Origin of the sequence: Candidatus Accumulibacter aalborgensis, from assembly GCF_900089955.1 — a bacterium.
Taxonomy (GTDB): domain Bacteria; phylum Pseudomonadota; class Gammaproteobacteria; order Burkholderiales; family Rhodocyclaceae; genus Accumulibacter; species Accumulibacter aalborgensis.
Window position 1 is genome coordinate 1 of the sequence record NZ_FLQX01000094.1, and the last position, 204871, is coordinate 204871.

207 protein-coding genes, 5 tRNA genes and 2 pseudogenes are annotated in these 204871 nt (G+C 62.6%); 82 read left to right on the top strand and 132 right to left on the bottom strand.

Annotated elements, in window-relative coordinates:
- Positions 1-120: 120 nt before the first annotated feature.
- The 3 genes from ACCAA_RS05420 (at position 121) to ACCAA_RS05430 (ending at position 418) form a co-directional block, all read left to right on the top strand.
- A tRNA-Pro gene (locus tag ACCAA_RS05420) sits at positions 121-197 on the top strand.
- A 60-nt stretch (positions 198-257) separates the two neighbouring features.
- Positions 258-334 (top strand) — tRNA-Arg (locus ACCAA_RS05425).
- Positions 335-342: 8 nt separating this feature from the next.
- Positions 343-418: transfer RNA gene (locus ACCAA_RS05430), tRNA-His, on the top strand.
- An 81-nt stretch (positions 419-499) separates the two neighbouring features.
- Here ACCAA_RS05430 and ACCAA_RS22720 read toward each other — a convergent pair.
- Positions 500-661, bottom strand: a pseudogene (locus ACCAA_RS22720) (methyl-accepting chemotaxis protein); the annotation flags it as partial.
- A gap of 738 nt (positions 662-1399) precedes the next feature.
- On the opposite strand from ACCAA_RS22720, the gene ACCAA_RS05440 reads away from it, so the two are divergent.
- Positions 1400-1747, top strand: coding sequence for a hypothetical protein (locus ACCAA_RS05440; RefSeq protein ID WP_186406213.1), 348 nt, complete (start codon positions 1400-1402; stop codon positions 1745-1747).
- A 42-nt stretch (positions 1748-1789) separates the two neighbouring features.
- Here ACCAA_RS05440 and ACCAA_RS05445 read toward each other — a convergent pair whose 3' ends face one another.
- On the bottom strand, positions 1790-2689 hold the full coding sequence (locus ACCAA_RS05445) for a FecR family protein (RefSeq protein WP_186406214.1): 900 nt from the start codon (positions 2687-2689) through the stop codon (positions 1790-1792).
- 148 nt (positions 2690-2837) lie between these two features.
- Here ACCAA_RS05445 and ACCAA_RS05450 point away from each other — a divergent pair, with 148 nt between their 5' ends.
- The 6 genes from ACCAA_RS05450 to holA all read left to right on the top strand — a co-directional run bounded on the left by ACCAA_RS05450 (position 2838) and on the right by holA (position 9288).
- Positions 2838-3398, top strand: coding sequence for a sigma-70 family RNA polymerase sigma factor (locus ACCAA_RS05450; protein WP_245754455.1), 561 nt, complete (start codon positions 2838-2840; stop codon positions 3396-3398).
- A complete protein-coding gene (locus ACCAA_RS05455) occupies positions 3395-4015 on the top strand; it encodes a hypothetical protein (RefSeq protein WP_186406216.1) in 621 nt (206 codons plus the stop codon). The genes ACCAA_RS05450 and ACCAA_RS05455 overlap by 4 nt, the downstream gene beginning before the upstream one ends.
- 189 nt (positions 4016-4204) lie before the next feature.
- A complete protein-coding gene (locus ACCAA_RS05460; protein WP_186406217.1) occupies positions 4205-4999 on the top strand; it encodes a hypothetical protein in 795 nt (264 codons plus the stop codon).
- A gap of 81 nt (positions 5000-5080) precedes the next feature.
- On the top strand, positions 5081-7717 hold the full coding sequence (gene leuS, locus ACCAA_RS05465) for a leucine--tRNA ligase (RefSeq protein WP_186406407.1): 2637 nt from the start codon (positions 5081-5083) through the stop codon (positions 7715-7717).
- 31 nt (positions 7718-7748) lie between these two features.
- A complete protein-coding gene (locus ACCAA_RS05470; RefSeq protein ID WP_186406218.1) occupies positions 7749-8264 on the top strand; it encodes an LPS-assembly lipoprotein LptE in 516 nt (171 codons plus the stop codon).
- A gap of 19 nt (positions 8265-8283) precedes the next feature.
- Positions 8284-9288 (top strand): DNA polymerase III subunit delta, encoded by a 1005-nt coding sequence (gene holA, locus ACCAA_RS05475; RefSeq protein WP_186406219.1) that lies wholly within the window; start codon positions 8284-8286, stop codon positions 9286-9288.
- A 20-nt stretch (positions 9289-9308) separates the two neighbouring features.
- On the opposite strand, the gene ACCAA_RS05480 is transcribed toward holA, so the two are convergent.
- A complete protein-coding gene (locus ACCAA_RS05480) occupies positions 9309-9566 on the bottom strand; it encodes a hypothetical protein (RefSeq protein WP_186406220.1) in 258 nt (85 codons plus the stop codon).
- Positions 9567-9702: 136 nt separating this feature from the next.
- Between ACCAA_RS05480 and ACCAA_RS05485 the strand changes: the two genes are divergently transcribed.
- The 4 genes from ACCAA_RS05485 to xerD are packed head-to-tail and all read left to right on the top strand — an operon-like array spanning position 9703 to position 13010.
- A complete protein-coding gene (locus tag ACCAA_RS05485) occupies positions 9703-10959 on the top strand; it encodes a glutamate-5-semialdehyde dehydrogenase (RefSeq protein WP_186406221.1) in 1257 nt (418 codons plus the stop codon).
- Between the two features lie 57 nt (positions 10960-11016).
- A complete protein-coding gene (locus tag ACCAA_RS05490; RefSeq protein ID WP_186406222.1) occupies positions 11017-11589 on the top strand; it encodes a chalcone isomerase family protein in 573 nt (190 codons plus the stop codon).
- Between the two features lie 19 nt (positions 11590-11608).
- Positions 11609-12088, top strand: coding sequence for a methylated-DNA--[protein]-cysteine S-methyltransferase (locus tag ACCAA_RS05495; protein ID WP_186406223.1), 480 nt, complete (start codon positions 11609-11611; stop codon positions 12086-12088).
- Entirely contained in the window at positions 12075-13010 is a 936-nt protein-coding gene (gene xerD / locus ACCAA_RS05500) for a site-specific tyrosine recombinase XerD (protein WP_186406224.1), read from the top strand. The genes ACCAA_RS05495 and xerD overlap by 14 nt, the downstream gene beginning before the upstream one ends.
- A 150-nt stretch (positions 13011-13160) precedes the next feature.
- Here xerD and cobC read toward each other — a convergent pair whose 3' ends face one another.
- The gene (gene cobC, locus ACCAA_RS05505) at positions 13161-13715 is read right to left on the bottom strand and encodes an alpha-ribazole phosphatase family protein (RefSeq protein WP_186406225.1); all 555 of its coding nucleotides are present in this window, start codon (positions 13713-13715) and stop codon (positions 13161-13163) included.
- A complete protein-coding gene (locus ACCAA_RS05510) occupies positions 13700-14452 on the bottom strand; it encodes an adenosylcobinamide-GDP ribazoletransferase (protein WP_186406226.1) in 753 nt (250 codons plus the stop codon). The genes cobC and ACCAA_RS05510 overlap by 16 nt, the downstream gene beginning before the upstream one ends.
- A gap of 182 nt (positions 14453-14634) precedes the next feature.
- On the opposite strand from ACCAA_RS05510, the gene ACCAA_RS05515 reads away from it, so the two are divergent.
- A complete protein-coding gene (locus tag ACCAA_RS05515; protein WP_186406227.1) occupies positions 14635-15297 on the top strand; it encodes an MT-A70 family methyltransferase in 663 nt (220 codons plus the stop codon).
- 175 nt (positions 15298-15472) lie between these two features.
- Here ACCAA_RS05515 and ACCAA_RS05520 read toward each other — a convergent pair whose 3' ends face one another.
- Positions 15473-16279 (bottom strand): alkaline phytoceramidase, encoded by an 807-nt coding sequence (locus ACCAA_RS05520; protein WP_186406228.1) that lies wholly within the window; start codon positions 16277-16279, stop codon positions 15473-15475.
- A gap of 106 nt (positions 16280-16385) precedes the next feature.
- Here ACCAA_RS05520 and ACCAA_RS05525 point away from each other — a divergent pair, with 106 nt between their 5' ends.
- Positions 16386-16763 (top strand): SEFIR domain-containing protein, encoded by a 378-nt coding sequence (locus ACCAA_RS05525; protein WP_186406229.1) that lies wholly within the window; start codon positions 16386-16388, stop codon positions 16761-16763.
- On the opposite strand, the gene ACCAA_RS05530 is transcribed toward ACCAA_RS05525, so the two are convergent.
- Positions 16746-18812 (bottom strand): nSTAND1 domain-containing NTPase, encoded by a 2067-nt coding sequence (locus tag ACCAA_RS05530; RefSeq protein WP_342674034.1) that lies wholly within the window; start codon positions 18810-18812, stop codon positions 16746-16748. The genes ACCAA_RS05525 and ACCAA_RS05530 overlap by 18 nt on opposite strands.
- Before the next feature lie 447 nt (positions 18813-19259).
- Here ACCAA_RS05530 and ACCAA_RS05535 point away from each other — a divergent pair, with 447 nt between their 5' ends.
- On the top strand, positions 19260-21416 hold the full coding sequence (locus tag ACCAA_RS05535) for a hypothetical protein (protein WP_186406231.1): 2157 nt from the start codon (positions 19260-19262) through the stop codon (positions 21414-21416).
- Here ACCAA_RS05535 and truB read toward each other — a convergent pair.
- The 12 genes from truB to ACCAA_RS05595 form a co-directional block, all read right to left on the bottom strand.
- Positions 21396-22325, bottom strand: coding sequence for a tRNA pseudouridine(55) synthase TruB (gene truB / locus ACCAA_RS05540; protein ID WP_245754456.1), 930 nt, complete (start codon positions 22323-22325; stop codon positions 21396-21398). The genes ACCAA_RS05535 and truB overlap by 21 nt on opposite strands.
- Positions 22326-22778 carry a 30S ribosome-binding factor RbfA gene (rbfA, locus tag ACCAA_RS05545; RefSeq protein ID WP_186406232.1) on the bottom strand — a complete coding sequence of 151 codons (453 nt, stop codon included), beginning with the start codon at positions 22776-22778 and terminating at the stop codon, positions 22326-22328.
- Entirely contained in the window at positions 22779-25688 is a 2910-nt protein-coding gene (infB, locus tag ACCAA_RS05550) for a translation initiation factor IF-2 (RefSeq protein ID WP_186406233.1), read from the bottom strand. It lies immediately after the preceding gene.
- 19 nt (positions 25689-25707) lie between these two features.
- The gene (gene nusA, locus ACCAA_RS05555) at positions 25708-27180 is read right to left on the bottom strand and encodes a transcription termination factor NusA (RefSeq protein ID WP_186406234.1); all 1473 of its coding nucleotides are present in this window, start codon (positions 27178-27180) and stop codon (positions 25708-25710) included.
- A gap of 14 nt (positions 27181-27194) precedes the next feature.
- Positions 27195-27662: a ribosome maturation factor RimP gene (gene rimP, locus ACCAA_RS05560; protein WP_186406235.1), complete on the bottom strand. Its 468-nt coding sequence runs from the start codon at positions 27660-27662 to the stop codon at positions 27195-27197.
- A 131-nt stretch (positions 27663-27793) separates the two neighbouring features.
- A complete protein-coding gene (gene rluB / locus ACCAA_RS05565; RefSeq protein ID WP_186406236.1) occupies positions 27794-28762 on the bottom strand; it encodes a 23S rRNA pseudouridine(2605) synthase RluB in 969 nt (322 codons plus the stop codon).
- Positions 28749-29339, bottom strand: a complete 591-nt coding sequence (gene scpB / locus ACCAA_RS05570; protein WP_186406237.1) for an SMC-Scp complex subunit ScpB — start codon at positions 29337-29339, stop codon at positions 28749-28751. Before scpB ends, rluB begins: the two co-directional genes overlap by 14 nt.
- The gene (locus ACCAA_RS05575; protein ID WP_186406238.1) at positions 29302-30183 is read right to left on the bottom strand and encodes a segregation and condensation protein A; all 882 of its coding nucleotides are present in this window, start codon (positions 30181-30183) and stop codon (positions 29302-29304) included. Before ACCAA_RS05575 ends, scpB begins: the two co-directional genes overlap by 38 nt.
- Before the next feature lie 124 nt (positions 30184-30307).
- Entirely contained in the window at positions 30308-31318 is a 1011-nt protein-coding gene (gene trpS / locus ACCAA_RS05580) for a tryptophan--tRNA ligase (RefSeq protein WP_186406239.1), read from the bottom strand.
- 17 nt (positions 31319-31335) lie between these two features.
- Positions 31336-31989, bottom strand: a complete 654-nt coding sequence (locus ACCAA_RS05585; protein ID WP_186406240.1) for a site-2 protease family protein — start codon at positions 31987-31989, stop codon at positions 31336-31338.
- An 18-nt stretch (positions 31990-32007) separates the two neighbouring features.
- Entirely contained in the window at positions 32008-32634 is a 627-nt protein-coding gene (locus tag ACCAA_RS05590; RefSeq protein ID WP_186406241.1) for an L-threonylcarbamoyladenylate synthase, read from the bottom strand.
- A gap of 15 nt (positions 32635-32649) precedes the next feature.
- Positions 32650-33480, bottom strand: coding sequence for a 3',5'-nucleoside bisphosphate phosphatase (locus ACCAA_RS05595; protein ID WP_186406409.1), 831 nt, complete (start codon positions 33478-33480; stop codon positions 32650-32652).
- Positions 33481-33655: 175 nt separating this feature from the next.
- Here ACCAA_RS05595 and ACCAA_RS05600 point away from each other — a divergent pair, with 175 nt between their 5' ends.
- Positions 33656-34570 carry a recombination-associated protein RdgC gene (locus ACCAA_RS05600; RefSeq protein WP_186406242.1) on the top strand — a complete coding sequence of 305 codons (915 nt, stop codon included), beginning with the start codon at positions 33656-33658 and terminating at the stop codon, positions 34568-34570.
- Positions 34571-34732: 162 nt separating this feature from the next.
- Here ACCAA_RS05600 and ACCAA_RS05605 read toward each other — a convergent pair whose 3' ends face one another.
- Positions 34733-35779, bottom strand: coding sequence for a WD40 repeat domain-containing protein (locus tag ACCAA_RS05605; RefSeq protein WP_186406243.1), 1047 nt, complete (start codon positions 35777-35779; stop codon positions 34733-34735).
- A gap of 150 nt (positions 35780-35929) precedes the next feature.
- On the opposite strand from ACCAA_RS05605, the gene ACCAA_RS05610 reads away from it, so the two are divergent.
- The 4 genes from ACCAA_RS05610 (at position 35930) to ACCAA_RS05625 (ending at position 38266) form a co-directional block, all read left to right on the top strand.
- The gene (locus ACCAA_RS05610) at positions 35930-36175 is read left to right on the top strand and encodes a hypothetical protein (protein WP_186406244.1); all 246 of its coding nucleotides are present in this window, start codon (positions 35930-35932) and stop codon (positions 36173-36175) included.
- A 6-nt stretch (positions 36176-36181) separates the two neighbouring features.
- Complete coding sequence (gene crcB, locus ACCAA_RS05615) at positions 36182-36565, top strand: fluoride efflux transporter CrcB (protein WP_245754457.1); 384 nt, start codon at positions 36182-36184, stop codon at positions 36563-36565.
- Positions 36566-36641: 76 nt separating this feature from the next.
- On the top strand, positions 36642-36995 hold the full coding sequence (locus tag ACCAA_RS05620; protein WP_186406246.1) for a DUF190 domain-containing protein: 354 nt from the start codon (positions 36642-36644) through the stop codon (positions 36993-36995).
- Between the two features lie 95 nt (positions 36996-37090).
- The gene (locus ACCAA_RS05625) at positions 37091-38266 is read left to right on the top strand and encodes an MFS transporter (protein WP_186406410.1); all 1176 of its coding nucleotides are present in this window, start codon (positions 37091-37093) and stop codon (positions 38264-38266) included.
- A gap of 15 nt (positions 38267-38281) precedes the next feature.
- Here ACCAA_RS05625 and ACCAA_RS05630 read toward each other — a convergent pair whose 3' ends face one another.
- From ACCAA_RS05630 to ACCAA_RS05650, 5 genes are all read right to left on the bottom strand, one after another.
- Positions 38282-39238, bottom strand: coding sequence for a DMT family transporter (locus ACCAA_RS05630; RefSeq protein WP_186406247.1), 957 nt, complete (start codon positions 39236-39238; stop codon positions 38282-38284).
- Positions 39239-39268: 30 nt separating this feature from the next.
- Positions 39269-39721 (bottom strand): ubiquinone anaerobic biosynthesis accessory factor UbiT, encoded by a 453-nt coding sequence (gene ubiT, locus ACCAA_RS05635; RefSeq protein ID WP_186406248.1) that lies wholly within the window; start codon positions 39719-39721, stop codon positions 39269-39271.
- Positions 39718-40641, bottom strand: coding sequence for a U32 family peptidase (locus ACCAA_RS05640; protein ID WP_186406249.1), 924 nt, complete (start codon positions 40639-40641; stop codon positions 39718-39720). The genes ubiT and ACCAA_RS05640 overlap by 4 nt, the downstream gene beginning before the upstream one ends.
- 14 nt (positions 40642-40655) lie before the next feature.
- Complete coding sequence (gene ubiU, locus ACCAA_RS05645; RefSeq protein ID WP_186406250.1) at positions 40656-41681, bottom strand: ubiquinone anaerobic biosynthesis protein UbiU; 1026 nt, start codon at positions 41679-41681, stop codon at positions 40656-40658.
- A gap of 64 nt (positions 41682-41745) precedes the next feature.
- A complete protein-coding gene (locus ACCAA_RS05650) occupies positions 41746-42366 on the bottom strand; it encodes a helical backbone metal receptor (RefSeq protein ID WP_186406251.1) in 621 nt (206 codons plus the stop codon).
- Between the two features lie 39 nt (positions 42367-42405).
- Between ACCAA_RS05650 and ACCAA_RS05655 the strand changes: the two genes are divergently transcribed.
- On the top strand, positions 42406-43134 hold the full coding sequence (locus tag ACCAA_RS05655) for an SDR family NAD(P)-dependent oxidoreductase (RefSeq protein WP_186406252.1): 729 nt from the start codon (positions 42406-42408) through the stop codon (positions 43132-43134).
- 34 nt (positions 43135-43168) lie between these two features.
- On the opposite strand, the gene ACCAA_RS05660 is transcribed toward ACCAA_RS05655, so the two are convergent.
- The 4 genes from ACCAA_RS05660 to argS form a co-directional block, all read right to left on the bottom strand.
- Positions 43169-43939 carry an SDR family oxidoreductase gene (locus tag ACCAA_RS05660; protein ID WP_245754458.1) on the bottom strand — a complete coding sequence of 257 codons (771 nt, stop codon included), beginning with the start codon at positions 43937-43939 and terminating at the stop codon, positions 43169-43171.
- A gap of 223 nt (positions 43940-44162) precedes the next feature.
- On the bottom strand, positions 44163-44810 hold the full coding sequence (locus tag ACCAA_RS05665) for a thiol:disulfide interchange protein DsbA/DsbL (protein ID WP_186406253.1): 648 nt from the start codon (positions 44808-44810) through the stop codon (positions 44163-44165).
- 16 nt (positions 44811-44826) lie between these two features.
- Entirely contained in the window at positions 44827-45678 is an 852-nt protein-coding gene (locus tag ACCAA_RS05670) for an SPOR domain-containing protein (protein ID WP_186406254.1), read from the bottom strand.
- Positions 45679-45698: 20 nt separating this feature from the next.
- A complete protein-coding gene (argS, locus tag ACCAA_RS05675) occupies positions 45699-47465 on the bottom strand; it encodes an arginine--tRNA ligase (protein WP_186406255.1) in 1767 nt (588 codons plus the stop codon).
- A gap of 148 nt (positions 47466-47613) precedes the next feature.
- On the opposite strand from argS, the gene ubiB reads away from it, so the two are divergent.
- Positions 47614-49146 (top strand): ubiquinone biosynthesis regulatory protein kinase UbiB, encoded by a 1533-nt coding sequence (gene ubiB / locus ACCAA_RS05680; protein ID WP_186406256.1) that lies wholly within the window; start codon positions 47614-47616, stop codon positions 49144-49146.
- Positions 49147-49231: 85 nt separating this feature from the next.
- Here the strand turns inward: ubiB and ACCAA_RS05685 are convergent, their stop codons facing one another.
- From ACCAA_RS05685 to ACCAA_RS05755, 15 genes are all read right to left on the bottom strand, one after another.
- A complete protein-coding gene (locus tag ACCAA_RS05685) occupies positions 49232-50026 on the bottom strand; it encodes an RpnC/YadD family protein (RefSeq protein ID WP_186406257.1) in 795 nt (264 codons plus the stop codon).
- Between the two features lie 58 nt (positions 50027-50084).
- Positions 50085-51440, bottom strand: a complete 1356-nt coding sequence (locus ACCAA_RS05690) for an ATP-binding protein (protein ID WP_245754459.1) — start codon at positions 51438-51440, stop codon at positions 50085-50087.
- 20 nt (positions 51441-51460) lie between these two features.
- On the bottom strand, positions 51461-52123 hold the full coding sequence (locus tag ACCAA_RS05695) for a response regulator (RefSeq protein WP_186406259.1): 663 nt from the start codon (positions 52121-52123) through the stop codon (positions 51461-51463).
- 21 nt (positions 52124-52144) lie between these two features.
- Positions 52145-52768: a Maf family protein gene (locus ACCAA_RS05700; RefSeq protein WP_186406260.1), complete on the bottom strand. Its 624-nt coding sequence runs from the start codon at positions 52766-52768 to the stop codon at positions 52145-52147.
- The gene (gene rlmH, locus ACCAA_RS05705) at positions 52769-53239 is read right to left on the bottom strand and encodes a 23S rRNA (pseudouridine(1915)-N(3))-methyltransferase RlmH (RefSeq protein WP_186406261.1); all 471 of its coding nucleotides are present in this window, start codon (positions 53237-53239) and stop codon (positions 52769-52771) included. It lies immediately after the preceding gene.
- Complete coding sequence (gene rsfS / locus ACCAA_RS05710) at positions 53236-53613, bottom strand: ribosome silencing factor (protein WP_186406412.1); 378 nt, start codon at positions 53611-53613, stop codon at positions 53236-53238. Before rsfS ends, rlmH begins: the two co-directional genes overlap by 4 nt.
- Before the next feature lie 10 nt (positions 53614-53623).
- Complete coding sequence (nadD, locus tag ACCAA_RS05715) at positions 53624-54313, bottom strand: nicotinate-nucleotide adenylyltransferase (RefSeq protein WP_186406262.1); 690 nt, start codon at positions 54311-54313, stop codon at positions 53624-53626.
- Positions 54306-55082, bottom strand: coding sequence for a BPSS1780 family membrane protein (locus ACCAA_RS05720; RefSeq protein ID WP_186406263.1), 777 nt, complete (start codon positions 55080-55082; stop codon positions 54306-54308). Before ACCAA_RS05720 ends, nadD begins: the two co-directional genes overlap by 8 nt.
- A gap of 30 nt (positions 55083-55112) precedes the next feature.
- Entirely contained in the window at positions 55113-55850 is a 738-nt protein-coding gene (locus ACCAA_RS05725; protein ID WP_245754460.1) for a BPSS1780 family membrane protein, read from the bottom strand.
- A 65-nt stretch (positions 55851-55915) separates the two neighbouring features.
- A complete protein-coding gene (locus ACCAA_RS05730) occupies positions 55916-56896 on the bottom strand; it encodes a homoserine kinase (RefSeq protein ID WP_186406265.1) in 981 nt (326 codons plus the stop codon).
- Between the two features lie 52 nt (positions 56897-56948).
- Positions 56949-57308 carry a DUF2782 domain-containing protein gene (locus ACCAA_RS05735; protein ID WP_186406266.1) on the bottom strand — a complete coding sequence of 120 codons (360 nt, stop codon included), beginning with the start codon at positions 57306-57308 and terminating at the stop codon, positions 56949-56951.
- 92 nt (positions 57309-57400) lie between these two features.
- Entirely contained in the window at positions 57401-57886 is a 486-nt protein-coding gene (ahbB, locus tag ACCAA_RS05740) for a siroheme decarboxylase subunit beta (RefSeq protein WP_186406267.1), read from the bottom strand.
- A complete protein-coding gene (locus ACCAA_RS05745) occupies positions 57883-58380 on the bottom strand; it encodes an Lrp/AsnC family transcriptional regulator (RefSeq protein WP_186406268.1) in 498 nt (165 codons plus the stop codon). The genes ahbB (ACCAA_RS05740) and ACCAA_RS05745 overlap by 4 nt, the downstream gene beginning before the upstream one ends.
- The gene (gene ahbB, locus ACCAA_RS05750; RefSeq protein WP_186406413.1) at positions 58373-59353 is read right to left on the bottom strand and encodes a siroheme decarboxylase subunit beta; all 981 of its coding nucleotides are present in this window, start codon (positions 59351-59353) and stop codon (positions 58373-58375) included. Before ahbB (ACCAA_RS05750) ends, ACCAA_RS05745 begins: the two co-directional genes overlap by 8 nt.
- A 5-nt stretch (positions 59354-59358) precedes the next feature.
- On the bottom strand, positions 59359-60528 hold the full coding sequence (locus ACCAA_RS05755; RefSeq protein ID WP_186406414.1) for a cytochrome D1 domain-containing protein: 1170 nt from the start codon (positions 60526-60528) through the stop codon (positions 59359-59361).
- A gap of 268 nt (positions 60529-60796) precedes the next feature.
- Between ACCAA_RS05755 and ACCAA_RS05760 the strand changes: the two genes are divergently transcribed.
- Complete coding sequence (locus tag ACCAA_RS05760) at positions 60797-61291, top strand: hypothetical protein (protein ID WP_245754468.1); 495 nt, start codon at positions 60797-60799, stop codon at positions 61289-61291.
- A gap of 48 nt (positions 61292-61339) precedes the next feature.
- Complete coding sequence (locus ACCAA_RS05765) at positions 61340-63259, top strand: GGDEF domain-containing response regulator (protein ID WP_186406269.1); 1920 nt, start codon at positions 61340-61342, stop codon at positions 63257-63259.
- Positions 63260-63269: 10 nt separating this feature from the next.
- Here ACCAA_RS05765 and fghA read toward each other — a convergent pair whose 3' ends face one another.
- The 22 genes from fghA to ylqF form a co-directional block, all read right to left on the bottom strand.
- On the bottom strand, positions 63270-64127 hold the full coding sequence (gene fghA / locus ACCAA_RS05770) for an S-formylglutathione hydrolase (protein WP_186406270.1): 858 nt from the start codon (positions 64125-64127) through the stop codon (positions 63270-63272).
- Positions 64128-64133: 6 nt separating this feature from the next.
- Positions 64134-65246, bottom strand: a complete 1113-nt coding sequence (locus ACCAA_RS05775) for an S-(hydroxymethyl)glutathione dehydrogenase/class III alcohol dehydrogenase (protein ID WP_186406271.1) — start codon at positions 65244-65246, stop codon at positions 64134-64136.
- Between the two features lie 115 nt (positions 65247-65361).
- Complete coding sequence (locus tag ACCAA_RS05780) at positions 65362-65823, bottom strand: DUF1178 family protein (RefSeq protein WP_186406272.1); 462 nt, start codon at positions 65821-65823, stop codon at positions 65362-65364.
- Between the two features lie 33 nt (positions 65824-65856).
- Positions 65857-65943 (bottom strand) — tRNA-Leu (locus ACCAA_RS05785).
- Positions 65944-65955: 12 nt separating this feature from the next.
- A complete protein-coding gene (locus tag ACCAA_RS05790) occupies positions 65956-66219 on the bottom strand; it encodes a CCDC90 family protein (RefSeq protein WP_245754461.1) in 264 nt (87 codons plus the stop codon).
- A 277-nt stretch (positions 66220-66496) separates the two neighbouring features.
- Positions 66497-66572 (bottom strand) — tRNA-Gly (locus ACCAA_RS05795).
- 674 nt (positions 66573-67246) lie between these two features.
- Entirely contained in the window at positions 67247-67411 is a 165-nt protein-coding gene (locus ACCAA_RS05800) for a hypothetical protein (RefSeq protein WP_186406274.1), read from the bottom strand.
- A complete protein-coding gene (locus ACCAA_RS05805; RefSeq protein ID WP_245754462.1) occupies positions 67408-68514 on the bottom strand; it encodes a mechanosensitive ion channel family protein in 1107 nt (368 codons plus the stop codon). The genes ACCAA_RS05800 and ACCAA_RS05805 overlap by 4 nt, the downstream gene beginning before the upstream one ends.
- A 33-nt stretch (positions 68515-68547) precedes the next feature.
- Positions 68548-68886: a Na+/H+ antiporter NhaA gene (locus tag ACCAA_RS05810; protein ID WP_342674031.1), complete on the bottom strand. Its 339-nt coding sequence runs from the start codon at positions 68884-68886 to the stop codon at positions 68548-68550.
- Positions 68887-68972: 86 nt separating this feature from the next.
- Positions 68973-69170, bottom strand: a complete 198-nt coding sequence (locus ACCAA_RS05815) for a SlyX family protein (protein ID WP_186406276.1) — start codon at positions 69168-69170, stop codon at positions 68973-68975.
- Between the two features lie 41 nt (positions 69171-69211).
- The gene (locus ACCAA_RS05820; protein ID WP_186406277.1) at positions 69212-70657 is read right to left on the bottom strand and encodes a metallophosphoesterase; all 1446 of its coding nucleotides are present in this window, start codon (positions 70655-70657) and stop codon (positions 69212-69214) included.
- Positions 70654-71268, bottom strand: a complete 615-nt coding sequence (locus tag ACCAA_RS05825; RefSeq protein ID WP_186406278.1) for a serine/threonine protein phosphatase — start codon at positions 71266-71268, stop codon at positions 70654-70656. Before ACCAA_RS05825 ends, ACCAA_RS05820 begins: the two co-directional genes overlap by 4 nt.
- Positions 71269-71339: 71 nt before the next feature.
- Positions 71340-72602: an inorganic phosphate transporter gene (locus ACCAA_RS05830; protein ID WP_186406279.1), complete on the bottom strand. Its 1263-nt coding sequence runs from the start codon at positions 72600-72602 to the stop codon at positions 71340-71342.
- A 101-nt stretch (positions 72603-72703) separates the two neighbouring features.
- On the bottom strand, positions 72704-73387 hold the full coding sequence (locus ACCAA_RS05835; RefSeq protein ID WP_186406280.1) for a TIGR00153 family protein: 684 nt from the start codon (positions 73385-73387) through the stop codon (positions 72704-72706).
- A gap of 204 nt (positions 73388-73591) precedes the next feature.
- Entirely contained in the window at positions 73592-74227 is a 636-nt protein-coding gene (locus tag ACCAA_RS05840; RefSeq protein ID WP_186406281.1) for a DUF47 domain-containing protein, read from the bottom strand.
- Between the two features lie 123 nt (positions 74228-74350).
- Positions 74351-75364 carry an inorganic phosphate transporter gene (locus ACCAA_RS05845; protein WP_186406282.1) on the bottom strand — a complete coding sequence of 338 codons (1014 nt, stop codon included), beginning with the start codon at positions 75362-75364 and terminating at the stop codon, positions 74351-74353.
- A gap of 13 nt (positions 75365-75377) precedes the next feature.
- Positions 75378-76016 (bottom strand): DUF47 domain-containing protein, encoded by a 639-nt coding sequence (locus ACCAA_RS05850; RefSeq protein ID WP_186406283.1) that lies wholly within the window; start codon positions 76014-76016, stop codon positions 75378-75380.
- Between the two features lie 167 nt (positions 76017-76183).
- Positions 76184-76732 (bottom strand): hypothetical protein, encoded by a 549-nt coding sequence (locus ACCAA_RS05855; RefSeq protein ID WP_186406284.1) that lies wholly within the window; start codon positions 76730-76732, stop codon positions 76184-76186.
- Positions 76732-77568 (bottom strand): AAA family ATPase, encoded by an 837-nt coding sequence (locus ACCAA_RS05860; RefSeq protein ID WP_342674032.1) that lies wholly within the window; start codon positions 77566-77568, stop codon positions 76732-76734. Before ACCAA_RS05860 ends, ACCAA_RS05855 begins: the two co-directional genes overlap by 1 nt.
- 292 nt (positions 77569-77860) lie before the next feature.
- On the bottom strand, positions 77861-80575 hold the full coding sequence (locus ACCAA_RS05865; RefSeq protein WP_186406285.1) for a winged helix-turn-helix domain-containing protein: 2715 nt from the start codon (positions 80573-80575) through the stop codon (positions 77861-77863).
- 8 nt (positions 80576-80583) lie between these two features.
- A complete protein-coding gene (locus ACCAA_RS05870; RefSeq protein WP_186406286.1) occupies positions 80584-81501 on the bottom strand; it encodes an acyltransferase in 918 nt (305 codons plus the stop codon).
- Complete coding sequence (ylqF, locus tag ACCAA_RS05875) at positions 81494-82378, bottom strand: ribosome biogenesis GTPase YlqF (RefSeq protein ID WP_186406287.1); 885 nt, start codon at positions 82376-82378, stop codon at positions 81494-81496. Before ylqF ends, ACCAA_RS05870 begins: the two co-directional genes overlap by 8 nt.
- 130 nt (positions 82379-82508) lie before the next feature.
- Here ylqF and ACCAA_RS05880 point away from each other — a divergent pair, with 130 nt between their 5' ends.
- Together ACCAA_RS05880 and ACCAA_RS05885 are read left to right on the top strand one after the other, a co-directional pair.
- The gene (locus tag ACCAA_RS05880; protein WP_186406288.1) at positions 82509-83330 is read left to right on the top strand and encodes a class I SAM-dependent methyltransferase; all 822 of its coding nucleotides are present in this window, start codon (positions 82509-82511) and stop codon (positions 83328-83330) included.
- A 12-nt stretch (positions 83331-83342) separates the two neighbouring features.
- A complete protein-coding gene (locus ACCAA_RS05885; protein ID WP_186406289.1) occupies positions 83343-83660 on the top strand; it encodes a hypothetical protein in 318 nt (105 codons plus the stop codon).
- A gap of 1 nt (position 83661) precedes the next feature.
- On the opposite strand, the gene fliE is transcribed toward ACCAA_RS05885, so the two are convergent.
- The 3 genes from fliE to ACCAA_RS05900 all read right to left on the bottom strand — a co-directional run bounded on the left by fliE (position 83662) and on the right by ACCAA_RS05900 (position 86645).
- Positions 83662-83985: a flagellar hook-basal body complex protein FliE gene (gene fliE / locus ACCAA_RS05890; protein WP_186406290.1), complete on the bottom strand. Its 324-nt coding sequence runs from the start codon at positions 83983-83985 to the stop codon at positions 83662-83664.
- Positions 83986-84053: 68 nt separating this feature from the next.
- Positions 84054-85427, bottom strand: coding sequence for a sigma-54-dependent transcriptional regulator (locus ACCAA_RS05895; protein ID WP_186406291.1), 1374 nt, complete (start codon positions 85425-85427; stop codon positions 84054-84056).
- A 15-nt stretch (positions 85428-85442) separates the two neighbouring features.
- Complete coding sequence (locus tag ACCAA_RS05900; RefSeq protein ID WP_186406292.1) at positions 85443-86645, bottom strand: sensor histidine kinase; 1203 nt, start codon at positions 86643-86645, stop codon at positions 85443-85445.
- 125 nt (positions 86646-86770) lie between these two features.
- On the opposite strand from ACCAA_RS05900, the gene fliF reads away from it, so the two are divergent.
- The 13 genes from fliF (at position 86771) to fliR (ending at position 97797) form a co-directional block, all read left to right on the top strand.
- Complete coding sequence (gene fliF / locus ACCAA_RS05905; RefSeq protein ID WP_186406293.1) at positions 86771-88507, top strand: flagellar basal-body MS-ring/collar protein FliF; 1737 nt, start codon at positions 86771-86773, stop codon at positions 88505-88507.
- Positions 88497-89495: a flagellar motor switch protein FliG gene (fliG, locus tag ACCAA_RS05910; protein ID WP_186406294.1), complete on the top strand. Its 999-nt coding sequence runs from the start codon at positions 88497-88499 to the stop codon at positions 89493-89495. Before fliF ends, fliG begins: the two co-directional genes overlap by 11 nt.
- A 13-nt stretch (positions 89496-89508) precedes the next feature.
- Positions 89509-90231 carry a flagellar assembly protein FliH gene (locus ACCAA_RS05915; RefSeq protein ID WP_186406295.1) on the top strand — a complete coding sequence of 241 codons (723 nt, stop codon included), beginning with the start codon at positions 89509-89511 and terminating at the stop codon, positions 90229-90231.
- A 3-nt stretch (positions 90232-90234) separates the two neighbouring features.
- Entirely contained in the window at positions 90235-91647 is a 1413-nt protein-coding gene (fliI, locus tag ACCAA_RS05920; protein WP_186406296.1) for a flagellar protein export ATPase FliI, read from the top strand.
- A gap of 51 nt (positions 91648-91698) precedes the next feature.
- On the top strand, positions 91699-92145 hold the full coding sequence (gene fliJ, locus ACCAA_RS05925) for a flagellar export protein FliJ (RefSeq protein WP_186406297.1): 447 nt from the start codon (positions 91699-91701) through the stop codon (positions 92143-92145).
- 71 nt (positions 92146-92216) lie between these two features.
- Positions 92217-93449 (top strand): flagellar hook-length control protein FliK, encoded by a 1233-nt coding sequence (locus ACCAA_RS05930; protein ID WP_186406298.1) that lies wholly within the window; start codon positions 92217-92219, stop codon positions 93447-93449.
- A gap of 81 nt (positions 93450-93530) precedes the next feature.
- A complete protein-coding gene (locus ACCAA_RS05935) occupies positions 93531-94085 on the top strand; it encodes a flagellar basal body-associated FliL family protein (RefSeq protein WP_186406299.1) in 555 nt (184 codons plus the stop codon).
- A gap of 16 nt (positions 94086-94101) precedes the next feature.
- Complete coding sequence (gene fliM / locus ACCAA_RS05940; RefSeq protein WP_186406300.1) at positions 94102-95106, top strand: flagellar motor switch protein FliM; 1005 nt, start codon at positions 94102-94104, stop codon at positions 95104-95106.
- The gene (fliN, locus tag ACCAA_RS05945; RefSeq protein WP_186406301.1) at positions 95099-95536 is read left to right on the top strand and encodes a flagellar motor switch protein FliN; all 438 of its coding nucleotides are present in this window, start codon (positions 95099-95101) and stop codon (positions 95534-95536) included. Before fliM ends, fliN begins: the two co-directional genes overlap by 8 nt.
- Before the next feature lie 4 nt (positions 95537-95540).
- On the top strand, positions 95541-95978 hold the full coding sequence (gene fliO, locus ACCAA_RS05950; RefSeq protein WP_186406302.1) for a flagellar biosynthetic protein FliO: 438 nt from the start codon (positions 95541-95543) through the stop codon (positions 95976-95978).
- Positions 95968-96741 (top strand): flagellar type III secretion system pore protein FliP, encoded by a 774-nt coding sequence (gene fliP, locus ACCAA_RS05955; protein WP_186406303.1) that lies wholly within the window; start codon positions 95968-95970, stop codon positions 96739-96741. The genes fliO and fliP overlap by 11 nt, the downstream gene beginning before the upstream one ends.
- Positions 96738-97007 (top strand): flagellar biosynthesis protein FliQ, encoded by a 270-nt coding sequence (gene fliQ, locus ACCAA_RS05960; RefSeq protein WP_186406304.1) that lies wholly within the window; start codon positions 96738-96740, stop codon positions 97005-97007. The genes fliP and fliQ overlap by 4 nt, the downstream gene beginning before the upstream one ends.
- A gap of 7 nt (positions 97008-97014) precedes the next feature.
- Complete coding sequence (gene fliR / locus ACCAA_RS05965) at positions 97015-97797, top strand: flagellar biosynthetic protein FliR (RefSeq protein ID WP_186406305.1); 783 nt, start codon at positions 97015-97017, stop codon at positions 97795-97797.
- A gap of 10 nt (positions 97798-97807) precedes the next feature.
- Here fliR and ACCAA_RS05970 read toward each other — a convergent pair whose 3' ends face one another.
- The 12 genes from ACCAA_RS05970 to flgB are packed head-to-tail and all read right to left on the bottom strand — an operon-like array spanning position 97808 to position 109082.
- Positions 97808-98341 (bottom strand): hypothetical protein, encoded by a 534-nt coding sequence (locus ACCAA_RS05970; protein WP_186406306.1) that lies wholly within the window; start codon positions 98339-98341, stop codon positions 97808-97810.
- Positions 98342-98356: 15 nt separating this feature from the next.
- Complete coding sequence (flgL, locus tag ACCAA_RS05975) at positions 98357-99706, bottom strand: flagellar hook-associated protein FlgL (protein WP_186406307.1); 1350 nt, start codon at positions 99704-99706, stop codon at positions 98357-98359.
- A gap of 10 nt (positions 99707-99716) precedes the next feature.
- Positions 99717-101771: a flagellar hook-associated protein FlgK gene (gene flgK / locus ACCAA_RS05980; protein ID WP_186406308.1), complete on the bottom strand. Its 2055-nt coding sequence runs from the start codon at positions 101769-101771 to the stop codon at positions 99717-99719.
- Between the two features lie 47 nt (positions 101772-101818).
- On the bottom strand, positions 101819-102805 hold the full coding sequence (gene flgJ / locus ACCAA_RS05985; protein WP_186406309.1) for a flagellar assembly peptidoglycan hydrolase FlgJ: 987 nt from the start codon (positions 102803-102805) through the stop codon (positions 101819-101821).
- A 32-nt stretch (positions 102806-102837) separates the two neighbouring features.
- On the bottom strand, positions 102838-103974 hold the full coding sequence (locus ACCAA_RS05990) for a flagellar basal body P-ring protein FlgI (RefSeq protein ID WP_186406310.1): 1137 nt from the start codon (positions 103972-103974) through the stop codon (positions 102838-102840).
- A 12-nt stretch (positions 103975-103986) separates the two neighbouring features.
- Entirely contained in the window at positions 103987-104634 is a 648-nt protein-coding gene (locus tag ACCAA_RS05995) for a flagellar basal body L-ring protein FlgH (protein ID WP_245754463.1), read from the bottom strand.
- Positions 104635-104683: 49 nt separating this feature from the next.
- A complete protein-coding gene (gene flgG, locus ACCAA_RS06000; protein WP_186406312.1) occupies positions 104684-105466 on the bottom strand; it encodes a flagellar basal-body rod protein FlgG in 783 nt (260 codons plus the stop codon).
- A 16-nt stretch (positions 105467-105482) separates the two neighbouring features.
- Entirely contained in the window at positions 105483-106232 is a 750-nt protein-coding gene (locus ACCAA_RS06005; RefSeq protein ID WP_186406313.1) for a flagellar basal body rod protein FlgF, read from the bottom strand.
- A gap of 29 nt (positions 106233-106261) precedes the next feature.
- Positions 106262-107542 carry a flagellar hook protein FlgE gene (gene flgE, locus ACCAA_RS06010; RefSeq protein ID WP_186406314.1) on the bottom strand — a complete coding sequence of 427 codons (1281 nt, stop codon included), beginning with the start codon at positions 107540-107542 and terminating at the stop codon, positions 106262-106264.
- 16 nt (positions 107543-107558) lie between these two features.
- On the bottom strand, positions 107559-108245 hold the full coding sequence (locus tag ACCAA_RS06015) for a flagellar hook assembly protein FlgD (RefSeq protein WP_186406315.1): 687 nt from the start codon (positions 108243-108245) through the stop codon (positions 107559-107561).
- Between the two features lie 25 nt (positions 108246-108270).
- On the bottom strand, positions 108271-108675 hold the full coding sequence (gene flgC, locus ACCAA_RS06020) for a flagellar basal body rod protein FlgC (protein WP_186406316.1): 405 nt from the start codon (positions 108673-108675) through the stop codon (positions 108271-108273).
- Positions 108676-108680: 5 nt separating this feature from the next.
- The gene (flgB, locus tag ACCAA_RS06025) at positions 108681-109082 is read right to left on the bottom strand and encodes a flagellar basal body rod protein FlgB (protein WP_186406317.1); all 402 of its coding nucleotides are present in this window, start codon (positions 109080-109082) and stop codon (positions 108681-108683) included.
- Between the two features lie 215 nt (positions 109083-109297).
- On the opposite strand from flgB, the gene flgA reads away from it, so the two are divergent.
- From flgA to ACCAA_RS06040, 3 genes are all read left to right on the top strand, one after another.
- Positions 109298-110002 carry a flagellar basal body P-ring formation chaperone FlgA gene (gene flgA, locus ACCAA_RS06030; protein WP_186406318.1) on the top strand — a complete coding sequence of 235 codons (705 nt, stop codon included), beginning with the start codon at positions 109298-109300 and terminating at the stop codon, positions 110000-110002.
- 91 nt (positions 110003-110093) lie between these two features.
- The gene (flgM, locus tag ACCAA_RS06035; RefSeq protein WP_186406319.1) at positions 110094-110375 is read left to right on the top strand and encodes a flagellar biosynthesis anti-sigma factor FlgM; all 282 of its coding nucleotides are present in this window, start codon (positions 110094-110096) and stop codon (positions 110373-110375) included.
- Positions 110376-110389: 14 nt separating this feature from the next.
- The gene (locus tag ACCAA_RS06040; protein WP_186406320.1) at positions 110390-110866 is read left to right on the top strand and encodes a flagella synthesis protein FlgN; all 477 of its coding nucleotides are present in this window, start codon (positions 110390-110392) and stop codon (positions 110864-110866) included.
- An 11-nt stretch (positions 110867-110877) separates the two neighbouring features.
- Here ACCAA_RS06040 and motD read toward each other — a convergent pair whose 3' ends face one another.
- The 14 genes from motD to fliW form a co-directional block, all read right to left on the bottom strand.
- Complete coding sequence (motD, locus tag ACCAA_RS06045) at positions 110878-111705, bottom strand: flagellar motor protein MotD (RefSeq protein ID WP_186406321.1); 828 nt, start codon at positions 111703-111705, stop codon at positions 110878-110880.
- A gap of 3 nt (positions 111706-111708) precedes the next feature.
- Positions 111709-112449, bottom strand: coding sequence for a flagellar motor protein (locus ACCAA_RS06050; RefSeq protein WP_186406322.1), 741 nt, complete (start codon positions 112447-112449; stop codon positions 111709-111711).
- Positions 112442-113188, bottom strand: coding sequence for an RNA polymerase sigma factor FliA (locus tag ACCAA_RS06055; RefSeq protein ID WP_186406323.1), 747 nt, complete (start codon positions 113186-113188; stop codon positions 112442-112444). Before ACCAA_RS06055 ends, ACCAA_RS06050 begins: the two co-directional genes overlap by 8 nt.
- Positions 113189-113209: 21 nt before the next feature.
- On the bottom strand, positions 113210-114094 hold the full coding sequence (locus tag ACCAA_RS06060; RefSeq protein WP_186406324.1) for a MinD/ParA family ATP-binding protein: 885 nt from the start codon (positions 114092-114094) through the stop codon (positions 113210-113212).
- 1 nt (position 114095) lies between these two features.
- Positions 114096-115424 carry a flagellar biosynthesis GTPase FlhF gene (gene flhF / locus ACCAA_RS06065; protein ID WP_186406325.1) on the bottom strand — a complete coding sequence of 443 codons (1329 nt, stop codon included), beginning with the start codon at positions 115422-115424 and terminating at the stop codon, positions 114096-114098.
- Complete coding sequence (gene flhA / locus ACCAA_RS06070) at positions 115421-117505, bottom strand: flagellar biosynthesis protein FlhA (protein ID WP_186406326.1); 2085 nt, start codon at positions 117503-117505, stop codon at positions 115421-115423. Before flhA ends, flhF begins: the two co-directional genes overlap by 4 nt.
- The gene (gene flhB / locus ACCAA_RS06075) at positions 117498-118637 is read right to left on the bottom strand and encodes a flagellar biosynthesis protein FlhB (protein WP_186406327.1); all 1140 of its coding nucleotides are present in this window, start codon (positions 118635-118637) and stop codon (positions 117498-117500) included. Before flhB ends, flhA begins: the two co-directional genes overlap by 8 nt.
- A 173-nt stretch (positions 118638-118810) precedes the next feature.
- Complete coding sequence (locus tag ACCAA_RS06080; protein ID WP_186406328.1) at positions 118811-120730, bottom strand: chemotaxis protein CheA; 1920 nt, start codon at positions 120728-120730, stop codon at positions 118811-118813.
- A gap of 10 nt (positions 120731-120740) precedes the next feature.
- On the bottom strand, positions 120741-121616 hold the full coding sequence (cheZ, locus tag ACCAA_RS06085) for a protein phosphatase CheZ (RefSeq protein WP_186406329.1): 876 nt from the start codon (positions 121614-121616) through the stop codon (positions 120741-120743).
- A gap of 1 nt (position 121617) precedes the next feature.
- Positions 121618-122007 (bottom strand): chemotaxis response regulator CheY, encoded by a 390-nt coding sequence (gene cheY / locus ACCAA_RS06090; RefSeq protein WP_186406330.1) that lies wholly within the window; start codon positions 122005-122007, stop codon positions 121618-121620.
- A 29-nt stretch (positions 122008-122036) separates the two neighbouring features.
- Entirely contained in the window at positions 122037-122975 is a 939-nt protein-coding gene (locus ACCAA_RS06095) for a chemotaxis protein (protein WP_186406331.1), read from the bottom strand.
- A gap of 26 nt (positions 122976-123001) precedes the next feature.
- Positions 123002-123970 carry a chemotaxis protein gene (locus ACCAA_RS06100; protein WP_186406332.1) on the bottom strand — a complete coding sequence of 323 codons (969 nt, stop codon included), beginning with the start codon at positions 123968-123970 and terminating at the stop codon, positions 123002-123004.
- A 112-nt stretch (positions 123971-124082) separates the two neighbouring features.
- Positions 124083-125780, bottom strand: coding sequence for a methyl-accepting chemotaxis protein (locus ACCAA_RS06105; RefSeq protein ID WP_186406333.1), 1698 nt, complete (start codon positions 125778-125780; stop codon positions 124083-124085).
- Between the two features lie 153 nt (positions 125781-125933).
- The gene (fliW, locus tag ACCAA_RS06110; protein ID WP_186406334.1) at positions 125934-126362 is read right to left on the bottom strand and encodes a flagellar assembly protein FliW; all 429 of its coding nucleotides are present in this window, start codon (positions 126360-126362) and stop codon (positions 125934-125936) included.
- Between the two features lie 172 nt (positions 126363-126534).
- Here fliW and ACCAA_RS06115 point away from each other — a divergent pair, with 172 nt between their 5' ends.
- Both ACCAA_RS06115 and ACCAA_RS06120 read left to right on the top strand, forming a co-directional pair.
- The gene (locus tag ACCAA_RS06115; protein WP_186406418.1) at positions 126535-128856 is read left to right on the top strand and encodes a Tex family protein; all 2322 of its coding nucleotides are present in this window, start codon (positions 126535-126537) and stop codon (positions 128854-128856) included.
- 151 nt (positions 128857-129007) lie between these two features.
- On the top strand, positions 129008-131536 hold the full coding sequence (locus ACCAA_RS06120; RefSeq protein WP_186406335.1) for a DEAD/DEAH box helicase: 2529 nt from the start codon (positions 129008-129010) through the stop codon (positions 131534-131536).
- A 105-nt stretch (positions 131537-131641) separates the two neighbouring features.
- Here the strand turns inward: ACCAA_RS06120 and ACCAA_RS06125 are convergent, their stop codons facing one another.
- From ACCAA_RS06125 to ACCAA_RS06140, 4 genes are all read right to left on the bottom strand, one after another.
- Positions 131642-132760 carry an SDR family oxidoreductase gene (locus ACCAA_RS06125; protein ID WP_186406336.1) on the bottom strand — a complete coding sequence of 373 codons (1119 nt, stop codon included), beginning with the start codon at positions 132758-132760 and terminating at the stop codon, positions 131642-131644.
- The gene (locus ACCAA_RS06130) at positions 132757-134580 is read right to left on the bottom strand and encodes an AMP-dependent synthetase/ligase (RefSeq protein WP_186406337.1); all 1824 of its coding nucleotides are present in this window, start codon (positions 134578-134580) and stop codon (positions 132757-132759) included. The genes ACCAA_RS06125 and ACCAA_RS06130 overlap by 4 nt, the downstream gene beginning before the upstream one ends.
- 49 nt (positions 134581-134629) lie before the next feature.
- Entirely contained in the window at positions 134630-135712 is a 1083-nt protein-coding gene (locus ACCAA_RS06135) for an adenine nucleotide alpha hydrolase family protein (protein ID WP_186406338.1), read from the bottom strand.
- A 145-nt stretch (positions 135713-135857) separates the two neighbouring features.
- Complete coding sequence (locus tag ACCAA_RS06140; RefSeq protein WP_342674033.1) at positions 135858-136226, bottom strand: DUF3301 domain-containing protein; 369 nt, start codon at positions 136224-136226, stop codon at positions 135858-135860.
- A gap of 161 nt (positions 136227-136387) precedes the next feature.
- Here ACCAA_RS06140 and ACCAA_RS06145 point away from each other — a divergent pair, with 161 nt between their 5' ends.
- The 8 genes from ACCAA_RS06145 (at position 136388) to ACCAA_RS06180 (ending at position 143512) form a co-directional block, all read left to right on the top strand.
- A complete protein-coding gene (locus ACCAA_RS06145; RefSeq protein WP_186406340.1) occupies positions 136388-137848 on the top strand; it encodes a TolC family protein in 1461 nt (486 codons plus the stop codon).
- Positions 137845-139032 (top strand): efflux RND transporter periplasmic adaptor subunit, encoded by a 1188-nt coding sequence (locus ACCAA_RS06150; protein WP_186406341.1) that lies wholly within the window; start codon positions 137845-137847, stop codon positions 139030-139032. The genes ACCAA_RS06145 and ACCAA_RS06150 overlap by 4 nt, the downstream gene beginning before the upstream one ends.
- Positions 139032-139754, top strand: coding sequence for an ABC transporter ATP-binding protein (locus ACCAA_RS06155; RefSeq protein ID WP_186406342.1), 723 nt, complete (start codon positions 139032-139034; stop codon positions 139752-139754). Before ACCAA_RS06150 ends, ACCAA_RS06155 begins: the two co-directional genes overlap by 1 nt.
- Positions 139748-140968: an ABC transporter permease gene (locus ACCAA_RS06160; protein WP_186406343.1), complete on the top strand. Its 1221-nt coding sequence runs from the start codon at positions 139748-139750 to the stop codon at positions 140966-140968. Before ACCAA_RS06155 ends, ACCAA_RS06160 begins: the two co-directional genes overlap by 7 nt.
- A 121-nt stretch (positions 140969-141089) precedes the next feature.
- Complete coding sequence (locus ACCAA_RS06165; RefSeq protein WP_186406344.1) at positions 141090-141338, top strand: type II toxin-antitoxin system Phd/YefM family antitoxin; 249 nt, start codon at positions 141090-141092, stop codon at positions 141336-141338.
- The gene (locus ACCAA_RS06170) at positions 141328-141627 is read left to right on the top strand and encodes a type II toxin-antitoxin system RelE family toxin (protein ID WP_186406345.1); all 300 of its coding nucleotides are present in this window, start codon (positions 141328-141330) and stop codon (positions 141625-141627) included. The genes ACCAA_RS06165 and ACCAA_RS06170 overlap by 11 nt, the downstream gene beginning before the upstream one ends.
- 108 nt (positions 141628-141735) lie before the next feature.
- Positions 141736-142257 (top strand): gamma carbonic anhydrase family protein, encoded by a 522-nt coding sequence (locus tag ACCAA_RS06175; protein WP_186406346.1) that lies wholly within the window; start codon positions 141736-141738, stop codon positions 142255-142257.
- Positions 142258-142639: 382 nt separating this feature from the next.
- Positions 142640-143512 carry a PEP-CTERM sorting domain-containing protein gene (locus ACCAA_RS06180; RefSeq protein WP_186406347.1) on the top strand — a complete coding sequence of 291 codons (873 nt, stop codon included), beginning with the start codon at positions 142640-142642 and terminating at the stop codon, positions 143510-143512.
- Positions 143513-143591: 79 nt separating this feature from the next.
- On the opposite strand, the gene ACCAA_RS06185 is transcribed toward ACCAA_RS06180, so the two are convergent.
- The 4 genes from ACCAA_RS06185 to ACCAA_RS06200 all read right to left on the bottom strand — a co-directional run bounded on the left by ACCAA_RS06185 (position 143592) and on the right by ACCAA_RS06200 (position 147154).
- On the bottom strand, positions 143592-144629 hold the full coding sequence (locus ACCAA_RS06185) for a methyltransferase (protein ID WP_245754464.1): 1038 nt from the start codon (positions 144627-144629) through the stop codon (positions 143592-143594).
- Positions 144630-144973: 344 nt separating this feature from the next.
- Positions 144974-146068: a tRNA 2-thiouridine(34) synthase MnmA gene (gene mnmA / locus ACCAA_RS06190; protein ID WP_186406349.1), complete on the bottom strand. Its 1095-nt coding sequence runs from the start codon at positions 146066-146068 to the stop codon at positions 144974-144976.
- Between the two features lie 13 nt (positions 146069-146081).
- Positions 146082-146708, bottom strand: a complete 627-nt coding sequence (locus ACCAA_RS06195; RefSeq protein ID WP_186406350.1) for a hypothetical protein — start codon at positions 146706-146708, stop codon at positions 146082-146084.
- A complete protein-coding gene (locus ACCAA_RS06200) occupies positions 146705-147154 on the bottom strand; it encodes an NUDIX hydrolase (protein ID WP_186406351.1) in 450 nt (149 codons plus the stop codon). Before ACCAA_RS06200 ends, ACCAA_RS06195 begins: the two co-directional genes overlap by 4 nt.
- 106 nt (positions 147155-147260) lie before the next feature.
- On the opposite strand from ACCAA_RS06200, the gene ACCAA_RS06205 reads away from it, so the two are divergent.
- The 6 genes from ACCAA_RS06205 to ACCAA_RS06230 all read left to right on the top strand — a co-directional run bounded on the left by ACCAA_RS06205 (position 147261) and on the right by ACCAA_RS06230 (position 152695).
- Entirely contained in the window at positions 147261-148181 is a 921-nt protein-coding gene (locus ACCAA_RS06205) for a branched-chain amino acid transaminase (protein WP_186406352.1), read from the top strand.
- Between the two features lie 23 nt (positions 148182-148204).
- Positions 148205-148411 carry a zinc-finger domain-containing protein gene (locus ACCAA_RS06210; RefSeq protein WP_186406353.1) on the top strand — a complete coding sequence of 69 codons (207 nt, stop codon included), beginning with the start codon at positions 148205-148207 and terminating at the stop codon, positions 148409-148411.
- A gap of 37 nt (positions 148412-148448) precedes the next feature.
- Positions 148449-149465, top strand: a complete 1017-nt coding sequence (gene waaF, locus ACCAA_RS06215) for a lipopolysaccharide heptosyltransferase II (RefSeq protein ID WP_186406354.1) — start codon at positions 148449-148451, stop codon at positions 149463-149465.
- The gene (locus ACCAA_RS06220) at positions 149462-149911 is read left to right on the top strand and encodes a YybH family protein (RefSeq protein WP_186406355.1); all 450 of its coding nucleotides are present in this window, start codon (positions 149462-149464) and stop codon (positions 149909-149911) included. Before waaF ends, ACCAA_RS06220 begins: the two co-directional genes overlap by 4 nt.
- A 103-nt stretch (positions 149912-150014) precedes the next feature.
- Positions 150015-151394: a phosphomannomutase/phosphoglucomutase gene (locus ACCAA_RS06225; RefSeq protein WP_186406356.1), complete on the top strand. Its 1380-nt coding sequence runs from the start codon at positions 150015-150017 to the stop codon at positions 151392-151394.
- Positions 151395-151441: 47 nt separating this feature from the next.
- Positions 151442-152695, top strand: coding sequence for an EAL and HDOD domain-containing protein (locus tag ACCAA_RS06230; RefSeq protein ID WP_186406357.1), 1254 nt, complete (start codon positions 151442-151444; stop codon positions 152693-152695).
- 7 nt (positions 152696-152702) lie between these two features.
- Here ACCAA_RS06230 and ACCAA_RS06235 read toward each other — a convergent pair whose 3' ends face one another.
- The 12 genes from ACCAA_RS06235 to ACCAA_RS06290 form a co-directional block, all read right to left on the bottom strand.
- Positions 152703-153641 carry a GGDEF domain-containing protein gene (locus tag ACCAA_RS06235; RefSeq protein ID WP_186406358.1) on the bottom strand — a complete coding sequence of 313 codons (939 nt, stop codon included), beginning with the start codon at positions 153639-153641 and terminating at the stop codon, positions 152703-152705.
- 116 nt (positions 153642-153757) lie between these two features.
- Entirely contained in the window at positions 153758-155041 is a 1284-nt protein-coding gene (locus ACCAA_RS06240) for an O-acetylhomoserine aminocarboxypropyltransferase/cysteine synthase family protein (protein WP_186406359.1), read from the bottom strand.
- A gap of 51 nt (positions 155042-155092) precedes the next feature.
- Positions 155093-156205, bottom strand: a complete 1113-nt coding sequence (gene zapE / locus ACCAA_RS06245; protein ID WP_186406360.1) for a cell division protein ZapE — start codon at positions 156203-156205, stop codon at positions 155093-155095.
- Positions 156206-156393: 188 nt separating this feature from the next.
- On the bottom strand, positions 156394-157179 hold the full coding sequence (locus ACCAA_RS06250) for a LamB/YcsF family protein (RefSeq protein ID WP_186406361.1): 786 nt from the start codon (positions 157177-157179) through the stop codon (positions 156394-156396).
- The gene (locus ACCAA_RS06255; RefSeq protein ID WP_186406362.1) at positions 157179-158258 is read right to left on the bottom strand and encodes a 5-oxoprolinase subunit C family protein; all 1080 of its coding nucleotides are present in this window, start codon (positions 158256-158258) and stop codon (positions 157179-157181) included. The genes ACCAA_RS06250 and ACCAA_RS06255 overlap by 1 nt, the downstream gene beginning before the upstream one ends.
- Positions 158255-159025 carry a 5-oxoprolinase subunit PxpB gene (gene pxpB / locus ACCAA_RS06260; RefSeq protein WP_186406363.1) on the bottom strand — a complete coding sequence of 257 codons (771 nt, stop codon included), beginning with the start codon at positions 159023-159025 and terminating at the stop codon, positions 158255-158257. The genes ACCAA_RS06255 and pxpB overlap by 4 nt, the downstream gene beginning before the upstream one ends.
- A gap of 119 nt (positions 159026-159144) precedes the next feature.
- Positions 159145-159588 (bottom strand): 6-carboxytetrahydropterin synthase QueD, encoded by a 444-nt coding sequence (gene queD / locus ACCAA_RS06265; protein ID WP_186406364.1) that lies wholly within the window; start codon positions 159586-159588, stop codon positions 159145-159147.
- Positions 159589-159668: 80 nt separating this feature from the next.
- Complete coding sequence (locus ACCAA_RS06270; RefSeq protein WP_186406365.1) at positions 159669-160106, bottom strand: hypothetical protein; 438 nt, start codon at positions 160104-160106, stop codon at positions 159669-159671.
- A 12-nt stretch (positions 160107-160118) separates the two neighbouring features.
- Positions 160119-160514: a CBS domain-containing protein gene (locus ACCAA_RS06275; RefSeq protein WP_186406366.1), complete on the bottom strand. Its 396-nt coding sequence runs from the start codon at positions 160512-160514 to the stop codon at positions 160119-160121.
- A 74-nt stretch (positions 160515-160588) separates the two neighbouring features.
- The gene (locus ACCAA_RS06280; protein WP_186406367.1) at positions 160589-160936 is read right to left on the bottom strand and encodes a transcriptional regulator; all 348 of its coding nucleotides are present in this window, start codon (positions 160934-160936) and stop codon (positions 160589-160591) included.
- Positions 160933-162432 (bottom strand): DUF1538 domain-containing protein, encoded by a 1500-nt coding sequence (locus tag ACCAA_RS06285; RefSeq protein ID WP_186406368.1) that lies wholly within the window; start codon positions 162430-162432, stop codon positions 160933-160935. Before ACCAA_RS06285 ends, ACCAA_RS06280 begins: the two co-directional genes overlap by 4 nt.
- Before the next feature lie 8 nt (positions 162433-162440).
- Positions 162441-162797: a hypothetical protein gene (locus ACCAA_RS06290; protein ID WP_186406369.1), complete on the bottom strand. Its 357-nt coding sequence runs from the start codon at positions 162795-162797 to the stop codon at positions 162441-162443.
- On the opposite strand from ACCAA_RS06290, the gene ACCAA_RS06295 reads away from it, so the two are divergent.
- The 5 genes from ACCAA_RS06295 to ACCAA_RS06315 are packed head-to-tail and all read left to right on the top strand — an operon-like array spanning position 162769 to position 168480.
- On the top strand, positions 162769-163965 hold the full coding sequence (locus ACCAA_RS06295; protein WP_186406370.1) for a cation:proton antiporter: 1197 nt from the start codon (positions 162769-162771) through the stop codon (positions 163963-163965). The two genes, ACCAA_RS06290 and ACCAA_RS06295, sit on opposite strands and share 29 nt — an antisense overlap.
- A gap of 34 nt (positions 163966-163999) precedes the next feature.
- Positions 164000-164782 (top strand): gamma-glutamyl-gamma-aminobutyrate hydrolase family protein, encoded by a 783-nt coding sequence (locus ACCAA_RS06300; protein ID WP_186406371.1) that lies wholly within the window; start codon positions 164000-164002, stop codon positions 164780-164782.
- A gap of 13 nt (positions 164783-164795) precedes the next feature.
- Positions 164796-166070 (top strand): cation:proton antiporter, encoded by a 1275-nt coding sequence (locus tag ACCAA_RS06305; protein WP_186406372.1) that lies wholly within the window; start codon positions 164796-164798, stop codon positions 166068-166070.
- Positions 166067-167221, top strand: a complete 1155-nt coding sequence (locus tag ACCAA_RS06310; RefSeq protein ID WP_186406373.1) for a YbdK family carboxylate-amine ligase — start codon at positions 166067-166069, stop codon at positions 167219-167221. The genes ACCAA_RS06305 and ACCAA_RS06310 overlap by 4 nt, the downstream gene beginning before the upstream one ends.
- On the top strand, positions 167218-168480 hold the full coding sequence (locus ACCAA_RS06315) for a hypothetical protein (RefSeq protein ID WP_186406374.1): 1263 nt from the start codon (positions 167218-167220) through the stop codon (positions 168478-168480). Before ACCAA_RS06310 ends, ACCAA_RS06315 begins: the two co-directional genes overlap by 4 nt.
- A gap of 81 nt (positions 168481-168561) precedes the next feature.
- Here ACCAA_RS06315 and ACCAA_RS06320 read toward each other — a convergent pair whose 3' ends face one another.
- Positions 168562-169836, bottom strand: a complete 1275-nt coding sequence (locus ACCAA_RS06320; RefSeq protein WP_186406375.1) for a hemolysin family protein — start codon at positions 169834-169836, stop codon at positions 168562-168564.
- Positions 169837-169839: 3 nt separating this feature from the next.
- Complete coding sequence (locus ACCAA_RS06325; protein ID WP_186406376.1) at positions 169840-171345, bottom strand: hemolysin family protein; 1506 nt, start codon at positions 171343-171345, stop codon at positions 169840-169842.
- A 428-nt stretch (positions 171346-171773) separates the two neighbouring features.
- Here ACCAA_RS06325 and ACCAA_RS06330 point away from each other — a divergent pair, with 428 nt between their 5' ends.
- The 11 genes from ACCAA_RS06330 to ACCAA_RS06380 all read left to right on the top strand — a co-directional run bounded on the left by ACCAA_RS06330 (position 171774) and on the right by ACCAA_RS06380 (position 185164).
- Entirely contained in the window at positions 171774-172412 is a 639-nt protein-coding gene (locus tag ACCAA_RS06330) for an ATPase (RefSeq protein WP_186406377.1), read from the top strand.
- A gap of 18 nt (positions 172413-172430) precedes the next feature.
- Entirely contained in the window at positions 172431-173030 is a 600-nt protein-coding gene (locus ACCAA_RS06335) for a DUF2764 family protein (protein WP_186406378.1), read from the top strand.
- On the top strand, positions 173027-174760 hold the full coding sequence (locus tag ACCAA_RS06340) for a V-type ATP synthase subunit A (protein ID WP_186406379.1): 1734 nt from the start codon (positions 173027-173029) through the stop codon (positions 174758-174760). Before ACCAA_RS06335 ends, ACCAA_RS06340 begins: the two co-directional genes overlap by 4 nt.
- The gene (locus ACCAA_RS06345) at positions 174753-176048 is read left to right on the top strand and encodes a V-type ATP synthase subunit B (protein ID WP_186406380.1); all 1296 of its coding nucleotides are present in this window, start codon (positions 174753-174755) and stop codon (positions 176046-176048) included. The genes ACCAA_RS06340 and ACCAA_RS06345 overlap by 8 nt, the downstream gene beginning before the upstream one ends.
- Positions 176049-176084: 36 nt before the next feature.
- Positions 176085-176690 (top strand): V-type ATP synthase subunit D, encoded by a 606-nt coding sequence (locus ACCAA_RS06350; RefSeq protein ID WP_186406381.1) that lies wholly within the window; start codon positions 176085-176087, stop codon positions 176688-176690.
- A gap of 57 nt (positions 176691-176747) precedes the next feature.
- A complete protein-coding gene (locus tag ACCAA_RS06355) occupies positions 176748-178496 on the top strand; it encodes a V-type ATP synthase subunit I (protein WP_186406382.1) in 1749 nt (582 codons plus the stop codon).
- Between the two features lie 83 nt (positions 178497-178579).
- The gene (locus ACCAA_RS06360; RefSeq protein ID WP_186406419.1) at positions 178580-179050 is read left to right on the top strand and encodes a V-type ATP synthase subunit K; all 471 of its coding nucleotides are present in this window, start codon (positions 178580-178582) and stop codon (positions 179048-179050) included.
- A gap of 354 nt (positions 179051-179404) precedes the next feature.
- A complete protein-coding gene (nirB, locus tag ACCAA_RS06365) occupies positions 179405-181834 on the top strand; it encodes a nitrite reductase large subunit NirB (protein ID WP_186406383.1) in 2430 nt (809 codons plus the stop codon).
- 17 nt (positions 181835-181851) lie between these two features.
- A complete protein-coding gene (gene nirD, locus ACCAA_RS06370) occupies positions 181852-182160 on the top strand; it encodes a nitrite reductase small subunit NirD (RefSeq protein WP_186406384.1) in 309 nt (102 codons plus the stop codon).
- A 21-nt stretch (positions 182161-182181) separates the two neighbouring features.
- Positions 182182-183393 carry a nitrate/nitrite transporter gene (locus ACCAA_RS06375; RefSeq protein WP_186406385.1) on the top strand — a complete coding sequence of 404 codons (1212 nt, stop codon included), beginning with the start codon at positions 182182-182184 and terminating at the stop codon, positions 183391-183393.
- A gap of 88 nt (positions 183394-183481) precedes the next feature.
- The gene (locus ACCAA_RS06380) at positions 183482-185164 is read left to right on the top strand and encodes a bifunctional protein-serine/threonine kinase/phosphatase (RefSeq protein WP_186406386.1); all 1683 of its coding nucleotides are present in this window, start codon (positions 183482-183484) and stop codon (positions 185162-185164) included.
- Between the two features lie 327 nt (positions 185165-185491).
- On the opposite strand, the gene ACCAA_RS06385 is transcribed toward ACCAA_RS06380, so the two are convergent.
- On the bottom strand, positions 185492-185923 hold the full coding sequence (locus ACCAA_RS06385) for a putative toxin-antitoxin system toxin component, PIN family (RefSeq protein ID WP_186406387.1): 432 nt from the start codon (positions 185921-185923) through the stop codon (positions 185492-185494).
- A gap of 6 nt (positions 185924-185929) precedes the next feature.
- Positions 185930-186202 (bottom strand): type II toxin-antitoxin system Phd/YefM family antitoxin, encoded by a 273-nt coding sequence (locus tag ACCAA_RS06390; protein ID WP_186406388.1) that lies wholly within the window; start codon positions 186200-186202, stop codon positions 185930-185932.
- A 275-nt stretch (positions 186203-186477) separates the two neighbouring features.
- Between ACCAA_RS06390 and ACCAA_RS06395 the strand changes: the two genes are divergently transcribed.
- The 3 genes from ACCAA_RS06395 to ACCAA_RS06405 all read left to right on the top strand — a co-directional run bounded on the left by ACCAA_RS06395 (position 186478) and on the right by ACCAA_RS06405 (position 189416).
- Entirely contained in the window at positions 186478-186768 is a 291-nt protein-coding gene (locus tag ACCAA_RS06395) for a putative quinol monooxygenase (RefSeq protein WP_186406389.1), read from the top strand.
- Positions 186769-186844: 76 nt separating this feature from the next.
- Complete coding sequence (locus ACCAA_RS06400) at positions 186845-187708, top strand: alpha/beta hydrolase (protein ID WP_186406390.1); 864 nt, start codon at positions 186845-186847, stop codon at positions 187706-187708.
- Between the two features lie 31 nt (positions 187709-187739).
- Positions 187740-189416, top strand: a complete 1677-nt coding sequence (locus ACCAA_RS06405) for a 3-(methylthio)propionyl-CoA ligase (RefSeq protein ID WP_186406391.1) — start codon at positions 187740-187742, stop codon at positions 189414-189416.
- A gap of 121 nt (positions 189417-189537) precedes the next feature.
- On the opposite strand, the gene ACCAA_RS06410 is transcribed toward ACCAA_RS06405, so the two are convergent.
- The 5 genes from ACCAA_RS06410 to ACCAA_RS06430 form a co-directional block, all read right to left on the bottom strand.
- Positions 189538-189900 (bottom strand): cytochrome b5 domain-containing protein, encoded by a 363-nt coding sequence (locus ACCAA_RS06410; protein ID WP_186406392.1) that lies wholly within the window; start codon positions 189898-189900, stop codon positions 189538-189540.
- Positions 189900-191153, bottom strand: a complete 1254-nt coding sequence (locus tag ACCAA_RS06415; protein WP_186406393.1) for a ferric reductase-like transmembrane domain-containing protein — start codon at positions 191151-191153, stop codon at positions 189900-189902. The genes ACCAA_RS06410 and ACCAA_RS06415 overlap by 1 nt, the downstream gene beginning before the upstream one ends.
- A gap of 15 nt (positions 191154-191168) precedes the next feature.
- Complete coding sequence (locus tag ACCAA_RS06420; RefSeq protein ID WP_186406394.1) at positions 191169-191483, bottom strand: hypothetical protein; 315 nt, start codon at positions 191481-191483, stop codon at positions 191169-191171.
- Positions 191484-191639: 156 nt separating this feature from the next.
- Positions 191640-192698 (bottom strand): ACR3 family arsenite efflux transporter, encoded by a 1059-nt coding sequence (gene arsB, locus ACCAA_RS06425; RefSeq protein WP_186406395.1) that lies wholly within the window; start codon positions 192696-192698, stop codon positions 191640-191642.
- Positions 192699-193013 carry an ArsR/SmtB family transcription factor gene (locus ACCAA_RS06430; RefSeq protein WP_186406396.1) on the bottom strand — a complete coding sequence of 105 codons (315 nt, stop codon included), beginning with the start codon at positions 193011-193013 and terminating at the stop codon, positions 192699-192701.
- A 273-nt stretch (positions 193014-193286) separates the two neighbouring features.
- On the opposite strand from ACCAA_RS06430, the gene ACCAA_RS06435 reads away from it, so the two are divergent.
- The gene (locus ACCAA_RS06435; protein ID WP_186406397.1) at positions 193287-194297 is read left to right on the top strand and encodes an ArsJ-associated glyceraldehyde-3-phosphate dehydrogenase; all 1011 of its coding nucleotides are present in this window, start codon (positions 193287-193289) and stop codon (positions 194295-194297) included.
- An 89-nt stretch (positions 194298-194386) separates the two neighbouring features.
- Entirely contained in the window at positions 194387-195685 is a 1299-nt protein-coding gene (gene arsJ, locus ACCAA_RS06440) for an organoarsenical effux MFS transporter ArsJ (protein WP_186406398.1), read from the top strand.
- Positions 195686-195882: 197 nt separating this feature from the next.
- Here arsJ and ACCAA_RS06445 read toward each other — a convergent pair whose 3' ends face one another.
- Entirely contained in the window at positions 195883-196095 is a 213-nt protein-coding gene (locus ACCAA_RS06445; protein WP_186406399.1) for a hypothetical protein, read from the bottom strand.
- A 214-nt stretch (positions 196096-196309) separates the two neighbouring features.
- Between ACCAA_RS06445 and ACCAA_RS21970 the strand changes: the two are divergent.
- Positions 196310-196579: pseudogene (locus ACCAA_RS21970) on the top strand (hypothetical protein); the annotation flags it as partial.
- Positions 196580-196833: 254 nt separating this feature from the next.
- Here the strand turns inward: ACCAA_RS21970 and eno are convergent.
- The 7 genes from eno to ACCAA_RS06485 form a co-directional block, all read right to left on the bottom strand.
- The gene (gene eno, locus ACCAA_RS06455; protein ID WP_245754466.1) at positions 196834-198264 is read right to left on the bottom strand and encodes a phosphopyruvate hydratase; all 1431 of its coding nucleotides are present in this window, start codon (positions 198262-198264) and stop codon (positions 196834-196836) included.
- Positions 198265-198424: 160 nt separating this feature from the next.
- Positions 198425-200653, bottom strand: a complete 2229-nt coding sequence (locus ACCAA_RS06460) for a GNAT family N-acetyltransferase (RefSeq protein WP_186406401.1) — start codon at positions 200651-200653, stop codon at positions 198425-198427.
- Complete coding sequence (locus ACCAA_RS06465; RefSeq protein WP_342674035.1) at positions 200653-201765, bottom strand: DegT/DnrJ/EryC1/StrS family aminotransferase; 1113 nt, start codon at positions 201763-201765, stop codon at positions 200653-200655. Before ACCAA_RS06465 ends, ACCAA_RS06460 begins: the two co-directional genes overlap by 1 nt.
- 157 nt (positions 201766-201922) lie before the next feature.
- The gene (locus ACCAA_RS06470) at positions 201923-202630 is read right to left on the bottom strand and encodes a hypothetical protein (protein WP_186406403.1); all 708 of its coding nucleotides are present in this window, start codon (positions 202628-202630) and stop codon (positions 201923-201925) included.
- A 29-nt stretch (positions 202631-202659) separates the two neighbouring features.
- Entirely contained in the window at positions 202660-203625 is a 966-nt protein-coding gene (locus tag ACCAA_RS06475) for a hydrolase 1, exosortase A system-associated (protein WP_186406404.1), read from the bottom strand.
- Positions 203622-204443, bottom strand: a complete 822-nt coding sequence (locus ACCAA_RS06480) for a hydrolase 2, exosortase A system-associated (RefSeq protein WP_186406405.1) — start codon at positions 204441-204443, stop codon at positions 203622-203624. Before ACCAA_RS06480 ends, ACCAA_RS06475 begins: the two co-directional genes overlap by 4 nt.
- A gap of 12 nt (positions 204444-204455) precedes the next feature.
- Positions 204456-204713, bottom strand: a complete 258-nt coding sequence (locus ACCAA_RS06485; protein WP_186406406.1) for an acyl carrier protein — start codon at positions 204711-204713, stop codon at positions 204456-204458.
- Positions 204714-204871 lie beyond the last annotated feature (158 nt).

Consider the following 204871-nt stretch of genomic DNA (forward strand, 5'->3'; position numbering starts at 1 on the left):
GGCGGCCAAAGCAGGCGTTACCGGCAAACGGGCCCGATTCGACTGGGTCATGCGTCAGGGCTGGACTCCGCCGAGTGTCATTGACCACGGCGCTGCCAGATTGTAGAATGCGTCTCTTCTCGGGGCGTAGCGCAGCCTGGTAGCGCATCTGCTTTGGGAGCAGAGGGTCGTGAGTTCGAATCCCACCGCCCCGACCAGTGGAATCAGCAGCAAGAGGCGGTACCGGCAGGAAACAAGTTTCAAAGTGTCTCGCATTTGCGCCCGTAGCTCAACCGGATAGAGCACCGGCCTTCTAAGCCGGGGGTCGTGAGTTCGAGTCTCGCCGGGCGCGCCAGAGTAATGGCGGTGTTAGCTCAGTTGGTAGAGCACTGGATTGTGATTCCAGTGGTCACGGGTTCGAGCCCCGTACATCGCCCCAAAAAAACCTCACGCCCCGAAGAGCGCTGGCGGCAGACAGTTCAGCGCGCTGCATGTATTCGCTTGTCGCTGCGGGATGCGAAGCAAGCTTACTCACTTCGTCGGCGACGACCGCAAACCCACGCCCCTGCTCGCCGGCCCGAGCCGCTTCAATGGCCGCGTTCAGGGCGGGGAGGTTGGTCTGATCGGCGATCTCGCGAATCACGCCCACAATGCTCGATATTTCGCGGGAGCGTGCGCCCAGTGACTGCATGGAGTCGACGGTTCCCTGAACATCGGCGGCCAGACTTGCCACCACCAAGGCGGTACTGGTGATTTCGTCGCTGCCCTGATTGCAACGGACTCCGGTCTGTTGAACCTTGAGCTTCGCGGTGTCGGACTGTTTGGCCATCACCGCGATGCCACTCGACATTTCTTCCACGGTGGCGACCATGGCGCCCACCGAAGCGCTTTGCTGGTGCACGCTCTCGGCTACGCTGCCGATCGTCGAAGAGAGCTGCGCCGCCGAGCCGCTGACCGCGGCCACCGCGGTCCGGATTTGTCGCACCGTTCCTGCCAGTCTATCTGCGGTGCTATTTTGGGTCGCTATCCGTCGCACCAGGAATCTCGGCTGGCGTGACTTGGCGACTCGCGTTCCCGATGGCGACGAGCGGCCTTTTTTCCGATAGAAGCCAATCAGTGCTCTATCGCACACAGTCAAAAACGCGCGCATGCTAACCTGCAATTAGATCAAGGCACAGGCGATGCTGCGGCGCAACAATCAGGAACTGCTAGTCCTGCCCGGGGAATCACCTCTGCAAAGCCGAACATGGTCCCAACTGGAGCCTCCACCGATGGCCTGAAGACAAAGTAGACGAAAAACCCAACTCTTGACCCAGAGAACCTCTATAATGATGCTGCACTGCAACACGACTGGGCTCACGAGGTTCTCTGTCGAAAAATCACAGTGCCTGGCACCGCCAGAATCTGAGGAGCAAAGAGCATGAAAGCACCGAAAATACTACCGTGGGTCGCGCACCGGACCGGCATCAGCGAAGAACTCGCGCTCAAGCTGTGGCGCCGTGCCGCAGGAGAAGCGGGGGTCATGATCGGTTGTTGCGACAGTTCGGACTATTATCACCTGGCAGTGGAGCGTTTCATCGACTTCGCAGAGGCTGAAGGCAGTCGGACCGTGGTCCACGAAACGGTCGGCACCAAAACCTGCGTTTCCTGGGTGTACCGCCATCAGAACCGGATTTCGAAGCTGAACCTGATCACCGTGCACAACGTCGTCAGACTATGGCAAGCCAACTGGAACGACTTGTTCGGCGTACGCAGACACGCCGCGTGACAGCGCAGTCGCGATACGCCGCCGCGGTGCTGGCGCCCTCGATCAGCGACGCGCAACGAAGGGCGTCGACACGGGCAGCAACTGCGCAATACGTGCCGCCAGTGTCGCTGCGTCGATCTCGGTCGCCAGTTGGGCTATGCGAACCGAATAATGATAGCCACCGCCGGCCACCGCCAGTGGTTTGATGCGCGCCGCGTAACCGGCCGCGCGTGCCTGGTCATACAGCGACAGCGCAGCGGCCTCGCTGTCCAGCGTCGCCAGTTCGACCACCCATCTTCCATCGCGTGATGCCTGCCCACTGCCGATTTGTAGTGCGGTCTGGGTAACCCAAACGGCGACTTGCTGCGCGGTCGCTGACTCGACTGCTGCCGGTGCCGCCCCCGTGTTAGCTCGATAACAGCTTGGCACTTCACTGATCTCTTGCGCCTCGGCCTGCGGGTGCAACACCGTGATGCTGCCTTCGAGCAGGCAGAGCCGGTCTTGTTCCGAATCTGCGCTACCCCACAGATCGGTGCCACGAACCCCCGCGGTGATCGAACCGACACGCAGATTGACGGCACGCTGTTGATGATGGCGGACGGCGGCCGCTGTACTGAAGCGGAGCGCCCCTCGTGGCACGTCGAGCGCGGCTGTAAACACGTGCCGCTCACGGACGCCCAGCGCATTGAGTTCCAGGTGCGTATCGGCGCCCAGGCCAAGCACGCTGCCATCGGCCAGGTCAATCCGCACGCGCGCGTCGGAACCGGTGATCACGCGGTCGTGATTACGCAGGGCAAGCCCTGGCGAGAGTGGCTGGCGAACGCCTTGCCGTTCGACCCAGGCCGGCATCAGCACCTGGTCTACGACCGCGTCGGTCCGTTCGGGAAGGGTCGATGCCTGCGCCAGCAGACTGGACGCCAGCCAGGCAACGCCGAAGAGAGAGGGGATGCGATGCCTGTTCATGGGCGGTCCGGTTTTGCGATGGAGACGAATTCTAACGCCAACAGTGCGCCTGGGGCATCCGCCAGGGACCGGTGTCGGGCTGACTTGCGCTTTCGCGTGCAGCCGCTAGACTGGGAGAATGCGAGGAGAGTGGAGCGACGAGCGCCTGATGCTGGCCTACCGTGCCGGTGACGCAGATGCGTTCACCACGCTCTACCGGCGCTATCGAGGGTCGCTCCATCGCTATCTGACGCAGCACTGCGGTAACGCCGCGCTTGCCGAGGAGCTTTATCAGGATATCTGGATCAAGGTCGTCAACGCCCGCGCGGGCTACGAACCGCTGGCGCGCTTTTCAACGTGGATTTTTCGGATTGCCCACCACCGTCTGGTTGATCACTACCGGAAGCATGCGCCGCTGTTGGCCACGCAGTTGGTCTCGAACGCCATCGACGACGACGCCGACGGGATTGATGAGTTGATCGACAGCCTGCCCGCACCCAGCCATGAAACGCCCCATGCCTTGCTCGAAAGGCGCACTCTTGCTGAGCGGATCAGCCTGGCACTGGCCGAGTTGCCGCCTGCCCAACGCGATGCCTTCCTGCTCGCCGAGGAGGGTGGCCTGACACTGGCAGAGATCGCTGCCGCGACCGACACCGCCCGCGAAACGACGAAGAGCCGACTGCGCTACGCGCTGGCCAAACTCAGACATTCGCTGCAGGATCTGCTATGAACGAGCTGCACCAGGACCAGGACTCGCCGACCGATGCGCAACTTTCCCGGCTCTATCGGCAGCATTGCAGCGCCGAACCGTCACTCGAGGTCGACCGGCGAGTCCTGGCGGCCGCACGGGCTGCACTTGCCGACCGCCCGGTGCACAGCCGCGACGGGTGGACGCGCTGGCGCACGCCGCTGGCTTTGGCGACGACGCTGGCCTTGAGCTTGACGCTCGCCCTGCTCCACGAACCGCCGCCCGGAGAGCTGCCGGCAGAGCGCGGCGGCCAGGCAAAAGGCCAGGTCGCTGCCGAGCAGGCCCTGCCAAAGGTCAGCGACCAGGCGGCGCCGGCGGAAGCGAAGCGCGAAAGCCTGCCCACGGCCCCGGCCGCAATGGGCGCCGCGACCGGCAGCCGCGGCGAAGCGCGTCGCCAGTCGGCTCCTTCACCTCCTGCCCGAGCAGCCGCACCCGAACTGGCAAAATCGCGCGCCGACATGGCCCGCAGTCCGACCACCTGGCTTGAAGAAATCCGTACGCTGCTGCGCGAAGGCAAGGTCGAAGAAGCCGAGCGGCAACTGCGTGAGTTCCGGCGCGCGCATCCGGACCACCCGCTGCCCGACGATTTTCGTCAGTGATCCAACCCCGTTCGCCGGCCGCCTACGTTTACAGGCTTACCTGCTCACTGACCAACGATCATGACTTCTCAAGACACTTCCAATAATGAAAGTCATGTCCGTTCCCCTCACCCCCCTACCCCTCTCCCGCGCGCGGGCGAGGGGAGATTCGTGAGTCGCTCGCGCGACTTTCACGGTAAGGAAACCGTCATGAAAAAAATCGCCGCCCTCTTCGCCGCCCTTTCCGTCGCGGGCTGCATCACCGTCGCCGACGCCGGCGCGCTGGTCGACATCAGCGTCCTGGACCGCAGCAGCGGCCAACAACTGGAAGTCTACCGCCATCGCGGCCGGCTTTACGTCGCCGGCGCGCCTGGCAACCGCTACGCCGTGATCCTGCGCAACAAGAGCGCCGGCCGCCTGCTGACCGTGCTCTCGGTGGACGGCATCAACGCCTTGAGCGGTCAGACCGCAGCCACCTCCCAGTCCGGGTATGTCCTCTCGCCGGCACAGTCGGCCGAAATCAGCGGCTGGCGCAAGAGCATGGACGAAGTGGCCGCCTTCTATTTCACCAGCGTTGCCGACAGCTACGCCGGCCGCACTGACCGACCACAGAATGTCGGGGTCATCGGCGTTGCCGTTTATCGGGAAGCCGAACCGGTGGCCATGCCGGAGGTCGCGATGCAGCCACGTGCTCGCGGCAGCCTGGATGCCGCCGAGGGCGCGTCGTCGCGGGCCGAGGCCAAGGCCGCCGCACCGGCCCAGGACGCGGCGGTGAGCAAAAAGGCGGAAACCCGCCTGGGCACCGGCCACGGCGAACGAATCAGCGCGCCGACTCAATACACCGACTTCCGCCGCGCCAGCGATTCGCCGTCCGAGGTCGTCACCCTCTACTACGACAGTCACGCCAATTTGCTGGCCCAGGGAATCATTCCGCGGCCGAGGCCTCAGCCGAACCCGGCTCCGAACCCGTTTCCCGCCGGCTTCACGCCGGATCCGCCTCGTTGAGCAAGCGCCGTGTGCGTATAATCCGCGATTCAGCCCATTTCCGGATCGTCACTGGCCATGCAGCAAGAGCATCAGCCCGCCATGCAGGAGAAGTATCAACCCGCGGACCTTGAAGTCGCCGCTCAGGAATTCTGGAACCGCAGCGGAGCGGCGCTTGCCGTCGAGGACCCGCTTCGACCCAAGTATTACTGCCTGTCGATGTTCCCCTATCCTTCCGGCAAGCTGCACATGGGGCACGTGCGCAACTACACGATCGGCGACGTCCTCGCGCGCTTCCACCGTATGCTGGGTTACAACGTCCTGCAGCCGATGGGTTGGGACGCTTTCGGCATGCCCGCCGAGAATGCCGCGATCCAGAACAATGTCCCGCCGGCGCAGTGGACCTACGCCAACATCGACTACATGAGGACCCAGCTCAAGCGTTTGGGCTTCGCCATCGACTGGCAGCGCGAGATCGCCACCTGCCGGCCAGAGTACTACCGCTGGGAGCAATGGCTGTTCACCCGCCTCTATGAGCAAGGTTTGATCTACAAACGGCTGGGAACCGTCAACTGGGATCCGGTCGACCAGACCGTGCTCGCCAACGAGCAGGTCATCGACGGCCGCGGCTGGCGTTCAGGTGCGCTCATCGAAAAGCGCGAAATCCCGATGTATTACATGAAGATCACCGCCTACGCGGAAGAACTGTTGGCCGATCTCGACCAGCTCGACGGCTGGCCCGAGCAGGTCAGGGTGATGCAGAAGAACTGGATCGGCAAGAGTACCGGCGTCCGCTTTGCCTTTCCCTATCAACTCGATGGCCAGCCTGGCGAGCTGTGGGTGTTCACCACCCGCGCCGACACCATCATGGGCGTCACCTTTTGTGCCGTGGCGGCCGAGCATGCGTTGGCCGCTTACGCGGCGGCGCGCGACCCACAGATCGCCGCTTTCGTCGAGGAATGCAAGCAGGGCGGCGTCGCCGAAGCCGACCTCGCGACGATGGAGAAAAAAGGGATGCCGACCGGCATCTTCGTCACGCACCCGCTGAGCGGCGAGCAGGTTGAAGTGTGGATCGGCAACTACGTGCTGATGGGCTACGGCGACGGCGCGGTCATGGCGGTGCCGGCACACGACGAGCGCGATTTCGCTTTTGCGAAGAAATACGACTTGCCGATCCGACAGGTGATCGCCGTCGCCGGTGAGCGTTTTTCGCTCGATGGCTGGCAGGAGTGGTACGCCGACAAGCAGCGCGGTTCCTGCGTCAACTCTGGCAAATACGACGGACTCGGCTACGCAACCGCGATCGACGCGATCGCTGCCGACCTGGCGACCAGGCAACTGGGCGAAAAGAAGGTGCAGTTCCGCTTGCGCGACTGGGGAATTTCCCGGCAGCGCTACTGGGGCTGCCCGATCCCGATCATTCACTGTGCCGCCTGCGGCGACGTACCGGTACCTGACCAGGACCTGCCGGTGGTGCTGCCCGAGGACGTGACGATCACCGGGGCTGGCTCGCCGCTCGCCCGCATGCCCGAGTTTTACGACTGCAGTTGCCCGCAATGCGGCCAGCCGGCGCGGCGCGAAACCGACACCATGGACACCTTCGTCGAGTCGTCGTGGTATTTCCTGCGTTACTGTTGCCCGGACAACGATCGCGCGATGGTCGACGAGCGTGTCGCCTACTGGTGCCAGGGCGGCATCGACCAGTATATCGGCGGCATCGAACACGCCATCCTGCATCTGCTCTACTCGCGTTTCTGGACCAAGCTGATGCGCGACCTCGGCCTGTTCGGTGACCAACCGCTCGGCGAACCCTTTGCCAGGCTGCTGACGCAGGGAATGGTCGTCGCGCCGACCTTCTACCGCGAGGACAGCCACGGCAAGAAGCAATGGATCAATCCGGCCGAGGTCGACGCGGTTCATGACGAACGTGGCCGCGCCAGCGGCGCCAGCTTGCGCGCCGATGGCCTGCCGGTTGTCGTCGGCGGCATCGAGAAGATGTCGAAATCGAAGAACAACGGCGTCGATCCGCAGGCGCTGATCGAACAATACGGCGCCGACACGGCAAGGCTGTTCATCATGTTCGCCAGCCCGCCCGACCAGTCGCTCGAGTGGTCCGATGCCGGCGTCGAGGGCGCCTTCCGTTTCCTCAAGAAGGTCTGGCGAATCGTTTTCGAGCACGTCTCGGCTGCCGGCGTGGCGGCGATCGAGGCAGCGGAGCAAGAGCAACGACCGGCAGAATTGAAAGCCTTGCGGCGTCAGTTGCATCAGACGATCGGCAAGGTCGCCGACGACTACGGCCGGCGCAAGCAGTTCAACACCGCCATCGCCGCGGTGATGGAATTGCTCAACACCTATGCCAGGATTGCCGGCAACTCGGCCGACAACTCGGCGGCGCTTCGCGCCGTCCGGCAGGAAACGCTTGAAGCCGTGACGCTGATGCTCTACCCGATCGTTCCGCACGTCTGCGAAGCGCTGTATGCGCTTCTCAAGCCCGGCCATACGGCAGCCAGCGCGGCCTTTCCGAAGCCCGATGCGAGCGCCTTGCAACAGGACGAAATCGAACTGGTGCTGCAAATCAACGGCAAGTTGCGCGGCAGCCTGCGCGTACCGGCGGACGCCGACCGGGCGAGCATTGAGGCCGCCGCGCTGGCCTGCGAGGCGGCGCGCAAGCATCTGGCGGGCGCCGCAGCGAAGAAGCTGGTCGTCGTTCCGGGCCGCCTGGTCAACATCGTCGCCTGACACAGCGAGCAAGGTTTTGAGGAACATGCCGATGCCCTTCGCGCGACCATGCAACGCCTTGCTGGCCCTGGCTCTCGCGCTGCTTGCCGGCTGTGGCTTCCAGTTGCGCGGTGCTTACGCGTTGCCCTACGAGAGCCTTTACCTGGCGATGCCTGACTACTCGGTAGTCGGTGCCAGCCTCAAGCGCGCCATCCGCTCGTCGGCTTCGACACGTGTGGCGCTGACGGCCAGCGATGCGGAAGCCACCTTGCTGCCGGGCGCCGAGTATCGTGACCGCGTCATCCTGTCGGTGTCGGGCACTGGCCGGGTCAGCGAGCTGCGTCTGCGCTACCTCTACAACTACCGGGTAACCGATGCCAAGGGACGCGACCTGGTTCCGCCGGCGACCATCGAACTGGTCCGCGACCTGACCTACGACGACTCCAACATCCTGGCCAAGCAGCAGGAAGAAGCCCTGCTCTGGCGCGACATGGAGAATGACCTGGTGCAGCACTTGATGCGCAAGCTGGCGGCCGTCAAGCCGGTATTCCCAGCCGCCGCCGAGTAGCGGCGAGGCGCAGACGCCGATGCAGCTCAAGGGCGAAAACCTCGCGGCGCATCTCGAAGGCAAGCTGCAGGCGGCCTACCTGGTCCATGGCGACGAACCCCTGTTGGTCATCGAAGCCGCTGACGCCATTCGCGCCGCTGCGCGCCGACGCGGTTTTGACGATCGCGAAGTGCTCACGGCGATCGCCGGATTCAACTGGAATGACCTTTATCACGCTGCCGGCAGCCTGTCGCTGTTCGCTGGCCGCAAGCTGATCGACCTGCGGATTCCCAACGCCAAGCCGGGGCGCGACGGCAGTGCAGCCTTGCAGGAGTACTGCGCGCGCCCGTCGCCGGATGCGCTCCTGCTGGTGACCATGCACGGGGTCGACTGGCGCGACGAAAAGTCCGCCTGGATGAACGCGCTGGCAGCGGCCGGCGCAGTGGTCAAGCTGCTACCGCCGGCGCTTGCCGACCTGTCGACCTGGATTGCCGGCCGCCTTCGCCGCCAGCAGCAAAGCGCCAATACGGAAGGGCTGCGTTTCATTGCCGAGCGCGTCGAAGGAAATCTACTGGCTGCGCACCAGGAAATTCTGAAACTGGGCGTGCTCTACCCGCTCGGTGCCTTGAGCCTCGAACAGATTCGCGACGCGGTGCTCAATGTCGCGCGCTACGACCTCGACGGTCTGCGCGAAGCGATGCTGGCCGGAGACCTCGTGCGCCTGACGCGCACCCTCGATGGTCTGCAGCAGGAGGGCGAAGCACCGCTGCTGGTCCTTTGGGCGATGAGCGAAGAAGTGCGCACGCTGGCCCAGATCCACTTCGGCCTGGCAGGGCGCCAGCCGCTCGATCTGCTGCTCAAGGAGGCGCGCGTCTGGGGTGCGCGGCAGGCGCTGATCAAGGGCGCGCTGAAGAGAGTAGACGGCAAGCGGGCGACAGCCGCCCTGACGCATGCCGCCCGGATCGACAGGATGATCAAGGGATTGGCCAGCGGCGACGTGTGGGACGAGTTCCGCCGGCTCGGCCTGCACATCGCTGCGCTCTGAAGCGGCCGCAGTCGACCGGGTCAGGAACTACGGCCCCCCTCAGGGTCATTGCCTGGTGGAGCGTCAGGCGCCAGGTGCTCCCACGCGCAATGACTGGTTTCCCCGCGTACATCGTTGAGGCCCGAGGAGTTCTTGCTCTGCACCAGGCATTCTCCTGCGGAATCCTCGGCGACGACTACCACACGCAGTTCGTCATCGACCCTGCGCTCACCATCCCAGTAACTGCAGGTGGCGCAGACTTTTACTTCGGCAGGCACAATCAGTTTCTTTTTTTTCATGATAGCTACGGGCCAGTGGCAATCATCCTCAGAGTATGTTCCCTGGCAGTGGTTCCCTTGACCCTTGCGCGCCGGGGATGGCTATAATTGGTTTGTCGCTGGCGCGACTTTCACAGTAAATAAAGAGAGAAGCCTCATGGACATCGAGCAGTACATGCAAAACGTCGGCAAGCACGCGCGCGAAGCGTCTCGCCGCATTGCCCGTGCCGACAGCAACGCCAAGAACAACGCCTTGCGCGCCATCGCCGCCGCCATCCGCCGTGATACCGACGACCTGCTGGCCGCCAATCGGGAAGACCTGGCCGCAGCGCGCGCTGCCGGACTCGAACCGGCAATGCTCGATCGCCTGACGCTGTCGGCGAAGGGCGTTGCGGCGATGGCCGAAGGCGTCGATCAGGTCGCTGCACTGGCCGATCCGGTCGGTGAAATCAGCGACCTGAAATTCCGGCCGAGCGGCATCCAGGTCGGCCGGATGCGCGTTCCCCTGGGTGTGATCGGCATCATCTATGAAGCGCGCCCGAACGTCACCGCCGACGCCGCTGCGCTGTGCCTGAAGTCGGGCAACGCCTCGATCCTGCGCGGCGGTTCCGAGGCCATCCGCAGCAACCGGGCGATTGCTGCCCTGGTGCAGGAAGGACTGGCCACTGCCGGGCTGCCGGCCAACGCTGTGCAGGTCATCGAGACCACCGACCGCGCCGCCGTCGGCCATCTGATCACCCTGCGCGAGTATGTTGACGTGATCGTTCCGCGTGGCGGCAAGGGACTGATCGCGCGCCTCCTGGCCGAGTCGCGCGTGCCCATGATCCAGCATCTCGACGGCAACTGCCATGTCTACCTCGACGACGACGCGGATCCGGAAAAAGCCCTGCAGATCGTCGAAAATTCCAAGACCCAGCGCTATGGCACCTGCAATACCGCCGAGTCACTGCTGCTGGCACGTTCGGTCGTCGCCCAGGTGCTGCCCGCCATCGCCGCGATGCTGACGCAAAAAGGCGTCGAGATTCGCGGCTGTCACGAAACCCTGGCCCTGCTGCCGCACGCCAGAGCAGCGACAGAGGAAGATTACGCCGCCGAGTTCCTGGCGCCGATCATTTCGGTCAAGGTCGTCTCCGGGCTCGACGAAGCGATCGAGCACATCAATCATTACGGTTCGCATCACACCGACGCGATCGTCAGCGAGAATTACACTTCGGTGATGCGTTTTCTGCGCGAAGTGGACTCGGCTTCGGTGATGGTCAACGCCTCAACCCGTTTTGCGGATGGATTCGAGTACGGACTCGGCGCCGAGATCGGCATCTCGACCGACAAGATTCACGCCCGTGGCCCGGTCGGCCTGGAAGGACTGACCAGCCAGAAATGGATCGTTCTCGGCAACGGCGAAGTGCGCGCCTGAGCCTCATCCAAATGGTCACGACTTCTCAACACGCACCCGATAATCAAGGAGACGTACATGAAACACCTGCTGATGGCGGCCGTGGCCGCAGTGTCTTTCAATCTGGCGGCAGCGGTAGAAGTCGCCGGTGTCAAGTTCGACGACAAGGCCCGAGTCGGCAGCAGCGAGCTGCTGGCCAACGGTGCCGGCCTGCGCAAGAAGCTGGTCATCAAGGTCTATGCGATAGCCCTCTACCTGCCCGAGAAACACAGCGACGCCGACGCAGTTCTCGCCGCCAGGGGCGCCAAACGACTTTCGATCAGCCTGCTGCGCGACCTCAGCGCCAAGCAGTTCGTCGATGCGCTCGAAGAGGGAATGGCCAACAACCATTCGGAAGCCGAAATGGTGGCTTTGAAGGATCGCCTGAAGCAGTTTTCGGATACTCTGCTCATCATCGGCGAAGCCAAGAGCGGAACGACCGTGGTCATCGACTGGCTGCCGGAGAGCGGCACACGACTGACTGTCAACGGGCAGGTGAAGGGCAAGGAGATCGCCGGCGAGGATTTCTACAAGGCGCTGCTGAAAATCTGGCTGGGCAACAAGCCGGTCCAGGATGATCTGAAGCAGGCCCTGCTCGGCAAGGCCTCCTGAGCCACAGCGAGTCATGCTCATGAGCACGCACGCCGAAGGCGACTACCAGGCGGTGATCGCCGCGCCGGGTTTCTGCCTCGGCGTGCGCTGCGACGAGGACGAAATCCGCGCCATCCGTTTTCTCGCGCTCACCGCCGCAGTAGCACCGCGGAACGCGCTGGCCGCCGAAGCGGCGCGCCAGCTCAGCGCCTACCTGGCGGACGCCGAATACGTTTTCGCCCTGCCCTTGCGCGCCGCCGGCACACCGTTCCAGCGCCGCGTCTGGCAACAGATCGCGGCCATCCCGACGCACCAGACACGCAGCTACGGCGAAGTGGCCAGGCTACTGCACAACGCGCCGCGGGCAGTCGGCCAGGCCTGCGGCGCGAACCCCTATCCGCTCGTCGTTCCCTGCCACCGCGTGCTGGCCAGCGACGGCGGCCTCGGTGGATTTGCCCGCCAGAACGGGGGTTTTCTGCTCGACGTCAAGCGCTGGCTGCTGGCGCATGAAGGCTGCTGAGGCCAACGCGGCGAACGCGGCGGCCAAGCCAACCGATCTCGCCGAGATCGATGCCTTCTGCGACACGCTGTGGCTTGAAGACGGACTGGCCAAGGCTTCGCTGGCCAGCTATCGCAGCGACCTGCTGCAGCTCGCCACCTGGCTCGGCGAGCATGATCTCGGCTCACTGTGCGGCGTCGACGAAGCGACGCTGATGCGCTTCGTCGCCACGCTCTCGCAGACGCTGCGCGCTTCGTCGCAGGCACGCTACCTGTCGACCCTGCGTCGCTTCTACCGTCATCAACTGGCGAGGGGCCGGCGGAGCAGCGATCCGACACTGAGCATCGCCATGCCGGCGATGCCCTCGCGGCTACCGAAAGTCCTCTCCGAAGTGCAGGTCGAACGTCTGCTGGCGGCACCGCAGACCGACACGCCGCTCGGCGAGCGCGATAGGGCGATGCTGGAAACGCTCTACGCCACCGGCCTGCGCGTTTCCGAACTGGTCGGCCTCAGGCTGCACGAAGTCAGTCTCGACATGGGAGTGGTGCGTGTTTTCGGCAAAGGCGCCAAGGAGCGCCTGGTACCACTGGGCGAGGAAGCACGCGACTGGCTGCGACGCCATCTCGCCGACGGCCGTCCGGCGCTGCTCGCCGGACGTCAGAGCGACGACGTCTTCGTCACCACGCGCGGCTCGGCGATGACCCGGCAGGCTTTCTGGCAATTGATCAAGCGCTACGCGCTGCAGGCCGGAATGGACCCTGCCCGGCTGTCGCCGCATGTGCTGCGGCACGCTTTCGCCACCCACCTGCTCAACCACGGCGCCGACCTGCGCGTCGTCCAGCTCCTGCTCGGTCATTCGGACATCTCGACGACGCAGATCTACACCCACGTCGCCCGCGAACGGCTCAAGCTCCTGCACGCCCAGCACCACCCGCGCGGCTGACAGATCGTTCTTGCCAGCGTCGGTCTCACCGGCTGATAGGGATGGTGCAGGACGCAATAACCAACGGGCATTGCGCCGGACGCTGGCGGTGCAATGCGCTGCGCTTATTGCACCCTACATCGTTGGCCGCACGTCGTTCGCGGTACCGCCTCAGCGGTTGAGATAGTGCAGCACACCAGGCGCGTCGGCTGCGCAGGACTCCAGTTCGACCAGCGTGATACCGCCGAAATCGAGCGCCAGTTGGCTCCACTCGCCGATCGGCAAGCGCAGCCAGTGGCCGAGCAGCGCGCGGATCACGCCGGCGTGCGTGACCAGCGCGCAGCTCGACCCGGACAGGGTCAAGATGCAGTCAACGACGCGCGCCTGCAGCATGGCGGCCGATTCGCCACCCGGCGGGACGAAGTGCAGCACGTCGGCGGCCCAGGCGTCGAGCAGCGTCCGCTCGATACGCTCCCAGTGGCATCCCTCCCAGGCACCGAAGTCGATCTCCATCAGCCGCCGATCGAACTGCGGCTGCGGGTGCAAGGCCTCGGCCATAGCACGGGCACGCCGCGACGGGCTGGCGATCACCGCGATGTCGTCTGGCAGCAGAGCACGCAGACGCTCGACCAACGGCCACGGGTCTTCCGCCTCGACGTCGAGCTGGCCGTAGCAAACGCCGGTCGCCAGCAGCGGCCGCGGGTGGCGGATCAGGAAAAGCTGCATAGCAGCCCGCAGTAGAAAGCGACTTCCGAGAGTTGCTGTGTGGCACCGAGACAATCGCCGGTATAGCCACCGATCCGGCGCTGGAACATCCGGGCCAGCCAGAGCGTCGCGAGCGCGGCCAGAAGGCAGCCGAGCAGCGCCTCGCTGGCTGACAGCAGGAGCAGCGGCAAAACGGCCGTCATCCCGGCAAAGCCAAGTTCCCCCACGCTGATGCGCGTCGCCAGCGGCTTCGCCTTGCCCTCGTCGCGCACGTAGTCGAGGCCACACAACAGCGTCGTCGCCGCGAAGCGGGAGACCGCATGGCCGGCCAGCAGGACGAACGGAATCTCCAGCGGATCGAACTCGATCAGCGCGCAGAAGCGGGCGAGCAGCAGGATGACCAGCGCGATGGCGCCGAAGCTGCCGATTCGCGAGTCCTTCATGATCGTCAGGATCTGCGCCTTCTCCCAGCCGCCGCCGAAGCCGTCGACCATATCGCTCCAGCCGTCCTCGTGAAACGCCCCGGTGACGTAGAGCGAACTGGCCATGGCCGCCAGCACCGCCAGCGTCGTCGGCCAGAGGTACGAGCAGAGGACGAAGACCAGCGCCGCAATCGCGCCGACGATCAGACCCACCGCCGGAAAATAGCGCGTCGCCCGGTCGAGCGCGTCGCTGCTGTGACCAACCCATCTCGGCACCGGCAAGCGCGTGAAGAAACGAAGTGCGCCGAAGAAGTATTCGAGTTCGCGTTTGAGCATCTGTCGACCAGGCGGGTGAGCGAGGTCCCGATGGTATCCCGAGACGCGGGCCGGAAGCCATCGACTGTGCGTGCCCACGGGTAGTGCGCTCGCCAATTGGCCGCCGGAACGGTAAGATGGCGGCTGACCGGAAGAACCGCCATGCCAGAGAGTCAGTCCCTTCACGTGGAAGATCAACAGAGATGAAACCGCATTTTCCCGAGGTGGGTGCCGACCTGCTGGAACGAGTCGGCGATCGGAAGTTTGCCACCGTCCTCGCCGATCCTCCGTGGCAGTTCCAGAACCGGACCGGGAAGATGGCGCCCGAGCACAAGCGCCTGAACCGCTACGCGACGATGACACTGACCGATATTCTCGCCCTCCCCGTAGCGGCAATCGTCGAAAACACGGCGCACCTCTACCTGTGGGTGCCGAACGCGCTGCTGCCGGACGGACTGCGCGTCCTCACCGCCTGGGGATTCGAATACAAGAGCAACATCGTCTGGCACAAAATCCGCAAGGACGGCGGCCCGGACGGGCGCGGCGTCGGCTTCTATTTCCGCAACACCACCGAACTGATCCTCTTCGGCGTCAGAGGAAAAAATGCGCGCACGCTGGCCCCCGGTCGTCGCCAGGTCAATATCATCAAGACCCGCAAGCGAGAGCACTCGCGCAAGCCCGACGAAGCGTACGAGCTGATCGAATCGTGCTCGCCCGGCCCCTTCCTGGAAATGTTCGCCCGCGGCTCGCGCGCCGGCTGGACGACCTGGGGCCACCAGGCCGACGACTATTCTCCCGACTGGCCGACTTACGCCCACCACTCGCAAGCAGAAACCGACGCCGACCGCCTGCTGGCGGAGGGCTGATCACTGGGTCACGCTTTCCGGTAATGAAGAAACCGACCTCGCCATGCTGCGCGCTTATTACGCTGACAAGTCGGCGTGTTACCCGGACAAAGCCGGCGACATCCGTTTCAGATCGTAGGGTTGAAGGAACCCCAACGTAGTCCCTTCCCTGCCCTTCGACGTTGGGGTTCGTTCCTCACCCCAAGCTACGGCCCTTCGCTGCTTCCCATACGCGTTGCACCAGCCGATTGACCAGCACTGCCGCGGCTCCTGTCGCCAGCAGGTGCTTCAGCGTATGGCCGCTGATCCAGCCCAGGATGTCGAACAATTCGTGGTCGTGCAGCTCGGCGGCTTTGGCGGCGACGTAGAGCAACAAGGCCAGGGCGAATGAACGCCGATCCGCCGCGGGTGCCCGATGGATTGCCTGCCACAGGGGAACAAGGATGATCGGCAAGCCCTGCACGAGCAGATAAGGGCGCAGGTCTCCGGCTCCGTGCAGCTCCGTGAAGTACCACCAGACAACGCTGGCGACGGCAACGATCGCCAATACCCCCGTATAAAGCTGACGATCCGATCCGGCATGCGTTTCTGCCCGAACGCCGGCCAGCAAACCCGCGCAGGCCAGTGCAATCGGCAGGCGATCCCAGACCAGGCGGGCGTTATCGGGAGCCAGATGGTAATAGCTCGAACCGGCAGCCGTAAGCGTCAAGGCAATCAGGAACATGCAGTAACCAGGCCAGCCAGCCTGGATGGCCGGCTCCCCACGCTTTGACCACAAGCGCGACAAGCCCCAGAGACCAAGCAGAGCAAAGCCGGCATTCGACAGCACGTCAGCGACGCAGGGCAGACCAAAGGCGGTGCGCTGATCGGCAAATTCGTGATAGTTCGCCAACTGCGCAATCGGCCCATTCGCCAGCATGGCGAGCACTGCGGAGACGGTGATCAGAAGTGGCAGACGGGCAAGCAGACGATTGATGATGCAACTCCGGTGAAGTGCCTCCACACAGCCAGCGAGCAGGACAAAATGAAAACCGCCGACGCAGCCACGTTACCCGCGATAAGTCCTATCATGCGCAACAAGTCTTGCCACTTGCCTGCTCGCCCACCCCATGATCGACCATCCGCCGCGCGTTTTCATCAGCTATGCTCAGGAATCCGGAAGCCATTCCGCCTGGGTGCTGGCGCTCGCCCACAGACTGCGACAAGACGGCGTCGATGCCGTCATCGACCGCTACTTCCCCTGGGTCGAGAAAGGCTGGCGGCCGTGGATGACTGCACAGATCGAACAGTCCGACTGGGTCCTCGTCGTGTGCACCCAGGAGTACCGCCAACGCTTCGACGGCAACGCACCCGCCGGCAGCGGGCGCGGCGTGCGCTGGGAGTCGCAACACATCACGCAGGCGCTCTACGACGACAAGTTCAGCAACAAGCAGTCATCCCCGTGCGGCCGCCGGCCGGCGACGAACGCTTCATCCCGCTGCCGCTGAAAGACTTCCCCAAATTCCGGCTCGATGAGCAATACGACGAACTCTACCGCCTGCTGACTGACCAGCCGGAGACGCTGGCGCCAGCGCTCGGCAAAATGCGCTACCTGCCGCCGTTGTCGGTCCCCGCGCGGGAGCCACCTTCGACGTCTCGGCCTGGCACACAGCCCATCGTGAAGCTCCCAGCCCCGATTTCCACCATCTCCGGCAGCCTCGCCGAATGCGCCGAGCAGCGCCAGCAGCAATCCGAGCTGAGTCCACGCCGCACAGCGGCTCCAGAATACAAAACGCCCTTCGCCGCTGCACCGATCTCTCCGCAGCCGCCGGTAGCGCCAGAGATCTTGCCAGCCGGCGAGATTCCACCAGCGACCAAAGGCGCGCGCTCTTGCGCCACTGTTCGGCCTGAAAGCGGAGTTGCCCGCGGTGCAGCTCGCGATCACGGTTCTGCCCGATGTAATCGTAGAGCGTCGGCCAGTAGCCCAAGCGTTTGCCGGTCTTTTCGTCCTTGCCGCGGGCACGGATCAGCGTCTCATGGATCAGGTCGACGGAGCGTTGCTGCGCTGGCCGGCTCTTTTCCTTCTCCCCCGTCGTGCCCACTTTCGCGCTGTCATTGCTGGCCCGCTCCGCGCTTTCCGGCTGGCGCTGATCCTCGCTGGTGACGACGATCAGCCGCAGCGCGCCACGCTGCTTCTGGTGACTCTGGTCCGGACCCAGCTCGCCGGAGAGCATCTGCACGACGCGCTCACCGGCCTCCGGCACTGCCTCTTCGCGGCTGATGCGCCGGCGCGAATGGCGGCCCTCGTCGTTGATCTGGGTCAGGCGCAAGAGCAGGTCCAGTGCCGCCTGCCGACCCCCCTTGACCTCCGCTCCGATGCGTGCGAGCAACTGGTCAGCCTGGGCAATCAGCATGCCGGCAATGCCTCCTGCCGCACGGTAGTCGTCGCCGCTGAGAAGCGTTCCCTCGCGCTGCTGCCACAGGGTCAACAGCGCGTTCTCGACCAGTGGCAGAGCGCCGCCCATCTCGCCGCAGGCGTCTGCGAGAATCGCGTCGGTCACCTCGCTGACGTTGACCCCGGCGAGCCGCGCCGGTTGCTCGATGACCTCGCGCAGGCCATGCTCGGAGATGGTCGGCAGGAAGTAGCGCTTGCAGTGGCTGTTGTAGATCGCCTGCAGGCTCGGCAACTGCCCGAAGCGATCGAGAAAGTCGGCGCGCACGGTGCCGATCAAAAACAGCGGACATTCGGGGTCCTGCAGGGCGTTCGCGAGTAGCGCGTCGAACTGCCGGCATGATTCACCTTCGGCGAAGGTGAACAGCTCCTCGAACTGGTCGACGATCAGCAGAAACGCCGTCTGCTCTTCCTCTGCGTGCCTGAAATCGCGCAGGTCGAGCGCCAGCGCGCGTTTGTCCGTCTGCAGTCGCTGCCGCCTCGCCAGGGTATCGGGCTGGACCGGCTTCGGGGTGAGTCCATGCTCGACGACTGTGGCGAGGTTGGCCAGCGGGTCCTTGCCCGGCATCATCGGGCCGAGGACCCGCCAGCGCTCGAAGCCGGTGCGCGCCCACAAGGCGCCCTGTTCGATCATCGGCCGCATGCCGGCATTGACCAGCGATGACTTGCCGGTACCGCTGCTGCCCTCGATCTGCAGCCAGCGGCAATAAGCGGCGCCGCCGGCGGTACGCAGGTCTTCGGGGTTGGTCTGCTGCTGGTCACCCAGGTAGCTCACGGCCTCGATGGTTTCCTTGCGCCACCCGAAGAACAGTCGGGCATTCTCGCTGGTGAAGGCGTTGAGGCCCAGGAAGGGGCAGCCGGTGATAATTGGCAGTCTGCCTGGTGGTTCGGCGAGGTCGACCGCGTGCGCTCTGATCGCCTCGATCCAGCCGGCGGGCAGCGTTTCGACAGAGTTCCAGTGGGTCGCCTGGAAGTTGGCGAGAAATGGCGGCAGAGCCTCGGGGCTGGCGTCTGCGAGCAGGATCGGGAGATTGCCAGGCGGTCCTGGTCGTTGTCCGCCGCCAGGTGCCGCCGCAAGGCGACCTGGACCTCGGCGCCCACCCAGCGGCGCAGCAAAGCGGACAGATCAACTGGCCGGCGTTGACCTTGCACAGTCGTTTTCCTTTTCTCTCGTGGCACAGTGGGCACTTCATCAGTGGCTATCTTCTCTGCGTTCAGTTGAAATCCAGCAGTCTAGGGCAACCCGGCCCCTGTCGCCACCGTGAGAGATTGCCCACATCCGCGCGACGGGGGCGTGGCTGGCGGATGGGTGCGCCGGGAGTTCCATTGGGGTGAAGCAGGAACCCCAACCAGTTCCCACCCTTCAATGTTGGGGTTCGTGCCTCACCCCAACCTACAAGCTGAAGCACAGCGCTAATCAGGTTCGTTTTGTAAATCCGTCAGCGTTTGAATATAATATTTCTATATATCAACGGCCTGAATTTTGTTGGTGTCCTTGGGCAGAGCCGCAGCAAGGCTGCGCGCAAGGGTCAGTGCCGAAGCCAACCGGGGGATGATGATGAGATTATCGCAGCTTTCGTCACTGTGTTTTCTCGTGCTGATGGTCGGTGCAAACGTCGCCCTGTCTGCTCCCTCATGGGGAATAGCTTGCGGTGACGGGCGCGTAGACACGGTTCTGGACGACTTCGATTCCACCTGGGATTACTGTTGCAGCGCGCATCAATCGATTCCTCGGCCGACCCTGCGCCCGGTTGCCGGCTGCAATGGCAACGCCATGGCAGTGGACTTCGATCTGCGCAATGTGGCGCCTGTCGGCAGCCCGAATGCCGGGCAGAGCTGGATCGTACTGCAACGGACCCTCTCTCCCCACCGGGATCTGAGCCACTACACGCACCTCCGGCTTGCCTTGCGCGGCTCCAACGTCAATAGCCACGACAGCCTGGAAATCAAGCTCAGGGATACGAACGGTCTTTTCGCCACCACCTTGAGAAGCATGACCGATCTGCCGGTGTGGCGAGCGATCTACATCGATCTTCGCGAATTGAGCGGCAACGGGACGATCAACCTGGCAGACATCGTTGGCCTGGAGATGGCGATCGTTCGCTGCGCTGGCTGCGAAGTGTTCGACAATCCGTCGCTGGGTGGGCCACCGGAAGAGCATGTCGGAACGTTGTTTCTGGACGAGTTTGCGGCTGTCGATCTGAAGCCCGGGGCGGTCAATCGACTGATCGAAACAGGGTTTGAAGCGGTCACGCCAAACCCGACGCTGAGCGCCGACGCCGCCAGTGCCTTGCGCACCCAGGTGGCCCGGAGCGGGGTGGGAATGGATTTGATCCCGACCTGGTTTCCGGAAACGAGCCTCAGTTTCAACAGCTATGCGCAGGCCGAGGCGCTGCTGGTGTTCCTGTACGAGTATGAACGAACGAACGATGTCGCCTTTCGCGATGCGGCGCAAAGGATGGCTGCGAAGCTGCTCAGCCTGCAAATTCCATCGGGCAAAACTCAGTCAGGCGCATGGTTCTCGACTTACCTGTCGCACAACGGCGTGCTGAGCCCTCCGGCTCGCGCGTCGCAGTCGCTTCCCTGCGACGGGAACGAAACGCTGATCCAGGATATCGACACCTGCGAATGGGTCGGCAACGGCGCTTGGGTTCTGATCGCTCTGCGCAAGTTGCAGCTCGGCGGTTTCTACGATAATCCGGACGCGCTCAGCGACGCGGTGAGCCGGGGAGCCGCCTGGCTGCTGGGTCAATTCAGCCGCAACCCGGCTTATCCCAACCTGATTTCACTGGGAACCGAAGGGAACATCTCGGCTTACTTCGGTTTGCTGGCCGCCGGAAAGGCTTACGAAGCCGAGCAGTTGGGCAAGGCCATTTTTCAATTTGGGTGGGATCCCGTCCAGCGCCGCATGAAGCCAGGTGTCCTTCCTGCCGACGCAGCGACGGCGATCGACGTCAGCGGCAGTTGGGGAGTCACCTTTCTTCGCTCGATCGGCCGGGTGCAGGAAGCATTGGACTCCCAAGGGTATGCAGCGTCCACCATGCGCGTGAGTTCGTTCGATGGCTCGATGTACGGTTACGGCGATATCGCGGGGCCCTACACACCGACGGTCGAGTTTTCCGCGCAGGCAGCGTCGGCCGGAATCAAGGACGCGAACCTCGTGATGCAGCAGATCGCTGCGCTGCAGATTCCACCCAACGGAAGCTACCCCGGCGCTTTCCCAGGAGCAGCAGACCACTGGTCTGGCGGTCCCTTGGCGCCGTGGAACACGACGATGGCCGGTGTTTCACCCACCGCCTGGGCGTATCTTGCTCAGAATCGCGATCCACTGCTTGACTTGCTCGTCCCGACCCTGTCCTTGTCCGTCAAACAGCAGGACTTGCGGACGGGGAACACGCTGACCCTGAGCGCTCGCGCAACACCGGGGTCAAGCGCGGTCGTCGCCGACGTTTACATCGCCCTGCAGTTCCCGGGGTGCGTCTCGCTCGCCTGCGTGCAGTTCTGGCAGGGTGGCCTGAACTTCACGACAACCGCGCAGCCGATCCTGCGCGATTGGCCTGTGGCTTTCTTCGCTGCGCCCGTCTTCAGCTATTCCTTCAGCGGCGAGGAACCTGCGGGCAGTTATCGCTGGCTGGCGGCCTTCGCGGTGCCTGGGACCTTGAACCTGATCGGCGTGATCACGCAGACCTCATTCACGTTCGTCCCCTGAGCAACCTACAGCGCCGCCAACGACCCGGCGCGGCTGCAGGCTGCCGGCGTCATCAACCTCGCCAAGGCCGAGCAGGCGGCCCTGGCCGTAGACCCGGCACTTCCCCGGCGCCGCCATGACGCTGACCGGATTGCCATGCATGAAGCGGCGCGCGGCCTCGTCGTCGAGAGCGGTCGCCGGGAGGCTCTGTAACAGGGTGTCGGGGGCGAGCAGCCATTGTCCTCGCGTTTCTTCGGCAAGCTCCGCCAGTTGCTCCAGCGTGACCGCGTCGACTACGTTCAGGGCGCCGACGGCAGTTCGCCGCAAGGCTGTCAGGTGGGCAAGGCCACCCAGCGCATGGGCAAGATCCTCGGCCAGCGTGCGGATGTAGGTTCCTTTGCTGCAGGTGACCCGCAAACGACAGCGATCACCGGCAAAATCGAGCAGTTGCAGGTCATGGATGGTCACTTCGCGCGGCGCGCGCTCGACTTCGATTCCCTGCCGGGCGAGGTCGTAGAGGGGCTTCCCGTCTCTCTTGAGTGCCGAGTACATCGGCGGAATCTGTCGAATCGGGCCGCGAAAGTTGGCCATGGCGGCCTCGAGTTCGCCGTTCCCGAAGTCCACCGGACAACGCCTGACGACGCTGCCGTCGGCGTCGCCGGTGTCGGTCTGGATACCGAACAGCAGGTCGGCTTCGTAGGTCTTGTCGGCCGCGAGCAGGTCGACCGAGAACTTGGTCGCCTCGCCGAAACAGAGCGGCAGCAGACCGCTGGCCAGTGGGTCGAGCGTTCCGGTGTGCCCGGCCTTGGCCGCGGAAAAGAAGCGCCGCGCCGCCTGCAGCGCCGAGTTGGAGGTCATTCCGGTCGACTTGTCGAGGAGCAGCACGCCGTCGACGCGCCGCCAGGTCTTCTTGCCGATCAACTCAGACACTCAACCCTGTCCGGGGCCGTGCTGGGGGTCGGAGTTGGTGTCGGGTTCGGAATCTGGGCCGTGGTCAGTGCCATCCGCTGGCAAATCGGCGTGTTCCGAAATGGCCACCGCTTCGCTGATCAACTTGCTGAGCTGCGCACCGCGTTCGAGCGACTCGTCGAAAATGAAATGCAGTTGCGGCGTCGTATGGATGCTGATGCGCTTGCCCAGCTCGCTGCGCAGGAATCCGGCGGCATGATCCAGGCCGGCCTGCACCGCGTCAAGATGCTCGCTGCCGGCCAGCGTGCTGAAGAATACCTTGGCATGCGCGTAATCGGCGCTCACCTGCACGTCGGTCAGGCTGACCATGCCGACGCGCGGATCCCTCAGCTCCTTGCCGATCAACTCGGCGAGCTCGCGGCGAATCTGCTCGCAGATCCGGTCGCGGCGCGAAAAACTCTTGTTACCGCTCATTTATAGGCTCCGCGCTACTTCCGTGACGTCGTAGGCCTCGATCTGGTCACCCGCCTCGTAGGTATTGAAGTTCTTCAGCGAAAGGCCGCACTCGAAGCCGGCGCGGACTTCCTTGGCGTCGTCCTTGAAGCGCTTCAGCGACTCGATCTCGCCATCCCAGACGACAATATGGCGGCGCAATAGACGGGCGCGCGAGCTGCGCTTGACGACGCCTTCGAGCACATAGCAGCCGGCAATGGTGCCAATCCGGGTGGCCTGGAACACCTGCCGGATCTCGACCAGGCCGGTGATGTCTTCGCGCTTCTCGGGCGAGAGCATGCCGGAAAGCGCGGCCTTGACTTCGTCTACTGCATCGTAAATGATATTGTAATAGCGGATGTCGACCCCGGCGTTTTCGGCCGCCTTGCGCGCGCCGGCGTCGGCGCGGGTATTGAAGCCGATGATCACGGCCTTCGAGGCCTGCGCGAGGTGTACGTCGGACTCGCTGATCGCACCCACCGCAGCGTGGATCACATTGACCCTGACTTCGCTGGTCGACAGCTTCTGCAGAGACTGGACGAGCGCTTCCTGAGAACCCTGGACGTCGGCCTTGATGATCAGCGCCAGGACCTTGGCTTCGGCTTCGGTCATCTGTTCGAGGAGGTTCTCGAGGTTGGCCGCCTGTTTGGTCGCCAGCTTGACGTCGCGGTACTTGCCCTGGCGGAACAGGGCGATCTCGCGCGCCTTGCGCTCATCGGCCAGCACCACTGCCTCCTGCCCGGCGGCAGGCACATCCGACAGGCCGAGGATCTCGACCGGAATCGACGGACCGGCTTCCTTGATCGACTTGCCGTTTTCGTCGAGCATCGCCCGCACCCGGCCGAAGACCTGACCGGCGAGCAGAATATCGCCCTGACGCAGCGTTCCCGAGAGGACCAGCATCGTGGCCACTGGTCCGCGTCCGCGGTCGAGGCGCGCTTCGATGATCAGACCCTTGGCCGGCGCATCCTTTGGCGCCTTGAGTTCGAGCACGTCGGCCTGGAGGAGGACGTTTTCGAGCAACTCGTCGATGCCGACACCGGTCTTGGCAGAAACCAGGACGAAGGGCGCATCACCGCCATATTCCTCGGGCACCACTTCTTCGACCACCAGTTCCTGTTTCACCCGCTCGGGCTGGGCGCCGGGTTTGTCGATCTTGTTCACCGCCACGATGATCGGCACACCGGCGGCTTTGGCATGGTGAATCGCCTCCCGAGTCTGCGGCATGACGCCGTCGTCAGCGGCGACGACCAGGATCACCAGGTCGGTGGCCTTGGCCCCGCGTGCGCGCATCGCGGTGAATGCTTCATGACCCGGCGTGTCGAGAAAGGTCACCATACCGCGGTCGGTTTCGACGTGGTAGGCACCAATGTGCTGGGTGATGCCGCCCGCCTCGCCGCTGGCGACGCGAGTGCGGCGAATGTGGTCGAGCAGCGAGGTCTTGCCGTGGTCAACGTGGCCCATGACCGTGACCACTGGAGCGCGTGGTTCCAGCGCAACATCCTTGTGTTCGGCGACCGTATCGTCGAGGAAGGCATCGGGGTCGTCGAGCTTGGCGGCGAACGCCTTGTGGCCCATTTCCTCGACGATGATCATCGCCGTTTCCTGATCCAGCGTCTGATTGATGGTCACCATCGAACCCATTTTCATCAGCGCCTTGATGACCTCGGTCGCCTTCACCGCCATCTTGTGCGCCAGATCGGCGACGGAGATGGTCTCGGGAACATAGACCTGGTGAATCACGGGGTCCATCGGCAACTGGAAGGAGTGCTCTTCATCATCGCCGCCGCCACGACCACCCCGCTTGCCATGTTTGTTGTCCCGCCACCCCGTGCCACCGGTTGCGCCACGCGTTTTCAGCCCCGGACGCTTGTTGGCCCCTTCGTTCTTCCACTGGCCTTTCTTGTCGGCAGGTTTCTTTTCGGGCGCTTTCTTGTCGGCTGCCTTCTTGTCGGTGGTAGCTGGCTTGGCTGCCGGTTTGTGCAGGGTCTTGTCTTCGGCAGGCCGCTCGCTGGCCGTCTGCGCAGCGACCTGTTTGGCAATCACGGCGGCCTTGGCGGCCACCGCCTTGTCCTCGGCGTCCTGCTTCAACCGCGCCAGGTCGACGATGCGCTGTTGCTTGCTCTTGAACTCGGCCTCCTGGCGCGCGCGCAATTCGGCGTGCCGCCGCTCTTCCTCGGCGCGCAGTTTCTGCTGTTCCTCACCGATGATCGAAGCGCGCGTGACGACCTTCTTGGCACTCACCTTGACCTCAACGGCGGCTTCGGTTTTCGCCACGACCGGCGCTTCGTCCTTGTCCTTGGCTTCGACGGGCCGCGCCGCTCTGGCTTCGGCAACCGGCTTGGCTGTGGCTTCGACGACCGGTTCGGCTCTCACTTCGACGACCGGTTCCGCTCTCACTTCGAGCACGGGTTCGGCTCTCACTTCGAGCACCGGCTCGGCGATGGCTGCGACAACCGCTTCGGTTGTCGCTTCGATGACCGGCGCAACCCTCACTTCGATGGGTGCGACGGGTGCTTGGGTACTGGCGACGGCCACCGCTTCGGGCTCCACGGGCGCCTGCGCCACACGCGCATCCGCTCGTGCCTCAAGTGGATCACGTTTGACGAGAACACGCTTCTTGCGGACTTCGACCTGCACCGTATGCGATTTTCCATGCGCGTCCTGCGACCGGATCTCGGTCGTCTCCTTGCGCGTCAGAGTGATCTTGGTCTTGGCATCGACCCGTCCATGCGAACGACGCAGATACTCGAGCAGTTTCGACTTGTCCTGCTCGGACAACAGGTCGTCAGCCTGCCTCTTGCCGACACCGGCGTTCTGCAATTGATCGAGCAGCGTACCAGCCGGCATCTTGAGCTGGGTGGCAAATTGGGCAACACTTGTTTGCGCCATATGAATTCCTCTTTCCTGCTTACTCGAACCAGTGCGCACGCGCCGTGGTGATCAGTTGTTTGGCCCTTTGGGCATCAATGCCGGTCATCTCGGTAAGTTCGTCGACCGCCAGATCAGCCAGATCGTCTCTCGTCTTGATACCGTTACCAGCCAGTTTACCGGCCAGCGCCTTGTCCATCCCTTCGAGATCGAGCATGTCTGCGGCTACCTCACCGATCTTTTCTTCGGTAACAATGGCGTCGGTCAGCAGGACGTTGCGCGCCCGCTCACGCAACTCCTGGACGGTCACCTCGTCGAAAGCTTCGATCTCGATCATCTCGTGGAGCGGCACGTACGCCACTTCCTCAAGGGTCGAGAAGCCCTCCTCGATCAGGATGTTGGCCAGTTCCTCATCGACGTCGAGTTTCTCCATGAACAGGACGCGGATCGCCGCCGCCTCGGCCTCGACCATCGTTTTCGACTCGTCCTCGGTCATCAGGTTGATCGTCCAGCCAGTCAACTCCGAAGCCAGACGGACATTCTGACCGCCCCGACCGATCGCGATCGCCAGGTTCTGCTCGTCGACGACGACGTCCATACTATGCTTCTCTTCATCGACGACGATCGAACTGACCTCGGCCGGCGCCAGCGCGCCGACGACAAACTGCGCCGGATCGGCTGACCAGAGCACGATGTCGACCCGCTCCCCGGCCAGCTCGTTGGTCACCGCGGTCACCCGCGTCCCGCGCATCCCGACACAGGTCCCGATCGGATCGATGCGCTGGTCGTTGGACTTTACCGCGATCTTGGCGCGCATGCCGGGATCACGCGCAGCCGCCTTGATCTCCAGCAGGCCATCATCGACTTCCGGAACCTCCAGCGCGAACAGCTTGACGATGAACTCCGGCGCCGTACGCGAGAGGATCAGTTGCGGACCGCGGGCAGCACGATCAATGCGCAGCAGAAAAGCCTTGACGCGGTCGCCGATGCGCAGGTTCTCACGCGGAATCATCTGATCGCGCGGCAGGATGGCCTCGATCTTTCCGGTTTCGATGATCGCGCTACCGCGCTCCATACGCTTGATCGCACCGGTCACCAGATGCTCCTTGCGACCCAGGAAGTCAGTGAGGATCTGTTCGCGCTCGGCGTCGCGGATCTTCTGCAGAATGACCTGTTTGGCAGCCTGTGCGCCAATGCGGCCGAAGTCTATGGGTTCAAGCGACTCTTCCAGAAAATCGCCGATCTCGACCTCCGGGTCCTGTTCCTGGGCATCCGACAACGGGATCTGCTGTTCCTCATCAAGGAAGTCCCCGTCAGCAACGACTTCCCAGCGGCGAAAGGTCTCGAAATCGCCGGTCTCGCGATCGACGACCACGCGGACGTTGGCGTCGTCGTGGACGCGCTTCTTGGTAGCCGACGCCAGCGCCATTTCCAGCGCGCCGAAGACGATGTCCTTGGTCACGTTCTTTTCGCGCGCCAGGACATCTACCAGCATCAAGATTTCGCGGCTCATTATTCCATTACCTCCTAAACCAGCCCGTCGCTCGATTTCGTCAGGTCAAAGTTGGGCACCAGGCGTGCTTTGTCAACGTTGACCAGATCGAAATCCACTTCGCCGGAATCGATCTGCAGACGCACCTTGCCATCGTGCACTCCCTGCAGCATGCCGCTGAAATTCCGCCGCCCGTTCAGGGGCAGACGCAGTTTGACGGTGATCATCGAACCCGCGAAACGTTCGAAATCAGCCTCTTTCTTCAAGGGTCTGTCGATCCCCGGCGACGAGACCTCAAGATGGTCGTAATCGACGTTCTCGACCAGCAGCACGCGTGACAACTGATCGCTGACCAGCGCACAGTCTTCCACATCCACGCCGCGGTGCTTTTCCGGCTTGTCGATGAACACGCGCAGCAGGCGACCGCGCGGGCTGCGCTCGACATCGACCAGCTCGTAGCCGAGGCCGGTCACCGTAACTTCAAGAATTTCGTGCAAATCCATGGCTGCAAACAAAAAATGGGCGAAACGCCCATCCCCGAAAAAATTACCCCCAGAAGGGGGAGCGGAAAACCCTTCAATTATAACGAAAATCTTGGCCGGGGTAAATGCGCCTGTGGTCCCATAGAGATCACTCAGCGCTCGCGCGGTCGACGTGCTGGACGGCCAGCCTCGGGGTTGGCCATACCGAAGTCGGCGAGCAGCTTTTTCACCTCCGCATCGCTCAGTTCGAGGACCTGCCCTCGTTTCAAGCCTGGTGGAAGGGCAAATGGCCCGTAGCGAACACGCATCAGGCGACTGACGAAGACACCCACGGCTTCAAACATGCGGCGCACTTCACGGTTTCTGCCTTCGTAGATCGAGACGCGATACCAGCGGTTGGCACCTTCGCCGCCGGCATCCTGGAAACTCGCAAACTGCGCCGGGCCATCGTCGAGTTCGACCCCGTCGAGCAGACGCCGGCGCACTTCATCGGAGATCTCGCCGAGTATACGTACGGCATATTCGCGAACCAGTTGATAGCGCGGATGCATCAGTCGATTGGCAAGATCGCCCGAAGTCGTCAGTAGCAGCAGGCCACTGGTGTTGAAATCTAGGCGACCGACCGCCACCCAGCGTCCGGACGAGATCCGCGGCATCGAGGTAAAGACGTTCGGTCGATGATCGGGATCGTTGCGCGAAACGATCTCGCCTTCGGGTTTGTGATAGATGATCACCCGCGGCAAGCGGTCGGAAAAGCGCAACTGGACCAGCTTGCCATTGACCTTCACCCGGTCGCCCTGGCTGGCCGTCTGGCCGACACGCGCCACCTCGCCATTGAGCGAAATTCGCCCGGCACTGATCAACTCTTCCATTTCCCGACGCGAACCGACACCGCTTTGCGCGAGCAGCTTGTGCAGGCGCTCCGGCTTGGCCTCGGGCTCCTGGTGACGCGTACGTCGTGACGATTCGCGGATGCTCGTCCTGGCCGTCGGGCGCGTGCTTTCGTCCTCGCCGGAAGATTCCGTCGAAGCCGCAGGCGGACGTCGCCCGGCGGCCGGAGACGAGGCCGGACGCGGAGAACGAGAAGGATCAGCAGGGGGTCTGCGCTTACTGGTGGGCATCGGCGAGGTCCAGGGTGGAAGTGATTTGTTCGAGCGCCGGCAACTCGGAGAGACTGCGCAGACCGAGGTCGTCAAGGAATTTCCGGGTCGTCGCCAGCAGCGCCGGTCGCCCAGGCGTGTCGCGATGACCAACGACGTCAACCCAGCCGCGCTCCTCGAGGACCCGAATCACCTGCGTGGCGACCGTGACGCCGCGGATATCCTCGATGTCACCACGCGTCACCGGCTGACGATAGGCGATGATGGCCAGGGTTTCCAGCACCGCGCGCGAGTAGCGCGGCGGTTTTTCAGGGTTCAGCCGCTCCAGGTAGGGCATGAACTCGGCGCGCGTCCGAAAGCGCCAGCCGCTCGCCACCTGCAGCAACTCGACCGATCGGCCGCGCCATTCGGCGCGCAGATCGTCGAGCAGCGCCCGCAATGCCTCGGCGCTGATCTGGTCAGAAAACACTTTCTTCAGGTCGGCGAGCGACAAGGGCTCCCTGGCACTGAGCAGCACAGCCTCCAGGACCCGCTTCGGTTCGACGGCGTCGTCCGGCAACTCAGGTGCCAGACAACGATCGGTGTTCGCTGTGCTCATCGGCCAACCTCAGGTAAATCGGGGCGAAGGCTTCCACCTGCGTCAATTCGAGCAAGTGCTCACGCGCCAGTTCAAGCAGGGCCAGAAAGTGCACCACCAGCACCGGCGCACCCAGCGCCGGATCGAAGAGGTCGACAAACTCCACGAAACCACCCGCGCCACGCAAATGGCGCAGGATCAGCCCCATATGCTCGCGCACCGACAATTCCTCACGCGTCACGAGGTGGCGAGTGTGCAGTCTGGCCTGGCGCAGGATGGCGCTCCAGGCCTGCTGCAAATCCCGCGCATTGACCTCCGGTAACCGTCGCAGCAGAGCTTTTTCGACCCACACCTCGGCCCATTCGAAATCGCGCTCGACCTGCGGCAGTTCATTGAGCCGATAGGCGGCCAGTTTCATCTGCTCATATTCGATCAGGCGACGTACCAGTTCGGCGCGCGGATCGCCCCCCTCGTCACCATCGGCCACTTTCGCACGCGGCAAGAGCATGCGCGACTTGATCTCGATCAGAATCGCCGCCATGACCAGATAATCGGCGGCCAGTTCGAGGTTCTGCGCGCGCATGGCGTCGACGTAGACCAGATACTGCTCGGTCAGCAGGGCCATCGGAATGTCCAGCACATTGACGTTGGCCTTGCGAATCAGGTACAGCAAGAGATCAAGCGGCCCCTCGAAGGCCTCGAGCATGACCGCCATTGCATCGGGCGGAATATAGAGGTCGTGCGGCATCTGCATCAGCGGCTGACCATAGATCCTGGCCAGCGCAATGGTGGCAGGAGTGGCGGCCGTAGCGAGCACAGCGAGCGCCGGCGCGGTCCCCTCTTCGCTGGTGGCAGTATGGCTCATCCGGTGCACTGGACTTGGCTCAGAGGCGGTGAAAACATTGCCACAGCCCTGCAAGGCCGTCATTCCCGCGCCTGCGGGAATGACAAGACTGGGAACCGTGACTGGCAGATTTATTCACCAGGTCTCAGCCATAGTCTAGCCCCATGGCGGCGCGCACGTCGCGCATCGTTTCGCGAGCGAGATGGCGCGCCTTCTTGTTGCCCTCATTGATGATCTCGCGCACCAGGCTGGCGTCGTCCAGATAGGGCTGAGCGCGCTCGCGCATGGGTGCCTGCTCGCTGAGGATGGCATCGATTACCGGCTGCTTGCACTCCAGACAACCGATCCCGGCACTGCGACAACCCTGCTGCACCCACGCCTGGCAGCTCTCGTCGGTGTACACCTGATGCAATTGCCAGACCGGGCACCTGCCCGGGTCGCCGGGATCGCTGCGCCGCACGCGCGCCGGGTCGGTAGGCATGCGCCTCAGTTTGTGCGTCACCGAAGCCTCGTCCTCGCGCAGCGTGATCGTGTTGCCGTAGGACTTGGACATCTTCTGACCGTCGAGACCCGGCATCCGCGAGGCCTCGGTCAACAGCGCACCGGGCTCGACGAGAATCATCTTGCCTGTGCCTTTGCGTCCGTAGAGATGATTGAAACGGCGTGCGATCTCGCGCGAGAACTCGATGTGTGGCACCTGATCCTCGCCCACCGGCACCTTGTCGGCGCGATAGATCAGGATGTCGGCCGACTGCAGCAGCGGATAGCCGAGAAAACCGTAGGTCGACAAGTCCTTGTTCTCGAGCTTCTCCTGCTGATCCTTGTACGTCGGCACGCGCTCAAGCCAGCCGAGTGGGGCCATCATCGACAACAGGAGATGGAGTTCGGCGTGCTCGGGCACTTGCGACTGGATGAACAGGGTAGCCCGTGCCGGATCGACGCCAGCCGCGAGCCAGTCGATGACCATGTCCCAGGATGAGCTGACGATCCCCTGCGGGTCATCGTACTGGGTCGTCAGCGCATGCCAGTCGGCGACGAAGAACAAACAGGGATACTCGTTCTGGAGGCGGAGCCAATTCTTCAGCACGCCGTGGTAGTGACCGAGATGCAGGCTGCCGGTCGGGCGCATGCCGGAGAGGACTCTTTGTGCGTACATGTTCTGTCTTCGCGCGGTCAGGAAGGCAATTGAAAAAGAAAGTCGATCAGTCCGCCGACCCACTGCATGACCGGCATCAGGAGCGAACCGAGGATGCCGGTAAACAACAGCAACAGCAGGATCGGGAAGCCGAAGCGCTCGACTTGCGCAAAACGCCAGGCAGCGCGTCGCGGCAGGAGGCTGACGGCGATGCGGCCGCCGTCGAGCGGCGGCAACGGAAAAAGATTGAGCACCATCAGCGCAATGTTGACCGCCATGCCGACCTCGGCCATGCGCGCCATCGGCAAGCTGAAGAAATTGAGTGGCAGCAACCAGGCCAGCTTCATCACCGTGGCCCAGAACAGCAACATGGCGAGATTGGCCCCTGGCCCGGCCGCGGCGACCCACAGCATGTCACGCTTCGGCTGGCGCAGGCGACTGAAATCGACCGGTACCGGCTTCGCCCAGCCGAACAGAATGCCTCCGGTGGACAGCGCGAGGATGACGATCGGCACGATGATCGTGCCGACGAGGTCGATGTGTTTGAGTGGATTGGCCGTGATTCGGCCCGCCTGCCAGGCCGTCGGATCACCGAAATGGCGCGCGGCATAACCGTGCGCAGCCTCGTGCAGGGTGATCGCGAAAATCACCGGCAAGGCGGCGATGGCGACGGTCTGAATCATGGCTTCCATAGGGTAATCCGCTATTCCTCAATCCAGACCAAAAGGCGCCAGCGGACCCAGCCCGGCGCGAACCAACACCGGCAGCGGACCCGTCAGATCGATGACGCTGGTCGGCTCTACCCCACAACGACCACTGTCAAGGATGAGTTCGAGCTGGCTTTCGAGACGATCCTGGATCTCCCAGCCTTCCGTCAGGGGCTCTTCGTCACCGGCAATAATCAGCGTCGAAGTCAGCAGCGGCTCGCCCAGTTGCTCGAGCAAGGCCAGCGTGACGGCATGCGCAGGCACGCGCAGACCAATCGTCTTGCGCTTCGGGTGCAACACGCGCCGCGGCAGCTCCCGGGTGCCCTCGAGAATGAAGGTGTAACTTCCCGGCGTCGCAGCCTTGAGCAGGCGATAGCGGGCATTGTCGACGCGGGCAAACTGGCCGATCTGCGACAAATCGCGGCACATCAGCGTCAGGTGATGCCGGTCGTCGACGCCGCGCAGGCTACGAATACGTTCGACCGCCGCCTTGTCGCCGAGGTGGCAACCGAGTGCGTAACTCGAATCCGTCGGCAGCGCGATGACGCCGCCCTGGCGGATGACCTCGGCCGCCCGTTGCAGCAGTCTACCCTGCGGGTTGTCGGGATGAATTGAAAGATACTGTGCCATTCTGGTCTCGGACGTTCAGAACGTCTCCCAGACGGGTTTCAGCCCGTCCGGCAAAGGCGCCAGCTTGCCCAGATCGACGTAACTCTCGCCCGGTCCATGAAAATCCGATCCGCGCGACGCCAGAAAAGCGTATTCCCTGGCCAGACGGGCGTAAGTGTCCACCAGCTCCGGCGTGTGGCTGCCCGACATGACTTCGATCGCCTGCCCGCCGAGATCCTTGAACTCGGCAAGAAAGCGTCGCATGTCGGCACGCGACAGTTTGTAGCGCCCGGGGTGGGCAACTGCTGCCACGCCACCCGCGCCAAGAATCCAGCGCACCGAATCGGCCAGCGTCGCCCAGCGATGATCGACATAGCCCGGCCGACCAGGAACCAGATACGACTCGAAGACACTGCGCAAATCCTTGCACACGCCAGCTTCAACCAGATAGCGTCCGAAATGCGAACGACTGATCAGGTTCGGATTGGCCGCATGGCGCATGGCACCGTCGAAAGCGCCACCGATGCCCACCTTTTCGAGGGCTGCCGACATCTGCCGTGCGCGCTCGATTCGACCTGAGCGAACGCTGGCCAGCCCGGCGTTCAGCGTCTGATCGCCGAGATCGAAAGCAAACCCCAGAATATGAATCTGCAGCGCCTCCCACTCGATCGATATTTCGACGCCATTGACGAAGGCCATGCCGACATCATTCGCCGCCGCGCGTGCGCCCGGCAGGCCGTCGAGGGCATCATGGTCGGTCAGCGCCAGCATATCGACGCCATTCGCGGCCGCCCGACGGGCGACCTCAGGCGCGGACAACAGGCCATCAGAACAGGTGGAGTGACAGTGAAGATCGCAGTTGGGCACGGCAGCAGGCAAGTATTGGCAGTCCAAAATCGGCAACTGCCCATGATAGCACACGAAAGAGACGCCTCCCGAGGTCGCGACACGAGATCAGGGCTGCGCGCTTCCGGATTGGCGCCATGGACGCGGTTGCACCGCGGATTCCAGCCTATAATCCCCCCCTTTTGCGAGTCTGCCCATGTGGTTCAAGAACCTACAGATCTACCGTCTGCCGAAGAACTGGGCAGTCGACGCCGCCCCGCTGGAAGAACAGCTTGCCAGGCTGACCCTGCAGGGCTGCGGGGCCACCGATCCGCGCAGCATCGGCTGGCTGCCACCGCGTCCGGGTGGCTCCTTGATTCATGCCATCAACCAGCAATGGCTACTCGCCCTTGGCATCGAGGAGAAGCTGCTGCCGGCGTCGATCGTCAAGCGTTTTGCCAGTGACAAGGCGAAGGAAATCGAGGAAGCCCAAGGGCGCCGCATCGGCCGCAAGGAAATGCGTGAAATCCAGGCCGAGATGACGCTCGAACTCCTCCCGCGCGCCTTCATCCGTAGCCGCAGCACCTTTGCCTGGATCGACCGGGACAACGGCTGGCTGATCGTCGACTCGGCCTCGCCGGCGAAAGCAGAGGAGTTCCTCGAACACTTGCACAAATCCGTTGAAGCCGTGCCAGCCAAGGTCGTCAAGGTGACGCAATCGCCGTCAGCAGCGATGACCGGCTGGGTGGCGGCTGGCGAAGCCCCGGTCGGCTTCACCCTTGACCAGGATCTCGAACTGCGCTCGGCCGAAAAAGCGACCGTGCGCTACGTCAAGCACTCGCTCGAAGGCGAAGAGATCGGCCAGCACATCGCTGCCGGCAAGGTCGTCACGCGCCTGGCGATGACCTGGAACGACCGCATTTCCTTCGTGCTGGACGACAACCTGCAGATCAAGCGACTCGCCTTCCTTGACATCCTCAAGGAACAGGCCGACGGCCAGGCTGAAAATGACGACGAGCGCTTCGCTGGCGACTTCACGCTGATGACCGGCGAAGTCGCTCAACTGCTCGACGACCTGCTCGCTGCTCTGGGTGGCGAGCCGGCGACGGCCCGGAGCGGCAGCGACGGCTGAGCAGTTCCGCAGGCTGGGGTGACGAAGGAACCCCAACAGGACCTGGCAAGAAAGGCGTTGGGGTTCGTGCCTCACCCCAAGTTGTGCCTCGCTGAAGCACAGCGCTAATCATGTAGGCGCAGCGGAATCCGAACCTCGCGCCTTGGCGCTACCGTGACACGGCTAAGCGCCGCTGCTGAACACCAGAAACTCCGGGCAGTCGATGAAATCCGCATCGGTGGCTGCGCCGACAAAGAGTTCGGGCGTACCAAAGTCCTTGCCACAGGTGTAGATCGCCTTGTCTTCACGCGAGGCGAGGTAGAAATTGCCCGACGCATCGAAGCACATGCCCGAGATGGTCTTCACCTCCTGAACGACTGTCCTCAGGCCACCGCTCCTCAGGTCATACTGCAACACGGTGTCGGTACCGGAACTGCCGATATAAAGGTAATCGCCGTTGAGGAGCAGGTGTACCGGCGCCAGGAGAAACCCCGCGGCAGCGATTTGACCCTGCAGTTTCCCCCGGCCCGGGCCGCTCTCGAGATCATAGATCTTGACCGTATCGCCGGGCTCGTCTGCCACGTACAGCGAATTGCCGGCAACCACCACATCGCGTACTGAATGGGCAACCTTCGTCCGGTTCCGATGCTTCCTGGACGGGTCCGCCTCGAACCCGACGGCCAACCCCTGCGGCGTGCCAAGATTTGACGGCGCATGCTTCGGTGACGCCGGGAGTTGACCGACCGACGAGGCGACCTGGGTCCCCTTGAGGAATCTCGTCTTCTTCAGCTCTGCCAGGTAAGTGGCCGTGGGGAGCACGCCACTGGGTTTGTTCTTCTTCGCAGGTGGTTTCAGGCCGGTGACAACGTTGCTGTCCTGGCTCGACAGATAGCCATTGCCACGCTGGTCAAAAGCCAGCGCAAATGGATGCGCGACCGCTTTCGAAACGCCCGCGTCGGCGTAGATTCCGAGGTAGGAGTGGCTGCCTTCGGCGTCCGGGGTGCCGCTGTACATGAGCACCTGACTATCGTTCTTGTACCCATTCACGACGTACAGATTACCCGACGGGCCGAAAACAAGGTCGCGCAATTCGCTCAACGGCGGCGATCCCGACGGCGTCTGCAGCGCCGCCGTCGTGACACGAACCGGCTTGCCGTCGACCACGTCGTACACGAACACGTTGTTGATGGCGGAGCTGACACCGCCGCCGTGGAAGCTGATGTAGAACATGCCATGTCTCCCCGAAATACTCGGAACCAGCCGAGCCCTGATATAGTAATGATTGTCGCCGACAAAGGAAACTATCGCGGCGTTTGCCGTTGACGACGCCAGTGGGCGGCCGGGCAACGGGGCCGGCGTATCACAGCGGGGGGGAGTTGAATGCGCTTCTTTCAGATTCAGGACGACTGGGGAATGGCGAGCCTCGGAATCGCCGATCGCCCGCCGCCCCGGCCAGGAACGGGGCAGGTGCTGCTGCGCATGCGCGCCTCGTCGCTGAACTACCGCGACCTGATCGTACCCGAGCGCGGCTACGGCAGTTTCACCGGCACCCTACCGTTGAGCGTCTCACCGCACATTCAGCCGCTTTGCAGGTGCGACATGTTTTCAAGGCAGATTTCAAGGTAGATGCATGTGAAATCAGTTCTCGCCATCTCCGTCGGTGCGGCATTCGGCGCCCTGCTGCGCTGGCAGCTTGGCATCAGGCTCAATAGCCTGTTCCCGACGATACCGCCGGGGACGCTGGTCGCCAATTTGATCGGGGCCTACGTGATCGGTCTGGCGATCGCCTTCTTCGCCTCCTTCTCGGCGATCTCGCCGGAATGGCGCCTGCTGATCATTACCGGGTTCTGTGGCGGATTGACGACTTTCTCCACCTTCTCGGCGGAGCTTACGATGTTGCTGCAGCAGGGACGAATTTCCTGGGCCCTCGGCATCGTTGCGGTACATGTCGCGGGGTCGGTTCTGATGACCTTTACCGGCATCGCGACCGTCTACTGGGCGCGTGGTTCGACATGAGTTTGCCGCCCCGGTCGGCGAGCGATACGCTCCGCACATGCACTGCGCACGAACAGACCCGGCATGGGAGACAAGCATGAAAGGCTCATTCCTGAGGTTCTACGTCCACGAAACTCAGACCCATCATGGCGTTCTTCTCTGGGAGTGGCTGCTCGACCAGGGGAATTCCATCGGCATCCGCGGCGGTTCGGCGTTCCGTACGATTGGCGGTTTCGGGCGACGCCATACCTTGCACGAAGACCGCTTTTTCGAACTGGCGGGAAGCAGCGCCATCGAGGTCGAGTTCGTGGTCACCGAGGAAGAAGAGCAGCGCTTGCTCGACACCATTCGTGAACAAAGGATCCGCATCTTTTACACGCGCATCCCCGCCTGCTTCGGCATCATCAACCCGGACGCCCATGACCCCCCGGACGTCTCCACGGGCGATTAGCGGCCGCAGGGGAAAACGTGTTGCTGGAATGGGGCAAGCATCCGGCATGGTGAGCGAAGGTCAGCGCGTGGGGCGCAGAAAGGTGAGCGATGACGATGCTCGGAACCCTGCGTAAACTTCCGCGCACCGTCTGGCTACTCGGAGTGGTCAGTTTCTTCAACGACACCAGCAGCGAGTTGATCTACCCGCTAGTACCGATCTACCTGGCCTCGGTGTTGATGGCCGGCCCGAAAGCGCTGGGCATCATCGAAGGCATCGCCGAAGCGACTGGCAGCCTGCTGAAGCTCTTTGCCGGTGTGCTCTCGGATCGTCGGCGCTCGACCAGGCCGTGGGTCGCCGGCGGCTACGCGCTGGCGGCCAGCGCTCGCCCACTGCTCGCTTTCGCCACCTCCTGGCCGCTCGTGCTGGCGCTGCGTTTTGCCGATCGCGTCGGCAAGGGGCTGCGCACTTCGCCGCGCGATGCCTTGCTCGCCAGGACGGTGGAACCGGCCAATCGCGGACTGGCTTTCGGGCTGCATCGAAGCCTGGACAACGCCGGTGCCGTCGTCGGGCCGCTGCTGGCGGCCTGGCTGTTGGCAGAACATGTGCCTTTGCAGACGATTTTTCTCTGGTCCGCGCTGGGAGGCACGATCACCGTTTGCCTGGCGCTGGCGATCAGGGAACCGGCTTGGGATCCGCTGCCGCGGGGGAAACCCTTGACCTGGACACTGCGCGGACTGCCCCTCCCCTTCCAGCGCTACCTGGCGGTGCTGGCGCTGTTCACCCTCGGGAACTCATCGAACATGTTCCTGCTGCTGCGGGCACGAGACCTCGGCCTGCCCGACTACCAGGTGCCACTGCTCTGGGCGCTGGTGTCGCTGACCGCCGCGCTGTTCTCAACGCCGCTCTCGGCGCTCTCCGACAAGCTCGGCCGAACGCGTCTGATCGTCGGCGGCTGGAGCGTCTACAGCGTGTTCTATCTGCTCCTCGGGGTGAATGGCCAGGCTCTGCTGTTGTGGCCCCTGTTCGCCTTTTATGGACTGTTCATGGCGGCCACCGAAGGCGCCGAAAAAGCACTGGTGGCCGATCTGGTCGACAAGGAGAGGCTGGGAACCGCCTACGGCTGGTTCAATCTGACCGCAGGTCTCATGCTGCTGCCGGCGTCGATGATCTTCGGCTGGCTGTGGCAAGCGCTGAGTCCGCTCGCCGCCTTCGGCTTCTCCGCTGCCTGCGCCCTGCTGGCGGCCCTGCTGCTGCATGTCTGGGTGCTGCGGCAGCCAGCGGATGGTTGACCGGTGGCAAGTGGATCAGCACCCCGCCCGAAACGCCCGTACCCCGAGAATTACGCCGCCGATCAAGAGCAGGATACCGGCCAGCGCGAGGACGCCGGGCAGCGTACCTCGCCAGATAAAGGCATAGGCAAAGGCAGCCAGCGTTTCGAAGACTATCAACTGCCCGGCGAGCGCCGTCGGCAGCAGCTTGCTGGCCCGGTTCCAGAACAGCGTGCCGAGCCACGACGCGCACAGCCCCAGGGTGAGCATCAATCCGACATAGCGCACGGGCTGGGGCCCGAGCGGATAGTCGAAGCCGCCCGTACCCTGAAGATAGAGACCGGCCGCTGCCATGCCGAGAACGGCCAGCGGCAGCGTCGCCAGTCCCTGCGCGATCGCCCAGGTGCCGGAGGCGAGCGCCGGGCGCTGCCGCAGCCAGCGGGAATTGCGCACCGGGTACCAGGTCCATGCGGCGACCGCGGCCAGGGCGAACACGGCACCGAGAAGATAGTCATGCGCGCTGCGGCCACCACTGAGCTGCTCCATCTCGTGGCGGTTGACCAGTGCGATGCCGCTCGCGATAGCGGCCAGTGAAGGCAACAGACGGCGCCATGGCAGGGCTTCGGCGCCGAAGTTCGAGACGATGGCGATGACGATCGGCAGCGTGCCGATCAGCGTCGTCGGCAAGGGGGCACCGGCAAGCTGGATGGCCGCAGAAAGAAACAGGTAATAGACGATGTTGCCGACCAGCGCCAGTTCGCCAGCCACGCGCCAGTCCTGGCGCTGCAGTCCTTGCAGGCGCGTCAGATCGGTCCACGCGAGCAGCAGCGCGATGACCCCAAAGCCGAGGTAGCGGCCAAAGGAGAGCATCGCCGGCGGATAGTCGGGCAACATCAGGGGAACGACGAAGACCAGCCCCCAGAGCAGGCCGGCGCCCAGCGCGCAGGCGACGCCCTCGAAGAGCGCCCGGTTGGCCGACGGCTGCGGCCCCATGGGGGCGCCAGCTTGTCTCAGCGTCGCGACTTAGGGGCGAAGGATCGGCAGCCTGGGCAGTTGCGGCCACTCGACGGCGTCGAGCATGTTCTTGATCAGCAACCCCAGTTCGGTATCGCCGACGATAGACAACTCCCGGTTGAAGAACAGCGTGTCGGGGTCTTCCTGGCGGGCGAGCAATTGCAGGAACGCCGACAGGTTGGCGCGGAACGACAGGTCCGGGTTTGCCGGGACCTTGAACAGCGGCCGAAAGAGGCCGCCACGATAGGTGAAGGACGCCTGCCCAGCGACATCGGCCACTTCCACCAGAAAACTTCGCCCTTCGAGCAGCGCCAGGCTGTCCTCTCGGAGCAGGCCGAGCTTGGTGGCGGCGTTCAACGCCGTCGCCAGGGCCAGCGAGTGTGGCCATTGCGGCAGTTGCGCGCCAATCGCAGCGATCAGGCCGGGGAGTTTGAAGCGCGGAATCGAAAAGCCGTGGTTCATGACGAACTTCCTTCCTGTGATGCGAACGCGGCCTGCTGATGGCGGGCGATGCCGGCATCGCCAAACCAGTAGCCGTCGACCAGGCCTTCAGCCCCCCAGCCCGAGGTGTCGGGCGTCAGCCGCCGACCGTGGCGTGCGGCGTCGAAAGCAGCGATGATCGCTGACATCGCCTGCGGCTGCGGACTGATGCGCACGACCTCGACGCCCATGGCCAGCAATTCGGGCATTTGCGGCAGCAGGTTGTAGGTCTGTGCCGACATCGTCTGGATACCGTTGATGGTCAAAAACGGCTGCCCTTCGCGCGTGCGCAGCGTCATTCCCTCGGGATGGTCGAGACACTTGAACTGGCAGTCGTCCTTGTTGAGATTATAGCGACGCGCGGTGAAGCAACGCGCCGAGAAGGCCAGCGGCAGTTTGCCGAAAACGAAGACTTCGGTCTCCATGCCGGCGGGGCGACTCCGGTGCAGCGCCTCGATCAGGCGACGGTCGCCCTCCAGCGGCGGCACCCAGCGGCGCATGCCGTAGCGGGCAAAGGTGGCCAGTGTCGCTTCGTTGTAGATGTTCAGATGCGGCCCGGCAACGAACGGCCTGCCGGCAGCGATATTGACCGCGCCGAGGTCATTGGCTTCGAGCCGGCAGCCGGCGATTCCGGTCAACTCGTCAGCGAGTCGACGCAGCGACTTGAGATCGCCCTCGGACTCGAGCAGCGCTTGCGCGGCGACAACCACTTCCTTGCCTGCGTCGGTCAGGTCACGCGCCAGGCCAAGCCAATCGGCAACGCGTATCTGCTGGCGGCGCGAGCAGACCACCTCGCCGATGGTGACGATGTCGATCGCCGGGTTCTGCGCCATTTCGGCGTAGAACTCGAAGACTTCGTGTTTGGGCCAGAAGTAGAGCAGTGGTCCGAGAGCGAGTTTCATCGTTTTCAGCTCACCTAGCGCCACGGGCGGTTGTAGGCACCGAGCGTCACCTGGCTGCCCTCGGCAACCCTGGCCAGCTCGGCCTGCCAGGCCGGCTTGACGTGGAAACGCTCGCCGTCCCGGCCGAGTTCGTCGAGCGCCGCGCGCAGGGTGCGGGTGACCTGGGCGACATAAGTCGGGCTGCGCTGGCGCCCCTCGACCTTGATGGCCACGACACCAATGGCGGCGATCGCCGGCAGGATTTCGAGGACGTTGAGACTGGTGGGTTCTTCAAGCGCGTAGTAGGTCTCGCCGTCGACCGCGAAGCGTCCCTTGCACAGCGTCGGGTAGCCGGCCGGTTCGTCGTCGCCGAAACTGTCGATCAGGATGCCATTCAGCCGCGTCGTCATCTGTCCGGGCGATCTTTCCCACTGCACGAATCTGGCCGGCGAACACGCGCCGACGGTGTTCGGTGATTCGCCGGTAGCGTACGACGACAGCCAGCAACGGCCTTCGTTCATCACGCACAGGCTGCCGAATCCGAATACCTCGATCTCCACAGGTGTATTCCTGATCACCGTCTCGACCTGCGCCAGCGTCAGCACGCGCGGCAGCACCGCACGGCGGACGCCGAACTCGCGGTGGGCAAAATTGACCGCTTCATAGCTCGTCGCCGAGCCCTGTACCGAGAGATGCAGACGCAGGGCGGGATGGCGCTGGCTGGCGTAGTCGAGCAGGCCGATGTCGGCCAGGATCACCGCATCGACGCCGAGATCAGCCGCGCCATCGACGGCGCGCTGCCAGTCGGCAGCGCGCCCGGGTTGCGCGAAGGTGTTGATCGCCATCAACACCTGGCGGTGCCGCGACTGGGCATAGCGGATTCCCTCGACCATCGCTTTCTGATCGAAATTCAGGCCGGCGAAATTGCGCGCGTTGGTCTCGTTGCGGTAGCCGAGATAGACCGCGTCGGCGCCATGGTCGACCGCCGCCTTGAGCGCCGGCAGGCTGCCGGCGGGACAGACGAGTTGTGGGACGAGTTGTGGTGCTTTGGGGCGTGGCATGTGAATCCTCGTCGAGCGAAGCGGGCCAGTATAGTCAGCCGTGGCGGCCGGCACTTGATGCCGGTCAATTTCCCGCTGATTTGCCAAGCTCGGTGCGCAACGTACGCAGATACGCCAGGCCGGCAATTGCCCGCGTGCCGTACCAGGAGACCATTTCGCCATCGATCAGAGCACTGGGTGCTGGTGGCAGTTCGCCGGCCAGTTGCCGCCGGCACAGTTCACGCAAGTGTCGTTCACGAAACGTATACGGCTCGCTGGAAAGGAGGACGACATCGACTTCGCGTAGCAGCACCGACAGATCGACCTCCGGGTAGCGGACGAGGCTGTCAACAGGCAGCGTGTCCCAGCCGACGGCAGCCAGCATGCGCGAGATGTAGGTGTCACGGGCGACGCTGAGCCAGGGCTCGCGCCAGATGAGATACAACACCTTCTGCCGCGGCACATCGGCGACCCAGGCACTCACTGCCGCCCATTCACGCTCGAAAGCGAAGCCCTTGGTGCCGCCGAGCTTCGGTATCCGCCGAACCAACTGCCGCGGATGGATGCAGAAGCCGGTGCGGCCGACCACCACCTCGGCCAGCCCGAGGCTGAGCAGCAGTTCGGTGATACTGGGAACCAGCGAGACTACCCGCGGTTTGCCGGCATAGCGGCCATGAGGCTTGCCGAGCGCGTCAGACCATTGCATGATGCGGCCTCCAGTATCGACATAGAACAGGAGAGAGAGATGCTAGCGCAGAAACTTGCCGTCGTGACTGGCGCCGCTCGGGGCCTCGGCCTGGCGGTGGCACGCGATCTCGCGGCCGCCGGCTGCCAGGTGCTGATGGTCGGGCGCGACGGCGACACGATCGAAAACGCCGCCCAGGCGCTGCGGGCTTCCGGCCATGAAGTCCTGCCGCACGTAGCCGACGTCACCGATGCCGGCGCCGTTGCCGCGCTGGCCGCTCGCCTTCGCCGCGAGTTCGGCCGGGCCGACATCCTGGTCAATAACGCCGGCGTCCTGCTCGAACCGAAGGGTTTTGCCGTCCCCCCCGACGGGGCCAGCGTTTTCGCCGTTGATCCCGAACTGGTCGCCGCCACCCATGCCTGCAACGCGCTGGCACCGCTGCGCCTGATTCAGGCAGTGGTCCCGCTGATGCGCGACCATGGCTGGGGCAGAATCGTCAATGTCTCTTCAAGCATGGGACAACTGGCCGAAATGGGCGGTTTCTGGCCCGGCTACCGGATGTCGAAAGCCGCCCTCAACGCGCTGACGCGACTCACCGCCAAGGAACTCGAAGGGAGCGCCATCAAGATAAACTCGGTCTGCCCCGGCTGGTGCCGCACCGGGATGGGTGGCCAGGACGCCACGCGCAGCGCCGACGAGGGTGCACGGGGAATCGTCTGGGCGGCCCTGCTGCCGGAAGACGGCCCCAGTGGCGGCTTTTTTCGCGACGGCAAAGCGATCGACTGGTAACCATCTTGCGTTGGGGTTCCTGCGTCACCCCAACCTACAGCTCGGCAAGGGTACGCCGTGGCTTGCGCGGCGCACCGGCAAACAAGCGATCGTAGAGCGCATTGGGCAGCAGGCGCAGCAACTTGCCGATGATGGCCATTTGCCAGGGAACGACGGTGTAGCTGCTGCCGCGCGCAATCACCCGCGCAAAGCGCCGCGCCGCTTCGTCGGCCGGCATCAGGAAAGGCATCGGGAAGGGGTTGGCCGCGGTCATCGGGGTGCTGATATAGCCGGGACAGAGGGTGACTACCTTCACTCCCGAGTCGTGCATTTCGAGACGCAGGCTCTCGAGATAGCTGATCATGGCAGCCTTGGAAGCACTGTATGCCCCTGCGCCCGGCAAGCCGCGGACGCCGGCCAGCGAGGCGATCCCGACCAGCCGACCGCGACCGGCACTGCGCATGGCGCCGATGAAGGGTGCGAAAGTGGCCACCGTACCAAAGTAGTTGACTTCCATGACGCGACGGATGGCGTCGAGATCCTCGGCACATTCAGTGAGCGTGCCCACCGAAACGCCGGCATTGGCGATTATGATGTCGGGAACGCCAATCCGCGCCATGAAGTCCTCGCTGGCAGCGTGCAAGGCGGCCGCGTCGGTCACATCGAGCGGGTAGCCACTGACTTGTCCTGGCCAACGCGCGGACAGTCCGTGCAAAGGCTCGGCCCGCCGCGCGCAGAGGCCGAGCAGTGCGCCGCGTGCTGCGTAGTGCTCGGCCAGCGCCCAACCGATACCGGATGAGGCACCGGTGATGAAAAGCTTGAGCACCGGCGGCTCCTTGAGCTTCGCAAGCGACGGGTCAGGCGCGGCGCTGAAGGCTACCAATCAGCCCAACTGAAAGTAGTAGAAGTGCTAACCGTCGTCCCCGCGAAGGCGGGGACCCAGAAATGCAAGCACGTCACTGAGGACTACGGCTGCGCCCGACCTCGCCCGACCCCGCCCTGCTGGCGAACGGCGCGGTCGCGTCGCGCCGCAGGCCCCCCGGTCGCCGTCACTTCTTGCTGTGCTCGCTACGCGCCTTGTTGATCACCTGGTCGGCGATCGCGGTCAGCTCGGAAAAACCCTTGGTCTCCTTGCCGGTCACCAGGTACTTGCCATCGATGGCCAGTGCCGGCACGCCCTGAATGCGGTAGGCCTGCGCCATCTGGTCGCCACGCCTGGCCTTGCTGACCACGCCGAAGGAGTTGTAGGCATCGGTAAATTTCTTGCCATCGACCCCTTGCGCGCTCACCCATTCGATGATGCTCTTGTCGTCGTAGAGTCTGATGCCATCCTTATGCAGCGCGATGAACACGGCACCATCGAGCCTCGTCAGGTCGCCGGTGGCTTCCAGGGCATAGTAAAGCCTGGCCAGACTTGCCCACTGCGGGCGGCCAAAAGAAATCGGCACCCGCTTGAAGACCACGTCGCCTGGCAGTGCGGCGGACCACTTGCTGACCGTTGGGTGGAATTCGCTGCAGTGCGGACAGCCGTACGAGAAAAACTCCAGCACTTCCAACTTGGCCGGATTATCGGTCAACTGGGCCGGGACGATCGGCACATAGTCGCGACCAGACACCAGTTCAGCCCGTGCGGGCAGAGCGACCGCCAGCAGCGCCAGCGTAATCGCCACCAAGCAGCCTGTGATACGTCGATACATCGGTATTCTCCTCATGTCAGTCCTTCTTGACCACGTTGGCGTCGATTCCCTGCCTGGCCAGATCGCCGCGCAAGTGATTCACTTCGTCCATCTTGTTGTACGGGCCCAGGCGAACGCGATACCACACCTTGTCCTGCAACATCACCTGCTGAATCCGCGCCTCAGCCCCCATTAACGCCAGTCTTGCTTTCTGGTTGTCAGCCTCACCGGCACTCTGGAACGAGCCTGCCTGCAAGTAGATCGGCTCCTTGAGCGTGGCATCCTTTTCGGCCTTGCCTCTGCTGCTATCTGCCTGCTTGCCCTCGGCCGCTTTGCCGTCGGCCGCTTTGGTCGCCGCGGGCTTGCCTTCCGCGGCCTTGGCTTCCGCCGACTTTGCCTCGCTGGGCTTGACCTCGCTGGGCTTGACCTCGATGGGTTTCGACTCGATGGGCTTGATCTCGATGGGTCTCGACTCGATGGGCTTGATCTCGGCAGGCTTGCTGAGCGCGAGTTTGGCATCGGCGGCCCTGGGATCCTCAGGCTTGGGGTCAGGAATCGCCTCAGCTTTGCCGGGCAGGATCTTGTAGAAGTCGAAGCGCGGCTTCTCCGTGGCGACAGGATCGCCGGGCTTGCCCGGTAGCGCCGCCGGTGCCGAGGCGAGCGGCGGCACCTCGGGGGTGGTCGATGGCGACCCCTTGCCCGCGGTGGGTGGCGGTAGTCTGGGTTGCTGGCCGGTGGTTGTGAACGGAAGCGGCGCCTTGTTGAGATACCAGACCACACCCGCGACGACGAGCATGCCGATGACCAGACCAATGAACAAGCCGAACAGGGTGCCGCCACCCGCCTTCTTGGCGGGTGGCGTCCTGCGGGGTTTGAGGTCAACACTCATGGAAATCCTCTGTCCTTCGCTTACATGGATACCGGGCAACTAACGCCCAGAATCGCCATCCCGTTACGAATCACCTGCCTGACGGCAGCGGCCAGCGCCACGCGCGCCAGCCGTTGCCCGGGGTCGTCGACCAGGATGCGTTGGGCATGGTAGTAGCTGTGAAATTCGGCCGCCAGGTCCCTGAGATAAAAAGCGATCAGGTGTGGCGCCAAGTCAGCCGCGGCCGTTTCGACGACCTCCGGGAACTCGCCCAGCCTGGCCGCCAGCGCGAGGTCTCGCGGACTGTCGAGCCGAGCGAGGTCAGCGGCGACCAGCGTGTCCTGTTCGCCCCCCCACAGTGCCAGCACCTTGCAGACACGGGCGTGCGCGTACTGGCTGTAGTAGACCGGGTTATCGTTCGACTGGCTCTTGGCCAGATCGAGGTCGAAATCGAGGTGCTGGTCCGATTTGCGCAGGACATAGAAGAAACGGCAGGCGTCGTTGCCGACTTCATCGCGCAAGGTGCGCAGCGTCACGAAGTCACCCGAACGGGTAGACATCGACGCCTTCCAGCCCGAGCGATAGAGCACGGCAAACTGCACCAGCGCTACCTCCAGCAGACTGGCATCAAGCCCGAGTGCGCTGACGGCGCCCTTGACGCGGGCAATGTAGCCGTGATGGTCGGCACCCCAGACGTTGATGATGCGCTGGAAACCACGCTCGTACTTGTTGAGGTGGTAGGCGATGTCGGAGGCGAAGTAGGTGTAGATGCCGTTGTCGCGCTGGACGACGCGATCCTTCTCGTCGCCGAAAGCCGTCGACCTGAACCAGCGCGCACCATCCTGCCGGTAGAGATGACCGCCCTTCTCCAGTTGGTCGACGCAACGAGCCACCAGACCTGTGGCGAACAGCGATTGTTCGGAAAACCAGACGTCGAAATGGACGCCGGACTCTTCGAGATCGTTGCGACAGTCGGCCAATTGCTCGGTGAGAACGAAGTCATGCACATAGTGCCAATCCTCGCCGAGCAGGCGCTTGGCGTTGCCGATCAGCGCATCGAGCTGTGTTTCACGCTGTTGCGCCGCTTCTGCATCGCTACGCTCAGGCTCGGGCAAGCCCGGCGTGCCGTCGAGAATATCGGCCGCCGAACGCCGGTAGCGGTCGCCATGCGCTGCCAGCATCTGTCTCGCCATGTCGCGCACGTATTCGCCCTGATAGGCGTTCGGCGGGAAAGGCGCACCCTGGCCACTGGACAACTCCAGATACCGCAGCCAGGTCGACGCGGCGAGGATATCCATCTGACGGCCGGCGTCGTTGACGTAGTATTCGCTGGTCACCTCCCAGCCGGCAAAGGCGAGCAGCTTGCAGAGGCTGCCGCCATAAGCCACACCCCGACCATGACCGACGTGCAGCGGCCCGGTCGGGTTGGCCGAAACGAACTCGACCAGCACCTTTCGCTGGCCGCCGCTGGTCGAACAGCCGAAGCCATCGACCTGGTCGAGGATGTCGCGCACCACTTCGAACTTCGCGGCCGGCGGCAGGTGGAAATTGATGAAACCGGCACCAGCGATCTCGGCCTTGCTGACCAACGCCGAGTACGGCAGCTCCGAGAGCAGCAGTTCCGCCAGTTGCCGAGGATTGCGCTTCATCGATCGCGCCAGTTGCAACGCCAGATTGCACGAAAAATCACCGTGTGAGGCCTGCTTCGGCCGCTCGATATGGATCGTAGTGTCGGCCTCGGCCGGGGCGACACTCAGGAGCGCAGCGCGCATCAGGTCGGCGAGATGGGACTTCAGGGCGTGATTCATCAGGCTGCTTCGACGGGAGGATGGGGTCAAGCCGCTGATTATACGATGTGCGACGCTGGACCGGGCGAACGACGGCACGGCCAAGCCGGTTTCTGTGTAAACTCGCTTCTTTGCCGACCAGAACCCGACCAGAACGTTAGCGCCAGCCGTGCGACTCTTCCGCCTCGCCAAAATCCTGAGTATCGCCAACCGCTACGGCCTCGACGAGATGATCCTCGAAAACGAGCCCAGTGGCCGTTTGGCGGCCCTGGCGCGCGGCCTGCACTTCTGGCGACGCTTCAACACGCCGCCGGCAGTTCGTCTGCGCCAGGCACTGGAATCGCTAGGGCCGATCTTCGTCAAGTTTGGCCAGGTGCTGTCCACCCGTCGCGACTTGTTGCGCACCGACATCGCCGACGAACTTGCCAAGTTGCAGGATCGTGTGCCACCGTTCTCGTCCGCACTTGCGCTGGCACAGATCGCCAAGGCCTATGGTCGACCGGCCAGCGAGGTGTTTGCCGAGTTCGACGCGACGCCGGTGGCCAGTGCGTCGATTGCCCAGGTGCACTTTGCCCGCCTGCGCCCGGAGGATGGCGGCCACGAAGTGGCGGTCAAGATCCTGCGTCCTGACATGCACAGCGTCATCGCCAATGATCTGGCGCTGCTCGATACGCTGGCCGGTCTGCTTGAGAAGGTGTGGTCGGATGGCAAACGGCTGAAACCACGCGAAGTGGTCGGCGAGTTCGCCAAGTACCTCTACGACGAACTTGATCTGATGCGCGAAGCGGCCAACTGCTCGCAGTTGCGGCGCAACTTCAGCAGCTCGCGGTTGCTGCAGGTTCCCGAGGTGTACTGGGATCAATGCACGACGACGGTGATGGTCATGGAGCGCATGCGCGGCATCCCGATCGGTCAGACCGAGGCGCTACTGGCCGCCGGTATCGACCTGCCGGCACTGTCCCGCGCCGGCGTCGAGATCTTCTTTACGCAAGTCTTCCGCGACGGCTTCTTCCATGCCGACATGCACCCCGGCAACATCTTCATCGCCACCGATGCGGCCCACCATGGCAGCTATATTGCGCTCGATTTCGGCATCGTCGGGACGCTGACCGACGCCGACAAGAACTACCTGGCGCAGAACTTTCTTGCCTTCTTCCAGCGCGACTACAAGCGCGTCGCGACGGCGCACATCGAAGCGGGCTGGGCGCCGGCCAATACGCGTGCCGATGAATTCGAGGCCGCGATTCGCGCCGTCTGCGAACCGATCTTCGACCGGCCACTGCACGAAATCTCGTTCGGTCGTGTTCTCCTGCGCCTCTTCCAGACCTCGCGCCGCTTCAACGTAGAGATTCAGCCGCAACTGGTAATGCTGCAGAAAACGCTGCTCAACATCGAAGGCCTGGGCCGCCAGCTCGACCCCAATCTCGACCTGTGGACGACCGCCAAGCCCTTCCTGGAACGTTGGATGAGTGAGCAGGTCGGCCGGCACGCTTTCCGCTTGGGCGTCCTGCAGGAAGCGCCGTACTGGGCACGCACGCTACCGCAGTTGCCCCGCCTGGTGCACCAGGCTCTGGCACAAACCAAGGGGCCGGATCTGGCGCCGCTGCTCGCCGAACTGGCACGCACTCAGCGCCAGCAAGGGCGCTTGCTCGCCCTGATCGCCGCCCTCCTGGCGGCGCTACTGGTCAGTCAGTATCTCTGAACACGGGGCGCCGTAGAATGGTGCGCCCGGAAAAGGCAATCCTGGATGCGGTTCAGGATTGCCTTCAGGTGCAAAACGCCTGCTTTCAGTGAGCGGTCGGCCCGAAGACGTCGTCGAGTTGCGTCGCTTCGATGGCCTGGTCGAACCAGCGCTCTATCTCTTCGAGCGGCGCTGCCGCAACGCGGGCGGTGATCTCGGACGAAATGGCGCCAAAGCGCTTGGCAAACAGACGCTGCAGTGCCAAGGCTTCGCCTTGTTGCAAGCCTTGTTGCAAACCCTTTTCAACCCCGGGGCGTTCGATTGACGATACGTAGCGAATTTTTTTCTCCTCAAGTACATCGATATTCTGCCACAACTCATGTTGAAGATGCTCGGGAAGCCGCATCATCCAGTCGACCACCAGAAACAGGTCGATGATGCGCTGTTTCTCCCAGCCCCGTTGGTAGAGCAACTGGATCAGCTTCCACTTCGCTGCAAAGCGGGCTGCCATGTCCTTGCGTGTCGCTTTGGTCAGGAGATGCGCCAGCGTCACCAGGGCAAAGGGATTGGCCTGCGTTTGCAACTCGCTTTCGCGACCCGCAAAATCCAGGAGTTTGGCTGTTGGAAACTTCAGCGTATGTTCGCAACCCAGCACCTCGAAGCCAAAGGATGTCGGGTGCCAGCCGTCAGATTCGTCAGCGAGTACCGCCATGCTGGCAACCGGGCGGTGGTAGCGGTCGTACAGGCGGTAGTTGTAGACGAACATCCGTTCGCCGAATTCCGCCTGTGGGCTTGCCTGCACTTCGAGGTGAATGTAAATCCAGTCCTCTCCGCCCGAGATACGGCGAACGCGGACCAGCTTATCGACAAAACGCTTGCCGAGTTCGGCATCCTGCACCACTGCGCGCAGTTCCTGATCGAGGAATTTCCTTCGAACGGGCTGGCCAGCGAAATACGTGTCACGCGGCCCAAGTCCTGCCCCAGCACAGGCGCGCCTCGAAGCCGCCGCCTGCCAGGTTCTCGACCTCGAAACGCGCTTCGTGCAGCTCGGCGATCCTTTGGGTGATCGCCAGACCGAGGCCGCTGCCTTCGGCACTTGGCTCGCACCCGCGATAGAAACGTTCGACGAGCCGCGGCAGTTCGTCCGGCGGAACGCCGCGACCGTCGTCGATGACCCCTAGTGACAGCGCGCCGTCGTGCCTGCGTGCGAAGACCGTGATCGTGCTATCGGGTGGCGTATAACGGACGGCATTGTCGAGCAGGTTGCGCAGAGCGATCTGCAGGAGTTCGCCATCACCCCTGACCAGCAAGGGGGAGTCACTGACTTGCAGCCGAATGACTCCCGCCTCGCGCGTCGGCGCGGTATCGGCGACCGCCTGCCGAGCCAGCGCGGTCAGGTCGATCTCGCCCGGATTGGGCAGCCGCGCCAGGGGATCCAGGCGCGCCAGGCGCAGCAGTTGCTCGAGCACGCGTGTGGCGCGATCGGCACCAGCGACGATCTGAGCGAGGGCGTGCTGTCGGTCGTCGGCATTGCCGCTGAGTTGGGCGACCTGGGCCTGAATCTTGACGACGGCCAGCGGCGTGCGCAACTCGTGCGCCGCATCGGCGGTAAACCGTCGTTCGCTTTCCAGCGTGCCGCGCAGCCGGAAAATCAGCCGATTGAGCGCTGCCAGCAGCGGCTGCACTTCGAGCGGCGCGTTGCCGCTAGCCAATGGCTTGAGGTTTTCCGGCGAACGCGAAGCGACCTCGGCGGCGAGGTCATCGAGCGGTTGCAGCCCGCGCCGCACCGAGTAATAGATGAGCAGCAGCAAGACCGGAGACATCAGTGCAATCGGGACGACCGACTGAGTGGCCACCTCGAGCGCCGCGCGGTCGCGCAGGCGAATCGACTGCCCCACCTGCACCCGATAGTCGCCGGATGCCTCGTTCAGCGTGAGCGTGAGCATGCGCCAGCGATGGCCATCGTGCTCGATTACGGTGTAGCCGGGGCTGGCTGACAAGGGCGTGTCGGGAGGATGCTCGGAACGAAGCAGCAGCGAACCGTCGGCACGCCTGATCTGGAACTCGAGCGGCGGGTCATAATGACTCGCCCGGTCGCTGCGCACCGTCGCCAGACGCGTAGCCAGGTCGGCCAGGTGACTCTCGTTGTCGCGCACCAGGGCCAGCAGGAGTCTGGCGGTTTGCGCCAGATGGCCATCCATCAACTCTTCTGCTTCCTGCTGTGCCTTTCGGTAGGTCAACGCGCCGCTCAAGCCGAGACCCAGCAACGCGGCGATGCACACAGTGCTGAGCAGGCGCCAGCGTAGCGATTGCACGCCAGATGACCCCTTGACCATCAGGCAGAGTCGCCGAGCTGATAGCCCAGGCCGCGAACGGTGCGGATGAAGTCGGCGCCGAGTTTCCTGCGCAAATGGTGGACGTACACCTCGACGGTATTGCTGCCCGTTTCTTCGCCCCAGGCGTACAAGCTCTCTTCGAGCTGGCTGCGCGTCCGGATATGCGTCTGGTGACTGAGGAGATCATGCAGCAGGGCATACTCACGGGCCGACAGCGTGACCGGCTTGCCATCGCGCGTCACTCGCTTGGTCGCTGGTTCGAGCACCACGCCGGCATGCTCCAGCGTCGGTGTCGCGGAGCCCCTGGCGCGGCGGATCAGGGCACGCAGACGCGCCTGCAGTTCAAGGAGGTCGAACGGTTTGGTCAGGTAGTCGTCGGCCCCGGCGTCGAGCCCGGCGATCTTGTCGGCGCTACTGTCACGGGCGGTGAGGATCAGCACCGGCAGGTGATTGCCTCGCTGGCGCAAATCCTTGAGGACCGCCACGCCATCACGCTTCGGCAGGCCGAGATCGAGAACGCAGGCCTGATACGCGTGGTCGAGCAGAGCCAGACGCGCGGCTTCGCCGTCGCGCACCCAGTCGACGGCATAATCGGCCAGCTTCAAACCGGCACGAATGCCGTCTCCGAGCAGGGAATCGTCTTCAACCAGTAAAATGCGCAATGATCTGTTCCCTACAGACGGCTACACGTGGTAGCCGTAGCGCTTGAGCAACTGCGCCGTCTCGCACAAGGGCAGGCCCATCACGCCCGTGTAGCTGCCGGCAAGGTGCTCGACGAACATCGCGGCGCGGCCCTGGATACCATACGCGCCGGCCTTGTCCATCGGTTCGCCGCTGGCCACATAGCGACGGATTTCGTCCTCGTCGAGAGCGCGAAAACGCACTTCGCTGATCGACAGGGCCATTTCGACGCGGCCTGCAAAACCGACAGCGACAGCGGTAAGTACGCGATGCGTGCGGCCGGAAAGACGGCGCAGGATGCTCTCGGCATCGACAGCGTCGAGGGGTTTGCCGATCAGTTCGCCGGCCAGATCGAGCGTCGTGTCGGCAGCCAGAACAGGCTGCGCCGGCAGCCGGCGCCAGGCGACGATTCGGCAGCCGTGCTCCGCCTTGTGGCGAGCGACGCGCTCGACGTAGCCAACCGGGTCCTCTCCGGCGAGCGGTGTCTCATCAAGCCCGGGGTCGTCGCGCGGCGAGTCCCGGAAGGCGATGGTATCGAAGCCGATACCCATCTGGGTCAGCAATTCACGCCGACGCGGGCTGCGCGATGCCAGGTACAGGCGTGGCGGTTGCGGGGCAACTGACATTCAGCCCTCGCGATGGTAAGGATGGTGACGGACGATGCTGACCGCGCGATAAAGCTGTTCGCAGAGCAGAAGCCGGGCCAGGGCATGCGGCAGGGTCAGGCTGGACAGGCGGATGGCCTCGTCGGCCTGCTGCTTCAAGGTCTCGTCGACGCCATCAGCGCCGCCGATGACGAAAGCCGTCGCGCCGCCGGCACGCATCCAGTCTTGGAGACGCTCGGCCAGTTTGAGCGTCGACAGATCGATGCCGCACTCGTCAAGAACGACCACACGAGCGTAGCCTTGCAGCGCCACCAGCAGGCGTGCCTTCTCGGCGGCGAGCAGTTGTTCGCGGGTTTTCGAGCCACGCGGTTCCGGCTTGACTTCGACCATCTTCAGCGGTAGCTCGCGCGGCATGCGCTTGATGTACTCGGCACAGCCCTGGGTCACCCATGCGGGTGGCTTGTGGCCGACCGCAAGGATGGCCAGTTTCATTCGTCGCCGATGCTACCGGCCTCGGCGACCGCCCGGCGCACACGCAGCGGACCCTTGCCACCCCACAGTTCTTCGAGGTTGTAATAGCTGCGGATGGCCGGTTGCATGACGTGGACAACGATGTCGCCCAGGTCGACCAGAACCCACTCGCCCACTTCCTCGCCTTCGCAGGAAAGGACGCCGCCACCCGCCGCGCGCACCCTGTCCTGAACGTTGCCGGCCAGCGAGCGGACCTGACGATTCGAGTCGCCACAGGCGATGACCATACGGTCAAAGAGCGGCGTCAATCGACTGGTATTGATGACCTCGATATCACGACCCTTGATGTCTTCGAGTGCTTCGATCACGAGTTTTTCCAGTTGCGGGAGTTTCATCATTGGCAAGTCAGTCTTCCAGATAGAGTTGGTGGTTTCGAATGTGAGCGATCACTTCGTCAGGCAGCAAATAGCGGGGACTACCATCGTGGGCGAGCAAGGAACGAATCTGTGTCGCCGAGATCGCCAAGGGAGTCATGGCAAAAGTGACGATGCGTCCCGCCGGCGACTCGGCCAGTGTCGTCGAACGCTCGCAGAAGCGCGCATCGTAACAGGTCGCCAGCCCGGCCGGCAGGCCAGCACGGTCAATCGGGAAACCTGGGCGATGGGCGATGGCCAGATGCGCCAGATCGAACAGCGACTGCCAGCGGTACCAGCCAGGCAAACCGGCGAAGGCATCGGCGCCGAGCAGCACGACCAGCGACCGTTGCGCACCACACGCATCAGCCCGCCGCAGACGCTCCAGGGTGAGCACGGTGTAACTTGGCCGCGCCCCTTCGACTTCGGAGGCATCGACTTCGGCGGCATCAACGGCAAAGCGCGGGTTATTGGCAATCGCCAGGCGGACCATCGCCAGGCGTTGCCGTGCAGTCACCTGCGGCGCGCCGCGCAACGCCGGTTGGCCGGCCGGAATCCAGCGCACGCCGGCCAGGTCGAGCTGGTCGGCGGCTTCTTCGGCGAGGCGCAGGTGGCCGAGATGGACCGGGTCGAAGGTGCCGCCAAAAATCCCCAGCGGCCGGTCACCTGATCGATCAGGCATCGTTTTCGGTAGCGACGAAAACATCCCGGTAGCTGACGTAGAAACTCGCAAACAGCGTTGGCGCGAGAACGAGAATGATCGACACGGAGAGCAGGACCGTCAGCAGCGCTGCACCGTCGGGCAGCAGGGCCACGAGCAGGCCGACGAACAGTGCCGGCAACACGGTGGCGACGAGCAGCATGGCCATGGAGTAGACCAGAAACGCCCGCCAGTTTCGGGCGCAGGCGACGAAGCTGAAAAACAGCGCCTTGGCTGGCGAGAATCCGTGCCAACCGGCGAGCACCGGCGCGTACCAGTAGGCCATGATCAGCGGGCACAGAAGAAACAGTGCGATCTGGGTGGCGAGCAGCAGACTGCCACTGGCCAGGGCTTCCTCATCCGGCTTCTGGCCGGCGAGCAGCATCTGCATCAGCGCGCCGTCATCGGCAAGTGCCGAAACGGCAAGGATGCCGACGGTCGCCGCCAGGTAGATTCCACCCAGGATGAGCAGCGAGCGCAAGTTGCTGCGAAAGCCCGAGAACAGAAGAGGCGCACCAAGGGGGGCTCCCGACTCGATGTTGCGGCAGGCATTCATCAGGCTGACGGAAAAAGCGGGGATGCACAGTGTGCTGGCGATGGGGCCAATGAGCGGGATGACATTCACCAGAGCCATCAAGATCCAGTAGCTGATGATCAGGAGGGTCAGCATCAGGTGATTGCGGCGAAAGATCCGGAAGCCGTCGATCAGCCAGCGCCAGCCGCACGCGGCGGGAAGAGTCAGTACTTGCATGTCGTGATGTAGTGATGTAGTGATGGAGGCTCAGTCGGCGATGAAAATGTCGCGATAGGAAGCATATACGGAGCCGGCCAGCACGGGTCCAAGGACCAGGAATCCCAGCCCGGCGGGCAGCGCAGCGAAGAAACACAACACCATGCTGATCAGACCGTACACCAGAAAAACAACGACATTCCTGAGGCAAGCGTTGAAGCTGGCCTTGAGGGCGTCGACTGCTGGCATCTGGTTGAACAGGACCAGCGCCGGGGCAAACCAGATGGCCATCACGATCGGCACAGACAACAGCATGCCGAGCAGACCGGCCATGAAGATACTGCTCAGGGCGACGCCGACGCCGACCGGGTTAGCCATCATCAGACCACCCGCCAGACCGCCGCCGGCGAGCAGAAAGACCAGCAGGCCGACGATCAGCATGGCCAGCATGTACAGCACGCCCAGCGTCGCCAGGGCACCTGTACTGCGCTGGAAGCCGGCGAAAAGGTCGCTGATTTCGAGCGTTTTCTCATGCGCCACCTTCTGGCAGGCGAGCAACATGCCGGCAGCCAGCAGTGGAGTGAGCACAAAGGCCGCGAGGTGACCGATCAAGGGGACGATCGACAGAGCGAGGTAGATGACGATCAGGATGACCATCATCGCAATCCAGGCACCCGGATTGACGATGAAGATTGCCCAGCCCTGGCGCAGCCAGTCGAGAGCGTTACCGGCCTCGACGCTGCGGCTGGCGCCGTTGAAGCGCGGCGCAGGAATAGGGAAGGATTCCACGGGAGGGATAGGTTCCATAGGGAGAAAGAATTCCAGGTCGAAAGGTTGCGCGACGACGCCGCTGTTCAAGGGAGGGTGAGCAGAGACTGACCACCCGCGGCGCAGGTGACGACCTGGCTGGCGCCCGTCGCGCGGCGAGCCAGGAGGATCGTTCGGTAGGCGTCGGGATCGCGTTGGACAACGAGGTCGCCCGGCCGCGGCAGATGAAGATCGTGCAGCCGTGAGAGCCAGAAACGCAAAGCCGCTGCGCGCAACATCGTCGGCCATGCCAGCCGTTCGCTGTCCAGGAACGGTCGGCGAGTAGCGTAGGCGGCCAGCAGTGCTCGATTGCGCTCGCTGTCACGGGCACCGGCGGGCGTCGTGCACCAGTCGTTGACCGTCACGGCCAGATCGAAAAGCAGATCGTCGACACCGGCAAAATAGAAGTCGAGCAAGCCGCTGACGCGATCACCCGCAAACAGCACGTTATCGCGAAAGAGGTCGGCGTGAATCACCCCGCGCGGCAGGTCGTCGGGCCGAAACTGTTGCTGGTGGCGCAGCTCGTCGCGCAGCAGTGCGGCATCGTCTGTATTCAGGTGCGGCTCGATCTGCGCGGCGACGCCGATACACCATGCCGTATCGCGTTGATGAGCCAGAGCGCCCCGGTACGACTGTGCGCTGCGGTGCAAGTCGGCCAGCATGGCGCCAATCGCCGCGCATTGCGCCAGGTTCGGCGAGCTTTCAGAGCGACCAGGCAAGCGGCTGACGATCACCGCCGGTTTGCCGCAGAGGTCGGTAATGAACGCATTGTGGCGGTTGGCGACGGGTTCCGGGCAGGGTATGCCACGGGCAGCCAGATGGGCCATCAGTTGAATGTAGAGAGGGACTTCATCGCGCGCCACCTGCTCGAAAATGGTCAGCACGTAGTGGCCAAGCGTAGTGGTCAGAAAGAAATTGGAGTTTTGCACCCCTTCGGCAATGCCTTCCAACGTCTCCAGTGTCCCCAGCGCATAGTCCTCGAGCCAGGCTGCCGCCTGCTCGGCGCTCAGTTGGGTGAACACCGACATGGCAGCCCGACACGGCTTGCAGGCGAATCACAACTGATCAGGATGGCCGTTCTCAGAAGGTGCCGATAACCCATTGCGGGACACTGACATCGGGAGTGCCCATCGTATCCTGCGTGAAGTTGCCGTCGCCCTGGCGATCGATCAGGTAGTAGGGGACACCGTGTTCCGGGGTCACCTTGATCTTGTACAGCTTGCCGTTGAGCCGGTGTTCCTCGACGGTATCCCCTTCGCGTTTCTTGATCGTCACCTCGGGTTCAAGGGCGGCATCGAAGGGAGCCATTTCCGGCGGCGGTGGCGGGACTGCCGGCAGCGGCTGCATGTCCGTCCGGCTCTGCGCAAGGACCAGCGCGGCAGGCAGAGCCAGGAGTGTCAGGAGTGCCAAGCGTGCGAGGCGTACTTTGGTACAACGCATGAGGAAGCTCCCGGGTAGTCAAGCAGTGGATATCAGCAATCAGTCTGGATTGTAGTACAGATTGACCAAGCTGATCGTCCCGGCGATTCTCGTCAGCCACCGATCCGCAGGCCTGTCTTCTTGAGTATCCGGGTCGAAAACAGAACATCGTACGAACGGCAATCGCTGCCAAGGAGTCCGGCGATCTCCGCCACCTTGGCCAAAACCTCTGCCCGCGAACTGCCGTGCACCATCGCAAACAGGTTGTACGGCCACTCCGGGGGCTGACGCGGCCGGTGGTAGCAGTGAGTCACGAAGTCTAGCCCGCCGACGCTGGCACCGAGTGCATCGACGCGGGCATCCGGCACATCCCAGACGCTCATCCCGTTGGCGGTGTAGCCGATCGCGTAGTGGTTGGGGACCGCGCCGATGCGGCGAATGACGCCATTCTCGAGCATGCGGGTCAGCCGGGAAAGCACTTCTTCCGGCGCCATGCCGAGTTGCTCGGCAAGCTGGTGGTAAGGCCGAGACACCAGCGGCAGGCCGCTCTGGGTCGCCAGCACCAGACGGCGATCGACGGCATCGACGGCGGCTTTCATGCGCGCACCGAAAGTTTCATTTCAACGAAGTACTCGCTCAGCTTGGGGAAGGAGAAGACCGGCAAGCCACTGGCCTCTTCGATCCTGCGGATGACGGCCGGGATGCCATCGGTGGTTTCTGTGGCCAGCACGAACCACATGTTGAAGCGGCAGTTGCGGTCACTCTCGCGCCGGTAGTTGTGGGCCACCTCCGGAAACGAGTTGACCACCTCGACCGACCGCTGCCAGCCGGCTTCGGGAACGCACATCGCCGCCAGAACGAAGGCGCCGCCCATCCGCTCGACCTGGAACAGCGGACCAAAACGGGTCAGCACACGGGTAGCGAGCAGCCGCCGCAGGCGCCCGAGCAACTGCTCCTCGGTGATGCCAAGCCCGCTGGCGACTTGGGCGTAAGGCCGCTCGCAAATCGGAAAACCACCCTGCAGGCCGTCGATGATCGCGCGATCAACGGTGTCAATAGCGTCAATGGCGTCGAAGCGCGCCGTCTCATGCATAACGAGCGCCACTTTGCTTGAAACGGGTAAGCGAAAACAGGATCGCGTGGGCGTAGTCACCCAAATGCAGGCGGGCTCGCAACTCGGCAATCCTGGCGCCCACTTCTGCCCGCGCGTGACCATGGATCATGCAGAACAGGTTGTAGGGCCAGTCCGGCTCGACACGCGGTCGCTGATAGCACAACGAGACCCCCGCTTCGCGCGCCAGACGCTCGCCGATGTCACCGACGACTTCATCGGGAACGTCGTGTACCAACATGGCATTGGCCGTGTAGCCGAGTTCGTGATGCCTGACGATCACCCCGAAGCGCTTGATGATGCCTTCGTCACACCAGCGACGGATACGCCCGAGTACTTCGCTCTCGTCGCAGCCGACCCGACTGGCGAGCACCGAAAACGGACGAATGAACAGCGGCAAGCCCTCCTGCAGGGCCATTACCAGACGCCGCTCGAACTCGTCGAGGGGCTTCGGCGGAACGAAAGCCTGCCTGCGCACGCGGCTGGGCGTCGGCTTTTCACCCTTGCCATCGAGCGAAAATCCCAGGTCGATATGGTATTCCTGAAGCAGGGGCAAGCGAAGGAGCGGGTAGCCGGCCGCCTGAACGATGGCACCCAGCGCGGCCTGCAGCCGCCCTTCGGATCCGGCGGTGGCGACGAACCACAGGTTGTAGCGGTGCTCGCGCTCGTAATTGTGGTTCACCTCGGGAAAACGATTGACCGCCTCGGCCACTCCAGCAAGCTTGTCCGGCGGTACCGCCATCGCCGCCAGCGTGCTGGCGCCAATGCGTTTGGGGGCAAAGACCGCGCCGACGCGGGCCACCTTGCCTTCCCGGCGCAGCGCCTCGAGGACCCGCAAGACGGCGCTTTCAGCGACGCCAAGGCGGGTCGCCAACTCGGCAAAGGGTGCAGAACAGAGCGGGAAGTCCCGCTGGAAATCGTTGAGCAAACGGAAGTCGAGCACCTCGTCAATCATCTCGGTCAAAATCCCGTCCGGCCGGCCCGGCTGGTGAAGAAGATGCCGCTCGGCGCCTGCGCGGCGAACTCGCCGACCTTGGCGAAGCTGGCCGTATCATAGATCAGCACCTTGTTGTCGTCACGGGCGGAGATCCAGACCTGTTCGCCGCGCGGCGTGAACTCCATGTGCAGGATGGCCTTCCCGGGTGCGAGCGTGTGCACCACCTTCCCGCTCAGCGTGTCGATCACCTCGACCCATCCATTGTCAGGAAACGCATAATTGACCCACACCTGGCGTCCGTCCGGCCGTGCAATGACGAACACCGGCTGGCCTTTGACCTTGATCCGGCCAACTTCCCGCCAGTTGCTTGCCGAGACGACCAACACCTCGTGCCGGCCAACCGCCGGCAGATAGGCATTGCCCTGCGCCATCGACCAGCCGCGCAGGTGAGGCATCTTGAAGACCGGCAGCTTCTCCTCACCGCGCCCGTAGTTCGCGAGAATCCGGCGCGTGCCCTGCTCCGCTTGCCAGGTATCGAGCAAAGCGACGCCATCCTCACCAAACAACCCGGCCAGATAGTAACGCCCATCGGGCGTCACCAGTCCGTCATAGGGCTGCAGGCCGGCGGGATAGCGCTTCGTCTGGGGCCGCCGGGGGTCGGAAAAGTCGGTCACCCAGATTTCGCCGCCATCGAAGAGCGCATAGGCGAAGCGGTTGCCGGACAGGTCGGCCAGACCGACGACCTTGGAAAAGCTCCCCGGCGCGTATTCTGCCGGCACTTCGGACAGCAGTTCAAGGGTGTCGGCAGCGAAGGCCTTGATGCCGCCCGGAGTGTAGTTCTGGACGACGACAATGCGGCCATCCTGCGAAATCGAACCGCCTATGGCATTACCTGACTGCAGCACGCGCCTGACGATTCGCGCCTCGAGTAGATCGACTTTCGTCAGTCCGCCGTCACGACCGAAAACGTAAGCGTAGCGGCCATCCCGCGAATAGACCACCGAGGCATGCGACAGGTCACCGAAGCCGTCAATGCGTGCATAGGGTTCGCGCCGACTGGTGTCGACCAGGGTCACCTGTCCGCTGGCGCGCTCGATGACCAGACCCAGGTCGCCAGTTCCGCGCAGAGCGGGCGCCGCACAGCCAGTGAGCAGGACAATGCACAGCAGGGCCAGCAATCTAGTCACGATCATCACTCCAATGGCGCCGCTGGCACACAAACCAGGAACGGTGCCAGCTCGGCACCAGTCATTATCACCACACTGGTCACCGTCTCGCAAGCGGGAAGAAAGTTGGCGCCAGGAGCGTGGGCCGGCTGGTGTCGTGCCCGAAGGTCTTTTGGTCGACTGGCGGCCCGTTTTTTTACCCGGCGAGGCGTCGGTGCACAGCTTGCCCAGCAAATGGCGCAGCCGGGCGATAATCAAGCTTCTCCGTGCCATCGGCCGCCACCACACTGACGTGATGATCAAAACCCTGCTGCTCGACGCAGCCATCCTGCTTGGACTCGCCATACTCGGCGTCATCGGCTACAAGCTGGCGCCGCTGCTCGACGCGAAGACCGACCTTACCCTGCCGCTGTCGACCTGCAACCTCGGCCGGCAGGCCTGCGCAACGACGCTGCCCGATGGGGGCCAGGTCGAATTCTCGATCGAACCGCGGCCAATCCCCACGCTCAAGCAACTCCAGTTGCAGGCGACCTTCAGCGGCGTGGAAGTGCGCGGGGTGGCCGTTGATCTCGCCGGTGCCGAGATGCAGATGGGCTACAACCGACCGCAACTGGAGCGTCAGCCGGGCGGCGGCGAGCGCTTCACCGGCCAGGCCAGCCTGCCGGTGTGCATTACCGGCAACATGGTCTGGAACATCACGGTGATCGTCGATACCGGCAAAACCGTTCTCGCGCTGCCTTTCCGCTTGGTGACCGGCGACCGATCCGCCACTGATCGACGGCCTGACTGACGTGCTTTTGTAGCATAATCGCCGACAAATGTGCGACTCGAGACTTACTTGATCAGCTTTGTCGCTCCCGACCGTTACGACTCGATGAAGGCGACGGGCAAGCTGCCGTCGCCCAAGGGGGTTGCCTTCTCGATCATCAAGCTCCTGCAGCGCGATGATTTCAGGGTCGCCGAGCTGGTGCAACTGGTCCAGTCCGACCCGGCGATCGCCGGGCGCCTGCTCAAGTTCGCCAATGCCGCCGCCTTCGGCCGTCCGCGGCCGATTGTCTCGCTGCACCGGGCGATCGTCGCCCTCGGATCATTCCGGGTGCGTGACCTGGTGATCGGTCTCTCGGTGATGCACAGCCACACCAGCGGTCAGTGCCTGGCGTTTGATTACGGCGCCTTCTGGGGACATTCACTGGCCACCGGAATCGCTTGTCAGGAGCTCGCCCGTATCGCGCAGATTTCGAGCGAGGAAATCTTCACCATCGGCCTGCTCGCGCGGGTCGGCGAGCTGGCCATGGCCTCGCTGTACCCCGACGAATACGCAGCGGTGCTGCTCAAGGTGCGGACCGGGCGGTACGACCTGGAGACGCTCGAACGCGAATGCTTCGCCATGGACCACCATCAACTCGGCGCCACGATGCTCGCCGAATGGGGGCTGCCCGACATGCTGATCCAGGCCGCGTATTTTCACGAAGAGCCTGACGTGGCCGGCTTTCCGGATGGCTCACGCGTCCAGACGCTGACCCAGTCGCTCAATTTCGCCCGTTCGCTGGCCGCGATTTGCATGGCCACCGAGGAGTCGCGCTGGAGCCTCCTGCCCGGTCTCCTGACCCGAGCGGCACGCCTGGGAATCAGCGGTGATGCCTTGAACGACATGGTCGACCGGATCGTGCGCCGCTGGCGTGAGTGGGGATCCATGCTCCAGGTGCGCACCCCGGAGATGCCCCCTTTTGCCGAGGTCCTTGCCGCCAGCCCACCTAGCCGACGCGTCAGCACCAGCCCATGCGAAGAGAACGGAACCGTCGCTTCCCCTCGCCTGCAGATCCAGTTGTTCGGCATCCCGTCGGCCGAACTTCCCGCCCTCCGGCAGCAGATCGAAAGTCTGGGTCATCTGCCCGTGGTGGTCGAGACGACTGCCGAAGCCATCAAACAGGCCCTGCGCCAGCCGGCGCAGATCATCATCGCCGACCTGACGATGCCGGGGCTGAAACCGGCCCTGTTCTGCCGTATCCTTCGCCAGACGGCCGCGGGCAAGGAGACTTACGCCCTCCTGCTGGCTTCGCCGGACAGCGAAGGCCACGTTCTCGAGGCCATCGATTCCGGGGCGGATGATGTTCTGGTCAAACCACTGACCATCCAGACCTTACGGGTGCGCCTCAATACCGCGACCCGCATGCTGCTCCTGCGCGAAGAAATCCAGCGCGAGCGCCGCGGCATCATGCGCTCGACAGACGAGTTTGCCGTGGCCCACAAGCGCCTGCTGCGCGATGCGCTCACGGACACCCTGACACAACTCCCCAACCGTCGCCACGGGCTCGATTTCCTCGCCTCCGAATGGACATTTGCCCAGGGCAACGCCTTGCCGATGGCCTGCCTGCTGCTCGATATAGACCACTTCAAGCGGATCAACGACACTTACGGCCATGCTGCCGGCGATGCCGTCCTGCAGCAGCTCGCAGACCTCCTCAAACGCGCCTCACGCGCCGAAGACCTGGTCTTTCGCTATGGCGGCGAGGAGTTCGCCGCCGTTCTGCCCAAAGCCAATATCCACACCGCGCTGCAGATCGCCGAGCGCATCCGCGCTTTGGTTGAGAAATACGACTTCCTCTGGCAGAGTCGGTCGATCCCCCTTACCGTGAGCATCGGCCTGGCCACACTCAAGAGCGCTGAAACGACCAGCCAGGCGCTCATCCAGGCGGCCGACGCTGCGCTCTACCAAGCCAAGAACGGCGGCCGCAACCGCGTCACTGTCGCCACCTGAGGGGGTAGATTCAGGTCAGCAAGGCTGCCGCGTGATGGTGCAGGTGATCGTCGATGAAGCTGGCGATGAAGAAATAGCTGTGGTCGTAGCCCGCTTGCAGGCGCAGCTTGAGCGGATGTCCGGCGGCGGCACAGGCCTGGCGTAGCGTCTCCGGCTGCAACTGCTCAAGCAGAAAACCGTCGGCTCCGCCCTGATCGACCAGCAGAGGCAGACGTTCGCTGGCCCCGGCGATCAGTTCACAGGCGTCCCATGCCTTCCAGGCGGCACGATCCTCGCCGAGATAGCGCGCAAAAGCCTTCTGCCCCCAGGGACTGGCCAGCGCGTGGCTGATCGGTGCCAGTGCAGACAGCGAGCGATAGCGACCGGGATTGCGCAAGGCACAGACCAGAGCGCCGTGACCACCCATTGAATGGCCACTGATTCCCCGCCGCGCGTCGATCGGCAGATTCGCCTCGATCAAAGCCGGCAATTCGTACACCACGTAGTCGTGCATCCGATAGTGCTCCGCCCACGGTGCCCTGGTCGCGTTCACATAGAAGCCGGCACCGTGGCCGAAATCCCAGGCTCCCTCCGGGTCGCCCGGCACCGCGGCGCCGCGCGGACTGGTGTCGGGCGCGACAATGGCCATCCCCAGTGCCGCCGCGACGCGCATGGCGCCGGCTTTGTGCATGAAGTTCTCGTCGTTGCAGGTCAACCCGGAAAGCCAGTACAGCGCCGGCACCGTCCCGCTTGCCGCCTGTGGCGGCAGATAGACGGCAAACACCATGTCGCAATGCAGCGTCGCCGAACGATGGCGGTAACGCCGGTGCCAACCGCCGAAACAGCGGTTGACGGCGACCTCCTCAAGCGTGCCGGGAACCAAGTTCATCGCCCCTCAGAAGCGGATCACCGAGCGAATGCTCGCGCCGGCATGCATCAGCTCGAAGGCATGGTTGATATCCTCCAGACCCATGGTGTGGGTGATGAAGGTGTCGAGAGGAATCTCGCCGCGCTGGGCGCGTTCGACGTAGCCCGGCAATTCCGAGCGGCCACGCACGCCGCCGAATGCCGAACCGCGCCAGACGCGGCCAGTCACCAACTGGAAGGGGCGGGTCGAGATCTCTTCACCGGCGCCGGCGACACCGATGATCACCGATTCACCCCAGCCCTTGTGGCAGCACTCGAGCGCCGAGCGCATCACCTCGACCTTGCCGATGCATTCGAACGAATAGTCGACGCCGCCATCGGTCAGGTCGACGATCACTTCCTGGATCGGCCGGTCATGATCAGCCGGGTTGACGCAATCGGTGGCGCCGAGTTGCCTGGCGATGGCGAATTTGGCCGGATTGGTGTCGAGCGCAATGATCCGCGACGCCTTGGCCATCACCGCGCCGATGACCACCGCCAGGCCGATGCCACCGAGCCCGAAGACGGCCACCGTCGCGCCCGGCTCGACCTTGGCGGTATTGATCACCGCGCCAATGCCGGTGGTCACGCCGCAGCCGAGCAGACAGACTTTCTCCAGCGGCGCATCGCTGGCAATTCTGGCCAGCGAGATTTCGGGCAACACGGTGTACTCGGAAAAGGTCGAGGTACCCATATAATGAAAGATCGGCTTGCCGTTCCGGGAGAAGCGACTGCTGCCATCGGGCATCAAGCCCTTGCCCTGGGTGGCGCGAATCGCCTGACAGAGATTCGTCTTGCCTGACTGGCAGAACTTGCAGCGTCCGCACTCGGGAGTGTACAGCGGGATCACGTGATCGCCGACAGCGACCGAAGTCACCCCCGGGCCTATGGCCTCGACGATGCCGCCACCCTCGTGACCCAGAATGCTGGGGAAGACACCCTCCGGATCGGCACCCGAAAGTGTGAAGGCGTCGGTATGGCACACTCCCGTGGCCACGATGCGAACCAGCGCCTCGCCGTATCGTGGCGCCTCGACGTCGACTTCGGTGATTTCCAGCGCTTGCCCGGCAGCCCAGGCAACAGCGGCGCGTGCTTTGATCATCAGTGACTCTCCTCAGGTGGGTCCACAGGGCAGATGGCGGCTGCGTGCCGTCGCGAACAGCAGCAACTCACCAGCGATGAGCGCCTCCTCCCGGCAACACCAACCGGACGGGGCACTAGTGCAGATCGCCGCGCTTCAGGCGCGGCAGGCGAAGCACTTCGATCCCCTCCTCACAGAGCGACTCGTACTCCTCGGCACTGGCCTGACCGCGAATCGAGCGCCGGCGCGCCTCCAGATAGTGAATCCTTCTCGCCTCTTCGGCAAAGTGGGTACCTACATCCTCGCAGTTGGCCAGCAGAACTTCGGCTAATTCGGTCAACTGCCGATAGGCAGCGCGAGCGCCAGCACGCTTGTCGCCGGCGAGCGATTCCTCTGGCTGCGCTGGCGGCAATGCGGTTGGCGGCAACGGTGCTGGCCTGGCGAGATGGACCGCCGACGGCACGCGACGAATCGCCCTCGAGCCGCACTGCGGGCAGGCGGTCAGGCCGCGCGCGAGTTGGCCATCAAAGTCCTCGCGAGACTGGAACCAGCCTTCGAAGCGATGGTCGTGCGGGCAGGCAAGGTCAAAAATGATCATTGGGGATCAAGGCTGTAAACCTGCAGTGAAGGATGGTACCCGGAGCCGGGATCGAACCGGCACAGCCGCAAGGCCGAGAGATTTTAAGTCTCTTGTGTCTACCTGTTTCACCATCCGGGCGTATTGCCAATATCAGAAGAACTGCTTGGCGAAGTTGGCCAGGGCCACGGCCAGCACGGTGCCCAGAATCCAGCGGATCAACACCAGTTCAGCCCTGACTTCGGCGACCGATGCTTTCACGTCGGAAATGTCCGTTTTGGTGGCCAACTGGCCTTGCAAAGCCTCGGAAAAGGCTTCCCGTTGCGCCTCGGCCATCGCTTCAGCCAGTTGCGCAGAGGCGCCAGCGGCTTCAAGCCGTTTGGCAAATTTGAGCGTGTCGAAGGTTACTGTACTCATCGCCCGCATCGTAACCCACTTGACAGCCTGCCAGCAACCGGGGACCTGTCGCGCGCAGGGCTGAGCCACTATGCAAGGGGTGAGGTCAATGCCGGCAACACACTTGTCGCTGTCAGTACGGCACAGAAACGGCACAAGGGGCGGCAACTGACGATTCACAAGCTGTACATTGAGCCTCTTGTGCCCGTCTGTTTCACCATCCCGGCACTCCCGGCAACCATGCCAGCCCGGAATGAAAAAAAGGGAAAGTGCGGCTTCACACTTTCCCTTCGATATCTGGAGCGGGAGAAGAGTCTCGAACTCTCGACCTATACCTTGGCAAGGTATCGCTCTACCAACTGAGCTACTCCCGCAATCAATCCTGCTGACCACGCTGGCCCGATTTCAACGACCGAAACGACCGTGCGCAAGCCAGCGCAGCGAATTATCCGTATGCCGAGGCAGGCTGTCAAGCGCAAGCCTTTTCCAATGTGGTATGAGCCTGAACGAGGCGCGTATTTCCACCCAGGAATGAGCCTGAGGGAAAGAAATTGAGGGTGAACTGAAGTGTGGGTTGATCATCGCAAGGATGGTGATCAACATGAACGAAACACGGCTGTGTGCGATCGAGCAGATCGAACAATTTCTCAGCGCCAGCGCGTCAATCGAGTTCTCGGCGACGGGCGACGACAGTGAGCGGATGGGCACATCAGTCGCGTACTCACACGCTTTGATTACCCTGGGCGGAGCAAACGGGAGCGGGGCGTGCTGCACAGGTACCTGCAGCTACAGCCGGGCTCAGGTCATGCGTCTGGTGACCCGGTGGCATCGCAACCGACTGGCCTCCGTTCCCATGGCGAAGGGCTGCAGCAGGCCTTGATCATCGTTTCGGCCACCTACCGAGAAGCGTCGCCCCCAGTCCGGAGTGGTCCATCCGCGGTACGCAATGCCAAGGTCGCCGGCAAGGCAGTGCCGAACGAATAGCGTTTATCTGCCGCCCCGAGGACGTTCGGTCCAAGCGCAGGCGTATCGCGGCAGATAAACGTGGTTAACATTGGTCATGCGCGCACAGTCCCGGCAGATCGCCGGCGCTGCTGCGCGCCAGGGTCAGGACATTGGTGAACAATCGACCCCCTTGCGCCAGACCGAAGCGCGCGAAGGTGCCGCCGATATCGGCGACGAGGATGGCCGAAGAGCGCGTCGCATTGCTCATTCCACTGTGCCGCAAGGCGCGTGCGACGGTGATAGGGGCGCATCATCCGTAATGCGATCGAACGAAGCACGCAGCCGCGGCAGATAGCTCGCGTATCCCTCCTGCACGAACACGACCAATGCCTCACGCACCCGACAGCGCAGATCCCAGGCATTGGACGCATCACGGGCGCTAACCAGCGCGCGAACCTGCATCGCGCGCTCGGTCGTTTCGGTGACCTGCAACAGGCACACGCGGCCATCCCATTCCGGTGCGGCGCGGCAGACGCGCTCCAGCTCCTGCCGCAAGGGTTCGAGCGGCATGGCGTAGTCCACCCACAAAAGCACCGTGCCGATAAGTTGTGAGGTCGATCGTGTCCAGTTCTGGAACGGATGCTGGATGAACCATTCCAGCGGCACGATCAGCCGGCGCTCGTCCCAGATGCGCACCACGACGTAGCTTCCTGTGATCTCCTCGACCTTGCCCCACTCTCCTTCGACGATCAGTACGTCGTCGATGCGGATCGGTTGCGTGAGAGCGATCTGCAGCCCGGCAATCAGGTTCCCCAGCACCGGTCGGGCAGCGATGCCCGCAACCAGCCCGGCGACGCCGGCCGAGGCGAGAAGGCTGGCGCCGATCTGGCGCACGCCGGGGAAGGTCATCAGAATCGAAGCTACGCCAACCAGCCCGACAAGGCTCATCACGGTGCGTGATAGCACCCTCGCCTGGGTGTGCACGCTGCGCGCCCGCAGGTTGTCGGCGATATCGGCCGGATGCAGGCTGATCACCGCCTCGGCCATGCCCTTGACAAGGCGGATGCAAAGAAAGGTCAGAACGGCGATCAGGGCGATGCTCAGAAGATGGCGCAGCGGATTGATCAGGAACAGGGAATCCGGTGCATCGCCTGCCGCGATCTGGACCAGGAGCAATGGCAGAAGCAGTTGCACGGGACGCCGGCCGTAGGTAACCAGGCTGCCGGCGACGACGAAACCGCTGGAAACGCGGCATGCTATCCGATGCAGCAGGGCATGGACGAGCAAGCCGATCAGGATCGCCAGCGAGCACTGCAGCCCCAGTTCCAGCCATGGCCGGCTATTCGCCAGCGAAAATTCAAGCCAGTTCATCGCCTCCTCCAGTTTCATAGAGAACGCGCCACGCTAAAGCTCGGTCCGGCAGCGGTGCCAGGCACGGAGCGCCGGAATGTCGCCGCGGTCGCCGACCCCGGAAAATCTAGTCTGAATGCGCCTCTCGCCGCCAGTACGTTCTCCATACTTGCCAAAAAATCTCAGCCAGACAAAGCCAAATACGCCGGCTGCCAGGGAAGCCAATAAAATTGTCATCTTCGAGGCGTTTATGGTCTCCGGACTAGCTGGAAAAGCGAGATTGGTGATGAAGATCGATATCGTAAAGCCGATGCCGCCAAAAATCCCCGCGCCAACCAGATGCGACCACTTCAACTCGGATGGCAAACGGCACATTCCGCTCGCCGCCGCCAAGTGGGTCCACTTTACCTTGACGACAAGGTCGAGAACAAGCCGCCGCGCTCCTCCACCCGCCCCTGTACAGCGGCGGGGGACCGCGCTCAGTAATGCGGCGGAATCTGCTCGCGCGGGTTTTCGGCAACGACCGGCCCCTCCTGCAGTTGCTGGTAAAGATGGCGCAGTTGCTGCTGCAGCAGTTCGATCTGCTGCTGTTGCCGGTAGACCGCGAGATTGAGTTCGTCGACCAGATCCTCGGTAAGGCTGATCCTGGTTTCGAGTTCCGTGAGGCGTTCTTCCATCAGTGACTCCCTGGATTCGATTGGCTTTGCGGTTGACGGGGTTACAGGGCGTTGATGATCGACGTCAAGGCGTCCACCGGGTAGCTCAGCGGAATCATGGTGTGGTCAACGCGGGTGAAGACGCCGACCTGCTCGGGATGGGCGCTGAACAGCACGTGGTGATTGGCAATCCCGTCCACATCGAGCCAAAGAGTTCCCTCGCGGTCGATCGGCGTATGGCCCACGATGAACGGCGTATCCGCTGCAACCTGCAGCGCGCGGCGAAAGCGCTTGACATCACGCCGGTTATAGCCCTGCGGCCGGTTCTGCCGATACAGGCGATTGTTGATCAACTCGGAGATCAGCGCCGGGTAACGATGGATCTGCACCAGCATCTCCAGGCTGACTTTGGACTTCGGCGCCGCAGCATGACAGGCGACGAAGTCGGACGACACGACCACATAGGGCAAGAGCCCGTAAAACTCGGCCATGGCTTTCAGATAGACCGTTCCCCGTCGCTCACTCAGTTCCTTTGCCCATAGGAGGCCCTGCGGAATCCCGTCCTTGGCAATATTCTCGGAGAACGAATCGTGGTTGCCGCGCACATAGAACACCTGCTCCGGAAAATGCAGCTTGAGGCGGAAAATGAGATCCATCAGCAACATCGAGCCTTCCATTTCCCTGAGTTGCCCGTCGACCTCGCAATGCACCGCGTCACCGAGGATGACCAGGGCTGCACTGCCTGCCTCCAGCGCATCGAGGAAGGCATTCTGGCTGAGCACGGTCAACAAATTGTCGACCTGGGCATGCAGGTCGGCGACCACGATAGGCGTCAGCTCCTGGGGCAGGGCCAGCACTCCGCCGGGTAGTCCGCGATCGTCCCTGGGGCGATGAACTTCCTGACGCAATACTTCGTTGACCTGCGCAATGAGCGGCAAAGCCTCGTCTCTCGGCAGTAACTGAATCGGGCCGCCGAAGATCTCGCGCAGCAGCCGAAGCTTGTTCACCCGAATCGACTTGACTTCGTCGCGTACCGGCGCGATGGCGGTGCCGGCGTCGCTCAGGTTGCGAAATACCAGCGCGTCGCGGCCGTAGATCACGACCAGGTGCTGCTCGTCAATCGCCGACGGATAATCAAAGAGCGCTTGCTGGACAGCATCCGCCGACCCCAGGGCCAGCCAACTCTTTGGGGTCAGGCGCAGGAAGCCGCTGATCCGGCGCAGATGGGTGCGCGGATCGACGATGATGAAGCTGCCGACACTGGTCGGCTCGCCGCGCGAGTTCAGACGGGTTTCCGGGTAGAGATGAAGCCGCCTGTCGTTCAGACCGAGGGTGATTTCGATCGGAATACCGTCGAGCGGAACCCGTACCTTGGTGCTGCCGAGCCGATAGGCATCGCCCAGCTTGAGGTTGTGACCCCAGCCGAAGCCCAGCCGGGCAGAAAGTGCTTTCAGCCAGGCGAGAAGGCTCGAAATACTGAACAGTCGTCGCGTGGCGGTCCTTTTCACGGCTGTGATGGCGGATCGAGGAAGCGTCGCGGACAGAGATCCATTCCCTCACGGAGATAGACCGTGAAGCCCTTCTGGTGCAGATGCTCGGCCACGCGACGGAAGACTTCGAGCTGCGCAGTGCAGATGTCGAGGCTGAGCTGCGCATCTACCGGGTGGGTACTCTGCTGCGCCCGGTCCGCGCGGCGCTCGAAGACTACTTCCGGTGGCGGCAGCAGAAATTCGAACGTATAACGGCGATACCAATCGACGGACAGGAAACTGCGTTTGCGCGGCGGCAAAACCAGGCGCGAGAAATCGACCGGCGGCAAGGGGTCGCAATCGAGGAACTCGGCATCAAAAACCGATACCGCGTTCTCCAGGCCTAGAAACGGCATGCCGAGATGGATCTCCCGCGGCCGCACCGACAGAATCTCGGATCGCCACCAATGTTTCTGGCCCAGGTCCAGGTAACCCTCTTCCGACCAGCCACCGAGACGCATGATAAGGGTGCTTTTGCCGGCGCCGGGGGGACCGGTCACCAGGAGCTGGCGATAGCGCACGTCGCTGGGGAAACCGATCCCTTTGAAGTGCTGCAGCGACTCGACGGGCTGGGTGGGCAGATCCGGCACGGTTCGACGCTCAATCCATCGCTGGTGCAATGGCCGGCATGGAGCAGGCGGCTGGACTGAGCGCGGCCATTTCAGGAAAGAATCGCTCTCAGGATTTGGAAGGTGCCGGCCGCCACTAGCGCCCCGACCGGAACGGTGATGAACCAGGAAACCACGATGCCGCTGATGACCCTCAGGTCCAGGGCACCGATGCCGCGCGCGATTCCGACGCCGATCACGGCACCGACCGCAATGTGGGTGGTCGACACCGGCAATCCCAGACCGGAAGCCGCGACGGTCACCAACGAAGCGGCGATGGTCGCGCAGTAAGCTCGGGTTGGCGTCAATTGAGTAATCTTGTAACCCAGCGTGGCCATCACCCGGTAGCCATAGGTGGTCACCCCGGCGACGATGCCCAGACCCCCGATGAACAACAGGAACGGCGTTACCGGCGAGGTGGCCGACACCGCCTTGGTCTCGATGATCTGAATGGCCGCAGCCATCGGGCCGATGCCATTGGCGACATCGTTGGAGCCGTGGGCGAAGGCCATCGCCGCGCCGGTGAACACCATCTGCGGGACGAACAAGCGCTCGACGGTGGCGTACTGGAAGGCTCGGTCGGCCCCCTCGTCGTTCCCGACACGGTTCATCATCAGCCTGGCGCTGACGGCCAGGACAACGCCGATCGCGACGGCGAGGAACTGACCATCGAGCTTGCCGAGATTGATATCGACGTGCTTGAGACCCTGGCTGATGGCGATCAGCGAAACGATCCAGCCGACCAGGAAGGCATACAGCGGCCCCCACTTGCGCGCCTGGCCGACAGGATCGCCGGTGTTGAAGATCAGCCTGCGAATGCTCATGGTCAACAACAGCGAGACACTGCCACCGAGCACCGGCGAGACGAACCAACTGGCGACGATTTCGCCCATCATGTACCATTGCACGGCGTCGACGCCGTGCGCCGCGACGCCGACCCCGCAGACGGCGCCGACGATCGTATGCGTCGCGGACACCGGCCAGCCACGCAGCGTGGCGACCATTAGCCAGATGCCGGCGGCGAGCAGCGCGGAGAGCATTCCGAGCAACAGTAGATGCGGCACCGGCGCAAAAAGCTCGCCGTCGATGAGGCCATGCGAGATCGTATCGGCGACGCCGCCGCCGGCCAGATAGGCGCCGAGGAATTCCATGACCGCGGCCAGGACAACCGCCTGCCTGACCGTGATGGCGCCGGAACCGACCGTGGTGCCCATGGCGTTGGCCACGTCGTTGGCGCCGATCCCCCAGGTCATGTAGAGGCCAAAAGTCAAAGCCAGGACGTAAAACAGGGTTTGATGCTCGGCGATCATTTTCATGAGCCGACCCGCAAACGGACAGAGCACTGGCTGCGAGCGTGGCGCCGACGACCAGAGGCAGCGGGCGGACAAACTGGCTGGCACACTCTCTCGGTTCCTGCTTAGCGGCGGGCGATCAGCAGACGCAGGGTTTCGCCCACCTTCTCGGCGTAGTCGGCCAACGCGCCGACCCACTGAATCAACTGGTACCAGAACATCACCGAAACCGGCTTGTGCTTGTCTTCCTCGGCGAAAAGTACCCTGGCAAGATGCATCCCCATGACGTCAGTATCACTTTCCATGCGCCCCAGTTCGACGACCATCGCCTGTACCCCCTGCGCCCCGCGGCCACGGAAACCGCTCTCCAGCAGGTCGTCTAGTTCCTCGATGATCTGCTGCGCCAGTCCGCAGGCGTCGACGCATCGGCTCACCAATCGCATCAGTGGTTCGGCCATTCCTGCCGGAACCTCCATCCTGCGCTCGACGAGCAGGCCGGCGATATCCTGGGCGGTGTCGGCAATGGCATCCTGCATGGCCAGCAAGGCCAGCAGGTCCTGCCGATCTACCGCCAGGAGCAGACTGCGCGGCAGATGGTCGCACATATCCGCGCGCACCGCGTCAGCCTCGCCTTCCTTGATGAAGATCCGGTTCTTTTGCTCCTCAAGTCGGTCCTGATCGTCGTCGATCAGCGCCTGGAACAAGGCCGGCACTTCCGCCACGCATTCCATCACGATGCGCATGTGCTGTTGCAGGGGCTTGAATGGCGATTTGCCAAACAGGGCCGCAATCGGGTTGGTCGATACCATCGTGTTCCTCCGCTAACGCAACTGAAGATGTGCTGCCGGCGTGGGAGGGCGAATCGTCACGCCCGGAGACGCCACCGACAAGCGCTTGCCGCGGCAGTCGATAACCCGGTCTTGGCTCCCGGCGCGAATTGTATGCCGAAGTTCAGCAAAAGAAACGCCCCGTTGCCGGGGCGTCCAGGGATGCAAAGCGAGCGCTCCAGGCGATCAGGAGTTCTGCAGCAGGATCTCTTCGAGCGTTTGGGCCGATTTCTTGCTCGCCCGCAGAACCTTTTCCTGCAGCGAGTAGAACTGTCGCATGCGCATCGCCCGCAAGGCGGCGACATCGTCTCCCTCACGATCAAACAAGCCCTTGATCGCCTGATAGATGACCGCGACCGATTTCTCTTCGATGCGCTCGATTTCAACGCACAGGTCGACCGTCTCCTGGCTGCGCGCCCGCTCTTTCAGCGAAGCAATCGCTCGCGTCAGGCGCGCGCACGCGTCGACAGTCATCGCCGCCAACTCGCGCGACTGACTGCTGGCCTCGGTGATGTTGTAGATACTGGCCGCCTGCGCGACATCCTGCACCGCATTCATCACGTTGTCGATGTCCAGCGTCAGTTTATAGACCTGGTCACGGTTGAGCGGCGTGACGAAGGATTTGTGCAGCATGGTCAGCAAATCCGCCTTGATCTGGTCTGCACTGGCCTCGTTCATGTTGATTTCCTCGACCAGGGCAGCAACGTCTTCCTTGCTGACCCCCAGACTGGTGATCAGACGCAGCATGGCATTGGCGCCGGCCAGAACGCGCTCGCTGTGCGCCGCGAGAAGCTCGAAAAACTCGGCTCGCTTCGGTAACATATGAAAAACCTCCCTTGATTGACTGTGGTGACGACTATTGACCGGTTCCGATGGCCTGTACTGAGCGAGCTGAGTGACTCCCCGTCGCAGGGGAGTCACTCAGGCGAATGAAACGCTCGCTACCTACATGACTTTGGTCCCGATATACCAGAAGATCGCGGCGATCAGGCCCGCGGCCGGAATCGTCAGCACCCAGGCAACCATCAGGTTGGCGGTGATGGCCCAGCGCACCGCCTTGACATCGGTGGCCGCACCGACTCCGATGATCGCACCGGTGATGGTATGCGTCGTCGACACCGGAATGCCGCCAAACGTCGCCAGCGCCAAGGTGATCGCCCCGCCCATCGAAGCGCACGAACCACTGACCGCATTGAGCTTGGTGATCTTGGTGCCCATGGTCTTGACGATTCGCCAGCCACCGAGATACGTTCCCCAGGAGATCGCGAAATAGCACGCATAAATCACCCAGTTCGGCAGCGTCGCGACGTCCTTGGTTGCCACCCCGGCAGTGATCATCAGCAGCCAGATGATGCCGATCGTTTTTTGCGCATCATTCCCGCCGTGTGCCAGGCTGTAGGCACCGGCGGCGAACAACTGCGCCCCCTTGAAAAACTTCCCGGCCTTATACGGCGAGGTGCCTCGGAAGATCCAGGCCACCAGCACCATCAGCAAGCCGCCAATGATCACCCCGACCAGCGGCGAGATGATGATGAAAGCGAGGATCTTGCCGAAACCATCCCAGACGATCGGCGCCCCCGAACCGGCCTTGGCCACGGTCGCTCCGACCAGGCCACCGACCAGCGCGTGCGACGACGACGACGGAATACCGTAGTACCACGTAATGATGTTCCAGGCCAGCGCCCCCACCAGCGCCCCGAAAATCACGTAATAATCGACGAAGGTCGGGTCAACCGTTCCCTTGCCGATCGTCGCCGCCACCTTGAGCTGGAACACCCACAGTGCGGCAAAGTTGAAGAACGCGGCAAACAACACCGCCTGTTTCGGGGTCAGGGCACCGGTCGCGACGATCGTCGAAATCGAGTTCGCGCCATCATGAAACCCGTTCATGAAGTCGAACGCCAGCGCGATTGCGATCAGCAACGCCAGCGTCCAGATGCTCATATTTAGGCCTTCCATTTTCCGCAGCCTCTCAGGAATTTTCGATCAGGATCTCTTCGATCATCTTGGCCGCTTCCTGGCAAGAGTCGAGGACCGCTTCCTGAAGAGAGTAGAACTCCCTCATCTTCATCGTCTGCCAGATGTTGGCGCCGTCCGCGAACAAAGCGGTGATCGCCTTGTGCTGCACTTTGTCGGCTTTCGACTCGATGGCCTCGATCTCCTTGCACAGATTGAGCGTTTCCGCACCGCGAGCCTTGTCGCCCAGAGCAGCCACCGCACGGTTGAGGCGCAGGCACGCGTCGGCGCTCAAGGACGCCATTTCGCGCGCCTCCACCGTCGACTGTGTGATGCTGTACATTCCCAGCGCATTGGCCACGCTCTGCAGCATATTGAGCGTCGTGTCGAGATCGGTGATCAGCGCGTGGATCTGATCGCGGTTGATCGGCGTGGTGAACGACTGGTGCAAGCGCCCGATCACCTTGGCCTTGATCTGATCGCCATTCTGCTCATGTTGATTGACTTCCGCGACCAGCGCGGAAACGTCGGCACTGCCATCGCCCAGCCCATTAATCAGACGCAAGGTTGCGTTGGCCCCGGCCACCACCTGCTCCGAGTGCGCGGCGAGAAGTTCAAAGAATTCCTTGCGTTGCGGCATCAAACTACTAAACATACGACCTCCCTTGGTTATCTGTTCTTGCGAACAGCTCACGTAAAAAATCTCTGCCGGTCAATTGTCGGCACGTCTTGAACGGCTCCTGGATTTCAGCCCGCAACACCACACCCCGAAGGCAAAGGCCCGCCGCCTCGACGACGACGAGCCGTGCGGTTTCGTACCGATCAGCCCTTCTTCTTGCGTTTGTCGCCCTTCTGTTTGGCCGCCTTGTCGATTTTCTTTACCGGCTCCGCCTTGGCAGATTTCTTGCCAACCGCATCTCTTGCGGTCACTCGCGAGGACTTCGCCTGCGCCTTGGCCGGCTTCTGCGCCCCAACCGGCTGAGCTTCGACGACAGCTTGCCGCCGGGTCGGCTGCGCTTGTGCAGCAGCCACCGGCGCAGCGACGGGATCGGCAGATCTCACGGCGCCTGCCCTTGCCGCTGTGACCTTCTTCCCGGCCTTGGCGGGCGCATTCGTAGTAGTAGGGGTCGGCGCCACCTCGGCAACCGGGCTGGCGCCCACCTTGCGAGTCGGTGCAGCGGCAGCCGGGCGCGGCCGTGCCTGCTCAGCACCGGGCTGGCTCGCCGGCGCGGCGGCCGGAGCTTGGTCCTCCGGTGCGGCGACAAGCGGAATGTCGGTGGCCAACAGACGCTGGGCGAGCGACTCGTCTTCCTTCTTCAGGCTGGCCCGCAGAGCGGTCTTGTTGGTGTTGGCGGGTGTGGTTGTGGTCATCAGGATTCTCCCAGTTGTTCAAGAACGGCAGCAATCAGCTTGCGAACTTCTTGCTGTGCGGCTATGGCGGCGCTGCCGAGCTGAAAGACTGATGCGCCGATGACCGCACTCTGCGCATAAGCGTTACGCTGGGAAAGCATCACATCGAGTATGGGCAACGTAAATTCATGTAACAAGTCAAGCACATCGACGGCCAGCGCGGTGTTCTGCACGCGGTTGGGGAGAATGCAGCCGTGCAGGCGATGGCTTTGTTCCATGCGATTGAGGATCAGTCGTTCGACGGCGAGCGTCGACCACAGGTCGGTCGGGCTCGGCACCGCAGGGATGATCGCCAGATGCGCCACGGCCAGCGCAGCCAGCGTAGACGGGTGGTAGATCGACGGTGGAGTGTCGAGAACGACGTAATCCGCTTCGGTCTGCAACTCAGTAACGTGCTTGATCAGTTCCAGGCCCGACATCTTGCGGACATCGAGTTGCAGATCGGAATCGAGCAAGGGAGCCGACTCCGCCCAGCGAAAAGCGCTTTCCTGCGGGTCGAGATCAACCAGCAGCACCGAGGCACCGATAGCGTGAAAACCGCCCCCCAGTTGCATCGCGACGGTGGTCTTGCCGGCGCCACCCTTTTGCGAGACGACAGCGATCACCCGGCCTAGCGACATTGACATGGCACCCGTTTCATAAGGAATTTGTTGATGTGAAGAGTCTGCATAACTTTCAATTATGCCAGCATGCGGAAGAGCGACAAGCCTGAAATGGCCCGGAAAAGGGCCATGAAATGGGCCATTTTTTGCCGAATCGCCCAGCGCCTGACTTAAGTCAAGGAAAACGGGCGCCACACCTAGTGATTGCCTAAAAACCATATCGTCAGAATGCCCAAACGGTGATGACTTTCAAGACGCGCCCGATCATCAAAATCATGACCGTTTCCCTCCCTTGCAGGGCGCATTCCGGCTTGCACGCCGGAATCGCTCGATGGGCACGGAGCATGCTCCGTGAATTCCCCATCTCCCCCCCAACCCCTCTCCCGCAATGCGGGAGAGGGGTTGGGGGGGACGCGACTTTCATCGTAAGCGAAGCGCCAGCGGGTGGCCTGAACGCGACTCCAGGAAGCGTTGCGACCGAGGAAAATCAGCCGTCGGCGAGCAGGTTGAGCGTTCTGGCCCTGAATACCGCGTCGTGGCGACTCGAGGCGCGCAGCTTGCGGTAGATGTTCTGCGTATGCCGCTTGACGGTCGCCCGAGAAATACACAGTTCCTCCGAGATTTCAACGTTACTCAGCCGGGCCGCGAGCAGTTTGAGAATTTTCAGCTCCCGCCGCGTCAGGTCGGTGCCCACCCGTTGACGACCGGCGCTCACCAGCCAGTCGTCTTTGAACGCCGAAAGAATCTGGGCAACGTAGCGCGCCTGCCCCTTGTCGGCTTCCAGGCGCTTGAGCAGCGGCGCGAGTTCCTGCCCCAGATCGACAAACAGGCGAATGAAGCCCCCCGGCTGCGCGACTGCCAGTGCACGACCGAGCAGGTCGGTGGCTGCCGCCTCCTCGCCCTGGGCATGGTGCAGCAAGGCCTGCAAGGCCAGCACTTCGATCAGGAACCTGAGGTTATGCCTGGCCGAAAGCCTTGCCGCCAGCAGTTGCAGCAGGCGACCGGCCTGCTCGCGGCTATCGACCGTTCCCTCGGCCATCCACACCCGGATCAGCGTCAGGTGGGGAGCGCTGAAGAAGCGGTAGTCGAACTGAACTGGGCCCGGATCAAAGCTCCGCGCCCAGTCCAGCGCGTCGTTGATCCGGCCCTGACGCAGCGCGAGGTCTGCCTGACAGGCCCGAGCGCGAAACAGTGCCGGAGAATTCTTGTTTTGTACAAGACGCTCGCAGACCGCATCGACGATCTCGCGCGCCCGCTCCGCCTGGCCGAGCGCCTGGTAGACGGCAGCCAGGGCGAACGAGATTTCAGTCCGGTAGCCAAGCTGCGGCGCCTGCTGGGCGGCAATTGCCGGCAGCAGCGTAGCCTCCGCCGGCGCGAGTTCATTCCGCTGATACTGCACCAGGCCAAGAAAGTAGCGCCCCAGCGCCGAGTTGATTTGACTGCCGAAGCTGGCATCACTCAGCGGGTGCTTGAGATTGGCGGTCCACTGGAGCGCCGACAGGTCGGCAGCCATCCAGTCGATAAAACACAGCGCGACCACCAAGCTTGCCTGACAGATATCAATCGGACCCGATGCCCGGACCAGGGCATCATGGATGCTCTGACGCGCGCCGCCCAGGTCGCCGCTGAGCTGCCGCGCTCCAGCCAGAACCGCCTGTGCCGTGACGCGCGCCTGCACGCAGTCGGTCGCCAATCGTTGCAGGGCTTGCTCGGCACACGCCAGGGCCAGGTCGGCGCACCCCTCCAGATAGTGTTGCAGGCTGCGCAGCGCGAGAACATTGCCGTGCAGCCAATCCGAGCGCAGCGTGTCGGGAGCGGGGTCATGGCTATCGAGCAAGGCCTCGATACGGTCGAGAACGGCAGGCGTCTCGCGGTGGCGGCCCTGGTGATGCATCAGCCAGGCCTTGAGCAGCAGCAGTTGGGGATCGTCCTCGACGGCGTCAAGCGGCAACAGGCGCAGGCAACGGTCGAGGCGCTGTCGTTGCTCGCGGTTGATGAGCAGGTTGTGATGGCGGGCCAGCAGCTCCGTCGCCGCCGCTACGCCGGCGCCGGCGAGCATCTGCGGGATCGCTTCCTCCAGCAGACCCTGCGTCTCCAGCCAGGCGGCTGCCCGTTGATGCAGCTCGGCGATCTCGGCCGCGGCATGGTGCATCCGTAGTTCCCGCTGCAGAAACTCTCCGAAAAGGCGGTGGTAGCGATGCCACTCGAGCCGATCGTCAACGGCGCTGGCGAGCACTGCCCCGCTGACCACCAGGTGCATGAAAGCCTGGCCGCCAAATTCTTCACCGCCCGCCGCCGTCCCTTTGCCGAGCAAGGCGTCGCACAAGGGGGCACAGAAGCGGTCGACGACCGATGTCCTGAGCAGGCAATCACGCACGACTGCGGGCTGCTGGGAGAGCACCTCCTCGACGAAATAGGGCTGCAAAGGCGGCATTTGACCGCTGATGCAGCGCCCGTAATCGTTCTCGTCACACTCCCCTGACGCGTCGACGGCGCGTCCCTGGCGCAGCGCCAAACCCGCCAGGCGAACAGCAACCGGCCATCCGTCGGTGGCGTTCTGCAGGCTGGCCAGTGCCGCTCCCGGGACGGCGCGTCCGGCGCAGCGCTCGATCAGGGTGGCGCTTTCCAGCGCTGAAAACTGGAGGTCCCGCGTACGAATGTCGCTCATCATCCCATGCACGCGTAGCGCCCCGAGAGACAAGCGGGGCTCCTGGCGCGTGATGATCACCAGATGAAGAGCGCTCGACGGGCGCGCCAGCAAGCGATCGAGCAAGGCGTGTGCTCCTGACGAGTGGAGGCGATGAAAGTCGTCGAGGACGACGACAAGGGGCGCAGACAACGCGTCCAGATCGTTGCTCAGGCTGCTGGCGAGAACCGGCAACGGCAACCGCTGCCCGGAATTGAGGTGGTCCAGAGTCTCGCCACAAGCGTCGACAAACGCGCTCCGCACGGCGGCCACCAAGTAGCCGAGAAGGACCAGCGGATCGCTGTCTTCACTGTCTAGCGAGAGCCAGACGGACGAACCGTCGCGGCGGCCGAGCCAGTCGGCAACCAGGGAAGTCTTGCCATAGCCGGCCGGTGCCGAGAGCAAGGTCAAGGGTAGTTCACTGCCCGCTTCCAGCCGGGCCAGCAACTCGCTGCGGACGACGAAGTCATGGACGATCCGGGGACAGTGCAGCTTGCTGCACGTGATGTGGACCAATGGCATCTCTATCTGACCCGCCTGGCGTCGGCAGGACAGGACAGCAGCCTGGCGATCTGCTCATCCTTGTCCTGCCAGATTTGCTGCATCCACTGCTGAAATGCTTCGCGTACCGCCGGGTCGTTGGCGTAGTCGCCGGTCGCCAGGTCTGTCGGCACCGGCAGGGTCTGCACCCGCACGCGCGCCCGCTTCATCCGGCCGCTCAAGAACTGCCAGAAATCGGGAGCTCCGTCGGGATAGACGATGGTGACATCGAGAACAGCGTGAAACCGGTCGCCCATCACATTCAAGGCCAGCGCGATACCGCCCGCTTTCGGCTTCAGCAGGTGCCTATACGGCGACCGTTGCCGCTGATGCTTCACCTGAGTGAAGCGTGTGCCCTCGCAGAAATTCATGACGCTGGTCGGGATCAGCGAAAACTTCTCGCACGCCCGGCGAGTTGTCTCGCGGTCCTTGCTGCGCAATTTCGGATGCTTGTTGAGAACTTCTTCGCTGTGCCGGCGCATGAAGGGGAAATCGAGCGCCCACCAGGCCAGTCCCATGACCGGTACCCAGACCAGTTGCTGCTTGAGGAAAAACTTGAGCAAGGGAATACGCCGCGTGAACAGGTGCTGCAGCACCAGAATGTCGGCCCAGCTCTGATGGTTGCAGTTCACCAGGTACCAGCCGCGCGGATCGAGACCGTGGATCCCCTGGACATCCCAGGACACTTTCTGCGTCAGTGCCATCCAGGCGCTGTTGCAAGCAATCCAGGCCTCGGCGATGGAGACCAGAAGCGGGTCCAGGCGCAGGCGAACGGCCTTGAACGGCAGGATCAGCTTGGCGATCGCCACCAGCACCAGGATCGGCACCCAGAACAGCGAGTTGATCCCAAGCAGGCACCCAGCGATCAGGCCGATCAGCGGTGCCGGCAGGAAACTAAGCATGCTCCGCCAGTTCCGCGGCCAGCATGACGCGGCGCGTCGCCGGCGTCTCGAGACTGATGCGGCCGAGCACGCCGTTGCGATAATCCTGCAGTAGCGCCTTGGCCGCCTTTTCGAGGTCGGCTTCGCCGCCGCGCATGCGCAGGCCGCGACGTCCGGCGATGGCCTCGATGACGCTCACTGCATCGACACCCGCCGGCTCCTCGACCGGGCAACCGTAGCGACTGGCGAGCAATTGCGGATAACGCGCCAGCAACACGCCGGCGAGAAAGATCGCCACATCGAGGTCGATCATCGCATTCCGACCGACGGCATTGCTGGCCGCCAGCATCAGGCCATCACTCGGGTATTCGATTTTCGGCCACAGCAAGCCGGGCGTATCGGTCAGCCAATGACGGATATCGAGTTGCAGCGTCTGCTGCGACTTGGTCACCGCCGGCTCGTCGCCGACCTTGGCCATCCTGCGCCTGAGCAGGACATTCATCAGCGTCGATTTGCCGACGTTCGGGATACCCATGATCATCATCCGCAAGGGCTTCGTATTGTCCTTGCGATGCGGCGCCAGGCTCTGGCAGAGGCTGGGCAGACGCGCCAGTTCGCCGGGCTTCTTGCACGACAGCGCCACGGCGCGCACCCCGTCCTGCCGGTTGTAATCCGCGATCCACGCCTGCGTCACCAGCGGATCGGCCAGATCGGCCTTGTTGAGCACTTTGATACACGGACGCTGCCGGTGCAAGCGCAGTTCGTGCACCATCGGATTGGTGCTTGCTGCCGGCAGGCGCGCATCAACCACCTCGATGACCACGTCGATCGACGCCATCGTCTCGGCCGCCTTTTTGCGCGCCGAAGTCATGTGACCGGGATACCACTGAATGGCCATGCGCAGTCCGAATAGCTTGAAGATCCATCATTATCCCACCAGTTCCGCTCCCCTGCTCCGTTGGCAGCGGCCGCAACGGTCGGCAAAGCGCTAGAATGCCGATCTCTCCTCACCCATGTCAGGAAAAAGCTTGTCGGTGATCCCCGAAATCAGGCCCGGGCAGTCGATCGAACTGCTCAAGGAACTGCACATCCTGACGCGCGACGGCAAGCTCAACCAGGACAGCCGGCGCAAACTCAAGCAGGTCTATCACCTGGTTCACTTCATCGAGCCGCTGCTCGCCGAACTCGCCAGCAAGGACAACTGCCTGTCGCTGGCCGATCATGGTGCCGGCAAATCGTACCTGGGTTTCATCCTCTACGACCTGTTCTTCAAAGCCAGAGAGACCGGCCACATCTACGGCGTCGAAGCGCGCGCGGAACTCGTCGATGGATCGCGCCGACTGGCCAACCGACTCGGTTTCGCGCGCATGTCCTTCCTCGACCTGCGCGTCGCGCAGGCGATAGCCTCACCGGCCTTGCCCGAGCGGATCGACATGGTGACCGCGCTGCATGCCTGCGACACCGCGACTGACGACGCGATCCGCTTTGCGCTCGACAAGCAGGCCCAGTTCATCGTTCTCGTCCCCTGCTGCCAGGCTGAAGTCGCCACGCTGCTGCGCAGCAAGAAAAACGCATCCTTGGCCAAGACGCCGCTGTCGGAACTCTGGCGTCACCCCCTCCACACCCGCGAATTCGGTAGCCAGGTGACCAATGCCCTACGCTGCCTGCAACTCGAAGCACACGGCTACCAACTGACGGTCACCGAACTCGTCGGCTGGGAGCACTCGCTGAAAAACGAGCTGATCATCGCCAGGCACAGCGGCGTCGCGCGCAGCAACGCCGGCGCTCGCCTCGCACAGATCCTGGATCTGCTCGATCTCGACGAGTTGCGCGATCGTTTCATCTATTGACGAGGAAACTCAATGGAACAATGGATCACCCGCGTCGTCGCCGCGCTCTGCGCCGCGGGTAGTAACGCGCTGTTCTGGACCTTCGGCATGTTTCTCGCCGTACCCTGGCGCGAGAGCCGCATGCTGTCGCTCAACAGCGTCGAACTACAGGTACTCGCCGTTCCGCTGGTCACCGGGCTGGCCGTGGCCTGGGGCGCCCTGCACGTCCTGGCGATCGCCGACCGCGTTAGCCATCCAAGGACGTACTACACGATCTGCGTCGCGCTGCTGATCATATCCGTGCTGGCGGTGTCCGGCGGCATGTCGTGGACCGCCGCGCGCATGGCTTGAACTAGACCTGCATGTTCATCACATCGTGATAAGCCGAGACGAGCTTGTTGCGCACCTGGACCATCTCCTGAAAAGAGATATTGGCCTTCTGCAAGGCAATCATCACCTCGTGCAGGTTCTCGGTACTATTGCCGGCGGCAAAATCTGCCGCCATCACTTCTGCCTGCTGCTGCGTCTGACTGACCTGGGCAATCGAATTCTGCAATACCTGCGCGAAGTCGGTGCCGGCCACAGGAACGCCCTGCACGTCGGCCAGACGACCACCCGCCGCGGCCGAGGTGGCTCGCAACATGCTCAACATCTGGTCAATACCCTTGGTTTCCATTCATTTCTCCCAACGCCACCCGCTCTATCAAAGCAAGAAATGCGCCTGACCACCCTTCTAGCGGAGCATCAACCTTTCAGAAAACCGTCCAGGCGGTACTGTCGCAACTTGTAACGCAGCGTTCTCTCGGGCATGCCGAGGCGCTCACCCGCCAGCTTTCGTGAGCCGCCGGCAGAGGCCAGCGTATCAAGGATATGCTCGCGCTCCACTTCCCGCATCTTGTCGCCTTTCTGGGTCTCGGCCGGCAGAACCGTCGTCGCTGCCGGCACCGTGGCTGCCGGCGACTGCCCGGCGGCCGGATCGACGCGTATCGCCGCCAGATGCAAGGCATCCACTTCGACGACATCGCCGGCAGCAAGGATGACCGCCCGCTGCATGACGTTTTCCAGCTCGCGGACGTTGCCTGGCCAGGCGTGCGACTGCAGGGCCGCCTCGGCAGCCGCCGACAGGCGCAGCCCCGGCCGCGCCGCGCGTCCGCCATGCTCGGCCAGCAAATGGCGCGCCAGAGGGATGATATCCTCGCCCCGCTGGCGCAGAGCCGGGATCAAGAGGGGAAAAACATTGAGCCGATAGAACAGATCCTCGCGAAAGAGACCCTTGGCCACCGCGTCCGCCATGTCTCGATTGGACGTGGCGACGATTCGAATATCGAGGGCTATTGGCCTCTTGCCGCCAACCCGCTCGACTTCGCGCTCCTGTAGCACGCGCAGCAGCTTGGCCTGCAGACCGAGCTGCATTTCGGTGACTTCGTCGAGCAACAGCGTACCGTGCTGCGCCTGTTCGAACTTCCCCGCCTGCGCCTGCTGAGCACCACTGAAAGCGCCCTTTTCATGGCCAAAGAGCGTGGTTTCGAGCAGGGTGTCCGGAATCGCCGCGCAGTTGATGGCCACGAACGGGCCCTTGCGCCGCGCCGAGTGCTGGTGGATAAAACGCGCCACGACCTCCTTGCCGACGCCACTCTCGCCGGTCAGCAGGACCGTGGTATCGCTCTGCGCCACACGCGCAGCCAGCGCAAAGAGGTGGCGACTGAGCGGATCGCTGGCGATCACTCCATCGTCATCGAGCACGGCCGGCAGACGATAACGCTGGACATGCTCGAGCAGCGCCTTCGGTTCGAAGGGCTTGAGGAGAAAGTCGCACGCGCCTGCCCGCATCGCTTCCACGGCCCGGTCGACGTCGGCGAAGGCGGTCATCAGGACCACCGGAAGGTGCGGAAAGCGAGTGCGGACCTCCTTCAGCAAGGCGATGCCGTCGATCGGCACCATCCGTACATCACTGACCACCAGCGAGACCGCCTGCCTGGCGAGCAACTGCAGCGCCTCGTCGCCGCCGGCAGCGGCGACGACCGCCTGCCCCGCCAGTTCGAGGGTATCGCAGACCGCTTCGCGCAAAGCTGCGTCGTCTTCAACCACCAGTATGGGCAATCCAAATCCTTGTGCCATGCGCTCCGCGTTCCCTCAGTTTTCCAGATCCACCGTCGTCTTGATGGGCAGCATGATCGCGAACTCCGAACCCTCTCCCGCTGCCGAACTGACCTCTATGGTACCCCCATGGGCACGAGCGACACCCAGCGCAATCGCCAGACCGAGCCCGGTCCCCTGGCCGCGCGTTGTGAAGAAAGGCTCGAAGACGCGCACCTGTATCTCTGGAGCGATTCCGCAACCGGTGTCGACGACGCCGATGCACAACTGTCCGTCGACCGCACTCGCCGTCAGTGTCACTTTGCCACCCGCGGCGCAGGCCTGCAGCGCATTCTCGAGCAGATTGACCAGCGCGCCGGCCAGAGCTTTTCGGCTACCGGTCAGCACCGCGCTGTCTGTCGTGCAGATCACCCGGAAAGCCACCTTCCGCTCGGTGAACAACGGCTCAACGATCTGCGTGGCGTCGGCCAGCAATTGCCTGACCGGAATCCTGTCGCGGCCAACGCTTTCGCCGCGCGCAAAGAGCAGCACCTCCTGGATCAGGCGTTCGAGCCGTTTGAGTTGCGCGGTAGCCTTGCCGGCAAAGCGAATGCGCGCCGCATCGGCAAGCTCGGGCTGACAGAGATTGGCGCTATAGAGCAAAGCCGTTGCCAGCGGGGTCCGCAACTGGTGGGCCAACGAAGCGGCCAGCTCGCCCATCGCCGCCAAACGCCGATTACGTTCAAGTTCCGCCTTGAGGATGTGCGCTGCCGTCACATCGTGGATCAGTAGAATTCGTCCGCCGGATGAATCCAACGGGCTTTCGGCAATCGTCAGGCGCCGCGAATCTAGCGGCAAGTCGATCTGCGAAGCGATCTGCCATTCGTCCGGCATCTCGGTCGCCACCAGGCTTGCCTGTACCAGCGTCGGCCAACGTGCACCGATGATCGCCTCTCCGAATATCCGGCGGGCTGCCGGGTTGGCCTCACTGACGCAGGCCGCGCTGTCAAGCACCACTACGCCGGCCGGCAGTGCGTTGAGCAACAGCGACAGGCGTTCGGAAAGCGCCTCTTTGGCCTCATATTGCCGGCGTAGCTCGCCATTGGCGACCGCCAGCTCAGCGGTCAAGGACTCAACGCGGCCCTGCAGACCCTGGTAGGACTGGGTCAGGGCCAAAGAGACCTGGTTGAAGACGTCGAAAGCGCGCTGGAGCTCCTGCGCCTTCAGTTCAGGGCCGGGTATTTGTGCGACTTCGTTCATCCGATGGCAAGTCCGGTGCAATTAACCGCTACAATAGCTCCGCAATTATCAGCGTTTTTTCGCTTTCTGCTTGCTTTATTGCCGGTTTATCACGTATTTCACACGCCTTTACCCCCCTCACGAGCATGGCGACAGCAGCAATCGAAACCACAGAGACCGTCGATACGGGCAACCCGCTCGATCGCGCGCGCGCGGCGCTGGCGCGTTTGACCAACCAGCAGAAAGTGCTTCTAATGGTCTCGATCGCCGCCGTCATCGCCTTGCTCGTAGCGGCCGGCACATTGCTCAGGCAAAGCGAGTTTCGCGTCCTTTTCTCGAACATCGGCGAGCGCGACGGGGGCGCGATCATCGCCTCGCTGGAACAGATGAACATTCCGTTCAAGTTCAACGACTCGGGTAGCGCGATCCTCGTTCCGGACAGCAGGGTTCATGATGTACGCTTGCGCCTCGCCGCGCAGGGACTGCCCAGAGGCGGTGCAGTCGGCTTCGAGTTGATGGAAAGCCAGAAGTTCGGCATTAGCCAGTTTGCCGAACAGGTCAATTATCAGCGCGGTCTGGAAGGGGAACTTGCGCGCACCATCCAGTCGATTGCGGCCGTTCAGGCGGCGCGGGTACACCTGGCAATTCCGAAGCCGAGTGTTTTCATGCGCGAAGAGCTCAGGCCATCAGCGTCGGTCCTGGTCAACCTATACCCCGGACGTTCACTCGATAGCGCGCAGATCGCCGGTATCCAGAACCTGGTCGCCGCCAGCGTGCCGCAACTCGCCTCCGCCAGCGTCACCCTGCTCGACCAGAGCGGTGCGCTGCTCTCACAGATGAAGAGCAAGCTGCTGGAGGCGGGCCTCGATCCGACGCAGGTCAAGTACGTCCACGAAGTCGAGGGCAGCGTCATCAAGCGCATTGAAGACATCCTCGCGCCGATCGTCGGCGTCGGCAATTCCCGCGTGCAGATCGCTGCCGACATCGATTTCTCGCAGAGCGAACAGACGGCCGAAACGCATCGACCCAATACGACGCCACCCGAGATCAGCATTCGCAGCCAGCAGACCAGCGAAACGGCCAGCACCAGTCCGTCGGCGCAGGGAATTCCCGGCGCACTCAGCAATCAGCCGCCGGTCCCGGCAACCGCTCCGCTGACCCAACCCCCCGTCCCTGGTGCTGGCGGGAGGGCCACTGCGGCTCCACCGCTGCCAGGGCAGATCAACGCGGCCGGTGTCCAGGCGCCGATCGCCAGCGTCGGCCAACCACTCAACACCAGCAAGAACTCGACGATCAACTACGAGATCGACAAGACCATCCGGCACGTCAAGCAATCGGTCGGGACAATCAAGCGCCTGTCCGCAGCCGTGGTCGTCAATCAGCGCAGAGAAATTGCCAAGGACGGCAAATCGATCACCAAGGCGCTGCCCGACGCCGAGCTGAAGCAGATCAGCGACCTCGTCAAGGAGGCCATGGGCTTCAACAAGGATCGCGGCGACACCATTTCAGTCGCCAACGCGCCATTTGCGGTGATCGAAAAGGACGAAGCACTACCGCCGTGGCGAGACCCGGAAGCGGTTTCACTGGTCAAGGATCTGCTCAAGTATGGCGCCATTGCCGGCATCATCGCCTATCTACTCCTCGGCGTCGTTCGCCCGCTGCTCAAGACCATGTTCGAACGCCCCGCAGTAGCCGAGAGCGCCGTCGGCGGCCAGATCGACGTCGTCGCCGGTGACGAAGAAGAAGCGGAAGCTCACGAACATGTTCCGACCGGCGCCGAGCTGCTTGAGAAGAGCATCGCCGAAGCGCGAGCCCTGGCGCAGCAGGATCCGCAAATCGTGGCCAACATCATCAAGGAATGGATGGGAGTCAATGGCAGCTGACGAGAGCGTCGAGAAGAGCGCCATCCTGCTGATCGCTCTTGGCGAAGACTACGCCGCCGAGGTCCTCAAGCACCTCGGCCCAAAGGAGGTGCAGAAGCTTGGCCACGCCATGGCGGCGCTGAAATCGGTACCGCGCGCGCGCGTCGAAGAGGTGCTTAGCGACTTCAAGAAGACCGCCGACGAATCCGCTGCGGTGCACGTGGATACGGACGCCTACGTCCGCTCGGTGCTCACCAAGGCTCTCGGTGACGACAAGGCGTCGAACCTCATTTCGCGCATTCTGCAGCCTGGCGAGACCAATGGAATTGAAGGCCTCAAGTGGATGGATGCGCCCACCGTCGCCGATCTGATCAAGAACGAGCATCCGCAGATCATCGCCACGATACTCGTGCACCTCGAACACGATCACGCCGGGGACATACTAAACCAGTTCACTGAACGCCTGCGTAACGATGTGGTCCTGCGCATCGCGACGCTCGAAGGGATTCAGCCGGAAGCCTTGAAGGAGTTGAACGACGTCATGCTGCGGCTCCTCTCGGGTTCGGCGAGCATGAAACAGGCCGCCAAGGGTGGTGCCGGGGCGGTCGCCGAAATCCTCAATTTCATGGGCACGGCCAACGAGACCGCGATTCTGGATTCGATCCGCGAATATGACCCCGACCTGGCGCAGAAGATTCTCGACGAGATGTTCGTCTTCGAGAACCTTCTCGACCTCGATGATCGTGCCATCCAGTTGCTGCTGCGCGAGATTCAGTCCGAGTCGCTGATCCTGGCCATGAAGGGAGCCAACGAAACCCTGCGCGAGAAGATCTTCAAGAACATGTCGCAGCGCGCCTCGGAAATGCTGCGCGAAGATCTCGATTCCCGCGGCCCGGTACGCCTCTCGGAGGTCGAGAACGAGCAGAAGGAAATCCTCAAGATCGTCCGCCGCCTGGCCGACGAAGGCCAGATCGTGCTTGGTGGTGCGGGTGGCGAGGAAATGATCTGAACGCGGAATGGTCATGACCCACTGGATTCCAAAGGAGAAACTGACCGCCTACCAACGCTGGGAAGTCGCCGCCTTCGACGAGCAGGAACGGACGACGGCGGCTCCGCCGCCGGCCGAACCGCCGCCCGAGAGACCTCCCGTCGAGGCGTCCATCGAACCCGAAAGTCAGCCACAGGAACCGCTGCTTGCCTTGCCAACCGCTGAAGCGATCGAGCGCATGCATCGCGAGGCACATGCGTCGGGCTATGCCGATGGCTATCAGGAAGGCAGCCTTGCAGCGCAGGCAGAGGTGGCGAAAATCACTACCTTGATGAACCACCTGCAGGAGGCGCTGGGCGGTATCGATCAAGGTGTCGCCGATCAGTTGCTGGCTCTGGCCATTGAGATTGCCAACCAGGTCTTGCGCCAGAGCCTGCGCGTGCAGCCGGATTTGCTCCTGCCGGTGGTCAGGGAAGCGGTCACCACGCTGCATACCCATCACGGCCAGCCGCTACTGTTTGTACACCCTGACGATGCCACGCTGGTGCGCAGCCATCTTGGCGATCAGCTCTCGCACCACCACTGGCGGATCGTCGAAGACGCGACGCTGACGGCGGGTGGTTGTCGCGTTGAACTGGGCGACAGCGAAGTCGACGCGACCGTCGAGACGCGCTGGCGACGTGTCATCGAGGCCATCGGCGTCAGCGACGAATGGCTCAACGCTGCCGACCGGGACAGCAAAGCGATGGCGCGATGAGTGATGAGTGACGGTTTTGACAAGCACATCGCCGGCTGGCGTGACTTTCTCGACGGCTGCCGACAGGCCGCCAGCCAAGTCAATTCGCTGCTCCCGAGCGGCCACCTGACGCGCATCAACGGCCTGGTCATGGAGGCTTGCGGGCTCAAGTTGCCCCTGGGCAGTTCGTGCCGGATCATGCCGCTTGGCGGATCGCCAATCGAAGCCGAAGTGGTCGGTTTCAACGGCGAGCGGCTTTTCCTGATGCCCTCGGAGGATGTCTATGGGCTGTCGCCGGGCGCCCGGGTCGTGGCCCTCGAAACCCGCAACCAGCCACCGCGGATCGGCCAGCCGCCACCCGCCCGCCGACGCTCGATCGACCGCGCCAAGCTGGTGCCGGTCGGCGAATCGCTCCTTGGCCGCATCCTGGACGGCGCAGGCCGCCCGCTCGACAGGCTCGGGCCGCTGCACGCAGGGTCGCTTCGCCCGCTGCAGAGCCGGCCGGTGAACCCGATGTCCAGAGCAGCGATCGACCAGACGCTCGATGTCGGGGTCCGGGCCATCAATGGACTGCTCTGCGTCGGCCGCGGGCAGCGCATGGGGCTTTTTGCCGGATCAGGTGTCGGCAAAAGCGTGCTGCTCGGCATGATGGCCCGCTACACGGAGGCGGAAGTCATTGTCGTCGGCCTGATTGGTGAGCGGGGCCGCGAAGTCAAGGAGTTCATCGAGCAGATTCTTGGCCAGGAAGGCCTTCGCCGCTCGGTTGTCGTCGCTGCACCGGCTGACGTCAGCCCCCTGATGCGGCTGCAAGGGGCGGCCTATGCGACGTGCATTGCCGAATTCTTCCGCGATCGCGGCCGACATGTGCTGCTGATCATGGACTCTCTGACGCGCTACGCCATGGCGCAGCGCGAAATCGCTCTGGCCATCGGCGAGCCGCCGGTCACGCGCGGCTATCCACCCTCGGTTTTCGCACGTCTGCCACAACTGGTCGAGCGCGCTGGCAATGGCTCCGATGGCGGCGGTTCGATCACTGCCTTCTACACTGTGCTCGCAGAAGGTGACGACCAACAGGATCCCGTCGCCGATGCCGCCCGAGCCATCCTTGACGGTCACATTGTGCTGTCGCGGACGCTGGCCGATGCTGGCCACTATCCGGCCATCGACATTGAGCAGTCGATCTCGCGGGCGATGGTCAACCTGGTCGAGCCTTCGCATCTCGACCACATTCGCCGCTTCAAGAGCCTCTTTTCGCGCTATCAGCGGTCGCGCGATCTGATCACTGTCGGCGCTTATGCCGCCGGTTCCGACCCCCACCTCGACCAGGCGATCGCCATTTATCCTCGGTTCGAGGCATTCTTGCAGCAAAACCTCACCGAGCGAGCGGACTTCACCAGCAGCGTCGCGCAGTTGCATGCCTTGTTTGCTGCCGCCTGACCCCTAGCGCGCTAGAGCCCATCCCACCGTCTCGAACCTGCCGACATTGTCGTGGCCAGCCCCTTCTCCCTGCAAACCGTGCTCGAACTGATGCATGACCGTGCCGACAAGGCGACGCAAGGGCTTGCCCGTCTGATTGCAGCGGAGGGTGATGCGAAAAGGAAGCTCGCCATGCTGCAGCAGTATCGCGACGAATACGCAGAGCGTTTTGGGCAGGCAGCGCGAAATGGACTCGGGCAACCCGAATGGCGCAACTATCAGGAGTTCCTGAACCGTCTCGATGAGGCGGTCACCCTGCAACTGCAGGCCATCCGTATCCAGGAGACACGCACCGCCGCCGGCCAGGCCGAGTGGCAGCAGCAGCGAGCCCGGTTGAAAGCCTTCGATGCTCTCTCCGAACGTCACCGCACCAGCGAAGCGCGCATTGAACATCGTCAGGAGCAGAAGGCTCAGGACGAGCTTGCCGCACGCCCCAAAGACGATGAGCACGAAGCTTGACCGGCTGTTAGCACGATTATTGCTTCAGTCACTCCCAGACGCACGGCATTCCTGCCGAGAATGGACCCATCATGACCATTGCCATCATTTCAAGTTTCGTCAAGCCCACCACTCTGGCAAAAGCCGCCGAAAGCGAAGCCAGCACGGGGCGATTGGCTGCCGACGGCAGCACGAACGCGACCTTTGCCAGACTGCTGCTCGGTCTGCCGGCCGGCACGGCGCCAGCGTCGCCTAGAGACGACGCGTCCGCCGACCGCGAGAAAGGCGAGAAACACCTGGCCGAGGCCGGCCCGGCGGCCACCGATGGAGCGTTCCTGGCGGCACTCGGTCTGACTCCCTCGCTGCACTCGCGCCGTTCTGAAGCCGCCGAGGACGCAGTGATCAGGCCGGCCGACCCGCTACCGAAAGACCTGGCCGAGGCCAGCCCAGCGGCCACCGATGGAGCGTTCCTGGCGGCACTCGGCCTGACTGTTGCGCCGAAGGTAGAGAGCAGGCTGGCAGACCCGCGGCGCAGCGACCCCTTGCCGGCACCGGAATCAATCACAAGCGCAGCGAGATCCCTGGGAGTGACGACGCCGGCCGTCGACGACACACGCTCGTCGGCATCGCCATCGATCACCACCGCAACGAGATCTTTGGCAGTAACGACGCAGGCCATCGACGAGACGCGCTCGTCGGCAGCTGCGGCAGTGGGCGTCGACGAGCAGCCGGCAAAACTTGCCGCTGCCGCCTTCGCCGCGGCGGTATCCGAGCGCGTCGAACCGGCATCGACAGCTAAGCGCCTGCCACCAGTGGCAGAGACCAGCGACCTGGCCACGCTGGCTGCGCCGCAGCCTCCTGTCCCGCAGGGCGTTGCGGACAGCCACGAGATTCCGACACACCTGCGTGACGCCTCCTGGGCGAGTGACTTTGGCCACAAGCTGCTGTGGTTCGCCGGCAACGATAAGCAAGTGGCGCAGCTGACGCTGAACCCACCACATCTGGGGTCGATAGAGGTCACTCTCGACATGAGCAAGGGCAGTGCCAATGCTCATTTTGCCTCGGCAAACGCAGAGGTGCGCAGCACCATCGAAACTGCTGTGCCGCGACTGCGCGAAATGTTCGCCAGTGCCGGTATTGAACTGGGCCAGGTCAGCGTCGGCAGCGAATCGTTCGGTCAGCAGTCGAACGGTCAGCCGCAACCGTCATACCCACCCCGCCAGTTGGCCGATAAGGCTATACTTGGCATCGATTCGGCGGGCGGATTCCTGGCTGAGCCCTCCGCCACGCAGCGCGGGAGCGCGATGATCGATATTTTCGCGTAGCAGCTGCCGCCTGGCCCCATCGAAGGTCGCGCCCGCCGCATATTTGGATACCACCGCAACGTCCAGGGAGAGCAGTGCTGAATGGTCAAGGATGCCAAGCCACCGGTTACCGGCACGGAAGCGGTACCATCGAAGAGCAGCAAGAAGCTGCTCATCATCATCGTCGCTGCGGTCGTGCTCGTGCTCGGCATAGGTGGGGTGACCGCCTTCGTGCTGTTGAAGCCTGCTGCCGAGCACGAGGTGGACGACGGCGAAGTCGCGCCTGAAAAGGCAAGACCCGCCAAGAAGAAAAAGGCCGATCGGGAAGCGGCACCGATCTATGTGGCCCTTGATCCGTTCACCGTCAATCTCGTTCCGGAAGGCAGCGACCAGTTTCTGCAGCTGATTCTTTCGGTAGAGGTAGACGACCCACAGACGGGCGATCAACTCAAGCTGTACAGCCCCAAGCTGCGCAACGACGTCACCTTGCTCCTGTCGGGCAAGAAGGCTTCGGAGTTGATGAGCAAGGACGGCAAGGAACTCCTCGCCCGGGAGATCAAGGAGCAGATCAACGGCGTTCTCGATCCCGCTGGCAAGGGGAAGAAGCGTGACTCGCCGGTCAAGGAAGTGCTGTTCACCTCGTTCATCATTCAATGAGCTTCGATGAGCCACAATGAGCGCCGATTTCCTCTCTCAGGATGAAGTCGACGCCCTGCTCAAGGGCGTCAGTGGCGAGGCCGATGAACCGGAAGCCGCCGCAAGCGCTGACACCGGCCCTCGCCCGTACAATCTGGGAACGCAGGAGCGGATTGTACGTGGGCGAATGCCGACGCTCGAACTGGTCAATGAACGCTTTGCCCGTTACCTGCGTATCGGCCTTTTCAACTACATGCATCGCAGCGTCGAGATCTCGGTTGGCACGATACGCGTGCAAAAATACAGCGAGTTCACCCGCAATCTGGTCGTACCGACCAACCTCAATCTGGTCGGCGCCAAGCCCTTGCGCGGCACCGCACTGTTTGTCTTCGACCCCAGCCTGGTTTTTCTGGTCATCGATAACATGTTCGGTGGCGACGGTCGCTTTCACACGCGAGTGGAAGGCCGAGATTTCACGGCGACTGAACAAAGAATCATCCGGGGGCTGCTGGGTGTCGTTTTCAGCGAGTACTCGCGCTCGTGGAAACCGGTGTATGACCTGACTTTTGAGTACATGCGATCGGAGATGAATTCGCAGTTCGCCAACATTGCGACACCTTCCGAGATTGTCGTGTCGACGACCTTTTCGCTCGAATTTGGCGGTTCGAGCGCGGACCTGCACATCTGCTTTCCGTACTCGATGATCGAACCGATTCGCGACCTGCTTTTCAGCACCATGCAGAGTGATCAACTGTCAAGCGACCGGCGCTGGATCATCATGTTGCGCAAGCAACTGAAGAACGCCGAAGTCGAGATCTCGGCCAGACTGGCAACGGCGACGGTGACCCTGCGCCAGATTCTGAAGATGAAGGTCGGCGACATCATCGCCATCGACATTCCCGAAAAAGTCGTCGCTTTGGTAGACAATGTACCGCTGATGGAATGCCGCTATGGGCAGCAGGGCGGGCAATACGCGCTCAAGGTCGAGCACTTCATCGCTTCCGAAAACCAGGAGTCCCCTCTGGGAGAACGTAATGGCTAGAGACACCGAGGACTTCGGACTTCCGGCGGCCGACGACAACGGCCTTGACGATGACTGGGCTGCGGCGATGGCCGAACAGGCAATCGCCGAAGCCACACCGGGCGCCAATGCCCAGGCGGCCAACATCTTCCCCAGCTTCACCGAACAGGGAAACAAGCCCTCGCTGATGAACGAACTCGACATGATCCTGGATATCCCCGTCCAGATCGCAGTCGAACTCGGGCGCACGAAGATCGCCATCAAGAACCTGCTGCAACTCGCGCACGGCTCTGTCGTCGAACTGGACGCGATGGCTGGCGAGCCGCTGAGTGTTTTCGTCAATGGCACACTGATCGCGCAGGGCGAGGTGGTGGTGGTCAACGACAAGTTCGGCATTCGCCTGACCGATATCGTGACACCGGCCGAGCGGGCTCGCAATCTCGGACATTGATGTGATGCATTCATTTAAATCATACCTTTCCAGCGGTGTGAGCGTCGTTCCGTTCGCACTGTTTGCGAGCCGCGTTTTTGCGCAAACCGCTGCCGCAGAGCAAGTGGGCATTTCCACGGCAACCATGCTGCAAACAGCGCTCGGTCTGGCAGTGGTCATCGGTGTTCTTTTTCTCGCCGCTTACCTGTTGCGCAAACTCAACGGGGGTCGAGGCTTCGGCAGCAATGGTCCGCTGCGCGTCGTTGGCGGACTGATGATCGGCACCCGCGAGCGCATCGTTCTCGTCGAGGTCGGCGATACCTGGCTGGTCGTTGGACTGGTTCCAGGGCAGATCCGTACCTTGCATACCTTGCCCAAGGGCGAGCTCAAGACGCCTGGCGATGGCGACCGACTTTTTGCCCAGTGGCTGAAGCAGATCACCGAGCGCAAGAATGAAGGTTGACCTGCACTCATCCAGACCAGGCCTCTGGCTTGGACTGCTTGCACTGCTTGGAGTGGTCTTGCCGATGACTGCCTGGGCGCAGGCTGGTCCTCTGCCGATGCTGACCAGCACACCCGGCGCCGACGGCAGCCAGACCTACACGCTGTCGATCCAGACTCTGTTGACCCTCACCGCGCTGACCTTCATTCCCGCGGCGCTGCTGATGATGACCAGCTTCACGCGGATCATCATCGTTCTCTCCCTGCTGCGACACGCACTGGGCACGCAAACCTCGCCGCCGAATCAGGTGCTCCTTGGTCTCTCGCTTTTCCTGACCTTCTTCATCATGTCGCCGGTTCTTGATGCTGTGTACACCGATGCCTATCTGCCCTTGGCGGAGAACAAGATCGGCTACGTCCAGGCGATCGAACGAGCCTCTGTGCCGCTGCGCAAGTTCATGCTCAAACAGACTCGCGAGGCCGATATCGCCCTCTTCGCGCGCATGACGCAAGCGCCCAGGTTCCAGTCTGCCGATGAGATTCCCATGCGCCTGCTGATCCCGGCCTTCGTGACCAGCGAACTGAAGACGGCTTTTCAGATCGGCTTCATCATCTTCATCCCCTTCCTGATCGTCGACATGGTCGTAGCCAGCGTACTGATGTCGATGGGCATGATGATGATGTCGCCGGTGATGGTCGCCATGCCTCTCAAGCTGATGCTGTTCGTTCTCGTCGACGGCTGGCATTTGCTGCTCGGCTCACTGGTCGCCAGCTTCGCCACATGACGCCTGAAGTGGTCATGGACATCGGGCGGCAAGCGGTCGAGATGACCTTGCTGCTCGCGGCACCGCTGCTCGTGACTGCGCTGGTCATCGGTCTGGTGGTCAGCGTCTTTCAGGCGGCGACGCAGATCAACGAGCAGACGCTCGCCTTCATTCCCAAGCTGGTGGGCATGTTCCTGATGGTTCTTGTCGCCGGCCCGTGGATGCTGCAGTTGATGGTCGACTATGTTCGGCGGCTGTTCGAGAGCATCCCGCAGTTGATCGGTTGAGCGCCCGGTGATCAGCCTGACCGCGGCCGAGATCAATTCCTGGGTGGTGGCTTTCTTTTTCCCGTTGACGCGCGTTCTCGCCGTACTGCTCACCGCCCCACCATTCGACAATGCGGCCCTGACGGTAAACATCCGCCTGCTCCTCGGCCTGGCGATCACCTTCGCCATTTCCCCGCTATTGCCACCCATGCCGGCGCTTGACCCGGCGTCGGCGGCAGGCCTTCTGATCCTTGCCCAGCAACTGGTCATTGGCGCCAGCATGGGTTTCGCCATGCGCCTGGTCTTTACCGCCGTTGACCTTGCCGGCAACGTCATCAGTCTGGAGATGGGTCTAGGTTTTGCCACCGCCTATGACCCGCAGACGGCCGGCCAGACGGCGGTCATTTCCGAGTTCATGGGACTCCTGGCGCTGCTGATATTCATGGCCATCAACGGTCATCTGATGGTAATCGCCACGTTGACGCACAGTTTCACGGTTCTGCCGATCGGCGCCGCCCACCTGACTGCGAGTTCCTGGTGGAACCTGGCCAATGCCGGCGCAATCGTCTTTTCCGCCGGGCTGCTCCTCGCCCTACCCATCCTGGTCACCTTGATGATCGGCAACCTCGCACTGGCCATTCTGAGCCGCGCGGCGCCACAACTCAACCTGATGGCCATTGGCTTTCCGCTCAGCATTGCGCTCGGTTTTGCCGCCCTGATGTTCGGTCTGTCGCATCTGGGCGTGCCCTTGCAGCAGTTCTTCGAATACGGGCTACAGTCGATGCTCGGGCATTTCGCCGCGGCAAACTAGGGCTCAGGGTTCAGGGCTTCTTGCCAGGATCAGCGCGAACCATCTGAATCGTTCCCTCGGCATAGCGATGGGTGAACGGCGTGCTCGATTCCACACCCTCGGAATAGTCGAGAATGCGGTAGCCTGGAAAGCCCCGTTCGCGCTGCAGTTGAAGCGCTCGCCGGCGAAGAATCAGCCCTGACTCGCCGTCACCGCCAGTGCGAAAACTCTTGGCACGCATGGACAGGAGGTAGGTGTCATTGTTGACCATCCTCTCCTCGATGGTCCAGTTGGGGGCCAGCGGATCGTAGATGGCGTAGGCAGCGACCACCGCGGCAGCGGCCATCCCCAGGTTGACTGCCGGGCCGGCATACTCGCTGGCTGCATAGCCTACTGCGCCGACCAGAGCGACAACCCTGGTGGGCTCCACGCTGACCGTCGGGTTCGGCGACTGGGTATAGGAATAATCTGCCGGGCTCACGTCGGCGCGCGGCGGTGCTTGCCAATTGACGCTGCCACAGGCAGCGAGCAACAACACCAGTGTGCAACCAGCAACAGTGCGCACGGCCATCCTGGTCGATCACAGATACTTGAAAAGACTCAGGCCGGTCACCTGGACAAAGGACTTCTGTGCCGCTTCAAGGGTCACCTGTTGCCTGGTGAAGTCCGAGAGGGCCTGCACGATATCCAGATCCTGGATATTGGACAAGCTCTGCTGGTACTGAACATCCAGCGAAGACGAGGTACTGCTCAGACTGTCCAGCTCGTTCAAACGCGCACCAACGGTCGACTGCACGCGGCTGACATTGGCCAATGCCTGGTCGAGATTGCCCAGGTGCCCCTGCAACTGGCTGGAGAAGTCTGTCGTTGACGTGCCCGAACCCAGCGGTGAACGCAGGAGGTCGATCAGCCCCTGCATAGTCTCAAAGACACTCTTGTTGGCACTCGGTTTGACCGTGAAGCTATCCCCGGCGGCGGGCGACCCCGTGATCACTACTTGCGCGCCAAAGTCGGTCGTCACCGGCGCCGCCGGTGGCTGCGTCGTGGTCAGCAGGGAAATGGCCTGTCCCGGCGTGAACGGCAGCACGGCGCTGACCGCCAGGGCGGGCAAGGCGGCACTGGGCGGCGGCGGGCTCGACACATCGAACAACTGGTAACTGCTCACCCCGGCAACAGACGAGAACTGGATCTGCAGCCCGAGATTGCTTGTCCCCTGCCAGGGAAAGGCGTTCACGGCACTTTGCCACTTCTGCGGATCAAGCACGGAACCGGCGTCAATCACCCCTGATCCCTGATTGGGGCTGCCTGAGCCATTGCCGGCGGCGCTGGTCGCAAAGCTGCCGTTTCCGTCGCGGATATTCATGAACAAATCGCTGCCGGCGACGTTGATCGCCATTTGCTGCGAAGAACTCACCTGCAGCAGCCGCTGGCCATCGTCACCAGAATAGCTGACTGACGAGGTGGTCGCCGGCGGGACCGCTGCGCTGCGTGCAAACGGCGACGTCGCGCCTTGGTAACCTGAAAACAGGTCGTCTCCGCCCGCGTCGCGGCCGTTGGCGATCCCCAGGACTTCTTCAAAGCGCGCCGCAAGCTCGGTGGCAATCGCCTGACGGTCGCTGTCCTGGAGGATTGTGTTGCCGGCCTGGACAACGCGGTCGCGGACACTCCGGAGCGATTCGGTGAGGGACGTGAGTTGGCTGTCGATCAGACTGAGCCGGTCGCTTGCGTTGCCCTGATTCTTTGCGTATTGATTCCCGACCGCCTTCGTTTGAGTGATGGTCAGGGAACGGGCGGCGGCAACAGGGTCATCCGCTGCGCTCAGCATCCGTCGGTTACTCGAAATCTGGTTCTGCAGTGTGGTCAGCAAATCCTGGTTGCGCTCTATGCTGCGCACACCCGCGTCATACATCTGATTGGTACTGATACGCATTTGATGCCCCTTAGGCCGCGACGATGGCGAGAATCGTGTCGAACAGACTGTTGCCGATCTGCAAGGCTTTGGCTGATGCTTGATAGGCCTGTTGATAGCTGAGCAAATTGGCTGCTTCCTCGTCGAGATTGACCGCCGAGAACGAGTCGAGACTCGATCTGGCCTGATCAAGGATGGACTTCTGCGCCTGCCCGCTGACCTGAATCTGGCGTGTTTTGCTGCCGGTGTCGCTGACCAACTGCGCATACGCATCCTGGAAGGACGTCGTTTGGCCGGACATGGTGTGCTGCGTCTGGAGCTGACCGAGGGCCAGCATGTTTCGTCCATCGGCAGTGCCCCCGGCATTGCGGGCAAGCGAAAACGTATCGCCATTGTTTGGCAGGCCGGCGATCGTGAAGCTGAATCCGGAGGGTGGCGTGCTGACCACCGAGCCAACCAGCGTGATGCTCGCGCCACTGGTGTAGGGCACGACATCGGTGGGCGCAGCGATGGTCACCGGCACACCGCCATTGATCGACACTTGCGCACCGACCGGAAAGTTCTGCAACCCGCCAGATTGATAGACCAGAGACATCGGTGCCGCTGCCACAGCCGCGGCATAGCCTGGTCCAGCACTGCCTGCCGAAACCGTCGCCGCACCGGTATTGGCCTTCGCTGCCGAGCTGATCATCGGTCCCGCAGCCGCGATCAGGCGAGGATCCGCGGCGACTACCGCATTGACCGAGATGTGTTGGGCAGCGTTACGGGTTGGCTGGACGAGATAGCTCGAACCAGCCACCAGTGGGGCTGATGCAGCCAGCGTAAACCCCTGCGGATCGAGCGCCAGCTTGGCATTGACCGCCGTCACGTCGCTGCCTGTCCACAGCATGTTGTCAGTCAGCCGAGTCAGCGTAACGGTTGTCCCATCGGAACTGATCTGGTAGTCACTGCGACCGAGATCGGTGTAGAAGTTGCCGCTGAACGGTGGCGGACTGACAAAGGTGGCGCTGAGCGTCGGGCTGGTAGCCGGGTTCCCGTGGTCCGCAATCACCGTTGGTTGGGCAAGTGAAAAGAAGTTTGGCGTAAAACTACTGAGTGCGGGAGGCGCGGGAAACGCCGCCGACTGGCCAAGAAGATCCTGACCGAGCGCGCTTTGCGCATTGAAGGTCAGCGCCAACGATGCGGCCTGGCGCCCCAGATCGTTGCTCGTCTGATCCAGCGACTCGCGGCGAAATGCCAGCAAACCGCCCAGACTGCCACCGCTGATCAGAGACTCCGGCATCTCCTGAATTCCCGCCGTGGTCTTCCGGCCAATGACCAGCCGAGAAGGATCAGCGGAAGACCGCGTGGTGGTCAGGTCGACCACCAGCGAGCCGACGACCAGTTGTTGACCGCTGCCGATGAGGACGTTGATACTGCCATCGCCATTCGTGCTGGTTGTGGTTTTGATCAGCTTGTTCAGATCGAGAAGCGCCTGGTCTCGAAGGTCACGCAAATCGTTGGCCGGCTGGCCGACAGAGGCCTCGGCGATGCCGATCTTCTGATTCAGCGCAGCAATCTGTTCAGCGCCGGAATTGATCCCGGCAACGGTGGCCGCGATCTGGCCGTTGACGTCAGCGTACATCTGCGCGAGCTGACCGCCCACTGACTGATATTGGGCGCTCAGCGTCTGCGCCGATGAGATCATCGCCTGGCGGCTCGACAACTGCCCGGGATCGGCAGCGACATCCTGAACACTCTGGAAGAAACCCTGCAGCGCCGGCGACACTCCGGTGGTCGGATCAGCCAGCAGATTGTCGATCTGCTTGACTTGCGCGTAGTAGCTGTCGAGTTCGCTCGCACTGCTCTGGGAACGGGTGACCTGGTTGGTCAGAAACTGGCTATAAACCCGCTCGATGGTCGCCACGTGGGTGCCCTGGCCAACAAAACCGGCACCGGTCTTCATTGCGTCATTGCTCGCCTGCACCGTCTGCTGTCGCGTATATCCGGCGGTCTTGGCATTGGCGATATTGTGCTGGGTGGTTTGCAGGCCGAGCTGAGCGGCCTGCAAACCACTGAGACTGCTACCGATCATTCCTGTGCTCATGGCGTGCGATCCTCGTTAATTCCGTCAACGGCCGTTGCGCCGAGATCTTAAGTGGCAGTGCGTTGATTCGGTCCAGCCGCGGCGATCGCCTGACGCAGCGTGCTGCTGCTGATGATCCGCGCCAGCTTGTCGGCGTACATCGGGTCAGTAGCATAGCCGGCCTGCTGCAGGGAACGAGCAAACTGCGTGCCATCCTGCTGGCCGAGGACCTCGGAAAAGCGTGGCTTGCTCTGCAGAAGCATGGCATAGTCGCGAAAGGCCTCGCCGTAGGACCCATAGGCGCGGAACGTTGCGCGTGTGGACTGCGCCACACCATTGACGAACTCGGTCGTTTGCACCTCGGCGGTCGGTCCCGACCAGTTGCGCCCGGCCTTGATGCCGAAGATATTGAAGCTTGGCGAACCATTGGCCATCGTGATCTCGTGCTTGCCCCAGCCACTCTCAAGCGCCGAGTGGGCGACCAGGAAATGCGCCGGCACGCCGGTCAGCGCAGCCGCCTCGACGGCATGTGGCCAGACGCGATCGACGAAGGCGCGCGCGCCTGGCGGGGACGACGCAGCGCTGGTCCCCACCTCGGCTGTCGTGCCGGCTTGCGTGACCGCCGGCGTCACGGGCGTCCGCCGGGCAGGTCCCGCCGCACGCGCAGCGGCGCTCGCGGCCTGCTGCGCAAGCAGCGACTGCTGGAGCGCGTCGAGTGGCGAACTCACCGCGGCACCTGTGTGAGTGGTCATCTGGCTCGCCAACTGCTTCTCGATCATTCCGGCGAAGCCCAGCGGCGCTTGCGCAGCCAGGTTCTGCGCCAACTGCTGGTCGCCAAGGGTGGTGAAGAAACGGCTCTGCTCGCTGCCCAGCAGGCCATCCGTCGGGGTCGCGTCACGCATGCTTTTCAGCATCAGGTGCAGCAGCAGGCCCTCGAACTGTTGCGCCGTCTGCTTCAGCCCGGCTTGCGGGTCGTCTCTGAGCCTGGCGCGCAGATCCGCACCCGCGGCCGGGTCGATGGCGAGACGATTGGTGACGGCGTCTGTGGGTTTCATGCGCTGCTTCCTGCTTCTGGTTGACCGGCGGATCAGATGATTTCAAGCTCTGCGCGCAAAGCACCGGCGGCTTTCATCGACTGCAGGATGGAGAGCAGATCCTGCGGCCCGGCACCGAGCGCGTTGATCGCTTTCACCACGTCGGAGAGATTGACGCCAGCCTTCAACTGGATCAGAGAGGCCCCACCCTGTTTGATATCGATCTCGCTCTGCGTCGTGGTCACCGTTTGTCCGCCGGCCAGCGCATTGGGCTGGCTGACTTTCTGCTCGGTATTGATGACCACCGATAGACTGCCATGCGCGACCGCGCAGGACTCGATGGTCACCGTCTGATTCATGACCACCGAACCGGTACGCGGATTGATGATGACTTTGGCGGCTGTCTTGACCGGACGCACATCGAGATTCTCGAGCCTCCCCAGGAAAGCCACCCGGCTACTGGGATCCTCGGGGGCGATGACGCGAATGAGCCTGCCGTCAACGGCCTGCGCCGTGCCTGGGCCAACCTCGCGATTGATCACCTCGACCACGCGCTGGGTCGTGCCGAAGTCGGTGTTCCCCATCTCGTAATGAATGAACGGGCCCTGCCCCAGCGCCGTCGGCACCTCACGCTCAACGGTCGCCCCACCGATCACCCGACCAGCGGAAAGGTGGTTGATGGCCACCTTGCTGCCGGCCGCCGATGCTCCGGCACCACCGACCAGCAGGCTGCCCTGCGCCTGAGCGTAAATCTGGCCATCGGCGCCTTTCATCGGCGTCATCACCAAGGTACCACCACGCAGGCTCTTGGCATTGCCCATCGACGATACGGTGACGTCTATCTGCTGCCCGATTCGAGAGAAGGGCGGCAAACTGGCAGTGACCATCACGGCAGCCACATTCTTGAGCTGCAACGACTGGGTCGTCGCCAGCGTGGTGCCGAGTTGGGCGAGCATATTGATGATGCTCTGCGTGGTAAAAGGCGTCTGCGTCGTCTGGTCACCGGTCCCATCGAGACCGAAAACAAGGCCGTAGCCGACGAGCTGGTTGTTGCGAACCCCCTGCACGGACGCCAGATCCTTGATCCGTTCGGCCGCAGCCGAAAAGCTCAGCAGCGCGAGAATCAGCCCGGCGAGGACTGCCGTCCAGGGGAGAACCCTGCTCGCTTGACTACCGATGGTCGGGGACATCCACGGACCTCCTCAGAATGGCAGTACACTAAGGAAGAACCGTGCCAACCAGCCCATGATCTGCGCTTCACTGATGGCACCACTTTCCTTGTATTCGATACGCGCATCAGCGATCTGTGATGACGCAACGGTATTAGCCGCGTTGATGAAATAAGGATTGACCACGCCTGACAGACGAATGTATTCCTGTCCATGACCAATTGCCACCTGCTTCTCGCCGGAGACGAGCAGGTTGCCGTTCGGCAGCACCTCGATCACGGTCACCGTGATGGTGCCGGTAAAGACATTGTTGGCCGCCGCATCGCCCTTGCCAGCAGCGACGTTGCTGCTGCTGCCTTTCAGCTCGGTGAGCGTCTTGCCGGGTAGATTGAGGTTGGGCCCCAGCGAAGCGTTGAGGCTACCGGTCTTGCTGACGTTGGCATTCGACTTGGTCGCCGCTGATGTATTTTCGGTAATCGTCACCGTGATGGTATCGCCGACATAACGAGCCCGCCGATCTTCGTACAACGTTCGCGAAGCCCCTGCCTGGTAGATAGTGCCCGTCGCTGCAAGGCTGGCAGCGAGCGCTTCCGGCCGGTGCATGGGACGCGCCGTCATCGGCTGATGCACGTTGGTCGGCGGTACGGTCGTGCAGCCAAGCACGAAAAGCAGCGCCGGCATGACCGGTAGCCACTTATTGACGATCGAGCCATGACTCATGATCAGTCCCTTACAATTGGGTCAAACGCGCCAGCATCTGGTCCGAGGTCGACACCACCTTGGCGTTCGCCTCGTAAGCACGTTGCGTCTGGATCATCAGTACCAGTTCCTGCGCGACGTTGACGTTTGACGCCTCGACATAGTTCTGCACCACGACCCCTGAGCCGTTCGTTCCCGGGGTATTGGGCGTCGCTGTGCCACTTGACGCTGTCTCCAGAAAGAGGTTTTCGCCGACGCTCTGCAGGCCGCCGTTGTTGACGAAGGTGGCGACTTGTATGGTCCCGACCTGTACCGGCGCCGTTACATTCGGCAGCGTGATGCTGACCACGCCATCCGGCGCCACGGTGACCGTCAAGGCTTGTGCGGCGATCGTGATCGCCGGCTGCAAGGGATAGCCATTGGCGGTGACTATCTGCCCCTGATTGTCCTTCTGAAATGAGCCATCACGTGTATAGGCGGTCGTCCCATCTGGCAGCAGCACCTGGAAAAAACCCGCTCCGTCAATCGCCATATCGAGACTGTTGCCGGTTTGCTGCAATGAGCCCTGCGTGAAAATACGCCCGGTGGACACCGGTGTCACTCCTAAACCGATCTGCAGACCATCGGGAATCTGGGTCGTCAGTGACGACTGTGCTCCAGGCTGACGCAGCGTCTGGTAGAGGAGGTCGGCGAAAATGCCGCGCGCCTGTTTGAAGCCGTTGGTGCTCACGTTGGCCAGATTGTTGGCAATGATGTCGATCTGCACCTGTTGCGCAGTGAGGCCCGTACTGGCGGTCCATAGCGAGGTGATCATTCGGTTGTCGTCTCCATTAGCCGTTCATCGTGAGAATCTTGGTGGCCGCAGTCGCATTGGCATCGGCCGTCTGCAACATCTTGATCTGCATCTCGAACTGACGCGCCAGGCTGATCATTCTGACCATCGCATCGACCGAGTTGACGTTGCTGCCCTCAAGCGCCTCGGGGACAATCTTCACATTGTCGTCGACCGCTGCCGGAACCCCGTTACGAGTCCGAAACAAGCCGTCATCGCCGCGGACCAGATCATTTTCCGGTGGATTGACCAGCTTGATGCGGCCCACCACGTTGACGTTATTGATCGCCCCGGCACCCAGACGCGGAATGCTCGATACCGTCCCGTCGGTGGCAATGGCAATGTTGTTGTCCGGCGGCAGCGCGATCGGCCCGCCCTCGCCGAGCACATTGAAGCCGCTACTGGTCTGCAGCACGCCATTGACATCGGTCTTGAGGTTGCCGGCACGGCTGTACGCCTCGCGACCGTCGGCGCCCTCCACGGCAATCCAGCCGACGCCCCGGAGCGCGACGTCGAGCGGCCGACCGGTGGTCATCACCGGCCCCTGTTCAAAGTCGTTGGCCACCGAAGCGTCGACCGCGAAAGCACGTGTCGGCGCACCCTCGCCAAGAACCTGCACAGCGCGGGAGCGGTTCTCCAGGGCGCGATAGCCAGTCGTCGTGGCATTGGCCAGATTCTGCGCGACGCTCGCCTGCTGCACGAAAACCTGCTTGGCGCCAGTCATTGCGGTGTAGATCAGATGATCCATAGGCCCCCCGCGCGATTCAGTTCAGCGCCTTAGCGCAAATTCAACAGCGTCTGCAAGATCGCATCCTGCGTCTTGATCGTCTGCGCGCTGGCCTGATAACTGCGCTGCGCAGTGATCATGGCGACCAGTTGCTTGGTCAGATCGACGTTCGATTCCTCAACCGAAGCCGACTGGAGAAGTCCGCGGCCTCCGGTTCCCGGCACACCGATCACTTCCGACCCTGACTCCGAGGTGAGACTCCACTGATTGTTACCGACATTCGCCAGACCATTCGGAGCCGCAAAAGTGGAGAGTAACACCTGCCCCAGTGTAAAGGCCGCGCCATTGCTGTAGCGCCCCTGAATGAGGCCATCGCTGCCAATACCGAGGGCAGCGAGGCTACCCGAGGTATATCCGTTCTGGTCAACGCTGTTGACCGTCGACGCACTACCGAACTGCGTTGTATCGGTGAAATTCAGGGTGGCCGTCCATGGTGTCGAGGCACCATTGGTCAACTTGTAGTCTTGAAGCTGGACCGTCGGTGATGAAGTCATCGTACCCGAGGAATCGAAAGTAATCGGCACGGGAGCGGGAAGGGTCCCTGCTGCCATGCTCGCATCGTCAAATTTGTCATCGAGTGTGGCGTACATATTCCACGTACCAGGGCTTACGAAAACGTAGTAAGTATTAAAAACATGAGAATTCCCCAACGAGTCGAAGACCGTCGCGGGAGATGCAAAATTGTACGATGTCGTCGGCGGCTGAACAGAGGGCAGCGGAGGGACTGCGGGGACTGGGGGAGGGGGAAAAGCCACTGACGGAACCGTGGCCCCGGAGTCGAGATTGAGGCCGATCGTGATGTTGCTTGTCGGCTTCGCCGGAAGCAGGCTGGAAGACAGCTTCAGATCGGTCAGCGTAGGCACCAGAGCGCCAACCTTGGGGTCGTAGTTATAGCCGGTCAGACGAAGGTTCTGGTCGTTGACCACATAACCGCTCTTGTCGGTTTTCATCTGACCATCGCGCGAGTAGGTGATCGTCCCACTGCCGCTGTTTCTCATGCGAAAGAAGCCGCCGCCATTGATCGCCAGGTCGAGCGGATTGCTGGTCGTCGTCAGATTACCCTGGGTGAATTGCGACCTGATCGCCGCCACGCCGACCCCACTACCAACCTGGGAAGCGCTGGACGTGCTCAACGAAGCCGCGTAGAGATCCGCAAAATCCGCCGTGGCGCTCTTGAATCCGACGGTACTCGAATTGGCCACATTGTTGCCGATTACATCCAGCGCGGTACCCGCAGCAGCCAGACCGCTTAACGCCTGTTGGAAACTCATACTTGTCCCCCTGTTCCTAGAGAATCTGTTGCACCTTGTCCAAACTTACTCTTCCGAGCTCGCCGAGGTCGAGCTGGAAGGTGGCCCCGTTCCTGACCAAAGCAGAAACCGTGCCAAGCTGCAAAGTGTCTGCGCTCACTTTTTCGGTGCCGCGCAGGGCGCTGACCGTGAAGCTGTAAGTCCCCGCAGGTACACCGACACCAGAATCGGTCTTGCCGTCCCACGTAAAGGTGAAGCTGCCTGCGTCGCGCGCACCGAGGTTCTGACTTTGCACCGTTTTGCCCGCAGCGTCGAGAATCTTCAGCATCACACTGTCGGCCGGCCCGGCGAGATTGACGCCACCTTCCGCTTCGCCACTGGCAAGAGCGAGTTTTGAACCCGCCACGAGAACATTCTTGCCGATCAAACCGGCCGCCTGCGTGGCCTGAGTCTCGTGGTAAGTGCTTAGCAGCGTCTCGAGGGTCGTATTGAGCTTCTCGATTCCGGTCGCGGTATTGATCTGGGCGATCTGCGTGGTAACCGCCGAGTTGTCCAGCGGGTTGAGGGGGTCCTGATTCTGTAGCTGCGTCACCAGCAGCTTGAGGAAACGATCCTGTACCGCGGCCCCGCTCGTCGAGGTCGAATCAGTCGATTTGGCCCTGGACTGGGCGTTGAGCGAGGCAAAGACATCGCTCGCTGAATTGCTTGATTGCACGGCTGCCATCTATTCCTCCTTGAGTGTTCGCTGGTTACTGGCCAAGCGTCAGCGTTTTGAGTAGCAATTGCTTGGCGGTGTTCATCACTTCGACGTTGGTCTGGTACGAGCGCGCCGCCGAGATCATGTTGGTCATTTCCTCAACGACGCTCACGTTGGGCATCGTGACGTAGCCTTTTTCATCAGCGGCAGGATTACGTGGCTCATAAACCATGCGCCCCGGACTGCCGTCCTGAACCACTTGCATGACCCGCACACCCTGCGCCGCAGCGCTGCCCATCGGCGTGGCCGCGAATACGACTTGTTTGGCACGATAAGGCTGGCCATCCGAGCCGACCACACTGTCGGCATTCGCCAGGTTGCTGGCTACCGCGTTCAGGCGGATCGACTGCGCCGTCATGGCGCTTCCGGCAATCTGAAAGGTATTGAAAATGCTCATGCTGATTACGGCTGAAGGGCTGCCAACTGGGTTTTGATCTGAAGCGTTAGGAAGGTCAGGCCGGCGTCGTAGTAAACAGCGTTTTCGGCGAACTGCGCCCGCTCAACATCCATCTCGACCGTATTGCCATCGGCACTGGGTTGCCCTGCCTGGCGATACATCAGGCGCACGGGGCCGGATCCCGCACTCCCCTGCAAATGGCCCGGAGACGTGCTGGCGAGTGCCAGCTTGCCGGCGCCGCGGCCGCCGACCGCACTGTGCAGCGCCGCGGTGAAATCGAAATCCTTCGCCTGATAGTGCGGCGTGTCGGCGTTGGCGATATTTCCCGCCAGCACCTGCTGCCGATTGGCGCGCAAGGTCAGTGCCTGCTTCTGGAAGAATAACGCATTGTCAAGCTTGCTGACCACGATGACCTCTTTTGGCGGTGTGATGTGACGTGGAACAACCTAAGCAATATTCATGCCATTATTACGGAACGAAGGCCGGCAAGGGTTTCGCCCTTGCTTTGCCGACGCGCCACACAGGCCATTGCCGGATTGCCGGCAAATCTTGCCGCTGACCGCGAAGGCTGTGGGTCAGTCAGTATTTTCGCTACCGCGCCAGAATCAGGCAGAATGGCGGCATGTCCATTCTTTACCTCATCGACCGCCCTGACCGCGTCTTGAAGCTCCTGTGCGGACTGTTGGCGGCCATCACGAGCGGGGTGTGCGCCGAGACATCCCTATCCAGCACGCTGGATCAATACCTGCGCACCCAGACCCAGGGGTTGCCGGGCCAGGTGAGTTACAGCGTCGGCCCGCTTGATCAACACGCTCAGCGCGCGCCATGCAGCGCGTTCGAGCCGTTCCTGCCGCCGGGCGGTCAGCTATGGGGAAGGACGACCGTCGGCATACGTTGCCTGGCGCCAAGCGCGTGGACGGTCTATGTGGCGGTGCAGGTCAAGGTCTCCGGAAGCTACCTGCTGACCGCACGACAACTGACTGCCGGCCAGATCGTCAGCGCCACCGACGTGCGCACGCAAAGCGGCGACCTCGGTGCTTTGCCGGCCAGCGTACTAACCGACCCGGCGCAAGCCGTGGGAAAGACGGTCAGGAATGGCGTCGCTGCCGGCCAGCCACTGCGCGGCGATCTATTGATCGCCCCGTGGGCGGTTCAGCAGGGGCAGAGCGTCAAGCTGCTCTCGTCGGGCACCGGCTTCACGGTCAGCAATGAGGGCAAGGCGCTGAACAACGCCACCGAAGGACAGATCGCCCAGGTCAGGACAGCCACCGGGCAGGTGGTCAGCGGCGTTGCCCGTGCCGGCGGCATCGTTGAGGTGACGTACTGACGCATTTCGTCCGCTGTGACGAAAAACTGCTAAAGTTCTACCGATGTTCGCCGATACTGGAATTGAGCACAACCGTTGAAGGGGCAGCACCATGAAGATCGACAGCACAACGAGCACGGCGACCACTGTCGGTGAGACGAGAAATCGTGGCACCATCAGCAAACCGACGGGCGGCAATGCCGCGGAAGTCCACCTGAGCGAGCTTGCCTCGCAGTTACAGGCGACCGCTGACCCAGCGACCTTCGACGCCAACCGGGTGACAGAAATCAAGCAGGCCATCGCGGACGGTCGCTTCACGATCAATACCGGCGCGATCGCCGACCGCCTGATCACCTCGGCCAGCGAGCTCGTCGGCTCTCAACGGCAGGCTTGAACGCTGGAACCTTGATGGCGGCGGCAACACTGGATTTCGTTCCCATCATCGAGGCAGAGCTTGCTGCGGTACGGCACTTCGTGGCCCTCCTGGGGCTGGAACAGGAGATGCTGATCACCGGTGAAGTCGGCACGCTGATCGCCCTGGTCGGTGAGAAGAATGGCCTTGCCTCCGAACTCACCGCCCTCGCGGCCCGGCGCAACGAGTCTCTCGCGGCAGCGGGGCTCACCCTGGACAGAGCTGGAATGGCCGCCTGGTTTGCTGCTCACCCCAAGGAGATCCATGCGCGCGCCATCTGGTCATCGCTGCTGTCGCTCGCCAGCCAGGCGCGCGAACTCAATCGATCGAATGGTGAGTTGATCCAGATTCGCATGCAACACAACGCGCTGGCCCTGGAAACTCTGCTCGGCACGAGCACCTCCCTCAGCCTGTATGGCCCGGACGGTCAAAGTACGCCTCCCAGCGGCCGCTGCATTACCGACAGCGCCTAGCTGGAACCCGTCTAGCGAGTTGATTGCTGCGGCGCAGCCTCTTTTGATGCCGGCGCTTCGCTGGTCTCGGCGGACTGCCCGCGAAGATTCAGCTCCGTTCCCTTCTCTGGAATCTGCGAGTCGATCAGGATCGTCACCCGACGATTGCGCGCCCGCCCATCAGCCAAGAGATTAGGCTCCACCGGCCGCGTATCGGCGTAGCCGATCGCCGTCAGGCGCTCGGCGGCGATGCCTGCGTCGGCAAACAGGCGCAAGACGGTCGTCGCACGCACTGCAGAAAGCTCCCAGTTCGAGGGGAACTGAACGCTCTTGATCGGAACGTTGTCGGTGTGCCCCTCAATGGTGATTGGAAAGTCAGTGGCGACGAGTACCTCGGCCACCGACTGCATGGCTGTGATCAACTGCGGCTGGAGCAAGGCCTGCCCCGGCGAAAAGAGGATGCTGTCATTGATTTCGATGGTCACACCGCGGCTGGTTTCAAGAATGCGAACCTTTCCCTGTGCGACCAGCGGCGCCATCACGTCGAGAATCGCCTTTGCGGCGTTGCGCATCTTCTCGCGCTGCTTGTGTTTGCTGGCCTCCTGCGTGTTGCTCTCGGTAAGCGTCGGTAATGGCACCGGCGGCGGCATGACCACGATGTTCTGTCCGCTGCTATTGACCGCAACGTTGCGAAAGGCGCTGACCATCGAATTGCTCAGTACGCGGTACTTTCCCTCATTGACCGAAGAAAGCGCGTACATCACGACGAAGAAGGCGAACAGCAGGGTGATGAAGTCAGCATAGGACACCAGCCAGCGATCGTGGTTCTCCGTTTCGTCTTCGCGTTTTCGACGTGTCATGAGTTACAAGAAATACCCTCGAAGGCGACTTTCAATGATCCGTGGATTATCGCCATTGGCGATTCCGACCAGCCCGTCGACAATCATCTCGCGCTGTACGATCAGGCGATTGATGTGTGTCTTGAGCTTGTTGGCCACCGGCAGGTAGACCAGATTGGCGAGGCCCACGCCATAGATCGTCGCGACGAAAGCAACCGCAATACCGGCACCAAGTTTGGAAGGATCCGAGAGATTCTCCATCACCTGTATCAATCCCATTACGGCGCCCAGGATGCCGATGGTTGGCGAATACCCGCCGGCAGCCTCCCAGACTCGTGCCGAAAGCTTCATTTCCTGTTCAAAGGTGCTGATCTCGACCTCTAGAACCTCTCGCAGCCGTTCTGGTTCTGCGCCGTCAACCAGCAGTTGCAGCCCTTTGCGCGTGAAGTCATCCTTGAGTTCGTTGACCACCGAGTCCAGGGCCAGCAAACCCTCTCGGCGCGACACCTGGCTCCAGCCAGAGATCTGCTGGATCAGTTGCTGATGATTGACCACGGGGGGATACCAAACCCATTTCACCATTCTGGCCCCGCGCAGGAAAGTCGCGTAGGGGCTCTGCAGCATGACCGCGCCAAGCGTACCTCCGACGACAATCAACATCGCCGTCGGTTGCGACAGCGATCCGACATGTCCTCCCTCGAGAATCTGACCACCAACGATAGCCACGAAGCCGATCAGCAGGCCCAGGATGCTCGTCCTATCCATGGACCTCGGCTTTCGTCGCCTTGCGCTCACCGCCGCCAAACAAGCGGGCACGTAATCGGATTACCGCCTGACTGTGCAACTGGCAAGCCCGCGATTCGGTCACCCCCATCACCGCTCCGACCTCGCGCAGATTGAGATCCTGCTCGTAGTAAAGCGCCATCAGCAGTCTTTCGCGCTCTGGCAGAGCCTCGATCGCCTCTACCAATGACTGACGTAGATGCTGATCCTGGAGAAGCTTCGCGGGATCGGCGTCACCGTCGATCAGATGATGTTCCAGGAAATCCTCACCACTTTCGGCAACCAGGTCCTCAAGGTAGACGAGCTGATGCCCGCGCGCGTCCTGGAGCATTTTCTGGTAGTCGCCAAGCGCCATACCGAGGCAATCGGCAAGTTCCCTTTCGCTCGGCGGACGGCCATTTTCCTGCTCGAGTCGAGCAATGGCGACCTCGATTCGCCGAAAATCACGACGCAAGCTGCGTGGCAACCAGTCGTTCTCGCGCAAACCATCGAGCATCGCACCACGCACCCGCTGCGCCGCGTAGGTTTCGAACTGAGCGCCCATTCCCGCTTCGAAACGGTTGCTCGCGTCGAGCAGACCAAGCATTCCGTTCTGTACCAGATCGTCGACCTGAACACTGGCTGGAAGGCGGGCCATGAGATGACAAGCGATTCGCTTCACCAGCGGCGCGAAGCGCTGGATCAGCTGATCCTTGTTGAGCTGACCAGCAGCGTTATACATTCATTCGTGTGCCGGAGGCTATCAGGCGTAGATCGCGACGGGATCTATGTGTTGGCTCAAGTGTAACAGTTGTTCTACGAAATGTTCGAGCCCCCCTCGATCATCGTCGACCGGTGGCCAATTCAGCAGATCATTGGCCATGGCATGAAACGCCTGTGCTGCCGGCGAATCCGGAAACAGACCATCCACAGGCTGACACAACCGGGAAGCCTGTCGCAACTGCTCATCGAAAGGCACATAGCCCGCGTATTCGAGGCGTGCAAGCCCGCGACTGCTGGTCACCCGGGCGATGTTGTCATGGATCGCCTGCGCCTCGCTGGCCAAACGTGCCCTGTTCACCAGAATGCGGAAATGCTTGCGCGAGTAACCCAGACTGACCTTCTTGATCAACGCGTAGGCGTCGGTGATGGCGGCGCCATTCGGCGAAACGACGACCACGGTCTCGTGGGCAGCCAGACCGAGCGGCGAGAAGCCGAGCGGATGATCAGGCGACGCGTCGACCAGAACAACGTCGGCTGGCCGGCCGATTTCCGTGATGCACTCGACCAGGCTCCGCTGCTGAGCAGCGTTTAACCTGGCAAGTTGCTGGACGATCCTGGCGGCCGGCAGAACACGGATCCCCGGCGCTACCGAGACGATTACTTCCGACGACGACTTTTCGCGATCGACGACCTGCTGCAGATCGTGGACGGCAGACGCCCCGTAGAACGCGGCGATGCTGTCGTCCGTGTTCTCGTCAACCACCAGCACTTCCCTCCCCTGGCGGGCCAGTGCAGCCGCCAGATTGGCTACCGACATGCTCTTGCCCACTCCCACGCGGCCAGCGACAAAGGTCACGATACGGACCTGTCGAGTAGCGAAGAGGCGACGCAGACCAGCCGCCTGGTCTCCCCGAAACTCAGCCACACTAGCCTCCTGCAGACAACATACTGGCACCGGAGCTGGCCATCATCAAGCCGGGCTCGACGCCTGCCAGGCGATGCGGCGAAGTCTCGGGCACATCCTTGAACGCACGGTGCAGCAGATAGGGGCGATTGGGCAGATGCAGATCTTCCGGTACCCGCTGTCCATTGGAAACGTAGAACAGGCGCAAGCGGTGGCGGAGAATCACATCCAGCGATGAGGCCAGGCCTGCAGCCTCGTCGACCTTGGTGAGCACACAACCGGCGAGATGCAACCCGCTGTAGGCTCTGACGACATCATCCAGTGTGTCACCACGGCTGGTCGCCGACAGGAGCAGCAGGGACTTGACTTGACTGTCACCAAACATCGCCACCTGCTCACTCACCAGTCGATCCCGCTGGCTCATACCCATCGTGTCGATCAGCACCATGTGTTTGTGCTGCAGATCATTGAGCGTGGCGCGCAGATCGTCGGCATCCCTGGCCAGATGTACCGATACGCCAAGGATGCGGCCATAGATGCGCAGTTGTTCGTGCGCTCCGATCCGGTAACCGTCGGTGGTGACCAGGGCGAGCTTCCTGGCCCCGTGACGCAGCACGCAGCGCGCCGCAAGCTTGGCCGTCGTCGTCGTCTTGCCCACCCCGGTGGGTCCGACCAGCGCGTAGATGCCGCCACGGTCGACGATGTCGGTTTCGCTATTGATGGTCAACAAGCAACGGTCGGCACCACCCTTGACCCAGGCCAGCGCATTCCCGGTGTCGAGACCGCGAGGCAGATCAACCAGCAACTGGCGAGCAAACTGCGGCGAAAAGCCGGCGTCAAGCATCTGGCGCAGCATCTCCGTCTTCACCGGCTCGGCGCGCGCGGACTCCCCCCAGGCAAAGCCAGCCAGATGTTGTTCGACGATCCGGCGGAGCGTACGGATCTCCTCCATCATGGTCGCCGGAATGACTTCCGCCTCTGGCGTCGGCGCCTTCTGGGGGAGTGGCCGTGGCGCATCCAGCGACGGCAGCGCAGACACCGGCTGCGCGGACTGCAGCCCCGGCGCCTGGGTCGCTACGCGTACCTGCGGCCCGATGCCACGCCCTGGGCCGCTGTCGGTTGCCTGGCCAGCCGCGTAGCCGTAGTCCCCGTAGTCCTTTTTGCCCCGAGATGGCGCTTCACGTTCCGGAGTCGGCACGATCATCTCCATGTCTCGGGCGGCAACCGCCATGATCTCAACGCCTCCGGGAATGCCACGATTGGACAGAATGATGGCGTCCGGTCCCAGAGTCTCCCTGACCTTGCGCAAGGCGTCTCGCGCGGTCGCGGCGATGAATTTCCTGACGTTCATACCCTGCCCCCGATGATTGAGGTAACCTTGATGATCCTGCTCTCAGGTATTTCGCCATGGGCGAGTACCTTCAGTTGAGCAATGCTCCGCCGCAGAAAGCGGGACAACAGCGTGCGCAGGCTAGCGGGTACCAGGAGCACGGTGGGCAGCCCCCCTGCCTCCTGGCGCTGCGCCGCGGCAACGGCCTCGCGAACCAGCGTATCGGCAAGGCCCGGTTCGATGGCGGCACCATCGCCGCCGCCCGCCACCGCCTGCAGGAGAAGGCGCTCGAGCTGCGGGTCCAGCGACATCACCTGCATTTCAGCACCACCCGGGTAGAGATCCTGGACTATCGAACGACCCAGCGCAATGCGCACCTGTGCGGTCAGGAACTCCGGGTCCTGCGAGCGCGGCGCACTGTCCGCCAGGGTTTCGATGATCGTCCGCATGTCGCGAATCGGCACACCCTCTTCGAGCAGGCTGCGCAACACTTTCTGCAGAACACCGAGGGGCATGGCCTTGGGCACCACATCCTCGACCAGCTTGGGCATTTCCTTGGCCAGGTGGTCGAGCAATGCTTGCGTTTCCTGCCGCCCCAGAAGCTCCGCTGCGTGCGAGAGAATCAGGTGGTTGAGGTGTGTGGCGGTCACCGTACTGGCATCGACGACCGTATAACCATACGCCTGTGCCTGCTCCCGCAGCGCAGTCTCGATCCACACCGCCGGCAGACCAAAGGCGGGATCCTTGGTTGCCGTACCTGGCACCTGTCCCGCGACCCGGCCGGGGTTGATCGCCAGCAGGCTTCCTGGAAAGGCTTCTCCATTGCCGATTTCGACGCCCTTGAGGAGGATCTTGTAAGCGTTTGGCTTCAGTTCCAGATTATCGCGGATGTGAACGGGAGAGACCAGAAAACCCACCTCCTGAGCGAACTTCTTGCGCAAGCCACGGATACGGCGCAGCAACTCACCGTCCTGCCCCTTGTCAACCAAAGGGATAAGCCGATAGCCCACTTCGAGAGCGAGAACATCAAGAGGCGTCACATCCGCCCAAGTAGCCTCCTGTGTCTCCCGTGGCGCCACGGGTGCCGCGGCGACCAGCACCGGCGCGGCGGTCACCATGCGTTTCTCCATCCGCCAGGCCATGGCCGCCAGACCGCTGGCGAGCAGCAGGAAAACAAAATTCGGCATGCCGGGAATCAGGCCCAGCAAACCGATGATCGCCGCCGTCAGAAACAGAACGTTTGGCTTATTGAAGAGCTGGGCAACGAACTGCTGCGAAACATCCTGAGCATCCCCGACGCGCGTCACGACCATGCCCGCGGCAATTGAGATGATCAGGGCCGGGAGCTGGGCGACCAGGCCATCACCAATCGCCAGCAAGGTATAGGTTCTCGCCGCCGTGCCGATATCCATGTCGTGCTGCAGAACGCCGACGAAGAGGCCACCAATCACATTGATCAGCATGATCAGTATGCCGGCGACCGCGTCGCCGCGAACGAACTTGGAAGCACCGTCCATGGACCCGAAGAATCCCGCCTCCTCGGCGATCGTCGCACGGCGCTTGCGCGCGTCGTCCTCGCCGATCAATCCGGCATTGAGGTCGGCATCAATGGCCATCTGTTTGCCCGGCATTGCGTCGAGGGTGAAGCGCGCCGCCACTTCAGCCACCCGACCCGCACCCTTGGTGATGACCACAAAATTGATGACCACCAGAATCGTGAACACGATCAGTCCAATAACATAGTTTCCGCCGACCAGGAAGTGTCCGAATGCTTCGATGACCCGTCCTGCTGCACCCGGACCAGTATGCCCCTGGAGCAGAACGACGCGTGTCGAAGCAACGTTGAGTGACAGCCGCAGCAAAGTCGTGACCAGCAGCACCGTCGGAAAGACCGAGAAGTCAAGCGGCTTGATCACGCTCATGGCGACCAGCATGACAATCACCGAAATGGCAATATTGAAGGTGAAAAAAAGATCTAGGGCGAAAGCTGGCAGCGGCAGGACCATCATCGCCAGAATCAGCAGAATCAGTACCGGCCCGGCCATTTGCCGCTGGCCAAAGCGGACGAAGATATCCTGCAAAACCACGCTCGTGCTAGCCATTCACGACCTCCGGGACGAGTTCGCCGGGTACGGCAATGTCGCGCGGCGGCAGCGGATAACTGCCCCCGTTGTGACGCCAGCCGTTCAGTTGATAAACATAGGCCAACACCTCGGCGACGGCCGCGTACAGGGCAGCCGGAATGTCCTGATCGAGCTCGGCGTGGCGATAGAGCGCGCGTGCCAGAGGAGCCGCCTCAATCATCGGCACATCGCTCTCGGTGCCCAGTTGACGGATCTTGAGGGCCACCTCGCCCATCCCTTTGGCCAGAACCTTGGGCGCTCGCATCCCACTCCGATAGGCCAGGGCAATCGCGAAATGGGTCGGGTTGGTGACAATGACGTCGGCGGCAGGTACCGCTGCCATCATCCGCTTGCGAGCCGCCTCACGCTGCAACTGCCGAATGCGGCCCTTTATTTCCGGATTTCCTTCTAGTTCCTTGCCTTCCTGCTTGACTTCCTGACGACTCATCTTGAGCTTGTCGTGATATTGCCAGATCTGGAAAGGAACATCGACAGCGACGATCAGCAACATGGACGCAACGATCACGAAGAAGCTGAAACTGAGCAAATGACCGGCACTCGACAGGCCGACCTGGCTCGGTTGCGCGAACAGGGCGAGCAGGTCTTCCCGCTCGCGCCACAGGACCCAGACCGCAACGCCGCCGACCAGGAGGGCCTTGAATGCTGCTTTGACCAGTTCCACCAGACCGGTCACAGAAACCAGGCGAGCGAGGCCCTTTAGTGGATCCATGCGCGAGGCGTCAGGCAGCAGGGTCTTGGGGGAAAAATTCCAGCTACCGACAAAAAACGGCGAGAGCAGGGCAGCAACGACCAGTGCGACGCACAAAGGGGCGAAAGTCAAGCCCGCATCAAGCGAAATATCGGCCAGGCGAAGCAGCATCAACTGCGGTTCACGCGTCAATTCCTGATCGAAAACGAGACCGCGCCGGAAAATTGCTGCCCCCCGCTGCACCATCCAGGGACCGAGAAACCAGAACGCCGCCGCAGCAACGATCAGAATCAGGAAAGCGCCGACCTCACGCGAACGAGGAACCTGCCCCTCCTCGCGCGCCTGTTCCAGGCGTCGACCTGACGCCGGTTCGGTTCGTTCGAGATCGCTTTCCTCAGCCATGTCGCGCTTCCAGTGTAGGCTACGCCATTATAGAAAAAAACCATAATAAATAGAGATGTATGCCGTTTTATTTAGACCATTTCTCGGATAGTTGCGCGAAAGCAACATCTGTCGCGCTGACACCAAAAAATTCAGGGGGCCGCAGCCCCCTGAACAGCTTCCGGCCTCAACGCTCACGCCAGCAGATCAAGCGCCCTTGAATGGCCGCTGCGTGCATCGCGTTCGCTGTGCGAGGCCAGATCCGAAAGCAATTCCTTCATGTCGAGTATCAGGACGATCTGACCATTTGACAGCGTCGTCACCCCGGCCACCCCGCGTGGGCGGAAATCGTCCAGCGCCTTGATCACTGCATCATCACGGCCGGCAAAATTATCGACTGCGAGAATGAAGCTACGTTCCGCAATCTGCATCAGGACCCCATACTCGGGAGGCTGCACCTGCGGCCAGCCGAGCAAACGCGACAGTGCGATCACCGGCAGAATCTCGCCGCGGACGACTAGCGTCTCCTTGCCACCCACCTCCTGCATCCGCTCATGGTCGATCGGCAGGATCTCCCTGACCATGGAAAGCGGCAGGGCGAATGGCTGCTTACCGAGCATGACGAGCAGAACTGGCAGAATGGCCAGGGTCAAAGGCAGGGAAATGATGAACACCGAGCCCTTGCCAGGCTCGGAACGAATCTCGACCGAACCATTTAGCTTCTGGATGTTGGTCTTGACCACATCCATGCCGACGCCGCGGCCCGACACCGCCGACGCCTGCGCCATCGTCGAGAAACCGGGCAGGAAAATAAGGTTAAGGCTTTGCCGATCGTCGAGCGTATTGGCTTCCTCTTCGCTGATGATGTTCTTCTCGACCGCCTTCGCCCTGATACGCTCCGCATTGATCCCGCGTCCGTCGTCGGCAATGATCAGGACGATGTGATCGCCTTCCTGTCGCGCCTCCAGACGGACCACGCTCTTCGCCGGCTTGCCGGCCGCCTGGCGCTCGTCGGGCGGCTCGACGCCATGATCAACCGCATTGCGAATCAGGTGGATGAGCGGGTCGGCGAGATCCTCGATCATCGTCTTGTCTACTTCAGTCTCTTCGCCGACCAATGCCAACTCGACGTCCTTGCCCAATTGCCGAGCAAGGTCGCGGGCAATGCGCGGGTATTTCTGGAACAGACGCCCGATGGGCTGCATGCGCGTCTTCATCACCGAATTCTGCAAGTCGGAAACCAGCAGATCGAGCTGGCTGACCGCCTGGTCAAGCGCCTGGAGAGTCTCCGTATCGGTCCTGCCGGCAAGTATGTCCGCACGCAGGCTGGTCAGGCGGTTCTTCGTCAGCCCGATCTCGCCGGACAGATTGAGCACCTGATCGAGCCGCGCGGTATCGACGCGAATCGTTGTCTCGCGAGCAGCCGCCTTTTCTTCCGCGCGGCGACCGGAGGGAGCACCGCTCACTACGGCGCCCGGCTTGTCCGTCACGCGGCGCCCCTCGGGCGGGAAGTGCGGCTGCAGGCCCGCGAGGTCAACCTCGGCCGGAAGCTCTGCAGATGGCGCGACTGTCGAAGGTGGCTGCTGCTGTCCGGTCAAGGTCGCGTGCAGTGCCTGCCAGTCCGGGCCCTGATCAGTCACCGCCTGGGCTGACGACGGCGCCGCCGACGCCTCGGGCGCAGCACCAGCGGCTGCCAGTGACGTAGACGGCGGCACCGCATCGCCACCTTCGAGCGCAGCGCGCAGGGCCGCCACCACCTCACTAGCGGCCGCGTGTGGCTGCCGGCCCTGGGCAATCGTGCCAAACATCTGACGAACGCCTTGCGTCGCGGCCATGATGCTATCCAGCAACCCCGGCGTCAGCCTCATCTCGGCCGTGCGCAACTTGTCGAAAAGGCTCTCTGTCAAGTGACACAGAGCCACCAGTTCGCCCGCGTTGAGAAAACCGGCGCCGCCCTTGATCGTGTGAAAGCCGCGGAAGATGTCGTTGAGCAGGCGACGATCGTCGGGACTGCGCTCCAGTTCGACGAGTCTATTATCCACATCCGACAGAAGTTCACCGGCTTCCTGCAGGAAATCCTGCAGCAGGTCTTCCATCCCGGCAAAATCGCTCATCCTGAACCTCCTAGAATCCCAGGCTACCGAGCAGGTCATCGACCTGCTCTTGCGTGGCAACGACGTCGCTGCGCCCTTCGGCATTGATCACCGGCCCGTTGAGCAGACTCATCACCGAGTCGGTGCGCCGCTCGCCGGGCATGATTTCGATCAGCACGCCCATCAGTTGCGCCTCCAGTTCCTGCGCCATGACAATGATTTTCTTGATGACCTGGCCAGTCAGATCCTGGAAGTCCTGGGCCATCATGATCTCGAGCAACTGCGCTTTGGTCGCTTCTGTTTTCCGCGGCAATCCTTGTTTGAGGAAAGAACGCGTCTCCTCCGCCAGTCGCTTGAAGTCCTCAACGGCCATCTGGTTGTCAAACAACGCATCCCACCTGGCCGCCAGCGCAGCGGCAGCCGACTCCAGCTCATCCTGCAAGGGATGGGCGATATCGGTCGCATTCAACACCCTGCAGGCCGCCTGCTCGGTGAGGTTGGCGACATAATTGAGCCGGTCCCTGGTATCCGGTATGGCTGCAACCGTACTTTCGAGAAGCTCATGGTAGCCCAGCCCACCGAGCGTGTCATGCAACTGTCGGGCCATCTGACCGACGCGATGAAACACCTTGTCCTGATCCGGCCACGGGTCGGAACCCTCCGGCGATTCGGGGCCAGGACCTGCCGGAATCTGAGTCTGCACTGCCACGACGGAATCGAACAAGGCCTGCAAGTCATCACTGTCGTCAGCCTCGCCACCGCCTTCGCGCAACTGCTGGATCAGTGACGGCGAGGAAGGTTTTGCTGGCTTTGGTAGCGGAGTTGCGGTGGTGTCACGTTGCGAGACGATGCTGTCGAACAGTGCTTCAAGATCATCCGAGTCGCCGGACCTGTTGGCGTCGTTCATCTCAGCCACCCATCTTCTCAAAAACCTTCTGCAGCTTCTCGGCGAGCGTCGCGGCAGTAAACGGTTTGACGATATAGCCGCTTGCTCCCGCCTGCGCAGCAGCAATGATGTTCTCCCGCTTGGCCTCGGCGGTGATCATCAGCACCGGCAGGTGCTTCAGCGTCGCCGTGCTGCGAATCGCCTGCAGGAGTTGCAAGCCGTCCATGTTCGGCATGTTCCAATCGGTAACCACAAACTCGAACCCGCCGGCCTGCAACTTCTGCAGCGCGGCTGCACCATCTTCAGCCTCGTCGACATTGGAGAAACCCAGTTCCTTGAGGAGATTCCTGACGATGCGTCGCATCGTCGAAAAATCATCCACCACCAGAATTCTCATCTTTGGATCAGCCATTCCTTACTCCTGGTTGCTTTTTGGTTCTCTCAGCGCTCGAGCAGGGGGCGCAGGGTATCGGCAAGGACTTCGGCGTCGAACTTGGCGACGTAAGCGTCGACTCCCACAGCTTTGCCCATCGCATGATTGGCCTCCGACGACAGCGATGAATGCATCACCACCGGAATGCCCGCAAAACGGGAATCGCTCTTGATATTCTTGGTGAGAACATAGCCGTCCATCTCGGGCATTTCAGCATCGACAAGAATCATGCGGATCTCGTCGTGGACCGCGCGGCCGGTCTGCGTCGCGTGCGCCGCGATTCCCTGCAGCCGGCTCCATGCCTCGGCACCGTTCGTGGCATGCTTGTGCCTGACGCCAAGCTTGTCGAGCACTTCGCTGATCTTTCGCCGGGCGACAATCGAATCATCAGCGAAAAATATGCTGATATCCTCGTCGATGTTCATCGGCGGGATATCGACGATGATCGCCTCGCCAAAGGCATTGGCGAGAATTTGCTCAACGTCGAGAATCGACACCAGTTTGCCATCGTCCAACTCGGTGATTGCCGTGATCAGCCCCTGGTTGGTCGACAAGACGCTTTCGGGAGCTTTCACCTTCTCCCAGTCCACGCGAATGATCCTGTCCACCTCGTGGACCAGGAACCCCAGCGTGCGTTTGGAATATTCGGCGACCATCATCGTCTTGCCGTACTCGCGGACTTGGTCGTGGTGCTCAAGAAACGAAATCAGCGACAACACCGGGATCACATTGCCGCGCAGGGAAATCAGGCCCTCGACGCCGCGGGGCATGTTCGGTGTCTTGGTGATGTGGGGAGTTCGCCCGACTTCGCGCACCTTGAAAACGTTGATCCCGAAAGTCTCGCGCGTACCGAGGGAGAAGAGCAGAATCTCCATCTTGTTGGAGCCGGCAAGCCGGGTTCTCGCGTCAACGCCCTCGAGCAGGTTTTTCCGTTCTGCCAAATCCATCTTTTCGCTCCAGAGAGATCCTGAAATCAGGTCAACTGCATCACCTGACCAACACCCAGTAGCCTGCGCGTCAGGGTTTCCGACAAGCGCTGGGGTTCGAACTTGGGTACGTACTCATCGACGCCAACGGACTTGCCAAGCTGCTGGTTGGACATCCCGGACAAGGACGAGTGCATGATCACTGGTACGCCCGCAAAACGCGCGTCGGACTTGATCTTCTTGGTGAGAATGTAGCCATCCATCTCCGGCATTTCGATATCGGTCAGTACCAGACTGATCAGGTCGGTCACCTTCTGACCAGACGCCTGAGCATAGGTCGCCACTTTTTCGAGTTCATCCCAGGCCTCGCGACCGTTGATTGCCGCCATAGACGCTACGCCCATGGCGTCCAGGGTCCTCTGGATCTGCTTGCGCGCCACCGTCGAGTCATCGGCAAAGAACACCGTCAAGCCCGGGTTATTGAGAGGCTGGATGTTGCGATAGACGATCTCGTCGTCGTAGTTCGTCGTTTCGGACAGGATCTTCTCAACGTCCATGAGCATTACCAGACGACCGTCCGACAACTCGGTAACCGCCGTCACCAGACCGCCCATCTCAGCCAGGAGCATCGCCGGCGGCACCCTCATCTGACTCCAGTCGAGACGCAGAATCGTATCCACGCCCTCAACGAGAAAACCTTGTGTGTGGCCAGCGTATTCCGTAACGATCATGATCGAGCGTGGTGTCTGGGTATCTACGCGTGCATAGCGGGCCAGATCGACAACCGGAACCAACGCGCCCCGCAGGCTGACCATCCCTTCCACCGAGGCAGGCATTTCAGGTGCCGCAGTAATCGGCGGCGTACGCATCACCTCACGTACCTTGAAGACATTGATGCCAAAGGTTTCGCATCGTCCGGTGCGGGCATCGGTCCCGAGCATGAACAGCAGAATTTCCAGCTTGTTGGTCCCCGCCAGCTTTGTACGGGCATCAATGTTCTTGAGTAGCTCTGACATTTTTCCATTCCCTCGCGCCAAGACCCGTACGATCCGTGTCGCACGCATCCTAAACCAATAGACACCACCACGTCATGAACATCCGCGCAGACAAACTGAGCCGCACAGCGGCTCAGACCTCTGTCTTGTAGCCAATGCGGAAGCCACCCCAGTGTCGACCCTTGACGTAAACCGGCGCCGAAATGTCATGCAGCACCTCACCGGTATCGCGCCGGTAGGTCTGCAAGAGGAAGGGCTGTTGGTGCGCGCCGCAGCGCTTGCCCACCGGGTCATCGAAGATCCGCTTGCCGCGGCTATTCACGAAATCGACCTTCTCGTCGCCGGTCAGCGGCTGCGAGAATTTCCGGTTATGGGTGGGCACGTAAGCGTTGCGGTCGATAGCGATAGCGTAGATCAGCCAGTTGTATTGCTGCAGCAGACTCTCCTGCAGCGGCGGCGCGACTTGATCGGTGAAGGCGTCAAAACGTGTCTTGAACTTCGCCGGCCGGGTGTTGCCGATCGGCTGGTATTTGTCATCGAACAGTTCTTCGATGGTCATCTTGCCCGAATCGACCGCCCTGTCGAAGAGCTGGCCGAGAGCACAAGCGGCCTGCCTGACGATTTCAGGCATTCTCGCGTGCGCTGCGACCGCCTGCTCGCCGGCTGACCCAAGCTTGAAGACATTTTGGATTTCCCTGAGATTTTCGGCCAGGCATTCGACACGATCGACCGCCAGCAGCGCCTCTGCCGTCACCGCGTTGTTCGTTTCGGCCATTTCCCTGATTCTGCCGACATGATCCGCGATCGCCTGCCCGGTGCGATTCTGCTGGGCGACGGAGGTAGCGATCATCTCGACTTTGGCCATCGTCTCTCGCGCTCCGTCGTTGATGCGCTCCAGCGAACTCGCCGCCTGCTGGGCGAGTTCAGCACCGTTCCTGGCCTGTCCGTTGCCCGCTTCAATGCTGGTAATCGCGCTCTGTGTCTCACCCTGAATCGAGCCAATCATGTGACTGATCTCGCCGGTCGCCTGCGAGGTCCGTTCAGCGAGTTTGCGGACCTCATCCGCGACAACGGCAAAACCACGCCCCTGGTCACCTGCGCGCGCAGCCTCGATCGCTGCATTGAGGGCCAGCAAATTGGTTTGGTCGGCAATCTCCCGAATCGTCTGAACAATGCCGCTGATCGCCTTCGAACGATCGCCAAGCGCACATACCACCCTCGCCGACTGGGTCACCGACGCCGCGATTTGCTCCATCTCTGCCGAAGCGCTGCGCACGATCTTCATGCCTTCGGTCGACAGGCTACTCGAGGTCTCCGAAATGGCCGCCGTTTCGCTGGCACTCCGACTGACCTGATTCATGTTTTCGGTCAATTCATCCATCGCGACGGCCGTCGCCAACGCGGCCTCGCGTTGCTGGTTCGACCCCGTGGCAACACGTTTGGCGTCGGACATCAACTGTCTTGAGGCGCTGGCCACCTCGACCGAGTTGAACAGCACTTTGCCGATAATCGTCGCGAAACTGCCGATCAGTCGGTTGAAATCCTCGGCCACGGACGCGATTTCATCCCTACCCTCCACGGGCGCACGCTTGGTCAGATCGCCATCCGCATACATGCTCGCGATCGCGTGACGAAGCCCGTTCAGACGTCCGACCAGATTCCTCTCAAGAAGAAAAGCCAGCACGGCGGCGATGAGCACCAGCCCTCCCAAGGCGACCAGCCAGGCAAAGGTGCTGTCTCCCGATACGGCATTCGCCGCCCAGCCAGCCACTGCAGCCGCAGCGACCTGAAGCAGCATCACGCTGCGAATCTTCCGAGCGACTCCGCTCATCCCTGGCCCCTCCATCATTGTTGAACACTTTGCCGCCGCGTAGATCTACGGCACCAGCAGCGTTTTCTTTAGCGCGTTCACCCAAGCTCCGGAAGAAGTCTTCCAAAGTTCCAAGCGCGGACTAGAGCAAAGGCAATTTGCCGACAACCCGTATCAGCGGGCGCGATAGAGCAGCGTCGGATGGACTTCCTGCAACACCTTCTGCATCGCCCGGCGATTCTTCAGGTTCAGGATGATCGGCGAGCGGGTGTTGGCGGCAATCTTGCCACCCTCGGCCGCATCGCGGTAGACGATGACCGCCACCGCCACATCCGCGGCATCCTGCAGCGCGAGCAACGCGCAGTCCGCGTCCGAGAGTTCGATCTCGTATTCGAGATCCAGCATCTCCGGCGCGACAATCGGGAACATTACCGCAGAATCGTCAAGCGACTGCAACCAGAACACCGTCGGCTTGCCTTCCTCGTGGAAGATCTTGAAGCGCGTGCAGTCGGCAAAACCAGTCATTCCCTCAGCGAAAGTGAACACGGTCTCCGGGTCGACAGGCACGTCCTTCAGACCAAATTTCTCGACATCGATTCTCATCTTCTTCTCCGGACAGGCCACCGTGTGTAGCAACCGAATGCTCAATTTAACCCGATTTGAAGCGTAGCGGTAGTCAAATCGTTCGATGAGGCACGTGCCTTCTTGAGTTTTGCCTGCCAATTCGGCATAGTTCGCGCTTTTTCAGTTACCAGAAGCCTCTGTGCCCATCGCCATGCCGCCACCGACGGACCCACGAATCAGCGAGAAAATCGCCGAGAAAATCGCGCAAGAGATCGGCTGCCGGCCAGCGCAGGTGCGGGCCACCACCGCCCTGCTCGACGAAGGGGCGACCGTGCCTTTCATCGCGCGCTACCGCAAGGAGGCGACGGGTGGCCTCGACGACATTCAGTTGCGCCTGCTTGATGAACGCCTGACTTACCTGCGGGAAATGGAAGACCGGCGCACCAGCATCGTCGCCTCGATAGAGGAACAGGGCAAACTGACCCCCGAGCTGGCAGCCGAAATCAGCGCCGCCGACACCAAACAACGCCTCGAAGACCTGTACCTGCCCTATAAGCCCAGGCGACGCAGCAAGGCGCAGATCGCCCGTGAGGCAGGTCTGGCTCCACTTGCGGACGCCTTGCTGGCCGACCCGACGCTGTCGCCGGAGAGCGAAGCCGGGCGCTACGTCAACGCCGAAGCTGGCTTTGCCGACCTGAGGAGCGTCCTTGATGGCGCCCGCCAGATCCTGATGGAGCAATTCTCCGAAGACGCCGAACTGCTCGGCGAGCTGCGCGCCTATCTTGCAGCGCACGGCCTGGTGAGATCGACGGTCGTGGTTGGCAAGGAGAACGAAGCGGCCAAGTTCCAGGACTATTTTGCTTACTCGGAGGCGATCCTCGCCATCCCCTCGCATCGCGCCCTGGCCCTTTTGCGCGGACGCAACGAGGGCCTGCTGCAACTCTCGCTGGTTCTCGACAACGAGCCTGGCGCAACGACCAGCGGCGCCAACCCCTGCGAGGCACGCATCGCGCTGCGCTTCGGCATCCATGACCGCGGCCGGCCAGCCGACAAATGGCTCGCCGACACGGTACGCTGGACCTGGCGCATCAAGGCCTTGCTGCACCTCGAAGGGGAACTGATGAACGCTCTGCGCGAGCGCGCCGAGGCCGAAGCCATCCGCGTTTTTGCCGCCAACCTGCATGACCTGCTGCTCGCTGCGCCAGCCGGTAAACACGCCACCATGGGCCTCGACCCCGGCCTGCGCACCGGCGTCAAGGTCGCCGTGATCGACGCCACGGGCAAGTTGCTCGACACCGCCACGATCTACCCGCACGAGCCCCGCCGCGACTGGGACGGCTCGCTGCACACCCTGGCCCTGCTGGCGCGCAAACACCATGTCGATCTGATCAGCATTGGCAACGGCACCGCATCGCGCGAAACCGACCGCCTGGCAGCCGACCTGATCCGCCAGCAGGCAGAGCTTCACCTGAGCAAGGTCGTCGTTTCCGAGGCCGGCGCTTCGGTCTACTCGGCTTCCGAATACGCCTCACGCGAGTTCCCGGACATCGACGTCAGCCTGCGCGGCGCGGTGTCGATTGCCCGCCGCCTGCAGGATCCGCTGGCCGAGTTGGTCAAGATCGATCCGAAGTCGATCGGCGTCGGCCAGTACCAGCACGACGTCAGCCAGTCCAGGCTGGCAAAAGCACTCAACGCGGTGGTCGAGGACTGCGTGAACGCGGTCGGTGTCGACGTCAATACTGCCTCGGCCCCTCTCCTGACGCGGGTTTCCGGCCTCAGCCCGACGCTGGCGACGAATATCGTTGCGCACCGCGACAGACATGGCGCTTTTCGCAACCGGCAGGCACTCAGGGAGGTTCCCCGCCTCGGCGAGAAGACCTTCGAACTGGCGGCCGGCTTCCTGCGCATCACCGACAGCGACGATCCACTCGACCGATCGGCGGTGCACCCGGAAGCCTACCCGCTCGTCGAGCGGATTCTCGCGGACATCAGGAAAGGCATCCGCGAGGTCATCGGCGACTCACGCCTGCTCAAGACGCTGGCGCCGGAAAAATACATCGACCAGAAGTTTGGCCTACCGACTGTACGCGACATCATCAAGGAACTGGAAAAGCCGGGGCGCGACCCGCGTCCCGAATTCAGGACCGCGGCCTTCAGGGAAGGCGTCGAGCAACTCAAGGACCTGCAGCCGGGAATGATCCTTGAAGGCGTGGTCACCAACGTCGCCAACTTCGGCGCCTTCGTCGACATCGGCGTCCACCAGGACGGTCTGGTGCATATCTCGGCCATCGCCGACAAGTTCGTCAAGGATCCACGCACGGTGGTCAAGGCAGGCGATGTGGTCAAGGTCAAGGTGCTCGAGGTCGACCTGCCGCGCCAGCGAATTGCGCTCACCATGCGGCTCGCCGACGACCTGCCCAGCGCGCCAAGAATGGCACCCGCGCCAGCCTCGGCCAGGGCTCGGCAGCGCCAGCAAAGCCAGCCCGAGGCAAGCGGCGCCATGGCCAGCGCCTTTGCCCGCCTGAAGCGGTGAGCGACTGGGGCGGCACGCAGCGATGTAGGGACCAATAAGCGAAGCGCACTGCACCACCGGTATCGGGCGCCATGCCCGTTGGTCATTGCGCCGGACGCTACTACAATAGCCGAACCGCCGGCCAACAATACCCACCCCGCCCACCGATGCCATGAACAAGACGCCCGGAAAAACCGCCACCAGCGGCCGCAAGGCTGCCACCCGAAACACTGCCGAGCCTCGCCTGTCGCGCCTGCGAAAACCCGAAGATCTGCCGGTGGACGACTGGCAAAGGGCGCTGCGCCAACAATTCGGGCGCGAGCAGCCGTTCCTTTTCGAGAACCTTGGCGACCATCCGGTCTTCTCCGATTTCGCCGTATTCAACCCCGACAGCGGTCGTCGCTACCGGGTGGCGATTCGCGGCGCCCATCCGGGCGACAATCTGTGCTCGTGTCCCGACTTCGCGACCAACGATCTGGGCACCTGCAAGCACATCGAATTCACGCTCGCTCAGCTCGGCGCCCGGCCGGGCGGCAAAGCCGCACTCGCAGCCGGCTTCCAGGCATCTTTCAGCGAACTGTTCCTCGACTATGCCGGCCAGCGACGCGTCCGCCTGCGTCTCGGCAGCGATTTTCCCGCAGCGCTACAGCCGGCCGCGAGCCGCCTGTTCACCGCCGCTCGCGGCTGGCAACTGGCGCCGGAACGTTTTGCCGATTTGCCGGCGTTCGTCGATCAGCTGCGTGCCGCCAGCCACGACCTGCGTTGCCATGACGATGCGCTCGCCTTCGTCGCCGAAGTCCGTGATGGCGAAGCGCGCCGGCTGACGCTCGCGGCCGCCTATCCGCTGGGCGCCGACAGCCCGCAACTGAAAACACTGCTGAAGACCGAACTTTATCCCTACCAGCGGGCAGGCGCACTGTTCGCCGCGGCTGCCGGTCGCGCCCTGATCGGCGACGAAATGGGCCTCGGCAAGACCATCCAGGCGCTGGCGGCGATGGAAATGTTCGCCCGTCACTTCGCCGCCGAGCGGGTTCTGATCGTCTGCCCTACCTCGCTCAAGCATCAATGGGAACGCGAGATCGCCCGCTTCACCGATCGTCGCGCGACGGTCATCGGCGGTCTGCGCACTGCCCGCCAGGCGCGCTATGCGCAGGAAGACTTCTGCAAGATCACCAACTACGAGACGCTCCATCGCGACCGCGACCTGATCGAGGCCTGGGCGCCGGATGTGGTGATCGTCGACGAAGCTCAGCGGATCAAGAACTGGAATACCATCGCCGCGCGGGCACTGAAGCGCATCGACAGCCCCTACGCGCTGGTCCTCACCGGCACCCCGCTCGAAAACCGCCTCGAGGAACTGATCTCGATCGTCCAGTTCGTCGACCAGCACCGGCTCGGGCCGACCTGGCGCCTGCTCGACGAGCATCAGCAGCGCGACGAACGCGGCCGCGTCGTCGGCTACCGGAATCTGCAGCAGATCGGCCAGACGCTGGCGCCGATCATGTTGCGCCGGCGCAAGGCGGAAGTGCTCGAACAACTGCCCGAGCGCGTCGACAATACCCTGTTCATGCCGATGACCCCGCAGCAGGCAGACTACCACGAAGAGAACCGCCAGGTGGTCGCTCGTATCGTGCAGCGCTGGCGCCACACCGGTTTTCTCTCCGACAGGGACCAGCTCCGTCTGCACTGCGGCCTGCAGAACATGCGCATGTCGTGCAACAGCACCTTTCTGATCGATCATGAAAGCGACCACGGCCACAAGGCGGACGAGTTGATTACCGTGCTCGACGACCTGTTTACCGATCCGCAGACCAAGGTCGTCGTCTTCAGCCAGTGGGTGCGCACGCATGAGTTGATCATCCGCCGTCTGGCCGAACGCGGCTGGGAGCATGTCCTGTTCCACGGCGGCGTTCCGGGCGGCAAGCGTGGCGCGTTGGTGGACCGCTTCAACAACGACCCCGCCTGCCGCGTTTTTCTCAGTACCGACGCCGGCGGCGTTGGCCTCAACCTGCAGCATGCGGCGGCGGTGGTAGTGAACATGGACCTGCCATGGAATCCGGCGGTGCTCGAACAGCGCATTGGTCGCGTTCACCGACTCGGCCAGACGCGCGGCGTCCAGGTCATCAACTTCGTCGCCAGAGGAACGATCGAAGAAGGGATGCTTTCGGTGCTGGCGTTCAAACAGTCACTGTTCGCCGGCGTCCTCGATGGTGGCGAGAGCGATGTCGTCCTGCAAGGTACGCGCCTGTCCAAGTTCATGGAGACGGTCGAACAGGTCAGTGGCGCGGTGGATGACCAGAGCGCGATTGAGGTCGACAGCCCGGACATTCAGCCGCTCGATGCGCTGCCGGAAGCAGGAACCGACGCTGAGCCTGGCGAGCTGGAAAAACCCGGCCCCGTGGCACGGTCGAACGACGAAAGCAGCCACCCCGACGCCGACCGACGCCGTCCTGCGGACGAGCAGCGAGCGGCTGCTGGCGCGCCAGCGCCGGCGACCGCCGATCCGTGGGCGCCGCTACTGGCGGCCAGCGCGCAGTTGCTCGGCGACCTTGCTGCGGCCTCGCAAGGCGAGCGCGAGTCGCCTTTCGTGCACACCGATCCGGCGAGTGGGCAGCGCTATCTCAAGCTGCCGATGCCCGACCCGCAAACGGTGCAACGCCTCGCTGAAGGGCTGCTGAGCCTGTTTGGTGGTCGTCACTAGCCACCGCACCACGATCACCATGGTCCCGGCTGGCCGCCGGCCAGGCGCGACTTTCATAGTAACGCCACTGGCGTCGCCAATCGACCGTCGCAAGGGCGGACAGAGCTAGCCCTGCCTGAGGCTTTCCAGGTAGTAGCTCAGCACCCTGCCAAGGTACTCGTCGGGCGAAGGCACTGTCAGCCCGACCGTTGACAGCAATTCCTGCGTGCGATGATTGGCAAAGGTCTGCTCGGTGGCGAGGTAATCGAGAAAGACCGGCAGCGTCTTTATCGCGCGCCTGGCCTCCGCCGGCATCAGCAGGCTCACTCCGTTGAGCAGGCCAGTAAACCATCGCGTGGGCAGCTTGATGACCGGTGGCAGACGACGGCCGGCGCCGGCAAAGGACTGCCGGACACTCTCGCGCAAGGGCTGCAGCGGCAGCGACAAGGCGGGGCCCGAGCACGAATGAAGGATGCGACCGCTACTGACCGTCGTCGTACTCGACCAGGCAATCGCGCCGGCGACGTAGTCAGCCGGGATGATGTCGAGCCGCGCCGCGCCGAATTGCGGCGACAGGCCCAGTGTGCGCCGGCCCGACAGGAACTCGCACAGGTGGTAGAAGACCTGGAAATGAATGATGCGGCCGGTGACACTGTCGCCGACGACCATGCTCGGCCGATGAACGGTCAGCGGCAGACCCCCTTCCACTTCGAGGCGGACGATTTCCTCGGCGTCTGCCTTGGCCTGCTCGTAGGTGTTGTGGAATTGTCTGGGGCTGGTCAGCCATTCTTCGGGAACCAGTCTATAGGTCCGCCCACCGACGCCGACCGTGCTGACCAGCTCGACTTTCTCGAGATGCGCACTGGCATGGGCCAGCGCCAGGATGTACCGCGCCGAGTCGACCGACGAGCGACGTGCCTGTTCAATCGGCAGGTTCATCCGCACGTTGCCTGCCGAGTGAACGATATGCGTGCACTCGGCGCAAAGCCGGCGGTAATCGGCAGCATCGAGACCGAAATCCGGCCGCGTGACATCGCCGCGCAGAGCGCGTAGCCGCTCGCGGGTGGGTTTATCGGTCACCTCGATCTGCCAGAATTGACAGAGGGCCGCCAGGCGTGCGGCCAGATCGTCGTCGCTTGGCGCACGCAAGAGCAGCGTGATCTGGTTGTCCGGCTGCCGCAGCAGCAAGGGTACCAACGCACTGCCGATCGCCCCGCTGGCACCGGTGATGAAATAGTTCTTCATGGGCTGCCATAGAAAGTCTGTTGGTCAGCGCTCCAGGCGTCGAAACGAGCGCCCGCAGCGGCATCGATTTGCCGGTAGAGATCTGCCAATGCCGACGCGTGCTTTGCTTCGATGGCATGCCGGCGTAATTTCAGGTTGGCCGTGAGTTGTCCACCGGCAATCGTCAGTGCCTGCGCGGTGATCACCAGTCCGGCCGGGCGTTGGTAGGCTGGCAGAGGACCGATGACCTCCACAACGGCCTTGCGCAGGCTCTTGAACAGGTCGTGCCGGCCCGTTTCCCAGGCCGCCTCGCTGACCACCAGCAGAGCGACCGGTTGTGCGCGCCGAGCGCCGAAGACCACCGCGTGCTCCAGTTGAGGGACCTGCCGCAGGGGGCTTTCGATGCTGGCGGGAGCAATTCGCCGCCCGGTCGAAGTCTTGAAGATCTCTGATTTCCGGCCGACCAGGGTAATGAAGCCGTCGGCGTCGATGGTTGCGAAGTCGCCGCTTGCCAGGTAGCCGTCGGCGCCCAGCGCGCTGGCAGCGCTCGCCTCGCCAAGATAGCCGGCGAAGACGCCCGGGCCACGCACCAGCAGTTCGCCGTCTTCCGCCAGGATCACTTCGCAGCCGACCACAGCCTGGCCGACGGTCCCGAAGCGCATATTGTCCGGCCGGTTGATGGACACCGGAATGATATTCTCACTGATCCCATAGGCCTCGAGGATTGGCAGACCCATGGCATGGAAACATTCGAGGAGCCAGACCGGCATGGGCGCCGAACCGCTGACCATGAAGCGCAGGTTCGGGCCAAGAGCGCCGCGCAGCTTGCCCAGCGCCAGCCAGTCGGCAAGTCTGAACTCCAGCCGCGAGCCGACGCTTCGCCGATGTCCTGCTCTGGCTGCCGAAGCATGGCGGTGGCCAACCCGCAACGCCCATTGCACCAACGCTTGTTGCCAGGCCGGTTGCTGCGCGATGGCCTCCTGTATTCCGGCATGAAGCTTTTCGAAGAAACGCGGTACACCGATGAACAGATCCGGTGCGATGGTCTTGATGAAGCGCATGACCTCGCGCGGGTCGCTCACGTAGTAGGTTTGCGCACCGCGACCGATGGCGCTGAGGTTGATCATCCGCTGAAACAGATTGGACAGCGGCAGCCAGCAAGCCAGGCGGCTGGCCGCGCCAACCTCTGGAAAAGCGGCGAGGATGGCCGAAGCAGCGAGGCACACCTGCCGATGGCTATACTCGATGCCCTTGGGCTCACCGGTGGTGCCCGAGGTAAAAATGATCGTCGCGGGGGTGTCCGCCTGCGCCTGATTCCAGTCTTCCTTGCCGCCTCCGTCGTCGAGGGCTTCGGCGAGCAGCGCCGCGAGTGGCACGACGCCAGGAGCCCCGGCCGCGTCGAGGCAGACGACGAAGCGCAGCTTCTTGCGTACCGCTTCGTCGATCTTGTCGAGTAGAGACGGATGCGCCAGCACCAGCCCGACGAAGTCGCAGCGCCGCGAGATCTCGCGGCTGTGCTCGTCGAGAGCATAGGGATCGAGGCCGACGGCGACGCCGCCGGCAGCGAGAACCGCCAATTGTGCGAAATCCCACTCTTGGCAACTCGGCGCCATGATCCCGACGCGACTCCCGGACGACAGACCGAGCTTGCGGAAGCCGGCGCTGAGGGCGGCAACGGCCTGACGATAGGCGCTCCAGCGAGTGCTTACCCATTCGCCGGCTGGCGAGAGCTGCCAGAGAGCGATGTCGTCCGGGGTCAGTGCGCTGCGCGCGCGCAGCAGGCCGGTGACCGTCCACCCGCTCGCAGCCATCGCCGCATCGTGAGACTGCACCTCGCTCACGGCAGACGCCGCCGACAAGAGGTCGCCACTCGGTACGCGCAGAACGGTTTCATTGCGGCTCCAGGACCGGGTCGTAGGCACCCCTGGGTTTGGTGATACGCAGCTCGTCGGCGGTCAGCCCGAGCCAGTTCATACTGCGGGTCACTTCCTTCCCCGGACCCAGGCGCTTGCGGATCAGGAAGTCGACGACCGGACCCATGATTCGCCAGTAGTTGCGGTTGGCCTTGCCATGCCGGATCAGGGTCGAGAATTCAGGCGCGTACGGGTTATAGCCAAAGACACGCAAATCGGAATACATCAGCAGCCAATTGATCGGGTAATTGCTGTGGATCGGGTTGGCATGTTTGCTCGAAGCAACCAGGCCCAGATCGACCACCTTGCGCATGATTTCCTCCTGGTTGTAGGGCCAGGCATGGAAGGGGGCGAGGTAGCGCGGGAATTGAGTGCCGGCTGGATAAGTCTTTGGATTGTAGAAGCGACCGAGATCGTCGGCGCCAAACTCCCCGCAGCTCACCATCTCGGGAGGCGTCCAGTCGGTCTCGCAGATCAGTCGGCGCGAGAACTCGTAGAGCATACGTTCCGGCTCCGGTTGCCCCGGCGAGTACCCGGCCAGCACCAGCGGAATACCTTTTTCGATGGCCAGCCGGAGGGCGTCGCCCTCGAAGAGCGGCGCATAGACATAGGAGAGCGTATACACCGCACCGCGTTCTTCCTGGTTGCGCAGCACATAACGAAAGGTCTTCTGGTAAAACTCCTGCGACGGCGAGTAGCTGAGGTGGTCGATATTCAGCTTGCCCAGAGCGCGCCTGATGTTGTCCCAGGCCAGCGGCGGAATGTTGATATCCACCGTGAACGCCAACACCTTGAGCTTGAGTTCGACGGCCAGCCGGTAGAGCAGATAGATGCTGTCCTTGCCGCCGCTCAGCGGCACCAGGCAATCGTATTGGCCCTGGCCTCTGGATTCGACCAGGGTCTTCTCAAAGTCCGCTTCATAGGCACGGCGTTCTTCTTCCGCCTGAGCGCTTTCTGTGGCGAGACCCGTGGTGTCGCGGCACAGATTGCAGCGCCCGTCATCGGACAGCGAGATACCGGGTACACGATCAGGCACCAGGCAGTTGATGCATCTCTTCATTCTTCCGTCTCCACCCTGGGCAGACCTCGCTGGGTCGCGGCCTGACCCGAGACCCACCGGGATTCAAGATGATCCGATTGCCTCAAGCCTGGCAATCATCGGGGAAGACGATGAGTTTGTCCATCCCGCCGCCGAAAGACTCTCTTCACGGCGACGATCGGGGAAAGCGAGGAGTCGACTCCTCGCCGGTGGACGACAGCGAGCGCAGCCCGGGACGCTGCGCACGCGGCAGGTGCAGCATCACCAGGTCGCTGCCGAGCAAGGTAACATGGCCATCGCGGCGATTGTCGCCGGTATCGCTGTACTCGAAGTGATAGACGCGACGCAGGCGCAAGCGGCCCTCGTCGTCGCGCTGCGGGCGCAGCGAACCCAACGCTACCGTGTCATCGAGCAGCAGCAGATCCTCGGCATCGCAAGCCGCACGAGCAGCGCGAATGCCGGCGTCGCGGGCCTTGAAGCTGTCGAGCCAGAACCAGCCGGCGGCCAGCAGCGCCAACAGGGTCATCGTTTCCATCCACGGCATCTCGTCTGGCTGCCTTTGTTGCGTGCGTCGCCAGGCGGCCGGACAAGTGGTCGTGGCTAGTCACATGTACTCATGGGAAAGGCGCTGCAGAATACTCTGCCGAGCGCCACGGTCGCGTGCGATCGGTACACGCTTGGCTATACTAGCGAAAAATGGCCAAGACGACACCCTGCACATCCCGACCGAGCCTGCTGCCCCCCCGCGCTGCTCACCTCCTGCTCTCCATCGCCACACTGCTCGCTGCGCTGCCGGCCGACCTGCAGGCTTTCGACTCCGGCGACCCGTTCGCCACCGACGCGATCACCCCGCTACGCCCTGCGCTGTCGCTCGATAGCGTGGACAAGGCCCTGATGCCTTGCCAGGCGCTGCCCGCCGACGCCGCCTACGGCGTCCTCGAGGTGGTCGACCTGGCGCTCTGCAGGAATCCGACCACCCGCGAGGTGTGGTCCTTCGCTCGCGTCCAGGCGGCCCAGGTGGGGGTCGCGCAGTCCGCTTTCCTGCCGACACTCGATGGGCGGTTGACCGTCGGTCGCGTCAGTGCCGATTCGCAAAGCGCCAACCAGCGCGGCGCGTCACTGACGCTGTCCTGGCTGCTCTTCGACTTCGGCGCCCGTTCGGCCAATCTCGAAGTCGCCCGGCAATTGCTCAAGTCCGCCGCGTCGACGCTCGACTCGACAGTCCAGAGCGTCTTCCTCAGTGCGCTGCAAGCGTACTATAACGCCCAGGCCGCCCGTGCTGCGGTCGTTGCCGCGCTGAAATCCGAGCAAGCAAGCCAGGCAAGCCTGTCGGCAGCCGAGGTCCGTTACCGGGTTGGCACCGGCACACCCGCTGACCGCCTGCAGGCGCAAACCGCCTGGTCACAGGCGACGCTCACCCGCATCAGGGCCGAGGGCGTACTGCGCAACACCCTTGGCCGGCTGGCCAACGTCATGGGACTCGACGCCAACCAGCAACTGCGCCTCGACGAGAGCCCTTCGGCGACTCCCGACGCCGCCTTCGACCGCGATGTCGCCGCGCTGATCGATGAGGCGCGCGAGCGGCGGCCTGACCTGAAAGCCGTTGAAGCCGATCTGAAAGCCGCGCAGGCGGGCGTAGACCTGGCGCGCGCCGCCGGCCTGCCGACGATCTCGCTGAACGCAGGACCCGCCTGGGAGAGCATCGGCGGGCTGTCGGCGAACGCCAATTCGGTCGGACTGGCGCTGAGTCTGCCCATTTTCTCCGCTTTCAACACCACCTACAACGTACGCACCGCCGAGGCGAGGTCCGGCGTTCAGGCCGCCCGGCTGGACAATGTGCGCCTGCAAGTCGCGCTCGACGTTTGGGAGGCCTACCAGAACCTGACGACGGCGACGCAGACGGTCCGGACGACCGCCGACCTGCTGGCCAGCGCCGAACATTCCGAGCGCGTCGCACTCGGCCGCTACAAGGCCGGAGTCGGCAACATCCTCGACGTTCTCAGCGCCCAGAGCGCGCTTGCCAACGCCCGCCTGCAGCGCGTTCAGGCGATGCTCGACTGGCACGTTTCACGCGCGACGCTGGCCAGGGCGATAGGCCTTCTCGACGGCAATCTCCTGCTCTCGCCAGGCGGAACCAGGAAAGCTCCGACGCCATGAAGCTCTCACGTGGGAAATCGGCCATCGCGGTCGTTCTTGTCGCGCTGCTTGCCGGCGGCGGCTACTATGGCTACCGCCAGAGCGTGGCGCAGTCGCTGGAGCAACGCTACAAACTGCAGACGATCGCAAATGGCGACATCACGCAGACAGTGTCGGCCAACGGCACGCTCAACCCGGTGGTGCTGGTCAGCGTCGGCACACAGGTCTCCGGTACGGTGACCAGGCTCTACGTCGATTTCAACGACCAGGTCGAAAAAGGTCAGGCGCTGCTCGAACTCGATAACTCGCTGCTCGCCGCGCAGGCGCGGCAAACGGCGGCCAACGTGGTGAACGTCGCCGCCGCGCTCGACCTCGCACGCGCCAACGAAGCGCGCATGAAAGCGCTGTTCGAACAGGAATACGTTTCACGCCAGGAACTCGAACAGGCCATCCAGACGCGCCGGTCAAGCGAGGCGCAGCTCGCGCAGGCGAAGGCCGCCGCCGACAAGGATCGGGTCAATCTCGGCTACACGACGATCCGCTCGCCGGTGTCGGGCGTCGTCGTAGACCGGGTCGTCGACCTCGGGCAAACGGTCGCCGCCAGCCTGCAGACGCCGACGTTGATCAAGATTGCCCAGGATCTCTCCGAGATGCGCATCGACTCGAGCTTTGCCGAGGCCGACATCGGCAAGATCAGGCCCGGGCAGAAGGTACGGTTTACCGTTGACGCCTTCCCCAACCGCAGCTTCCAGGGCGAGGTCCAGCAGATTCGCCTCAACCCGACCAGCCAGCAAAACGTCGTCACCTATAACGTTCGCGTCTCGCTCGCCAATCCCGAACAAATCCTGCTCCCCGGCATGACGGCCTACGTCAGCATCGGCGTGGCCAGCCGTCAGGATGTCCTGCTGGTGGCCAACGCCGCGCTGCGTTTCAAGCCGACCGACGCCACCGGCAACCAGAAACCCCCTGCCGACAGCGTCGGCGAAACAATGGGCAAGGGCGGCAAGCGCGACACCGCCAGGGGAACGGTCTACGTCATCGACAACGACGCGCTGAAGCCGGTGAACGTGCAGCTCGGCATCACCGACAACCGCAACACGGAGCTGATCGGTGGTGCTCTGCAGGCAGGCGACCGGGTCGTCATGGGCGAGAACGTGACGACGACCACCGGCAAACCGAGCAGCGTCGGCATGAGACTGTTCTGATGGCGCAGGCGATCGTTCGCGTCGTCGCCCTCGGCAAGTCGTACCCGACGGCTGCCGGCCCCTTCCCGGCGCTCAGGGGAGTCGACCTGGCCATCGAGCCGGGCGAGTTCGTCGCCATCATGGGGCCATCGGGCTCCGGCAAGTCGACCTTCATGAACCTCCTCGGCTGCCTCGACACACCCACCAGCGGTGACTACTTCCTCGCCGGCCGCAACGTGGCGCACATGGGCAAGGACAAACTGGCCGTCCTGCGCAACCGCACCATCGGCTTCGTCTTCCAGGGTTTCAACCTGCTGCCACGGATGACGCTCGAAGACAACGTCGCCCTGCCCCTGGTGTATTCCGGCATCGGCCGTGACGAGCGGCGGGCGCTGGCACGCCTGGAACTCGGCCGGGTGGGCTTGAGCGATTATGCGGCCTCGCTGCCCAGCCGGATCTCGGGCGGCCAGCAGCAGCGCGTCGCGATTGCCCGCGCACTGGTCAATGCACCACAACTGATCCTCGCCGACGAACCCACCGGCAACCTCGACAGCCATACCAGCGACGAGATCATGACACTGTTCGCTGCGCTCAATGACGAAGGCATCACGCTGATCGTGGTCACCCACGAGCCCGACATCGCTGCCCACGCCCGGCGGCAGGTCCGCTTCCTCGACGGACTGATGGTCAGCGACCTGCCGACGCCGGCACGGCGGGCAGGCCAGGCGCGCAGCGCATGCTGAAAGCGATGCTCGGCGAAGCTTGGCATGCGATGGGAGCCAACCGCCTGCGCACCGTGCTGACCATGCTCGGCATGGTCATCGGTGTCGGCTCGGTGGTCCTGATGATGGCCATCGGCCAGGGCGCTCAGTACGCCGTAGCGCAGACGATCAGCACCCTGGGCAGCAATCTGTACATCCTGATCTCCGGTTCCACCAGCGCCGGCGGCTTGCGCAGCGGCGGTGGCGGCGGCCCGACGCTCACTGTCGCCGACGCCGACGCGATCGCCGAGCTCGACGGCGTCAGCCAGGTGGCGCCGATGCAGCAGGGCACGCAGCAACTCGTCCATGGCGCCAACAACTGGAGTTCCACAGTCGTCGGCACGACTCCCGCCTACTTCGATGCCCGTTCATGGACGATCGTCAGCGGTTACCCTTTTGGCGATTCGGACGTGCGCGCGGCGACCCGCGTCGCACTGATTGGCCAGACCGCTGCCGACAACCTGTTCGGTGCCGACGATCCGCTCGGCAAAACGATCCGCATCCGTCAGAGTCCTTTCGTGATCATCGGAGTGCTCGGCAAGAAAGGACAGAACCTGGACGGACGCGATCAGGACGACACCGTGATCATTCCGCTGACCACCGCCCAGCGCAAGGTCTTCGGCAACCCCTTCCCGGGCTCGGTGCGCCTGATCATGGTCCAGGCCCATTCGGCGGAAGCGATGCCGGCGGTCGAGAAGAGCATGACCGCGCTGCTCCGCCAGCGCCATCGACTGCGCGAAGAACAGGACAACGACTTCTATTTGCGCAACCTGGCTGCCGCCGCCGACTCGGCCGCCGAAACCACGCGCGTCATGTCGCTCCTGCTCGGCGCCATCGCCTCGGTCTCGCTGCTCGTCGGCGGCATAGGCATCATGAACATCATGCTCGTCTCAGTGACCGAACGAACGCGCGAGATCGGCATCCGGATGGCCATCGGCGCCCGCCAGAAAGACATCCGCGCCCAGTTCCTGCTCGAAGCGCTGATCATCTCGGTCGCCGGCTGCCTGATCGGCCTCGTCTTCGGCGTCCTTGGCGCGCTCTCGATCAACGCCGTCACCGACATGGTGATCGTCATTTCCGGCGGCTCGGTCCTCGTGGCCTTCGCCGTCGCCGCCGGCATCGGCATCTTCTTCGGCTTCTATCCGGCGCGCCGCGCGGCGGCGCTCGATCCGATCGAGGCGCTGCGCCATCAATAGCCTGACCGGCTACAATCTCATAGTCGGCTGAGGCGATGGCCTTGCTGCGCAGCAGGTGGTCATCGACAGGATCTGTTTAGCGCCCTATACTGAGCCCTGTTTAACGTGCCACGGAGCAATCATGACCCACCAAGTGCTTACGGAGACCACTGCCAGTGTCTCTGAACTCAAGAAGAACCCGATGCGCACGGTGGCTGCTGGTGAAGGCTTCGCGGTCGCGATTCTCAATCGGAACGAACCGGCCTTCTATTGCGTGCCCGCCAAGGCTTATGAAGCGCTGATGGATAAGCTAGAAGACCTGGAACTGAACGCCATCGCCGATGCGCGCGCCGGACAGCCGGTCATCAGAGTTACCCTTGATGACCTTTGAACTGGCGTTTCTCGATGACGCGTTGACAGAATGGGAACACCTCGACCATCCCGTCCGCGAACAATTCAAAGCCAAATTGCGCGAGCGCCTGGAAAACCCGCGCGTACCTTCCGCCAAGCTCAGCGGCCACAGCGACCGTTACAAGATCAAGTTGCGCAGTGTCGGCTATCGGCTCGTTTATGAGGTGTGCGATCAGGAGATCATTGTCGTAGTGGTTGCGGTGGGCCGTCGCGACCGTAACGCCGTGTATACCGCAGCGGCGAAACGACCCGTGCCGGAATCTCGATGACTTGCCGAGGGATCTGACCGTAGTGGCAACTGCCGATTGAGGCACTACGCCATCAATGGCCCGACAGGCTACAATCTCGCGCTCAAAACCACCACGAGACCCTAGCCCATGCCCATTTTCGCCATCGGCGCCCGCCGCCCACAGTTCGACCCACAAAGCTGGGTCGCCCCAACCGCCGTCGTCATCGGCGACGTCCATCTGGCGAGAAACGCCTCGGTCTGGTGGAACGCCACGTTACGCGGCGACAACGATCCGATCAGCATAGGCGAGAACAGCAACATCCAGGACAACAGCGTGTTGCACACCGATGAAGGCGTACCGCTGACGATCGGCCGCAACGTCACCGTCGGCCACCTGGTGATGCTGCATGGCTGCACGGTCGGCGACGGTTCGCTGATCGGCATCGGCTCGGTGCTACTCAACCGCTCGGTGATCGGCAAGGGCTGCATCGTCGGCGCCAACACGCTGATCCCCGAAGGCAAGGTCTTTCCCGACCACTCGCTGATCGTCGGCTCACCCGGCAAGGTGTTTCGCCAGCTCAGCGATGAAGAAGTCGCCCGCCTCGCGCATAGCGCCGAGCACTATGTCGCCAACTGGCAGCGCTACCTGCGCGAACTGGCAGCCTTGTAAGGGGCGAAACGACCCGTGTCGGCATCTCCATCAGTGGCCAAGCGACTTGACCCCCAGGCCACGCCGCGCGCCTTGACCGGCGCCAGACACGCCCGCTGCGTCCGGGGTTCGGCGCAGGCGGGCGGCACGTGCCTTGCCTTGCGGGGAGTGTCGGAAAATTTTACACTTGCCCCTCACTTCCGGCCATCACCGGGCCGATAAAAGCCTGGCAGAAGAGATGTGAAGACTATATTTGTGTTAAAAAACAATAGACTGAACTTTTTTTCCCGGAAACTGAAGAATCATGGCACGGGCTTTGCTATATAGAAGCAAGCGGACGACAACTGACCGCGGCGGCAAACTCATTAGCGAAATTGAACAACATTCCCTTGAGGAGAATTTAATGAACGTACGTAAACTGACTTCCGCCCTGGCGATCGCTGGCATCATGAGCCTTCCGGCCATCGCCCAGGCGATCACCGTCGCCGGGATCAACTTCCCCGCCGGACTCGTCTTCGAAACGGCCAACCTCTTCGAGGCCGAAGACTTCAGCAAGCCTGGCAACGGCGACGGCGTGATCCAGGTCGGTGAATACCTGCTCGGCATCGGCTACGTGACGTCGATCCAGGACGCAGCGAACAATGTGGTCTGGTCGAATGGGCAAAACGGCAAGGAGCTGACCATCAAGATCAGCAACTACTTGGCGCAAAGCGCTTCCACCACGCCTGTCGGCGGACCGATCTTCCTCGACCAGATCCTCTTTTCAGGGGGCAATGTCGAAATCTACTCGCAAGATGTGGGTACCTTCAGCGCGGCTGGCTCGCAAGCCGCCGGCGTGGCAAGCGTCAGCGGCGGTGCCAACAACGTGCTCTTCCTGAGCCTGGTCGGTTCTCCGCTCGGTGGCTACGCCCCCGATGGCATCACGCCAATAACGCTGGAGTCCGACGGTCTGCGCAACGGCGGCAACCCCTTCGAAACCGCGTTCAACCTTAGCGGCCGTGGTTTTCTCGATATCACCGGTGGCGTTGCTGCCGGATATTTTGACACCGATACCTTCCTGTGCGGTGCGTCGAGCGGAGCTCCCTGCCCGGACCTGGCAGACAAGACCTTCTCGTCGTCGTCGCAACTCGCAGCGACTGCAGGTACTTCATGGACCTCGCGTGGCACTGGCGAAATCTACGACTACGCCATCCCGGAACCCGCCAGCCTGGCTCTCCTGGGTATCGGCCTGCTGGGTATCGGTTTCGGTCGCCGCAAGGCCGCTGCCGCCGCCTGAGCCTGATCGTCAGTCCGCTGCACCTGAAACCCCGCCTTATGGCGGGGTTTTTTTTCGTCCCCTGGTTCTGTCGCGACCCCTACTTGGTCGCAATGATGGCCGTGTGTTCTCTCGGCAGTTCAACGCGTTCGATGGTCGAAAAACCGGCCTGTCGACACAGTTCCTCGTACTCCTTTTTCATGTAGATCATTCCCCTTCCGGTCGCCAGTCCGATGAAATAAGGGGAACCCATGGCCGCCGCAAGGGGCCCATCGCCTGAATCCTGTTCCATGATGTCGAAGACGATGACCCGCCCCCCTGGGGAAAGTTTGTCGTAGGCTTTTTTCAGGAAGGAGATGTCTTCCGATTTTGACCAGATGCACAGGAAGTGGCAGAACATGAAAGCATCCGCTCCTTCTGGAAACGAATCGGTGAACACGTTGCCAGGCACTGCCGACAGCCGATCGGACATTCCTTGCCGGGCAAAATTCTCGGCCGCCTTGCCGCAAATACTCGGCAAGTCGAAAACGCGGCCCTGTAAGTGAGGGTGCCTACGGGCGACGGCAAGGAGATTGGTCCCATTGCCACCGCCCAGGTCGACCAGTAATCGCGTCTTGCCGAAATCGACATATCTCGCCAGGAGATCATTGGCCTGAACGGAAATTTCCTGCATTGAGTCCTGGAAGATCTTTTCCAGCGCCGGGTGCGCTTCCAGGCGTTCATATAGCGTTTCTCCGGTGCCGGAAATTTCCTCCAGACCAACGTTTCGCTGTTCCTTGAGAGACTCGAGAAAGCGCGCCATCGGCTTGTACACTATGTATTTTTGCCACAGGATCGTGGCCTTCACGTTGCGCGGATTCTGGGAAGAGAAAGCGATTCGCGCCATTATGGTGTTGGCGTAACGATCGCCCCTCTTTTTCAGGACACCGTTGGCCGTCAGCGTCTGTACCAGGATTCGGCAGGGCTGCTCGGCCAGGTCCAGCCGACGTGCCAGCTCGGCAAGAGTCATGGCCCCTTCGGCACGCAGGATGGTGAACAAATCCAGCTCCACCGCCGCCGCCAATGCCTGAAAGTAAATATGGCCGGCGGCAATACGATAAAACTGCTTGATGGAAGACGCCAGGACGATGCCATCCACAAAATGGACGCGATACATCCGCTCCGACCACAGCCAGAGGCGAGACATCAATTGCGATCTCATTCCTTTCCCCCTTTAGCCAAATTCACCGTACCGAAACAATCCGGCGGGCGAAACCAGCGCCATCGGCAGGAACGTAATGATCGACCCAGCCGCACAGCATCATCTTAGCTGATCAGCGGCCGGGGAACGGCCAAAATTCGCCTTCGGCGAGGCGTCGACTTCCCTCGTTCGCTGTGCCGATGTCGAGGATGCCTGCCCGGGACTTCGGTGAGACGGCGACGGCAAGCATCGAGCCGTGCGCTTGCCGCCCGGCTCGCCGGGCTTGATGGTCTCCCGGCCAATTACGCGATCACGCCGCCTCCGAGGCAGACGCGACTCTCGTAGACGACCGCCGACTGCCCCGGTGTGATCGCCCATTGCGGCTCGGCAAAACTGATCAGGCACGAGCGCGCGTCGACCCGCTCGACCTCGCACGGTGCGTCGGCCTGGCGGTAGCGCGTCCTGGCGGTATACACCCAGTGCGTATGCGGCGGCTCGCCGGAAACCCAGGACAGATCGCTGGCCGTCAACTGGTCGGCCAGCAGCGCCGGATGGGTATGCCCCTGGACGACGTAGAGGACGTTCCTGGCGATATCCTTCCTGGCCACGAACCAGGCGTCGTGGTCACCACTGGCGCCAGTCCTGCCGCCTTTCACCCCACCGATGTGCAGGCCCTTGCGCTGGCCGATGGTGTGGTAGGCGACGCCATCGTGCTCGCCGAGCACCCGGTCGTCGTCGAGGCCACGAATCTCGCCTTTCTTTGCCGGCAGATAGCGCATCAGGAACTCCTTGAACGGTCGCTCGCCGATGAAGCAGATGCCGGTCGAATCCTTCTTGAGCGCCAAATGCAGCCCGGCCGCGGCGGCCATCGCTCGAACCTCGCGCTTGTACAGCCCGCCCAGCGGGAACAGCGTCTTCGCCAATTGCTGCTGATTGAGACGATGCAGGAAATAGCTCTGGTCCTTGGTGCCGTCCTCGGCCTTGAGCAACTGCCAGGCGCCTGCGAACTCGCGCACACCGGCGTAATGACCGGTGGCGATCCGGTCGGCGCCGATCTTCAGCGCATGCTCGAGAAAGGCGCTGAACTTGATCTCCGAGTTGCACAGCACGTCCGGGTTCGGCGTACGACCGGCCTGGTATTCTTCGAGGAAGTGCGCAAAAACGCGTTCCTTGTATTCGCCGGCGAAGTTCACCACTTCGACATCGATGCCGAGGGTGTCGGCAACGCTGAGCACGTCGATCAGATCCTGACGCGACGAGCAATATTCGTCGGTATCGTCGTCCTCCCAGTTCTTCATGAACAGGCCAAGCACATGCCAGCCCTGTTCCTTGAGCAACAGGGCTGCCACCGACGAATCGACGCCCCCTGACAAGCCGACAACCACTGTTTTGTTCATCTCTTTGCCCTTGCTAGCGTTCGACAGTCGATTCCTTGCCAGGCCCGCCGACCAGCACGGTTCCCACTCCCTCCACTTCGCCTGCGCCGGCCAACCAGTCCGCCAGCGCCATCACCACGGCGGGCTGGCCGTTGTCGCGAAACCAGCTATCGACGACATGGCGCGCCGACCCGCCAGCCGTAGCCCGCTCGCCGGCCGGATCCTCCAGTTCTTCGATCTGCGCCGAGTAGTGCAGCTCGAACAGATAGCGTGTGCGTTGCACCACTTCGAGAACACGGTGGAAACGTAGCCAGCCGCGCGCTTCGAGCAGGTGCAGCAGGCGGGTGGTGGTCGTCGAGTGGTCGATACAGTCCATCCGTCCATAGACGCCGTGGTCGGCGTAGTTGCCGCCGCGGTCGGCCGAAATCGGCGTCTGCTCACCGGCCCAGCCGAGCAGCCAGCCAATCGCCAGCGACAGCCTTTCACGCTCGTCGGGCGCGCTCTGCGCAGTGCCGAGCAGCGCGCGCACCTGATCCAGTTGATGGCCAGCATAGTGCACCTCAGCCTCGGCCAGACAACCGTAGTTGTAGCAGACGCGCACCGTCTCGGCCATCGCGCCAGGCGCCGCGCAACCGAGCGCCAACCACAGCAGCCACATCATGGGCCGTAGTGGGTCAGCAATTCAAGCGGATAGCGCCGGCCGGCCAGCCAGTCCTCGATGCAGCGCAAGACCAATGGGCTGCGGTGATGCGCTTCGCGCTGCCTGATTTTGGCGAGCGTCAGCCAGTGAGCAGCCAGGATGCCCTCATCGAGCGAGCGCACCGGATCGTGCCCGGTAATCTCGCCCCCGAAGGCAAAGCGCAGATAGGTCAGGTCGCGCGCCTCGTTGCGGTAGTTGTAGACGCCAAGCAGGTATTGCGGATGCAGCGTATAGGCAGTCTCTTCGAGGGTTTCGCGAATCACGGCAGCGATCAGTGATTCGCGGCACTCGAGATGGCCAGCCGGCTGGTTGTAGCAGATGCCGTCCTCGGTTTCCTCTTCGACAAGCAGAAAGCGGCCGTCGCGTTCGAGCACCGAAGCGACGGTCACATTGGGTTTCCAGACCATGGCAGCCACCTTGCAGAGCGAGCAAAGAGGCCATTTTACCGCCAACGGAGAGGCGAAATCGGCTAGAATTTCCGCTTCAGGATTTCCGGCAAAGGGAGAAGAGACCATGTCCATGGCGGATCGCGACGGATTCATCTGGTACGACGGCAAGCTGGTGCCGTGGCGCGACGCTACTACGCACGTGCTGACGCATACACTGCACTACGGCATGGGGGTTTTTGAGGGTATCCGCGCCTACAAGGCCGAAAAGGGCACGGCCATCTTCCGTCTCAGGGAGCATACCGACCGCCTGTTCAACTCGGCGTATATCTTCCAGATGAAGATGCCCTGGGACAAGGCCACCTTGCTCGAAGCACAGAAAGAAGTGGTGCGCGCCAATGAACTCGATTCCTGCTACATCCGACCGATCGTCTTCTACGGTTCGGAGGCCATGGGAATCGCCGCCACCGCGGTCAGCACGCACGTCGCCATTGCCGCATGGCCCTGGGGTGCTTACCTCGGCGCCGAAGGGATGGAGAAGGGAATTCGGGTCAAGACTTCATCCTTCACCCGTCACCACGTGAATATCAACATGTGCCGCTCGAAGTCGGTCGGCACTTACACCAACTCGATCCTCGCCCACCAGGAAGTGGCGCACGACGGCTACGACGAAGCACTGCTGCTCGACGTCGACGGCTACGTCGCCGAGGGTGCCGGCGAGAACGTCTTCATCGTCAAGAACGGCAAGCTGTACACCCCGGATCTGACGTCCTGCCTCGAGGGCATTACGCGCGCCTCGGTGCTGCAGCTCGCTGACGAACTGGGTATCCCGGTGATCGAAAAGCGGATCACCCGCGACGAGGTGTATTGCGCCGACGAAGCCTTCTTTACCGGCACCGCCGCCGAAGTGACGCCGATTCGCGAACTCGACAATCGCCAGGTCGGTGCCGGCCACCGCGGGCCGATCACCACTCGCCTCCAGAGTCTGTTCTTCGACTGCGTGAACGGCCGGGTGCCGGCGCATGAAGACTGGCTCGCCTACGTATAAGCTCAGTTTGCAAGGTTGCTACCATGTCTCGGAATATCCCGCAGAAGCCCATCCCAGTTATCGAGGTCACTGCCCGTGACCTGCCGCTGCACTGTCCGACGAAAGGTGCACCGCTCTGGGCCAGGCACCCGCGCGTCTTTCTCGACGTCACGCACAGCGGCGAAGTCATCTGCCCCTATTGCAGCGCCCACTATGTCTTCACGGGTGAATTGCCCAAGGGGCACCACTGATCGTCGGCAGCCCGGCTAGCCCGGTGAAGTGCCGACCATGAAAGCCCTGATCGTCGCCCCGTCGTGGATCGGCGACACGGTGTTGGCACAACCGCTGTTCATGCGGCTGCACGAACAAACCCCCGGCCTGCAACTCGACGCGCTCGCGCCCCGCTGGGTGGCGCCAGCCCTTGAACGTATGACGGAGATCGCAGAGATTGTCGACAGCCCCTTCGCGCACGGCGAGTTGTCGCTCAGAGCGCGCCACCGGCTGGCCCGCCAACTGGCGCCTTGCGGCTACCAGCGAGCCTACGTGCTGCCCAATTCGCTCAAGTCGGCGCTGATCCCGTTTCTGGCCGACATTCCCGAACGTATCGGCTTCGTCGGCGAAAGCCGCTACGGATTGATCAACCACCGGCATAGGCTGAACGAGGCGCTGCTGCCGCAGATGAGCGAACGCTTCGCGCAACTCGCCGAGAGCCCCGGAGGGTCACTGACCAGACCCCTGCCCCGGCCACGCATCACTTCCAGCAGCAGGCAGCGCGCCGCCACGCTGGCTGCCCTCGGCGTCGATCTACCCTCCAGGCTGGCGGTCTTCTGCCCCGGCGCTGAATACGGCCCGGCCAAGCGCTGGCCGGCACGGCATTTCGCGACGCTGGCCAATGCGCTGGCCGAGAGAAACTACGCGGTCTGGCTGCTGGGCTCAGCCAAGGACCGGGCCATCGGCGACGAGATCGTCGCTCTGGCGAGCCCGGCTGCGCTACCGCTGAATCTCTGTGGTGCCACTTCGCTGCCCCAGGCGATCGACCTCCTGGCCGCAGCCTCGCTCGTCGTGTGCAACGACTCCGGCCTGATGCACGTTGCCGCTGCCCTTGACCGGCCACTGGTGGCGGTCTATGGCTCCTCATCGCCGGGCTTCACGCCGCCGCTCTCGGAGCGCGCGAAGATCATCAGTCTTGAACTCGACTGCAGCCCCTGCTTCAAGCGTGAATGTCCGCTGGGCCATCTCGACTGCCTGAACAAACTCGACCCGCAGCGCGTTTTGGACGCCTGCCTGAGCGGGGTGCCCGCATGATCGTTGTCTTTGCCACCCCCGAGGATGTCGAGACAAGCTTCTACGAAGCCATCGCGCGTGCCGATCTGGCTGCCCTGATGAGCGTCTGGGCCGACGACGAAGACATTGTCTGCATCCACCCAACCGGCCAGCGCCTGACCGGCGCGGCAGCCATCCGCGACAGTTGGCGAGCTATCTTCGCCAACAACCCGCGCCTGACGGTGCGCCTGTCGCGCGCCGTTCGCTGGAGCGGCATGCTGTTGGCGGTGCACAGCGTCGTCGAAACGCTCTACATCGGTGGCGAACTCCGGCCGCACGGCCCAATGCTGGCCACCAACGTCTTCCAGCGCGGCGCCAGTGGCTGGCGGCTGCTCTCGCATCACTCGTCAACGGCCGCCGACAAGGACGTTGCCGAGGCCCCGGCGAGTAGCGAAAGCGACGGGAAAACGATACGGACACTGCATTGAGGCTTGCCCGAGCGGGAATGTCGGCTTCCTCACCGGAGCCTGCCAGGGCGACTCGACTGGCTGCCGCAGCGCATTCTTCGCTATTTTCAGCACGAGGTATGACATGAACGCTCCTTTGCCCGCAGAAATCTTCAAAGCCTATGATATTCGCGGCATCGTCGGCCAGACGCTGACCGCCGACAGCGTCCGGCGGATCGGACACGGTATCGGTTCGCTGGCCCTTGATCGCGGCCAGCGCGCGATTGCCGTCGGCCGTGACGGGCGCCTCTCGGGACCTGAGCTGGCAGCGGCGCTGATGGCAGGAATCAGGATGGCCGGCATCGACACCATCGATGTCGGTTGCGTGCCGACGCCGGTGGTCTACTTCGCTGCACACCAACTGGGCTGCCACAGTTGCGTTGCCGTCACCGGGAGCCACAACCCCCCCGACTACAACGGCCTGAAGATGGTCATCGGCGGCGAGACACTCGCCGGTGAGGCGATTCAGGCGATCCGCCAGCGCGTCGACCGCGGCGCCCTGAGCAGCGGCAGCGGCCAGGCAAACAGCGCCGACGTCCGCCAGGCCTACCTCGCCCGCATCGTCGGCGACGTCCGCCTGGCACGCCCGATGAAGATCGTCATCGACTGCGGCAACGGCGTTGCCGGCGGCATTGCCCCGGAACTCTTTCGTGCGCTCGGCTGTGAGCTGGTCGAACTCTTCTGCGAAGTCGACGGCCACTTCCCGAATCACCACCCCGACCCGTCGAAACCTGAAAACCTCCAGGACGTGATCCGCGCGCTGCGTGCGACCGATGCTGAACTTGGCCTTGCCTTCGACGGTGATGGCGACCGCCTCGGCGTGGTCACCAGGGACGGCGAGATCATCTACCCGGATCGTCAACTGATGCTTTTTGCCGCCGACGTGCTCAGCCGCTGCCCCGGCCAGCAGATCATCTACGACGTCAAGTGCACGCGCCTGCTGGCGCCCTGGATTCGCCAGCACGGCGGCGAGCCGCTGATGTGGAAAACCGGCCACGCACTGGTCAAGGCCAAGCTCAGGGAAACCGGCTCGCCGCTGGCCGGCGAAATGAGCGGCCACGTGTTTTTCAAGGAGCGCTGGTTCGGCTTCGACGACGGCCTCTACGCCGGCGCCCGGCTGCTCGAGATCCTGTCGCGCGCAGGCGACGCGAATGCGGCGCTCAAGGCGCTGCCCGACAGCAGTTCAACGCCCGAGCTGAACATCAGCATGAAGGAAGGCGAGCCCCTGGCGCTGATCGAGGATCTGCGGCGCGACGCGCACTTCGAGGGTGCACGCGAGATCATCACCATCGACGGCTTGCGCGTCGAATATGCCGATGGTTTCGGGCTGGCGCGATCATCGAATACCACGCCGGTGGTCGTGCTGCGCTTCGAGGCCGACGACCACGCTGCCCTCGACCGCATCCAGGCCGATTTTCGGCGGGTTCTCGAAGCAGCGCGACCCGGCCTGGCGCTGCCCTTCTAAGGCTTTGAATCCTTGCCCCGGACGACCGCCAGACATGGCCGGCAGCGATGACTGATCAGTTTCTCGCCAACGCCTTCCTCTTCCGCCAGCCGATCCTGAACCGGAAACAGGAACTCGCCGGCTATCAGTTGTCGTTTCGCGGCAGCGAAAAGGGCGCTGCCGACGGCCGCAATTGCCGCGGTGACAGCGCCCCGCTGTGCGCCGCTTACTCCGAGCTGGGCATGCGCAGCGCGCTGGGCAACACCTGTGCATTCATCGGCATCGATGCCGATTTCCTGCATCAGGAGTCGATCGAACTGCTGCCGCCCGAGGGCGTCGTCCTCGAACTGCTGCTCGACGGACTACCCGACAAGGAAACCCTGACGCGCTGCAGCAAGCTGCGCGAGCGCGGCTATGCGCTTGCTCTGACCGACTACCGGGGTATCGACGCGCGCAGCCGGCTGCTGCTGCCAATGGTCGAGGTGATCACGATCGACCTCCACGCGGCCGGCGAAGACCAACTCCTTGACCTGGCCGGATCGCTGCGGCACCTGCCGATCAAGCTTCTGGCCCAGGAGGTAGATAGCCACGAGCAGATGCAACGTTGCCAAAGCCTGGGCTTCGCGCTTTTTCAGGGTCGCTACTTCGCTTTGGCCGAAATCGTCAGCGGTCGTCGCCTGTCGGCCTCACAGGCCGCCCTGATACGCTTGATCAACCTCGTCGGGCGCGACCTGGAAACGGCAGTGATCGAGGATGCTTTCAAGCACGAACCGGCGCTGACCCTCAACCTGCTGCGCGTGGTCAACGCGGTCGGCCGCCGCGGTAGCCGCTTCGCACAACCGGTGACCTCGCTGCGCCACGCAATCACCCTGCTCGGGCGGCGCCAATTGCAGCGCTGGCTGTCTCTACTGCTGCTGGCACCGACCAGCGGCACCTTCGACCCGGCCCGCTCGCCCTTGCTGCAGGTTGCCGCCCTGCGCGGACGGATGATGGAACTGCTGGTCGATGCCGCTCAGCCACGAGACCACAAGCTGGCCGATCTGGCATTTCTCACCGGCATCCTGTCGATGATGCCGCTGGCCCTCGGCCTGCCGATTGAAGAAATCATCGACCAGATTGCCGTCGAACGCGAAGTCCGGAGCGCACTTTGCCGGCACGAAGGTCTGCTCGGCACGGCCCTGGCGCTGCTCGAACGTTTCGACGGCGACGATGCAGCGGGCTGTGATGAGCTGTTGTCGGCACTCCCCGGCCGCTTCGACCGCCAGGCACTGAATACCTGCCTAAGCGTCGCTCTACGCTGGTTGAACTGCGCCAGCGCGTGAATCCAGGCTAGAACATATCCATATTCACGCACAGCCGGTTGCCGCCGGTTTCGCGCGCGCTGGCGAGCAGTGACTGGACGCGCTCGATCAGCGCCCCGGCGTCCTCGCCGGTGTATTCGGTCACTCCGCCGCTGATCGTCAGCCAGGGCTCGTGGATGTGCGAATCGTTTGCCTCGCTCGAATCCATCAAATGACTCGCTTCAACGGCTTCACGTAAACGCTCCAGCCCCACCATGGCCTCATTGACACGCACATTGGGCAGGATCAGCAGGAACTGATCCTCGCCGAACCGGCCGATCATGTCGAACTCACGCAGGCTCCCGGCCAGCAGTCGGCCCAGGTCGGCGAGCAACTGCTGGCGAGCTTGCCCTGCGTCCGCTATCCCTCCCCCGGACGAGTTGTCGATGGCCAGCAAGGAGAGGGCGAAAGGTGTGCCGTAACGCTGAGCACGGCGACTCTCGTCATCGAGCAGGAGGAGAATATGGCGCTGGTTGAAAACCCCGGTGAGCGGGTCGTGCGTGGGCAGTTGGCAGCCTTCGCTCGCCAGGCGCGTGTCCCGAGTCAGGTCGGCAAGCGTCACTAGAACACGCCGCAGGCTGCCGTCGTCGGCAAAGACCGGAAAGGCACTGGCCTTGTACCAGGTACTTGACCGCGACTGCTCGTGCCTGATCCCGATGGCGCGCTGGCGCAGCGGTTCGTGAGTCATCACGACCTGCATTTCGGGGCGTTCTTGGTCGGCCAGGGGGCGCCCATTTTCGTCCTCCCACAGGGTCGGCGTCGAGCCGAGAAAGACGCCGGCCTGCGTATTGCTCTGTTGCAGCGCTCCGTTGGCAGCGAAGACGAGGAGCCCGATGCTCAGGCTGTCGAGCAACTCGGCATAACGCCCTATTTCTGCGTCATCGGCACGCAGATCGACGAGCGGCAGGCGGTTTTGGCTATTGAGCATCAGTGGGAGCGCACGGAAGGACCTCGGAATCTTAGCCCAGAACTCGGCGAGACAGCCGCCGAAAGAGCATCTCATACAAATCATGAATGCCGCCCGGCGTGTTGCCGGGGCGGCGTTCAGGCGGCCGCCAGCGCCTGTTCCAGATCGGCGATCAGATCATCAATATGTTCGATACCGATCGACAGCCGAATCATTTCCTCGGAGACGCCCGCCCTGGCCAGTTCGGCCGCCGCCAGTTGGCGGTGGGTGGTCGACGCCGGGTGGCAGGCGAGCGACTTGCTGTCGCCGATGTTGACCAGCCGGGTGAACAGCCCTAGCGCGTCCTGGAAGCGCGCACCGGCTACCGATCCGCTGCAGTCGGTCCCTTTGACGCCAAAGGTGAGAATGCCGGAAGCCTTGCCGCCCATGTACTTCTGCACCAGGGCGTGGTCCGCATGGTCAGCCAGCCCGGCGTAATTGACCCAGGCAACCTTGGCGTGGCCCTGCAGATAGGTGGCAATTCTTTCCGTGTTGCTGCAGATGCGGTCCATGCGCAGCGGTAGCGTCTCCAGCCCCTGCAGGATCAGGAAGGCGTTGAACGGCGAGATCGCGGCACCCATGTTGCGCAGCGGCACCACACGAGCACGCCCGATGTACGCCGCCGGACCCAGCGCTTCGGTGTACACGACGCCGTGGTAGGAAACGTCAGGCTCGTTGAGGCGCTTGAATTTCACTTTGTGTTCGGCCCAGGGAAAACGGCCGCTATCGACGATCATGCCGCCGATCGAGTTGCCGTGACCGCCAATGTACTTGGTCAGCGAGTGGACGACGATGTCGGCACCGTGTTCGAACGGGCGGCACAGGTAAGGCGAGGGAACGGTGTTGTCGACGATCAGCGGCACGCCGTGCCGGTGCGCGATCTCGGCGAGTTTCTCGAAGTCGGTGACGTTGCCCAGCGGATTACCGACCGATTCGCAGAAGAGCGCCTTGGTCTGGCCATCGATCAGCTTCTCGAAGCTTGCCGGATCGGCGTGGTTGGCAAAGCGGGTGTTGATGCCGTACTGCGGCAGCGTGTGGGCGAAGAGGTTGTAGGTGCCACCGTAGAGAGTCGACGCCGAGACGATGTTGTCGCCCGCTTCGGCGATCGTCTGGATGGCGTAGGTGATCGCCGCCTGTCCGCTGGCCAGGGCCAGCCCGCCGATGCCGCCTTCGAGCGCGGCAACGCGCTTCTCGAGGACATCCTGCGTCGGGTTCATGATCCGCGTGTAGATGTTGCCGGCCACCTTGAGGTCGAACAGGTCAGCCCCGTGCTGCGTGCTGTCGAAGGCATACGAGGTGGTCTGGTAGATCGGTACGGCGACTGCCTTGGTCGTCGGTTCCGGGCTGTAGCCGGCGTGGACGGCGAGCGTTTCAAGTTTCATGCAGCATCTCCCTGGTTGGTTGGCGCGGTGTTGGCAACGGGTAGCGTCCGATCAGGACAAGTGTGGCAGCCCGAGATACGCGCGCGAACGCATCTCGGTCAGCCGACTGGCGGTGCGAAAGAATTCGCTGGCCTGCGTGCCCTGTGTGTAAAGCCCTTCCGGAGCACAGTCGGCGGTGGCAATCAGCTTGACTTTGTGATCATAAAAGACGTCGACCAGCCAGGTGAAGCGCCGCGCCTCGGATGACATGCTGGCCGACATCTTTGGAATCTCCGACAACAGCACCGTATGATAGCTCCGCGCCAGTTCGAGGTAGTCGTTCTGCGAGCGGGGGCCGGCGCACAATCCCTTGAAATCGAACCAGATGACGCCGTGGCCTCGGCGCAGCGTCGGGATCTCGCGGCCAAGAACCGCGACGCTGCCGGCCGACTCGCCCTCGCCGCCGGCCATGGCGGCGAAGTAGTCGGCCATTTTCAGCTCGGCAGCGGCGTCGGCCGGAGAGTGGAAGATCTCGACCTGTTCGAGCGTCCGCAGCCGGTAGTCGACACCGGCATCGATCTCCAGCACGTCAAGCCGTGACTTGATCAGGGCGATCGTCGGCAGGAAGGCCTCGCGCTGCAGGCCGTTCGGATAGAGCTTCTCGGGCGGGTAATTGGACGTCATCACGAACACCACTCCTCTGGCAAAAAGCGCTTCGAGCAAGCGGCCGAGGATCATCGCATCGGCAATGTCCGAGACATGAAACTCGTCGAAGCACAGCAGGCGTACCGCGCTGGCGATGCGCTCGGCAACGCGGAGCAGCGGATCGCTCTCGCCCTTCAGTTCGTTCAACTGACGATGCACATCGTGCATGAAGGCATGAAAATGAACCCGACGCTTGCGACGGTAAGGTACGGAGTCGAAAAAGCAGTCCATCAGGAAGCTCTTGCCGCGCCCTACCCCACCCCAGAAATAGACGCCACGCGGCAGTTCCGGAGGAGCAAAGAAGCGGCGCAGGGTGCTGCGACGGCCGACCTTGAACGACAGCAGCGCATAGTACAGCCGCTGCAGACGCTCGGCGGCCGTGCGCTGCGCGGCGTCGGCCGTGAAATGACGCGCCGCAAGTACGCCCTCGTAGGCGTCGAGCATGCCACGCTCGGGAACCCGGAGAATTCTGTGAGGCATCAGTTTCCTTCCTGTGCTCGGGGGAGATTCCTGGCCATTCGACCGGCGGGCGGGCAGGCAGATCGAAAACATCGCCTGCATCGCGCCACCCACGGCCGGTCGCAACGATGCCGACATTCTAAACCATCGCTGGCGTGACTGACATCGTTGGGGTGAGCAACGAACGCCAACGAGCTGGGCGCCTGAGGTCAGTCCAACGACGCCTGCAGCACCGCAGGGAGCGGCAACAGACTGACGCCCGAGGCCAGCAGCGAAGCACGAATGGCAGTCGCCACGGCAAGCGCCTGTGGTCCGTCGCCGTGCACGCAGATGCTGTGAAACTCAGTACGGATCAGCCGCCCGCTGGCGGTGACGATGCCACCCGCGGCGACCATGCGCGCGACATGGGTGACACATTCGTCGGCGTTGTGCAAAACTGCACCCAACTGGCTGCGCGGGACCAGGCGACCCGCGTCGGTATACGTCCGGTCAGCGAATACCTCGGCCGCCACCGTCAACCCCGCCGCCTCACCGGCCTGCGCGAGCTTCGACAAGGCGGGCGCCAGCAGGATGAGCGCCGGGTCATAAGCGCAAATGGCCGACACCACGCTGCTCGCCAGCGCCGCATCCTCGCAGGCCATGTTGTTCAGCGCGCCGTGCGGCTTGACGTGCGTCAATCGCCCACCTTCGGCTTGCGCCATACCGTTCAGCGCGCCGATCTGATAGATCAGCATCGCTTCCAGGTCGGCGGGAGGTAATTGCATGGCCCGCCGCCCGAAGCCCTGCAGGTCGGGAAACGACGGATGCGCGCCCAGGCTGACACCGGCAGCGAGCGCCTGGCGAACCGTACGGCGCATGACCAGCGGATCGCCGGCATGGAAGCCGCAGGCGATGTTGGCGGCGCCGACGATGCGCAGCAACTCGGCGTCACTGCCCATCTCCCAGGCGCCAAAGCTTTCGCCGAGATCAGCGTTGAGATTGATCCTGCGCGCCATCATTCCTCCCGCAGTGAAATGTCGATCGGCGCCACCGCGCCGTCCACCGCCCGCGCATCGACGACGCCGCTGACCAGATTGGCGACGTAGATCGCCTGCAGATCGACACCCCCCGGTTCCGCAAGCGGACCGATGTCGGCGATCATCGCGCGTAGCGCCGCCTCCCTCACCCGCGCCGCCAACTCGGCGGCAGCCACCGAGATCGCGGTAAAGCGGACTCGCTGCCCCGGCGCCATCACCGCCAGCCGCGGCAGGTCGGCCGAGATCACCGTCGCGATCTTCGGATAGCCGCCGGCGGTCTGACCGTCGGCAAGGAGAACGATCGGCAGCCCCTGGCCCGGCACCTGAATCGAGCCAGGGACGGTCGCATCGGAGGTGATCTCGGCGCCCTTGTCGGGACGATGCCTGAGCAACGGGCCATCGAGTCGCATTCCCATGCGATCGGCTGCCGGTGAAACCTGGTAAGCCGCACTGAGAAAATGTTCGATCGACGGGGCATCGAAGTAATCGTCCTGCGGCCCCAAGACAACGCGAATCGGCGCAGCTTCCACAGGCGGCAAGGTGCGCAGCGTGCGCAAAATCCTCTCTCCGCCGCTGTACGCCACCACGGACAGGCGTGCGCCGGCCGCCAGCAAGCGGCCGTCCAGGCCACCGAGGCCGGCACGGGCGTAGGTCGACGCGCTGCCCAACACCCGCGGCACACGGATGCCCGCCAGGGCGAGATAGCCCACCCGGCACTGTACCGGCATCCCGCAGCGCAGCGTCTCGCCCGGCGCCAGCATCAGGCTGCGCCAGGAGTCTACGCGGCGCGGCTCGCCGGCGCCGACCACCTCGGCCGAGAAATGACCTGAAAATGCGAGGTGCACCGGCGATGCCAGGGCGCGAACAGACAAACCGCCGGCCAGGAATTCGATCGCCGGCGCATCCTGGGCGTTGCCCAGCAAGGCATTGGCCAGGCGTAGCCAGCCGGGCTCCAGCGCTCCGGCGCGCGGCACGCCCAGTCTGCGCAAGCCCGGGCGACCCAGATCCTGGATCGAGGCCATTGCCCCAGCGCTGACGATTTCGAGCAAAGCGCTCATCGCACGGTCTGATCACCGCCGACCAGGAAGGAGATCGGCGGCAACGGCGACCTGCGCGTCGTCTCCTGCTCGGCGACCAGCGACGCGTACTCGGCCTCGCCGACCGCGCGAAAGCTGACGCGGTCGCCGGGCAGCAGCAGCGCCGCCTGCTGCCAGGCGGCAGAGAACAGCGGCACCGGACAGGCACCGATCAGATGCCAGCCGCCAGGGCTCGGCCAGGGGTAGATCGCGGTCAGCGTGCCGGCCGTCGCCACACTGCCGGCCGGGACACGCAGGCGCGGCTCGCTGCGGCGCGGCCTGGAAAGCACGGCCGGCAGATCGCCCATGAAGGCAAAACCGGGCAGAAAACCAAGCATGTAGACCTCGTAGGTACAGCTCGCATGCAAGCGAATCACCTCGGCCGGCGGCAGACCACAGGCGACCGCCAGGTCCGCCAGATCAGGTCCGCAGCCGGCGATCTGGTCGCCATAGCAGACCGGCAGTTGCCACTGCCGACCCACACGCCTGCTGGCCCCTGCGGACGACGAAATGGCGGCGCGGATTGCCGGTTCGATTTCCGCCCGCGAGGTGAGCAGAGGATCGTAGATGACCGTCAGAGAACGGAAGGTGGGCACCGTTTCGACGACGCCATGCAGGCCACCCTTGCCTATCGCCTGCGCCAGGGCCTCGTCGAGCGCGGCCACCGTAGCCAGCAAGCGGCGATCGACGCGGTCGCCAAACTCGATGGTCAGCGCCGTATCGCCAGCGTTGAGGATGCGAAACGTCATGCCACCTTGCCTCCACCCGTAGCTTGGGGTGAGGAACGAACCCCAACATTGTCCATGCGGAATGACATTGGTCTTCCTTGGTCACCCCGGCCGACGACGATCCTGAGTCCGACAGCCGCCTAGCCTCGAATCGCCTCCGCCCAGCAATTGGGTGTTTCGTAGAGACGCAAGCGCTCGAGACACAAGTGATTGGCGTAGGTATCACGATAGACGGCATCGAGAATCGCGAACGCTCTCTGAGCCAGGTTTTCGGCGGTCGGCACGCAATCGAGCAGGACCGTCTTGTGCGCCGGCAGCGAGGCGAGAAAAGCGACGATCGGCGAATCACCCTCCCAGACCAGGAAGGCGTGATCCCATACATCGACCAGGTGCTGCCTGGCCAGTGCCTTGACTTCCGAAAAATCCATCACCATCCCGTTGGCCGGGTCGCCCGCCTGCCGGATGATGTCGCCGGCAAGCGTAATCTCGAGCGCATAGCGATGACCGTGCAAATGACGGCACTGGCTCCTGTGGTCGGGAATGCGGTGGCCGGCGTCGAACTCGAGGCGGCGGGTGATAAGCATCGGAAATGGGCGCGAAAGTGAGCGTCGATTATAGCACTGCCGTTCCTGGCTCTCCCGAGCACAAAGCGGCGCCGGACGATTCACTCGCCGACGGTGATCGGCAGCGGCGCCATCTCCTTGTAAAGCAGCGGCAGCGGCGGCTTTTGCGAGAGAGTAATGATCCGTGTTCCCGGCGGATAGATCAGGTGGTAGCACAGGAACATGTGCGCCTCCTCGCTGCCGAGAAGCAACTCCCACAAGGCCGTATAGCCGGGATGGCCGAGAACCTCCACTTCCTGGTAGTCGTGCCGGTTGAGCCGCACTGAGCGCTGGCGAAATTCCAGTTCAGGCTTCTTCGGGCCGAGCAGTTCGTGCATCAGGATGCGCCGAACCTCGGGCAGGACGATCATGCCAACGCAGTCTGCGCCCACCAGCCACTCGACCGCCCGGCCTTCGCCGCCGGGGTCCGGCAGATGGTCGCCGAAAGCCTGGCACCAACGCGGAAAGTAGGCCGTGTAGCGGCGAATGATCTTTTCCATGGCCTCCCGTACCTAGTGATCGCGCAACGCACGTTCAATGAGACTGCTCACCACGTCGGTATCCGAAACGAAACCCTGCAGCTCGTTGTTATCGATGACCAGCACTCGCTTTACCGAATACTCGATCATCAGCCGCGCCAGATAGCGGATTTCCAGGTGCTGTGAAACCTGCAGAGCGGGTTTCTGGGCGATGTCGTAGACATTGAGCAGGTCGATGTCGCCATCCTCGGCGATCACCGCTTTGGCGACGTCGCGATAGGCGATCAGCCCGTAGGCGTCGCCAGAATGGCGCTTCTCGACGACCAGCGAGCGGACGCCGCGCTCCTTCATCGTCATCAGCGCCTCGCGCACAGTGGCCATTGGGCTGATAGTGACGACATCCTTCTTCATGATTCCGGCAACCAACATGGCAAGAACTCCTTCAGGCAATGATTGTGGTTGGCTACTCGACAGCGGACTCTCGGCTGATGGCCGAAGGTGGCTCACAGATCCTCTTCGACTTCGCGGCGAAATGCCTGCATCTGTGCCAGGCCGATGCCGACGACGCTGCCCAGCGGCAGCGAAAGAGCGAGACCACCGCCCGGCTCGTCGAGCTTCATCTCGATCTTGACCGCCCGCAGGATGCGCATCGACAGTTGCTTCTCGGCGATGCACAACAGCACCGACTCCTTGCGCTCGAGACCAAGACCGAGAAAGGTCTTGCGCTCATTGTGGCGCAGACCCTTGCCCTTGAGAATCGTCAGACCGGTAGCGCCGGCCTGCTTGAGAATGCCCACCGCGCGATTCTCGTCCTCGTCCGGGACGATCAGCACCACAGCAGAAAACTTCATCGTGTTTTCTCCTTCACAGGTTTCCTCGACATCAGCCAGGTAGCGAGGATGCCATAAGACATGACGATCATCATCGGCAACAGCGAGGCAAAAGCGATCAGGCCGAAGCCGTCGATCATCGGGTCGCGGCCCGGCGTGTTTTCAGCCAGGCCAACGCCGAGCGCAGTGACCAGCGGCACGGTCACCGTCGAGGTCGTCACGCCACCGCAGTCGAAGGCGATCGGCACGATGAAGCGCGGCGCCACCCGGGTCATGGCGATCACCAGCAGGTAACCGGGGATCAGCCAGTAAGCAATGTTGATGCCGTCGACGATGCGCGCGCAGCCGATGACGATGCCGATGCCGACACCGACCGAGACCAGGGAACGCAACCAGAGACCGTTGAGTTGCCCGAGGCTGACCTCGTCGGCCTTGATCGACAGCGCGATCAGCGCCGGCTCGGCCATCGTGGTGGCAAAACCGATCAGGAAGCCGTAGAGGTAGAGCACCCACAGGGTAACGCCGTGGCGCATCAGGCCGCGGGTCATCTCGTCACCGAGCGGGAAGAGCCCGACCTCCAGCCCTTCGTCGAACAGATACAGGCCGACCGCAACGAACAGCATGCCGACCGCCAGACCACGCGGATCGGCGAGCGGCCGCCGCAGGATGACGAAACTCGAAAAGAGGACCACCGCGATGATCGGCAACAGATTTCTGACCACGATCAAGAAATCGATCAGCATCGCCCAGCCCGCATACTGGTGCTGATCGTCGGTCGGCATCATCGCCACCGCGGTGCCCGCCGCCGCCGGAACAAAGAAGACGATGCCGTAAATCTGGATGATGATCATCGGCGCCAGCGCGCCGAAGGCGATCAGACCGAAGCCGTCGAGCATCGGATTACGGCCGCGGATCGTCGTCGCCAGGCCAACGCCGAGAGCGGTCAGCAGCGGCGCGGTGACCGTCGAGGCGACGACACCGCCCGAATCGAAAGCCAGGCCAACCAGTTGCGGCGGCGAGAACACGGTCAGCGTGACGACGATCAGGTAGCCAGGAATCAGGTAGTTGGCAATCGACTGCCCGAGGACGATACGCCACACCCCGACCATCACTGCCAGGCCTACACCGAGCGCGGCGACCATGCGCAGAGTCAGCGCGCCCATGCTGCCGCCGGAGACCGCCTCGGCCTTGTAGGCCACGGCCATCAGCGCCGGTTCGGCGACCACCGAGGCGAAACTGATGCAGAAGGCAAAAAACATCAGCCAGAAAAACGAGCCGCGGCGGGCAAAATCGAAAGCCATCGTCTCGCCAGCAGGAAAGATCGCGGCGTCGAGTCCCTTGACGAACAGCGCCAGGCCCACGAGGACGGCGGCAAAGCCGCCGATCAGCGCGGCCGGGCTATCCGGCAGGCGCTGGATGAAAAAAGCCTGAAAGATGACGACCACGATCAGCGTTGGTGCCAGGTCTCTCGCCGCCTCGCGCAGGAGCTCGCCGACGATGCGCAGCAGCGAACCCATGCCGTGCCCTAAGCCCCGACGGCCGACCGCGCGAGGAGGCTCGGCGACAGGAAGGGAAGCTGGCCAGCGGTGGTCATCGGTTCTGGAAAGAAATTGGTGACACTGAGGCGAATCATGCCGTAGATCGGCCGGCGCGACAAGCCTGGGCCTTGATTCAGTCGTGCGGCATGAACCCGCAGTTTTTCCTGACCCGCCTCATCGACACGCGCTATAGCCGTAGCATAATGTAGTATGGATGAGTTTTCCTCGCCTTGACTTTCGGCGATGCCCTTGCGCCTGGGCGGATAGTCACGCTTTGGGGCCAGGGTGACAAACCGGGAAGGAACCGACGACTCGATGTTCAATTCGATCCAGATTTTCGGCATGGCGCTTCTCGGCGGCCTCAGTGCGGGCGAGCTTTCGCGTCGAGTGTTGGCTTTGCCACGAACAAGCGGCTACGTCGTCTTTGGACTGCTGCTCGGCAAGAGCGGACTGGGGTGGATTGCGCCGTACCACATCGAATCCAACCAGATCTTCATCGATCTGGGATTGGGACTGATCCTCTTCCAATTGGGCTATGAGGTTCCACCGGTGGCCGTCAGCGAAGGATGGAACCGACTGCGCGCGGGGGTATTGGTCTCCCTGACCACAGTATCATCCATAGTCCTGGCGCTCCTGGCCCTGGAGTTTTCCGTCAGTTCCGCAATTTTTGCGGCAACCCTTTGCCTGGCCACGTCGCCAGCGATCACGATTGCGACCTGTAGCGACGTCGGCGCGAAAGGAGACAAGACTGGCGTGCTGCTAACGATGGTGGCGATCAATGGTTGTGTAGCCTTTGCTGCCTCGGCGTGGTCAATGGTCTTCTTGGTTGACGACGAAGGCATCCGCAGCCTTGCCGGCGTCTGGAAAGCGAGCCAGGAAATCGGTGGAGCGGCGGTGCTCGGTGGTGCTTGCGCCGGGCTCGTATTGCTGGCTGCTCAAGTCCTGGGGCGGCGACCGGAACATCAGCACCTGTTGATTCTGGGCACCATCGTGCTCGGCGTTGGAACCGCGATCTACCTGGATATTTCGGTATATCTGCCCATGTTACTCTTCGGTTACATGACGCGAACCTGTGATCGAGGCAAGCAGGTCGTTGCCATCCGGATTGCCAGTGATGCCCGGATCTTTCTCGTCGCCACTTTCGTTCTTGCCGGTGCCGCCCTCGACATCGGCGAGCTGTTCGAGTACTGGCAGGAAGCCTTGCTGGTCGTGGCAGCCCGTTTCGCCGGGCAAATGGCGGGCGTTTTCGGGAATCGGAATCGCCTCCGTCTGAGCGCTGAATCGTCGATTTACCTGTCAATTGGTCTGCAACCGATGTCGAGCATTGCACTGGTTCTACTCGCCAGCATGCAGACGCTATACTCAGGTCTTGAGCCCAGATTGACAGGCACCTTGCTGGCGACGATTCTTCTCATGCAGCTACTTGGCCCCTTGGCAACCCAGACAGCGATCAAGGGTTTCGGCGAGGCAACCAGCTTACAATCGAACGTTCGGCAAGAGAAAGACCAATAACCGGCAGTTCCATACATGGAGACAAGAATACAAAATGAGCAGACGCCCCTTACGTATCGGTCTCTCCGCACGCATCTACCACCCAATGGTCGGCGCCACGGGTTTGCAGTCGAAATCCCTCCAGTATCTCGAGCAGTCCGTGGCGCACTGGGTGATGTCCCGCGACGTGATGGTGTTCATGGTTCCGGCAGTCAGTGGCGACGCCATGGTCCATCGCAGCAGCATCCGGCTTTCGGACTATCCGGAGTATCTGGATGGGCTGATTCTGCAAGGCGGCGCCGACATCAACCCGCAAAGCTACGGCGAGGAACCGTCGCATCCCGACTGGGCCGGCGATCGGGTTCGCGACGCCTACGAGATGGAACTGCTGCACGAATTCATGGAAGCCGGAAAAGCGGTGCTGGGCATCTGTCGCGGCGCCCAACTGATCAACGTGGCGCTTGGCGGGACGCTTTATCAGGACATCGCGACGCAGATCGCGACGGCGGGGGCGCACGTTCATGCCGACTACGATCGACACAGCCATGCGATCGAATGGGCAGACAAGTCCGGCTTGGCGAGGCTTTATCCGGGCGCGCCCGGCGGACGGGTGGTCTCGATTCATCATCAGGCGATCAAGGCACTGGGTCGGGACCTGCGGGTCGAGGCGCGCAGCACGGAGGACCAGGTCATCGAGGCCATACGCCTGCAAGGCAGACCCTATGTCGTCGGCCTGCAATGGCATCCCGAGTTCCATCCGCCCGGCAGCGAGGATCTGTTGGACTGCACGCCGATCCTTGACGAATTTCTCGCAGCAGCGCGCGGTCGATTCTGGTAAGCGGATCGGACCGATGCTGAACGATATTCTGTCACCCGCACGGGCCGCCTGGGAAGACTTGCAGGAGCGACTCTTCTTCCTGCCACCTTTCCCCGATGAACTCGATTCGCTGGCCTTGTTCAGCCTGCTGCTGGTCGTCGGTTTGCTGATGGGCGAGTGGTTACGGGCCAATCTCGGCTGGCCAAAAGTCATTGGTTACGTTCTCGCGGGGACACTGTTCGGACCCTCACTGCTCGGCTGGATCAGTCTCGAAGCACTGGCCCAGATACGGCCGATCGCCGATGCCGCACTCGGACTCCTGATGCTCGAGATCGGGCGACGCCTTGATCTGCGCTGGCTAAGCCACAACCGCGCTTTGCTGCGGGCGACGCTTGGCGAAATCACCCTCTCCTTTGCGGCCATTTTCCTCTTTGCGTACGCGGTGGTTGGCCTGATGCCGGCATGGGCCGCTGCCGCTGCGGCAGTGACCATGGCCTCGGCGCCGGCCGTAGTCTTGTTGATCGTCGAGGAATCCAGCGCCCAGGGACAGGTGACCGAACGGGTCATCCTGCACACCGCGCTGAGTGCTGCCGCGTCATTCTTCGTCTTTGCCGTCGTCGTCGGCGTGGTCCATGCAGAATACAGCGACGACTGGCTCAACGCGGTGATTCACCCGCTGTGGGTCGTGGTCGGTGCCTCGATCATTGGCTGGCTGATGGCGCGTCTCGCTCTGCTGATTGCCGCTCTGTTGCCGAAACGCTCGCTGGCGCAGGTCTTCATCCTGGTGGCGTCGGCATTGCTGGCGGTGGGCACCGCCCGCATGTTGGCGGTGCCGGTTTTCCTGACGCTCTTCCTGATGGGCGTGACCCTTTCGTTCAGCGATCAACGGAGAACGCTGAGCTATACCAACCTTCCCGAAGGGCACTGGTTACTGGCCATCATCCTCTTCGTCGTCGTCGGCGCTTCGCTGCCTTGGTCGGACTTCACCTGGCTGATCGGACTGCAGGCCATTGGCATGCTGATCGTTCGGGCGCTGGCCAAGGTGGCTGCCCTGGTCTGGGCGGGCGGCGGGCTGTCCGTCACCAAGCGAGTCATGGTGGGAATCGGGATTCAGCCCCTGTCGGCGACCGCCGTCTTCATGGCCTATGAAGTCGCCAGCCTTTATCCGGAAATCGGCCGCTCGTCGCTGTCGCTGCCGCTGTTTGCAGCGGCCATAATGGAACTCGCCGGCCCTGCCCTCTGCCGATTCGCCCTGGTGCGAGCCGGCGAAACCGCGGCGGTGGACAACAGCAAGGAAGGAGTGGCATGAGCCAGCCAATCGCCGCATTCAGACAGAGCCAGCCACTGACCCTGGGAGTCGAGCTTGAGTTGCAGTTGGTTTCCCTGCGCGATTTCGACCTGACGCGTGGCGCGACGGATCTCCTCGGCAGCATGGACTACGATGGCCGCTTCGGTGAAATAAAGCTTGAAATCACCGAAAGCATGATCGAGGTCAGCACCCTGCCGCGGACAGTCGTCGATGGCATTGCTGCCGACCTTGCTGGCCTGCGACAAACGCTCGTCAGTCAGTGCGCGCGCAACCATATCGCTGTCTGCGGCGGCGGCACGCATCCCTTCCATCGCTGGGCGGAGCGCCGGATCTGTCCAGGTGGTCGCTTCGATGAGATCTACCACCGTTATGGCTACCTGGCCAAGCAATTCACGGTCTTTGGCCAGCACATTCATGTTGGCTGTACGTCGGGTGACGAAGCGATCTGGTTGACGCAAGCCCTGGGACCGTACGTGCCTATTTTCATCGCCTTGTCGGCATCGTCGCCGTTCGTCGATGGCGTCGATACCTTTTTCCAGTCTGCGCGCCTGAATGCCGTCTCGGCCTTCCCCTTGAGCGGCCAATGCCCGGCACTGCGCGACTGGGCAGAGTTCATTGAACACTTTTCCTTTCTGCAGGCCTGCGGCATTGCTCGCAGCATCAAGGACCTCTACTGGGACATTCGTCCCAAGCCCGAATTCGGCACGGTGGAAATTCGCGTCTGCGATACGCCACTGACTGTTGAACGAGCCACGGCGCTGGCGGCACTGGCGCAAAGCCTGGTCCACCATCTCCTGCGGACTCGACCCGTGCTCAGCACCCAACTGCAGCTATATGTCGCACGTTACAACAAGTTCCAGGCCTGCCGCTATGGGTTCGACGCCCAGATCTCTGATCCGGTCAGCCGGCGACAAGTGCCTCTCCGGCAGATCGCGCGTGAATCGTTTCGCCTGCTGGTCGACGATGCGCGCGCGCTTGGCTGCTCGGAATCGTTGGAACTGCTCGCTGCCTCGCTGACCACAGAGATCTCCGACGCCAACTGGCTGCGCCGACGTCAAGCCATGCACAGGAACCTGAACGATGTCGTTCGTGAGGCAGCCATGTGTTTCAGCAACACGGCGAGCACCCACCTCGAAGGGAAGCCACGATGAAGCACTGGCTGGCGCTACTGCCGTTGATCCTGCCTCTGGCGTGGCCAGTGCAGGCAGTGGAACAATGTGTCATCGAGCCAGTCGGCAAGAGCGCAAGAAGCCTTGGACCATGGATCGGCCAGGACAACTGGCTGGCGCCGGAGAACCTGCGCATCGGCTTGCAGTCAGCCGGTAGTTTCATGCCACTGCTGAAAATCACGGGGACCGCATCGCCACAAATCCCGCGTCCGGCGCCGCGACAGCTCGAAATCGACAAAATCAAGGCGATCGACCCGATCGATCAGAAACAGCGCGATATCGGATTCCTGCTCGACACCCGCTTGTATGCCGATGGCCTGCTGGTGTGGCGGCACGGCAAAGTGTTCAGCGAGCGCTACTGGAACGGGCTCACCGCGCAGCAACCGCGCCTGTTGCTTGGCGGTACCCGACCGCTGCTCTCGCTGATGGGGGCCATGGCTATTGCGCAGGGCAAACTCTCGCCCGACAGATCAGTCGTCCGTCAGATCCCGGCCCTTGCTGCTCAAACGGGACTACGCAAGCTTTCGCTTCGACGCCTGCTTGAAGGAGACAGTCGCTTCGACTGGTCGCCACAAGAGTTCAGTGAGTGGCAGGCGGCCGGCGGATGGACCTCCGGCAAGGCCGTCGGGGGAGTTCGGACATGGCTCAACGAGCCGAGCCGCTGGGAAAGGGATTTCTCTGCGGAACCGATGGCCGGCGAAGTCGGCCCTGACGGCGACCTGCTTACCTGGGCACTCGCTGAAGCCTATCGATTGCCGCTGGCGCGGATTTTTTGCGAAGAATTGTTCAGCAAGCTCCGTCCGGAGAGTGCGGCCCTTTGGCTGACCGACGCGCAGGGAACCGAACTGTCCACAGGATTGGCGCTCTCACTGCGCGATTTTGCCCGTTTGGGGCAACTGTTGATCGAGGTCAGGAACAGCGGTCATCGCAGCAGGATTCCGAACTGGTTCATCGAAACCCTGACTGCCTCGGCCGGGCTGCGAACAACGAATGCTCCGGAGCTCTCTGGCCTGAAAAAGGGAAGCGAATTCCGCTATGGTTTTGTACACCTTGGCGGGGCACAGAACCGCATCGCCATTCTTGGTCCGTACGGCAACAGCCTCTACATCGACTTTGATCGCCAACTGGTGATTGCCATTTTTGCTGCCTACCCGAGGAACCACTCTCCCGGCCTGCGAGCTACGCTCGAGCAGGTTTGGGACGCCCTGGGCTCGGCAACGCAAGCGACCGGCAAGCGGTGAGGCGACTGCCCACACTAGGGTACGAAGACTCCCGCCGAGGGCATGTGCAAGACCGGATCACTATGGTTCATCCCGCACGGGCTAACCGCGCTTGATGTGCACTTTGGTGACCGTGCGGGCGCTGACCGTCCGCACCGTGAATTGATAGCTCTCCTCGTGGATATGGCTCCCCACCGGTGGAATCGTGCGCAGGCGGTTGATGATCAGCCCGGCCACGGTATGAGCCGCTTCCATGGGGATGTTGAGATGCAGTTCCTCGTTGATCTGCGAGATGGGTGTTCGGCCATCGACCAGGAATTCGCCTGGTGCCAGTTCCTTGATCAGGATGCGCTGCTTGCTGCGGTGGGACTCGTACTCATCGAAATCGTAGCCGACATCGATTTCTCCCACCACTTCCTCGAAGATGTCTTCCATGCTGAGAATGCCGATGGCCAGTCCGAACTCATTGACGACCACCGCCATGAAGTCGATCGGACGCGATAACAGCGTCGTGATGGTCCGGTCGATGGGTTGCCTTGAGGTGACGTAGACCGGCTCCTGGATGAAGCTGGCCTTGGCTCTGCGGTTGATGTCGGAGGCCATCAAGTCCCATGAGTTCAGGGTCAGAATGCCGATGATATTGGACATGTTGCCGCGATAGACCGGCAAGCGATTATAGCCATGTGCAAGAACGAGTTTCACGGTCTCCTCCATGCTGGCGTGCTCGCTGATGCCCACCACCTCGTCGAGCGGAGTCATCACCTCACCCACGGATGTCTCCGAGAAGCGGGTGATGCGCGCCACCTTCTCGGCGTCGAAGCTGCCATCCTGATCGTCCGTGGCCGATGACATTTCCAGAAGCATGCGCAATTCCTCGCGAGTGATCAGGCCGCTTTTCACCGCGGTGGTCCCGCCTGCCAGGCGAGCGGCGAAGCGAGCGATGCGACTGAAAACGAAGATCACCGGAAAGTAAAGCCAGGAAAAAAAGCGCAGACCGTAGACGATGCGGGTGACCAGAAAGTCGGCTTTCTGCTGGTAGATGCTCTTCGGAACGATCTCCCCCAGAATCAGCAGGAAGGGTGTGGCGATGAGCACCGAGAGGATGTCACCCTCAGGCCCGAAAACCTCGATAAAGATCAGCGTAACCATTGTCGAGACGGTCACCGTCGTGACGTTGGTGCCCACCAGGGTCGTTCCCAGCAGTATGTCGGGCGTCTTGTACAGTTTCAAAACCAGCGCTGCGCCCTTGTCACCCGTCTTGGCCAGGTGACGCAACCTGATCTTGTCGCTGTTGACCATGGCGATCTCCGACCCGGAGAAGAAGCCCTTGAGCAGAATGAAGACCACGATCACCAGGCATTCGATAAAGGTTTCCATGACTCAGACCTCTTTCTTGGTGGCGGGAACTTGATCAACGCACGGCGTTTCCTGACCAGCCAGGCCCGGCAATTGCGACGAGAAAACCGAGTGCGCATGTTGTACCGTCGTAGCCACCGCCGCATCCGGCGAGCCAGCGCTCGCTCCGTTGGTTTCATCAGTCAGCGCTCGCGAGGGAACACTGTCCTCGCTGTCCGTCGGATCGGGATCGGGTCCCATTCCCAGCCGGGTCACGCGCAATTCCTTGATGCGCAAGCCCTGCATACGTTCAACGGCAAGCAGGAAGCCCTCGAAGGTGACCGAGTCCCCGAGCCTCGGCAAGCGGTTGAGCAGGCGCATGACCACCCCGCCGACCGTATTCATGCTGGGGTCATCTAGGCTGGCGCCCACCAACTGGTTGAAGTCCACCAGGCTCATGTCACCTGGGATCGAGTATATCTTGTGCACCTCGATCTCCGTGACGCCGGGCTCCTGTGGCGGGGCCAGCCTGCCAAGCATGAATGCCGCCACGTCACGGATCGAAACGATCCCCAGCACGTTGGCGTATTCGCCAATCACCAGTGCCGTGCGCGTGCGGTTCTCCTGGAAGAACTCGACCATTTCGTCAACCTTCTTGGTCGAGGGAACAAAGTGAGGTTGCCGCATCACGTCGCGCACACTCATTGCCGCCAGGTCGGCGCCACTGCGAACCAGCTTGATAACGTCTTCCGAATGAAGGAAACCGACGATCATCGCCGGGCTATCCTCGAACAGCGGCACACGCGCATGGTGGATGGCCTGGAAGGCTGCCACCAGATCCGGCAAAGGTTGCTCCACATCGAGCGAAACCATGCTCGAAATAGGCGTCATGATGTCGACCACCTGAGCCTCGGAGGCCTCCAGCATGTTGTCGATGAGAATGCGCTCCGTCGGCACGATCACGCCGCTGGCCTCGCCTTCCTCCACCAGCGTACGGAATTCGTCGGAATGAAGCAGGTTATCCTTCTTCACCGGTTCGCCGACGATGGCCGAAGTGATTCGGTCGGCAACGGCGCGCACCGCGTTGCGCAGCGGCGTGATCAAGGCGATCCATTTGGGTAACAGCGACGCCGTGATATTGGTGGCAATCATCATCGGGTAAGTGACGGCGATGGTCTTGGGTGTGACCTCTCCGAACAGGAGGAGCAACGGAACCATCACCAGAATGTTGATCCAGGTGGTCTGGTCGTCGGTGAAATACTTCAAGAAAATGGCCGCCATGTTGGCCGACGAGGCAATGTTCACCAGTTCGTTGCCGCACAGCAGCGAGATGATCAGGCGGCGCGGCTCTTCGAGCATGTCGTGAATACTCTTGCTGCGCGGATGCTGACTGTTGCGCAACCTTTGCAGGTCGAAGGAAGTCAGCGAAAAGAGGGCTGTTTCCGATCCGGAAAAGAACGCCGACATGGTCAGCAGCAGCACCTGAACGCAGCCTCGGATGATCAGTTCAAGATCAATCCAGGCAGGTATTTGAACAGCCGATAGGTCCATTGATAGCCTCCTCCGCTACTTTTCGGAGGGCAACTCGCCATGCTGCTGATGGCCGGCTTCTTCCCCCCTTTTTTTGTGCAATCTCGGAGTTTAACCGATCTTCCCGCTTGCGCGCCTGATTGCCTCCCCAAGAACACAGCGACTGGCCCGCAGAATGGGCTTCCGGGAAGGCCGCCGGAGCCATTCAGAGATGGCTCAACCCGCCGGGCCACCGGGAAGAGCATCTTTCTGCGCGACCGCTTGCTGACCAGAGGAGCTACGATACGCTGCCATGCTTTCTCCTCGAAGATGCGCAAGTAACAGGAGAATGTCATCGCCCTCCGGTCAGCCTGACCAGGTGAAGAAGCCTTTGACTCGCTGCTTGATGTCAAGGATACTCCCGCCCCAAGCGGGCAAATTTGCCACCTGTACGTGGGCGAGGATTTATTATGGCTATAGAGCTACAAGATTTAATAGATCGTATCAATCAGGAGGCGATCGAGAAAGGCGCGACCGCCGCGGAGAAGCTTCTTGCCCAGGCAAAGGCGGAGGCCGCGACCCTGCTGAAGGATGCTGAAGCAGCGGCCAAGGCACGACTGGAAAAGGCCGAGAAGGACTCCGAAGTATATGTCGAACGGAGTTCCCGTACTCTGGAACAAGCGGCGCGAGACCTGCTGATTGGCGTCGGGCAGGCCATCGAGAACATCATTCAGGACATCGTGAGTGTTTCGACCGATCAGGCGCTCGACCCTGATACGCTCAAGCCGATGATGGTCAAGATGGCCGAAGCCTATGCCGAGAAAAACGGTGCTGAAAGCCGTATCGAGTTCATCATCGGCGAGCGCGATCAAGCAGAAATCGTCAGCTTTTTCGCCGACCAGTACCGGCGACACCTCGTCAGTGGGGTAGATATCAACATCGACCACGGCGTCCGCAAGGGTTTCCGTGTCACGCTTGAAGACGAGCGCGTGTACCACGATTTCACCAAGCCGGCCATCGCTGAGGCACTGGCCAGTTTCGTCCGCCCCCACTTGGCAGCGATTGTCCATCGTGCCGCGCGCGTCGCGAGCAGCGGCGACAAACCCTGACGCAGTACGAGGCGGACGATGCCTTACCACTATCTGGTCGCGAGCCTGCCGATGTTGTTTTTCGGCGATCAGAATCCCTTTTCGGCACGTGAATTCCTGTCGCGTTGCGTCGGAGTGCTCAAGACCGAACATCTGGCAATTCTGGAGGCCGTCCTGCACGGACAGTCGGTAGTCGGAAACGCCTTTGCCATGACCTGGGCTGCCCGCGAGACGCAAGTACGTAACGCCGTCGCTCGTTTTCGCGCAATGCGACTGGGAGTCGATTCGCAGGCGTTTCAGCGGCCGCACGCCGGATTCGATGTCGGCTTGGCGCAAGCGGTAACCGACGCCCTGGCCCAACACACCCCCCTTGAGCGCGAGCAGGCGCTCGACCGTTGCCGCTGGAGTATAGCTGACGAACTGGCCCTGGCTGATCCCTTCGGCTTCGGGACCATCCTGGCCTTCGCTGTCAAGCTGCGCATCACCGAGCGCTGGACGGGACTGACCGAAGCCACGGGACAGCGCAAGGTCGAGGAATTCATCGAGGCCATGACGAAACCGCAGGACCCGGCAGCGAAGAGGAGCGATCCGGAAGCCAGGAGGCGCCCTGCCGGCACCAGAAAAATGAGCGAAACATGAACGCAAACAATGGCAAAATCATCGGCGTCAGCGGCAACCTGCTGACCGTAGAGTTCACCAAAGCGGTGGTCCAAAATGAGGTCGCCTACGCGATCACGGGAAACCGTCGGCTCAAGTCCGAGGTCATCCGTATCCGCGGCTCGTATGCGGACCTCCAGGTGTTCGAGGACACCACCGGGCTGAAGGAGGGTGACCGCGTCGACTTCACTGGTGAGTTGTTGGCCGTCGAGCTTGGCCCCGGTCTGCTCACACAAATCTTCGACGGGCTCCAGAATCCGCTCCCGCAACTGGCTGAGCAATGCGGCTTTTTCCTCCAGCGTGGGATCTATCTCGATCCGCTGCCCCGCGACCGGCACTGGGCGTTTACGCCCACGGCCACGCCAGGTGATCGCGTCACAGCCGGTGAAACCCTCGGCACGGTACCCGAAGGGATCTTTCAGCACCGCATCATGGTGCCGTTCAAGCTGGGAGGTGTGTTGACCGTGGAGCGGATCGCCGCGCCGGGAGATTATACCGTCGGTGAACCGATCGCCATGCTGCGCGACGCCGACGACGAGCCTGTCGAAGTGACCCTGATGCAACGCTGGCCGGTAAAAATCCCGATCCGCGCTTACGCCGAGCGGCTACGTCCAAGCGAGCCCCTGGTCACCAAGGTGCGCATCGTTGACACTTTCTACCCGGTGGCACGCGGGGGTACCTACTGTATCCCGGGGCCCTTTGGCGCCGGCAAGACCGTGCTGCAGCAGATCACCAGCCGCTACGCCGACGTGGACATCGTGATCGTCGCCGCTTGCGGCGAGCGGGCTGGCGAGGTCGTCGAGACGCTGCGCGAGTTTCCCCAACTGACCGACCCGCGTACCGGCAAGAGCCTGATGGAACGTACCTTGATCATCTGCAACACCAGTTCGATGCCGGTCGCAGCGCGCGAGGCGTCGGTGTACACCGCAGTGACGATCGCCGAGTATTACCGTCAGATGGGTCTGAACGTGCTGTTACTGGCCGACTCCACTTCGCGCTGGGCGCAGGCGCTGCGCGAGATGTCCGGTCGCCTGGAGGAGATTCCTGGCGAGGAGGCCTTCCCTGCCTACCTCGAATCGGTGATCGCCGCGTTCTATGAGCGCGGCGGTATCGTCCGACTGAAGGACGGCAGCTTGGGCTCGGTCACCATCGGCGGTACGGTCAGTCCTGCCGGCGGCAACTTCGAGGAACCCGTCACGCAGAGCACACTGAAGGTCGTCGGAGCGTTTCACGGCTTGTCCAGGGAGCGCTCGGACCAACGCCGTTTCCCGGCCATTGATCCGCTAGATAGTTGGAGCCAGTACCCCGGAGTGGTCTCTGCCGAGCAGGTCAGCGCCGCCCGCGTCATGCTGCACGCCGGCAACGACGTCAAGCAAATGATGAAGGTCGTCGGCGAGGAAGGTACCTCGATCGACGACTTTGTCGTCTTCCTCAAGAGCGAGTACCTCGACGCGGTCTATTTGCAGCAGGATGCCTACCACGACGTCGATGGCGCCAGCAGCGCCGAGCGCCAGCGCCACGTATTCGACCGCATCTACCGGATGCTCAAGTGCAGACTGAGCTTCGACGACAAGGATGGCGCACGCCGCTTCTTCCAGCGGCTGACGCAGACAACCAGGGACTGGAACCGGGTGGACCATCAGGCAATGGAATTCCAGCAGATTGAACAGCGGATCGAGCAGATGCTCGCAGAGGTGTCGGACTATGCATAAGGTCTACCACGGCATTGAGCGGATCGCCGGCAACGTCATCACCGTCCAGGCGACTGGCGTCGGCTACCGGGAACTGGCCCAGGTCAGCTCCCGGCAGGGCACTTCACTCGCGCAGGTGATCCGGCTGGAGGGCGGCCGTGTGGACCTCCAGGTATTCGCAGGCGGCCGTGGCATCGCCACCGATGCCGAAATTCGCTTTCTCGGCCACACGATGCAGGTGCCGTTTTCGCAGTCACTGCTCGGCCGGGTGTTCAACGGCAGCGGCCAGGCACGCGACAACGGGCCTCGGATCAGCGAAAACCTCATCGACATCGGCGGACCGTCAGTCAATCCGGCGAAGCGCATCATCCCGCGCCACATGGTGCGCACCGGCATCCCGATGATCGACGTCTTCAACACCCTGGTTGAATCGCAGAAGCTACCGATCTTCTCGGTCGCCGGCGAACCCTACAACCCGCTGCTGGCGCGGATCGCCCTGCAAGCCGAAGTGGACGTGATCATCCTCGGTGGCATGGGCCTCAAACACGACGACTACCTGTTCTTCCGCGATCTCCTCGAAGAGAACGGCGCGCTGTCGCGCTCGGTGCTGTTCATCCACACCGCGTCCGACCCGGTGGTGGAATGTCTGTTGGTGCCGGACATCGCGCTGGCCGTCGCCGAACGCTTCGCACTTCAGAATCAGCGCGTGCTGGTGCTACTCACCGACATGACTAACTTCGCCGATGCCATGAAGGAGGTCGCCATCACCATGGAACAGATCCCTTCGAATCGCGGCTACCCTGGCGACCTCTACTCGCAGCTCGCAGCCCGCTACGAAAAGGCGGTCGATTTCGACACCGCGGGCTCAATCACCATCCTCGCCGTGACCACCATGCCGGGTGACGACGTGACGCACCCGGTGCCGGATAACACCGGCTACATCACCGAGGGACAGTTCTACCTGCGTAACGGCCGCATCGAGCCCTTCGGTTCGCTGAGCCGCCTCAAGCAACTGGTCAACGACAAGACGCGCGAAGACCACCGCACGATCATGAACACCATGATCCAGCTCTACGCCTCGTACATGGAGACACTCGAGAAGCAGTCGATGGGCTTCCGCATGAGCCCCTGGGACAGCAAGCTGCTCAAGTACGGCCAGCGTTTCGAGAACGAACTCATGGACCTCAAGGTGAACATTCCGCTGGAACAGGCCCTGGACCTTTGCTGGCAGATTCTTGCCGACAGTTTCGACCCGGCGGAGACAGGAATCGCTTCGAAATTGACCGACCGCTTCTGGCCAGCCCGCTGACCTCAGACGAGGCGACGAAGGCGAAGACGACCCCCAATGGCGAACATCAAGCACACCAAGAACGAGCTGAAGGCCCAGCGCGAAGCGCTCAAGCGTTTCCAGCGCTATCTGCCCACATTGCAGTTGAAGAAACAGCAACTGCAACTGGAAGTTCGCCAACTCGAACTTCAGCTTGAGACAAAGCGCACTGCAGAGGCTCACGATCAGGCCGAACTTGCCAAGTGGGTGCGCCTCTTCGCTGAACCTGTGGAATGGGCAAACTGGTTGACCGTGCGCGAGATCCGCATTGGCCACGGCAACATCGCCGGCGTGGCAATCCCCCTGCTCGATGGGGTCGATTTCGAGCATCAACTTCCCGATCTGTTCGCCACGCCAGCGTGGCTGGACGATGGGGTCGAGATGCTGGAGCGACGAATCGGCCGTCGCTTGGAGCTGCAGGTGCTCGAGGAGCAGATGCGGCAACTTGCCGCTGAGTTGCGTACCACCAGCCAGCGCGTGAACCTCTTCGAAAAGGTGAAGATACCGGAAGCGAGAGAGCACATCCGGGTGATCCGGATCTTCCTCGGCGACCAGATGACTGCTGGCGTGGCGCGCTCCAAGATGGCCAAGGCCAAGGCCCGCGAGCAGGAATCCGCCACCTAGAACGTACGGAACGTAGATACCACATACTGGAATGACCAACAGCCCATGATCACGCCGATGCAAAAAGTGACTGTCCTGTGTCTGGACACGGGCCGGGATTCCGCTTTGCAGTCGCTACGGAAACTCAGCGTCCTGCACCTGACCTTTGACCGGCAGGCCGAGCACGAGGACATCGAAGCCGCACGCCGCCATCTCGACTACGTCCGGCGCGCCAGTGACATCGTGCCCAGGCTACCCCAGCAGCCCCGTTCCGGGCTGTCGCCCAGCGAAATCGTCGACCAGTTGTCGCGACTCATTCAGCAGCGCCGTGAAAACCACGAAGATCTGGCACGCCTGCGCCAGGAACTGAAGCGCATCCAGCCCTTCGGCTCCTTCTCCCCACAGTCTGTTGCGGCCCTCGCCGAGCGGGGCGTGTTCATTCGCCTGTTCCAGGCATCGCCCCGGAGTTTCCCGGCGCTACCTGATGAGGCGCTGTATCTGGAGACGCTACGCACCAGGGCAGCGGTGTTCTTCGCCGTCGTCACCCGCGACGAAAAGCCTGAGATCGCCGCCCAGGAGATCCACTCGCCGGCCACATCGCTGGCAGATATCGAACGCCGCATCACCGAACTGGAGGCCGCACAAGCCAGCATCACCGTTCAGGTCGCGCAGTTCGGCGGCGATTATCCCGCGCTAGCGCAACTGCGAGGCGAGGCCGAAGACGCCTTGCAGATGGCCGCGGTCCGCGTCGGCATGAGCAGCGCAACGGCGCGTATCGCTTACCTCCAGGGCTTTTGTCCGACGACCGACGTCGACCGCCTTCGCCAGGCCGCGCCAGCGAACGGTTGGGGACTGGTCATCGACGAACCGGCAGACGATGACGTGGTGCCAACGCTGATCCGCAATCCGGCGTGGCTCAAGCCCATCGAGGCAGTCTTCGACCTGATCGGCATCCTGCCCGGCTATCGGGAAATCGATGTCAGCCTGTGGTTCCTGCTTTTCTTCAGCCTTTTCTTCGCGATGCTGGTCGGCGACGCGGGCTACGGTGCGATCTTCCTCGCCGCGACCCTATGGGCTCAGCGCAAATTCCGGGAAATACCGGCGCATGTGTTCACCTTGCTCAAGATCACCAGCATCGCGACGATGGTGTGGGGCGTCCTGACCGGCACCTATTTCGGCATCCCCGATTTGCCCGCACCACTCGCCGTGTTGAAGATGCCCTGGCTGGGCGACGAAGAGCACATCAAGGACCTCTGCTTCTGGATCGCTGCCATCCACCTGTCGATCGCGCACGTCTGGAGCATCGCGAAGCTCATCCGCACGCCCCAGGCACTGGCCCAGGTCGGCTGGCTGTGTGTCGTCTGGTTCATGTTCTTCAGCGCCCGTTCGGTCGTCCTCAACCTGCCATTCCCGTCGATCATGACTTGGGTGTTCGGCGCAGGCATCGTGCTCATCGTGCTGTTCATGACCCCGCGCAAGAGCCTCAAGGACGAATGGTTCAACCACGTGATGCTGCCGCTGAACCTGGTCGGAAGTTTCGTGGACGTCATTTCCTACATCCGCCTGTATGCCGTCGGCACCGCCAGCTTCGCCATCGCCTCGACCTTCAACATCATGTTAGTACCGCTGTTCGATGGTTGGCTGAGTGGCTTGCTCGCAGCCCTGCTGCTCTTCGTGGCGCACACGGTGAACATCGTGCTCGCTCTGATGGGTGTGATGGTCCACGGTATCCGCTTGAATACGCTTGAATTCGCCAGCCATCTCGGGCTCCAGTGGAGCGGCATCCCCTACCAGCCATGGCAGCGCAAGTCGCGGCCGGTGGCCTGAGCGAAGCCCCTAGGTATCCCGATTCGAGAATACGATTACCCCAAAACACGCAACGAGAGGAGAAAGAGTTGGATATAGATGTGATGGTCAGCCTGGGACGTTTCGGGGCCGCAGCAGCGGTGGGACTTGCTGCTGCAGGTTCTTCCCTTGGCATCGGCGCAGCCGGTCCGGCCGCCGTGGGCGCCTGGAAGAAATGCTACGCCCAGGACAAGGCGGCGCCTTTTGTACTGTTCGCCTTTATCGGCGCGCCCATGTCGCAAACGATCTACGGCATGATTCTCCTGGGCTGGATCAACACCGCGCTGGATGCTTCGCTGGCCGCGCATCAGGCGATCAACTGGGGGGGCATGCTCGGCGCCGGAATTTTCGGCGGCCTGGGAATGGGAGTATCAGCCTGGTACCAGGGAGTCATCGGCGCCGCAGCATCGGACGCAATGGCCGAAACCGGCAAGGGTTTTGGCAACTACCTGATGACTCTGGGGATCATCGAAACCCTGGCCATCCTGGTTCTGGTCTTCATCCCGCCAGCATTCCGGCTCGCCGGTGGGGCATAAGCAGGCCGAGTGCCCTCGGCCACGACGGTCGGAAATCTGCTGCCGCGTGTCTGTGGCGCGCGCCAGCAGACGATCCAGATAATGTAAGTCGACAACGACAGATCCGAGAGCAGCGCCGAGAGCTTCATACTGCTGACTTGTTCGCCGGCATGGTTGTTCAGGCCCAAAAGCCAGTGACGCCCCGCCATGGGTCCGGCTTACGCACCACGATGCCGCATCTTGCCCCAATATTGTGCGCCGCACCATCGGCGCCGTCATGCGGGCCGTAAAATGTCCCATAAATCAGCCAGATTTATTCTGGCACGGCACTTGCTTTAGCTTGTTCATCAAAACGCATCAACGGGAGTCACAACGATGAGCAAGAAGAAGCTGGTCATGGTGGGCAACGGCATGGCCGGGGTGCGGACACTCGAGGAGTTGTTGAAGCTCGCCCCCGATCACTACGAGATCACCGTCTTTGGTGCCGAGCCGCACCCGAACTACAACCGCATCCTGCTTTCGCCGGTACTCGCCGGCGAGATGACGATCCAGGACATCATCCTCAACGATCACAGTTGGTACGCAGAGCACGGCATCACGCTTCACCTGGGCAAGACGGTGAGCAAGATCGATCGCGTCCAGCGCCGGGTAATCGCCGAAGACGGCACCGAGGCTCCCTACGACCGCCTGCTGCTGGCGACGGGCTCCAACCCCTTCATGCTACCCATTCCCGGCAACGACCTGCCGGGCGTCATCTCCTACCGCGACATCAATGACACCGACAGCATGATCGACGCCGCTCGCCGCTACCGGCACGCGGTAGTCATCGGTGGCGGTCTGCTCGGTCTCGAGGCGGCCAACGGACTGAAACTGCGCGGCATGGACGTGACGGTGATCCATCTCGCCGACTGGCTGCTCGAACGTCAGCTCGACCAGACGGCCGGCCGCATGCTGCAGAAGTCACTCGAAGACCGTGGCCTGAAATTCCTGCTCGGCCGGCAGACCGAAATGCTGATCGCTGGCGAGAGCGGCCGCGTCGCCGCGCTACGCCTCAAGGACGGCGCGCAGATCGCGGCTGATCTGGTGGTCATGGCCGTCGGCATCCGCCCGAACACGACGCTGGCTGAGTCGGCAGGCATCTACTGCAACCGTGGCATCGTGGTCAACGACACGCTGCAGACTTACGACCCGAAGGTCTATGCCGTCGGCGAGTGCGTCGCGCACCGCGGCATCGCCTACGGACTCGTCGCGCCGCTGTTCGAACAGGGCAAGGTTGCGGCCAACCATCTGGCCAACTACGGTATCGGCCGCTATACCGGGTCGGTCACCTCGACCAAGCTCAAGGTGACCGGCATCGACCTATTCTCGGCCGGCGACTTCTTTGGCGGCAAGGACACTGAGGAGATCGTCCTCAACGATGCCGCCGGCGGGGTGTACAAGAAGCTGGTGATCAAGGACAACAAGCTCGTCGGCGGTGTCCTCTATGGCGATACGGCCGACGGTCCGTGGTACTTCCAGTTGCTGCGCGACGGCCAGGACATCCACGAGATTCGCGATCACCTGCTGTTCGGCCAGTCGCACGTCGGCGACGTCGGCCACCAGGGCCACAGCAAGGCGGCGTCTATGGCCGACAGCGCCGAGGTGTGCGGTTGCAACGGCGTCAGCAAAGGGACGATCGTCAAGGCGATCAAGGAAAAGGGCCTGTTCAGTCTCGACGACATCAGGAAGCATACCAAGGCGTCGTCGTCCTGTGGTTCCTGTTCCGGCCTCTGCGAGCAGATCCTCTCGGCGACCATCGGCGGCGCTTACACGCCGGCGGCGTCGAACAAGAAGCCGGTCTGCGGCTGCAGCGATTACTCGCATCAGGAAGTGCGCGACGCGATCCGCGCGCAGCATCTGACCACCATCGACGAAATAATGCGCTTCCTCGAATGGCAGACGCCGGATGGCTGCGACAAGTGCCGCCCGGCACTCAATTATTACCTGATCTCGACCTGGCCACAGGAAGCGAAGGACGACCCGCGTTCGCGCCTGATCAACGAACGCGCGCACGCCAACATCCAGAAAGACGGTACTTACTCAGTCGTACCTCGGATGTGGGGCGGACTGACGACCGCCGCTGAACTGCGCCGCATCGCCGACGTCGCCGACAAGTACCAGGTGCCGACGATCAAGGTCACCGGCGGCCAACGCATCGACCTGCTCGGGATCAGGAAGGAAGACCTGATCAGTGTCTGGCGGGATCTCGACATGCCCTCGGGCCACGCCTACGGCAAGTCGATCCGCACGGTAAAAACGTGTGTCGGCTCCGAGCACTGCCGCTTTGGCACGCAGTTGGCGATGAGCATGGGCGTCAAGCTCGAGAAGATGCTCTTCGACATGTACTCGCCGCACAAGGTGAAGCTCGCCGTCTCGGGTTGTCCGCGTAACTGCGCCGAAGCCGGCATCAAGGATGTCGGCGTGATCGGCGTCGATTCGGGCTACGAGTTGTACGTCGGCGGCAACGGCGGCATCAAGACCGAAGTGGCGCAGTTCTTCGTCAAGGTAAAGAGCGACGAAGAGGTGATGGAGTACGCAGGCGCTTTCCTGCAGCTCTACCGCGAGGAAGGCTTCTACCTCGAACGGACCTGCCACTACCTCGAACGTGTCGGCCTCGACCACGCCAAAAACCGGGTAGTCGAGGACGAGGAGAACCGCAAGGCGCTCTACGGCCGCCTGCTGGCCGAGCTGAAGGACGCCAAGGACCCCTGGGCCGAGCGCATCGCCGGCGTCGAGAAGAACGAGTATGAAATGCTTTCGCTATGAAGGACTGGAGAATCGAAATGGCTGAATGGAAATCGATCTGCACGCTTGAAGAGATCCCGCGACTGGGCTCTCGCGTGGTGCGCTCAACGAGTGGCGACATTGCCGTCTTCCGCACCTCCACCAACGAGGTTTTTGCCCTGCGCGACCAGTGCCCGCACAAAGGCGGACCGCTGTCGCAGGGCTTGGTGCATGGCAACCAGGTGACCTGCCCGCTGCACGGCTGGAAGCTGCGCCTCGATTCGGGTGAAGCCGTGGCGCCCGACCAGGGCTGCTCGCGCCGCTATCCCGTGCGCATCGAAAGCGGTACGGTTTTTCTACAAATCTGACTAAACGGGAGGGATACGACAATGGACAAGTCATTCTGGAAGGTCGGCCATCGGCCGACACTGATCGCCGCTTTTCTCTACTTTGACCTGGCCTTCATGGTCTGGGTGATGCTCGGACCCCTGGGCGTGCAGATCGCCAAGGATCTCGGCCTGACGCACGCTCAGAAGGGAATGATGGTCGCCACCCCGGTGCTCGCCGGCGCCATCCTGCGCCTCTTCATGGGCGTCCTGGTCGACCATCTGAAGCCGAAGCTCGCCGGCGTCATCGGCCAGGTGATCGTCATCGTCTCGCTGTTCGTCGCCTGGTACTTCGGCATCCACAGCTACGAACAGACGCTGCTCCTCGGCGTCTTTCTCGGCGTCGCCGGCGCTTCGTTCGCCGTCGCCCTGCCGCTCGCTTCTCGCTGGTATCCGCCCGAGCATCAGGGAACGGCGCTCGGTATCGCCGGTGCGGGCAACTCCGGTACGGCGCTGGCCGCGCTGGTCGCACCGAGCCTGGCCATCGCCTACGGCTGGAGCAACGTCTTCGGGCTGGCGCTGATCCCGCTGATCGTGGTCTTCGTCTTCTACCTGTTCGCCGCCAAGGACGCGCCTGAATGCCCGCCAGCGAAATCGCTGGCCGAATACCTGAAGGTGCTCAAGGACAGCGACGCGTGGTGGTTCATGTTCTTCTACTCGGTGACCTTCGGCGGTTTCGTTGGCCTCGCCTCGTCGCTGACCATCTACTTCAACATCCAGTACGGGCTGGATGCCAAGACGGCGGGTTTCTTCACCGCCGCCTGTGTTTTCGCCGGTTCGCTGGTGCGGCCGATCGGCGGCAACGTCGCCGATCGCATCGGCGGCATCAAGAGCCTGTCGGTGATGTACGTCCTGGCGGCGATCTTCCTGGCGATTGTCAGCATTGGCCTGCCGTCCGCGTGGATGGCCCTGCTCGCCTTCGTCGGAGCGATGCTGGCGCTGGGCATGGGCAACGGTGCGGTCTTCCAGTTGGTTCCGCAGCGCTTCCGCAAGGAGATCGGCGTCATGACCGGACTGGTCGGCATGGCCGGCGGCGTCGGTGGCTTCTACCTGGCGTCATCGCTCGGTTACGCCAAGCAAATCACCGGTAGCTATCAGATCGGCTTCCTGATCTTTGCCGCGCTCGCCCTGATGGCACTGGCCGGGCTCTCCGGCGTCAAGACCCGCTGGCGCACCACCTGGGGTGCGGCGCACCTGACCGCAGCCAAGATCTGATTCTTTTCACTGCGCGCTTTGCGCAACCGCGGGGCGGCAAGGTACATTGCGACCTGCCGCCCCTTCCTCTTTCCGGAGCCAAGCCCGCATGCCACTTGAAGTCGACGTCGGTCATTCCTCGCTCACTGGTCCCCGCGAACGCAACGAGGACTTCTGCGGAATGGTCACCCCGCAGGGGGCGGAGCTCGAAAACAAGGGGCTGATCGCCGCTGTCGCCGACGGCATCGGCGGTCACAAGGGCGGCCGCGAGGCCGCCGAGTACACTGTGCGCGGGCTGCTCTCCGACTACTACGCAACCCCCGACACCTGGAGCGTGCCGCATGCGCTCGAAAAAGTCGTCGTGCCGCTCAACCGCTGGGTGATGGCCGAAGCCGGCCGCCAGCCGGACCTCGCCGGTATGGCGACGACGCTGACCGTCCTCGTGCTGCGCGGCCGCCGCTACGTCTGTGCGCATGTCGGCGATTCGCGCCTCTACCTGCTGCGTGACGGTGTGTGCACCCGGCTGACCAGCGACCACGTCTGGGACCACCCGGAACTCAGGAGCGTTCTCTCGCGCGCCGTCGGTCTCGACCGTCACTTCCAGCTCGATTTTTTTGACGGCGAACTGCAGCAAGGTGATTGCTTCCTGCTCTGTTCAGACGGCGTCTGGGGCCCCCTGGGCAGCGGCCGCATCCGCGCCGCGCTGCTCGCCCACCCCGACGCGCAACAGGCCGCCGCCTCGCTGACCAGTCTGGCGCTGGCCTCCGATGGCCAGGACAACGCCAGCGCCGTCGTCCTGCGCGTCACCGCCTTGCCACCGGAAAACCTGCGCGACTCGCTCGAGGGCACCGCCCGCCTGCCACTGCCGCCGCGTTTCAAACCGGGGCAAGAGTTCGACGGGCTACACATCGACGAAGTGCTGCACGACTCGCGGGCAACTCTGCTCTACCGCGTCACCGACCCGCTTTCCGGCCAGCAACTGGTGCTCAAGACCCTGCGCCCGGAACTCGCCGACGACGCCGAAGAGATCCGCGCGCTGATCATGGAGGAATGGCGCGCGCGGCGCATTGTCTCGCCCTTCTTTGCCCAACTGGTGCCGGCCGAAAGGCGGAGCTGTCTCTACTATCTGCAGAGCTGGTACGAGGGCGCGACGCTGCAGCGGATGCTCGACGCGGATCTCCATTTCACCGTCGCCGACGCCGTCGGGCACGGCGTCCGGCTGATGAAGGGGCTCTCCGCACTACACCGGCTTGACGTCGCGCACCGCGACATCAAGCCGGCCAATATCCACATCGGCCGCGACGGCCGTCTGCGCATTCTTGATCTTGGCGTCGCGCTCAGCCTGTCGGAAGACGAAGCCACCGCCGGCAGCCCAGGGACGCCGAGCTACATGGCGCCTGAGCTGTTCGCCGGCGACAAGGCCGGCCCGCAGCACGACCTCTACGCCGCCGGAGCGACGCTCTACCATCTGCTGACCAGAAAATACCCTTACGGCGAGATCGAGCCCTTTCAACATCCCAAATTCGGCGATCCGGTGCCACCGACGCGCTACCGGCCGGACATCCCCGGCTGGCTGGAAAACGTCGTCCTCAAGGCCGTCGCCAGGGACCCCGCGCAGCGCTTCGAAACCGCCGAAGAATTCCTGCTCGCCCTCGAACGCGGCGCCAACCGCCCGCTCAACCGGCTGCCGGTGACACCGCTGGCGATGCGCAACCCGCTGCTGACGTGGCGGGTCATTGCCGGTGTGTCGCTGGTGATCAACCTGGTGTTGGCAATGTTGCTGACGCGGTGACGGGTGGCCGCCCGCAGGATACCGCTGAGCCCGTAGATGCGGCTGAGGAACAAAGCGCATCTACGGGCTACGGGCTTCCCTGCGGTCAGCACATCCTACGGCGCTTTCTCATTCGTGCGACGCGATGGACACATTCCTCGCCTATGCGGGTGGTTATTTCCGCAATACGAATGCCACGTGGGTCACCCCCAGACAGGAATATTTGAATGGTTTTCGGGGCTGGGGTCATGGAAGTCCGTTCGGTCGACCAAAGTGGATCTGGCGAGAGGGAATCTGCAGTCTGGCCATGCATAAGAAAAGAAAGGTGCCAAGCGGAATTTCATGCCCCTACAAGCCGCCATGCGCTGCCCAGAATTCTGCGGGGCTGCGGATCGGGTAGCGGTCGCCCAAGGCCAGCAAGGCCTTGTCACCGGTGATCAGCGCATCCGCATGAGACTGATTCAGGGCCGCGATCAGCGTGCCAAGAACGGGTTGGTCGTTGACGTCGGTGAGGGCCGGGTCTTGCGCCGTTACGGGATCAATGACCTCAGCCTGGATCGAGAGGATGTCCACCAGGTCGCCGATCTCGCCTTCGCTCAACCCATGTCGATGCGCCAGCCGGGGCAGTACGCGGCGGAGTTCCTCAAGAATGAAGGTGGACAGCACGACTTCCAGCGCCCCGTGTCTCCAGGCGCCGATGATTTTCCCAGGCACGCTCGCTGGATAGGCAATGCCCGACAGCAGGACATTCGTGTCCAGAACCACGCGCAGGGTGGCCACGCGGCCTCAACGCCCGGCGCGCGAGTCGGCGACTGCGGCGGCAATTTCTGAAAGCCCTTCGGCTTCTGGCGTATCGGCAAACCCCGTCTCAATACGCTGGCAGAGCGCGTCGAAGCGCGCCTGCATGCGCCTGATGCGTTCAAACAAGCGTGCGTCCACCAGTGCCGCGACAGGCTTGCCATCCTTGTTGATGACGATGCTGTCATGCCGGTACTGCACCTGATTGAGCATCTCGCCTAGGTTCTGACGGAACGTAACGGCGCTGGTTTCACTAATCATGGCAGTACGGTTGATATGAACATAATGGTCATTATGTCCGGGGCAGGCGAGATTGGCAAGACCCAGCCTTGTCCAAGGAACGAGCCTGAGGGAAGGAGCTTGAGGGGAATCTGACGTGTAGGTCGATCGTCACACGGATGATGACGACCCCGACCGTCCTGCCGCGTGTGCCCGCCCTGCTGGGTACTGCATCCAGAACCTCCAGGAATACGTATCATTGAGAGGCGACGCGTAGGTGGCGGCGCATTCGACACCACAAAGTGAAGGAGAAAAGGATGGTCAGGATCATGGCCCGGATTACGGCCCGCGCAGGCGGTGACCGGCAACTACGCGCGGTTCTGCAGGACCTGCTCGGCCCAAGCCGCCAGGAGGCCGGCTGTGTGAGCTACGAATTGTTTCAGAACGAGGACGACCCGCTCGAGTTCGTGACCGTCGAGCAGTGGTCCGATCAGGCGGCCGCGGACGCCCACCTGGCGACGCCGCACGTGGCCACGGCGATCACGCTGGCCAGCGAGTTGCTGGCCCAGGCGCCATTGATTCATCGCTTCACGCCGGTCGTCGGATGAGCCTTCGCAGCGGACCGTGCTCAGCTTTGCCTTACCTCACGCCGGTGCGTTAGACGAACCCGATGGCCAGGAGCGTATGGACACGGTGATTGAGGGTTGCCGGTCGCTCACCGCCGGAAGGCCTGGGTGGCAGCGCGCGGCAATCGTTGCCGCGATCGTCGCTGGTGCCGCCTATCTGGCGCTACTGGCGTGGATCTACGCGTATCAGGAAGTGCTCATCTTTCGACCGGATCGGCTGCCAGCGGCGCACCGTTTTGTCTTGTGCGACACTCGCGATGCGCGCGACGTTCACGAGCTGAGCATCGAGGTCGGCGGCGAGACGCTCTCGGCGCTGCACTTGAAGCTGCCGAATCCGAAAGGCGTGGTATTTTTCCTGCACGGCAACAACGGCAATCTGTCCACCTGGTTCACCCACACCGACGCCTACCGAGCCGCGAACTACGATCTGTTCATGCTCGACTATCGCGGCTACGGCAAGAGTGGCGGTCACATCGAGAGCGAAGCCCAGCTTCGCGCCGACGTCCTCGCTGCCTGGCGGACAGTGGCCCCGCAATACGTCGGCAAACGCGTGGTGATCTACGGACGTTCGCTTGGCACGGCGCTGGCAGCCGGGCTGGCCGCGCAGGTGCAGCCCGACCTGACCATCCTGGTCTCGCCGTACTGCAACGTGGCGCAATTGATGCAGGCTCACTATCCATGGCTGCCGACGGGGCTCTTGCGTTACCGCCTGGAGACCTGCAGCGATGCCGGCCATGTGCACAGCCCATTGCTTCTCGTGCATGGCGAGGACGATTCGCTGATCCCGATCCAGCACAGTGAGCAACTGTTGCGCGTTGCGCCACAGGCGCGGCTGCTGCGCATTCCCGGCGCGGCTCACGCCGACGTCCATGAGTTCTCGGCCTACACTGACGAGCTGCTGCGAACCCTGGAATCACTCTAACCATGAATCAGACACCGGAGGAGGAATTGGCATGCTGACCGGACTTATGCAGGACCGACCGCTGTTGATCTCATCATTGATCGAACACGCGGCGAACTGCCATCCGCACGCCGAAATCGTCTCGCGCACGAGCGAGGGGCCGATTCACCGCTGCACCTATGCCGATATCCAGCGCCGCGCCAAACAGGTGGCCAGGGCGCTGACCGTGCTCGGTGTCCAGCCGGGAGATCGAATCGCCACGCTGGCCTGGAATGGCTACCGGCACATGGAGCTGTACTACGGCGTCTCAGGCATGGGCGCGGTGCTGCATACGATCAACCCGCGTCTGTTTCCGGAGCAGATCGAGTACATCGCGAACCATGCCGAAGATCAATACCTGTTCTTTGACCTCGGCTTCGTGCCGCTGCTCGAAAAGCTGGCCGGCAGCATGCCAACGGTGCGCGGCTTCGTCGTCATGACCGACCGCGAACACCTGCCGGAGTGCAGCCTTCCGGGACTGCTGTGTTACGAGGATCTCATCGGCGCGCAGGGCAGCGAGGGGGGAGATGGGGGAGATGGCGAAGATGGTGAGCATTATGAATGGCCGCAGTTCGCCGAGACGACGGCCTCGTCGCTTTGTTACACGTCGGGAACGACCGGCAACCCGAAGGGCGTTCTTTATTCGCATCGTTCCTCGGTGCTTCACTCGTGGGCCGCCTGCTCGGTCGATGGCCTGGCCCTGGGGTCCAGCGAGACGGCTCTGTTGGTCGTACCGATGTTCCACGTCAACGCCTGGGGAATGCCTTACGCCGGCGCCATGTCCGGCGCCCGGCTGGTCATGCCCGGCCCGGCTCTTGACGGCAAGAGCGTGTATGAATTGATGCGCGACGAGAAGGTGACGCTGGCCCTGGGTGTACCGACCGTCTGGCTGATGCTCCTGCAGTACGTCGACACGGTTGGACTGACTCCGCGCGACGAACTGTGCCTGCGTCGCGTGGTCATCGGCGGTGCTTCGGCGCCACGCGCAATGAGCGAACGTTTCGCGACCTCCTTCGGTGCTTTCGTCGTCCACGCCTGGGGAATGACCGAGATGTCGCCACTCGGCACGGTCTGCAATCTGCTGCCCAAGCACCAGGGCGATACGCTGGAAAAGCGCCTCGCGGTTCAGGAGAAGCAAGGCCGCGCCGTCTATGGCGTAGACATGAAGATCGTCGACGACGACGGCGCCCGCCTGGCGCAGGACGGTCGGTCTGCCGGCCACCTGCTGGTGCGCGGACCGTGGATCACCAGCGGCTATTACCGCGACGAAAGCGGCGGCACCATCGATGGCGATGGCTTCTTCGACACCGGCGACGTGGCCACCATCGATGCCGACGGCTACATGCAGATCACCGATCGCTCGAAAGACGTGATCAAGTCAGGCGGCGAGTGGATTTCGTCGATCGCCCTCGAGAACGCTGCGATTGGCCACCCAGCCGTGGCCGAAGCCGCGGTGATCGGCGTCGCGCATGCCAAATGGCAGGAGAGGCCGTTGCTGATCGTCGTCAGAAAGCGCGGTCAGGAACTGACTCGCGAGTCGATGCTGCAGTTCCTGCAGGGCCGCGTGGCCAACTGGTGGCTTCCCGACGATGTCGCTTTCGTCGACCAACTGCCGCACACGGCGACCGGCAAGCTGCAGAAGATGAAGCTGCGCGAGATGTTCGAGGACTATCGCCTGCCGACGGCGTAAGCGGAACGGCGCAGGGTGGTCACCGGGATGCGTGGGCCAAGGGCCGATATCCCGCTCGATATACGCGGCGACGATGGCCTTGCCGTTTCGATGGGTGAAGGTTGAACCGGGAACGTGGCCGTCAGTTGGTAGCCAGTGCCCCGATCCGGTATTTGGCCAGCAACTCGTCAGCATAGGCGGAATGCGGTCTGCCCTTGGTCTTGGTGTCATAGGCATCGGTCGCTTCCTTGCCGCACCAGGGCAGAACCAGATCGGGTCGCGACGGATGCGCCGGCAGATACGCGCTGACATCATAGACCGCGCCGCGAATCGCCATCCAGCAGTTGTCCGGCAGCGCGTGTCTGGCCAGTTCTGTCCTTGAGATCACTTTGTCGGCCGCTGTGGCGACGCTTTGTTCAGCAGGCGGCAACCAGAAGCTGCCAGCCCAGAAGGCTAACACCAGCAGCCAGAAAACGAGCGTGGTGGATACGTAGAGTCGGCGCATTATCTGAATCCGAAGTTTTCAAAATGAATCTGGCGGAGCCTGATGCCTCGCTCGCGCAGTGACTTTCTGACGGCGGCAACCATTCCCGGCGGACCGCACAGGTAACACTCTATCCCGGCCAGCTTGAGGGCATCGGGAAGGAGATCATTGACCTCCGGCGGCTCATTGCCAGTGGCCAGAGCCTGCAGCGACAATTGTGGGTCGCTGTCGGCCAGCGCGCGCAATTCTCGCAGAAATGCGGCGTCAGCCTCGGTGCGATAGAGGTAAACGAGAGTAGTCAGTTGGCTGACTGGACCCGCCCGCAGCAGCGCCAGGAACGGCGTGATACCAATGCCGCCGGCCAGCCACAACTGGGGCTCCGCGGGCCGTTCGGCCAGGAAGGTGCCGAAGGCGCCATGCACCCGCGCCAGGACGCCAGGCTCGATGCCCTGGATGCGCCGGCTGCAATCGCCGAGGGCCTTGACGCCGACGCGTATCTCAAGGTCGGCACCGATCGAACTGACCGTGAATGGGTGAAATTCGCCGCAACCCCGGAAACTCGGCCCGGCGAAGAAGGCGACGAGGACGAACTGTCCTGCCGTCGCGGCAATGGGCTCTGCCAGCGGCCTGAGAGAGATCTCGACCATGCCTTCAGCAACCGGAGCAGCCGATTGCACGATGTACGGCCGGGCGGCCAATCCCCGATCCACCCGGAGGAGGCGCCAGCCGAGGAACAGAGCGGCCAGCGCCAGGATTGGCAGTACCGGCTCGTCGATACCGAGTTGCAGCAGATGCCACAGACCGACCAGCACGCCGAACCCCAACGAGACATGCAGCCAACGCCAGATCCGATAGGGAATGCGCGTCGCGAAAGTGGCCGCCAGTCCGAGCATCAACAGCAGCAGCGAGAGCCAGCCTAGTCTGACCGGCCAACCCTGGCTGAAAGGTGAAAGCGTCTGCCAGGCCAGAAGTGGAGAAGCGGGCCAGGGATCGGCAGCCAGCGCCAGCGGGTGCGCCAGCAACAGGACGTAGGCGGCCATCCCGACGCGGTGATGCCATTGGTACATCCGCTCCAGTCCCCCCAGCCAGCGGGACAGCCACGTTTCCCGCAGCATCAGCAGCAGGCTGGCGAGCAACAGGCCGCAGCCTGCCCAGCCCAGGACGATGCCCAGACTGCGTGCCGGCGACAGGCCGGCCGGAAAGGCCCAGTAGACCGGACCTGCCGCAGAAGCCAGGACCAGTAGCGGAATCGATAGCCAGCGAAGATTGGGCATGGGAGCGTGAAGGAATCAACCGGAAGGTTGGCGAGAGTCGCTTGCCGGCTGCAGGTGCTCGCAGAGGTCACGTCCTCCCTGCGGCAACGGCATGCTACGCGCCCTGGCGCGTTCTTCCATGATCTGGTGATGGCTGATCTGGTAGCTGCGGCACTCCTCGTACGTCTTGAAGCCACGAATTCTCGATTGATGTTCGATCCGCTCCTCCGGCGTCATGAGCTGCCAGCCGCGAGTATTCGCCTCGCTGGCCCGCACGGGGCCGCGCGCCTGCGCGTTTGCGGCCAACGAGAGCAGCAGCGCGATCAATAGCCTAGTCTTGCGGGGCTCCATCGCAGCTCCCTCTGCGCCGATTGGCGCTTGTCCTTATCCATGGCCTGCCAGTGCACAGCGAGGTCTCGCCGAAAAGTATTGACCCAGTTTCATTGCCCGCACAGCGGGCTCATTCATTTCTGGGCGGCAACCAGCCGGTCCAGGATAGCACAAGGCTCACACTGCCGTGCTTTCCGCGGCGAAGTAGCGCTTCCGGAAGAACAGCGAAACGCTCACCAGGCCGATCATTACGGGTACCTCGACCAGCGGACCGATGACGGCGGCGAAGGCGGCGCCGGAGTTGATGCCATAGACGGCGACGGCAACGGCAATCGCCAGCTCGAAGTTGTTGCTCGCCGCAGTGAACGACAGGGTGGCGCATTTCCCGTAGCCGGCCCCGACCTTCTTGCCCATATAGAAAGAAATCAGGAACATGAGCACGAAGTAGATGAGCAACGGAATGGCAATGCGCACCACGTCCAGCGGGATGCTGACGATCAGCTTGCCCTTGAGGCTGAACATGACGACGATGGTGAACAGCAGGGCGACGAGGGTGATCGGGCCGATCTTCGGTACGAAGCGCTCGTGATACCACTGCCTGGAGACAAAGCGCAGCATGACCACCCGCGTCAATACCCCGGCGACGCAGGGAATTCCCAGGTAGATGAAGACGCTCTCGGCAATCTGACCGATCGAGACATCGACCACCGAACCCGAGAGACCGAACAGCGGCGGCAGTACGGTCACGAAGAGCCAAGCATAGACACTGTAGAACAGCACCTGAAAGATCGAGTTGAAGGCGACGAGGCCGGCTGCGTACTCGGTCGAGCCCTTGGCAATCTCGTTCCAGACGATCACCATGGCGATGCAGCGGGCGAGTCCGATCATGATCAGGCCAACCATGTACTCGGGCTTGTCCGGCAGGAAGATGATCGCCAGCGCGAACATCAGCATCGGCCCGACGACCCAGTTCTGAATCAGCGACAGGCCAAGGACTTTCTTGTCGACGAAAACATCGGGCAATTCCTCATAGCGCACCTTGGCAAAGGGAGGGTACATCATCAGGATCAGGCCCAGCGCGATCGGAATGTTGGTCGTTCCGACCTGGAAGGAATTGATCAGGTGCTCAACGCCAGGAACGAAGAAACCGAGGCCGACGCCGAGCGCCATGGCGGCAAAAATCCAGACTGTCAGATACCGGTCGAGGAAAGACAGTTTCGTCGTGACAGCGCTCATCTACTGCACGCGCGGCTGGCAAATCTCGGGGTGCCCGCCACAGCAGTTGTCGGTCAGGAAACCGATCAGGCCGTCTATTCTGCCCATCTCGGCATGACAGCGAACGAAACGGCCTTCCTGTACCGTACTGACCAGACCGGCGTGAGTCAGTGTCTTCAGGTGAAAGGACAGCGTCGGAGCGGGCAACTCGAGCTGCTCGGCAATCACCCCGACGGTCAGCCCTGCGGGGGCGTTCTGTACCAGCAGGCGGAAGATGGCGAGGCGGCTGTCTTGCGCCAGCGCGGCGAGCGCGGTGACGGCATCGGTATTGGTCATGTTTCCAACAATACCGAAGTATTGCCCAGGTCGTAAAGCGCTTTGCGTCAGCTTCGGCATTCGATTGCCCCTGTCGGGTCGGAGATCCGCGTCTGTTGGCTGGTCATCCTGGCCAAGCCCGCGAAGTGGGGTTTACATGTTTCCAATATTCTAGCAATATAAAAATGTTTCGCAAAGCGGCGTCGCTTGTGGCGTTCAAGTGGCGTTCGACTCAACGGCTCGCCGGGCTTGGACGTCCAGGCGAGCACCACCCACCATTCGGAGGAACGAGAAATGACGGTCAAGGTTGGCATCAACGGTTTCGGTCGTATCGGCAGGCTGGCGCTGCGCGCGGCGTGGGACTACCCGGAGCTGGAGTTCGTGCATATCAATGAGGCGAACGGGCCGGTCGACTCTGCCGCTCACCTGCTCGAGTTCGACTCGGTCCATCGCCGCTGGCCGCATGAGGTTGGGGTCAGCGACGGGCGGATGGTGGTGGACGGCAAGTCGATCACCTACAGCTCTGCCCGCGATGTCGCCGGCGGCCCGTGGCGCGAGGCGGGAGTCGACATCGTTCTCGAAGCCAGCGGCAAGTGGCGCACGGTCGAGGAACTGTCACCCTATCTGGCGGCGGGCGTGAAGAAGGTGATCGTCGCCGCGCCGGTCAAGGGCGGCGATACGCTGAACATCGTCATGGGCGTCAATGACCAACTCTACGACCCGGCCCGTGACCACATCGTCACCGCTGCGTCATGCACCACCAACTGCCTGGCGCCGGTGGTCAAGGTCGTCCATGAGGCGATCGGTATTTCGCACGGCATGATCACCACCATCCACAGCTCGACCAACACGCAGAGCGTCCACGATCAGATGCACAAGGATCTGCGCCGCGCGCGGGCGTCGAGCCTGTCGCTGGTGCCGACGACGACCGGCTCGGCGACGGCGATCGCGCTGATTTTCCCCGAGCTGAAGGGCAAACTCGATGGCCACGCGGTGCGTGTGCCGCTGCTCAACGCTTCGCTCACCGACTGCGTCTTCGAAATGCAAAGGCCGACGACGGTCGAGGAAGTCAATGGTCTGCTCAAGGCGGCTGCCGAAGGATCGCTGAAAGGAATCCTGGGCTTCGAGGAACGGCCGCTGGTGTCGATGGACTACGCCGGCGACCCACGCTCGGCTATCGTCGACGCTGCGCATACGCTGGTCATCAACGGCACCATGGTCAAGATCTACGCCTGGTACGACAACGAGTGGGGTTACGCCAATCGTTACGTCGAGCTGGCGCAAAAGCTGGCCGCGTCGCTCTAGACAGGCCTTTCACCACCTCGTGCCGGGGGCGGTGGGCGCCACTCGTGCGGGCCACCGCCCGGGCACCGGGAGCACCTTGGAGGACAACGATGAGCGATCCATCCCCAGGCAGGAGCGCCGCTTCGCGCGCCGGCTTGCGCAACTACGTCCTGGTCACCGGCGCCTATTGGGCCGATACGGTGACCGACGGCGCCACCCGCATGCTGGTCCTGTTCTATTTCTACAATCTGGGCTACACGCCCCTGGCGGTCGCTTCGCTGTTCATCTTCTATGAAGTCTTCGGCATCCTGACCAACCTCTTCGGCGGCTACGTCGGCGCCCGCTTCGGGCTCAAGACGACGCTGTTCATCGGCCTCGGCACCCAGTTGGTGGCGCTGTCGATGCTCGCCTTTGCCCCCCGGGGCTGGCTGATCGTCGCCTGGGTCATGGCCTCGCAAGCGCTGAGCGGGATCGCCAAGGACATGACCAAGATGAGTTCGAAGAGCGCGGTCAAACTGATCGTCCCCGAGGATTCGTCGGCGACCCTGTACCGCTGGGTGGCCATCCTGACCGGATCGAAGAACGCGCTCAAAGGGGTGGGCTTCTTCCTCGGCGGCTTGTTGCTCACCCTGCTCGATTTCCAGACCGCGCTCAAAGCGCTCGTCGCGCTGGTGGCGATCACCCTGGTCCTGGCCGCATTGCTGATGCGCGGGGGTCTCGGTGAGGCCAACAAGAAGGCCAAATTCGCTCAAATGTTCTCACGCAACGCGGCGGTCAACAAGCTCGCCGCGGCGCGCATCTTCCTCTTCGGCGCGCGTGACGTATGGTTCGTTGTCGGCCTGCCGGTCTTCCTGTCCAGCGTGCTCGGCTGGACCTTCTGGCAGTCGGGAGGTTTTCTGGCGCTCTGGGTGATCGGTTACGGCATCGTCCAGGCGGCGACCCCCGGCCTGCTGCGCAGCCGCGTCGAGGGGCAGCACGAACCCGACGGACGGACGGCGACGATTCTGGCTTTCGTCCTCGCTGCGCTACCGGCGGGAATCGCCCTGGGCTTGAGCGCCGGCGTCGCGCCAAGTACCGTCGTCGTCGGCGGACTGATCGTCTTCGGTGCGATCTTTGCGCTGAATTCGGCGGTGCATTCGTACCTGATCCTGGCCTACACCGACAGCGACAAGGTGGCGATGAGCGTCGGTTTCTACTACATGGCCAACGCCACCGGCCGTCTCGCCGGAACGGTGCTTTCGGGGGCTCTCTACCAGTGGGGACTGCAGAGCGGGCCGAGCAACGGCCTGATTGCCTGCCTGTGGGCTTCATCGGCCTTCGTCCTCGTCGCCGGCCTGCTGTCACTTCTGCTGCCGCGCCACATCGGCCCGAGGTCGAAGCCGATCAAGCTCGGCGATCTGGGCGATTAGCGCCGCAACCAGCGCGTGGAGCCGGTTCACCCTGCGCACGGCGCTGCTCAAGCGTCTCGATCAGCCAGAGGATCTCTGCGGCCATTGTGCAGTCGAGCTGGGGGTCGTCAGCAAGGAGGCGGTCGCGGCTGCCGGCGACTATCGCCTGCAACTTCGCGGCGGTACGCGAGGTAAGCGGCGATCGCTTTCTGCGTCGCTTACCTCGCCAAGCAGGCGTTGCCGGCGGTGCGCTCGATTTTAGCCAGGATGTCCCAAGCTCTCCACGGTTCGACCGCATGGCCGAACGGCGAGCAACAGTCGATCGCCCGGCCGATCTCCTCCCTCGCCGCGTCGAGGCGGCCAAGCTTGCGCAGCGTGTTGGCCAGCACGTTGGGGTGAGCTTGCGAACCCCAACAGCCCCACCGATTCACCCTCGTTCTGCGCTATGCTGTCAATGAATGTGGCGATTGCAGGTTCTGTAAGCGATGGCAGCGTGTTGGGGTTCGCAAGCTCACCCCAACCTACCGGACTCATCTTGTCAGGGCTGTTAACGACTTTCTGGCGGAGGCAACTGACCTGCTTCGGCCAGGCTGCCTATACTTCAACTTCCGTAATTCGATTTTTCCTCATCGTCAGTCCGAACCTATGAGCGAGTACCAATACTACGAATTCCAGGCCATCGACCGGCCGCTCACCTCCGCCGAGATGAGCGAGCTGCGGTCGATCTCGACGCGGGCGCGTATTACGCCGACGAGTTTCGTCAACGAGTATTCGTGGGGCGACTTCAAAGGTCAGCCTGACGTGTGGATGGAGCGCTATTTCGACGCTTTCCTCTACCTCGCCAACTGGGGCACGCACCTCCTGAAGCTGCGCCTGCCACCGCGTCTGCTGAATCCGGCAAGCGCCCTGACCTACTTCGGCAGCGACAGCGCCTTCGTCAATGTGAAGTCCGGCAAAGGCCTTGCAGCACCTGGTCGACCTGCGAGACCTCGAGGTCCGCGGCAGATGCGGCGATTTTCGCCTGCGCATCGCGTCGTTGCGTCAGGCGAACGCGCGCAAACTCAGCTTCATCAAGCGGCTCGACAAGGCTGGCTTGTGATGGGGCTGGGATGGACTGGGAAGAAAAAAGGCATCGCCGTGGCGATGCCTTTTTCCCGTGGGCTGTCAGCCTAGAAACCAGCGCCCTTGATCGACTTCAGGCCCTTGTAGACGGCCTTGCTGCCCAGTTGCTCCTCGATGCGCAGCAACTGGTTGTACTTGCAGATGCGGTCGGTGCGCGAGAGCGAACCGGTCTTGATCTGCCCGGCGCCGGTACCGACGGCCAGGTCGGCAATGAAGGAGTCTTCGGTCTCGCCCGAGCGATGCGACGAGATGACGCCGTAGCCAGCCTTCTGCGCCATCTTGATGGCGTCGAGAGTTTCGGTCACCGTACCGATCTGGTTCACCTTGATCAGGATCGCGTTGGCCGCCTTCATGTCGATGCCCTGCTTGAGGCGGATCGGGTTGGTGACGAAGAAGTCGTCGCCGACGATCTGCACCTTCTCGCCGAGCGCCTTGGTCAGCTTGACGTAGCCTTCCCAGTCACTCTGGTCGAGACCATCCTCGATCGACACGATCGGGTACTTGGCGCACCAGTCGCTGTACACGGCGATCATCTCGTCGTCGGTGAACAGCTTGTCCGGATTTGACTTCCAGAACTTGTAACCCTGGCGGCCTCCTTCGTCAAAGAGCTCGGAGGAAGCGCAGTCAAGCGCGATGGCGATCTCTTTGCCAGGCTTGTAACCGGCTGCGACGATTGCCTGCATGACGACTTCAAGCGATTCGTCGTTGGTCAGGTTGGGCGCAAAGCCGCCTTCGTCGCCGACCGCCGTCACATGCCCGCCCTTCTTGAGAATACCCTTCAAAGCGTGAAAGACTTCGGTGATCCATTGCAGGCCTTGCGAGAAAGACTCGGCGCCGACCGGCATGATCATGAATTCCTGGAAATCGATCAGGTTGTCGGCGTGCTTGCCACCGTTGATGATGTTGGCCATCGGCGTCGGCAAGGCGAAATCGCGGTTCTTGTGAATCTTGCCGATGTACTTCCACAGCGGCATCTTGCTGACGTTGGCGCCGGCCAGGGTGATCGCCATCGATGCACCAAGGATCGCGTTGGCACCGAGGTTCGACTTGTTGGCTGTGCCGTCAAGGGCGATCATCGCCTCGTCGAGCGCACGCTGGTCGAGCGGATTCTTGCCCTTGAGGAGTTTGGCAATTTTGGTGTTGACCGCTTCAACCGCCTTCAGCACGCCCTTGCCGAGGTAAACTTTCTTGTCGCCATCGCGCAGTTCGCAGGCTTCAAATTCACCGGTCGACGCACCCGAAGGGACAGCGGAGCGAGCCATGAAACCATTGTCGAGGGTGATGTCGACTTCAACGGTCGGGTTGCCTCGCGAGTCGAGGATCTGTCGACCGACGACTTTTGTGATCTTGACGAACTCCGGGGTGGCGACCGAGGCCTCCTCTTCTACCTGTTCGACTTGGTCGACCTGTTCAGTATTCTTCGATTTCTTGACTTTGTTGGCTTTGTTGGCTTTGTTGGCTTTGTTGGCTTTTGCCATGATCGAGCTCCGTGGGAGTGGTTTGGTGGAAACTTCGCGGAAAACTTTTCCAGGCGATCATACCGAATTCAGCTCGCACGGTGCAATGCTTGCGGACGAGGAAAACGCGTTTGCAGCAAACAAATAGCAGAACGGACGCCCCGTTGACCGTCCCGGCGGCCTAGCCAGTGTATTTATCACCGGAAGGGCGATGGCTGACCGTGCGCTTCACCGATCCGCTGCGTACCTCCTGACGCCGGGAGATCGAGAGGACTTGCCACAAAGTGCGCCGAATTCTCTTGACGACTGCCTTGACCGCCACCCGCGTGAGCTCGTTGACCAGCAGCGCAAAGCCAATGATCGTCCTTGGGTTGTACGCCACGATTCCCCAGCGCTCCCGGCGATCGCTCATCCAGGTGGCCTTGTAGCCATCGTCGCCGATCAGGAAATCCACCTCCGCGACGTGATCTTGCTCGATGACGTGCTGCATGAGGTAGACAGTCAGCACAGTTCCCGGTGCGTACGACGCAAAGGCCTCATCGTAGGCCACCTTGTAGATACTGGCCTTGTTGCGATCGACTATCCAGAGCTGCGCCGCAATCGTTCGCTTGTTCAATCGTGCGAAGCCGAGACGAAGCATGCCCCGCGCGGCAAGCTGCCGGATCAGGGAGGGCACGAACTCGGGATAGGGCTCCGGTTTTTTCCAACTCGCAGCGTAGATGCCCTGAAAGTCGACGATCGCTTCTTCAATCTGCTCCAGCGTGGTGACGATGTCCAGCGTTCCCCCGTCGGCGGCAAACGCCTTGCATCGTCGCCGGATTGAACTGCGCAGGTTGGCACTTCGCTTCTTGAGATAGTCTTGCCAGGTACCGTCGACCTTGAGAAACCAGTTGCCAAAGGCGAAGAACTGAAACGGGATCCAGTCGTTGGCCCGCAGCCCACTGAGCAGGGCCTTGTACGTCGAGGAGTCGGGATCCATGGGTGTGAAGCGCATCACATGGGCGTCCCCATGGTCTTGCCCTGCTGTGGCAAGCAAGTCCTTCAAATCGACCAGATCGCCATCGTGACCCACTAAAGGAGCGTACAGCGACGTATAGTAGTTGCTCAGCGACTCAATACTCCTGACGGGTCCCTTCTTCGTCAATCTCACGGGCAGGATCACCTGAGGGAATTGCCTTTCGGCAACAACGTAGTAACGCACACCTGGGTCGTCGGCGTAGACCTGCTTCTCCAGAAGCTCCAGCCAGTCGACAGATGCTTCAAGACTCTGGTTGGCCGAGAACTCGCCAAGGTCGTACTGCCCGGCGGTCAGTGCCTCGATGCTCTCGTATCTATTGACACTGACCGGCAGAGGATCAAGGCTCGACGCTCGCCGGCTCGTCTTGAAGTCGCGAAAATTCTGCCGGAAAGCTTTGAGCAACGAGAAAACAGCCGCGTACAGTGGGCTCCTGAATATTTGATGGCTACGAATGGTGTAGCCAAAGGTGGACCACTCCTTTTGATCGCGCGTCGCATTGGTGTAAAAATCGATCGTTTTCCGCGAAGGAAGCGCGAATTGCTCCTCGATCAAGCGAAAAAGCAGCAGCCGGCCCGGCGCGAAGCGCGCCAGGGTTTCGTCGTAGGCCGTCTTCAGGATGATGATCATGCGATCGTTGCTCAGCACAAGCCGCGAGGAAGCCAGGTGACTGCCAATATGAAGTTCATAGATCGCCGCCTGGCCAGTCAATGCGAAGCGCAGCAGTACCGCGCTGTAAAATACTCCCTGCTCGTTGTCGCTTGCAATCGCAGTTCCTGCTCGTCCCTTCCAGCCGGATGTTTCAAGTACCCCATACCGGGTGATCGCGGCGTCCATGTCGTCAGGATTGACCACCGTTGACAGGCAAGGGGCGCTGAATTCGGTTTCTGCTCGCCGAAAATAGCGGCCAATGTTCTTCGCGAGATTCTTCGGGCGTTCTCTCCAGTAAGCGGTGAACTCACCCGTCGGTTCGATTCCGATTGAGCACGCGTGTGCGATAACGATCTGGGGAACCGACAAGCGCCAGAAGTCCGGAGCATAACGTGGGTCCACGGCGTACAGTTCGAGTGTCCAACCCAGTCCCGGCAGGGCAGCCAGCAGCGTTTCGAGGAGGCAGGCCTCCTCAAGCAGGACTGGAATTGCCTGTACCTGAGACGGACAAAAACTCGACCACTTGCCCAGTCCACTCGGGCCAAGGATCAGGGCGCCCGAAATGCCATCGACTGTCCGGTGAATGCACAGCCGCTCGCGACCATCGCCGAAATGATCCAGCAGCGGGCCCACAAAACGACTGTCGAAAAAGGGATGGCGGCCGCACAGTCTGGCATTCAGCCGGTCCCAGTCCTCGGCAAACTCGGCGAAGGCGGCTTTGGCGCCGTGGATTTCCCATCCCATCACCGAGCTCCCGCGACAGATCGGTGGAGAGTCTTGTCTACGGCGGCGGTCATCCAGTCCATCTCAATCCCGGTCAGCGACTGATGGCACGGCAAGTGGAGCAGGTGCTGGCGATAGTCCTGCGAGATCCGGCAAGCCGAGTCGGCCATCTCGTCCCAGCGCCAGATTGGCACGCCGAGATGCTTCAGCCAATAAAAATGTGGGTCCGGATGGTCAATATATAGCGGGAACATATAGGGTGCGCAGTCTGTGGGCAAGATAGGGAACAGGGCATGGCAGTTCGGAACGGTCGCGACGGCTTGCACCCAGCGCTGGTAGTTCTCGCGTCGGCAGCGGATGTTGTCGTCGAGCGATGAATGCTCAGCGACAAACTGCGAGCAACGCAGCGACGCCCTGGCGGCGGCCAGTTCCGAGAAAAGCGATGAGGGCGCAGACCGTTCGATGACTTCGTGATTGCCAAGGGCCACCGCGCCGGCGCTGATGTCAGCCAACCGCAAGTCGATCGAAGCCAAGTCGCCAGCGAGGCGCCCTGTCGATCGGCCACGTTCCAGGACGTGCTTGATACCGCGTAACTCCTCGAAAAAAGTAGCTGATCGCGTTGCCACATTTTCGAGAAGGCAAGCGTCAGGGGCGTAGAGCAATCCGCCGTCGTCGCAGGCAAAAAACTTGTAGGGACTGGAAACGACGAATTGACCATGGATCCCGCTGCCGGGTGCGCGAAAGTTCTCGGTAAACAGGACATGCGAACAGTCCTCAATCAAAACGATATGGCGATCAACGCACCACTGTCTCAAACCGCAAAAATCGCGGACGATGCCAAAGTAGTGGGTGGCCAGCAGCGCTTTGACCGGTTTCTGGATTCTGGCAAGAAGCAGGTCCAGGGCGACGAGGTCGGGTGAAAGATCGGCCTGAAGAGGATACAGATGCACTTCTGCATTCAGGGCCAAGGCCGGATCGAGCATCGTTACGCAATGATAGGCAGGGGCCAGAAGAACTCCCTCGCTATCGAGACCAGCGAGTCGATATGCCGCGCCAAGTGCATATCGACCGCGCATGAAATGGCAGAAGTGGTTCGGCGTTCGCTGCCGAGCCGATACCGAGCGCCACGACATGGGCGATGGGCAGACAGGGGTGCTTGGCAACGGAGATACCCTCGATCCTGGAAAATCACAAGGTTCCGGGTCAAAGCGAAGGAACTTCAAGGCAAGCCGTCCGCCACCGGAAACTGGCTCATTGGCAGGTGGTTGGGAAGCGCCCGTTCGAGCTCGTTCATTTGCCGCGCGCCTGACCCAGAGGTGCCAGGTGCAAGGCCTGCCGCTTCAGCCTGCCGGCGCCCACGTAGGGCGCCAGATTGCTCACCATCAGTTCGAAAGACAATAGACGCAGGAACATGGCCCAGCCGCAGTCGGCAGCGCCCAGGCTGCGATGGGATGCCAAGGAGCGTTGGTTGAGAGAATTGATGCGGCTGAGCGTGTAGACCACACCCTCCGCTTTCAAGAGAGCATCAAAGGCGTCCCAGAGTTTTGGAAACAGCAAGCTCAGACGATGAGAATCGACCACAAACACATCGAAATCCCAGACATAGGCGTCGCCCGCTGGCAGCCAGTAGTCAACTCGCACCTCATCCTCGGCATAGTGCCCACGCACAAACCAGATACAGCCGACCAGTTGTTCGTCCTTGAGGGCAGCGAGACACTGGGCGCCCTGAGCGAAACGTTGGGCAATGACGGCAGCCGGTCGGCCCAAGGCAAGCAACAAGGGATCAGGCGTGCTGATCGACCGGAAGCTGAACGCCTTGGCTCGGTTGAGCGCCAGTCGTGGCTGCGCGGTCAAGGGCTGGGCGACGAACTGATACAGGTAGAGGCCGGAGGCGGGATCCAGTGCGCGTAGCAGACGATCAATGATCAGGACCAGGGTTTTGGCGAAGCCAAGCTCGTCATATGTGGCGCGAAGCCTGTTCAGGGTGAAGAGCCTCATCGACCGGATTTTCCCCGTAGCGGTGTCATTCAAGTCGCCACCAGGCTGTCGAGCCAGGCCAAAGTGGCGTCCTCGACTTGCCCGCGCCAGGCCCGGGTCGAGAAGGTGTGGTCGGCATCGGCAACCTCAATCCGGCGGACCTTGGCCGCTGCGGTGAGACCCGACCAGGCGCCACTGGTGCCGACAAACTCGATGAACTCTTTGGCCGTATAGTCCTGCCCGCTCAGGATCAGGAGTACGCTCCCGGCAAACTGCCGCCAGCCGTCCGCCATGCGTTCCTGGAACGAGCGCGATTCGGCCCTGCCAGACGGGTTCTGACGGCGTGCAAGAAGCGCCGTCTGGAGCAGGCCCTGAACGGATTTCAGAACTCCCAGCCGACCCTTGAGCAGCTTCCACCAGAACTCGCGCTGCAGCAGGCGCTGGCCGTAATAGTGTTTGATGTGGGTCTGTGCCAGACTGGCCTCGGAGCGCACCCATGGGTTGAGGATCGCCAGACCGGCAATCCTGTCGTCCTGGGTCGCGTCGACGTATAAAAGAGCCAGCGATGCCGCGTCACAGAGCCCCCAGAGAACAATGCGCTGGACGGCCGGGCAGGCGCGCTGGAAGGCTTCGATGGCCGCGCCGATGTCTGCCGAAGCCTGCTCGAAGCCGCGCATCGCACCGCTGGCGTCACCCATGCCGCGATAGTCGAAGCGCATCACTGGATAACCTTCAGCCGCCAGCCGGCGCGAGAGCAGCAGGAACTGCCGATGACTGCCGACCCGGTACTGCGGGCCACCGACGACGATCAGCACCCCACAGGTCGAGCGTCCGGCGGCCATGGAGCCGTGGACGGCAGCCTGCGACCCAACTCCATTCCCTTGCCCTGCCGGCAGCGCCTGTCCGCCGCTGCAGGACAGCGCAGGCTCGACCGGCCCGGGCTGTGGGCGGGCAACGATGCCCAGCAAGAGGTCGCCGGCACACGGGAACAGCACAGCTTCTTCAACGAAATTCATGTCGATTCGATCCCGGACATGGCCATGATGCTGGCCTCAAGCAGCGCCGGACATTCAGTGATTTCGACGGTCTGCCAGAATGCGGGACCATTCACCGAGATGCCACGGACGTGATGGCCGGCGGCCTGCCACTGGCTCAGCCGCGCAACGGCTACCGGCGACAGGCCACCATCGGACTTGCTGGAGATCTCGATCCATTCGACGCGGCACGACCGATGCGATAGCATCAGCTCTGCATTCTCCAGGCTGCCGGCGAGTGTTGAAGACAGCAGATAGCCGGCAATCTCCGCCGCCTCGCCCCGTCTCAATTGGCTCCGCATGCGCTCCATCATCCCCTTGCCGTCGCCGCCGAGCATCTCGGCGGCTATCTTCAGGCGCAGGAACCGCTGCAGAAACTGTTTTCCCGAAACAACCGGCTGCCAGAACAGCAGATTGACCGGACGTTCCATGCGATTCGCCGCCTCGATTGCCAGCAGGCAGCCGGTGCGCTGGCCCCACAACCAGAGCGGCGCGGCAGTCCGCCGTTGCAACCAGTCGCAGGCGAGGGCCACGTCGGCCAGCCAGTCCTCCCAGGTGGCATCGCCAAAATCGCCCGAACTATCGCCACAACCCAGCAAATCGATCTGCAGCACAGCGTAGCCGGCAGCGGCCATTGCTCTCGCCTGCAAAGCGGCCATATGCCTGGATTTATTGAGTTCCTCGGCAAAAGGATGGACGTAAACAACCGCTCCATGCGGCTTTTCCGACGCCTGCGGAGCATGAAAGAGGGCCAGGCGCTGGCCCGCAGAGGCCGGCAGAAAGAATGCTTCGAAGGCCATCACGGACGCTGCTTACACAACCGCTGTAAGCTTGCCTTGCACGAAGTCAATCAGGGTTGCCAGAGTGGCAAATACCGCGCCGTCGATCTCGTCGTCTTCCACGGCAAACCCGAAACGTTCTTCCAGCGTGGTGATCAGGGCAACCACGGCCATCGAATCGAGTTCAGGAATCGCCCCGAGCAGTGGCGTGTTCAGTGTGAATCCGCTGGCGCGGCCCTTGAGGCTCAATACCTCGTCAAGAACCGACACAACTTCGTGTCCGACAGCCATGTAGTCTCCTGTAGGTGCGATTTCGACGGCTACGGCTGCCGGCTGGGCAGCGACCGTTTGAGCCGCAATTATACCGAAGCGAACGACCTGTCCCGTGGTAATCGTTTAGCCCCCCGCTCGCCGGCACCGCCCCTCAATCAGGCGGCAGCCGGTAGCGG

Coding starts and splice junctions, on each gene's coding strand:
- ACCAA_RS06230 (WP_186406357.1), top strand. CDS start 151,442: ATGACTGATCAGTTTCTCGCCAACGCCTTCCTCTTCCGCCAGCCGATC.
- ACCAA_RS06430 (WP_186406396.1), bottom strand. CDS start 193,013: ATGACCAATACCGATGCCGTCACCGCGCTCGCCGCGCTGGCGCAAGAC.
- ACCAA_RS05745 (WP_186406268.1), bottom strand. CDS start 58,380: ATGCATGAGACGGCGCGCTTCGACGCCATTGACGCTATTGACACCGTT.
- ACCAA_RS06150 (WP_186406341.1), top strand. CDS start 137,845: ATGAAGCTCTCACGTGGGAAATCGGCCATCGCGGTCGTTCTTGTCGCG.
- flgL (WP_186406307.1), bottom strand. CDS start 99,706: ATGCGTATCAGTACCAATCAGATGTATGACGCGGGTGTGCGCAGCATA.
- ACCAA_RS05990 (WP_186406310.1), bottom strand. CDS start 103,974: ATGTCCCCGACCATCGGTAGTCAAGCGAGCAGGGTTCTCCCCTGGACG.
- arsJ (WP_186406398.1), top strand. CDS start 194,387: ATGAGCGATCCATCCCCAGGCAGGAGCGCCGCTTCGCGCGCCGGCTTG.
- ACCAA_RS05995 (WP_245754463.1), bottom strand. CDS start 104,634: ATGCCGGCGCTGCTTTTCGTGCTTGGCTGCACGACCGTACCGCCGACC.
- cheY (WP_186406330.1), bottom strand. CDS start 122,007: ATGGCTGATCCAAAGATGAGAATTCTGGTGGTGGATGATTTTTCGACG.
- ACCAA_RS06315 (WP_186406374.1), top strand. CDS start 167,218: ATGAAGCACTGGCTGGCGCTACTGCCGTTGATCCTGCCTCTGGCGTGG.
- flhF (WP_186406325.1), bottom strand. CDS start 115,424: ATGAACGTCAGGAAATTCATCGCCGCGACCGCGCGAGACGCCTTGCGC.
- ACCAA_RS06470 (WP_186406403.1), bottom strand. CDS start 202,630: ATGAGGCTCTTCACCCTGAACAGGCTTCGCGCCACATATGACGAGCTT.
- nirB (WP_186406383.1), top strand. CDS start 179,405: ATGAGCAAGAAGAAGCTGGTCATGGTGGGCAACGGCATGGCCGGGGTG.
- ACCAA_RS06195 (WP_186406350.1), bottom strand. CDS start 146,708: ATGATGTGGCTGCTGTGGTTGGCGCTCGGTTGCGCGGCGCCTGGCGCG.
- ACCAA_RS06170 (WP_186406345.1), top strand. CDS start 141,328: ATGACCTTTGAACTGGCGTTTCTCGATGACGCGTTGACAGAATGGGAA.
- ACCAA_RS05610 (WP_186406244.1), top strand. CDS start 35,930: ATGCGCTTCTTTCAGATTCAGGACGACTGGGGAATGGCGAGCCTCGGA.
- ACCAA_RS06290 (WP_186406369.1), bottom strand. CDS start 162,797: ATGCCGAAAATCTGGATCGAATTGAACATCGAGTCGTCGGTTCCTTCC.
- rbfA (WP_186406232.1), bottom strand. CDS start 22,778: ATGAGCGGTAACAAGAGTTTTTCGCGCCGCGACCGGATCTGCGAGCAG.
- ACCAA_RS05590 (WP_186406241.1), bottom strand. CDS start 32,634: ATGGCACAGTATCTTTCAATTCATCCCGACAACCCGCAGGGTAGACTG.
- ACCAA_RS05600 (WP_186406242.1), top strand. CDS start 33,656: ATGTGGTTCAAGAACCTACAGATCTACCGTCTGCCGAAGAACTGGGCA.
- nirD (WP_186406384.1), top strand. CDS start 181,852: ATGGCTGAATGGAAATCGATCTGCACGCTTGAAGAGATCCCGCGACTG.
- ACCAA_RS06475 (WP_186406404.1), bottom strand. CDS start 203,625: ATGAATTTCGTTGAAGAAGCTGTGCTGTTCCCGTGTGCCGGCGACCTC.
- ACCAA_RS06205 (WP_186406352.1), top strand. CDS start 147,261: ATGTCCATGGCGGATCGCGACGGATTCATCTGGTACGACGGCAAGCTG.
- ACCAA_RS05720 (WP_186406263.1), bottom strand. CDS start 55,082: ATGCAAGTACTGACTCTTCCCGCCGCGTGCGGCTGGCGCTGGCTGATC.
- ACCAA_RS05670 (WP_186406254.1), bottom strand. CDS start 45,678: ATGAGTGTTGACCTCAAACCCCGCAGGACGCCACCCGCCAAGAAGGCG.
- ACCAA_RS06100 (WP_186406332.1), bottom strand. CDS start 123,970: ATGTCAGAGCTACTCAAGAACATTGATGCCCGTACAAAGCTGGCGGGG.
- fliP (WP_186406303.1), top strand. CDS start 95,968: ATGAAGGTTGACCTGCACTCATCCAGACCAGGCCTCTGGCTTGGACTG.
- flgJ (WP_186406309.1), bottom strand. CDS start 102,805: ATGAAACCCACAGACGCCGTCACCAATCGTCTCGCCATCGACCCGGCC.
- ACCAA_RS05850 (WP_186406283.1), bottom strand. CDS start 76,016: ATGTTTAGTAGTTTGATGCCGCAACGCAAGGAATTCTTTGAACTTCTC.
- motD (WP_186406321.1), bottom strand. CDS start 111,705: ATGACACGTCGAAAACGCGAAGACGAAACGGAGAACCACGATCGCTGG.
- fliG (WP_186406294.1), top strand. CDS start 88,497: ATGGCAGCTGACGAGAGCGTCGAGAAGAGCGCCATCCTGCTGATCGCT.
- ACCAA_RS05700 (WP_186406260.1), bottom strand. CDS start 52,768: ATGTCAGTTGCCCCGCAACCGCCACGCCTGTACCTGGCATCGCGCAGC.
- ACCAA_RS06180 (WP_186406347.1), top strand. CDS start 142,640: ATGAACGTACGTAAACTGACTTCCGCCCTGGCGATCGCTGGCATCATG.
- ACCAA_RS06125 (WP_186406336.1), bottom strand. CDS start 132,760: ATGAAGAACTATTTCATCACCGGTGCCAGCGGGGCGATCGGCAGTGCG.
- ACCAA_RS06115 (WP_186406418.1), top strand. CDS start 126,535: ATGCCGCCACCGACGGACCCACGAATCAGCGAGAAAATCGCCGAGAAA.
- argS (WP_186406255.1), bottom strand. CDS start 47,465: ATGAATCACGCCCTGAAGTCCCATCTCGCCGACCTGATGCGCGCTGCG.
- ACCAA_RS06465 (WP_342674035.1), bottom strand. CDS start 201,765: ATGTCGTGGCGCTCGGTATCGGCTCGGCAGCGAACGCCGAACCACTTC.
- ACCAA_RS06160 (WP_186406343.1), top strand. CDS start 139,748: ATGCTGAAAGCGATGCTCGGCGAAGCTTGGCATGCGATGGGAGCCAAC.
- ACCAA_RS06050 (WP_186406322.1), bottom strand. CDS start 112,449: ATGGATAGGACGAGCATCCTGGGCCTGCTGATCGGCTTCGTGGCTATC.
- ACCAA_RS06280 (WP_186406367.1), bottom strand. CDS start 160,936: ATGAAGTTTTCTGCTGTGGTGCTGATCGTCCCGGACGAGGACGAGAAT.
- ACCAA_RS06310 (WP_186406373.1), top strand. CDS start 166,067: ATGAGCCAGCCAATCGCCGCATTCAGACAGAGCCAGCCACTGACCCTG.
- ACCAA_RS06005 (WP_186406313.1), bottom strand. CDS start 106,232: ATGGATCATCTGATCTACACCGCAATGACTGGCGCCAAGCAGGTTTTC.
- infB (WP_186406233.1), bottom strand. CDS start 25,688: ATGGCGCAAACAAGTGTTGCCCAATTTGCCACCCAGCTCAAGATGCCG.
- fliW (WP_186406334.1), bottom strand. CDS start 126,362: ATGAGAATCGATGTCGAGAAATTTGGTCTGAAGGACGTGCCTGTCGAC.
- cheZ (WP_186406329.1), bottom strand. CDS start 121,616: ATGAACGACGCCAACAGGTCCGGCGACTCGGATGATCTTGAAGCACTG.
- ACCAA_RS05640 (WP_186406249.1), bottom strand. CDS start 40,641: ATGAAACTCGCTCTCGGACCACTGCTCTACTTCTGGCCCAAACACGAA.
- flgE (WP_186406314.1), bottom strand. CDS start 107,542: ATGAGTTTCCAACAGGCGTTAAGCGGTCTGGCTGCTGCGGGTACCGCG.
- ACCAA_RS06480 (WP_186406405.1), bottom strand. CDS start 204,443: ATGGCCTTCGAAGCATTCTTTCTGCCGGCCTCTGCGGGCCAGCGCCTG.
- ACCAA_RS06305 (WP_186406372.1), top strand. CDS start 164,796: ATGCTGAACGATATTCTGTCACCCGCACGGGCCGCCTGGGAAGACTTG.
- ACCAA_RS06210 (WP_186406353.1), top strand. CDS start 148,205: ATGTCTCGGAATATCCCGCAGAAGCCCATCCCAGTTATCGAGGTCACT.
- fliM (WP_186406300.1), top strand. CDS start 94,102: ATGAGCGCCGATTTCCTCTCTCAGGATGAAGTCGACGCCCTGCTCAAG.
- ACCAA_RS05790 (WP_245754461.1), bottom strand. CDS start 66,219: ATGAGTACAGTAACCTTCGACACGCTCAAATTTGCCAAACGGCTTGAA.
- fghA (WP_186406270.1), bottom strand. CDS start 64,127: ATGAACTTGGTTCCCGGCACGCTTGAGGAGGTCGCCGTCAACCGCTGT.
- trpS (WP_186406239.1), bottom strand. CDS start 31,318: ATGTACGCACAAAGAGTCCTCTCCGGCATGCGCCCGACCGGCAGCCTG.
- leuS (WP_186406407.1), top strand. CDS start 5,081: ATGCAGGAGAAGTATCAACCCGCGGACCTTGAAGTCGCCGCTCAGGAA.
- ACCAA_RS06055 (WP_186406323.1), bottom strand. CDS start 113,188: ATGTATAACGCTGCTGGTCAGCTCAACAAGGATCAGCTGATCCAGCGC.
- ACCAA_RS06395 (WP_186406389.1), top strand. CDS start 186,478: ATGGTCAGGATCATGGCCCGGATTACGGCCCGCGCAGGCGGTGACCGG.
- ACCAA_RS05445 (WP_186406214.1), bottom strand. CDS start 2,689: ATGAACAGGCATCGCATCCCCTCTCTCTTCGGCGTTGCCTGGCTGGCG.
- mnmA (WP_186406349.1), bottom strand. CDS start 146,068: ATGAACAAAACAGTGGTTGTCGGCTTGTCAGGGGGCGTCGATTCGTCG.
- ACCAA_RS05470 (WP_186406218.1), top strand. CDS start 7,749: ATGCCCTTCGCGCGACCATGCAACGCCTTGCTGGCCCTGGCTCTCGCG.
- fliN (WP_186406301.1), top strand. CDS start 95,099: ATGGCTAGAGACACCGAGGACTTCGGACTTCCGGCGGCCGACGACAAC.
- flgC (WP_186406316.1), bottom strand. CDS start 108,675: ATGAGCATTTTCAATACCTTTCAGATTGCCGGAAGCGCCATGACGGCG.
- ACCAA_RS05605 (WP_186406243.1), bottom strand. CDS start 35,779: ATGTTCTACATCAGCTTCCACGGCGGCGGTGTCAGCTCCGCCATCAAC.
- ACCAA_RS06355 (WP_186406382.1), top strand. CDS start 176,748: ATGCAAAAAGTGACTGTCCTGTGTCTGGACACGGGCCGGGATTCCGCT.
- ACCAA_RS05845 (WP_186406282.1), bottom strand. CDS start 75,364: ATGGAAGGCCTAAATATGAGCATCTGGACGCTGGCGTTGCTGATCGCA.
- ACCAA_RS06325 (WP_186406376.1), bottom strand. CDS start 171,345: ATGGACCTATCGGCTGTTCAAATACCTGCCTGGATTGATCTTGAACTG.
- ACCAA_RS05455 (WP_186406216.1), top strand. CDS start 3,395: ATGAACGAGCTGCACCAGGACCAGGACTCGCCGACCGATGCGCAACTT.
- ACCAA_RS05510 (WP_186406226.1), bottom strand. CDS start 14,452: ATGCTCAAACGCGAACTCGAATACTTCTTCGGCGCACTTCGTTTCTTC.
- rsfS (WP_186406412.1), bottom strand. CDS start 53,613: ATGAAACTCCCGCAACTGGAAAAACTCGTGATCGAAGCACTCGAAGAC.
- ACCAA_RS06255 (WP_186406362.1), bottom strand. CDS start 158,258: ATGAGCGCTTTGCTCGAAATCGTCAGCGCTGGGGCAATGGCCTCGATC.
- ACCAA_RS05655 (WP_186406252.1), top strand. CDS start 42,406: ATGCTAGCGCAGAAACTTGCCGTCGTGACTGGCGCCGCTCGGGGCCTC.
- ACCAA_RS06415 (WP_186406393.1), bottom strand. CDS start 191,153: ATGCCCAATCTTCGCTGGCTATCGATTCCGCTACTGGTCCTGGCTTCT.
- ACCAA_RS05485 (WP_186406221.1), top strand. CDS start 9,703: ATGGACATCGAGCAGTACATGCAAAACGTCGGCAAGCACGCGCGCGAA.
- ACCAA_RS05440 (WP_186406213.1), top strand. CDS start 1,400: ATGAAAGCACCGAAAATACTACCGTGGGTCGCGCACCGGACCGGCATC.
- ACCAA_RS05830 (WP_186406279.1), bottom strand. CDS start 72,602: ATGAAAATGATCGCCGAGCATCAAACCCTGTTTTACGTCCTGGCTTTG.
- ACCAA_RS05630 (WP_186406247.1), bottom strand. CDS start 39,238: ATGGGGCCGCAGCCGTCGGCCAACCGGGCGCTCTTCGAGGGCGTCGCC.
- ACCAA_RS05735 (WP_186406266.1), bottom strand. CDS start 57,308: ATGCGTTGTACCAAAGTACGCCTCGCACGCTTGGCACTCCTGACACTC.
- ACCAA_RS05815 (WP_186406276.1), bottom strand. CDS start 69,170: ATGGAAGAACGCCTCACGGAACTCGAAACCAGGATCAGCCTTACCGAG.
- fliQ (WP_186406304.1), top strand. CDS start 96,738: ATGACGCCTGAAGTGGTCATGGACATCGGGCGGCAAGCGGTCGAGATG.
- ACCAA_RS06225 (WP_186406356.1), top strand. CDS start 150,015: ATGAACGCTCCTTTGCCCGCAGAAATCTTCAAAGCCTATGATATTCGC.
- ACCAA_RS05515 (WP_186406227.1), top strand. CDS start 14,635: ATGAAACCGCATTTTCCCGAGGTGGGTGCCGACCTGCTGGAACGAGTC.
- xerD (WP_186406224.1), top strand. CDS start 12,075: ATGAAGGCTGCTGAGGCCAACGCGGCGAACGCGGCGGCCAAGCCAACC.
- ACCAA_RS06095 (WP_186406331.1), bottom strand. CDS start 122,975: ATGGATTTGGCAGAACGGAAAAACCTGCTCGAGGGCGTTGACGCGAGA.
- ACCAA_RS06375 (WP_186406385.1), top strand. CDS start 182,182: ATGGACAAGTCATTCTGGAAGGTCGGCCATCGGCCGACACTGATCGCC.
- ACCAA_RS06155 (WP_186406342.1), top strand. CDS start 139,032: ATGGCGCAGGCGATCGTTCGCGTCGTCGCCCTCGGCAAGTCGTACCCG.
- eno (WP_245754466.1), bottom strand. CDS start 198,264: ATGGCAAAAGCCAACAAAGCCAACAAAGCCAACAAAGCCAACAAAGTC.
- rlmH (WP_186406261.1), bottom strand. CDS start 53,239: ATGAAACTGGCCATCCTTGCGGTCGGCCACAAGCCACCCGCATGGGTG.
- ACCAA_RS06460 (WP_186406401.1), bottom strand. CDS start 200,653: ATGGGATGGGAAATCCACGGCGCCAAAGCCGCCTTCGCCGAGTTTGCC.
- ACCAA_RS06350 (WP_186406381.1), top strand. CDS start 176,085: ATGGCGAACATCAAGCACACCAAGAACGAGCTGAAGGCCCAGCGCGAA.
- ACCAA_RS06270 (WP_186406365.1), bottom strand. CDS start 160,106: ATGGAAAAGATCATTCGCCGCTACACGGCCTACTTTCCGCGTTGGTGC.
- ACCAA_RS06410 (WP_186406392.1), bottom strand. CDS start 189,900: ATGCGCCGACTCTACGTATCCACCACGCTCGTTTTCTGGCTGCTGGTG.
- ACCAA_RS06420 (WP_186406394.1), bottom strand. CDS start 191,483: ATGGAGCCCCGCAAGACTAGGCTATTGATCGCGCTGCTGCTCTCGTTG.
- ACCAA_RS05665 (WP_186406253.1), bottom strand. CDS start 44,810: ATGTATCGACGTATCACAGGCTGCTTGGTGGCGATTACGCTGGCGCTG.
- ACCAA_RS06285 (WP_186406368.1), bottom strand. CDS start 162,432: ATGGGTTCGCTGCTGCGCATCGTCGGCGAGCTCCTGCGCGAGGCGGCG.
- nusA (WP_186406234.1), bottom strand. CDS start 27,180: ATGAGCCGCGAAATCTTGATGCTGGTAGATGTCCTGGCGCGCGAAAAG.
- ACCAA_RS05480 (WP_186406220.1), bottom strand. CDS start 9,566: ATGAAAAAAAAGAAACTGATTGTGCCTGCCGAAGTAAAAGTCTGCGCC.
- queD (WP_186406364.1), bottom strand. CDS start 159,588: ATGCTTATCACCCGCCGCCTCGAGTTCGACGCCGGCCACCGCATTCCC.
- flgK (WP_186406308.1), bottom strand. CDS start 101,771: ATGAGCACAGGAATGATCGGTAGCAGTCTCAGTGGTTTGCAGGCCGCT.
- ACCAA_RS05620 (WP_186406246.1), top strand. CDS start 36,642: ATGAAAGGCTCATTCCTGAGGTTCTACGTCCACGAAACTCAGACCCAT.
- nadD (WP_186406262.1), bottom strand. CDS start 54,313: ATGCCTGATCGATCAGGTGACCGGCCGCTGGGGATTTTTGGCGGCACC.
- ACCAA_RS05780 (WP_186406272.1), bottom strand. CDS start 65,823: ATGATCATTTTTGACCTTGCCTGCCCGCACGACCATCGCTTCGAAGGC.
- ACCAA_RS05895 (WP_186406291.1), bottom strand. CDS start 85,427: ATGGCACAAGGATTTGGATTGCCCATACTGGTGGTTGAAGACGACGCA.
- flhA (WP_186406326.1), bottom strand. CDS start 117,505: ATGGCTAGCACGAGCGTGGTTTTGCAGGATATCTTCGTCCGCTTTGGC.
- ACCAA_RS05870 (WP_186406286.1), bottom strand. CDS start 81,501: ATGCTTAGTTTCCTGCCGGCACCGCTGATCGGCCTGATCGCTGGGTGC.
- ACCAA_RS06360 (WP_186406419.1), top strand. CDS start 178,580: ATGGTCAGCCTGGGACGTTTCGGGGCCGCAGCAGCGGTGGGACTTGCT.
- waaF (WP_186406354.1), top strand. CDS start 148,449: ATGAAAGCCCTGATCGTCGCCCCGTCGTGGATCGGCGACACGGTGTTG.
- ACCAA_RS06335 (WP_186406378.1), top strand. CDS start 172,431: ATGCCTTACCACTATCTGGTCGCGAGCCTGCCGATGTTGTTTTTCGGC.
- ylqF (WP_186406287.1), bottom strand. CDS start 82,378: ATGGCCATTCAGTGGTATCCCGGTCACATGACTTCGGCGCGCAAAAAG.
- ACCAA_RS06380 (WP_186406386.1), top strand. CDS start 183,482: ATGCCACTTGAAGTCGACGTCGGTCATTCCTCGCTCACTGGTCCCCGC.
- arsB (WP_186406395.1), bottom strand. CDS start 192,698: ATGAGCGCTGTCACGACGAAACTGTCTTTCCTCGACCGGTATCTGACA.
- ACCAA_RS05800 (WP_186406274.1), bottom strand. CDS start 67,411: ATGAGCAATGCGACGCGCTCTTCGGCCATCCTCGTCGCCGATATCGGC.
- fliI (WP_186406296.1), top strand. CDS start 90,235: ATGAGTGACGGTTTTGACAAGCACATCGCCGGCTGGCGTGACTTTCTC.
- rluB (WP_186406236.1), bottom strand. CDS start 28,762: ATGCCCACCAGTAAGCGCAGACCCCCTGCTGATCCTTCTCGTTCTCCG.
- ACCAA_RS06220 (WP_186406355.1), top strand. CDS start 149,462: ATGATCGTTGTCTTTGCCACCCCCGAGGATGTCGAGACAAGCTTCTAC.
- ACCAA_RS05855 (WP_186406284.1), bottom strand. CDS start 76,732: ATGACCACAACCACACCCGCCAACACCAACAAGACCGCTCTGCGGGCC.
- ACCAA_RS05755 (WP_186406414.1), bottom strand. CDS start 60,528: ATGATCGTGACTAGATTGCTGGCCCTGCTGTGCATTGTCCTGCTCACT.
- ACCAA_RS06485 (WP_186406406.1), bottom strand. CDS start 204,713: ATGGCTGTCGGACACGAAGTTGTGTCGGTTCTTGACGAGGTATTGAGC.
- ACCAA_RS06175 (WP_186406346.1), top strand. CDS start 141,736: ATGCCCATTTTCGCCATCGGCGCCCGCCGCCCACAGTTCGACCCACAA.
- scpB (WP_186406237.1), bottom strand. CDS start 29,339: ATGAGCACAGCGAACACCGATCGTTGTCTGGCACCTGAGTTGCCGGAC.
- ACCAA_RS06345 (WP_186406380.1), top strand. CDS start 174,753: ATGCATAAGGTCTACCACGGCATTGAGCGGATCGCCGGCAACGTCATC.
- ACCAA_RS05805 (WP_245754462.1), bottom strand. CDS start 68,514: ATGAACTGGCTTGAATTTTCGCTGGCGAATAGCCGGCCATGGCTGGAA.
- ACCAA_RS06200 (WP_186406351.1), bottom strand. CDS start 147,154: ATGGTCTGGAAACCCAATGTGACCGTCGCTTCGGTGCTCGAACGCGAC.
- ACCAA_RS06330 (WP_186406377.1), top strand. CDS start 171,774: ATGGCTATAGAGCTACAAGATTTAATAGATCGTATCAATCAGGAGGCG.
- ACCAA_RS06275 (WP_186406366.1), bottom strand. CDS start 160,514: ATGTTGGTTGCCGGAATCATGAAGAAGGATGTCGTCACTATCAGCCCA.
- ACCAA_RS06080 (WP_186406328.1), bottom strand. CDS start 120,730: ATGAGCGATTTTGCCGGGATGGAAGACCTGCTGCAGGATTTCCTGCAG.
- ACCAA_RS06390 (WP_186406388.1), bottom strand. CDS start 186,202: ATGATTAGTGAAACCAGCGCCGTTACGTTCCGTCAGAACCTAGGCGAG.
- ACCAA_RS06320 (WP_186406375.1), bottom strand. CDS start 169,836: ATGGAAACCTTTATCGAATGCCTGGTGATCGTGGTCTTCATTCTGCTC.
- ACCAA_RS06145 (WP_186406340.1), top strand. CDS start 136,388: ATGGCCAAGACGACACCCTGCACATCCCGACCGAGCCTGCTGCCCCCC.
- ACCAA_RS05585 (WP_186406240.1), bottom strand. CDS start 31,989: ATGGAAGCCATGATTCAGACCGTCGCCATCGCCGCCTTGCCGGTGATT.
- rimP (WP_186406235.1), bottom strand. CDS start 27,662: ATGGATTTGCACGAAATTCTTGAAGTTACGGTGACCGGCCTCGGCTAC.
- fliE (WP_186406290.1), bottom strand. CDS start 83,985: ATGGAAACCAAGGGTATTGACCAGATGTTGAGCATGTTGCGAGCCACC.
- ACCAA_RS06405 (WP_186406391.1), top strand. CDS start 187,740: ATGCTGACCGGACTTATGCAGGACCGACCGCTGTTGATCTCATCATTG.
- ahbB (WP_186406413.1), bottom strand. CDS start 59,353: ATGATTGACGAGGTGCTCGACTTCCGTTTGCTCAACGATTTCCAGCGG.
- ACCAA_RS05650 (WP_186406251.1), bottom strand. CDS start 42,366: ATGCAATGGTCTGACGCGCTCGGCAAGCCTCATGGCCGCTATGCCGGC.
- ACCAA_RS05575 (WP_186406238.1), bottom strand. CDS start 30,183: ATGAGCCATACTGCCACCAGCGAAGAGGGGACCGCGCCGGCGCTCGCT.
- ACCAA_RS06435 (WP_186406397.1), top strand. CDS start 193,287: ATGACGGTCAAGGTTGGCATCAACGGTTTCGGTCGTATCGGCAGGCTG.
- ACCAA_RS05730 (WP_186406265.1), bottom strand. CDS start 56,896: ATGTCGGTGTTCACCCAACTGAGCGCCGAGCAGGCGGCAGCCTGGCTC.
- holA (WP_186406219.1), top strand. CDS start 8,284: ATGCAGCTCAAGGGCGAAAACCTCGCGGCGCATCTCGAAGGCAAGCTG.
- flhB (WP_186406327.1), bottom strand. CDS start 118,637: ATGGCTGAGGAAAGCGATCTCGAACGAACCGAACCGGCGTCAGGTCGA.
- flgA (WP_186406318.1), top strand. CDS start 109,298: ATGTCCATTCTTTACCTCATCGACCGCCCTGACCGCGTCTTGAAGCTC.
- ACCAA_RS06295 (WP_186406370.1), top strand. CDS start 162,769: ATGTTCAATTCGATCCAGATTTTCGGCATGGCGCTTCTCGGCGGCCTC.
- fliF (WP_186406293.1), top strand. CDS start 86,771: ATGGCGACAGCAGCAATCGAAACCACAGAGACCGTCGATACGGGCAAC.
- ACCAA_RS05535 (WP_186406231.1), top strand. CDS start 19,260: ATGATGATGAGATTATCGCAGCTTTCGTCACTGTGTTTTCTCGTGCTG.
- ACCAA_RS05775 (WP_186406271.1), bottom strand. CDS start 65,246: ATGATCAAAGCACGCGCCGCTGTTGCCTGGGCTGCCGGGCAAGCGCTG.
- ACCAA_RS06235 (WP_186406358.1), bottom strand. CDS start 153,641: ATGCTCAATAGCCAAAACCGCCTGCCGCTCGTCGATCTGCGTGCCGAT.
- ACCAA_RS06015 (WP_186406315.1), bottom strand. CDS start 108,245: ATGGCAGCCGTGCAATCAAGCAATTCAGCGAGCGATGTCTTTGCCTCG.
- ACCAA_RS06120 (WP_186406335.1), top strand. CDS start 129,008: ATGAACAAGACGCCCGGAAAAACCGCCACCAGCGGCCGCAAGGCTGCC.
- fliO (WP_186406302.1), top strand. CDS start 95,541: ATGCATTCATTTAAATCATACCTTTCCAGCGGTGTGAGCGTCGTTCCG.
- ACCAA_RS05840 (WP_186406281.1), bottom strand. CDS start 74,227: ATGTTACCGAAGCGAGCCGAGTTTTTCGAGCTTCTCGCGGCGCACAGC.
- ACCAA_RS05935 (WP_186406299.1), top strand. CDS start 93,531: ATGGTCAAGGATGCCAAGCCACCGGTTACCGGCACGGAAGCGGTACCA.
- ACCAA_RS06400 (WP_186406390.1), top strand. CDS start 186,845: ATGGACACGGTGATTGAGGGTTGCCGGTCGCTCACCGCCGGAAGGCCT.
- pxpB (WP_186406363.1), bottom strand. CDS start 159,025: ATGACGTTTCGCATCCTCAACGCTGGCGATACGGCGCTGACCATCGAG.
- ahbB (WP_186406267.1), bottom strand. CDS start 57,886: ATGAAAGCCGCCGTCGATGCCGTCGATCGCCGTCTGGTGCTGGCGACC.
- ACCAA_RS06250 (WP_186406361.1), bottom strand. CDS start 157,179: ATGGCGCGCAGGATCAATCTCAACGCTGATCTCGGCGAAAGCTTTGGC.
- ACCAA_RS05760 (WP_245754468.1), top strand. CDS start 60,797: ATGATCAAAACCCTGCTGCTCGACGCAGCCATCCTGCTTGGACTCGCC.
- ubiT (WP_186406248.1), bottom strand. CDS start 39,721: ATGAACCACGGCTTTTCGATTCCGCGCTTCAAACTCCCCGGCCTGATC.
- ACCAA_RS06165 (WP_186406344.1), top strand. CDS start 141,090: ATGACCCACCAAGTGCTTACGGAGACCACTGCCAGTGTCTCTGAACTC.
- flgG (WP_186406312.1), bottom strand. CDS start 105,466: ATGATCACCTCGCTATGGACCGCCAGTACGGGCCTCACTGCGCAACAG.
- ACCAA_RS06340 (WP_186406379.1), top strand. CDS start 173,027: ATGAACGCAAACAATGGCAAAATCATCGGCGTCAGCGGCAACCTGCTG.
- ACCAA_RS06240 (WP_186406359.1), bottom strand. CDS start 155,041: ATGAAACTTGAAACGCTCGCCGTCCACGCCGGCTACAGCCCGGAACCG.
- cobC (WP_186406225.1), bottom strand. CDS start 13,715: ATGCAGCTTTTCCTGATCCGCCACCCGCGGCCGCTGCTGGCGACCGGC.
- ACCAA_RS05625 (WP_186406410.1), top strand. CDS start 37,091: ATGCTCGGAACCCTGCGTAAACTTCCGCGCACCGTCTGGCTACTCGGA.
- ACCAA_RS05885 (WP_186406289.1), top strand. CDS start 83,343: ATGGAACAATGGATCACCCGCGTCGTCGCCGCGCTCTGCGCCGCGGGT.
- ACCAA_RS05490 (WP_186406222.1), top strand. CDS start 11,017: ATGAAACACCTGCTGATGGCGGCCGTGGCCGCAGTGTCTTTCAATCTG.
- ACCAA_RS05915 (WP_186406295.1), top strand. CDS start 89,509: ATGACCCACTGGATTCCAAAGGAGAAACTGACCGCCTACCAACGCTGG.
- ACCAA_RS05450 (WP_245754455.1), top strand. CDS start 2,838: ATGCTGGCCTACCGTGCCGGTGACGCAGATGCGTTCACCACGCTCTAC.
- ACCAA_RS05900 (WP_186406292.1), bottom strand. CDS start 86,645: ATGAACGAAGTCGCACAAATACCCGGCCCTGAACTGAAGGCGCAGGAG.
- ACCAA_RS06105 (WP_186406333.1), bottom strand. CDS start 125,780: ATGAGCGGAGTCGCTCGGAAGATTCGCAGCGTGATGCTGCTTCAGGTC.
- zapE (WP_186406360.1), bottom strand. CDS start 156,205: ATGCCTCACAGAATTCTCCGGGTTCCCGAGCGTGGCATGCTCGACGCC.
- ACCAA_RS06135 (WP_186406338.1), bottom strand. CDS start 135,712: ATGAAGAGATGCATCAACTGCCTGGTGCCTGATCGTGTACCCGGTATC.
- ubiU (WP_186406250.1), bottom strand. CDS start 41,681: ATGCCACGCCCCAAAGCACCACAACTCGTCCCACAACTCGTCTGTCCC.
- ACCAA_RS05525 (WP_186406229.1), top strand. CDS start 16,386: ATGATCGACCATCCGCCGCGCGTTTTCATCAGCTATGCTCAGGAATCC.
- flgM (WP_186406319.1), top strand. CDS start 110,094: ATGAAGATCGACAGCACAACGAGCACGGCGACCACTGTCGGTGAGACG.
- ACCAA_RS06140 (WP_342674033.1), bottom strand. CDS start 136,226: ATGGAAACGATGACCCTGTTGGCGCTGCTGGCCGCCGGCTGGTTCTGG.
- ACCAA_RS05835 (WP_186406280.1), bottom strand. CDS start 73,387: ATGGTATCGACCAACCCGATTGCGGCCCTGTTTGGCAAATCGCCATTC.
- ACCAA_RS05930 (WP_186406298.1), top strand. CDS start 92,217: ATGACCATTGCCATCATTTCAAGTTTCGTCAAGCCCACCACTCTGGCA.
- ACCAA_RS05495 (WP_186406223.1), top strand. CDS start 11,609: ATGAGCACGCACGCCGAAGGCGACTACCAGGCGGTGATCGCCGCGCCG.
- ACCAA_RS05460 (WP_186406217.1), top strand. CDS start 4,205: ATGAAAAAAATCGCCGCCCTCTTCGCCGCCCTTTCCGTCGCGGGCTGC.
- ACCAA_RS06300 (WP_186406371.1), top strand. CDS start 164,000: ATGAGCAGACGCCCCTTACGTATCGGTCTCTCCGCACGCATCTACCAC.
- ACCAA_RS06040 (WP_186406320.1), top strand. CDS start 110,390: ATGGCGGCGGCAACACTGGATTTCGTTCCCATCATCGAGGCAGAGCTT.